General features: G+C 68.2%; 181 protein-coding genes, 1 tRNA gene, 1 pseudogene and 1 riboswitch (1 of these 184 cut by a window edge). Of the genes and pseudogenes, 121 read left to right on the forward strand and 62 right to left on the reverse strand.

From position 1 onward, the window contains the following. Nucleotides 1–525 precede the first annotated feature (525 nt). The 3 genes from IEY68_RS20875 to IEY68_RS20885 all read right to left on the reverse strand — a co-directional run bounded on the left by IEY68_RS20875 (nucleotide 526) and on the right by IEY68_RS20885 (nucleotide 1668). Entirely contained in the window at nucleotides 526–945 is a 420-nt protein-coding gene (locus tag IEY68_RS20875) for a type II toxin-antitoxin system VapC family toxin (protein ID WP_058857044.1), read from the reverse strand. Next, nucleotides 942–1259, reverse strand: a complete 318-nt coding sequence (locus tag IEY68_RS20880) for a type II toxin-antitoxin system Phd/YefM family antitoxin (protein ID WP_058857043.1) — start codon at nucleotides 1257–1259, stop codon at nucleotides 942–944. The genes IEY68_RS20875 and IEY68_RS20880 overlap by 4 nt, the downstream gene beginning before the upstream one ends. A gap of 67 nt (nucleotides 1260–1326) precedes the next feature. Continuing rightward, nucleotides 1327–1668 carry a winged helix-turn-helix transcriptional regulator gene (locus tag IEY68_RS20885; protein WP_229718891.1) on the reverse strand — a complete coding sequence of 114 codons (342 nt, stop codon included), beginning with the start codon at nucleotides 1666–1668 and terminating at the stop codon, nucleotides 1327–1329. Nucleotides 1669–1784: 116 nt separating this feature from the next. Here IEY68_RS20885 and IEY68_RS20890 point away from each other — a divergent pair, with 116 nt between their 5' ends. From IEY68_RS20890 to IEY68_RS20900, 3 genes are all read left to right on the forward strand, one after another. Further along, nucleotides 1785–2906 (forward strand): oxidoreductase, encoded by a 1122-nt coding sequence (locus tag IEY68_RS20890; RefSeq protein WP_058857041.1) that lies wholly within the window; start codon nucleotides 1785–1787, stop codon nucleotides 2904–2906. Then, nucleotides 2903–3397 carry an NUDIX domain-containing protein gene (locus IEY68_RS20895; RefSeq protein ID WP_058857040.1) on the forward strand — a complete coding sequence of 165 codons (495 nt, stop codon included), beginning with the start codon at nucleotides 2903–2905 and terminating at the stop codon, nucleotides 3395–3397. Before IEY68_RS20890 ends, IEY68_RS20895 begins: the two co-directional genes overlap by 4 nt. A 143-nt stretch (nucleotides 3398–3540) precedes the next feature. Then, entirely contained in the window at nucleotides 3541–4131 is a 591-nt protein-coding gene (locus IEY68_RS20900; protein WP_229718892.1) for a hypothetical protein, read from the forward strand. A gap of 18 nt (nucleotides 4132–4149) precedes the next feature. On the opposite strand, the gene IEY68_RS20905 is transcribed toward IEY68_RS20900, so the two are convergent. The 3 genes from IEY68_RS20905 to IEY68_RS20915 form a co-directional block, all read right to left on the reverse strand. Beyond that, nucleotides 4150–4893, reverse strand: coding sequence for a CPBP family intramembrane glutamic endopeptidase (locus IEY68_RS20905; protein WP_058857039.1), 744 nt, complete (start codon nucleotides 4891–4893; stop codon nucleotides 4150–4152). A gap of 55 nt (nucleotides 4894–4948) precedes the next feature. Beyond that, nucleotides 4949–5902 (reverse strand): pseudouridine synthase, encoded by a 954-nt coding sequence (locus tag IEY68_RS20910; RefSeq protein WP_058857038.1) that lies wholly within the window; start codon nucleotides 5900–5902, stop codon nucleotides 4949–4951. A 63-nt stretch (nucleotides 5903–5965) separates the two neighbouring features. Then, nucleotides 5966–6673 carry a siderophore-interacting protein gene (locus IEY68_RS20915; protein ID WP_058857037.1) on the reverse strand — a complete coding sequence of 236 codons (708 nt, stop codon included), beginning with the start codon at nucleotides 6671–6673 and terminating at the stop codon, nucleotides 5966–5968. 161 nt (nucleotides 6674–6834) lie between these two features. On the opposite strand from IEY68_RS20915, the gene IEY68_RS20920 reads away from it, so the two are divergent. From IEY68_RS20920 to IEY68_RS21000, 17 genes are all read left to right on the forward strand, one after another. Next, nucleotides 6835–8688 carry an ABC transporter ATP-binding protein gene (locus tag IEY68_RS20920; RefSeq protein ID WP_058857036.1) on the forward strand — a complete coding sequence of 618 codons (1854 nt, stop codon included), beginning with the start codon at nucleotides 6835–6837 and terminating at the stop codon, nucleotides 8686–8688. Continuing rightward, nucleotides 8685–10421, forward strand: coding sequence for an ABC transporter ATP-binding protein (locus IEY68_RS20925; protein WP_058857035.1), 1737 nt, complete (start codon nucleotides 8685–8687; stop codon nucleotides 10419–10421). Before IEY68_RS20920 ends, IEY68_RS20925 begins: the two co-directional genes overlap by 4 nt. Nucleotides 10422–10686: 265 nt before the next feature. Further along, complete coding sequence (locus tag IEY68_RS20930; protein ID WP_058857034.1) at nucleotides 10687–11739, forward strand: AMP-binding protein; 1053 nt, start codon at nucleotides 10687–10689, stop codon at nucleotides 11737–11739. A 295-nt stretch (nucleotides 11740–12034) separates the two neighbouring features. Further along, entirely contained in the window at nucleotides 12035–13324 is a 1290-nt protein-coding gene (locus IEY68_RS20935) for a SidA/IucD/PvdA family monooxygenase (protein ID WP_058857033.1), read from the forward strand. 76 nt (nucleotides 13325–13400) lie between these two features. Beyond that, the gene (locus tag IEY68_RS20940) at nucleotides 13401–14342 is read left to right on the forward strand and encodes a methionyl-tRNA formyltransferase (RefSeq protein ID WP_058857032.1); all 942 of its coding nucleotides are present in this window, start codon (nucleotides 13401–13403) and stop codon (nucleotides 14340–14342) included. 74 nt (nucleotides 14343–14416) lie between these two features. Continuing rightward, nucleotides 14417–18895 carry a non-ribosomal peptide synthetase gene (locus IEY68_RS20945; protein ID WP_058857031.1) on the forward strand — a complete coding sequence of 1493 codons (4479 nt, stop codon included), beginning with the start codon at nucleotides 14417–14419 and terminating at the stop codon, nucleotides 18893–18895. A gap of 140 nt (nucleotides 18896–19035) precedes the next feature. Continuing rightward, complete coding sequence (locus tag IEY68_RS20950) at nucleotides 19036–20778, forward strand: condensation domain-containing protein (RefSeq protein ID WP_058857030.1); 1743 nt, start codon at nucleotides 19036–19038, stop codon at nucleotides 20776–20778. Between the two features lie 205 nt (nucleotides 20779–20983). After that, nucleotides 20984–24412 carry a non-ribosomal peptide synthetase gene (locus IEY68_RS20955; RefSeq protein ID WP_058857029.1) on the forward strand — a complete coding sequence of 1143 codons (3429 nt, stop codon included), beginning with the start codon at nucleotides 20984–20986 and terminating at the stop codon, nucleotides 24410–24412. Between the two features lie 2 nt (nucleotides 24413–24414). Then, nucleotides 24415–30480 carry a non-ribosomal peptide synthetase gene (locus tag IEY68_RS20960; protein WP_062999048.1) on the forward strand — a complete coding sequence of 2022 codons (6066 nt, stop codon included), beginning with the start codon at nucleotides 24415–24417 and terminating at the stop codon, nucleotides 30478–30480. Continuing rightward, nucleotides 30471–35162: a non-ribosomal peptide synthetase gene (locus tag IEY68_RS20965; protein ID WP_058857027.1), complete on the forward strand. Its 4692-nt coding sequence runs from the start codon at nucleotides 30471–30473 to the stop codon at nucleotides 35160–35162. The genes IEY68_RS20960 and IEY68_RS20965 overlap by 10 nt, the downstream gene beginning before the upstream one ends. Nucleotides 35163–35295: 133 nt before the next feature. Continuing rightward, a complete protein-coding gene (locus IEY68_RS20970; RefSeq protein ID WP_058857026.1) occupies nucleotides 35296–36051 on the forward strand; it encodes a thioesterase II family protein in 756 nt (251 codons plus the stop codon). Nucleotides 36052–36065: 14 nt separating this feature from the next. Then, entirely contained in the window at nucleotides 36066–37382 is a 1317-nt protein-coding gene (locus IEY68_RS20975; RefSeq protein WP_229718894.1) for a beta-ketoacyl [acyl carrier protein] synthase domain-containing protein, read from the forward strand. A 55-nt stretch (nucleotides 37383–37437) separates the two neighbouring features. Continuing rightward, nucleotides 37438–41697, forward strand: a complete 4260-nt coding sequence (gene nbtC / locus IEY68_RS20980) for a nocobactin polyketide synthase NbtC (protein ID WP_229718913.1) — start codon at nucleotides 37438–37440, stop codon at nucleotides 41695–41697. A gap of 69 nt (nucleotides 41698–41766) precedes the next feature. Then, nucleotides 41767–42747 (forward strand): daunorubicin/doxorubicin resistance ABC transporter ATP-binding protein DrrA, encoded by a 981-nt coding sequence (locus IEY68_RS20985; protein WP_058857051.1) that lies wholly within the window; start codon nucleotides 41767–41769, stop codon nucleotides 42745–42747. 50 nt (nucleotides 42748–42797) lie between these two features. Further along, a complete protein-coding gene (locus IEY68_RS20990; protein WP_229718895.1) occupies nucleotides 42798–43610 on the forward strand; it encodes an ABC transporter permease in 813 nt (270 codons plus the stop codon). Further along, nucleotides 43607–44371, forward strand: a complete 765-nt coding sequence (locus IEY68_RS20995) for an ABC transporter permease (protein WP_058857049.1) — start codon at nucleotides 43607–43609, stop codon at nucleotides 44369–44371. The genes IEY68_RS20990 and IEY68_RS20995 overlap by 4 nt, the downstream gene beginning before the upstream one ends. 105 nt (nucleotides 44372–44476) lie before the next feature. Continuing rightward, nucleotides 44477–44920, forward strand: coding sequence for a hypothetical protein (locus tag IEY68_RS21000; RefSeq protein WP_156426424.1), 444 nt, complete (start codon nucleotides 44477–44479; stop codon nucleotides 44918–44920). Nucleotides 44921–44977: 57 nt separating this feature from the next. Here the strand turns inward: IEY68_RS21000 and IEY68_RS21005 are convergent, their stop codons facing one another. Continuing rightward, nucleotides 44978–46993 (reverse strand): M13 family metallopeptidase, encoded by a 2016-nt coding sequence (locus IEY68_RS21005; protein ID WP_058857022.1) that lies wholly within the window; start codon nucleotides 46991–46993, stop codon nucleotides 44978–44980. A 568-nt stretch (nucleotides 46994–47561) separates the two neighbouring features. Between IEY68_RS21005 and rplN the strand changes: the two genes are divergently transcribed. Genes rplN through IEY68_RS21025 form a run of 4 tightly spaced genes read left to right on the forward strand, consistent with a single transcriptional unit; the run spans nucleotide 47562 to nucleotide 49003 of the window. Continuing rightward, complete coding sequence (gene rplN / locus IEY68_RS21010; protein ID WP_058857048.1) at nucleotides 47562–47930, forward strand: 50S ribosomal protein L14; 369 nt, start codon at nucleotides 47562–47564, stop codon at nucleotides 47928–47930. A 1-nt stretch (nucleotide 47931) separates the two neighbouring features. Beyond that, nucleotides 47932–48249, forward strand: a complete 318-nt coding sequence (rplX, locus tag IEY68_RS21015) for a 50S ribosomal protein L24 (protein ID WP_058857021.1) — start codon at nucleotides 47932–47934, stop codon at nucleotides 48247–48249. Nucleotide 48250: 1 nt separating this feature from the next. Continuing rightward, entirely contained in the window at nucleotides 48251–48814 is a 564-nt protein-coding gene (rplE, locus tag IEY68_RS21020) for a 50S ribosomal protein L5 (protein ID WP_058857020.1), read from the forward strand. A 3-nt stretch (nucleotides 48815–48817) separates the two neighbouring features. Continuing rightward, complete coding sequence (locus IEY68_RS21025) at nucleotides 48818–49003, forward strand: type Z 30S ribosomal protein S14 (RefSeq protein ID WP_014349101.1); 186 nt, start codon at nucleotides 48818–48820, stop codon at nucleotides 49001–49003. A gap of 261 nt (nucleotides 49004–49264) precedes the next feature. Here the strand turns inward: IEY68_RS21025 and IEY68_RS21030 are convergent, their stop codons facing one another. Further along, entirely contained in the window at nucleotides 49265–49864 is a 600-nt protein-coding gene (locus IEY68_RS21030) for a TetR/AcrR family transcriptional regulator (protein ID WP_058857019.1), read from the reverse strand. After that, complete coding sequence (locus IEY68_RS21035; RefSeq protein WP_058857018.1) at nucleotides 49851–50711, reverse strand: alpha/beta fold hydrolase; 861 nt, start codon at nucleotides 50709–50711, stop codon at nucleotides 49851–49853. The genes IEY68_RS21030 and IEY68_RS21035 overlap by 14 nt, the downstream gene beginning before the upstream one ends. A 345-nt stretch (nucleotides 50712–51056) precedes the next feature. On the opposite strand from IEY68_RS21035, the gene IEY68_RS21040 reads away from it, so the two are divergent. Together IEY68_RS21040 and IEY68_RS21045 are read left to right on the forward strand one after the other, a co-directional pair. Continuing rightward, nucleotides 51057–51464 carry a hypothetical protein gene (locus IEY68_RS21040; protein ID WP_058857017.1) on the forward strand — a complete coding sequence of 136 codons (408 nt, stop codon included), beginning with the start codon at nucleotides 51057–51059 and terminating at the stop codon, nucleotides 51462–51464. A 494-nt stretch (nucleotides 51465–51958) separates the two neighbouring features. Further along, a complete protein-coding gene (locus IEY68_RS21045) occupies nucleotides 51959–52294 on the forward strand; it encodes a hypothetical protein (protein WP_058857016.1) in 336 nt (111 codons plus the stop codon). 78 nt (nucleotides 52295–52372) lie between these two features. On the opposite strand, the gene IEY68_RS21050 is transcribed toward IEY68_RS21045, so the two are convergent. Both IEY68_RS21050 and IEY68_RS21055 read right to left on the reverse strand, forming a co-directional pair. Further along, complete coding sequence (locus IEY68_RS21050; RefSeq protein ID WP_229718896.1) at nucleotides 52373–53200, reverse strand: class I SAM-dependent DNA methyltransferase; 828 nt, start codon at nucleotides 53198–53200, stop codon at nucleotides 52373–52375. A 37-nt stretch (nucleotides 53201–53237) separates the two neighbouring features. Continuing rightward, nucleotides 53238–54605: an acetamidase/formamidase family protein gene (locus tag IEY68_RS21055; protein ID WP_058857046.1), complete on the reverse strand. Its 1368-nt coding sequence runs from the start codon at nucleotides 54603–54605 to the stop codon at nucleotides 53238–53240. 158 nt (nucleotides 54606–54763) lie between these two features. Here IEY68_RS21055 and IEY68_RS21060 point away from each other — a divergent pair, with 158 nt between their 5' ends. Beyond that, on the forward strand, nucleotides 54764–56746 hold the full coding sequence (locus tag IEY68_RS21060; protein ID WP_058857015.1) for a TPM domain-containing protein: 1983 nt from the start codon (nucleotides 54764–54766) through the stop codon (nucleotides 56744–56746). Nucleotides 56747–56818: 72 nt separating this feature from the next. Here IEY68_RS21060 and IEY68_RS21065 read toward each other — a convergent pair whose 3' ends face one another. After that, the gene (locus tag IEY68_RS21065; RefSeq protein WP_058857045.1) at nucleotides 56819–57955 is read right to left on the reverse strand and encodes an alkaline phosphatase family protein; all 1137 of its coding nucleotides are present in this window, start codon (nucleotides 57953–57955) and stop codon (nucleotides 56819–56821) included. Nucleotides 57956–58303: 348 nt separating this feature from the next. On the opposite strand from IEY68_RS21065, the pseudogene IEY68_RS36345 reads away from it, so the two are divergent. Then, nucleotides 58304–59761: pseudogene (locus IEY68_RS36345) on the forward strand (MFS transporter); the annotation flags it as partial. 201 nt (nucleotides 59762–59962) lie between these two features. Further along, nucleotides 59963–60778: an MSCRAMM family protein gene (locus tag IEY68_RS36350; protein WP_373292997.1), complete on the forward strand. Its 816-nt coding sequence runs from the start codon at nucleotides 59963–59965 to the stop codon at nucleotides 60776–60778. Between the two features lie 98 nt (nucleotides 60779–60876). Here the strand turns inward: IEY68_RS36350 and IEY68_RS21075 are convergent, their stop codons facing one another. Next, a complete protein-coding gene (locus tag IEY68_RS21075; protein ID WP_058857014.1) occupies nucleotides 60877–61209 on the reverse strand; it encodes a hypothetical protein in 333 nt (110 codons plus the stop codon). 255 nt (nucleotides 61210–61464) lie between these two features. Here IEY68_RS21075 and rpsH point away from each other — a divergent pair, with 255 nt between their 5' ends. The 9 genes from rpsH to map all read left to right on the forward strand — a co-directional run bounded on the left by rpsH (nucleotide 61465) and on the right by map (nucleotide 67044). After that, on the forward strand, nucleotides 61465–61863 hold the full coding sequence (gene rpsH / locus IEY68_RS21080; RefSeq protein ID WP_014981717.1) for a 30S ribosomal protein S8: 399 nt from the start codon (nucleotides 61465–61467) through the stop codon (nucleotides 61861–61863). 15 nt (nucleotides 61864–61878) lie between these two features. Then, nucleotides 61879–62415 carry a 50S ribosomal protein L6 gene (rplF, locus tag IEY68_RS21085; protein WP_058857013.1) on the forward strand — a complete coding sequence of 179 codons (537 nt, stop codon included), beginning with the start codon at nucleotides 61879–61881 and terminating at the stop codon, nucleotides 62413–62415. A 2-nt stretch (nucleotides 62416–62417) separates the two neighbouring features. Next, nucleotides 62418–62825, forward strand: a complete 408-nt coding sequence (gene rplR / locus IEY68_RS21090) for a 50S ribosomal protein L18 (protein WP_058857012.1) — start codon at nucleotides 62418–62420, stop codon at nucleotides 62823–62825. Between the two features lie 46 nt (nucleotides 62826–62871). Beyond that, a complete protein-coding gene (rpsE, locus tag IEY68_RS21095) occupies nucleotides 62872–63519 on the forward strand; it encodes a 30S ribosomal protein S5 (protein WP_058857011.1) in 648 nt (215 codons plus the stop codon). A gap of 1 nt (nucleotide 63520) precedes the next feature. Next, nucleotides 63521–63700: a 50S ribosomal protein L30 gene (gene rpmD / locus IEY68_RS21100; protein ID WP_058857010.1), complete on the forward strand. Its 180-nt coding sequence runs from the start codon at nucleotides 63521–63523 to the stop codon at nucleotides 63698–63700. Nucleotide 63701: 1 nt separating this feature from the next. Further along, on the forward strand, nucleotides 63702–64145 hold the full coding sequence (gene rplO, locus IEY68_RS21105) for a 50S ribosomal protein L15 (protein ID WP_058857009.1): 444 nt from the start codon (nucleotides 63702–63704) through the stop codon (nucleotides 64143–64145). A gap of 166 nt (nucleotides 64146–64311) precedes the next feature. Continuing rightward, complete coding sequence (gene secY / locus IEY68_RS21110) at nucleotides 64312–65634, forward strand: preprotein translocase subunit SecY (RefSeq protein WP_058857008.1); 1323 nt, start codon at nucleotides 64312–64314, stop codon at nucleotides 65632–65634. Beyond that, nucleotides 65631–66191, forward strand: coding sequence for an adenylate kinase (locus IEY68_RS21115; RefSeq protein WP_039822471.1), 561 nt, complete (start codon nucleotides 65631–65633; stop codon nucleotides 66189–66191). Before secY ends, IEY68_RS21115 begins: the two co-directional genes overlap by 4 nt. 52 nt (nucleotides 66192–66243) lie before the next feature. Further along, nucleotides 66244–67044, forward strand: a complete 801-nt coding sequence (map, locus tag IEY68_RS21120; protein ID WP_058857007.1) for a type I methionyl aminopeptidase — start codon at nucleotides 66244–66246, stop codon at nucleotides 67042–67044. A 138-nt stretch (nucleotides 67045–67182) separates the two neighbouring features. Here the strand turns inward: map and dtd are convergent, their stop codons facing one another. Beyond that, entirely contained in the window at nucleotides 67183–67626 is a 444-nt protein-coding gene (dtd, locus tag IEY68_RS21125) for a D-aminoacyl-tRNA deacylase (RefSeq protein ID WP_058857006.1), read from the reverse strand. Nucleotides 67627–67933: 307 nt separating this feature from the next. Here dtd and IEY68_RS21130 point away from each other — a divergent pair, with 307 nt between their 5' ends. The 7 genes from IEY68_RS21130 (at nucleotide 67934) to IEY68_RS21160 (ending at nucleotide 98921) form a co-directional block, all read left to right on the forward strand. After that, nucleotides 67934–68254, forward strand: coding sequence for a hypothetical protein (locus tag IEY68_RS21130; protein ID WP_058857005.1), 321 nt, complete (start codon nucleotides 67934–67936; stop codon nucleotides 68252–68254). A 19-nt stretch (nucleotides 68255–68273) separates the two neighbouring features. Beyond that, entirely contained in the window at nucleotides 68274–68771 is a 498-nt protein-coding gene (locus tag IEY68_RS21135; RefSeq protein ID WP_058857004.1) for a YbaB/EbfC family nucleoid-associated protein, read from the forward strand. A 16-nt stretch (nucleotides 68772–68787) separates the two neighbouring features. After that, complete coding sequence (locus tag IEY68_RS21140; protein ID WP_189094410.1) at nucleotides 68788–93837, forward strand: WXG100-like domain-containing protein; 25050 nt, start codon at nucleotides 68788–68790, stop codon at nucleotides 93835–93837. Nucleotides 93838–93903: 66 nt separating this feature from the next. Then, nucleotides 93904–94188: a hypothetical protein gene (locus IEY68_RS21145; protein WP_062999028.1), complete on the forward strand. Its 285-nt coding sequence runs from the start codon at nucleotides 93904–93906 to the stop codon at nucleotides 94186–94188. A 102-nt stretch (nucleotides 94189–94290) separates the two neighbouring features. Next, complete coding sequence (locus tag IEY68_RS21150; RefSeq protein WP_229718897.1) at nucleotides 94291–95892, forward strand: antitoxin YezG family protein; 1602 nt, start codon at nucleotides 94291–94293, stop codon at nucleotides 95890–95892. A gap of 405 nt (nucleotides 95893–96297) precedes the next feature. Beyond that, nucleotides 96298–98109: a hypothetical protein gene (locus tag IEY68_RS21155; RefSeq protein WP_062999026.1), complete on the forward strand. Its 1812-nt coding sequence runs from the start codon at nucleotides 96298–96300 to the stop codon at nucleotides 98107–98109. Continuing rightward, nucleotides 98106–98921: an ESX secretion-associated protein EspG gene (locus IEY68_RS21160; RefSeq protein ID WP_229718898.1), complete on the forward strand. Its 816-nt coding sequence runs from the start codon at nucleotides 98106–98108 to the stop codon at nucleotides 98919–98921. Before IEY68_RS21155 ends, IEY68_RS21160 begins: the two co-directional genes overlap by 4 nt. Nucleotides 98922–98928: 7 nt before the next feature. Here IEY68_RS21160 and IEY68_RS21165 read toward each other — a convergent pair whose 3' ends face one another. Continuing rightward, a complete protein-coding gene (locus tag IEY68_RS21165) occupies nucleotides 98929–99267 on the reverse strand; it encodes a toxin-antitoxin system YwqK family antitoxin (RefSeq protein ID WP_062999024.1) in 339 nt (112 codons plus the stop codon). A gap of 586 nt (nucleotides 99268–99853) precedes the next feature. On the opposite strand from IEY68_RS21165, the gene IEY68_RS21170 reads away from it, so the two are divergent. The 9 genes from IEY68_RS21170 (at nucleotide 99854) to IEY68_RS21210 (ending at nucleotide 105355) form a co-directional block, all read left to right on the forward strand. After that, complete coding sequence (locus IEY68_RS21170) at nucleotides 99854–100207, forward strand: hypothetical protein (protein ID WP_229718899.1); 354 nt, start codon at nucleotides 99854–99856, stop codon at nucleotides 100205–100207. A gap of 82 nt (nucleotides 100208–100289) precedes the next feature. Further along, complete coding sequence (locus IEY68_RS21175; protein ID WP_062999042.1) at nucleotides 100290–100589, forward strand: YbaB/EbfC family nucleoid-associated protein; 300 nt, start codon at nucleotides 100290–100292, stop codon at nucleotides 100587–100589. Between the two features lie 98 nt (nucleotides 100590–100687). Beyond that, on the forward strand, nucleotides 100688–101008 hold the full coding sequence (locus IEY68_RS21180; protein WP_062999018.1) for a type VII secretion target: 321 nt from the start codon (nucleotides 100688–100690) through the stop codon (nucleotides 101006–101008). Then, nucleotides 101005–102408, forward strand: coding sequence for a hypothetical protein (locus tag IEY68_RS21185; RefSeq protein ID WP_062999016.1), 1404 nt, complete (start codon nucleotides 101005–101007; stop codon nucleotides 102406–102408). The genes IEY68_RS21180 and IEY68_RS21185 overlap by 4 nt, the downstream gene beginning before the upstream one ends. A 31-nt stretch (nucleotides 102409–102439) precedes the next feature. Then, nucleotides 102440–102772 (forward strand): PE family protein, encoded by a 333-nt coding sequence (locus IEY68_RS21190; RefSeq protein WP_189094411.1) that lies wholly within the window; start codon nucleotides 102440–102442, stop codon nucleotides 102770–102772. A gap of 43 nt (nucleotides 102773–102815) precedes the next feature. Beyond that, the gene (locus tag IEY68_RS21195; protein ID WP_062999014.1) at nucleotides 102816–103820 is read left to right on the forward strand and encodes a PPE domain-containing protein; all 1005 of its coding nucleotides are present in this window, start codon (nucleotides 102816–102818) and stop codon (nucleotides 103818–103820) included. Further along, nucleotides 103817–104608 carry an ESX secretion-associated protein EspG gene (locus IEY68_RS21200; RefSeq protein WP_062999012.1) on the forward strand — a complete coding sequence of 264 codons (792 nt, stop codon included), beginning with the start codon at nucleotides 103817–103819 and terminating at the stop codon, nucleotides 104606–104608. Before IEY68_RS21195 ends, IEY68_RS21200 begins: the two co-directional genes overlap by 4 nt. 84 nt (nucleotides 104609–104692) lie before the next feature. Then, a complete protein-coding gene (locus IEY68_RS21205) occupies nucleotides 104693–105001 on the forward strand; it encodes a WXG100 family type VII secretion target (protein ID WP_062999010.1) in 309 nt (102 codons plus the stop codon). Nucleotides 105002–105055: 54 nt separating this feature from the next. After that, nucleotides 105056–105355, forward strand: a complete 300-nt coding sequence (locus IEY68_RS21210; RefSeq protein ID WP_062999008.1) for a hypothetical protein — start codon at nucleotides 105056–105058, stop codon at nucleotides 105353–105355. Nucleotides 105356–105463: 108 nt separating this feature from the next. On the opposite strand, the gene eccE (IEY68_RS21215) is transcribed toward IEY68_RS21210, so the two are convergent. After that, nucleotides 105464–107155 carry a type VII secretion protein EccE gene (eccE, locus tag IEY68_RS21215; RefSeq protein ID WP_229718900.1) on the reverse strand — a complete coding sequence of 564 codons (1692 nt, stop codon included), beginning with the start codon at nucleotides 107153–107155 and terminating at the stop codon, nucleotides 105464–105466. A gap of 227 nt (nucleotides 107156–107382) precedes the next feature. Here eccE (IEY68_RS21215) and eccB (IEY68_RS21220) point away from each other — a divergent pair, with 227 nt between their 5' ends. Next, the gene (gene eccB, locus IEY68_RS21220) at nucleotides 107383–108885 is read left to right on the forward strand and encodes a type VII secretion protein EccB (RefSeq protein ID WP_062999007.1); all 1503 of its coding nucleotides are present in this window, start codon (nucleotides 107383–107385) and stop codon (nucleotides 108883–108885) included. A 56-nt stretch (nucleotides 108886–108941) separates the two neighbouring features. Here eccB (IEY68_RS21220) and eccA read toward each other — a convergent pair whose 3' ends face one another. Then, nucleotides 108942–110783, reverse strand: coding sequence for a type VII secretion AAA-ATPase EccA (gene eccA / locus IEY68_RS21225; protein WP_062999005.1), 1842 nt, complete (start codon nucleotides 110781–110783; stop codon nucleotides 108942–108944). Between the two features lie 347 nt (nucleotides 110784–111130). On the opposite strand from eccA, the gene eccD (IEY68_RS21230) reads away from it, so the two are divergent. The 3 genes from eccD (IEY68_RS21230) to eccCa (IEY68_RS21240) are packed head-to-tail and all read left to right on the forward strand — an operon-like array spanning nucleotide 111131 to nucleotide 118076. Continuing rightward, nucleotides 111131–112567, forward strand: a complete 1437-nt coding sequence (gene eccD, locus IEY68_RS21230) for a type VII secretion integral membrane protein EccD (protein ID WP_229718901.1) — start codon at nucleotides 111131–111133, stop codon at nucleotides 112565–112567. Beyond that, complete coding sequence (gene mycP / locus IEY68_RS21235; RefSeq protein ID WP_062999003.1) at nucleotides 112564–113976, forward strand: type VII secretion-associated serine protease mycosin; 1413 nt, start codon at nucleotides 112564–112566, stop codon at nucleotides 113974–113976. Before eccD (IEY68_RS21230) ends, mycP (IEY68_RS21235) begins: the two co-directional genes overlap by 4 nt. Nucleotides 113977–114020: 44 nt before the next feature. Beyond that, nucleotides 114021–118076 (forward strand): type VII secretion protein EccCa, encoded by a 4056-nt coding sequence (gene eccCa, locus IEY68_RS21240; protein ID WP_062999001.1) that lies wholly within the window; start codon nucleotides 114021–114023, stop codon nucleotides 118074–118076. A gap of 24 nt (nucleotides 118077–118100) precedes the next feature. Here eccCa (IEY68_RS21240) and IEY68_RS21245 read toward each other — a convergent pair whose 3' ends face one another. Together IEY68_RS21245 and IEY68_RS21250 are read right to left on the reverse strand one after the other, a co-directional pair. Continuing rightward, nucleotides 118101–118712: a GNAT family N-acetyltransferase gene (locus IEY68_RS21245; RefSeq protein WP_063916334.1), complete on the reverse strand. Its 612-nt coding sequence runs from the start codon at nucleotides 118710–118712 to the stop codon at nucleotides 118101–118103. Nucleotides 118713–118715: 3 nt separating this feature from the next. Beyond that, complete coding sequence (locus IEY68_RS21250) at nucleotides 118716–119522, reverse strand: GntR family transcriptional regulator (RefSeq protein ID WP_062998994.1); 807 nt, start codon at nucleotides 119520–119522, stop codon at nucleotides 118716–118718. A 172-nt stretch (nucleotides 119523–119694) separates the two neighbouring features. Between IEY68_RS21250 and IEY68_RS21255 the strand changes: the two genes are divergently transcribed. Continuing rightward, entirely contained in the window at nucleotides 119695–120195 is a 501-nt protein-coding gene (locus IEY68_RS21255; RefSeq protein ID WP_062998992.1) for a DUF4254 domain-containing protein, read from the forward strand. A gap of 71 nt (nucleotides 120196–120266) precedes the next feature. On the opposite strand, the gene IEY68_RS37135 is transcribed toward IEY68_RS21255, so the two are convergent. Continuing rightward, entirely contained in the window at nucleotides 120267–122729 is a 2463-nt protein-coding gene (locus tag IEY68_RS37135; protein ID WP_373292996.1) for a MinD/ParA family ATP-binding protein, read from the reverse strand. A 338-nt stretch (nucleotides 122730–123067) separates the two neighbouring features. Between IEY68_RS37135 and infA the strand changes: the two genes are divergently transcribed. From infA to IEY68_RS21305, 9 genes are all read left to right on the forward strand, one after another. After that, nucleotides 123068–123289, forward strand: coding sequence for a translation initiation factor IF-1 (infA, locus tag IEY68_RS21265; protein WP_003418601.1), 222 nt, complete (start codon nucleotides 123068–123070; stop codon nucleotides 123287–123289). 106 nt (nucleotides 123290–123395) lie between these two features. Then, a complete protein-coding gene (rpmJ, locus tag IEY68_RS21270; RefSeq protein ID WP_025347279.1) occupies nucleotides 123396–123509 on the forward strand; it encodes a 50S ribosomal protein L36 in 114 nt (37 codons plus the stop codon). Nucleotides 123510–123699: 190 nt separating this feature from the next. After that, complete coding sequence (rpsM, locus tag IEY68_RS21275; protein ID WP_062998990.1) at nucleotides 123700–124071, forward strand: 30S ribosomal protein S13; 372 nt, start codon at nucleotides 123700–123702, stop codon at nucleotides 124069–124071. Between the two features lie 10 nt (nucleotides 124072–124081). Further along, nucleotides 124082–124495, forward strand: coding sequence for a 30S ribosomal protein S11 (gene rpsK / locus IEY68_RS21280; protein ID WP_030522613.1), 414 nt, complete (start codon nucleotides 124082–124084; stop codon nucleotides 124493–124495). A gap of 22 nt (nucleotides 124496–124517) precedes the next feature. Then, complete coding sequence (rpsD, locus tag IEY68_RS21285; RefSeq protein WP_062998987.1) at nucleotides 124518–125123, forward strand: 30S ribosomal protein S4; 606 nt, start codon at nucleotides 124518–124520, stop codon at nucleotides 125121–125123. Nucleotides 125124–125242: 119 nt separating this feature from the next. Next, complete coding sequence (locus IEY68_RS21290; RefSeq protein WP_062998985.1) at nucleotides 125243–126301, forward strand: DNA-directed RNA polymerase subunit alpha; 1059 nt, start codon at nucleotides 125243–125245, stop codon at nucleotides 126299–126301. A 49-nt stretch (nucleotides 126302–126350) separates the two neighbouring features. Then, nucleotides 126351–126884 (forward strand): 50S ribosomal protein L17, encoded by a 534-nt coding sequence (gene rplQ, locus IEY68_RS21295; RefSeq protein WP_062998983.1) that lies wholly within the window; start codon nucleotides 126351–126353, stop codon nucleotides 126882–126884. 198 nt (nucleotides 126885–127082) lie between these two features. Beyond that, nucleotides 127083–127898 (forward strand): tRNA pseudouridine(38-40) synthase TruA, encoded by an 816-nt coding sequence (gene truA, locus IEY68_RS21300; RefSeq protein WP_229718916.1) that lies wholly within the window; start codon nucleotides 127083–127085, stop codon nucleotides 127896–127898. 433 nt (nucleotides 127899–128331) lie between these two features. Continuing rightward, a complete protein-coding gene (locus tag IEY68_RS21305) occupies nucleotides 128332–129159 on the forward strand; it encodes an LLM class F420-dependent oxidoreductase (RefSeq protein ID WP_062998981.1) in 828 nt (275 codons plus the stop codon). Nucleotides 129160–129207: 48 nt separating this feature from the next. Here the strand turns inward: IEY68_RS21305 and IEY68_RS21310 are convergent, their stop codons facing one another. After that, nucleotides 129208–129552, reverse strand: a complete 345-nt coding sequence (locus tag IEY68_RS21310; protein ID WP_189094413.1) for a metal-sensitive transcriptional regulator — start codon at nucleotides 129550–129552, stop codon at nucleotides 129208–129210. Between the two features lie 127 nt (nucleotides 129553–129679). On the opposite strand from IEY68_RS21310, the gene IEY68_RS21315 reads away from it, so the two are divergent. Both IEY68_RS21315 and IEY68_RS21320 read left to right on the forward strand, forming a co-directional pair. Then, nucleotides 129680–130489 (forward strand): S-methyl-5'-thioadenosine phosphorylase, encoded by an 810-nt coding sequence (locus IEY68_RS21315; protein WP_062998979.1) that lies wholly within the window; start codon nucleotides 129680–129682, stop codon nucleotides 130487–130489. A 43-nt stretch (nucleotides 130490–130532) separates the two neighbouring features. Further along, nucleotides 130533–131093, forward strand: coding sequence for an NADPH-dependent FMN reductase (locus tag IEY68_RS21320; protein ID WP_062998977.1), 561 nt, complete (start codon nucleotides 130533–130535; stop codon nucleotides 131091–131093). Nucleotides 131094–131385: 292 nt separating this feature from the next. On the opposite strand, the gene eccE (IEY68_RS21325) is transcribed toward IEY68_RS21320, so the two are convergent. After that, entirely contained in the window at nucleotides 131386–133074 is a 1689-nt protein-coding gene (eccE, locus tag IEY68_RS21325; protein WP_062998959.1) for a type VII secretion protein EccE, read from the reverse strand. 109 nt (nucleotides 133075–133183) lie between these two features. On the opposite strand from eccE (IEY68_RS21325), the gene eccB (IEY68_RS21330) reads away from it, so the two are divergent. Then, nucleotides 133184–134653: a type VII secretion protein EccB gene (gene eccB / locus IEY68_RS21330; protein WP_062998974.1), complete on the forward strand. Its 1470-nt coding sequence runs from the start codon at nucleotides 133184–133186 to the stop codon at nucleotides 134651–134653. A 137-nt stretch (nucleotides 134654–134790) separates the two neighbouring features. On the opposite strand, the gene mycP (IEY68_RS21335) is transcribed toward eccB (IEY68_RS21330), so the two are convergent. Both mycP (IEY68_RS21335) and eccD (IEY68_RS21340) read right to left on the reverse strand, forming a co-directional pair. Continuing rightward, entirely contained in the window at nucleotides 134791–136200 is a 1410-nt protein-coding gene (gene mycP, locus IEY68_RS21335) for a type VII secretion-associated serine protease mycosin (RefSeq protein ID WP_229718902.1), read from the reverse strand. Continuing rightward, a complete protein-coding gene (eccD, locus tag IEY68_RS21340) occupies nucleotides 136197–137663 on the reverse strand; it encodes a type VII secretion integral membrane protein EccD (protein WP_062998957.1) in 1467 nt (488 codons plus the stop codon). The genes mycP (IEY68_RS21335) and eccD (IEY68_RS21340) overlap by 4 nt, the downstream gene beginning before the upstream one ends. Nucleotides 137664–137835: 172 nt before the next feature. Between eccD (IEY68_RS21340) and eccCa (IEY68_RS21345) the strand changes: the two genes are divergently transcribed. From eccCa (IEY68_RS21345) to IEY68_RS21360, 4 genes are all read left to right on the forward strand, one after another. Further along, nucleotides 137836–141867: a type VII secretion protein EccCa gene (gene eccCa, locus IEY68_RS21345; protein WP_062998955.1), complete on the forward strand. Its 4032-nt coding sequence runs from the start codon at nucleotides 137836–137838 to the stop codon at nucleotides 141865–141867. Further along, the gene (locus IEY68_RS21350; RefSeq protein WP_062998953.1) at nucleotides 141867–143312 is read left to right on the forward strand and encodes a type VII secretion-associated protein; all 1446 of its coding nucleotides are present in this window, start codon (nucleotides 141867–141869) and stop codon (nucleotides 143310–143312) included. The genes eccCa (IEY68_RS21345) and IEY68_RS21350 overlap by 1 nt, the downstream gene beginning before the upstream one ends. Before the next feature lie 133 nt (nucleotides 143313–143445). Continuing rightward, nucleotides 143446–143784, forward strand: coding sequence for a WXG100 family type VII secretion target (locus tag IEY68_RS21355; RefSeq protein ID WP_062998951.1), 339 nt, complete (start codon nucleotides 143446–143448; stop codon nucleotides 143782–143784). A gap of 36 nt (nucleotides 143785–143820) precedes the next feature. Further along, a complete protein-coding gene (locus tag IEY68_RS21360) occupies nucleotides 143821–144111 on the forward strand; it encodes a WXG100 family type VII secretion target (protein ID WP_189094415.1) in 291 nt (96 codons plus the stop codon). A 103-nt stretch (nucleotides 144112–144214) separates the two neighbouring features. Here IEY68_RS21360 and IEY68_RS21365 read toward each other — a convergent pair whose 3' ends face one another. From IEY68_RS21365 to IEY68_RS21380, 4 genes are all read right to left on the reverse strand, one after another. Beyond that, nucleotides 144215–145270 (reverse strand): DUF7373 family lipoprotein, encoded by a 1056-nt coding sequence (locus IEY68_RS21365; protein ID WP_189094416.1) that lies wholly within the window; start codon nucleotides 145268–145270, stop codon nucleotides 144215–144217. A gap of 121 nt (nucleotides 145271–145391) precedes the next feature. Next, nucleotides 145392–146960: a serine/threonine-protein kinase gene (locus IEY68_RS21370; RefSeq protein WP_062998970.1), complete on the reverse strand. Its 1569-nt coding sequence runs from the start codon at nucleotides 146958–146960 to the stop codon at nucleotides 145392–145394. 97 nt (nucleotides 146961–147057) lie between these two features. Next, a complete protein-coding gene (locus tag IEY68_RS21375) occupies nucleotides 147058–148236 on the reverse strand; it encodes a DUF7373 family lipoprotein (protein WP_062998945.1) in 1179 nt (392 codons plus the stop codon). A 67-nt stretch (nucleotides 148237–148303) separates the two neighbouring features. Further along, nucleotides 148304–149512 carry a DUF7373 family lipoprotein gene (locus IEY68_RS21380; protein ID WP_062998943.1) on the reverse strand — a complete coding sequence of 403 codons (1209 nt, stop codon included), beginning with the start codon at nucleotides 149510–149512 and terminating at the stop codon, nucleotides 148304–148306. A 173-nt stretch (nucleotides 149513–149685) separates the two neighbouring features. Here IEY68_RS21380 and IEY68_RS21385 point away from each other — a divergent pair, with 173 nt between their 5' ends. The 9 genes from IEY68_RS21385 (at nucleotide 149686) to IEY68_RS21425 (ending at nucleotide 157736) form a co-directional block, all read left to right on the forward strand. Further along, the gene (locus IEY68_RS21385; protein WP_229718917.1) at nucleotides 149686–150420 is read left to right on the forward strand and encodes a lytic transglycosylase domain-containing protein; all 735 of its coding nucleotides are present in this window, start codon (nucleotides 149686–149688) and stop codon (nucleotides 150418–150420) included. Between the two features lie 131 nt (nucleotides 150421–150551). After that, nucleotides 150552–151835, forward strand: coding sequence for a phosphopyruvate hydratase (gene eno, locus IEY68_RS21390; protein WP_062998939.1), 1284 nt, complete (start codon nucleotides 150552–150554; stop codon nucleotides 151833–151835). A 5-nt stretch (nucleotides 151836–151840) separates the two neighbouring features. Beyond that, nucleotides 151841–152428, forward strand: a complete 588-nt coding sequence (locus tag IEY68_RS21395) for an FtsB family cell division protein (protein WP_062998937.1) — start codon at nucleotides 151841–151843, stop codon at nucleotides 152426–152428. Next, nucleotides 152425–152949 (forward strand): DUF501 domain-containing protein, encoded by a 525-nt coding sequence (locus IEY68_RS21400; protein ID WP_062998934.1) that lies wholly within the window; start codon nucleotides 152425–152427, stop codon nucleotides 152947–152949. The genes IEY68_RS21395 and IEY68_RS21400 overlap by 4 nt, the downstream gene beginning before the upstream one ends. A 64-nt stretch (nucleotides 152950–153013) precedes the next feature. Next, a complete protein-coding gene (locus tag IEY68_RS21405) occupies nucleotides 153014–153961 on the forward strand; it encodes a Ppx/GppA phosphatase family protein (protein ID WP_062998932.1) in 948 nt (315 codons plus the stop codon). A gap of 111 nt (nucleotides 153962–154072) precedes the next feature. Beyond that, nucleotides 154073–155527 (forward strand): peptide MFS transporter, encoded by a 1455-nt coding sequence (locus IEY68_RS21410; RefSeq protein ID WP_062998967.1) that lies wholly within the window; start codon nucleotides 154073–154075, stop codon nucleotides 155525–155527. Nucleotides 155528–155566: 39 nt separating this feature from the next. Further along, on the forward strand, nucleotides 155567–157045 hold the full coding sequence (locus IEY68_RS21415) for an amino acid permease (RefSeq protein ID WP_062998930.1): 1479 nt from the start codon (nucleotides 155567–155569) through the stop codon (nucleotides 157043–157045). A gap of 5 nt (nucleotides 157046–157050) precedes the next feature. Then, entirely contained in the window at nucleotides 157051–157605 is a 555-nt protein-coding gene (locus tag IEY68_RS21420) for a hypothetical protein (RefSeq protein ID WP_189094417.1), read from the forward strand. 57 nt (nucleotides 157606–157662) lie between these two features. Next, nucleotides 157663–157736 (forward strand) — tRNA-Leu (locus tag IEY68_RS21425). 313 nt (nucleotides 157737–158049) lie between these two features. Here IEY68_RS21425 and IEY68_RS21430 read toward each other — a convergent pair. After that, nucleotides 158050–158355 carry a hypothetical protein gene (locus tag IEY68_RS21430; RefSeq protein WP_062998926.1) on the reverse strand — a complete coding sequence of 102 codons (306 nt, stop codon included), beginning with the start codon at nucleotides 158353–158355 and terminating at the stop codon, nucleotides 158050–158052. 261 nt (nucleotides 158356–158616) lie between these two features. Between IEY68_RS21430 and IEY68_RS21435 the strand changes: the two genes are divergently transcribed. Next, nucleotides 158617–159375, forward strand: a complete 759-nt coding sequence (locus IEY68_RS21435) for a helix-turn-helix domain-containing protein (RefSeq protein WP_062998924.1) — start codon at nucleotides 158617–158619, stop codon at nucleotides 159373–159375. Between the two features lie 651 nt (nucleotides 159376–160026). Continuing rightward, nucleotides 160027–160662, forward strand: coding sequence for a DUF6069 family protein (locus IEY68_RS21440; protein WP_062998922.1), 636 nt, complete (start codon nucleotides 160027–160029; stop codon nucleotides 160660–160662). Nucleotides 160663–160699: 37 nt separating this feature from the next. On the opposite strand, the gene IEY68_RS21445 is transcribed toward IEY68_RS21440, so the two are convergent. Then, on the reverse strand, nucleotides 160700–161737 hold the full coding sequence (locus IEY68_RS21445) for an NADP-dependent oxidoreductase (protein ID WP_062998920.1): 1038 nt from the start codon (nucleotides 161735–161737) through the stop codon (nucleotides 160700–160702). A gap of 171 nt (nucleotides 161738–161908) precedes the next feature. Here IEY68_RS21445 and IEY68_RS21450 point away from each other — a divergent pair, with 171 nt between their 5' ends. Beyond that, nucleotides 161909–162898, forward strand: a complete 990-nt coding sequence (locus IEY68_RS21450; RefSeq protein WP_189094419.1) for a sulfite exporter TauE/SafE family protein — start codon at nucleotides 161909–161911, stop codon at nucleotides 162896–162898. A 132-nt stretch (nucleotides 162899–163030) separates the two neighbouring features. Here IEY68_RS21450 and IEY68_RS21455 read toward each other — a convergent pair whose 3' ends face one another. Together IEY68_RS21455 and IEY68_RS21460 are read right to left on the reverse strand one after the other, a co-directional pair. Beyond that, entirely contained in the window at nucleotides 163031–163396 is a 366-nt protein-coding gene (locus IEY68_RS21455) for a VOC family protein (RefSeq protein ID WP_062998918.1), read from the reverse strand. Between the two features lie 249 nt (nucleotides 163397–163645). After that, nucleotides 163646–165193, reverse strand: coding sequence for an MFS transporter (locus IEY68_RS21460; RefSeq protein WP_062998916.1), 1548 nt, complete (start codon nucleotides 165191–165193; stop codon nucleotides 163646–163648). Between the two features lie 207 nt (nucleotides 165194–165400). On the opposite strand from IEY68_RS21460, the gene IEY68_RS21465 reads away from it, so the two are divergent. After that, nucleotides 165401–166657, forward strand: coding sequence for a serine hydrolase (locus IEY68_RS21465; RefSeq protein ID WP_062998964.1), 1257 nt, complete (start codon nucleotides 165401–165403; stop codon nucleotides 166655–166657). Nucleotides 166658–166672: 15 nt separating this feature from the next. On the opposite strand, the gene IEY68_RS21470 is transcribed toward IEY68_RS21465, so the two are convergent. Then, a complete protein-coding gene (locus tag IEY68_RS21470; protein WP_062998908.1) occupies nucleotides 166673–167236 on the reverse strand; it encodes a TetR family transcriptional regulator C-terminal domain-containing protein in 564 nt (187 codons plus the stop codon). Between the two features lie 31 nt (nucleotides 167237–167267). Further along, nucleotides 167268–168308, reverse strand: a complete 1041-nt coding sequence (locus IEY68_RS21475; protein WP_062998906.1) for an SDR family NAD(P)-dependent oxidoreductase — start codon at nucleotides 168306–168308, stop codon at nucleotides 167268–167270. A gap of 134 nt (nucleotides 168309–168442) precedes the next feature. On the opposite strand from IEY68_RS21475, the gene IEY68_RS21480 reads away from it, so the two are divergent. From IEY68_RS21480 to IEY68_RS21490, 3 genes are all read left to right on the forward strand, one after another. Then, nucleotides 168443–168895 (forward strand): hypothetical protein, encoded by a 453-nt coding sequence (locus tag IEY68_RS21480; RefSeq protein WP_189094421.1) that lies wholly within the window; start codon nucleotides 168443–168445, stop codon nucleotides 168893–168895. Between the two features lie 8 nt (nucleotides 168896–168903). Then, nucleotides 168904–172224, forward strand: coding sequence for an error-prone DNA polymerase (locus IEY68_RS21485; RefSeq protein WP_062998904.1), 3321 nt, complete (start codon nucleotides 168904–168906; stop codon nucleotides 172222–172224). Between the two features lie 414 nt (nucleotides 172225–172638). Then, nucleotides 172639–173715 (forward strand): DUF4349 domain-containing protein, encoded by a 1077-nt coding sequence (locus IEY68_RS21490; RefSeq protein ID WP_229718903.1) that lies wholly within the window; start codon nucleotides 172639–172641, stop codon nucleotides 173713–173715. An 84-nt stretch (nucleotides 173716–173799) separates the two neighbouring features. Here IEY68_RS21490 and IEY68_RS21495 read toward each other — a convergent pair whose 3' ends face one another. The 3 genes from IEY68_RS21495 to IEY68_RS21505 all read right to left on the reverse strand — a co-directional run bounded on the left by IEY68_RS21495 (nucleotide 173800) and on the right by IEY68_RS21505 (nucleotide 174965). Continuing rightward, nucleotides 173800–174264, reverse strand: a complete 465-nt coding sequence (locus IEY68_RS21495) for a tRNA (cytidine(34)-2'-O)-methyltransferase (protein ID WP_062998896.1) — start codon at nucleotides 174262–174264, stop codon at nucleotides 173800–173802. A gap of 43 nt (nucleotides 174265–174307) precedes the next feature. Then, complete coding sequence (locus tag IEY68_RS21500) at nucleotides 174308–174580, reverse strand: PIN domain-containing protein (protein ID WP_229718904.1); 273 nt, start codon at nucleotides 174578–174580, stop codon at nucleotides 174308–174310. A 136-nt stretch (nucleotides 174581–174716) separates the two neighbouring features. Continuing rightward, nucleotides 174717–174965, reverse strand: a complete 249-nt coding sequence (locus IEY68_RS21505) for a hypothetical protein (RefSeq protein ID WP_062998894.1) — start codon at nucleotides 174963–174965, stop codon at nucleotides 174717–174719. Between the two features lie 179 nt (nucleotides 174966–175144). Between IEY68_RS21505 and cycA the strand changes: the two genes are divergently transcribed. Then, complete coding sequence (cycA, locus tag IEY68_RS21510) at nucleotides 175145–176626, forward strand: D-serine/D-alanine/glycine transporter (RefSeq protein WP_229718905.1); 1482 nt, start codon at nucleotides 175145–175147, stop codon at nucleotides 176624–176626. Nucleotides 176627–176649: 23 nt separating this feature from the next. Here cycA and IEY68_RS21515 read toward each other — a convergent pair whose 3' ends face one another. The 6 genes from IEY68_RS21515 to IEY68_RS21540 form a co-directional block, all read right to left on the reverse strand. Further along, a complete protein-coding gene (locus IEY68_RS21515; RefSeq protein WP_062998888.1) occupies nucleotides 176650–177546 on the reverse strand; it encodes an STM4011 family radical SAM protein in 897 nt (298 codons plus the stop codon). A 6-nt stretch (nucleotides 177547–177552) separates the two neighbouring features. After that, a complete protein-coding gene (locus tag IEY68_RS21520) occupies nucleotides 177553–178893 on the reverse strand; it encodes an STM4012 family radical SAM protein (protein WP_062998886.1) in 1341 nt (446 codons plus the stop codon). Further along, nucleotides 178890–179732, reverse strand: coding sequence for an STM4013/SEN3800 family hydrolase (locus tag IEY68_RS21525; RefSeq protein ID WP_062998884.1), 843 nt, complete (start codon nucleotides 179730–179732; stop codon nucleotides 178890–178892). Before IEY68_RS21525 ends, IEY68_RS21520 begins: the two co-directional genes overlap by 4 nt. A 1-nt stretch (nucleotide 179733) precedes the next feature. Beyond that, a complete protein-coding gene (locus tag IEY68_RS21530) occupies nucleotides 179734–180879 on the reverse strand; it encodes an STM4014 family protein (RefSeq protein ID WP_062998882.1) in 1146 nt (381 codons plus the stop codon). Then, nucleotides 180876–181859, reverse strand: coding sequence for an STM4015 family protein (locus IEY68_RS21535; protein ID WP_062998880.1), 984 nt, complete (start codon nucleotides 181857–181859; stop codon nucleotides 180876–180878). The genes IEY68_RS21530 and IEY68_RS21535 overlap by 4 nt, the downstream gene beginning before the upstream one ends. An 88-nt stretch (nucleotides 181860–181947) precedes the next feature. Continuing rightward, nucleotides 181948–182916 (reverse strand): STM4015 family protein, encoded by a 969-nt coding sequence (locus IEY68_RS21540; protein ID WP_062998878.1) that lies wholly within the window; start codon nucleotides 182914–182916, stop codon nucleotides 181948–181950. Nucleotides 182917–183089: 173 nt separating this feature from the next. Between IEY68_RS21540 and IEY68_RS21545 the strand changes: the two genes are divergently transcribed. The 3 genes from IEY68_RS21545 (at nucleotide 183090) to IEY68_RS21555 (ending at nucleotide 184872) form a co-directional block, all read left to right on the forward strand. After that, a complete protein-coding gene (locus IEY68_RS21545; protein WP_062998876.1) occupies nucleotides 183090–183416 on the forward strand; it encodes a DUF8820 family protein in 327 nt (108 codons plus the stop codon). A gap of 46 nt (nucleotides 183417–183462) precedes the next feature. Then, nucleotides 183463–184518, forward strand: coding sequence for a DUF6745 domain-containing protein (locus IEY68_RS21550; RefSeq protein WP_062998874.1), 1056 nt, complete (start codon nucleotides 183463–183465; stop codon nucleotides 184516–184518). Between the two features lie 108 nt (nucleotides 184519–184626). Continuing rightward, nucleotides 184627–184872, forward strand: a complete 246-nt coding sequence (locus tag IEY68_RS21555; RefSeq protein ID WP_084487403.1) for a DUF3017 domain-containing protein — start codon at nucleotides 184627–184629, stop codon at nucleotides 184870–184872. A 36-nt stretch (nucleotides 184873–184908) separates the two neighbouring features. On the opposite strand, the gene metX is transcribed toward IEY68_RS21555, so the two are convergent. After that, the gene (gene metX, locus IEY68_RS21560) at nucleotides 184909–186054 is read right to left on the reverse strand and encodes a homoserine O-acetyltransferase MetX (protein ID WP_189094422.1); all 1146 of its coding nucleotides are present in this window, start codon (nucleotides 186052–186054) and stop codon (nucleotides 184909–184911) included. A gap of 251 nt (nucleotides 186055–186305) precedes the next feature. Beyond that, nucleotides 186306–186416, reverse strand: a riboswitch (SAM riboswitch). Nucleotides 186417–186691: 275 nt separating this feature from the next. Here metX and IEY68_RS21565 point away from each other — a divergent pair. The 3 genes from IEY68_RS21565 (at nucleotide 186692) to IEY68_RS21575 (ending at nucleotide 190561) form a co-directional block, all read left to right on the forward strand. Then, nucleotides 186692–187909, forward strand: a complete 1218-nt coding sequence (locus tag IEY68_RS21565; RefSeq protein WP_062998869.1) for an NADP-dependent isocitrate dehydrogenase — start codon at nucleotides 186692–186694, stop codon at nucleotides 187907–187909. A 279-nt stretch (nucleotides 187910–188188) separates the two neighbouring features. Further along, on the forward strand, nucleotides 188189–189145 hold the full coding sequence (locus tag IEY68_RS21570; protein ID WP_062998867.1) for a hypothetical protein: 957 nt from the start codon (nucleotides 188189–188191) through the stop codon (nucleotides 189143–189145). Between the two features lie 162 nt (nucleotides 189146–189307). After that, nucleotides 189308–190561 carry an acyl-CoA dehydrogenase family protein gene (locus IEY68_RS21575; RefSeq protein WP_062998865.1) on the forward strand — a complete coding sequence of 418 codons (1254 nt, stop codon included), beginning with the start codon at nucleotides 189308–189310 and terminating at the stop codon, nucleotides 190559–190561. Between the two features lie 315 nt (nucleotides 190562–190876). Here IEY68_RS21575 and ephH read toward each other — a convergent pair whose 3' ends face one another. After that, nucleotides 190877–191722, reverse strand: a complete 846-nt coding sequence (gene ephH, locus IEY68_RS21580; protein ID WP_062998822.1) for an epoxide hydrolase EphH — start codon at nucleotides 191720–191722, stop codon at nucleotides 190877–190879. A gap of 57 nt (nucleotides 191723–191779) precedes the next feature. Here ephH and IEY68_RS21585 point away from each other — a divergent pair, with 57 nt between their 5' ends. Genes IEY68_RS21585 through IEY68_RS21595 form a run of 3 tightly spaced genes read left to right on the forward strand, consistent with a single transcriptional unit; the run spans nucleotide 191780 to nucleotide 193549 of the window. Next, nucleotides 191780–192562 (forward strand): exodeoxyribonuclease III, encoded by a 783-nt coding sequence (locus tag IEY68_RS21585; protein WP_062998820.1) that lies wholly within the window; start codon nucleotides 191780–191782, stop codon nucleotides 192560–192562. Between the two features lie 10 nt (nucleotides 192563–192572). Further along, complete coding sequence (locus IEY68_RS21590) at nucleotides 192573–193067, forward strand: guanyl-specific ribonuclease (RefSeq protein ID WP_189094423.1); 495 nt, start codon at nucleotides 192573–192575, stop codon at nucleotides 193065–193067. Beyond that, nucleotides 193067–193549 (forward strand): barstar family protein, encoded by a 483-nt coding sequence (locus IEY68_RS21595; RefSeq protein WP_062998818.1) that lies wholly within the window; start codon nucleotides 193067–193069, stop codon nucleotides 193547–193549. Before IEY68_RS21590 ends, IEY68_RS21595 begins: the two co-directional genes overlap by 1 nt. A 19-nt stretch (nucleotides 193550–193568) precedes the next feature. On the opposite strand, the gene IEY68_RS21600 is transcribed toward IEY68_RS21595, so the two are convergent. Continuing rightward, a complete protein-coding gene (locus IEY68_RS21600; RefSeq protein WP_062998816.1) occupies nucleotides 193569–194204 on the reverse strand; it encodes a TetR/AcrR family transcriptional regulator in 636 nt (211 codons plus the stop codon). 126 nt (nucleotides 194205–194330) lie between these two features. Further along, nucleotides 194331–195794 carry a CYTH and CHAD domain-containing protein gene (locus IEY68_RS21605; protein ID WP_062998814.1) on the reverse strand — a complete coding sequence of 488 codons (1464 nt, stop codon included), beginning with the start codon at nucleotides 195792–195794 and terminating at the stop codon, nucleotides 194331–194333. A 205-nt stretch (nucleotides 195795–195999) separates the two neighbouring features. Here IEY68_RS21605 and IEY68_RS21610 point away from each other — a divergent pair, with 205 nt between their 5' ends. From IEY68_RS21610 to IEY68_RS21630, 5 genes are all read left to right on the forward strand, one after another. Further along, entirely contained in the window at nucleotides 196000–196938 is a 939-nt protein-coding gene (locus IEY68_RS21610; protein WP_062998861.1) for an oxygenase MpaB family protein, read from the forward strand. A gap of 21 nt (nucleotides 196939–196959) precedes the next feature. Beyond that, a complete protein-coding gene (trpS, locus tag IEY68_RS21615; protein ID WP_062998812.1) occupies nucleotides 196960–197994 on the forward strand; it encodes a tryptophan--tRNA ligase in 1035 nt (344 codons plus the stop codon). Nucleotides 197995–198038: 44 nt separating this feature from the next. Then, nucleotides 198039–199067, forward strand: coding sequence for an inner membrane protein YhjD (gene yhjD, locus IEY68_RS21620; protein ID WP_229718906.1), 1029 nt, complete (start codon nucleotides 198039–198041; stop codon nucleotides 199065–199067). 430 nt (nucleotides 199068–199497) lie between these two features. Further along, on the forward strand, nucleotides 199498–200739 hold the full coding sequence (locus IEY68_RS21625) for an MFS transporter (protein WP_062998810.1): 1242 nt from the start codon (nucleotides 199498–199500) through the stop codon (nucleotides 200737–200739). Further along, nucleotides 200729–202000 carry an ATP-grasp domain-containing protein gene (locus tag IEY68_RS21630; protein ID WP_189094424.1) on the forward strand — a complete coding sequence of 424 codons (1272 nt, stop codon included), beginning with the start codon at nucleotides 200729–200731 and terminating at the stop codon, nucleotides 201998–202000. Before IEY68_RS21625 ends, IEY68_RS21630 begins: the two co-directional genes overlap by 11 nt. Nucleotides 202001–202059: 59 nt before the next feature. Here IEY68_RS21630 and IEY68_RS21635 read toward each other — a convergent pair whose 3' ends face one another. From IEY68_RS21635 to IEY68_RS21655, 5 genes are all read right to left on the reverse strand, one after another. After that, nucleotides 202060–203358, reverse strand: coding sequence for a D-alanyl-D-alanine carboxypeptidase family protein (locus IEY68_RS21635; RefSeq protein WP_062998806.1), 1299 nt, complete (start codon nucleotides 203356–203358; stop codon nucleotides 202060–202062). A gap of 160 nt (nucleotides 203359–203518) precedes the next feature. Beyond that, on the reverse strand, nucleotides 203519–204613 hold the full coding sequence (locus IEY68_RS21640) for an adenosine deaminase (RefSeq protein ID WP_062998804.1): 1095 nt from the start codon (nucleotides 204611–204613) through the stop codon (nucleotides 203519–203521). A gap of 73 nt (nucleotides 204614–204686) precedes the next feature. After that, nucleotides 204687–206105, reverse strand: a complete 1419-nt coding sequence (locus IEY68_RS21645) for a thymidine phosphorylase (protein WP_189094425.1) — start codon at nucleotides 206103–206105, stop codon at nucleotides 204687–204689. Nucleotides 206106–206158: 53 nt separating this feature from the next. Continuing rightward, the gene (locus IEY68_RS21650; RefSeq protein ID WP_062998802.1) at nucleotides 206159–207160 is read right to left on the reverse strand and encodes an LLM class flavin-dependent oxidoreductase; all 1002 of its coding nucleotides are present in this window, start codon (nucleotides 207158–207160) and stop codon (nucleotides 206159–206161) included. Between the two features lie 250 nt (nucleotides 207161–207410). Continuing rightward, on the reverse strand, nucleotides 207411–207806 hold the full coding sequence (locus IEY68_RS21655; RefSeq protein ID WP_062998800.1) for a cytidine deaminase: 396 nt from the start codon (nucleotides 207804–207806) through the stop codon (nucleotides 207411–207413). Nucleotides 207807–207985: 179 nt separating this feature from the next. On the opposite strand from IEY68_RS21655, the gene IEY68_RS21660 reads away from it, so the two are divergent. The 8 genes from IEY68_RS21660 (at nucleotide 207986) to IEY68_RS21695 (ending at nucleotide 215051) form a co-directional block, all read left to right on the forward strand. Then, nucleotides 207986–208246, forward strand: coding sequence for a GreA/GreB family elongation factor (locus IEY68_RS21660; RefSeq protein WP_062998798.1), 261 nt, complete (start codon nucleotides 207986–207988; stop codon nucleotides 208244–208246). A gap of 650 nt (nucleotides 208247–208896) precedes the next feature. Next, a complete protein-coding gene (gene sdhC / locus IEY68_RS21665) occupies nucleotides 208897–209295 on the forward strand; it encodes a succinate dehydrogenase, cytochrome b556 subunit (protein ID WP_189094426.1) in 399 nt (132 codons plus the stop codon). A gap of 3 nt (nucleotides 209296–209298) precedes the next feature. Next, nucleotides 209299–209730, forward strand: coding sequence for a succinate dehydrogenase hydrophobic membrane anchor subunit (locus IEY68_RS21670; protein ID WP_062998793.1), 432 nt, complete (start codon nucleotides 209299–209301; stop codon nucleotides 209728–209730). Between the two features lie 16 nt (nucleotides 209731–209746). Further along, nucleotides 209747–211576, forward strand: a complete 1830-nt coding sequence (sdhA, locus tag IEY68_RS21675) for a succinate dehydrogenase flavoprotein subunit (protein ID WP_189094427.1) — start codon at nucleotides 209747–209749, stop codon at nucleotides 211574–211576. After that, complete coding sequence (locus IEY68_RS21680) at nucleotides 211576–212349, forward strand: succinate dehydrogenase iron-sulfur subunit (RefSeq protein WP_062998791.1); 774 nt, start codon at nucleotides 211576–211578, stop codon at nucleotides 212347–212349. Before sdhA ends, IEY68_RS21680 begins: the two co-directional genes overlap by 1 nt. 139 nt (nucleotides 212350–212488) lie before the next feature. Further along, nucleotides 212489–213406 (forward strand): metal ABC transporter substrate-binding protein, encoded by a 918-nt coding sequence (locus IEY68_RS21685; RefSeq protein WP_189094428.1) that lies wholly within the window; start codon nucleotides 212489–212491, stop codon nucleotides 213404–213406. Beyond that, a complete protein-coding gene (locus tag IEY68_RS21690; RefSeq protein WP_062998789.1) occupies nucleotides 213403–214137 on the forward strand; it encodes a metal ABC transporter ATP-binding protein in 735 nt (244 codons plus the stop codon). The genes IEY68_RS21685 and IEY68_RS21690 overlap by 4 nt, the downstream gene beginning before the upstream one ends. A gap of 5 nt (nucleotides 214138–214142) precedes the next feature. Continuing rightward, a complete protein-coding gene (locus tag IEY68_RS21695) occupies nucleotides 214143–215051 on the forward strand; it encodes a metal ABC transporter permease (protein WP_062998852.1) in 909 nt (302 codons plus the stop codon). A gap of 6 nt (nucleotides 215052–215057) precedes the next feature. On the opposite strand, the gene IEY68_RS21700 is transcribed toward IEY68_RS21695, so the two are convergent. The 7 genes from IEY68_RS21700 to IEY68_RS21730 all read right to left on the reverse strand — a co-directional run bounded on the left by IEY68_RS21700 (nucleotide 215058) and on the right by IEY68_RS21730 (nucleotide 219954). Further along, nucleotides 215058–215741 (reverse strand): JAB domain-containing protein, encoded by a 684-nt coding sequence (locus tag IEY68_RS21700; protein WP_189094429.1) that lies wholly within the window; start codon nucleotides 215739–215741, stop codon nucleotides 215058–215060. A gap of 95 nt (nucleotides 215742–215836) precedes the next feature. After that, on the reverse strand, nucleotides 215837–216034 hold the full coding sequence (locus IEY68_RS21705) for a type II toxin-antitoxin system VapB family antitoxin (protein WP_062998787.1): 198 nt from the start codon (nucleotides 216032–216034) through the stop codon (nucleotides 215837–215839). A gap of 287 nt (nucleotides 216035–216321) precedes the next feature. Beyond that, entirely contained in the window at nucleotides 216322–217578 is a 1257-nt protein-coding gene (locus IEY68_RS21710) for a SatS C-terminal domain-containing protein (RefSeq protein WP_062998786.1), read from the reverse strand. Nucleotides 217579–217716: 138 nt separating this feature from the next. Then, nucleotides 217717–218064 (reverse strand): YbaB/EbfC family nucleoid-associated protein, encoded by a 348-nt coding sequence (locus tag IEY68_RS21715; protein ID WP_062998784.1) that lies wholly within the window; start codon nucleotides 218062–218064, stop codon nucleotides 217717–217719. A gap of 58 nt (nucleotides 218065–218122) precedes the next feature. Continuing rightward, nucleotides 218123–218473 (reverse strand): hypothetical protein, encoded by a 351-nt coding sequence (locus IEY68_RS21720; RefSeq protein ID WP_062998782.1) that lies wholly within the window; start codon nucleotides 218471–218473, stop codon nucleotides 218123–218125. A gap of 67 nt (nucleotides 218474–218540) precedes the next feature. Further along, on the reverse strand, nucleotides 218541–219635 hold the full coding sequence (locus IEY68_RS21725; RefSeq protein WP_062998848.1) for a C40 family peptidase: 1095 nt from the start codon (nucleotides 219633–219635) through the stop codon (nucleotides 218541–218543). Nucleotides 219636–219639: 4 nt separating this feature from the next. Beyond that, nucleotides 219640–219954: a type VII secretion target gene (locus IEY68_RS21730; RefSeq protein ID WP_062998846.1), complete on the reverse strand. Its 315-nt coding sequence runs from the start codon at nucleotides 219952–219954 to the stop codon at nucleotides 219640–219642. 151 nt (nucleotides 219955–220105) lie between these two features. Here IEY68_RS21730 and upp point away from each other — a divergent pair, with 151 nt between their 5' ends. Continuing rightward, the gene (gene upp / locus IEY68_RS21735) at nucleotides 220106–220729 is read left to right on the forward strand and encodes a uracil phosphoribosyltransferase (protein WP_062998780.1); all 624 of its coding nucleotides are present in this window, start codon (nucleotides 220106–220108) and stop codon (nucleotides 220727–220729) included. Between the two features lie 6 nt (nucleotides 220730–220735). On the opposite strand, the gene IEY68_RS21740 is transcribed toward upp, so the two are convergent. Together IEY68_RS21740 and IEY68_RS21745 are read right to left on the reverse strand one after the other, a co-directional pair. After that, nucleotides 220736–222235 carry a phospho-sugar mutase gene (locus tag IEY68_RS21740; protein ID WP_189094430.1) on the reverse strand — a complete coding sequence of 500 codons (1500 nt, stop codon included), beginning with the start codon at nucleotides 222233–222235 and terminating at the stop codon, nucleotides 220736–220738. Continuing rightward, nucleotides 222236–223015 carry a purine-nucleoside phosphorylase gene (locus IEY68_RS21745; RefSeq protein WP_062998844.1) on the reverse strand — a complete coding sequence of 260 codons (780 nt, stop codon included), beginning with the start codon at nucleotides 223013–223015 and terminating at the stop codon, nucleotides 222236–222238. Nucleotides 223016–223129: 114 nt separating this feature from the next. On the opposite strand from IEY68_RS21745, the gene IEY68_RS21750 reads away from it, so the two are divergent. Together IEY68_RS21750 and IEY68_RS21755 are read left to right on the forward strand one after the other, a co-directional pair. Further along, nucleotides 223130–223834 carry an enoyl-CoA hydratase/isomerase family protein gene (locus IEY68_RS21750; RefSeq protein WP_062998776.1) on the forward strand — a complete coding sequence of 235 codons (705 nt, stop codon included), beginning with the start codon at nucleotides 223130–223132 and terminating at the stop codon, nucleotides 223832–223834. Between the two features lie 288 nt (nucleotides 223835–224122). Further along, a complete protein-coding gene (locus tag IEY68_RS21755; protein WP_373292998.1) occupies nucleotides 224123–225277 on the forward strand; it encodes a M20 family metallopeptidase in 1155 nt (384 codons plus the stop codon). Between the two features lie 341 nt (nucleotides 225278–225618). On the opposite strand, the gene IEY68_RS21760 is transcribed toward IEY68_RS21755, so the two are convergent. Next, complete coding sequence (locus tag IEY68_RS21760) at nucleotides 225619–226098, reverse strand: gamma-glutamylcyclotransferase family protein (protein ID WP_039822672.1); 480 nt, start codon at nucleotides 226096–226098, stop codon at nucleotides 225619–225621. Nucleotides 226099–226419: 321 nt separating this feature from the next. Here IEY68_RS21760 and IEY68_RS21765 point away from each other — a divergent pair, with 321 nt between their 5' ends. From IEY68_RS21765 to IEY68_RS21780, 4 genes are all read left to right on the forward strand, one after another. Continuing rightward, the gene (locus IEY68_RS21765) at nucleotides 226420–227823 is read left to right on the forward strand and encodes an NAD(P)H-quinone dehydrogenase (RefSeq protein ID WP_062998842.1); all 1404 of its coding nucleotides are present in this window, start codon (nucleotides 226420–226422) and stop codon (nucleotides 227821–227823) included. Between the two features lie 510 nt (nucleotides 227824–228333). Then, entirely contained in the window at nucleotides 228334–229146 is an 813-nt protein-coding gene (locus IEY68_RS21770) for a hypothetical protein (protein WP_229718908.1), read from the forward strand. A gap of 73 nt (nucleotides 229147–229219) precedes the next feature. Beyond that, nucleotides 229220–230326 (forward strand): DUF8176 domain-containing protein, encoded by a 1107-nt coding sequence (locus tag IEY68_RS21775; protein ID WP_062998770.1) that lies wholly within the window; start codon nucleotides 229220–229222, stop codon nucleotides 230324–230326. Between the two features lie 84 nt (nucleotides 230327–230410). Next, nucleotides 230411–230686, forward strand: partial view of an aminotransferase-like domain-containing protein gene (locus tag IEY68_RS21780; protein WP_062998768.1) — the 5' portion only. Its footprint extends 930 nt past the window's final position; 276 of the gene's 1206 nt are visible here — the first part of the coding sequence; it begins with the start codon at nucleotides 230411–230413; its stop codon lies beyond the right edge, outside the window.

Genomic DNA, 230686 nt, shown 5'->3' on the forward strand with positions numbered 1-230686 from the left:
GGCCACCAAGCGGTGGCGGCTGGTCGAGGTCCTGGAGAAGGCCAAGTAAGGTCGCTCTCCGGCTGAGAAGGTCGTAAACGTAGGGCCCACTTCCCGGTTTCGGGAAGTGGGCCTTCGTCATACGAGCCGGCAAGCATCGTCTACACGGCGATCTCGAAGGCTGAGCCACTGTTGAGATCGGGTGTTCAGCGGGTCGCAGGATCGATATAGGGCTCATCCCGGGTAAGCGCCCAGTCGATCCGTTTCCGTTGGCTGGGGTCCATCGGCAGCGCGCCGATACGATCCAAAGGCACCCATTCGACCTCGGTGCTCTCGGAGCTGGAAGTCGGCGCGCCCCGATAGGCTCGGCTCGATAGATGACCGTGAATTCCTGGCGCACCTCATCGTTGCTTGTGTAATGGATGACATGGCCCGGGTCGTCGAATCTATAGATGCTGTTGTACAGCGGAGTGCGATGGGTCCGGACGTCGACCATTGGTACTGAAACCCGCTGTGGCACCACTGATGCAGTGGACCATGGGGTCGTTATCTGCCATAGGGATGGGTGACCGGGACCACGGTCAGCAAGCTGTCGAGCGCCCGGAAATCTTTCGGATTCACCGTGTAGAGCGGTATGCGGTGGGCCGAGGCGATGGCGGCGATCATCAGGTCGACTCGGCGCGGTTTCGGATTCCGGCCGGAACTCAGGACGGCGGCCACGAGATGGCCGTAGCGGCGGGCGGCCGCGGTATCGAAGGGGAGCGGGTCGAAGTGCGCTTCGGCGTTCTGGAGCCGTTCGATACGTTCGGCGCGTTCGACCGGATCATCGGTGAAATGTGGCCCCGCGGCGAGTTCGGCCATGGTGACTGTGCTGACCGCGATGTCGTCGGGGAGTTCTTCGGGGTTCAGGCGATTGATCAGTATCAGGATGTTCGTATCCACGAGACCGCGAGGTGGCGTGGTCATTCGTCCGTGTCCTCGCTAGAGGCGCCACGCCGATGGGCACGGTCGTACGGGTCATAGAGTGAATCGTCGACGGAGCGATCGAGATCGGCGAGGGCGTTGTCCGTGGACGGCAGGTCGCCGAAGGCCGAGAGGACTTCCGCGCGGGGTACCCAGACCCGGCGCCTGGTGTGGCGGTGTGGAACCAGGTCGGCGACCGGCGAACCGTCGACAGTGATCGTGTACGACTGACCGGCTCTCACCTCCCGGAGGACACGGCTCACCTCGTTGCGCAGTTCACGCTGCGGAATCTCGGAGAACTCGGCTGCCGAAGTCATACAGATATCCTAGCCCGCGCGCTACAGTATTGCTACGGAAATGCTACACCCGAATATGGGTGTGACCTCACGATGTCGAATCGGCCGGGATGATCCCGGCCCGATATCGCTCGCCCCACGATTCGAGTAACCCGGCCACCGGCCGCAGGGTCGCGCCGAGTTCGGTGAGGTCGTATTCCACCTTGGGCGGGACTTCGGCGTAGACCGTGCGCCGGATCAATCCGTCGGCCTCCAGCTCGCGGAGTTGGCGGGTGAGCATGCGCTGGGTGATGGAGGGCATCGCGCGGCAGAGTTCACCGAAGCGCAGCGTGCCGTCGAAGAGGTGGTTGATGATCGCCATCTTCCATTTGCCGCCCACCACCTCCATGGCGGCCTCGATCGTGCAGTAGTCGGGCATGTCCTCACGCACGTGACCTCCTCGGTATACAAAATGACCCTACCGCACAGAAAAGACCGTACTTGTTCATTCGGTCGGTAGCGCGGAATCTGTTTGCGAAGCAGTTCCGATGAGTGCGAGGAGTTCCCGTGACCGTTCATTCCGTCCTGGCCGCTACGCGTATCGGTGGTCTCCGGCTGCGCAACCGAGCGGTCGTGGCGCCCATGTCCCGGGTGAGTACCGAAGGAGACGGCGTGCCGACGGCCGACATGGCCGAGTACTACGCGCGGTTCGCCGCGGGCGGGTTCGGTCTGATCACCACCGAGGGGACCTATATCGACGCGGAATTCAGCCAGTCCTATTCCGGCCAGCCGGGAATTGTGACGGCACCTCAGCTCGACGGCTGGCGGGAGGTCACGGCGCGGGTGCACGTGGCGGGCGGTTCGATCGCGCTGCAGTTGATGCACGGTGGCGCGCTGGTCCAGGAAAACCCGTTCCGGGATCGGACGCTCGCGCCCTCCGCAGTCCAGCCGAAAGGCGTCCAAATGCCCGCTTACGGCGGTACGGGACCGTTCGCGCTGCCGGAGGAGGCGACGCGGGCGGACATCCGGGCGATCATCGCCGGATTCGGAGCCGCGGCGGAGCGGGCCCGTTCGGTGGGGTTCGACGCAGTCGAGATCCACGGGGCGAACGGCTATCTCATCGATCAGTTCCTGACCGATTACACGAACCTGCGTGGCGACGAGTACGGCGGTGCGGTCGAGCGCCGTATCCGGTTCGTGGTGGAGGTGGTCCGGTCGGTGCGGGCAGCGGTGGGAGCGGAGTTCCTGGTGGGGTTGCGGCTCTCCCAGACGAAAGTCAACGATTTCGACCATCGATGGTCGGGCGCGGCCGAAGCGGCGACGATCTTCCGAGCGGTCGCTGCCGCCGGAGTCGACTATCTGCATCTCGCGAGCGAGGGGCGGGATTGGTACGACACCGCCGTCCTGGACACGGGTGAAACGATCACGCGGCTGGCCCGCACGATCACCGGGCTGCCGGTGATAGCGAACGGCGGTATGCACGCGCCCGGTCTCGCGCGCACAGTGCTCGACGACGGGCATGCCGACCTGGTCGCGCTGGGCCGGGGTGCGCTGGCGAATCCGGATTGGCCGCGGATGATCGCCGATGGCGCCGACCCTGTCGAATTCGACCGCGCGATGCTGCAACCCGAGGTGACGCTGGCGCAGCAGCGTTCCTGGGAGCACGCGCATCGGCCTGTGTTCCGATGAACGGTGTGGCGGTCGATGCGGAGAGTGGTTTCGCGAGGGCCCGGCTGGCGGCGGGTGCGCTGTTCGCGCGTGCGGGCGATATGGGCGACCAGGTCCTTCTCGTACACAAGACCTACGGCATCGGCTGGGACCTGCCGGGTGGGTATGTGGAGCCGGGGGAATCCCCGGTGCGGGCGTGCCGCCGTGAGGTCGCCGAGGAGCTCGGGATCGACTGTGCGCCCGGTCGGCTGCTGGTGCACGACTGGGCGCCGAACCCGGGCGAAGGGGACAAGGTCCTGTATGTATTCGATTGCGGAGAACCGGACGATCGCGCCATCACACTGCAGACCGCGGAACTCGACCGGTGGGAATGGGTCCCGGCGGATCGGGTGGAGAGCCGGGTGGCGCCGCGGCTGGGCCGGCGGTTGCGGTGGGCGTTGGAGGCCAGAGCACGCGGGATCGGTCTCTACCTCGAGCACGGTGAGATCGGGCCGCCCGGGGTCGACCGGTGAACGGGGGCGCTTCCACCTTTCTCTTCCGGGCTTCCCCGGCCACTGCGCCGGCCGGCTTTCGTGGTGTGTCGGGGCACACGAAATGTGATATAGGGGAGGGCGGTTGACCTACCGGGGGGTGACGCGGCTACGGTGTACGAGCTATGAGGGACGCTGCGACAACGATTTCGGGGGCCTGGCAGATCGAGGACGGCACAGCGGTAACCTTCCGCGATGCCGCGGTGGCCTGGGCGATGGCCGCTTACGAGGTGCTGGGCGAGACCGCCACCGAGTACGGGTACTACGTGACCGTGCAGGAATTGGCCGAACGGGTGCAGGAGATGTCCGGGGTGCGTACCGACGCTCCGACCCGCACCTGGATGGACGCGATCCTGCGCAAGGTGGCACGACGCTGCCACAATGCGGGCGAGCCGCCGCTGACGGCGCTGTGCGTCAAACGCAATCTGAAGGTCGGCGACAGCTACAGATATGTGCTCGAACTGGCCGCTTTGCCGATTCCGGCCGATATCGAGACCCATGCCGCCTACGCCCGGTGGGCCTGCTACGCGGCCTACGGAGCGGATGTTCCGGCCGACGGTGGGACGCCGCCACTGATCCCGCGCGGCGGGAGTGCCCGGCAGGCCGCGGCCGCCACCCGGCAGGCCGCCGCCAAATCGGATCCCGGGGCGCGCACCGTGGTGTGTTCCAGCTGTTTCATCCAGTTGCCGGCCACCGGGATCTGCGAGCACTGCTGATCCTGCGGGCCGGCGTCCTTACGCCAGCGTTGTATGCCAGAGCAGCGCGGCGGTGAGGGCGCCTGCCCCGTTGACCGCCCAGTGCAGCGCGATGGGTGCCAGCAGGCTGCCGCTGCGGTGACGCAGCCAGGTGAACACCACGGCGGCGGCCGCGGTCGCGACCACGGCGATCAGCACACCGGCGATCTGCCCGAGCGCGCCGCCGCCGATCAGCTCGGACAGGCCCCGGTTCCCGGCGGTGAGTCCCAGGGACGAGGCGATATGCCAGAGTCCGAACAGCAGTGACCCGGCGGCGAACACGCCCCGGGCACCCCACGCCCGGTCCAGGGTGCCGTGCAGAACCCCGCGGAACGCGAGTTCCTCGGGGATCACGGTCTGCAACGGGATCACGATCATCGAGGCGATGAGCGCGCCGGAGATGGTGGCGTAGCGGTCGGCCAGGAAGAACGGGCGGGTCAGCGGGAGCGCTGCACCGATGATCACCGCCGCCAGCACCACCCCGACCGCGGCGAGTGCGTACTTGGTCCCGGCCCGCCAATGGCGGGGCGACAGGCCCAGCTCCGACCAGTGCAGGCCGCGCCGGCGCATGAGTCCCAGCAGCGCCAGGGCGGCGATCGGCACGCTCACGAGGTTCGCCCACACGGTGGTGAAATGGGCGATCAGATTGGTGCAGGTGAGGACGACCACAACGACCGCCACATCGGCATAGGCGTGGACTCTGGGTCGCGGAGCTGCTGTTTCCTCGGTAACCGGGTGGAGCATTCGGCCCAGTGTACGGATGGGCAGAGGGTGCCCGGCGTCGGCACGGAACCGGTACTCAGGAAGTGGGAGCCGCGTCTACCGCCCCCGCCCAGCCCTGCGGGTCGGTCCAGGCATGGAGGCTACGGATACTGTCGAAGCGCCTGTTCTCGCCGGTCACCGGGTCGGTGAAGGCGAGGGTGGCGGCGCGCAGTTGCAGTGGGCGGGTGAAATCGTCGACGGACTTATCGGTGATCACGGGAAAGAAATCGTCGCCGAGAATGGGGATGCCCAGCGAGTTCATGTGCAGGCGCAACTGGTGGGTGCGGCCGGTCGCGGGATGCAGCCGGTAGCGGGCGATATCGCCGCGCTGTTCGAGCAGTTCTATCCGGGTGCGGGCGTTGGGTGTGCCGGGCACCTCTTGGGCGGCCAGGATGTGTTTCTCCTTGATGATGCGGCTCTCCAGCGAGAGCGGGAAGATCAGCCCGCTCCGGTATCGGGCGACCGCCTCGTATTCTTTGCGCACCAGCTGCCGCTGGAACAGCGTCTGGTACGAGCCGCGGCGGGCCGGGTCCACGACGAACAGGACCAGACCGGCGGTGGCGCGGTCGAGGCGGTGCGCGGGGATCAGATCGGGCAGGTCGAGTTCGCGGCGCAACCGGACCAGGGCGGTCTGCAGGATATGACTACCTCGCGGAATGGTGGCCAGGAAATGTGGTTTGTCGACGACCAGGATGGTGTCGTCGCGGTAGACGATCGGCAGGTCGAAGGGCACCGGTTTCTCGTCGGGCAGGTCGCGATGGAACCAGACGGCCCCGCCGGGAACGTAGGGGGCGTCGGGCGCGAGCGGCCCCTCGAGGTCGACGATCTCACCCGCGCGCAGCATCTCGTCGATCCGGGCGGGGTCGACGCGGGGCAGCCGATGGACCAGATGGTCGCGTACTGTCGCCCATTCGCCCTCCTCGGGCAGCCGCAACCGGGCCGGGTCCAGCCCGAACCGCTTCGGCAGCGGAGGCTGCTGCCTTCTTCTCACCGGTCGGAGCTTAGTCCGCGCGGCGCGGACGTCGCCCGGCCCGTCCGCGCCGGGTGACGACGGCTACTTCCAGTAGCCCTGGGCCTTGATCTGCGTTTTCGGCAGCGCGTGGGTGGTCCGCAGGCTCTTCACGATGGCGCGGGTGCTGGCGGTGTCGCAGGCGACCCAGGCGAAGGCATCCGGCGCGACGGTGAGTTCTTCGGCCTGTTCGCGCATTCCGCGGCCGTCGTCGATGCGCTGGATCCAGGTCACCTCGTGGTGCGGTTTGTTGCGGACGGGCAGTCCGGTATCGGATTCGTACTGCCATTCCAGCCAGATCCGGGCCGGGACGTCGCCGATCGCTTCGAGCAGTGTGTTGATCGCGGGCAGCGAGGCGGAATCGCCGAAGATCACGTATTCGCCGGGGGCGGTGGCGGGCAGTTCGAACTTGGAGCCGAGTACCGAGGTTTCGATCACATCGCCGACCTGGGCGTGTTCGGCCCATCGGCTGGCCGGTCCGTTGTGCACGGCGAATTCGATGTGGAAGTGGTCGTTGTCGGGGTCCTGGTCGATCAGGGTGTAACCGCGGTGGTGCAGTTTGTCGGTGTCGGCGTCGGGGATCCACAGCCGGATGAACTGGGTGGGGTGCACCGGATGGTCGGCGAGCAGACCGCCGGCGGTGAAACCGATGCGGATGTACTTGTCGGTGAGCCGTTCCGTGGAGGTGATCGTCAGCCGGTAGTCGTCGGCCCGCCACACCTTCATGATTACGCCATTACTGCCTCTTCCCATAAAGGTTAGCTTAACCTAAGTTTGTTCCGGGATCAGAGCTTCGCGGAGGGGTTCGGAGCAGGCCCTGACCGATAATTCGTCAAGTTAGCCTTACCTATCTTTTTCCCTCGCCCTGTGTGAGGATGAGTCGCGATTCAGCACAACGGCCGAAAGGCGAGGACATGACGGTGCAGGCCGCGCCGCTGACGGCGGTGGAAACGGGGAATCGGCCCCCGCGCGCACAGCAGAAGGCGCAGAAGCAGCGGGAAGCGCAAGCGCGCAAGGAGATCCTGGCGCCGGTGAACGGTGCGCTCACGGCGGCGAGTCTTATCGTCGCGGTGGCCTCGGTCGCCAATGTCGTCCCGTTCGTGCTGATCGTGGAGGCCTGCCGGGAACTGCTGTCCGACCGGGCCGATAGCGATCGCGTCTGGGTGCTGCTGTGGTCGGCGGTGATCGTGCTGATCGTGCGCGGCGTGCTCCAGGCGGTCGCGCTGACCTGGTCGCATCATGTGGACGGTGGTTTCCAGCTGGCCGTGCGGCGCTCGCTGGCCGATAAACTCACCCGGGTCCCGCTGGGCTGGTTCGGCGAACGCACCTCGGGGGATGTGAAGAAGTACCTGCAGGACGATGTCGAGGCGCTGCACTACCTGGTGGCCCATGCCCGGCTGGACTTCGTCGGCGGCGTCGTGGTTCCGGTGGTGACCCTGGCCTATCTGTGCACCGTGGATTGGCGGCTCACGCTGGTACTGCTGATCCCGCTCCTGGCCTACGGGATCTCACTGAGCCGGATGATGGATCGGACCAGCCGGGACAGGCTCGCGGTGTACAACCGCTGGGAGCGCCGGGTACAGGCGGCGACCATCGAGTTCGTGGACGGTATCCAGGTAGTGCGCGCCTTCGGCCAGGCCGGTAGGGCCCATCACGAGTTCCAGGCCGCGGTGGACGGGCAGACCACGGCGTTCACCCGCTGGAAGACTCCGATGATCCGGTTGCAGGCGATCGCCGATATCACGGTGGCCCCGGTCTTCGTAATGCTCGTGATCGTGGCCGCCGGACTGGGTGCCGTCGGACTGGACTGGGCGCAGCCGCTCGATCTGCTGCCCTTCCTACTGGTCGGGCTCGGTCTGGGCAGTTCGCTGCTCGGTCTGGGTTACGGCGGGGAGGCCTTGCGCGCGGCCGGTGCGGCCGCGGTGCGGTTGTACGACCTGCAGCAGACCCCCGAACTGCGATCGGGTGCGCCGGAGCCGGCGGGAGAGGAAGTCGGTGGTGAACCCGGTCTCGTCCGGTTCGAGGGTGTGTCCTTCGGATATCGCGACGATCACCAGGTGTTGCGCGATATCGACCTGGAGTTGCGGCCCGGCACGCTCACCGCGCTCGTGGGACCCAGCGGTTCGGGTAAATCCACGCTGGCCGAATTGCTGCCCCGCTTCTACGACGTCGGCGCCGGGCGGATCACCATCGGCGGTCGCGATATCCGCGATTTCGGTAGTGACGAGCTGTATCGGACGGTCGGATTCGTATTCCAGGATGTACGGCTGATCCGCGGGTCCATCCGGGACAACCTGCTGCTGGCCCGGCCCGATTCCGACGACGCGACCCTGCGGACCGCCACCCGCGCGGCGCAGATCCACGACCGCATCACCGCGCTGCCCCGCGGCTACGACTCCGAGATCGGCGTGGACGCGATCCTGTCCGGTGGTGAGGCGCAGCGGCTTTCGATCGCGCGAGCGCTGCTGGCCGATACCCCGCTACTCGTCCTGGACGAAGCGACGGCATTCGCCGATCCGGAATCGGAGGCCGCGGTACAGGACGCGCTGGCCCGGTTGGTGGCCGGGCGCACCGTACTGGTGATCGCGCACCGGTTGCACACCATCACCGGGGTCGATCGGATCCTGGTGCTGGACAACGGTGTCCTGGTGGAACAGGGCACCCACGAGCAGTTGAAGACCGCGGGGGGCACGTATCAGCGGTTGTGGGAGATCAACGAGGCCGCTGTGGGCGCGGTCGCGACGGCGGACAGCGGGGATATCCGATGATCGAGAAGTTGCTCGCGCTGGTTCCCGCCGAGTTCTCCCCGCTCACTCCGAAACTGTTCGCCGCGATTCTCGCTCAGGCGCTGTGCCAGGCATTGGCGTATCTGCTGCTGGTACCGGTGTTGGAGGCGCTGTTCGGTGACGATCTGCCGCGCGCGTGGTTCTGGGCACTGCTGATGCTGCTCGCGGTGGGCGCGGTGGCCGTATCCGGTTATCTGCAGACGATTTTCGGTCTGCGGATCGCGGTGGGTATGCAGCGCGGTCTGCAGACCCGGATCGGCGACCATCTCAACGCGCTCCCGCTGGGCTGGTTCGAAACCCACAGCGCCGGAACACTGTCGCGGTTGACGGTCGAGAACGTACGCGAGATCCAGCAGGCGCTGGCCTATCTGATGGCCAAGGTGCTCAACAGTGTTGTGGTGCCGCTGGGGGTCGCGGTGGGGATGCTGTTCGTGGACTGGCGGATCTCACTGGCCATGCTGCTGTCCGCCCCGGTCCTGCTCTCGGTGAACAATCTCGCCGCGCGGTCGTATGCGGCCGCTGACGCGCGTGCGCATACCGCCGCGGCCGAGGCGGATGCCCGGGTGGTGGAATTCGCGCAGGCCCAGCCGGTGCTGCGCTCGCTGGGCGCGGTCGGCGCGGGTAACCGGGCCCTCGATTCCGCACTGGCCGAGCAGAAGTCGGCCTCGACCCGGGTGCTGTTCGCATCGGTTCCCGGACTCATGGTCTTCTCGCTCTGTGTCCAGGCGGTATTCCTGGTCCTCGCCTACATCGTGGTGAACCGGGTGACCGGTGGTTCCATCTCGGTGCCCGCGGCGATCGCGCTCATCGCGGTCAGCGCGCGGTTCATCGAACCGCTCAACCTGGCGGCGCAGCTGGGCAACGGACTGCGCGGCGCCGCGGCCGCGGTCGATCGGCTGACCGAACTGCTGAACGAGCCGACGCTGCCGGAGGCGACCGAACCGGTCACGCCCGGGGTGCCGGGTGTGGAGTTCGACGAGGTCGGCTTCTCCTACCGGACCGGCGAGCAGGTGCTGTCCGGACTCACCTTCAGTGTGGCGCCGGGAACCACCACGGCGGTGGTCGGTCCGAGCGGTGCCGGAAAGACCACCCTGCTGCGGCTGGCGGCGCGTTTCCACGATGTGGACTCCGGCCGGGTGACCGTGGCCGGGCACGATGTGCGCGATCAGCCGTCGGAAACTCTGCTGAACCAGGTGTCGCCGGTATTCCAGAACGTCTATCTGTTCAACCGGTCGGTGGCCGAGAACATCCGGATCGGGCGGCTCGACGCCACCGACGAGGAAGTGCGCCGGGCGGCCGAGGCGGCGCGGGTGGACGAGATCGCGCAGCGGTTGCCCGAGGGGTACGACTCCGTGGTGGGTGAGGGCGGATCGCTGCTGTCCGGTGGTGAACGGCAACGGGTTTCGATCGCCCGGGCGCTGCTCAAGGACGCGCCGATCGTGCTGCTGGACGAGGCGACCAGCGCGCTGGATCCGCACAGCGAAGCGTCGGTGGTACGCGGGATCCACGAGCTCACCCGGGGAAAGACGGTGATGGTGGTGGCGCACCGGCCGGCCACCATCGCGCATGCCGATCAGATCCTGTTCCTCGACGGTGGCCGGATCGTGGAACGCGGGACCCATGCCGAACTGCTGAAGCTCGGCGGGCGTTACGCGGACTTCTGGAACGAGCGGTCCCGGGCCGGCGGCTGGCGATTGGAACAGACTGTCGGATAGTCCATTCCGGAATCGTGAGGTGGGAGCGGGTGAGGTGGGCGTGTCCCCGGCGACCCGCTCGGACGGGTGTGTTAGCTTAGCCTAAGCAAGTCTTTCGAATCATGCGGTGCGCGGTCTGGAGAATCGCACTCTCGCAATGTAAGGTGAGCCTAAGCTCAGGCGTGATAGTGGTTCGGCGGTGGCCGTACCGAGCAGTGCAGGAGGTCCGGTGGTCGATCCGTTCGGGGTCCCCGCCGCCTCCGCTGCCCGTATCAGGAGGTGACTGATGACCGTCGTCGACGATATCAGGAGTGTCGAACCGCTGGTCGTGCCCGGCCTGACCACGGTCGAGCGCGAGCGGATCCTGGGGGAGTGGGCCACGGGGGTCGAACCCTATGATGTGTCCGCCCTGGTCACCGTGATCCGGCACGGCCATATGGTCCCCGCGACCCGATCGGCCGCGCGCTGCGCCGATGAGCAGCTCACCTACGGCGATCTCTTCGACGGTCTCGACCGCTTCCGGGGCGTGCACCGTTCGTCCGCCGTCCCCACCGCGACCGGCGTCGCCGCCCTGCTGGCCGAGTTCATCACCGCCGCACGGGTCGGCGTCGGTCGCTTCGGCCGCGACGGCCTGCTGCTGGGTGCCGACGCCCTCGCGGTCGCCGTCGCCGATCGCCGCTGTGTCGCCGCCGACCGCCGCCTGCGCCGGTACGATCCGGCGGCCCGGCCCGCGGATGTGCGGCTGCTCGCGCTGCCGTGGGGCGATCCGCAGAACGCCGTGGACCTGCTTGCGGCGTGGTCGGCCGGAGCGTCTGTGGTGGTGCCGACCGAGCTCCAGCGCCGGGATCCGGCGCTGCTGGCCGGACTGATCGAAACCTACGGGGTGACCCAGGTCGTCGCGGACGCCGAACTGCCGGTACTGCTGATGGCGGAGGGGGTCGACCAGCTACCGACAGTGGCCCGCTGGGACCTCGTCGGAACCTATGGCGGCTCGGCGCTCGGCGAGGCCGTGCGCTGCCTGTCGCCGGACGCGGTGGCGACTGTCGCGTTCCATTCGACCGCGTATCTCGGGGCTGTCGCCCGCGGTCCGCTCGCGCCGACCGGCTGGACCAGGCCGGTGCCGGGGGCGAAGGTTCTGCTGCTCGACGAGGGCCGGCTTGTTCCACCCGGAGTGGTGGGCGATGTCCATGTGGGCGGGCGTGCTCTCGCGGCGGAACTGGCCGGCGGGTGTGACCGGGAATGCTTCGTGAACGATCCTTATGAGCCCGGCGCCCGGCTGTTCCGGACGTCGCACCGCGGATGGTGGACTCCGGAAGGCCGGTTGATCATCGAATCGTGAGGGGCGGCCGGTCGGGCGGCATGGCAACTCGGGGGATAAAGGATACGGCTTCGTCGCGGGTTCGCCCGTGGCGGAGCCGTCGGCTTATCCGGCGATCGCCGCGTGCCCTGCGCCTGTGGGTATCCGGACCTGTGGTTTCTCGAATTCCTGGACTTTGACAGCCGTTTCGCGCACCGACCTCATGTAAGGTAAGCCTATGCGAAGTCGGGTGGATCGGATCGCGCCATCGCGCGATCGCCACCACGCCAGATGAGGCGCGACGCCGACGAGGCTGTCGGGAAAGTTGGGAGAACCAGTGGACAGACTTCTGGTCGTCGGTGCGGGTCCGAAAGCGATGGCGGTAGCGGCCAAAGCGTATGTGCTGCGGGAGCTGGGACTGCCCGCGCCGCGGGTCACTGTCGTGGAACCGAATGCGGTGGGCGGGAACTGGCTGGCCGCGGGTGGATGGACCGACGGCAGGCACCGCCTGGGTACGAGTCCGGAGAAGGATATCGGTTTTCCCTACCACTCGACCTGGGCGCGCGGGCACAACCACGCGGTCAACGAGGCCATGATGGCGTTCGGGTGGACGGCTTTCCTGGTCGAGCGCGGTACCTACGCCGAATGGGTGGACCGGGGCCGGCCGAGCCCCGAACACAATCTGTGGGCGAAGTACCTGCAGTGGGTCGCGCGCCGATCCGGAGTCGAGATCCTGCGTGGCAGTGTGCGGACCATCCGCGCGGAAGGCGCGGGCTGGCGGGTCACGGTGGCCGACGCCGAGGGCGGCACCGTCGAGACCGAGGCCGACCGGCTGATGATCACCGGTCCCGGCGACAGCCGCCGCGCGCTCGCCCAGCATCCGAAAGTACTCAGTATCGCTGACTTCTGGGATCTGGCCGGGCGGCGGCAATTGCCGGTGTCCTCGCGGGCCGCGGTGATCGGCGGGGGTGAGACCGCGGGTTCGGCCATGGACGAACTGGTTCGTCACGATGTGCTGACCGTATCGGTGATCTCGCCCGGAGCCACGATCTATACCCGCGGCGAGAGTTATTTCGAGAATTCGCTGTTCAGCGATCCCGCGAAATGGCGGGCGCTGAGTATCGCCGAACGCCGGGATGTGGTGCGGCGTACCGACCGCGGCGTGTTCTCGGTGCGCGTACAGGAAACCCTGCTCGCGGACAACCGGGTACACCATCTACAGGGTCGCGTGGTGCGGGTGGCCGATCAGGGCGACGGTGTCGCGCTGACCCTGCGCAACGAATCGCGGCCCGACCAGATGCACGCCTTCGATCTGGTCGTGGACGCGACGGGCGGGCAACCGCTGTGGTTCCTGGACCTTTTCGACGAAGAGGCCGCTGATCTGTTCGAACTGGCCGTCGGCGGCCCGCTCACTCAGGCCCGGATCGAGGCGGCGATCGACCACGATCTGGCGGTGGACGGGCTGCCCGCGAAGTTGTATCTGCCGAACCTCGCCGGGCTGGCACAGGGGCCCGGGTTCCCGAATCTGAGCTGTCTGGGCGAACTCTCGGACCGGATCCTGGCGCATTCGCCGGCGGAGACGGTGGCCGCGGGCGTATCGGCCGCGCGGGCCGGGAGTCCGGCCTGATACCCATCCGACGGGTATCTGAAACTAGGCTAGGCTTGCCTTACTTTTATCGGCTATATGAGGATGAGGTTGGTTCATGCGTATCGTCTCGTTCGGGTTCCAGACCTGGGGGCGAAAGACTCTGCAGGCGCTGATCGACTCCGAGCACGAGGTCGTGCTCGCGGTCACCCACCCCGCCAGTGAAGACTCCTACAAGGGGATCTGGTCGGATTCGGTGGAAGAGCTCGCCCGCGAACACGGAATCCCCGTACACCTGACCGAACGGGCCGACGCCGAGACCATCGACCTGGTCAAAAGCGCGGAGCCCGACGTAATCGTGGTGAACAGCTGGTACACCTGGATGCCGTCGGAGCTGTACAACATGCCCACCCACGGCACCCTCAACCTGCACGATTCGCTGCTGCCGAAGTTCACCGGATTCTCACCGGTGCTGTGGGCGCTGATCAGCGGCGCCGCCGAGTTCGGCCTGACGGTGCACCGGATGGACGAACAACTCGACACCGGCGATATCCTCGTGCAGCATTCGCTGCCGATCGAACCGCGGGCCACCGGGACCGAATTGGTGCTCGCGGGAATGGAACTCATCCCCGGCGCGGTCCACGAGGCACTCGAGGCGCTCGCCTCCGGCACCGCGCAGTGGCGGCCGCAGGACAAGGCCGCCCGCACCTACTTCCACAAACGCTCCGACCGGGACAGCCGTATCGACTGGAACTGGTCCGCGACTGATCTGGAACGATTCGTCCGGGCCCTGTCGGCGCCGTACCCGCGGGCCTTCAGCCACTACCGGGGCGAGCGGATCGAGGTGCTGGAGGCCGCTGTTTCCGCGGCCCGCTACGGCGGTACCCCGGGCCGGGTCATCGTGCAGGAGGACGGCGGTGTCGTGGTATCGGGGCCCGATGCCCATCGTGGTGCCAACCACGGCCTGCTGATCACCCGGATCCGCACCGCGGACGGAACCGAGCACTCCGGCGCCGAATTCTTCCGGCGCGGCGGATATCTGACCGGCACACCGGAATGACCCACTCCGGCCGGCGCGCTCGCGCCGGCCGGAAGTCGCATCGAAGCGAACCAGTTCAAGGGCCGAAGGGAATCATGTCGATCATCGCCAACGACGCGAATCACGAGGCCCGCCGCGCCGACCCCGTGTCGCCCGGACCGCAGACGGCGCCGCGGCGGCCGCTGTCGCCCGGACAGCGCCGCGCCTGGTTCCTGCAGACCCGTGACCCCGATGACAGCACGCTGAACATTCCGGTGGCCTACCGGATGCGCGGACCGCTGGACACCGAACAGCTCTGCGCGGCAGTGGAGTCGATCGTCGAGCGGCAGGACGTGCTGCGCACCACCTACGGGCTGGACTCGGATGGCGAGCCGTACCAGGTGGTGCGCACGGATCTACCGTTCCAATGGCAGGAACACGACCTGTCCGCGCTGTCCGAGGATCCCGCGCGCCGGCGCGTCGAGGTGCTGACCCGGCGGGCTCTGGCCCGGCCGTTCGATCCGACCGCCGAGGCGCCACTGCGCATCACGCTGATCCGCCGGGGTCCGCAGGATCATCTGCTCCTGCTGGTGGCGCATACGATCGCCTGGGACGACGAATCGGCGTCGGTGTTCGCCGGCGAGTTGACCGCGAGATACAACGGCACACCACTTCCACCGCCGCCGGTCCGGTCCGACGCGGACCCGGCCGGCGAGGACAGCGTGGGTATGGAGTACTGGCGCCGGGTGCTGCGACCGCTACCCGACGCGCTGGAACTACCGGGCAGGCCCGTCGCGCGAGCGGCGGGTCCGGATACCGCCGCGCATATCTCGGTGCCGCTGCCGCCGGACCTGCTCGGGCGGGTGCGCGGTATCGCCACGGCGTACGAGGTGGACGATTCGGCGGTGCTGCTCGCCGCCTTCGCGGCGCTGATCCATCGCTATACGGCCACCGACGATTTCCTGGTGGCCGTACCGGCCGGGCTGCGCGGCCCCCGCGAATCCGCGACGATCGGATACTTCGGCAACACCTTGCTCATCCGGGCCACACCGCGACCGGCGGCCACCTTCGCGGAGTTCCTCGGCGATCTCGGGCAGACGGTGACCGGCGGGCTGGCCCATCGGGATATCGGTATCGATCGGGTGGTGCACGCGGTCAATCCCGACCGCACCGGGGCCCGGGACGGACTGGAACAGATGGCACGGATCGGTTTCGGGGTACGCCCGCCGATCGCCGTCCCGGAGTTGGACGGTGTGACCACCACGGTGGAGACGTTCGGCTCGCCGGTCGTGCCGGTCCCGCTGCGGGTCACGGTGGTACTCGATGAGCGGCAGCCGCGGCTGGAAGCCGATCACCGGCCCGCCCAGCTGGACGGGCCGCTGGTCCAACAGCTGCTCGGCCACTACGTCCAGCTGCTCGGCAGCGCGGTGGACGATCCGGGGGTTCGGCTCGGTGATCTCGACCTCTTCGGTGAGCAGGACCGGGCCCGGTTGCTGGCGCGGTCACACGGCGAACTGGTGGCCGCGGCCCCCTCGACGCTGGTCTCGCTGGTCGAGGATCGGGTCGCGCGTGAGGACAGTGCCACCGCCGTGGTGGCACCGGGGACCGGCGGGGATCCCGACCTCGAGCTGAGCTACGCGGCACTGAACATCCGCGCCAACCGGCTGGCCCGCTGGCTAGCCGGACAGGGGATCGGTACCGAGGACCTCGTCGCCCTGCGTATCGCGAACTCGGTCGAATTCGTGGTGGCGGTCCTCGCTGTGCTCAAGGCGGGCGCCGCCTACCTCCCCATCGACCCCTCCTATCCCGAACAGCGCATCGATTTCCTGGACGCCGACGCGCGGCCGCGGCTGGTGCTCGGCCGGGTGGAGCTGGCGACCGCCGAGGCGAGCGCCGCCGGTCTGCCGGACCACGATCTCGGCGACGCCGAACGACTGCGGCCGCTGCGTCCGGACAATCTGGCCTACGTCATCTACACATCGGGTTCCACCGGAACCCCGAAGGGCGTCGGGGTCTCGCACGCGGCGATCGCCGATCACCTGCTCGGGTTCGGCGCCGAATGGGATATGACCGCGGACGACCGGCTCTTGCAGTCCTCGTCGGTGAGTTTCGACGCTTCCCTGCTGGATATCTTCGTGACCTTGAGCCTCGGCGCGTGCCTGGTGGTACCGAAACCCGAGGCGCTGCGCGATATCCCCTACGTCTCCGATCTGATCACCCGGCACGGGGTGACGGTGCTGCATATGGTGCCCTCGTTGCTGAGCACCTTTCTCATGCTGCCGGAGGTGACCGAATGGCGGGCGCTACGCCGGGTCCCGGTCGGTGGCGAGGCACTGCTCGGCGAGGTGGCCGATCGGTTCGCCGGGGTCTTCGATGCCGAACTGCGCAACCACTACGGCCCGACCGAGGGCGTGGTCTCGGCCACCCACCTCACGGTCCGGGGGCCGCAGGGCACCAGGATCGTCCCGGTGGGCGTGCCCAACCGCAATGTGTACGTGTACCTGTTCGACGACCGGCTGCAATTGGTGCCCGACGGGGTGATCGGGGAGATCTACCTCGGTGGCGCGCAGTTGGCCCGCGGCTATCTGCATCGGTGCGGGCTCACCGCCGAGCGGTTCGTGGCCGATCCTTTCCTGCCCGGGCAGCGGTTGTACCGGACCGGAGATCTGGCGCGGCGCAACAGTGCCGGTGAGATCGAATTCGTCGGGCGCGCCGACGAACAGGTGAAGGTGCGGGGGTATCGGATCGAATCGGGTGAGGTGCAGGCGGCATTGTCCGCGCATCCGGGCGTCGGCGCGTGCGCGGTGGTGGCGTTCCAGGATCCGGCGACCGGTACGGCCCTGGCCGCCTATCTCGTTCCCGCCGCGGGTGAGCTGGATGTGGCCGAGGTCCGGGGGTACGCGGCGAGATCGCTTCCGGACTACATGCTGCCCACGGCCTGGGCGGTGATCGACGAGATCCCGCTGACCGAGCACGGCAAGCTCGACAAACGGGCCCTGCCCGCGCCGCAGCGTTTCGGCACCGCGCGGGTCCGACCGCCGGGCACACCCACCGAGACGCGGCTGGCCGCGCTGTTCGGGGAGATCTTCGGGTGTGAGGGTGTGGGCGCGCACGATTCGTTCTTCGAACTCGGCGGCCATTCGCTGCTGGCGAATCGGCTGGTACTGCTGATCCGGGAGGAATTCGGCGTCACCGTCGATGTCCGGGCGCTGTTCGACGAGCCGACCGTGGCGGGGCTGGCGGCCGTGATCGAGGCGACCCCGGTCCTACGTTCGGGGCGGCCGGAACTGGATCGCCGGCCCCGGCCCGAACGTATTCCGCTGTCCTACAACCAGCGTGCGGTCCCCGGGCCCGGTGTGGTCCGGCTGGCGGCTCGGCTGGACGGTCCCCTCGACCGCGCCGCGCTGACCGCCGCTTTCGGTGATGTCTACGCGCGGTACGAGATCCTGCGCACCGTCTTCGCCGGCGACGGGGCCGCGCGGTATCAGGTGGTGCTGCCGGAATCGGCCGCCGAACTACTGTGCACCGAAATGGACGAGGCCGGCCTGGCGGCTGCGCTGTCCGCGCCGGTCGAATCGGATCGGGCGTCGGGCCCCCTCGTACAAACCCGGCTCTTCGTGCTCGGTGCGGACCGGTACGCGCTGCTGCTCACCGCCGATCGGCTGGTGGCCGACGATCGGTCGCTGCGGATCCTGCTCACCGATCTCGCCACCGCCTATCGCAGCCGGGCCGGGGCGGGTGCGGCACCGCGGTGGGCGGGGCCGGCGGTCGACTACGCCGACTACGTGCTGTGGCAGCTTGCCGTCGTCGAATCGGCGGGGCCCCAGCTGGAGCAGTGGCGGGCCACGCTCGCCGGACTGCCGGAAGTCGCGGTGCCGGATCGGGGCGCGGTGGCCGAGATCCGGTCGGCGGAATTCGAGGTGCCCGTCGGGCTGCGCCGCCGGTTGCGGGCCCACGCCGAAACGGTGGGTGCCTCCGAATACATGCTCTATCAAGCCGTGGTGGCGGCGCTGTTGCACGCGCTCGGCGCGGGTACCGATATCGCCCTGGGCGCGCCGCTGTCCGGCCGGGCCGACAATATGGTCGCCGAGGTGGTCGGTCCGCTGTCGGCGGGCGTGGTGCTGCGCCACGATCTGTCGGGTGATCCGACCCTGCGTACGGTGCTGGACCGGGCCCGGGCGACCGCGCTCGGTATCTACGGCAGCCGGGATATGGTGATCGACGCGATCGCGACCGCGGTACGCCCGGGGCGGTCGGCGTACGAGCTCTGCCGGGCGGTGGTCGATTTCAGCGAGTATCCGTGGCCCGCGCAGGCCTGGCTCGGGGACGAGGTCGCGGTCCAGGTGCTGGAGACCGGTGCCGATCCGGTGCACCGGCTGGTCTTCGCGTTCGGGTCCACGGCCGCCGGTGCGCTGCGGGTGGCCGTGCACGCCGCCGCCGGGGCATCCGGCCCGGCCGCGGTCGAGCTGCTCGCGCAGCAGCTCGAGCGGCTGTTGGCCGCGTTCGTCGATGCCCCGGATGTACCGGCGTCGGAGGCGGTTCCGGTCGACGCCGGTCTGTGGTGGGCGGCCGACGATGGTCCCGCACCGGTCTGACCTTGATGTGTTCCGGATTATGGAGCTAAGTCTGCACAACGCTTCCGGCATCGTTTAGGATAGGCTAACTTATCTCGGCGAGGCGCCGACGCAGCTGTCCGTGCCTCCTCGGGGATTCGATCAGTGAGCTGAGGATCGCAATGCCAGATTCGCTCGTGCAGCAGCCGGATACGCAGGACATCGCCGTACCGCCCGAGCGGACCGGGGCGAGCCGCGCGGTGCCGCTGTCGCTGTCGCAACAGGCGGCGCTGCTACCGGAACGATTGCGCGGTCCGGCGGGTCAGGGTGGATCCCCGGTACCGAATCTGTTCCTCGCGGTCGAGATCACCGGCGGGCTGGATCCCGCCGTCCTGGATCGCGCGGCCGTCGCGCTGCTCGCCGAGCACGAGATTCTGCGCAGCGTTTTCCCCGACGATCGCCGGATGCCGTACCAGAAGCCGTTGCCCGTACCGGAATCGGTGCTGGAGATCGCACGGGAAGTGGCCGATGAGGCCGCACTGGTCGCGGCGCTCGCCGGAGACGCCGGGCACCGGTTCGATCCGGTACGGCGGATACCGGTGCGGCTGCGGCTGTACCGGCAGCCCGGACGCGATGTTCTCACCGTCGCCGTGCACCCGGTCGCGGCGGACAACCGTGCTCTGGATCTGATCGTCACCGGTCTGTTCGCCCGCTACACCGGCGAATCCGCGCCCGACCCGGGGCAGTACCGCGAGCACGCCGCCGCCCAGCTGCGCAATCTCGCCGCGACCGCGGCCGACGATCCGGCCCTCGCCTACTGGACCGACCGGCTGTCGGACATTCCCGAGCGGACGCCTGTGATCACCGTGGGCGCCGGCGGCGGTCTCGCGCACCGCACGGTGGAACTGCCCACGGAGATCATCGGGTCGCCGGCGGTCCCCGGTGCGGAGAGCGCGCCGATACTAGCCCTGGCTGCCGCCGCCCTGCGCGGCGCCGGGCTCGGCGACGATATCGTGATCGGACTCGCCGACCCCGCGCGGACCGCGGAAACCGCGCAGGTGATCGGCAATTTCACCAACTACCTGGCGATTCGGCTGGACGCCGCCGACGGGACCGCGCGTGCTTCGATCGACCGGGCGGCCGCGGCCGTCGTGACGGCACGGGAGTTTGCCGGTCCGCGTATCGAACGACTGACTCATCTGCTGCGCGGACATGCCGTCCCGGCCGCGGGCGGGCTGTTCCAGGCCCAGGTCCAGATCCGTTCCGACGGACCGCTCGCGCTCGAGGGCCACGGGCTGGCCGTCCGGGAGATCGGGCGGCAGGTGGCGCGCCCCTACGGCGTGGACATCGTCTTCGATATCGTCCCGGCCGCCGGTTCCACCGCGGTGCATATCGTCTTCCCGCCCCAGCTGGCGGGCCGCCCCGAGATCGATGCGTTCGCCGCCGGTTTCGCGCAGCGCGCCGCCGCGTGGGCCGCCGATCCCGGCACTCCGATCGGAATCGACGACGCGGCGCCCGCGCTGTTCGCCGCGGCGGCCGAGGGATTCGTGTTCATGACCTCCGGGCTGGGTGGTCCGCCGCGGTCGGACGCCGAACGAGTGATCGCCGCGGCGATCCGCACCGTGCTCGACCTGGACGAGGACGACGAGGTGGGCCGCGAGGACACCTTCTTCTCGCTCGGTGGGGACAGTATCGCCGCACTGCGAATGGTCACCGATCTGGCCGAGCAGGGGTACACCCTCGACGTCCAGACCGTTTTCGGTCATCCGGCCCTGCACGATCTGGCCCGGCTACTCGAGCGGGACGAGACGCATACGGATGCCGGTGCGGCGGCCGACCGGGCGCCCGCGGTTTCCCCGATGGGTGCCTCGGGGCTGGACGCCGCGACATTGAGTGCGCTGGGAAAGAAGTTCGGCGCTCGCTGAGCGCCCGCGGACATTTCCCGGTCGCCTCGACGGTGGCCGGGCGGTAGGTCCGGATCGGCTCGATTTCTGATTCGCCGCAGGTGGATCGGCATTCCTGGCCGATCGCCGGTTGACGATCCGGAGGTTCCCCAGTGCTGGGCACTTCCGCTATTGTTAGGCAAGGCTTGCCTATATTCTCGGTAGGTTCTTGCGGTTGAGGAGTGGGATGCTCGACAAATCCGAGGTACGCGACGTGGTGGCGGCAGCCATCGGCGTACCGCCCGAGTCGGTGGGCTACGAAGACGATCTCGTCGGCCTGGGCATGCATTCGATGCAGCTCATGAAACTGTCCGCGACCTGGCGCAAACAGGGGCGCGAGGTCCGGAGCTCGGAGCTGGCGCTGGAGCCGACCATCGCTGCGTGGACCCGCCTGCTGGCGGCGGCCGAACCCGCCGCGCCGGTCGCGAGGCAGGCCGCCGCCGAATCCGTGGAACCGGGCGGTGAATTCGGCCTGGCGACCATGCAGCACGCGTACTGGATGGGCAGGCGGGGGGATCAGCGGCTCGGTGGGGTCGCCGCGCATCTGTATGTCGAATTCGACGGTCACGGGGTGCGCGCGGACCGGCTGGAACGTGCGGTGGCCCGCCTCGTCGCCCGCCACGACCAGCTGCGTGCGCAATTTCTCGACAGCGGCACCCAGCGGGTACTGCCGGCGCCGCCACAGCTCTTCGGAACGGTCGACCTGACCGGATCTGCCGATCCGGATGCGGAACTGGAGCGGTTGCGCCAGGACAAGAGTCATCAGCGGATGGACGTCGAACAGGGCCGGGTGGTTGATATCACCTTGAGCCTGCTGCCCGGCGGGCGGCATCGGCTGCACCTGGATGTGGATATGCTCGCCGCGGACGCGCAGAGCTATCGGCGGATCCTCGACGATCTGGCGCGTCTCTACGAAACCGATACCGGCAGCCTCGAACCCATCGGCTACACCTTCCGCGATTATCTCGCCGACAAGGAACGCACCGCCGCGGACAACACTGCCGATCGGGAGTGGTGGGCCGAGCGGCTGGGTGATATGCCGGATATTCCGGCGCTACCGGTGGTCCCGGAGACCGAGCGCGCCGATCCGACCCGCAGTATCCGGTTGCACCACTGGTTCGACGCCGACACCAGGGCACGGTTGCAGCGCCATGCCTACGGCAACGGGGTCACCCCGGCGGTCGCGCTGGCGACCGTTTTCGCCGAGGTGATCGCACGCTGGTCGGTGCGGCAGCGCTTCCTGCTCAATATCCCGCTGTTCGCGCGTGAACCGCTGCACGACGAGATCGACTCCGTGGTAGGTGATTTCACCAATTCGGTGCTGGTGGATGTCGACGCCACCCGGCCCGAATCGATGACGGCCCGGGCCGAACGGCTTCAGCGCGCTCTGCACACCTGTGCCGCCCACGCGCGATACGAGGGTCTGGACGTCCTGCGTGATCTCGGCCGGCTGCGCGGTGCCCCGGTGACCCCGTCGGTGGTCTTCACCTCGGGGCTCGACCTCGGGGAGCTGTTCTCCGACCGGGTCACCCGGATCTTCGGGGAACCGGTGTGGATCCTGTCGCAGGGGCCGCAGGTCGATCTGGACGCGCAGGTCGCGGAGGTGGGCGGCGGACTACTGGTGAACTGGGACATCCGGCGCGACGCGTTGCCCGAGGGCGTCGCGGCGGCGATGTTCGACCAGTTCCGGTCCATCCTGGACTCCCTGGCGGAGCCGGATGCCGACTGGTCGGCGCCCCTGGCGATCACGCTCCCCGAGCAGCAGCGCGCGGTCCGCGGCGCGGCCAACGAGACCGCCGCGGACTTCGGCCCACGGACTCTGCACGAATCGTTCTTCGAACAGGCGGAGCGCGATCCGCACCGCACCGCACTCGGCTGGCGTTCGGGTTCACTCACCTACGGCGAACTGGCCGGACAGGCACTGGCGGTGGCCGGTGCGCTGCGCGCGGCCGGTGTGCGGCCCGGCGCCACCGTCGCGGTGATCGTGCCCAAGGGATACCGGCAGATCCCCGCGGTGCTGGGTGTCCTGGCGGCGGGCGCGACCTATCTGCCGATCGGCACCGGACAACCGGCGGCGCGACGGGAGCGGATCCTGCGGCGCGGCGGCGCCCGGGTCGCGCTGGTGGACGGCGCTACCGAACTACCGGACGAGGTGACCGCGTTGCCGCTGGAGCGGGCGCTGTCCGGAACCCCACTCGCGCGGCCGCGTGACACCGATACCGACGGAGTGGCGTATGTGCTGTTCACCTCCGGTTCCACCGGTGAACCGAAAGGTGTGGAGGTAGGCCATCGCGCGGCGGCGAACACCATCGATGCCATCGGCGCGCACTTCGGGCTCGATTCCGGCGATCGCACGATCGCGCTGTCCTCGCTCGAATTCGATCTGTCCGTTTTCGATATCTTCGCCCCGCTCGCGCTCGGGGGTGCCGTGGTCTGTGTCGACGATGCCACCGAACGCGACGCGATGGCGTGGAGTGCGCTGATCGAGCAGCACGCGGTCACCGTGGTGAACTGCGCGCCGGGTCTGGTCGCGATGCTGGCCGATACCGCCACCGCCGACCGGCTGGCTTCGGTGCGCCTGGTGATCACCGGTGGCGACCGGGTGCAGGCCGAGTTGGGCCACCGGCTGCGTGCTCTCGTGCCGGGACTGCGCTTCGCCGGTCTCGGCGGGACCACCGAAACCGCCATTCACTCCACCGTCTACGAGGTCACCGACGAGTTCCCGGCCGGATGGGCCACTGTTCCCTACGGTGTGCCGCTGGCGAATGTGGCGCTGCGGGTGGTGAACGAACGTGGTGAGGACTGCCCGGACCAGGTGCTGGGCGAGTTGTGGATCGGCGGGCTGAGCGTGGCCGACGGCTATCGCGGCGATCCCGGGCGCACCGCCGACCGGTTCGTCGAACTCGACGGAACACGCTGGTACCGCACCGGAGATCTGGCTCGCTATCTGCCCGGTGGCACGGTGGAATTCCTCGGCCGGGCCGACCACCAGGTCAAGATCCGCGGCTATCGGGTCGAACTCGGTGAAGTGGAATCGGCGCTCGCTTCGCTTCCGGATATCCGTGCGGCCGTCGCACTGGTCACCGGGTCCGGCCGGTTGGTGGCGGCTGCGGTCGCCACACCGGGTGCCGACCCGGTCGACCCCGCCGCATGGCTCGGGGAACTGCTGCCCGCGCATATGATTCCCGAATCGGTCCGGCTCCTGGACGAGATGCCGCTGACCGCGAACGGCAAATCCGATCGCGCCGCGATCCGCTCGCTGTTCGCCGACGCCGATACCGCATCCACGGCCGGCTATATCGAACCCGACGACGATATCGAGGCGGCCCTCGCCTATATCGCGGCCCAGGTACTGGGTCTACCGCGACTCGGTGTGGAAACCGATTTCTTCGACGCCGGTGGTAACTCGATTCTGGCGACGACCCTCACCGCCAGGATCCGCAGCCTGCTCGCGGTCACCGATTTCGGAGTGACGGTGGTGCTGGAGGCGCGGACCGTGCGTGGGATCGGCACAGTGTTGCGGGCCGCGGACACTTCCGGGCGGCTGGCGCGGGTGGCGCGCATTCTGCTGGAGGTCGCCGCTGTCGGTGCTTCCGAGGGTATGGAGGTCGCCTGATCATGCCGACATTGGATGAACTCGCGGAACTGATGCGGGTCCGGCTGGCCGAGGAAGGGCTGGCCGCCGCGCCCGAGGTCCCGGCCCGGCGCGATTCCGGGCGGGCACCGCTGTCGTTCGGGCAGCGGTTCGTCTGGGCGCATCAGCAGATCGACCCGGACAGTACCGCCTACAACGTGTGCCAGGTCCTGACCTTCCGCGGCGAGGTACGCGATACCGCGCTACGGCAGGCGTTCGCGGCGTTGGCGCAGCGGCACGAGGTACTGCGCACCACGTATCACGTGGACGAATCCGGTGATCCCTACCAGCGGATACACGCCGACCTCGGGCTCCGGATCACCGACGCCGATCTGACCGGCGAGGACACCGCGACCGCATGTCTGCGCGTCGACGAACTCGTGACGGCCGCCGCGCACGAGACCTTCGACCTGTCCGCGGATTCGTCCATGCGACTGACCTTCGTCCGCCTGGACACCGAGACGGTGGTCGTGGTCGTGGTCATCCAGCACATCGCCTGGGACGGGATGTCGCTGTCGGCGCTGTCGCGGGATGTAGAGCGGTTCTATCGGCAGGCGCTGACCGGAGAGGTGTGGGTCGAGCCGCCGGCCCGGCAGGTCGCCGATTTCGCGGAGTGGGAGCAGGATCGCTACGCGCGTGCCGACCACAGCGCCGAGGACGAGTTCTGGGCCGGGCGTTTCGACCGCGAGCTGCCCGAACTGGCACTGCCCTACGACCGGCGGCCGAGCGTCGTCACCGAGCGGGGTACGCGTTCGGACCGCCTGCTGAGTGCCGCCGCCGAGACGACACTGCGCACCCTCGGCGAACAGTTGCGGGCCACTCCACTACAGGTGTTCCTCGCCGCCTGCTATCTGTCGCTGCGCCGGATCACCGGTACCCGGGACATGGTGGTCGGAACCGCGGTCGCCAATCGGGAGGAATCGGGAACCGAGGACCTGATCGGCAACCTGATCAATATGTTGCCGCTGCGGCTCACCGGCGGCTCGGCCGCGACCTTCGCGGATCTGGTCCGGCATATCGGCGAGGTGACCAATGCGGCCTTCGCGCACAAACATTTCTCGCAGGAGGCGATCGTCCGGGCCGTCAACCGGGCCACCGGCAATATCGGCTCGCGCCTGTTCGACGTGCTGGTGCTGTTCGTGCAGCAGCAGTTCGGCGGACCCGAACTGCCCGGGGTGACCACGAGCTGGCGGCTGGCCGATCACGGCGCAGCGCTGCTGCCGCTGGCGGTGGAGGGGTTCATGCACCCCGACCGGGTGGAGGTGCAGATCACCTATCGCACCGACCTCTTCGACGCCGCCACCGTCGACCGGTTGCACGAATACCTCGATCGCATCCTGGCGCACGCGGCCGCGGCCGCACCCCTCGACCGGCTGCTGGCGCTGTCGGAGGCCGACGCCGAGAGACTCGCCGCTTGGTCGGCCGGGCCCCGGGTACCGATCCAGCGCGACACCCTCGACGGCATGATCCGGGACGCCACGGTGAACCATCCCGGCCGAGTGGCCGTGGTCTTCGGTGATATCGAGCTGACCTACGCCGAATTCGGTACGCGGGTGGCGGCGCTGGCCCGGCTCCTGGCCGAGCGCGGCGTCGGTCCCGGTGACCGGGTCGGTGTATTCGCCGAACGCAGCGAACAGCTGCCGGTGATCTTCGCCGCGGTGCTGCGGGCCGGGGCGGTGTACACGCCCATCGATCCGAGCTACCCGGCCGACCGGATCGCGTTCCTCGTCGACGATGCGGCTCCGGCGCTGCTGGTGCGCTCGGTCACCGGCGATCATGCGCTCCCGGCTGCCGCGGGTGTCGCGGTCGTCGACCTGGCAGACGACAAGATCGCCGGGGCACTCGAGCGGGCGCGGGGTCTGTCGGCCGAACCGGCCCGGCCGGTGCATCCGCTCGATGCCGCCTACCTGCTCTACACCTCCGGTACCACCGGCCGGCCCAAGGGCGTCGTGGTCGGCCATCGCGCCGCCGCCAACCATGTGCAGTGGATGCGGGACCATTTCGGCTTCGGTGCCGAACGGATTCTGCAGAAGGCGCCCATCGGGTTCGACGTCTCGGTATTCGAACTGGTCAACGCGCTGTGCACCGGTTCGGCGACCGTACTGCCGCCGCCGGACTGGTGGCAGGCGGACGTGGAGGCGCTGACCGAGATCATCGCCCGGCACCGGATAACCCAGATCTCGCTGGTGCCCAGCGTGGTACGCGCGCTCCTGGACTCCGGGCCCGATCCGGACCGATTCCGGTCGATGCGGTTCGTCTATCTCGGCGGGGAAGCGGTACCACCGGCGCTGGTCGCGGAATCGGGCCGGGTGTTCGGCGGGACAGTACTGGGTCTGTACGGACCGACCGAAGCCGCCATGGACATCACCCACGAGGACTTCACCGGCGCGCCGGAACAGGGACCCGCGCTGATCGGGATTCCGGAGGCGAATTCGTCGGTGTTCGTCCTGGACGAGCAGCTGCGGCGGGTGCCCGCCGGAGTCACCGGCGAGCTCTACCTCGCGGGAGTCCAGCTGGCACAGGGATACCATCGGCGTCCCGGCACGTCGGCGGCAACGTTCGTGGCCTGCCCGTTCCCGGGCGAAGCCGGGGCGCGTATGTACCGCACCGGCGATATCGCGCGGTGGAATTCCCGTGGGCGCCTGGAGTACCTGGGCCGGGCCGACGATCAGGTGAAGATCCGCGGGCACCGGATCGAGCTCGGTGAGATCGGCTCGGTGCTGAAGCAGGTGCCCGGGATCGCGGCCGCGGCGGCCGTCGCAGTGGCGAAGGACGCCGATACGGCATTGGCCGCCTACTACGTGCCCGAGGCGGATTCGCCTTTCGCGACCGGGGGCGAGGCCGAGAACGTCACTTATCTCAGGGCCCGGCTGGCCGAACGGTTGCCCGAATACATGATTCCCGCGGCGCTGGTCCGGCTGGACCGCCTGCCGCTGACCGCCAACGGGAAACTCGACCGCAAGGCCCTGCCGCTGCCCGACCTGGGCAGCGAGGCCGGCCGGGGCCGGGCGTTGCGCGAGGACACCGAACACGCAGTGGCGGAATCCATCCGGTCCGTGCTGGAGATCCCCGGCGCGCCGGTGCTGGCCGCCGACGACGATTTCCTCGCCCTGGGCGGGGATTCCATCAGCGCGATCCGATTGGTGTCGGCGCTGAAGAAGCGGGGTCTGGCGATCACCACCAGCGCCCTGTTCGGGGCTCGCACTATCGCCGCGATCGCGGCCGCTACCGCGCCGGTCGTCACCGCGATCGCCCCGGCGCTGCCGGACTGCGGCGATACGGGCTGGATTCCGCTCGGCTCTGCCGCGTCGGAACTCGCCGCGCTACCCGCCGCGGTCTATCGCACCCGCAGCCGGGCGACCGCACTGGTGACCCCGGCCGCGACCACCGCGCACCGACTCACCGCGGCGATCCGCGCCCTGGTCGATCGGCATCCGCTGCTGCGGGCCCGGATCGGCACCGGCCCCGACGGCCGGATCTCCTACTACGTGCCCGGCCCGGACGAGGGCACCGGATTCCCCCGGATCATCGAGGCCGAACTGCCTGCCGGGCAATGGGATCGGGTCGCGGATGTGCTCACCGAACAGGCACGCACCGCTGCGGAAACGCTGGACCCGGCAGCCGGAGCCATGGTGGCAGCGGTATGGGTGCGGACCCCCGATACGGCGACCGGGCGGCTCCTGCTGGTGATCCACCGCCTGGTGGCCGACGCGGCGTCGTGGCGGATTCTGCACGACGATCTGCGCCGGTGGTGGGCCGGTGAACCGTTGGAGGCGGTCGCGGGGACCTCGGTGCGAACCTGGAACACGAACCTGGCCCGGTATTCCGGGACCGAAGCGGTGGCCGGTGAACTCGCCTACTGGCAGGCCGCGGCGGCCGGCCCGGACCCACTGCTGGGTGCGCGGGAACTCGATCCCGCCACAGATATCGTCGCCGCCGAGGTCACCGTCGAACTCGATCACAACGACACCGCGTTCCTGTCCCGCACCGCCACCCGGGCCTTCGGTTGCGATTTCGGTGCTATCCAGATCGCCGCGCTGGCCGTGGCCGTGCACCGCTACCGGCGCGCTCGCGACCGGGATGCTGCCACGGTATCGCTCACCGTCGAAGGACACGGCCGGCCCGAGGAGCTGTTCGCCGGTGCCGACCCGACCGGCACCGTCGGAGCGTTCGCGAGTGCGTATCCACTGGTATTGGATATCGCCGCCGGGTCGGGCGAGCCGGATACGGTCACCGCGGTCAAGGCGGTCAAAGAGCAGCTACGTGCGGTCCCCGGCTCCGGTCTCGGCTACGGATTGTTGCGCGGTTCCGTTCCCCGAGAGGTGCCCGCACCACAGCTGAAATTCGGTTACCTGGGCCGATTCACCGTCGGCGGCACCACCGAAGCCGGTGGTATCGCACCGGAATTCGGTTTCCCGGGCGGGTGTTCCGAACCCGGTCGACCGGTCGACGCGCTGCTCGATATCGATACGGCGATACTCGTCGACGCGGGCGAACCGGTATTGCGCGCCTCGTTGCGCTACGCCGACGGCGCGCTGACCGCGGCCGAGGTCGGCGAACTGGCCGACCGGTGGCTCGGCGCGCTGCGCGAGCTGGCGAACACGGTGCGCGAGAACCCGGGCCGGCGGCCGACTCCCAGCGATGTACTCGCCGCCGAGGTGACCCAGCTCGACTTGGACCGCTGGTACGGCAGCTACGGCGCCTACGAGGATGTCTACCCACTGGCGCCCATGCAGTCCGGCCTGTTCTTCACCGCCCTGAGTGCCGGGTCCGCCGATCTCTACAACGTGCAGACCCTGATCGGTGTCCGCGGTGATCTCGATATCGAGCGGCTGGCCGCCGCCTACGACACGGTGCTGAACCGCTACCCGAATCTGCGTATCACGGTTGCGGTATCGCATGCGGGCACGCCCTACGGCATCGTGGCGCCGCACGTCGATATCCCGGTCCGCGAACTGGATTTCTCGGCCGGCCCGGATCCGGCGGCCCGGCTGTCGGAACTGTTGCGGGCCGATCAGGCCGAACAGTTCGATCTCGGCCGGGGACCGATGTTCCGGGTCACCGTGGCGCGGTTGCCCGAAGCCCGCCACATGATCGTGCTGACCATGCATCATCTGCTGCTGGACGGGTGGTCCGGGCAGCTGCTGACCCAGGAGATATTCGCCGAGTTCGCGGTACCGGGGGCCGAACCCCTCGCCGATCCGGAGACTTTCGCCCGCTTCCTGGAGCTGGTCCGCAGCGGTGCACAGGCCACCGAGGCGGCGTGGGGCAGTGTGCTCGACGGTATCGAACCGTGCCTGGTCGCTCCTGGGCGCGCACCCGGCGGGTCGACGCAACCGGTGGCGTGCGAGTTCGCGATCGAGGACGATCTCGTGCGGCGGCTCACCGCGCTGGCAACCGAGCTCGGGACCACCTTCGGCGTGGTGTGCCAGCTGGCCTGGGCCAACGCACTGCGCTACGTGACCGGTACCGGGACTCCGGTGTTCGGCGAGTCGGTATCGGGCCGCCCGGCCGATCTCGACGGGGTGAACGAAGCCATCGGCTGTTTCGCCAATATCGTGCCCGCCGTCGTGCCGATCCACCGGGACCGGACCTGGCGTGAATCGCTCACCGAGACGCAGTCGCGGCGGGTGGAACTCATGGAGTACCACCAGTACCCGCTGACCTCGGCGATCCGGGCCACCGGGGCGCGCAAGCTCTTCGACAGCATGTTCGTCCTCGAGTCGTATCCGGCGCGCCGCCGGGAGCTGGCGGGACTGCTCGGTGACGCGGGGCTGGAGCTGGTGTCCTTCGACGCCGGCGGCGCCACCGACAACGCGCTACTGCTCATGATCTTCCCGGCGAATTCGCTACTGCTCAGCGATCGGGTCGAGGCGATCATCTTCTACGCCGAGGACGCCTTCGAACCCGATGACGCGCGGATCGTGCGGACCGCCTTCTACAACACCCTCCGCGATATCGCGGAACATCCGGACCGCCCGATCGGGGCGGCACCGATCCTCACCGACGAAGACGAAGGACTGCTGGTGATGCGGAGGATGTGGCAGTGACCGCCGAGATCGAGGACGTCCTGGCGCTGAGCCCGCTGCAGGAAGGGCTGTTCACCCTGGCGCAGCTGACCGCGGCGGGACACGATGTGTACTCCATTCCGTTCGCGGTCGATATCACCGGCCCGCTCGATATCGCGGTGTTGCGCCGCAGTCTCGAGGCGCTGCTGGTCCGGCATCCGAATCTGCGGGCGGTGTTCTGGGACGAGGACCTGCCGAAACCGGTGCAGATCATTCCCACCGCGGTCGAACTGCCGTGGCTCGAACTGACCGCCACCGACGCCGATATCGACGCGATCACCGAAGCCGAAACCCAGCGGCCGTTCGATCTGCGGAAGGGCCCGGCGCTGCGTGCGGCACTGGTGACGATGCCCGCGGCCACCGACGGTACCGAGCGGCACCGGCTGATCGTCACGGCGCACCACATCCTGCTGGACGGCTGGTCGCTCGGGTTGTTCTTCGCCGAACTGCGCGTGCTGTACGCGGCCGGCGCCGCGCCGGAGGTGTTGCCGCCGGTGCGGCCCTACCGGGATTACATCGGCTGGCTGGCCGGGCGCGATACGGATCTGGGGCGGCAACAGTGGGTCCGGTACCTGGAGCCGCTGAGCGGACCGCTGATGGTCGCCGAGGGCGGGGCCGCGCTGAGCCTCGGCGGTCCCGCCGATCCGGTACCGCCCGAGGTCACCCGGGTCGGCCTGACTGTGGAAGAGACCCGGACCCTGCGGAACTGGGCACGGGAGCACGGCCTCACCCTGAACACGGCGGTCCAGTTCGCCTGGACGCTGGTGTTGTCCCGGCTCACCGATCGCGCGGATATCGTCTACGGCACGGTGGTCACCGGACGCCCCGACCAGATCGCGGGCGTGGACCGGATGATCGGCCTGTTCATCAACACCGTCCCGGTCGCCTTCCAGCTCGACCCGGCCGAACCGGTGGCGGCGAGTTGCCGGCGGCTGCAACGTGAATCCAGCACAATGCGCGAGATCGGCTACCTGAGTCTGTCGGCGGTCCAGCTGGCCGCCGGGCACAGCGCGCTGTTCGACACGATGTTCGTGTTCCAGAACGCACCGTTGGACGGGCTCGCCGCGGATACCGGTATGGGCGGTGTCTCCTTCGAACCGGTGATGTCGAAGAACCTCACCCACTACCCGCTGACGGTGGTCGCGCACGTCTACGAGGACGAACTGCTGGTCGCGGTGGAGGCCGTACCGGGCGCGCTGCCGTACCGGCCGGACGATATCGGGGCCATGATGCTCACCGTCCTGCGTCGCCTGCCCGGCGATGCCGGGACCGCTACCGGTGATATCCAGATCTGCTCCGCCGCCGAGGCCGCCGGCCTGCTACGTCTTGCCGCCGTACCGGAACTGCCGGAAACGGATTCGGCGGCCACGGTGTTCGAGCTGTTCGAACGTCAGGTCGCCGCTTCACCGGATGCTGTGGCGCTCACCGATGCCACCCCGGACGCCGTGGCGCTCGCCGGCGCCACCTCGGCCCTCTGGCGCGCCGATGCCGCCCCGGGCGACACCGGGACCGCCGGCGCCGCCGTCCGGCTGACCTACCAGCAGCTGTACGACCGGTCGGCCCGGCTGGCCCGGGAGCTCGTAGCCGCGGGTGTCGGGCCGGAAGATGTGGTCGCGCTGTGCCTACCGCGCGGTGCCCGGTCGATCGTGGCGGTGCTGGCGGTATTCGCGGCGGGCGCCGCCTATGTGCCTGTCGACACCGCCCTGCCGCCGGCACGGATCGAATCCATTCTTCGCCAGTCCCGGCCGCGGCTGCTGCTCACGGCAGCGGGCTACGCGCCCGACCCGGACGGGCCGCCGGTACTGGACCTCGACGATCCGGCGGTCGCCGACCGTATCGAGCGTCGGCCGGTGGGTGCGCCCCGGGTGCGCCGCCATCCCGACCACTGCGCCTACATCATCTTCACCTCGGGTTCCACGGGTGAACCGAAAGGCGTCGCCGACACCCATCGCGCGCTGGTCAGTTACTTCGCCGACCATCGGGAGCGCGTCTACCGGCCGGCGGTGCGCGCACTCGGCCGGCCGCTGCGGATCGCGCACGCCTGGTCGTTGAGTTTCGACGCCTCCTGGCAGCCCATGATCGGACTGCTCGACGGGCACAGCGTGCAGGTGTTCGGCGAGGAGACGATGCGCGACGCCGCCGGACTGGTCGCGGGACTGACCCGGTTCGGGATCGACATGATCGATACGACACCGTCGATGTTCCGTCAGCTGGAGGCCACCGGGTTGCCGGACGGACAGCTAGCGGTTCTCGCGCTCGGCGGCGAAGCCATCGACGCGCGACTGTGGGCGCGGCTGCGCTCCCTGTCCGGTATCGCGGTGCACAACTGCTACGGGCCGACCGAGACGACCGTGGAGGCGGTGGTCGCCAATGTGACCACGCCCCGGCCGGGCGACCCGGATCCGGACTCGGCCACCATCGGCCTGCCGACCGCCGGAATGGCAGCCTACGTACTGGATTCGCGGTTGCGTCCGGTTCCGGTCGGTGCGGTGGGAGAGCTGTATCTGTCCGGGCCGCAGGTCGCCCGCGGCTATATCGGGCGCCCCGCGGCCACGGCCGGACGCTTCGTCGCCGATCCGGTTCGCGCCGGGGACCGGATGTACCGCACCGGTGACCTGGTGCGGCACCGCCCGCACGGCGGGCTCGAATATCTGGGACGTGCCGATGATCAGGTGAAGATCCGCGGCTACCGGATCGAGATCGGCGAGGTGGAGACCGCGCTGCGGGATCTGCCCGGTATCGCCGCCGCCGCCGCGATCGTGCACCGCCGGGGCGACAGCGCGGGTCTGGTCGGATTCCTGGTGCCCGAGCCCGGTGCGCCGGTGGACCCGCCACGTCTGCGCACGGCCCTGGCCGAAGTGCTGCCCGCCTATATGGTTCCCGGGCGGCTCACGGTGCTGGCGGAGCTACCGGTCAACGCGAATGGCAAACTCGACGTCCGCGCACTGTCCGCTCGTGCCGCGGAACTCGTGCGCGAGCAGCGCCGGGAAGGGGTGCCGGCAGCGCCGTCCACTCCGACCGAGCAGGCACTCGCCGCGGTACTCGCCGAGGTGTTCGACGGTGGTGCACCGGGTGTCGACGACGATTTCTTCGGTCTCGGAATGGACAGTATCGTCGCGATCTCGCTGGTGAACCGGGCCCGGCGGCACGGTCTGGCGGTGACACCCCGAATGGTGGTGACAGCGCCGACCATTCGCGATCTGGCGGCCGCGATCGACGCGGGCGCGGCCGTGGCGGCGGAATCGGACGAACCCGATTACGGGGCGGTGCCGCCGCTGCCGATCGTGTCGTGGATGTACGCGCAACCGCACTACCGGCGGCTCGCGCAGGGCGTACTGCTGACCATCCCGGACGGGATGGCGCGTGCCGAGCTGGAGACGGTACTGCAGGCCGTGCTGGACGGGCACGACACGCTACGGGCGGTACTTTCCGAAACCCCGGATGGTCCGAGGCTGGTCACCCGGGAGCCGGGCACCGTCGCCGCGGCTGCCGTACTGACCGATCTCGAACTCGACTCCGGTCGCACCGGATCCGAGGTCGCGGAGACGATCGGTGGTGTGGCCCGCGCGGCGCTCGACGAACTCGATCCGGCCGGCGCCCAACTGGTGCGCGCGCTGCGTTTCCGTGGCACGCCCCGTGGCGACCTGCTGCTGCTGGCCGTCCACCACTTGGCGGTGGACGTGGTGTCCTGGAGCATTCTCATCGCCGATCTCGCGCAGGCCTGGGAGCAGGTCGTGGCGGGTGGGACTCCGAAGGTCTCCGGGGAGCACACCTCGTACCGGCGGTGGTCGCAGCTGCTGTGGCAGCGGGCCGGGCAACCGGAGGTACTCGCACAACGCGACTACTGGGTGGCGCAGGTCCAGGCCCCCGATCCGGTACTGGGCGAGCGCGCACCGCGCGCGAGCGATACCTGGTCGTCCCTGCGGTTCACCGAGGTACCGACCTCGGCGGCGGCCACCGCGCGGATCCTGGAGGCCGCGACCGGGCCGGACGGTGTCCGCGATCTGCTGCTGTCCGCGCTGACCGCGACGCTGGCGTCGTGGCGGCGGGAACGCGGCCACGATCACCGCACCGGGGCGCTGATCGCCATGGAGAGTCACGGGCGGCCCGATATCGTGGCCGGTTGCGATACCTCCGCGACGGTCGGCTGGTTCTCGAATGTGTACCCGGTCCGGCTCGGCGCGGACGAGTACGCCGTGGATGTGGACCGGGCCGAGACCGAACCGGACGCGGCTCGCGCGCTGCTGGAGTCGGTGGCCGCGCGGATGCGCGAGATCCCCGAACAGGGTTTGGATTTCGGGCTGTTGCGCGAGATCGTGGGCGTCCCGGAACTGGCCGGTGCCGCGGATCCGCAGGTCGAATTCAACTATCTCGGGCGCCTGGACCTCGGCGGATACGGCGAGGGCGATTGGTCGATGATCACCGATCCCGACCTGGCGGCGGCATTGCCGGTGGATACCGAACCCGATCTGCCCGTGCGCTATCCACTGAGTCTCATCGCCACCGTCGAATCCACCTCGGAAGGCCCGCGGCTGATGACCCGCTGGCGGTGGAGCGAAGGACCGTTCACCGGGGCCGAGATCGACCGGCTGGCCGAATTGTGGCGCCGGGCCCTCGCCGCATTGGCACCGCTGCCCGCGGACCACATCGCACGGGAGTCGTGAGAACCCGTGCACCTATTCGTCATCGAGCCCCGCAGCAGAGGGTCGCGTATTTCGCTGGACCCGTCTCTGCCGGCCGGGCACCGGACCGGGATGTTCCGGTCGTTTCGACACAGCACCAGAGCGGAGTGATCGTATGCAGAGTCCAGGGTGGATCAGGAAGTTCCACAGATCGAAAGCGGCCGAGCCGCTACCGCTGCTGATCTTTCCGCACGCGGGGTCGGGAGCCTCGGCCTACCGGGCCCTCTCCAAGGCCTTCAGCGCGGATTTCGATGTCTTCGTCTTCCAGTATCCCGGCCGCCAGGACCGGGCGAACGAACCGGCGCTCACCTCGCTGGTCGATATCGCCGCCGGTGCTTTCGCGGAGTTCCGGGCCGCGGGGGCGCACCACGGACTGCCGTTCGTCACCTTCGGGCACAGTATGGGTTCGCTGGTCTCCTTCGAATTCGTACAACTCGCCGAGGCGGCGGGCCTGCCGGTGAACCAGGCTGTGATCTCCGCGGCGGTCGCGCCCTGCCGCGGCGCCCATCGCAAACCGGCGCCGACCGACGACGACGAACTGCTCGACCATCTGGCGAAACTCGAGGGCACCGGCTCCGACGTGCTCGCCAGCCGTGAGCTGATGCGGATGGCGCTTCCCGCCATCAAGGCCGACCACCGGGCTTCCGACGACTACCGCTGCGATCCCGAGGTGAAGATCGCCACCCGGATCCACGCGATCGGCGGTGACCGCGATCCGATCGTCAGCATCGCCGATCTCAACGGCTGGCGCCGCCACAGCGACGAGGTCGAGGTCACGGTGTTCGACGGCGGCCACTTCTACCTCAACGACCATATCGCCGCCCTCGCCGGGCTGGTGGCGATGAGCGCACGCTCGGGATCGAACGCATGACACGAGGATCAGCAATGGCTCAGGAATCCGATATCGACCATGTCGTCATCGCCGGTATGGCCGTGGAGGCGCCCGGCGGGATCGAAGAACCCCGTGCGCTGTGGGACGCGCTCGTGGCATCCCGGGAACTCATCGGCTCGTTCCCGCGCGACCGCGGCTGGGATGTCGACGATCTGCTCTCGGTGCACCGCCACGAGGGCTGGAGCCGGGTCGGCGACGCCGGCGGATTCCTGACCACCGCCGCCGAATTCGATCGCGCGGTCTTCGGTCTCGGCAAACGCGACGCTGTCGCCGCCGATCCACAGCAGCGGGTGATGCTGCGGACTGTGTGGCGCGCGCTGGAGAACGCCGGTATCAATCCCGGGGACCTCGCGGGCGAGGACGCCGGGGTCTTCCTCGGTGCCTCGCCGATGGAGTACGGTCCGCGCGGGTCCGTGGTGCACGAGTACTCCGGCCATCGGATCATCGGCTTCAGTACGTTCGGCATGTCCGGCCGGGTCTCGCACAGCCTCGGGCTGATCGGGCCGTCGGTGAACGTCGATTCCGCGTGCGCGTCGTCGCTGACGGCGATTCATCTGGCGGCCGCGGCCGTTCGCGCCGGAGAATGTGACTGGGCCGTGGCAGGTGCGGTGAGTGTGATGGGCTCGCCCGGGGCCTTCTACGAGTTCGCCAAGTTGAATGCCCTTTCCGACGACGGGCACTGCCGTTCCTATGCCGACAACGCATCCGGCACGTTGTGGGGTGAAGGCGCGGGAGTGGTGGTGCTGGAACCGGAATCGCGGGCCCGGCGACTCGGGCACCGGATCTACGGCCGGATCCTGGCCTCCCACCACAATCACAACGGTGCGGGCAGACCGATTCTGGTGCCCCGCACCGACGCCCAGGAACGGGTGATCCGCAAGACGATCGCCACGGCGGGTATCGATCCCGCGACGGTGGGCATGATCGAGGGACACGGCACCGCCACTCGCGCCGGCGACCCGGTCGAAATCCGCGCGCTGCAGAACACCTACGGCGAGGCGGGCTCGCCGGCCCTGCTCGGTTCGGTGAAGGCCAATACCGGCCACGCCCAGGCCGCTGCCGGGATGCTCGGCCTGACCAAACTTCTGCTGTCCGGTCTGCACGGACAGATACCACCCACTCTGTACGCCGATACGCCGACGACCCGCGTCGACTGGGATCGCACCGGCCTGCGGCTGGCCGCCGAACTCACCGAGTGGAAACCGGTGGACGGATACCGCTACGGCGCCATCTCGTCGTTCGGAGCCGCCGGAGCCAATGCCCACGCGATCATCGCGATGCCTGCCTGTGAGGAGAACGGCGATGTCTAGCCATCGGATGCCCGACGGGTCGATCCCGGTCCTGTTGTCGGCGGATACGCCGGACCTGCTGCGCGAGGAGGCGGCCGCGATCCTGGCCTACGCACACGAGCACACGGCGGTCACCGCGGGCGAAATCGCCGATATGCTCTTGCGCACCCGGGTGCCGCGCCGCCAACGGGCCTTGGTGCTGGTGCGGGACCAGGAGACCCTGGCCGCCGCGTCGGCCGCGGTCGCCGCCGGACGTGAGCACAGCGCGGTGATTCGCAGCAGTGCCGTTGTCGCCCGCAAGCACACCTTCGTCTTCCCCGGGCAGGGTGGGCAGCGGCCGGGTATGGGGAAGGTCTTCTACGACGGGTCATCCGCCTACCGCGACGAAGTGGATCGCTGTGCCGCCGAGTTCGGCGAACTGTTCGGTGCCGCGCCACTGGATTATCTGCTCGATGACTCCGTAGCGGCCGACGATTCGGCCCGGATCGTGCAACCCGCGCTGTTCCTGCAGATGGCGGGGCTGGCCGCGCTGTGGCGTTCGGCCGGTGTGGAACCTGCGTCCGTGGTCGGGCACAGCCAGGGCGAGATCGCCGCGGCGTACGTAGCCGGGAAGATGAGTCGCCGGGACGCGCTGCTGGTCGTGGGCGCCCGGGCCGAGGCGGTCGACCGGATCGCCCCCGACGATTACGCGATGGCGGTCGTCGAGGCCGACCGCGAGGAGGCCGAGGCCCTGCTGGCGCGGCGGTCCGGCTGGGCCGAGGTGTCGGTGGTCAATTCGCCGCGCATGGTGGGTATCTCGGGGGATCGCGAAGTGGTGGGCGAGGTGGTCGATACTCTCGCCGAGGCGGGTCGGTTCAGCCGCGTCATCCGGGTCCGGTACCCAGCGCACACCGGCATGGTCAACAGCCTGCGCGCCGATCTGCGGGCGGGACTGCACGGCCGGTTGACCGAGCAGTATTTCCTGGACAGCGCGGTCGGCGCGTTCGGTGCCACTCTGGGCGAGGCGTTCCCCACCGAGGTGACACTCGACGACTACTGGTTCTGGAACCTGCGCAACACCGTCCGGTTCGATCAGGCGATCGCGGCCGCGGTGGAAGCCGGGGCGGACTCGTTCGTGGAACTGGCCGAACATCCCACCCTGCAGCTTCCGGTCCGGGAGAACCTGGAAACCCTGGCGGCACCGGCCGAGACCACCACGGCGGCGCCCGCGACGGTCACCGGCACCTCCAGCCGGACCGCCGAGGACCTCACACTGTTCACCCGGAACCTGGCGACGCTGGCGGTGAACGACCAGAACTACCGCTGGTCCGCACTGGCCACGGAGACCGGGGTACCCCGCCCACCTCTCCTCGATTTCCCGAATATGCGGATGAGCCGGCAGCGGCTGTGGTTGACCCTCGGATCGAGCACCGCACCGGCACCCCGGCCGCCCGCCGCGACTCCGGCGGCCCTGGCGCCGGTGGCGGCGACCCCGGAGACCGCACGCGTGATCCCGGCTCAGCTGCTGATCGAGCAGTGGACCAGGCTGACGCGGCGAAAGCTGGTGGCGCCGCGTGCCATCGGCCTGGTGGACGCCTCCGGTACGTGCGCCGAACTGGCCGACGCGCTGTGCGCCGAGGCGGAGAACCACGGCGCGAGCGCCCGGGTCGTCGCCGCCGATGCCGGTGACGACCGCGCCGGCATCGATGCGATCGTCGTCCTGCTGCCCGCGGCCTCGGATCAGGATATGAGCGAAGCGGTCGCGGAATTCTTCGGCACGCGGGCCTGGTGGACCGAGCCCGATCCGGCGGTTACCGACTATTGGCTGGTCACGGTGGGCGGCGAAGCGGTACTTCCCGGCGACCGGCCGCATCCGGTGCCCGCGGCCGCGGCGGCCGGTTTCCGGTCGGTCGGCGCCGAATATCCGGGAATCGCCTTCCGCCATCTGGACCTCGCCACGGCGACCGCGGATACGGCGGCGGCGGTGCTCAGCGCCCTGCACACCGCCGACGAAGCCGAGCTGGCCGTCCGTGACGGAAACCTCTACGCGAAGCGACTGTCCGAGACCGAGCCCGCCGCGGATCCGATCGGCGTACCGCGCAATGTGCTGATCACCGGTGGCACCGGCAAGGTCGGCCTGGAATTCTGCGCGCATTTCGCTCGCGTCGGCACGCAGCGGATCACCCTGATCAGCCGGTCGGGTGAAACAGCGGAGGTGACGCGGAAACTGGCGCCCATCCGGGCGAGCGGTGCCGATGTGCGGGTGCTGTCCTGTGACGTCGGTGATCCGGTCGCGGTACGGGCCGCGGCCGCCGGGTTCGGCGACGTGCCGATCGATTTCGTGCTGCACGCCGCGGCCGACTACGCGGGGATCGAGGGCATCGAACTGGCCGAGCTCTCCCGTGCGCAGGTCGTCGAACTGCTGCGAGCCAAGGTCGGCGGTCTCACGAATGTGCTGGACGCGCTGCCGTCGGCCGCGAGCGCCCGGGTGCTGCTGTGCTCCTCGCTGGCCGCGACACTGGGCGGCCGCGGCACCGTCGTCTATTCGGCGGCCAACCGGATGCTGGACGCCCTCGCCCACCGGCTGCGCGCCGCGGGCGTGGACTGTGTTTCGGTGCAGTGGGGGCAGTGGGCGGTCCATGAAGGTGTGGGCGCTTCGGATATCGCGAAACTGGCCGATGTCGGGTATCTGCCGATGCGTTCGGCCGACGCCATCGCGCGGGGACTGAGCTTGCCCGCCGGAAATGCGGTGATCACCGCATTCGATTGGGACCGTGGCCGTTCGGTGTTCGGCGCGTTCGGCCACGGACCGCTGCTCTCCGGTCTGGTCACCCCGGCGGCCGGGATGCGCACAGATCCGATGCCGGACTCGGCAGTCGTACCGGCCGCTGCTGCCGCGGTCTCCCCGGCTCAGCGGATCGTGGCGCTGTTCGCGCACGTGCTCGGCGAGGACGATCTCGCGTCGATCGATACCACCCGGTCGCTGGTCGCGCTCGGTCTGGATTCGCTACAGGCCCTGGAACTGCGCCGCCTCGTCCAGCAGGAATACGGCTACGAACTGCCGGTCGGCGATCTGGTCGGTGGGGCCTCGCTCGACGATGTGGTCCGGCTGGTCGGGGACCGGCCCGCACTGCGGTCGCCGCGGGCCGCGACGGCACCGGTGGCATCCGGTGCCGATTCCGCGCGAACGGCGCCGCGTACCGAGGCACGCCCGGTGCCGTCCGCGCCGCTGGACACGGCGGATCTCGGTGAACGGGTCCGCTGGGCGGCCGAACAGGTCGTGCCCGCGGAGCTGGACAGCGAGCGCTTGCGCTCCGCCCGGCACGATCTCGACCTGTTCGGTGCGCACGCCATGCACCGTGCCCTGGAACCGGTCCTGCGAGATCGAGCCGTGCACACCGTCGCGGATATCGCCGAACGACTGAAGGTCGCCGAGCGGCACCGCTGGCTGCTGCGGCAGTGGCTACAGGAACTCACCCGGCACGGATCCCTGGCCGGCGATCCGGACAGCGGCTACCGCTATGTCCGCGAGATACCCGTTCCGGCCAGGAAAGAACTGGTGCAGGCCTGCACGGAGCTGGGGTACGCGCCCCAGCTCGCCACCTTCCTCGGCGGCACCAACGAACATCTGACCGAACTGGTCCAGGACCGGATGCGGGTACAGGAGTTGCTGTTCCCGGACGGGGACATGTTCACCGCGGAGGCGACCTATCGCGAGAACGCGATCAGCCGCTACCTCAACCACGCCGCGCGTGAGATCGTCGCCGGGACGGTCACCCGGCTGAGCGGCGACCGGTCGCCGGTGCGGATCCTGGAACTCGGCGCGGGTGTCGGCGGAACCACCGACGATGTCGTGGCCGGTCTGACCGAGCTGCCCGTCGAATACCACTTCACCGATGTCTCGAACTTCTTCCTCGACGCGGCGCGTCTGCGGTTCGCCGACCGGCCGTGGATGCGGTTCGCCATCGTGGATATGAACGCCGATCTCGCGCGGCAGCCGCGCTACGACCTCGTGATCGCCTCCAACGTGCTGCACAACGCCCATCACATCGGGCATACGCTGCGCGAACTGCGCGAACTGCTGAATCCCGGGGGCGCCGTGGTGTTCATCGAGACGGTGGTGGCGCACAGCCAGTTGCTGACCTCGGTGCACTTCCTCATGTCGCCCGCGCCCGGGCAGCCGCATGCGGGGGCCACGGATGTGCGGGCCGGCACCGATCGGATCTTCCTGACCCAGGACGAATGGGTGGACCAGCTCGCGGCATCGGGTCTGCGGCCGATGCTGGTGCTGCCGGACGACGATCATCCCCTGGCGCTGCTGGATCAGCGTGTGTTCGCCGCCGTACGCGATGCGTAGACGGCCCCGGATGTGAACGAATAGAAGTCGCCGGGTCGGCGGCTCGGAACTCCCAGGATGGAGAACACGATGTCAGAGAAACAGGCGGACTCCGGCGATGCGATAGTCGTCGAGTCCGTCGTGAAGTCGTTCGGCGAGGTGAAAGCGCTGCGCGGGATCGACTTCCGCGTACCGGCCGGGAGCGTGCTCGGCGTGCTCGGCCCCAACGGGGCGGGTAAGACCACCACGGTTTCGGTGCTGTCCACGCTCATCCGGCCCGATTCGGGCCGGGCGGTGGTGGCCGGGTACGACGTCGTCCGCGACGCCGCCGAGGTACGGAAATCGATCATGCTCACCGGCCAGTACGCGGCGCTGGACGAAATGCTCACGGGCCGGGAGAACCTGGTGCTGTTCGGGCGGTTGCTGGGCCTGCGCAGCAAGGCGGCTCGGCAGCGGGCCGGTGAATTGCTGGAACGCTTCTCGCTCACCGAAGCGGCCGACCGGCGGGTAGGGCAGTACTCCGGCGGTATGCGCCGCCGTATCGATATCGCGTGCGGGCTGGTGCGTTCGCCCCGGGTGGTGTTCCTCGACGAACCCACCACCGGCCTGGACCCGGTGAGCCGCCAGCAGTTGTGGGCGCTGGTCCGCGAACTCAAAGCCCAGGGCGTCACCATCCTGCTCACCACTCAATACCTGGAGGAGGCGGATGCGCTCAGCGACAACATCATCGTCGTCGACAGGGGCACGGTGATCGCCGAGGGCACCGCCGACGTGCTCAAGGCCCGTTCGGGTTCGAGCTACTGCGAGGTCGTGCCGGTGGACCCCGCAGACGTACCCGCCGTGGTGGCCGCACTGTCGCCGCTGTCGGAATGCACCGTCGCCGACTCCGCGGACCGGGTCTCGTTGCCCGCACCCGACGGTGCCGCGACCCTGACCGCCGCGCTGGCCCGGCTGACCGAGGCCGATATCGAACTGATCGATATCGCGCTGCGGCGGCCGTCGCTGGACGAGGTCTTCATCCGGCTCACCACCCGGACCGCGCAGACCGAGCCGGTAGAGGCCACGCCATGAGCGAGTCGGGGTCGGAGGCGGTAGCGAAGCGTGACCCAGAGTCCTCGCTCGTGCCCGATGGGAACAGTACGAATGTCGCGGTGGAGTCGGTGGCGGGCCCGTCGGAAAGCTTGCAGGTTCCACCCGGTATGCAGTGGGCCGCGCTGAGCGAGCGGTCGATCCGGGCGGCGGTGCGGGAGGGCGATCTGATCCTCGCCTTCGCCGCGCCGCTGACCTTCTTCGTCTGTTTCTATGTGCCGCTGCGGAAATCCGTGGAGGCCGGCGGTGTCGACTACGCGCAGTATCTGCTGCCGTTGATCGTCGTGCACGCGATGTTCTTCAGCTCCATGTTCGCCGCCGACCGGGCAGCCCGTGAAGTCGCCGAAGGTATGGGCACCCGGCTGCGCGCCATGCCGGTGGCCCCGTGGGTGCCGCCCGCCGCCCGGGTTTCGGCGAACCTGGCCCGCGCGATCACCGCGATCTTCGGTGCGCTGGTGATCGGGTCACTGTTCGGGTTCCGCTTCCACGGCCTGGTACCCGCCCTGGTGTTCCTGGGTCTGGTCCTCGGGTTCGGGGTGGCGATGATGCTGGCCACCGACGCGCTCGGTACCGCGACCGCCAACCCGCAGGTAGGCGCCACGGTGCTGTTCGTCCCGCAACTCCTGCTGGTCATGGTCTCGACCGGTTTCGTACCGGCCGAAGGTTTCCCGGGCTGGATCCAGCCGTTCGTGCGCAACCAGCCGGTATCGCAGGTGGCCGACGCATTGCGCGGGCTCGCCGACGGACGCTGTCCGGATGGCCTGCCGGTCGCCGTGGCCTGGGTCGTGGGTCTGCTCGTGGTGGGCGCTGCTCTGGCGGTATGGACGGAAAGGAAGCGGCGGTGACCACATTTCTGGATCAGGCGCTGGTGGAGACCGGGCGTCTGCTGCGGCGCTGGAGCCGCCAGCAGGAGGTGCTGTCCACCACCCTGGTGCTGCCGATCCTGTTGCTGCTCATGTTCGAACTGGTGCTCAGCCGCACGCTCGGCACCAGCGACGGCGCGGAGCCGCTCTACGGTTTCGTACCGTTGATCGCCATCGCGGGCGCCATGTACGGCGCCATGGGCACCGGGGAATCACTGTTCGGGGAGCGCCAGAGCGGATTGCTCCGCCGGTTCTGGGTGCTGCCTGTGCATCGGGCCAGCGCGCTGCTGGGCCGGTTGATCGCCGAATGCGCGCGCGCCACGGTCGCGACCCTGCTGGTGGTCGTGGTCGGGATACTGCTGGGCCTGCGGTTCGACAACGGCTGGATCGGGGTGTTCGGGGTGATCGCGGTCCCGGTGATCGTGGTCGCCGGATTCACCCCGCTTGTGGTCGCGGTCGGGGTGAGCCGGGCCGGTGGTCAGGCCGTGCAGGTATTCGCGATCGTGGTGCTGGTCGGCATGTTCTTCAATTCCGGTTTCGTACCGCTGGAGAACTATCCGGGCTGGTTGCAACCCATCGTCCGGGGCCAGCCGATGAGCTGTGCGATCGAGACGATGCGCGGGTTCCTGCTCGGCGGGCCGGTCGCCACGCCGCTGATACAGACCGTGGCCTGGGCGGTGGGAATGATCGCGGTATTCGGGGCACTCGCCGTGCGTGGTTACCGGAAGGCGGCCGAGAGCTGATCTCTGATCCGGGAGGTCCGGGGTTCGGCGACGGCGTCCTCCGAATTCCGGTGCCGGTGATTCTCGGGTCTGCCCGACGCGGACAGTCCGCCGTAGCGTGCCGATATGCGTCGAATTACCCTGCTACTGTGCGTTATCGGTGCCGCGATGGCCGGTTCGATCGGTCTGGCGTCACCCGCGAAGGCGGAGTCGGTCGAATCCACGCCGCTGCGCACCCTGTCCAGCGGCCTCTGTGTGGGCGAAGTGCGAGTGACCGCGTCGGCCGGGCCCGAGCCCGGAACGGCCGTGATCTCGGTACCCCCGGTTTCCAGCCTGTTCGGGATCCCGGCGCTGTCCGGCGCGTGTTCGTTCGACCTGATCGTGCGCTGGCGCAACCTCGACACCGGGGCGAGTGGAGCCGATCAGATCCGGGAAACCGTCGGTAGCCCAGGATGCGATATCTTTATCTGCTCCGCGTGGCGCATCCACCCGGGATGGGGCCGCATCGCCATCGAGGTCGCGTCGAATCTTCCGCACTTGCCCGGCTCGGCCGAGCTCCTAATTCCCTGAACCGGGCAGGCGCGGGTCCGAACCGGAGGACGGAGGGGTGGACCGTCCCCCCGGGCCTCACAGCTCGATGCGCTGGTCTTCCGACAGGAAGAGCTTGTCCGATTCCACCACGCCGAAGGTCCGGTAGAACTCGGCGATATTACGGACCACCTGATTCACCCGGAACTCGTCGGGCGAATGGGTATCGCCGGCCAGCAGTCGTTCGGTGACCTCGGGGGTCGATTTGGAGCGCCAGATCCGAGCGTAGGAATTGAACATGGTGTGGAAGTCGGGGTTCGTGACACCCTGACGCTGTGCGGCGATCCGGTAAGCGGCCAGCGCGATCTGCAGCCCGCGCAGATCGGCCAGGTTCTCGCCTACGGTGAGCGCGCCGTTCACATGCTGTTCCGGGGACAGGCCCTCGGGGACCAGTGCGTTGTACTGCTCGATGAGCTGTTGGGATTTGGCGTCGAAGGCGTCGCGGTCGGCGGGGGTCCACCAGTCGCGCTGGTTGCCGTCACCGTCGAACTTCGAGCCCTGATCGTCGAATCCGTGGCCGATCTCGTGCCCGATCACCGCACCGACCCCGCCGTAGTTCACCGCGAGCTCGGCGTCCTTGTCGAAGAACGGTGGTTGCAGGAAAGCAGCGGGGAAGACGATCTCGTTGTTGGTGGCGGAGTAGTAGGCGTTCACCGTCTGCGGTGAGGCGCTCCACTCGGCTTTGTCCACCGGTTTCCCCAGCCGGTCGAAGGACCGCTTCACCTCGAAATCGTTGACGGCGCGCAGCGATTCGATCAATTTGCCGCGGGTGACCTTCAGGCCGGAATAGTCCACCCATTTGTCGGGATATCCGAGCTTGGCGCCGATTTTGTCCAGCTTCTCGATCGAGGCGTTGCGGGTCTCCGGAGACATCCAGGTGGAGTTGGTGAAATTCTCCCGGTAGGCCGACATCAGATCGTCGACCATCGCCTGCACCCGTTCCTTGGCCTCGGGCGGGAAATGCTTGTCCACGTACAGTTTGCCCAGCTGTTCGCTCAGATTGCTGTCCACCGAGCCGACGGCCGATTTCCACAGTTCCGGGCGCTGCTTCAGCCCCGACATCAGCCGCCCGTTGAAATCGAAATTGGCGTCGGAGATTTCCTTGGGCAAGACGTTGGCGTAGGTCTTGAGCACTGCGAGCTTCAGATAGTCCTGCCAGATCGCGATATCGGTCGCGGCCCAGATCTTGCCCGCCTCGGTGACGAACGACGGCTGGTTCACCACCACCTTCGCGAACAGATCCTGCGGCCGGTCGGTGATACCCCGCAGCCACGGAACCCAGTCGTATTCCGGGGCAAGCGCCGTGGCCTTGTCCCATTCGAGGACGTTGTAGGTGGCCTCGGCGTCGCGATTGCGGACGTTGTCCCAGTGGGCGGCGGCGATCCGGGTCTCCAGGTCCAGCAGCCGTCCGGCGATCCCGGCCGGGTCGGGCAGATCCGCACCCTTGGCCAGGCGTTCCAGGTAGGTCCGGTAGCCGGCGAGTTCTTCGGCGAACTGCGGGTCGCGGTAGTACTGCTCGTCCAGACCGAGCCCCGATTGGCCGATCGAGGGGATATAGGCGGAGGAGTTCTTCTGGTCGATGCTCACCCCGATACCGATCAGCCCGCCGATCGGCAGCCGGCCCATCACCTCGGCCAGGGCCGGTTTGTCCTTCGCGCCCTCGATCTCGGCGAACATCGAATCCAGCGGAGTCAGGCCGAGCCGTTCGATCTCGTCCAGGTTCATCCGGGCGTCGAAGAGGTCGCGGATCTGCTGGGCCTCGGTCCCGTCCTCGGGGTCGCTGATGCTCTCGATGATCTCCCGCAATTGCTGCTGGGTGCGCTCACCGGCCTCGCTGAACGCGCCGTAGGAGGTCTTGTCCGGCGGTAGCTGATATTCGCGCAACCAGGTGCCGTTGACGTGCCGGTACAGGTCGTCCTGGGGCCGGATCGCCGAATCGGAGCCGCTCATATCGACCGAGACCAGGCTCTTCGTTTCCGCCTCGGAACACGAGGCCAGCCATGCGGCCGCGGGGGCCAGCCCCAGGGCGACCAGGAATCCACGGCGATCGAGCACGAACCGACGATCCGATGATTTCAACGAAACCTCTCCCCGATGCGGGACCCGCACCTCTTCTAGGCGAACCGGCCCCATGAGGCTACCGGCGCCCCATCCTGAAGTCGCGCCCGGAGACACCGACCAGTCCGGCCCCGGGGTCGTAGGCATCAACAGCCGGGGCGCCGCCTGCTTCTGGAACGAAGGAGCGAGGCGGCCGAGTGTGTGGTCGGCCGTCCATTGATCGCCGACCTGAGCCCGCCCGTGTGGTGGTCCTATCCAGGTGGTCGAGGCGCACCACGCACAAATCTTCCGTCTACTCCGGACGGTCCACCTCCGCAGGCGGGCCCGCCCCGCGGCGCCGAAGGTGCCGCCGATAAACACAGCCCCGATTTCGGTTCTAGCTGCGGATTCGCTATCCTTGATCGGTTGCCTGCGGGCCCGGTGCCCGCGATTCGGCCGTGAACCCCCGGTGGTTGATCGTCTAGATCGGATAGAACCGCTGGTAGGCGCGCGTTCGGGTGGTGACAGACCATGCCCGTCGGGTCGGCAATCCGGCGTGCTTATCGTCCAGGTCGAGGAGGCTGAAGTGATTCAGCAGGAGTCGCGGCTGCGCGTCGCCGACAACACGGGTGCCAAGGAGATTCTCTGCATCCGCGTTCTCGGTGGTTCGTCGCGCCGCTATGCCGGTATCGGCGACGTCATCGTCGCCACCGTGAAAGAAGCCATCCCCGGCGGCAACGTCAAACGGGGTGACGTGGTGAAGGCCGTCGTGGTGCGCACCACCAAGGAACGGCGCCGTCCGGATGGTTCCTACATCCGTTTCGACGAGAACGCCGCCGTGCTCATCAAGCCGGACAACGATCCGCGCGGCACCCGCATCTTCGGCCCGGTCGGGCGCGAGCTGCGCGACAAGAAGTTCATGAAGATCGTTTCGCTGGCCCCGGAGGTGCTCTGATATGAAGGTGCACAAGGGCGATACCGTGCTCGTCGTCTCGGGTAAGGACAAGGGCGCCAAGGGCAAGGTCATCCAGGCCTTCCCGAAGGACAACCGGATCCTGGTCGAGGGCGTGAACCGGATCAAGAAGCACGTCGCGGACTCCGCGAACCTGCGTGGCGCGTCCTCGGGCGGCATCGTGACCCAGGAAGCAGCCATCCACGTCTCCAACGTGATGGTCGTCGACTCGGACGGTAACCCGACCCGGATCGGCTACCGCACCGACGAAGAAACCGGCAAGCGGGTTCGGATCTCCCGTAAGAACGGGAAGGACATCTGATATGACCACCTCCGAGAAGGTGCAGCCCCGGCTCAAGCAGCGCTACCGCGAAGAGATCAAGGACGCGCTGAACACCGAGTTCGCCTACCCGAACGTCATGCAGATCCCCGGCGTGGTCAAGGTCGTGGTGAACATGGGTGTCGGCGACGCCGCCCGCGACGCGAAGCTGATCAACGGCGCGGTCGAGGACCTGGCCCTGATCACCGGTCAGAAGCCGCAGATCCGCAAGGCCACCAAGTCCATCGCGCAGTTCAAGCTGCGTGAGGGGATGCCGATCGGCGCCAAGGTCACCCTGCGTGGCGACCGGATGTGGGAGTTCCTGGACCGGCTGGTCTCGATCGCCCTGCCCCGTATCCGCGATTTCCGCGGTCTGTCGCCCAAGCAGTTCGACGGCAACGGCAACTACACGTTCGGCCTGAGCGAGCAGTCGATGTTCCACGAGATCGATGTGGACAAGATCGACCGTCCGCGCGGTATGGATATCACCGTTGTCACCACCGCGACCAACAACGAAGAAGGCCGTGCCCTGCTGAAGCACCTCGGCTTCCCGTTCAAGGAGAACTGAGACATGGCCAAGAAAGCACTGGTCAACAAGGCCAACCGCAAGCCGAAGTTCGCTGTGCGCGCCTACACCCGCTGCCAGCGTTGCGGCCGGCCGCACGCGGTGTACCGCAAGTTCGGCCTGTGCCGCGTATGCCTGCGTGAAATGGCGCACCGGGGCGAGCTGCCGGGCGTGCACAAGAGCTCCTGGTGAGCTGATCCGGCCGGATTCGTCCGGCCCGGACTTCATAGCGTGCGGAAGGGACCCGAGCTGCGGCTCGGGTCCCTTCTGTGCTTCCGTAGGTGTCGTGATCGTGAAATAGCGATCACGCAGCCCGGTTTCCCCGCCGGTGCGCCGCTCCCGGAGTTGATCGACCTCGATCGCCGCATCGGACAGGTCTCGCTCGGGAGTGGTTCCACAGGACGGTGCCGAGGCCCGGACCGCGGCAGATCGTCGCTGTCGCGGTAAGGCGAATCAGCTACGAAGCAGACCGCCGACGAGGAGTAGTAGAGACTGCTGGGCCTGTGCGCGGGCGGTGTCCTTGTCGTCGGCGTGGGCGACGATGAGGCCGGCCTCGGATACGGCGCTCAGGATGAGCTGTGCCAGGACCGGTACGGCGGTAGCGGTGATCAGGCCGGTATCGCGTGCGCGTTGCAGCTCGGTGGTGACGAGACCGAGGCCGTGGCGGGCTTCGAGTTCGCGCCACGCCTGCCAGCCGAGTACCGCGGGCGCGTCGAACAGGGCGATGCGGATCATCTCCGGTCGCTGGCAGATCTCCAGAAACGCGTTCAGGCCGGAAGCCATCGCGGTGAGGATGTCATCGGTGACCGGTGCCTGCAAGGCGTGTTCGATCTCGGTGGTGATCTCTGATTCGAGCCGCTCCAGGACGGCCAGGAACAGGCCGCGCTTATCGCCGTAATGGTGTTGCAGGGCACCTCGGGTGACTCCGGCCGCGGTGACCAGTTGCTCCGCGGAGGTGCCGGTGTATCCCTGCTCGGCGAACAGCCGCCGCCCGGCCTGTTCGAGCGAGGTCCGGGTGGTACGGGAGCGGTCCTCCTGGCTACGGCGTGGCATGCAGCCGAGTGAACTCCAGAATTCGCCGGGTGAGCAACTCGGGCTGATCCTCGGGTATCAACGTGTAGGAATCGTCGATGAGGTCCAATGTGGCAGCGGGTAGGTCGCGGACCAGGCGTTCGGCGAACGATACCGGGAACAGCTTGTCCTCTGCGGCCCAGACGACCAGCACCGGTACGGTCACCGATGCGAATCGGGTGGCGGCGTCCAGGGTGTAGCGGCGATGCGCGTGCAGCAGGAAACGACGCAGATCGTCGCGGATCGCGGCCGATTCGCGGCTGGGCCGGAGAAAGGAGTCGACTGTCGCGGGTGGGATCGGGTTCTTGGTCAATCGGCCCAGCGCCAGCGGTAGCCGCTGCACCATCCGGGAACGGAGGAGTTCGGTCGTGAGCCGGACCGCTCCGGGAACGCGGGCCAATCGTGGCAGCAGGGTGAACGGCTGCGGTAGGAAGCTCTCGTAGGAGTCCACCGCGGCGAGTACGACGCGGCCGATACGCTCCGGTTTGCGGGTCAGCAGAACCTGTGTGATGGCGCCGCCGGTGTCGTTGGCGACGATCGTGACATCGCTGAGTCCGAGGTGCTCCAGGAATTCGGCGATGAGGTCGGCCACTCCGGTCGGAGTGAGGTCCGCGTCCGGAACCGGGATCGAATGCGCACCGAGCGGCCAGTCCGGGGTGATGCACCGATAACCCGCCGCGACCACCTGTGGGACCACCTTCCGCCACAGGTTCGCGTTGACGAGCAGCCCGTGTACGAAGACCACCGGTGGTCCGCTGCCGGTATCGGCATAGCGGACGCTGCCGTCGTTCAGGTGCGCGATAGCGCGGGGGCCTAGTTCGCTTCTCATCGGTGTCCTCCTCGTCGGTCGGCCCCTCGATAGTTACATACATACTGAATGTATGTCTATGCTTCGAGGTAGATCGAGCTCGGTCGATGTCTGCGCCGGGGCTCCGGGCATGTGGGCGACCCGGCCGCTGTGTGGGTGGATGGTGGTGTCGAATGGGAACGCCGCAATCCCGGCCGGGCTGCGCAGGTCGGCCGGCGGAAGTCTCGGCAGTGGTGCATCCGGGCGGGGTCGGCATCGGGCGCCGGATCTGAAGCGGTAGCCGTTGCGGCATAGTCGAATTCGTTCCCAGTCACGAAGAGAACCGGATAAACCGGGCACAAACATCGTCGGTTAGTATCGGCGACTGTGAGGCATTTCGCGCGAGCGCCGCAGCTGCTGCGGGTACTCGTGCTCGTTTTCGCCGCGGTGGTGCTGACGCTGGAGGTCCGCGACGGCCAGATGGTCGACCCGCGGGAGACCACATACGTCTCGCTCGTGTTCTCCATTGTCGCGGCGAACAATTCGGCCGAGACCGAGGTCGAGCGGCCCGGCGAGACCGGCGGGCAGTCCGTGCACTGCCGCTATGCCTGCGTGCGTGCCGCCGTACCGCGCCCCCGGTTCGACGATCTGTGGCCGGTTGCGCTGGTGTTCCTCGGACTCGTTGTGGGGCTGCTGGATTCGGCGCGCCGCAGGCCGCGGATGGGCCTACCCGCGCCCGCTTCCGGCGCGGCCGGAGGGCGAATCCTGCTGCGCCTCTGCGTCTGTCGGAGATGACAGACCCACGCCGTATCGGTAGGGAGTTGCCCGCCGCCCGGTGAAAGCTGCCCCGCCCGAGGCCGTGCGATTCGGAAACAAAGGCGCGGGCGCTGATGTGATGCGCCTGTCGCGGGTGGTCACGGGCGTCTGCGCAACGCCGGATGCGGGCGAGCGGGTCGCGGCCGGAGGCCACCACTGCGTCCGTGCCCGCTGCGACGCATGGGTCCTCGGGTAACGAGCCGGTTCGGCTCGGTCGCGCAGCGCTTCGTGCTACGACCGGCACCGGGGGCGGCCTTCGCGCACCAGGGAGGCGTCGGTGGATGCGTCCGGCGAGGCGCACGGTCTTCGCGGCGCCGGGTACCGCAGAAAGGAACCCGCCGAACGAAAACAGCCCTTCTCACCCTCGGCTCGGATCCTCGGTCCATCTTTCGGCCGGGTCCCGTCGTCCGCCGCCGGCAACGGCGAAAGAGCCGATCGGACAATGCAATCGACACACACATAGGAGATATTCCGTGAGATTCCATCTTCCACTGACCGTCCTCGCCGCCTCGGCCGGCTGTCTCGTTCTCGGTAGCGGTCCGGCTTCGGCCCTGTCCGTGGATCGATCCGCTGAAGCGGTCACTGTGAACCTCACCGATGCGGAGGCTCGGGCGATCGAGGAACTGAACCTCGGACCCGTTCTGGGCGCGTTGCCGCCCAACTTCACCCCGGAAGCCGAACAGCGCCTCGGCGAGAGCATCACCGTCTACGCCGGCCGCGCCGCGGACCAGCCGGGATCGACCCTGTCGGTCATCATCGACGAGCCGATCGCGGCGCCGCCGGGTATCAGCGTGACTGTTACCCGCTGATCCGTGCCATTGCCCGGCCGGGGACGTTCGCCGGCCGGGCGATGCCGGGAACTCGGCGCTCGCGGGCAGTCGGGCCGGTCAGACCCAGACCGATGCCATCGTGAACGGATGTCCGCGCAGCTCGGCCCATTTGGGTTTCGCGGCGATCCAGGCATCGTCGATCGAGCTCTCGATGAGTTCGGCGAGCTGCCATCCGGCCGCGATTCCGGCCGTCACATGGTCGCCGACGGTGTGCAGGTGGGTGGATATCGCCAAGGGCTCGCCGTCGGGACCGGTGTAGTGAGTGGGCATGCCGGTGACCATCATGAACTGCGGGTGGTAGCTGACCAGGACGAAAGCACCGCCCGGGGCAGCCAGCCTGCGCGCCTCGGCATAGAACGGGGCGAGATCGGGCAGGTGTTCGTCGATCAGTGACGAGATCACGAGATCGTAGGTGGCGCCGGGGAAGCCGGTCGCCCGGACATCGCCGTGCGTCAGTTCGGCGTGCGCACCGCGCTCACGGGCGTGTACCAGCATGCCCTCGCTGAGGTCGATACCGTCGATACGCGCCGTGCTGCGCTCGCGTAGCCAGGCCGCGGTGCGGCCGGTGCCGCAACCCAGGTCCGCCACCCGGCGCAGCTCCGGCCATACCGGCCGGCGCAGGCGGTCGAGCAGCGCGAGATCCATATCGTCGAGGACGGTCCGCTCGTAGGTGGGTGCCCATCCGTCGTAGCCGGTGGCGACGTCGACCGTCCGATAGTGGCGACGGTCGAAATCGGCGAAGGTCGGCATGGCCACATCCTGCGGGGCGCGGCGGGGTTCGCGCAATGGAATTCCGGGAGCCCGTACCACCTCGCCATCGACGCTTCCGATATACGGCGCCGGCTGCCGGGCCGGGCCGCCGGTCCGTGCCGGGGCATCAGGCAATCGACCGATTGTGTTCGGGCTGCCGGGTACTTCGCTGTCAGGCGAAATGGGATTTGTAGATCTGGCCGTGCACGCCGACCGTGCGGTCCACGACCTGGGACACCGTGAAATCCGCCGCCGCGGAGAGGTAGGCGTAGGCGGTGGCGCGATCCATACCCTTCTCGTCTTCGAGGAAATCGAGCGCATTGACCACCGCGCGGCGCATGGCGACATTCAGATCGCTGGACTGGCCGTTCTGCGATCCGTCGGGGTCGGAGAGGCCGATGGGGATCCACGCCTCGTCGGTTTCGCCGAACGGGTACTGATAGGCGACCTCGGGCGCGTCCCCGGAACCGGGTTTACAGACGGTCAAGCGGAAGGTGCCGCGCAGTGAACCCTCCATAGCGGTGAGCGCGGCTTCGCCGTCGCCCATGGCCATATGCGGATCACCCACGTAGAACAGCGCGCCCTCGGCGAAAACCGGCAGGTAGAAGGCCGAACCGGCGCCGAGCAGCCGGATATCGATATTGCCGCCGCCGCGAGTCGGGGGAACAGAGTTGGCGGAGGCCGCTTTCGGGTCGGCGTCCGGGGAGAACGCCACGCCCATCATGCCCATGAAGGGCCGCAGCGGGAACCGGACCTTCGCGTCACCGAAGGGCATCACGCCCAGGCCTTCTTCGATGGCGGTGAAGGTGGAGACATTGCCGTAGTCGCGCGGGTCGCCGGTGGGCCGCCGGTCCGTGGCGACCGGCGGCATCACCTCGTCCAGTGAGATTCCGGCCGGTGCCGCACCGTTCGCCGTCCGGGCCAGTGCGCCTTTGCCGTGCCGGCTCGACACCACGCCGTAGGGCACCCGGGGGACCGCGTCGAGGGTTTCGATCTTCAGCACATCGCCCGGCCGCGCGCCCTCGACGAAAACGGGACCGGTGACGATATGCGGGCCGTCCTTGTCGAAATCGCGGGGCGTGCGATCGTAGCCCTCGGCGATGGCGATCGCGTCGGCGAGTACATCGCCTTTCGCGACACCCTTCGAACCGAAGTACTCCAGCGGATCGCGGCCCTGGTCCTCGAGGATCCCCTCGTGCGAGACGGCGTCGATGGTGACGGTTTCACCCGATTTCATCCGCAGCACCTCTTTGCTGTGGATGTTGGGCACGTAACCCCACAGCACCTGGTCCACTTCGGACCCCAGGTAGTGGTCACCGGGAATATCGCCCCGACCCGGCTGCAAGATCGGCACGCCACCGCTGAACGGCAGCGCGGGCGAGGAGGTGGCGACCGTATTCGCCGGGGTGTCCGCGGTGCAGGCGGTCGTGGCGGCCGCGGCTCCCACGGCGCCGACCGCGGCCGCCGCACGGAGGAAACCCCGCCTGCCCAGGCCGCGTGTCAGGGTCTCGGCTGCTTCGCGCGCGAGGAAATCGGTCATCGGTGCCTCCGGTTCGATCTGGTCGAGCGTCCGGAAGTTATCGAGACAAGATTTCACTGGTGTTTCTTATTCGTATCGGTGACTGTTCACCGTGAAATCGTGGCGGACCGCACGCCGCGACAGCCGGCCCGCGGACACGCGCACGCTACATTCGTGGCATGCCGACCTCGAACAATCCGCTCCGCCGGGTCGCGTGGTTCGTGCTCGGTCTCGCGCTCGCCGCTGCGGTGGCGGCGCCGGGCGCTACGGCGGAGCAGCCCACCCGGATGGACACCTACGTCACCGATTCGGCCGGAGCTCTCGACCGCGCCGGCGCCGAGCGTGTGCGCGCGGCGGTCGATACCCTCTACGCCGCTCACAAGGTGCGACTCTGGGTCGCCTACGTGGGCGATTTCGCCGGTGACAGCCCGCAGGACTGGGCCGCGCAGACCGCGCGGCAATCCGGATTCGGTGACCGGGATCTGCTGCTCGCGGTGGCCACCCGCGATCGCGCCTACGCCTTCGACGGTGAGCTGCCCAGCGGGGTGAGCGAATCCGAGGTCGACCGGATCCTCACCGACCGGGTAGAACCCGCACTGCGCGACGACCGGTGGGCCGATGCGGGCGTGGCCGCGGCCGAGGGTATCGACTCGGCGATGAGCGGGGGCGGGGTGAGCACGGGACCGGTCCTGCTCATCGGTGCGTTGATCGTGCTCGTATCGGCAGGTCTGCTGCTGTATCAGCGCTATCGGCGGCGGGCCCGCGACCGGGCCGAACTCGCACAGGCCCGGGAGACCGATCCCACCGACCCCGCCGCGCTCGCGGCACTACCGCTCGAGGCGTTGCACACGCGTTCGCGGGAGGTTCTCGTCGAGCTCGACAACGCCGTACGGACCAGTGCCGAGGAACTGGAACTGGCCGCCGGGGAATTCGGGGGCACAGCGGTGCTGCCCTTCCGCGCCGCGCTGGAGAACGCGCGAGCCGCCACCGCGAAAGCGTTCGCGATACGCCAGCAGCTCGACGACGCCGTCCCGGAGACACCTGACGAACAGCGCACACTGCTGATCGATCTCATCACCACCGCCGGTCACGCCGACCGCGAACTCGACGCCCGCGTGGCCGAATTCGACGCCATGCGCGATCTCCTCATCGATGCCGGGCCCCGGCTGGACGCGTTGACCCGCGATATCGTCGACCTCACCGGCCGGATTCCGGCGTCGGAGGCCGAACTGACACGGCTGGCGGGTGCGCATCCGGCCAGTGTGCTGGCGCCGATCTCCGACAACGTCACCATGGCCGGGGAACGTATCGCCTTCGCCGACGGGTGCGTGGGGGACGGTCGCCGGGAAATCGCCCGGCCCGTGGGCGAACAGGGTGGCGCGGTCGCCGATATCCGGGCGGCCGAGGGTGCGATCGGGCAGGCGCGCACCCTGCTCGACGCCGTGGACGGCGCGGCGGCGCATATCCAGCAGGCGCGGGACGGTCTGCCCGCCGTGCTGGACGAGTTGCGCGGTGATCTCGGCGCCGCCGGCGAACTCACCGAACACGGCGGACCGGAACTGGAGACGGCCGTCGCCGCCGCGCGAACCGCGTTGGAGAGCGCCGGCACCACTTCCGAAGCCGACCCGCTCGGGGTCTATCACGACGCGGTCGCCGCCGACGGGGCGCTGGATCGCGCGCTGGCCGCGGCCGGCGACCGGAAAGTGGCCGCCGAGGATCTGACCCGCCGGCTGGACCGGGTTTTCGCCGACGCGGCCACCCGGGTCCGGATGGCAGGTGATTTCATCGCCACTCGCCGTGGTGCGGTGGACGCGACGCCCCGTACCCGGCTGTCGGAGGCCCAGCGCCACCTCGATGAGGCCCAGCGACTGCGTACCGAGGACCCGGCCGCCGCGCTCGACCATGCCCGCACGGCCGCCGATCTCGGCGGTCGTGCGCTCCAGGAAGCGCAGGCCGGTGTCCAGACCTGGGAGGTTCGCCGACCACCGCCGGGTACGGCGCAGACCGGCGCGATCCTGGGCGGCATCCTGATCGACAGCATGCTGCGCGGCGGAACGGGCGGTGGATTCGGCGGCGGCCGCGGTCGCCGCGGCGGGTACCGGGCGGCATCCTTCGGCGGGTCGGGTGGATCGCGGCGGGTCAGCCGCGGCGGACGTTTCTGAGGCAACACCGCGCCGGGCTACCGGTGCGTTGTCGTTTCGCGCCGGGCGTGGGGAGTGAGCAGTCGGCACGGCTCACTCCGGGGGTGGGGCGATGAGCGGCACCAGTTGTTCGTCCGGTGTCCAGGCGCCGTGATGCCCGATCATCGCTGCCTCCAGTGGTTCACTTTCCGGGCGCACCAGCACGGTGCGGCCTTCGGCGACGGCGACGAGATCCCCGATCCGGTTCGCGATCACCGGGCCGGGTGGGGTGTGTCCGAACCAGTGCTCGTCCAGCGCCTGTTCGCGACTCACGACGCGCGCGTGCGCCGACAGTTCGGCCCGCCAGGTATCGAGCGCATCGGCCGCGGCGGCGGGGTGTTCGAGATAGATATGGCGGACCCGGGCCTCGCCCGCGACGAGGCGTACGCCGCGTTGGAGTACTTCGCGTGCGTCGAGGTCGATGACATTGTCCGTGTGGATCATTCCGTGATCGCCGGTGACGAGCAGAGTGCAGGTGTGCGGCAGATCGGTGAGCAGGTCGGCTGCGAACGCGTCGATATCCTGCAATACCGCCAGTGCCTCGGGTGATTCGGGCCCGTGCAGGTGCCCGGTCGAATCGAGGTCGGGGAAATAGGCGTAGGCGAACCGTGGCCCGGTGTCCTGATGCCGGGCGACCTCGAGAATTCCGGCGCGTACCTCGGCGAGGGTGGTGGCGGGGTGCAGGGTGCCCGGCGCTCGGAAGGAAGCCCGGGTCAGGCCCGAGCGGCGCTGATACTCCGGGACCACATAGTGGACCTGCACGCCGTGCGCGGCGAGATCCTGCAGGCGACTCGTTTCCGGCTGTGCCGTTTCGGGCGGGTAGCTGTCGCGGGCGTCGTCGCCGGTCGCGGAGTCGAAACGCCAGCGCAACGAGTTGAACAATCGGATACCGTCGGCGCTCGGGACGGCGAAGCTGTAGCCGATGATGCCGTGTGCGGAGCAGGGAGCACCCAGGGCCAGGCTGGTGAGGCTGGTCGCGGTGGTCGCCGGGAATCCGGCGGTGAGTGTGGCGTGGACCCGGCCTGCCAGGGTGGGCGCGATATCGCGGTGGCGATCGAGTAGTTCGGCACCCAATCCGTCGATCAGCAGCACCACCACATCACGGTTGGGTGCGAGCGCCAGCGGGTTCGGCGTATCCATCCCGAACGACGCGGCGACGGACGGCAGGAGATCGGCGAGCGTGTACTGCACAGTCCCAATGGTGCAGTATTCCAGCCGATCCGGGACGGAATGCGGGGTCGGCCGGGGCGGTGTTCGGCGGGCGCCGATACCGCTGGTGCCCACTGTCCGGGTACCGCTCGGGTCGGTGCCGGGCAGACGGCATCAGTGGTGTCCGTCCGAGGCGTGCCGTCCGCTCGGTGACATGGCGGGCCCGGCCCAGAGTCGGGGGGCGGCGCGGTGGATCCCCCGAGGCGAAACGTTTTGATCTGCGGCTGGGCGGCACGAAATGTTTACCCCGGCGAATTGGTTAGATTGCATCATGCATGTTATGTGTATTATGCACATCGGTCGATCGTTCACTTATCGAGGAGCACGCTCGTGACCAAACCCGAACCCGTCGTCCGCCCCGCGGCGGTACTGGCGGTGCTCGCATTCGCCGGGATCGTGGCGTCGCTGACGCAGACCCTGGTGATGCCGTTGCTCGGGCAGCTACCGGAGATCCTGGATACCGAACCCTCGAACGCGACCTGGGTGGTGACCGTGAGCCTGTTGGCGAGCGCGGTCACCACTCCGGTCGCGGGCCGGCTCGGTGACCTTCTCGGCAAGCGGCCCGTTCTGGTGGGATCTGTGGTCCCACTCGTGATCGGTTCGGTGATCTGTGCCGTGTCCTCGTCGCTGTGGCCGATGCTGATCGGCCGCGGTCTGCAGGGGATGGGTGTGGGCCTGATCCCGGTCGGTATCGCCGCCCTGCGCGATCTGCTGCCGCCTGCCAAGCTCGGCTCGGGCATCGCGCTGATCAGCTCGTCGCTCGGTGTCGGCGGTGCGCTCGGTCTGCCGCTGGCGGCCGCGGTTGTCGAATACGGCAGCTGGCGGTACCTGTTCTGGGGTGTCGCCGCGCTCGGCGTGGTGGCCGGTGCGCTGATCTTCGCCGTGGTTCCCTCCACTCCGCCCCGGGCCGAACGCGGCCGGTTCGATGTACTGGGCGCGCTCGGTCTGGGCGTCGCGCTGGTCTGCCTGCTGCTGGCCGTCTCCAAGGGCGCGAGCTGGGGCTGGACCAGTGGCACCACGATCTCCCTGTTCGCCGCCGCGATCGTGGTGCTGCTGCTGTGGGGTGTGTGGGAGCTGCGGTCGCGTGATCCGCTGGTCGATCTGCGGGTCACCGCGCGCCCCCGTGTACTGCTGACCAACGCCGCTTCGATCGTCATCGGAATGTCGATGTTCGCGCAGGCGCTGATCTTCCCGCAGCTGCTGCAACTGCCGGAGGCCACCGGCTACGGCCTCGGCCAGTCGATGGTCGCGATGGGTCTGTGGATGGCGCCGGGCGGGCTCATGATGATGCTGTCCTCGCCGCTGAGCGCGAAACTGTCCGCGCTGGCCGGCCCCAAGGTCACCTTGGTCTTCGGCGCGGTCATCATCGCGGCCGGCTACGGCACATCGGTACCGCTGATGGGTAAGCCCTGGGGCCTGATGGTCGGTGCCATCATCATCAGCCTCGGCGTGGGCTTCGCCTACGGCGCCATGCCCGCGCTGATCATGAGCGCGGTGCCGATCACCGAGACCTCGGCCGCCAACAGCTTCAACACACTGATGCGTTCCATCGGTACCTCGGTGGCCTCGGCGGCCATCGGCGCGGTGCTGGCCGAGATGAGCACCAGCTTCGCCGGTGGGATCTCGGTGCCCACGGAGAACGGTTTCAAGGTCGGCATCCTCATCGGTTGCGGTGTGGCCGCCGCGGCGGCGATCATCGCGCTGACCATCCCCACCGCAAAACGGGCGGCGGCCGCGAAACCGGAAACCGTCCACGCGATGGCGCAGGCGGCTCCGGCCGCCCCGGCCGGGCTCTCGGTGGAAGCCGAGCGGGTCGTCGACGACGCCGTGGCCGGATCACCGGTGACCAACGGTGTGCTACCCGAACCGGCTCCGCGGCACGCCGCCCCGGAGCCCGCGACGTTCGCCGCGGTGGGCCACAACGGTGCGAATGCCTCGGCTGATACTGCACCGCAGCCGAGTGGTAGCGGTTCGATCCTGTTCGGCCGGGTGTACGACGGACGGGGGATCGCGATCTCCGGTGCGACCCTCACGCTGATCTCGCCCTCCGGGCAGCAGCTGGGCCGGGCTCTGTCCGGTCGGGACGGTTTCTACGAGCTGGCGGCACCGGCCCCCGGTTCGTATGTGCTGATCGCCTCGGCCGAGGGCCGGCGCCCCGACGCCTCCACCGCGATTCTCGGTAGCAATCCGGTGTCCTACGACGTCACGCTCACCACGCTGGCCAGTCTCGCGGGCACTGTTCTCCGCACCGGCGACGGCACCCCGGTGCCCGGCGCGACCGTGACCGCCCTGGACATGCGCGGCGAAGTGCTGGCCGCGGCGGAATCGGACTCCTCCGGTGGTTTCGACCTCGCGGGTCTGCCCGAAGGCGAGTTCACGGTGGCGGTCAGCGCGTTCGGCTTCCACCCGACTGCGGTATCGGCGCAGGTGAGCAGCCGGGAGACCGCTCTGCTCGAGGTACTGCTGCGCCCGGGTGTACGGGTGGCGGGTGTGGTGCGCGGCGGTGGCCGGCCGCTGGCCGAGGCCCGGGTGATGCTCACCGATGCGCTCGGCAATGTGATCGAGACGCTGGCCACGGGTGCGGACGGATCGTATGTGTTCGGCAACCTGGACGAGGGCACTTACACGGTGGTCGCGACCGGCTACGCGCCGACTACCGCTCAGGTGCGCGTCGGGGAGCACGATGTGGAAGGGCTCGATATGGACCTGCGTGCGGAACCGGTCACCGGCCCGGCTGCCGGCTCCGACGATGCCGAACGCGAAGAGTTCGGTGAGCTGCCGGAAGTGCACCGCAGCTCCTGGTGAGTCGCCGCCCGCTGTGGCGTAACAGGGGCCCGAGTCGCGACTCGGGCCCCTGTTCTCGTCGGTGGATCGTGACGCCGGTACCGGCGCCGCGTGTGCCGCTACCCGCCGTCGGCCTTACGGTCGATCGCCCGAGTGATCAGGTTCACGATCTGCTGTTGACCTGTGGCGAGCAGATCGAGCTTGCCGCGTAGCAGATCGAGCTTGCCGCGTATATCGGTGATGTCTTCCCTGGTCGCGTTGTGCAACCGGAGGTTCTGCTCACGGAAGTCGCGGATCTCGGCCCTTATCTCGGAAACGTCCCGATCCGCGCCCCCGGCCAGTACCCGCGCGGCCGCGGCGTCCTGCTCGGTTCGCCGCACCCGCTCCCTGAGTTCCCCGACTTCCCCCTCGAGCGCGCTGACCCGCGCGCCGAGGTTCCCCTTCTCTGTCATGCAGGCCAGAATACCGGGTTACGCAGGCAGTTCACGGGCCCGATTTTGTCGTACTCGAGCCAGCTCCTACACTAGACCGGTTGCCAGGGCACTTCTGTGCCCATGGGCGGCCCCCCACGTGGGCCCCCGGGCGATACGAACTCATCCGGCGGTGACTGCCGTCCGGACCAGCCGAATTGCTGTAGGCCCACGGCCGGCGCCCTTGGCGCAGGTGTTGTATGGGAACCGCAGCGAGAAAGGTGTCGAGGTCGAACTATGACCATGACCGATCCGATCGCAGACTTTCTGACACGTCTGCGCAACGCCAATTCGGCGTACCACGATCAGGTGAAGGCCCCGCATTCGAAGCTCAAGGCGAATATCGCCGAGATCCTGAAGCGTGAGGGTTACATCGCCGATTACCGCACCGAGGACGCGACCGTGGGCAAGAGCCTCGTCGTCGACCTCAAGTACGGCCCCAGCCGGGAGCGCAGCCTGCAGGGTCTGCGCCGCGTGTCGAAGCCGGGTCTGCGCGTGTACGCGAAATCCACCAACCTGCCCAAGGTCCTGGGCGGCCTCGGCGTGGCGATCATCTCCACGTCGACCGGCCTGCTCACCGACCGTCAGGCGGCCAAGCAGGGAGTGGGCGGGGAAGTCCTCGCCTACGTCTGGTAAAGGGAGGTACGGACAATGTCGCGTATCGGCAAAGATCCCGTCGCGGTTCCCGCGGGCGTGGAAGTGACCATCAACGGCCAGGATGTCGCGGTGAAGGGCCCCAAGGGCCAGCTGTCGCTGACCATCGCCGAGCCGATCACCGTCGCACAGGAGGACGGCCGCCTCGTGGTCGGCCGCCCCGACGACGAACGGCGCAGCCGCTCGCTGCACGGCCTGACCCGGACTCTGATCGCCAATATGGTCGCAGGTGTCACCCAGGGCTACGAGAAGAAGATGGAAATCTTCGGCGTCGGCTACCGCGTGCAGCAGAAGGGCAGCAACCTCGAGTTCGCCCTCGGCTACAGCCACCCGGTGCCGATCGAGGCGCCCGAGGGCATCACGTTCGCGGTGGAATCGCCCACCAAATTCTCCGTGTCCGGGATCGACAAGCAGAAGGTCGGCCAGATTTCGGCGGTCATCCACGGTCTGCGCAAGCCCGACCCGTACAAGGGCAAGGGCATCCGTTACGCCGGTGAGGTCGTTCGCCGCAAGGTCGGAAAGACGGGTAAGTGATCATGGCGCAAACCGAGAATCAGAAGGCCAAGCGCATTCCGCTGGGCAAGGATGCTTCCACTCGCCGGCGGCTGTCGAAGACTCGTCGCCACTTCCGCCTGCGCAAGAAGATCGAAGGCACCACCGCGCGTCCGCGGCTGATCGTGCACCGCTCCGCGCGGCACCTGCACGCACAGCTCGTCGACGACTCCGCCGGTCGTACCCTCGCTTCGGCGTCGACCATCGAGGCCGATGTGCGGGCGCTGGAAGGCGATAAGACCGCCAAGGGCAAGAAGGTCGGCGAACTGATCGCCGAGCGCGCCAAGGCCGCCGGTGTGGAGGCCGTGGTGTTCGACCGCGGCGGCCACGACTACCACGGTCGTATCGCGGCGCTCGCCGATGCCGCTCGGGAAGGCGGGTTGAAGTTCTGATGACCACCATGACTGCACATACCTGTGTGAACGGAAGGAACGTCTGATGCCGGGACGTCAGCGGCGTGACGGCGGAAGCGGACCCGCCGGACCGAATTCCAACGCCCCCGACGGGGGTCGCGACAACCGCCGGGGTGGCGGCGACCGCCGGGGCGGCGACCGCCGTAACGACCCGGCCGAGAAGAACCAGCTCGAGCGCGTCGTAGCCATCAACCGTGTCTCCAAGGTGGTCAAGGGTGGTCGGCGCTTCAGCTTCACCGCTCTGGTCATCGTGGGCGACGGCAACGGTCTGGTCGGCGTCGGCTACGGCAAGGCCAAGGAAGTTCCCGCGGCCATCCAGAAGGGTGTCGAGGAAGCGCGCAAGAGCTTCTTCCGCGTCCCGATGATCGGCTCCACCATCACCCACCCGGTGCAGGGCGAAGCGGCGGCCGGTGTGGTCATGCTGCGTCCGGCTTCCCCGGGTACCGGTGTGATCGCCGGTGGCGCCGCGCGTGCCGTACTGGAATGCGCGGGCATCCACGACATCCTGGCCAAGTCGCTCGGTAGCGATAACGCGATCAATGTCGTCCACGCCACCGTCGCAGCGCTCAAGATGCTGCAGCGGCCGGAAGAGGTCGCGGCTCGCCGCGGTCTGCCGCTCGAGGACGTCGCTCCCGCGGGCATGCTGCGTGCCCGTGCCGGACAAGGAGTCTGATATGGCAGATCTCAAGGTGACCCAGATCAAGAGCTCGATCGGCGCCAAGCAGAATCAGCGTGAGAGCCTGCGGACCCTGGGCCTGCGGGGTATCCGTAAGACGGTGGTCCGGGAGGACAACCCGCAGAATCGCGGTCTGATCAATGTCGTGCGCCACCTCGTAACTGTTGAGGAGGTCTGACATGACCATCAAACTGCATCATCTGCGTCCCGCTCCGGGCGCGAAGACCGATAAGACCCGAGTGGGTCGCGGTGAGGGTTCCAAGGGTAAGACCGCGGGTCGCGGCACCAAGGGCACCAAGGCGCGTAAGAATGTGCCGGCCTCGTTCGAGGGCGGGCAGATGCCGCTCCACATGCGGCTGCCGAAGCTGAAGGGCTTCACCAACCCGTTCCGGGTGGAATACCAGGTCGTGAACGTGGGCGCCATCGCCGAGCTGTTCCCCGAGGGGGGCACCATCGGCAAGGCCGAGCTGGTCGAGGCGGGCGCTGTCCGCAAGAACCAGCTGGTCAAGGTGCTCGGCGAGGGCGAGATCTCCGTCGCCGTTCAGATCAGTGCGGACAAGTTCTCCGGCTCCGCCAAGGAGAAGATCACCGCCGCCGGTGGCACCGCCACCGAACTGGGCTGACGTCAGCCGTTTCGACGGCAGCGGCGCCGGACGAGTGCAGGCTCGTCCGGCGTCACTGTTAGAGTTCAAGTGTTGTCTGCCAAGACCCGTCATGGGTTCGGCGATTTCCGACCGGGACACGCTGAAAAATTCCATGGCCTGACCATGTCGTTCGCCAGGAGGATCTGTGCTTTCCGCCTTCGTTACGGCCTTCCGGACTACGGACTTGCGGCGGAAGATTCTCTTCACGCTGGGGCTGGTCGCGCTGTACCGCCTCGGCGCCGCGCTACCATCGCCCGGGGTCGACTACAGGGCGGTTCAGGAATGTATCGACCTGGTCTCCGGTGGTGACTCCGCCGGTATCTACCAGCTCATCAACCTGTTCTCCGGTGGTGCGCTGCTGCAACTCTCGGTGTTCGCGATCGGCATCATGCCGTACATCACAGCGAGCATTATCGTCCAGCTGCTGACCGTCGTCATCCCGCGGTTCGAGGAACTGCGCAAAGAAGGCCAGGCCGGCCAGACCAAGATGACGCAGTACACCCGCTATCTGTCGATCGCGCTCGCGATCCTGCAGGCCACCGGTCTGGTGGCGCTGGCCGCGCGCGGTCAGCTGCTGCAGGGCTGCCAGCAGGACATCCTGGCCGATACCAGCATCTTCGGGATGATCATCATCGTCCTGGTGATGACCGCGGGTGCCGCCCTGGTGATGTGGTTCGGTGAGCAGATCACCGAACGCGGCGTCGGCAACGGTATGTCGCTGCTGATCTTCGCCGGTATCGCCGCCCGTATCCCGACCGAGGGCAAATCGATCCTGGACAGCCGCGGCGGCCTCGTCTTCGGCCTCGTCTGTGTGGCCGCGCTGCTCATCATCGTGGCCGTCATCTTCGTCGAACAGGGCCAGCGCCGGATTCCGGTGCAGTACGCCAAGCGCGTGGTCGGGCGAAAGATGTACGGCGGTTCGTCGACCTATCTGCCGCTGAAGGTGAACCAGGCCGGCGTCATCCCGGTCATCTTCGCGTCCTCACTGCTGTACCTGCCGAACCTGATCGCTCAGCTCACCGGGTCGAGCACGGCCACCGATCCCAGCTGGTGGCAAGAGGCGATCCAGAAGTACCTGGTGAACCCCGGCAACCCGGTGTACATCGCGATCTACTTCGCCCTTATCGTCTTCTTCACCTACTTCTACGTCGCGATCACCTTCAACCCGGAGGAACGCGCCGACGAAATGAAGAAGTTCGGCGGCTTCATCCCGGGCTACCGCCCCGGTAAGCCGACGGCCGACCATCTGACCTATGTACTGAGCCGGATCACCCTGCCCGGCTCCATCTACCTCGGTCTGGTCGCTGTACTGCCGAATCTGTTCCTCGATATCGGTTCCTCCGGTGGGGCGCAGAATCTGCCCTTCGGTGGCACCGCCGTACTCATCATGGTGAGCGTCGGCCTGGACACCGTGAAGCAGATCGAAAGCCAACTCATGAATCGCAATTACGAAGGGTTCCTCAAGTGAGAGTCGTACTACTCGGACCGCCGGGAGCGGGCAAGGGCACTCAAGCCGTCTTGCTGTCGGAGAAGCTGGGCGTACCACATATCTCTACGGGCGATCTCTTCCGCGCGAATATCAGCGAGCAGACTCCTCTCGGCCTCGAGGCGAAGCGCTACATGGACGCGGGCGAACTCGTGCCCAGCGATGTCACCAACCGTATGGTGCGGTCCCGGGTGGCCGAGCCGGACGCCGCGCGTGGATTCGTGCTCGACGGTTACCCCCGCACTGTGGATCAGGCCGACGCGCTCGCCAAGATCCTCGACGATCTGGGTAGCGAACTCGACGCGGTGCTGTGCTTCGTGGTGTCCGAGGACACGGTGGTCGATCGGATGCTGGCCCGGGGCCGCTCCGACGACAACGAGGAAACCATTCGTACCCGGCTCCGGATCTACCGTGACGAGACCCAGCCGCTGCTGAACTACTACGACGGCCTGGTCGTCTCGGTGGACGGTGTCGGTGAGGTCGACGAGGTCAACGCGCGAGCCCTGGAGGCGTTGGGCCGCAATGCGACGACCGGTTAGTCCCGCATCCAGGTCCGGCGACAATCCTTCGGCGATGGAGAACTGACCCGATATGGTCTTCGGTCGAAAGAGCAAGAAGGTAGTCCCGTTCCGCAGCGCCGGTGAGCTCGATGCCATGGCGGCGGCCGGTGCCGTGGTCGGCCGCGCACTGGTCGCGGTCCGTGCGGCCGCCGCGCCCGGGGTTTCCACTCTCGAACTGGACCGGGTCGCCGAACAGGTGATCCGGGACGCCGGTGCGGTGCCCTCCTTCAAGGGCTACCACGGCTTTCCCGCCTCCATCTGCGCGTCGGTGAACGATCGCGTGGTGCACGGGATCCCGACCGAAACCGAGGTACTGGCGCCGGGCGATCTGGTGTCCATCGACTGCGGAGCGGTCCTGGACGGCTGGCACGGTGATTCCGCGTGGACGTTCGGCGTGGGTGCTCTGATCGCGGCCGACAGGCTGCTCAGTGAGGCCACCGAGAAATCTATGGTGGCCGGTATCGCGGCCATGGTGCCGGACAACCGGCTCACCGATATCTCGCATGCCATCGAACTCGGGACCCGCGCGGCCGAGGTCGAGCACGGCCGGTCCTACGGCATCGTCGACGGATACGGCGGGCACGGGATCGGGCGCGAGATGCATCTCGACCCGTTCCTGCCGAACGAGGGCGAGCCGGGCAAGGGTCCGCGGCTGGTGGTCGGCTCGGTGCTGGCCATCGAGCCGATGCTCACCCTGGGTACCCACGACACCAAAGTGCTCGACGACGACTGGACCGTGGTGACCAGCGACGGCTCGCGGGCCGCGCACTGGGAGCATACGGTCGCGGTGACCGAGGACGGGCCGCGGATTCTCACGGTGCGCCCCGAATAGTCCACACCCCCTGCGGCCGGTTTCGGGCTGTGGGCGCACAGGCGGCCGGGCCGGATGCGGCCGCGTGCGGGCGCCGTGGTCGAAGCCGCGACGCGTACCGCTCGCTTGCTGTTCCGATGAGTACGGCGGTAGGCCCGATCAGAGCTCGAGCATGACCGTTACCGGGCCGTCGTTGGTGAGTTCCACTTCCATATGTGCCCCGAAACGGCCACCGGCCACCGTGGCACCGGACTGCCGCAGGGTTTCGGCGACGAGATGGACCAGCGGTTCGGCGATCGGGCCCGGTGCCGCCGCCGACCACGAGGGGCGCCGGCCTTTGCGGGTATCGGCGTAGAGCGTGAACTGACTGACCACCAGGATCGGGGCGGACAGATCCGCCGCGCTGCGCTCGCCCTCCAATATCCGCAACCGCCAGATCTTCTCGGCCATCGTGCGCGCCGTGGTCTCGGTATCGGTATGGGTGACTCCGATGAGTGCCAGCAGGCCGTGGCGAATACCGCTGCCGGACGGATCGATCCGGCCGACCACCTCGTCGCCGACACTCACCCGGGCCGAGGTCACGCGCTGTAGCAGGGCTCGCATACCGGTCGATCTTGCCGTCTCGCCGGATGCCGGGCGCGCGCGGGTGGAGCGGATTCACCGGTAGCGGGAAGCGGAGTGGGCGTACCTCGGACCAGTGTGGATATTCTCTGGTCTGTCTCCGGCGTATCCCGGTTCCTGTCCCGGCCCGCCGATATCCCTCTGTGCCAGCACCTCTCCTGCCCGCAACCGGCGGGGAAGCTCCTATTCACACCGGCGTCATTCCGGATTCGCTCCCGGCTGCCATGGTCGATGGCAAGGGAGTTCCGCCGGTACGGGGAGGTCCGGCACGCGCGGGAGGAGTGGACATATGGGCGACAGGGTCGATTACAACGACGAGGCTTTTCGCGCGGCCGCCGAGCGCACCGGTGGGGTCCGGGACCGGATCAACGGTGTCATCGGCAGGCTCGAGACCAGTATCAACGGCCGCGGCGCACCCTGGGGCGATGATTCGCTGGGCCTGTCCTTCGCCAACGGCCAGGACGGCAATGGATATGTGCCGTCGAAGAAGAACTTGATCGACAGCGCGAACAATGTCGCCGGCACCATGGGCCAGTTCCACGACGGTCAGGTCGAGAGCGCGGACTACCTGCAGGATATGGAAGACGGCAACCGCGACGGCCTGCGTTGACCGGGGCGGCCGCGCGACTATGACCAACGAACAGGCCAAGGCCGAACTCGCCTCGATCATGGACGGTGTGCAGGAACAGATGCGCACCATCGCGCGCATCCAGCAGCAGCGCGCAGAACTGACCGCCCGCGCTACCGCCCGCGGCAAGAAGGTCACGGTCACCGTGAACGCCGACAACACGGTGATCGACGTGAAATTCGCTGACGATATCGACGAGCTGAGCTATCAGGAGATCGCGAAAGCGGTGGTCGAGGCGACACAGCGGGCCTGTGAACGGATCGCGGAAAAGACCACCGATCTGATGTCTCCGCTGGATATCCAGCGCTCGCGGATGCCGAAACTCTCCGATCTGGTGGAAGGCCTGGCCGATCTCGAAGTGCCCGGACGAGTCGCGGCCTCCACCGCGCGGCCCACTGCCGCGGCGCACCGGACAGTTGCCGACGGCAGCGGGCGCCCGCCCGGCGACGCGGAGACCGGCCGGGGGCGGGGCGGGGCGGCCACCGACTCCAGTTGGTGAACCCGGGTAGTCCGTAATGATCGAGCTCTGGGGTCCGCTGCAGCATCTCGCCTGGCTCGCCGGGGTGGAATGGCCCCAGGGCAACGAAGACGAGATGTGGGCCCTGGGCGGCGATTGGCGCACCGCCGCAGGCGAACTCGACGATATCGTCGCCGACATCATCGAGGCGAAACGCGCTTCGCTGCACGCCTATCCCGAAGGTGACGGCGTCACCGAGATGATCGCGGCGTTCGACAGCCTCATCTCCGGTGACGGCTCGGACAAGGACCAATCGGTCCCGAAACTGGCCGGATATTTCCGTGACCTGGGGCAATCCGCCTACGACACCGGCACCGAGATCGAGTACACGAAGCTGATGTACATCTCGTCGCTGGTGCTGCTGGCGGCCGAGATCGCGGCCGCGTGGATATTCCCGCCCACCGCGCCGGCGATACAGGCCGCGGCGGTCGCCATCACCCGGTTCGCCGTCCGGATCCTGGGACAGCGTGTGATGCAGGCGATCTTCCGGCTCGTCGCCAACAAATTCGTCAGCTTCATGCTGCGCCACGTCGCGATCGATACCATCCTGGGAACGCTTCAGGAAGTCGGTATCCAGGCCTACCAGGTCGAAGCCGGGCACCGGCCGGATTTCGACATCGGCCAGATCGTGGTCGCCACGGTCAGTTCCGCTGCCGGCGGGGCTGCCGCCGGGCCGGTCGGCGACATCATCGGAAACAGACTGCAGAACGAGGCCCGGGGGATGGGCCGCCAGTACCTCAACGCGGCCATCACCGGAACCGTCGCCGGTTTCACCGGTGGGCTCGCGGGCACCTTGGCCGCGATCCCCACGCAGTTCGCGGTCATCTGGGCCGATACCGGTAGCTGGGATCAGGCAATGGAGCAGACGATGTCCACGCTGCCCGCCCAGTTCGGGCCGCTGGCGTTGGTCTCCGGGGCGACCAACGGCCTGGCCAGCGGGGTGAGCAAGGTCGGCGCCAACCATGCCTACAGCAGTATGGGAGTGGGCGTTCACAGCGACAGCTATCGCAACACCTGGGGTGACCGGACCTTCATGGACCGGATGAACGACGCGGTGAGCGGTCCGGGTGGCCGTACCGGCGGGCTGCCGCCCGGGGCGGGAACGCCCGGTGGGGGAGACGGTGCCGGTGGACTCGGCGGCGACGGGTCCCGGACCAGCAGTCCGGCTCGGACGCCGGGCGGGCCCGAGGGGAACATATCTCCCGCCGGAGCCGACGGGTCCGGGACGAACGGGTTCGGTGGCGACGGTTCCGCGACGGGCGGTTCCGCGACCGATGGGTCCGCGCCGAACGGAAACGGTGGCAGCGCGCCGGACGGCGGCGTCGGAACGGGTGACGGGGACAGGGGGTCGGGCGGGTCCAACGGGGTCGGCTCCGATGGGGCGACCACGGGCGATCGTGCAAATACCGGTGATGGTGATACCGGCTCGCCCGAGGGCGACCGACCGGTACCGAGTGGCGCCGAACCCGATGCGGGAAACCAGGTATCGCACAACGGCGACGCTGGTGATGGGCAGTCGTCCCGGGCCGACGGCGGCTCCACCGATCGCTCCGAGACCGGTGCCGCGGATCGTGCCGAGACCGGTGCCGCGGATCGTGCCGAGACCGGTGCCGCGGATCGTGCCGAGACCGGTACCGCGGATCGTGCCGAGACCGGTACCGCGGATCGTGCCGACCCGGGCGGAGGTGCCACCGATCGTTCCGGGTCCGAAGAACGCGCCGGCTCGGTGGCAGAGCCTGCTTCCGATGGACGCACGGACCGGTCCGAAGACCCGAATCCTGCCACCGGACACAATGACGGCAGCACCAGCGAGGGGCAGGGAACCGCGCGTGGAGCCGGGGCCGGCGAGCCCGGTGCCGGCGACCCCGCCGCCGGTCCGGCTCGCACGGATACGCCCGGACCGATCGCGGGAGCACCGGTGACGGGCCCCGCCGCCGGTGCGCCGACTCCGCCGGCCGCCGCGACTCCGCCGGCCCCCCACGTCGGTGCGGCCACACCCGCTGCGCCGGGCTCCACATCCGGTGGATCCAGTCCCGCGACGCCCGGCTCGACGAATACGCTGGGCGGAGCGAGCGATTCGCGGGCGCAATCCGGCGCATCGGGCGAATCACGGTCTTCGCCGGCCCCGTCCGACGGTGGCTCACGAGCCCGTCCGGGTGACCGTGCCGGGGCCGGCGAACGGTCGCCGTACCCGGGGACCGACGGTAACGGTGTGCGCGCGGGCCGGACGGGCACACCGGCACCGGACGCCGATGCGCGCCGGGCCGTGGACGAACAGGATGCCGGCGGTCCGCGACCGGCCGGGGACATCGGTGACGGCCGGATCGGACCGGAGGACGTGCTGCCGCTGCCCGGGGCTCCCGCGAACACCACCGGACCCAGGGACGGCGAAACGCGCACGCCGACACGAGATCCGGAGTCGCGTGCCGCGCGCCGGGACGGAGAGGCCCGGCCCGGGACCGACGACTCCGCCGGCCGGGCATCGGATGACTCCGCCGGCCGGGCATCGGACGACTCCGCCGACCGGGCCCCGGGCGACGCCGGTACCCCGGATCCGGACGAGCCATCGGGCCCACCGGACCCGCGGAACCGCGGGGAATGCGCACGACTCACGCTGGCGGAGTTGAAGGCGGAGACCGACAGCGACCGGATCAGCCCGCCGGAGGAGCCCGTCGGCCCCGAGGGAATGACCCGCCGGGAGATCGAGGACGCGCTGGGCGGGAAGCTGTACGACTACCCGGACCAGGGCCCGGAACGGTCACGGCACCAGTCGGTAGCCGACGAGCTGCTCCGGCGGGCCGCGCGGCTGGACCCCCGCCTGGTGGCGGCCGGCCGCGGCCCGCGGGCGTTCGTGATCGATGAATACGCGGGGCCGGTGGATGAGCACGGAGTGGGATCGCACGCCTACTCGATGACGGTGCGGGTGGATCCGCTCACCGGCGAATACCGGGTCGAAGTCTCGGATCCCGCGGCAGCCCGGCGCCGCGGTTTCCCACCCGATGCTCCGGCGGAGGTCCGGCGGGTGTCGGCGACGTTGCTCGACGGCGCGGGCCGGATACTTCCGCCGAGCGGGCACGACGCGCGGGTACGGCCGACTGTCGAACGGTTTCTGCGGCAAGGTCATTCGGATTTCGAGGTGAATCGTGACCGGCGCGAAACCGAGGAGCAGTACGCGGCCCGCCGCGACGCGGAGGCCGCCGATCTCCGTTCGCTGCTGGAACGCCGCCGTGCGGAATATCTGCGTGCCATGGCGGACGGGCTCGAGGAGAACGGCCCCGCCGGGCTCGCCGACGGGTTCCGCGATCGCGCACAGGAAGCCGACCGCAACGCCGAACAGCACCGTTCCGACGCCGACGACCGCTGGGACGAGGCCCGTCGCAAGCCGAAGACGCGGATCTCGGATCGGCCACGAGAAGAGCAGGCGCCTTCCCGTGATGACGAGGATGTTCCGGATCGGCGTGATGATGAGGATGTTCCGGACCGGCGTGATGATGAGGATGTTCCGGACCGGCGTGATGATGAGGATGTTCCGGACCGGCGTGATGATGAGGATGTTCCGGACCGGCGTGATGATGAGGATCTTCCGGGCCGGCGTAACGAGCCGGAGTCCGGGGTCGACCCCGGTCGGTACCGCTACGACGCACAACCGGATCAACCGCGCCCGTACCTGCCCACCGATGCGGGCCTCGCCGAGCAATTGGCCGCCGCATCGGCTATTCGGCTCTCCGAGCAGGCCCAACGTGACGGACTCGCCGCGCAGCTCAGCTCGCTCGCCGGTGAACTGGGTTTTATCGCTCCCGGTGCCCGGCCGGATCTGCGGCAGCTCCGGCCGAGCCGGATCGGGCCCGGGATCGACGCGGCGCGGCAGCGGATCCGTGGCGACGACACACTGAGTGACTACGAGCGGGCTCGGCGGCTGGCCGATCTCGATACGCTGCGGGCTCATTCCGAGCGGTATCACCGGATCGTCGGCCGGATGACCGAGACCTCGCAACTGTTGGGCGAATTGGGTGGCCTGGCCTTCGCGCTCGATCCGGATCTGCATCCGGGTGCCGTCCAGCTCACCCCGTTCGCGGGCGCCAGCACCGCCAAGCTCGTGGTGGATATCGCGGTCTGGGTCCCGGGCACCGCGACCAGCCCACCGAAGCTCCTGGTGGTGGAGGCCAAGGGCGCCGATTCCGCGTTGGGCGGATCGCGCCGGGCCGACGCTCAGCAGGGCGCGCCGGAATACTTGCGCGACACCCTGGCGGTCGACAAGAACCTCGCGAGCGTGCTCACCGAAACACCCGCCGGGATGCGTGCTCGCGGTCTCGATCCGGACAGCGACGCGGGCCGTGCGCATCTCCGCGCGCGGGACGAACTGCTCGCCGCTCATCGCGACGGCACCCTGGAAGTCGAATACCACCAGGTGCGTACAGCGGCGACCGGCGAGGTCACGGTGCGGCGCTTCGATCTCGAGCGCGACGGGACACCTACACGCTTCGATGTCATCGGTGGTGTGGACAGATCGGAGGGAATCGGCGAGGGTCCGGCCGATCGGGGTCGATCCGTGGACGACACCCGGCCGATCCCGAAGATCGACGAGACGCCACCGATTCCACTCGACGGTACGAATCCGGACCCGCGATCCCCGGCCGAGCTGCTGGGCGCGCCCGGCGACGATATCTGGTCGGGGCTGAGTCCGGAGGAGGTGGGCGCGCGACTGCGCGACGAGCTCCGCGTCCGCACCGGAAATCCCCGTTTCGACGTTTTCGGCTTCGACCGCCCGGAGCTGCATCCGGAGGTGGTCCGCGAATACGCCAGGGGCATGGTGGACATGTTCCGTGCCTACCCAGGGGCCGGTCTGGACTCGGTGGGTTTCCGGCCGTTGCGGCCGGGCGTGTTCGGGCATACGGGCTGGGTGCTCGACAACGGCGTCCGGCGGGCCCGGTCGATCGAGTTCAACTCGGTTATGGCCACCGACCCCGCCACTGTCCGGCGCGAAACCGACCGCCATGCCGACTCCGGATGGTTCCCGGATGTGGTCCGGGACCGGCCCGCCTACGCCCGGGCCGTCCACGAATTCGGGCACGTCCTCGACGGCGCGGGCGGGCACCGGGCGCGCCAGGACCTCCACGGCCACCTGATGCGGCATTTCTTCGATCGGTACCCCGCCGCCACCGACCTCGGCGAATATTTCGCGTGGCTGCGGGAATCGCTGAGCGGGTACAGCTTCCATGCCGGTACCCCACATCCGAACCCGGCCGAAGCTCTGGCCGAAGCCTTCCTCACGGTGGTACTCGGCCGCGGTGAAACCGGAGAGACCTTCCCGCGCGGCCGGGGCCCAGCGGATGACGACGCGGTACGGGTGATCCACGACCTGCTGGTGCGGTCGATGCGAGAGAGCCCGCCGGGCGACTTCGGCCGGTTCTCCGATCGCTGGCTCGGCGAACCGGGGTCCACGCGGCCGGACTCCCCGGAGAGCGGCGTCGATGCCGGTCGCGATGCGGACGGAGAACCCCCGGGGGCGCGCGGAGATCCCACCGATTCCGGTCTCCCGGACGAGGACGGCCCGGAGCGGGGACGCGATCGGCGGGCCGATAGCGAGGATCGGCGGGCCGATAGCGAGGCATTGGATCTGACCCGTTCGCCGGAGGGACACCTCGACGGCTGGCAGTATGCGCCGGACGCGACGGCCGCGCAGGTGCGGGAACTGTTGTCGCGCACCGAGGCCGGGCACCACGCGCTCGCGATGCTGCGGGAGGCAGGCGCGACCGTGCGGTTCGAGCCGGCCGGAGCCGTGCCGGGCCGCACGGATGAATTCAACGGCCGGACGATGGAAGTGTTCATCGCCGCCGGCGACCGCGATCAGGTCGGGCAGGCGGCGGCCGTGATCCGTGCCGCGACGCTCGCCGAGGCGGTGCGCACCGGCCGGATGGAGGTGACGCCGTCCCGGATCCGCGCACTCGACCGGGCAGATCATGTGGCGGCGCGGATGCGAGCCGAAGCGGAGGCGATCGGCCGCCAGGCCGACTTCCACCACCAGCTGCAGCGAGCCGAGTACGACACGAGCGGGCCGGGGCGCATCGATTCCTTCGAGCTCGAACAGCGCCGGATATTGGAATCGGCGTATCTCGAGGCCCGTGACGCGATGCTCCGGCATGCAGCCGGCGCGGCCGCGCCGGTCGTCGGTACTGCACGACCGGACCCGGATGGGGTGCGGGCAGCTGAGACGAACCGGCTCACCGCTCGCCGGGACGAAATCGCGGCCGCCCGGGATGCGGCGGTGGCCGCGCGCGACGCACTGCTGCCGCACCTGCGGATCGGGCCGGAGGAGCTCACCACGCGGGCGGCGCTGGAGGAAACGGTCGACCGGCTGCTCGACCGGACGATGCGCGCCGACCGGCTCGTCGAGTACAGCGCCCGGGTGGCCGAGATGCGCACGGCCGCGGATCTGGTGCTGGGGCTGCGGGATCAGTTGCGCCGGGCCGAATCCGACCTCGCGGACATCGCGACGGCCGGGTGGCCCGGTCCCGAAGCCGGCCCGCGACGACTGCGCCGATTCGCCGAAGCCGCCGCGGAGCTCGAACTGCTGGCGCACAGCTGGTTCGACTCCCGGGAGGACCCGAGTAGCAGCCCGAGTCGCCGGGCGGTCGCGGAGGCGGAATGGGACGCCGCGCAGAACCCGGTGCTCGCGGCGGGCGAGGAATACGTTCCGTCGACGCCGACCGCCGCCCGCGAGGTGGAGGGACTCGTCCGGGCGGAAGCGGGTACGACCCGGGAGATCGGCCGTCTCGAAGCCGCCTGGGATCGGGCGGCGGCGCGGTTGCGCGAGACCGTCGGTCTGCGACCGGATCTCGAATCCGATACGCGTGGAAGAATACTGAACGACCTGGTCATGCGTGCCGGACTCACCTCCGATCCGCGGATCGCCGCCGATGCCCGGCTGCTGACCGCGCTGAGCGGCGAACACGCCCGGGTCACCGCCGAGCGGAACCGCCTGCGGGACGAGATCACCGCCGCGGTCGCCCGTGATCTCGCGGGCACGGACGGGCGGGGGAACCGGTTCCGGATCCATCTCGATGATTCCGGCACGGTGTCGGTGCTGCGAGACGTCGGGCCGGAGCGCGCGGACCGGCCCGCAGGTGACCCCGGCTCGGTGGTGCGGTACCCGGATACCTCCGCGTCGGAGAGTTCCGAGCTGCGGCAACACGTCGACCGCGTCCGTGAACAAGCCTTCGCCCGGCTGCACGACCTGGCCGCGGAGGCCGGGACCTGGGGGATGGACGGCTGGGTTCGGCAGACCTTCGAACGGCACGGAATCGTCGTCGGATCGAGCTCCGAACCCGGGGCGGCGGCGCACCGCCCGGTCGGCGGCCGCACCGCACTCGGACCGGACGGCGGCTACGACCCGGTGACCCGGACCCTCGTCCTCGACCCGGCCGACGGGCCCGATCAGCATGCGCGCGACCTGGTCTTCGCCGCGCGGATGGCCGACCAGCTCGCCGCGACCGATCCGGCCCGGGAACGAATGACCCTGAACCGGGACGAGTACGCCGCCCTGATGCTGGATCGGGCCGCCGAAGCCCACGCCCTGTCGTTCCGGGATCTGGTCGATCTGCACGCGCGGCCGGTGCGACCCGGACCCACCGACCCGCTGGCCCGGACCTACGTAGACCATTTCGTCCGTGGCTACCGGGCCGCGGAGAAGGCATTCGGTTCGCGCGCGAACCTCGGTGGTCATTCGGGCTGGTTCTACTCCGCCGGCCATCGCACCGCGTTGCGCGCTGTGCGGGCGCATCTCGACCAGCAGGGTCCACTGATCGGTGGTGTCCCGCTCGGTGCGCATTTCGCGGGACAATGGGATCGCGCGCGCGGTATCTCACCGGACCTCGGTGCCGAGGCGCCGACGCCGCGCCGGGTACCGGGCGATACGCCCGCCGACCACGCCCGGGCCGCCGAACTGCTGGCCGATGAGGCCGTTTCGCTGCGCGAATTGCGTGATCTGGGCCGGTTCGTACCCGAGGGCCCCGCGGAGGGGGTATACGCCGACGCGCACGATAGAGCGCTTCCCCGCGCGCAGCGGGCGCTGCGTCGTGATCCCACCGCGCAGCGGCCGGAGGATGTCGCGCATCGGGCCGGTACCGAAGCGCTGCGCCGATACCTGGCCCGCACCGGGCTCGCGGACGCGCAATCCGCCATGGATGTGGTCCGGGCCGTAGCCGACGGGGGCGGGGTCCACTGGGGGCATCCGCAGCGGGACACCGCCGGTGGTGCGGCGAACCGAGAGCAGTCCACTACGCGGGAAGAGTCGGACCCCGACGCACCCCGGCGCATCGTGGACGCGGAACTGGCACGCCACGACAACCCCGCCCGGATGGGTGACCGCCCCGAACGACTTTCCGACCGTGTCCTGCGCTATCACGATCCGCGTCCACGCCTGGTGATCACGGCCCGCCGCGGCGAACACGTGGACGCACTGCGCGAACTGGCTCTCACCCATCCCGAATACGGTGACGCGCTCTGGGATCGGTCGCACGAACTCGAATACCGGGAGGTGAAACCCGGACCGGACGGCACGCCGACCGTGGAACGGATCAACCGGGCGACAGCCGAAGGACCGTACCGCGGGCCCGATATCCTGGCCGCCAAAGACGTGATGCTCGACCACTATCTGCGGTTCCGCGCCGAGGGGCGAACCGCTCTCGGATTCACCGAATGGTTGAGGCAACTCGACCCCGGGGCCTTCTACACCAAGGAGCAGCATCGTGAGGCGCGCCGACCGGGTACGGCCCCGGTCGGAAATCTCCGCGAGGATTTCGTGGAAACGGGACACCGCCAGGCGCGTGACGCCGCGAACCCACTGGACCCGGCGCATCCGGCCCGAGTCGCCGAACTGCTGCGCACGCGGCAGATCGCGCTGCTCGACGATATCGTGCGCCGACCCGCGCAACACCGTCTGGAAGTCTTCCAATTCGGCGCGGGCCACCTGTCGGTGTTCCTGGAACCGGATGGCCGGGGCGGCTGGCGGGTGCCGGCGCCGCTCGGCACCGGTGGTAGCTACAACACGCTGGCCCGGGTCTTCCAGGGGATGGCGGGCGATACCCCGGAGGGTCTCGCGAAGCGTATCGCCGGAATACTGAACGATCCGACCGCCGAACTCGGGCCGCAGGGCAGACCGCGCGGACGCCTCGGTCGGTTCGTGCGCCGGCTCTCCGCCGGCCCGGAAGATCCGGGGAACGGTATTCCCGACGACCGTCCGGACTTCCTCGGCCGCGACGACGACGCACCGGACAGTCCCTATCACGCCCAGAACCGGGACGCGGCGCTGTCGCTGCTCGACGGGGCTGTCGACGATCGGCCGGACGCCGAGCGGCTGGGCGCCCCGGACGACGACTGGTCCGGGCTGGACCCGGTGGACGTCGGAATCCGGCTGCGCGACGAGATGCGGGAACTGACCGGCAATCCCGATTTCGAGGTCTACGGCTTCGGGCTACCCGGACTGAATCCGGTGGTGGTACAGGAGTTCGCGCGGTCCATCGTCGATATGACCGCCAGGTATCCACAGGTCGATCTGCGCAGCGCCGGGATAGGTCACCTGAAGGCCGGGGTCGCCGTGACCAAGCCGGTGACCGATCCGGTGACCGGTCCGGCCCGGGCGGATTCGATCGCGCTGGACGCCGACTACGCCGCTTCACCGGACAGGGTGTTGCAGAAGATCCACAGCGAGGTCGATCGTGGCGCCTACAACCGTAATGTCGCGCTCCGGCCCGCGTACGCGATCGGGGTGCACGAGTTCGGTCACGCGGTGGACTACGCGGGTGGTCGCGCGGCGCGGACCGAGATCCAGGAGGTACTGGTCCGGTACCACCGGGACTTCGTCGGCGGGGAAGCGGAGGACTTCCCGAAGTGGTTGCGCGACAATCTGACCGGATACAGCCTGCGCGCCGACGGTGCGATAGATCCGGCCGAGGCACTGGCCGAGGTGTTCACCGAGGCCGAAATGGCCCGGTTGGTGGAAGGCGCGAACCGGCCCGAACTCGCCGAACCCCGCCGCCTCGTCTACAACCTGCTGCGCGACCAGCTCGGCGCCCCGCCGCACACCGACGATACGGCGGGGCATCGTCTCGGCGACTTCACGGACCGGGCCGGCGCCGATCCCCGCACCCGGGGAGCGGCCGAGGAACCACCCGCGGATCCGGGGGACGAACGCGGTACGCCGGATCCGGTCCACGACCCGGGGCACCCACCCGAGGACGAGTGGTCCCGGATGGGTCTCGACGAAATAGCGGACACCCTCCGGGAACGGCACGGCTTCCGGGAGATCACCGGATTCGCCGATCGCCCGGACGTACCGCCGCTGGACCTGCCGCTGGTCCGCGAGATCGCCCGGGCCGTCGACCTCATGATGACGCAGTTCCCGATGCTCGATGTGCAGAGTCTGCGTATCGCGCCGATCACCGACCGCGATCACGTGCGCGGACTGGCGTACTACGACTTCGATCCGAACGATATCGGCCGCTACATCACCGAGAACATCACGCTCAACGAGCGGCTGCTGCGCAACCCGCAGGAGTTCTACGAATCGCGCCGGCGATCCGAGACCGTCGCGCACTCGCCCCGCAATTCCGCGCGCCGTCCCGCCTTCTCGACCACGATCCACGAACTCGGTCACGGACTCGATTTCGCCGGTTCCATGCGGGCGCGCGGCACGGTCGAGGATCTGCTGGTCGAGTACTACGCCGAGAAGTCCGGTGGTTTCGACCGGGACGAATTCAGTGTGTGGCTCAACCAGCTCAGCGGTTACAGCTTCACCGGCCGGGGTGATCTGAACCGGCCCGAGGTCCTCGCCGACGCGGTGCTGGACGTGGTGCTCAACGGCCGCGACGCCACCGAACCGGCCCGCGTCGTCTACGGCGCCCTGCTGCGGGAGGCGATCGACAACTACTACGACTCCTTCGATACAGGCGCCGGCCTGATGCGGCCGATCGACCTCGGCCTCGCTGCGGGAATCGGGGGCCGTGACCGGATGGACGCGGGCCCACAGCAGCCACGGGACGAAACCCCGGCACCGCCCGCCGACGAAGGATCCGACCACGGCGACGGCGGGCCGGACGACTCGGCCGCGCTGCTCGGGGTTCCGGAGGCCGACGAATGGTCCGAGCTGAACCCCGTGGAGGTCGGCGAGAAGCTGCGCGACCAGATGCGGGAGGCCACCGGCAATCCCGATTTCGAAGTCTTCGGGTTCGACCTGCCCGACCTGAACCCCGAGGTGGTGCGCGAGTTCGCCCGCGGGATCACCGATATGTACCGCGGATATCCGCAGGCCGATATCCGGTCGCTGGGTATCGGGACCCGGCGCGAGGGAACCCTCGCCGATGCCGGGCCCCAGCTCGATCGCGAGACGAACACTGTCTACACCGGCGACATCACCCTCAACTACCGGCACGCCACCAGCGCGGAGAATTTCCTCGGCCAGGTACGCCGCGGGGTGGACAACGAGCAGTTCTCGCCGACCATGCTGCGCCGGCCCGTATACGCCATGACGGTGCACGAATACGGTCACGCGCTCGACTACGCGGGTGGGCTGCGGGCGAGCAGTACCGCCGAACGGCATCTGCTGCTGCGCGCGAGCGAGATCCCCGGGGGCGATTTCGGTGAGTGGCTGCGTCAGCTCAGCGGGTACAGCCGCGACGACGACGGACTGCTGCGGGGACACGAGGCGGTGCCGGACGCCTTCGCCGAATACATCATGGGCGGCATCGATCGGGAAGCTCGGGACCGCGTAGTCAGCACGCCGGTGCGGGAACTGTACGAACTGCTCGTACGGCACGCCGGGAACCCACCGGGTGGCGCGGCCGGGGCCCGGCCCGGACGTGGTGCGATGGACGCGGCGCGCCACCCCGGCGACCGCGACGGTCCCGAAGCGAGTGCCGGTGGCGGGGCGAAGAAACCACCGGCCGGGCCGCCACATCCGGCACCGACCCCGGAGGACCCCGACGGCAACCGGCCGGACGAACAGGATCCGGGCGACCAGGACGGCCCGATCGATCCGGACGCGATCATCCCGCCGCTGGTGATCGATATCGACGGGGAGCGAATCGCCTTCGATCTGATGCCGGACGGGCCGGACCGCTGGCGGCTGGTCCCGCGGGGTGAGCTGCCGTCGGCGACGCCCGAGCGGGCGGCCGCGCTGCGCCGCGAACTCGACGCGATCCGGCGGCTGTGGCCGGGCCGGGAACCGCAGGTCAAATACCCGTCCGGGTCCGGCTGGGACAGCCGCGGACAGGCGGCGATCGCCGACGGCGTCGCGGGTATCCCGGACCTGGTGAACCCGGCCCCGCCACCGCAGCCGGCCACGCCACCGCCCAGCCCGGACCATCCGGTGATCGGCCCGGCGCCGGAGTCCGGGCCGGCCGACCCCACTCTGCTGCGTATCGGACAGCAGCTGCCGGTGTGGATCGGTAACCGGGAACACATCCCGCTCTTCGGCAGGCTGTCGGCACGAATGCGCGACGACGCGGGCGAATTCGTACCCATGCATCCGGATGAGGGCCCCGAGTATCAGCCGTGGCTCACCGACGGCACGCTGGAGGCCGCGCGCGAGCAATTACTCGCCGACTTCGATTCGAACCGGATATCCCGGGCCCAGGCCCTGCGGGATCTGCTGACCGTGGCAGGCCGGCCCGACGCCGACGCCCGGCAGCAGCGCGCAATCCTCGACGCGCTGCGGGATCGCGGTGTGATCTCCGAAGACGAGGCCCGCGCGCTCGCCGACGCGCTCACCGAGGAACGGGACGCGCGAGGTGCGGAACTACCGGTGGGACCGGCACCCGACGGCGAGACCCTGGCCGACGCGGCCCGGCGCCTGCTCGATATAGACCTGCCCGACGACAGTGCGGAAACGCTGGCCCGGGTCATCGACGAACAGCAGTACCGGGTGGCCCGGGCCACCGGCGCCATCGAGGGCCTGGCCGCCGCGGTCCGCCGCTATCTCATCGAGCAGAGCCTGCCGTACACGATGCGCGACGCGCCGCCGGCCGCGGATACCGAGCGCGGTCTGCCCCGAACCGAAGAGCCGGCCGCGCTGGACGATCCACGGCCACGCCACGCCGATGATCCGGACGACTACTTCGACGACGAGCTCGACGGCGAGGTCGATCCCGCCCCCCGCGGGCCCGGGCGATACGAGGTGCCGGACCCGGCCGGACGGCCGGTCCCGTTCCTCGACCAGATCAGTTTCATCGATCAGAACCCGATGGGACGCTTCCTCATCGAGTTGCTTGCCGCCTTCGGCCACGAACCCGGCCTGCTCGATACCCCGCCGGTGGAGAACGGCGCCGACCAGCTGCCGATGTGGGGCGACGGTTACGAACTCGGTCGCGACCAGGGCCTGCGCCGATTCTTCGAGAACGCGCTGCGCCGCGACCAGATCCGCGACGAACTCGCGAGCTGGGCCGCGATGCGCGACCTGTCGCTCGAGGATCTGCTCGCCGATCCGCAGGCAGTGGTGGACCGCTTGCGGGCCGAGAACGTCGCCCGCTCGGATCGGGTCGCCGAGTTCGTCGAAGCCGCCCGCCGGACATTGCCGGAACCCGACCTGGCCGATCCGGTCGGAGACCTGCTGGGCCGCCAGCTCGTACGGGTCCCCGGCGGCGCCGGGCAACCCGATCGGCTGGTGGTGGTCGACGGCCTGCGCGACCGGGACCGAGTGCTCGCCGACGCCCTCGCCGCCGACCCGGCACTGCGCCATCAGCTCGACACCGGCGAACTGGTCCTGGACTACCGCACAGTGCACCGTGATTGGACCGGCGAGGGGGTACTCACGCCGGCGCCCATTCCGCAGATGCGCTACCTGCACGAGCACATCCTCGGCCGGGAACTGGAGGTTCTGCTGGTCCGCGATGACGACGGTACGTGGCGTCAGGTCATCGGATCCGCGGACGCCCACCGGGCCGCGCTCGGTGGAACACCGCCGCGCCACCCGCAAGAGATTCTGGCCGAAATCGCCGATACGCTGCGCGAACTGGGGATCGGCCCGGATGCGATCACTCCGGACGCACTGGCCCGCACGGTGGCCGATCTGCTCTTGGACAACGCGGTCCGCGCGGTGCAGTTGGAGGCGCTGGCCGATTTCATCCGCTCCGCCATCGATATCGAGATCTTCAACGAGCTCAGCGACGCGCGCAGTCAGCTCGCCACCCGCCTGGGGCTGGACTTCATTCCGGACCCGGCCGCGCCCGAGCGGGCCTTCTCACTGGCGACACTGGTCGACCGCCTGACCGACAGCGGTCAGCGGCGGGCCCTGCGTGCCCAGCAGTTCGGTGATCTCGCCGAGTACGCGAAGCGGTTGCGCGAGGTGGATCCGGCGGCGGTGGCCGCGGCGCGCGACCGCCTGGCCGAGCGGCTGGTTTCCGAGGAACTCGCGCGCAAGATGGCGACGCAGAAAGCCGCTGACCGCGCGGGTGTGGACCGGCGTATCGCGGCGCTGCTCCCGCCCGGCTACGTCGACGGACCCGGCGGGAACCGGGTGTTCGCGGTGGATCCGTCGGGGCTCGACCCGAAGAAGCTGTTCGATGTGGTCCGCCGGCTGGAACGCGACGGTCAGGGCGAACTCGTACGGGACGCGCTCGCCGAATACGCGGCCGCTCTTCTCGAAATCGACCCCTACACCGAGGTGCCGCGGGGCGACCGCACCGCCGATCCCAGGATCGCCGACGGCCGGTTCCCGATGCACGACCGGGACGCCATGGGCGGGTTGCGCGATCTCATCGCGAACGCGGTGCGCGCGGTCGGCGCCGACGATTTCGCCCGGGCGGTCGCCGACGCGGCGGCCCGGCCCGACAGCCATCGGATCCCCGGCGACGACCCGGACCAGCGGCCCACCGCCAACCGAGACTGGGCGCGACTGGTGGGTGTCGATCTCACCGACGCCGACGACGCGACCTTCGTCCGGATCTACGAGGCCTACCGCGACGGCCGGATCGAGAACCACGAGGGTCTCAGTCCGAAAGAGCTCGCCACCGAGCTCGATCGGCTCCGGCGCGAAGTGCGCGACCGGGCCGAACGGATCGAGGCGCTGCAGCGGCTGCTCGGCGAATACGCGCGCAGCGGACGGTCCGATCTCGCCGAGGCCGAGAACGGACAGCTCGAGAACGGTCCGGACGGGCCGACTCCGCCCGAGCCCGAGGGCCCTCCACCACCCGGCCCGGGTGACGAGACCGTGCCGCCCCCCGGACCGGATGGCGGCGGCGACGGCGGCGAGAAACCTCCGCGCACCCCGCCTGCCTCGGCGGACGAGCCGGAAGAGAGCTCGGGTGCCGAGCCCGAGCGCGGCGACGGAGCGAAACAGGAACCCGGCCCCGGCCTGCCCGATTCGTATTCGGAACTGATGGACTGGATCGAACTGCGCCGGGCGGAGATCGCCCTCGACACGGCCCTGGACGAGGCCGCGTGGGCGCGGCGTCAGGCGGCGGATCGGCCGGACGACCACCTCCGGCAATTCCGCGCCGAACAGGCCGAACGGCAGGTCGGCTACGCCCGCGAGCGACTCGACCGGATACGCCTGGCCCAGGTGGACCGGGCGGCATGGCTTGCCCGGATGGACGCCGGCTCGCAACGGTTCCTGGCCGATATGGATCCCGGCGACTGGCTCGCCGGACAGCGAGCTCTGCTGGCCGAATGGGTCGCCCGGATGGCGGAGGACCGGGCGCGCTGGTGGCACGAGATGCTGGGCAGCAGGGGGGACGACGGCCCATCCGGCCCGGAGACCGGCCCTGCGGACCGCGGGCCCGACTCCGATTCCGGACCGCGGCCGTCCGGGCCACGACCCGAGACCGGACCGAACGCCGGAGGGAAGCGGGAACCCGAAGCCGCTGGATCATCCGAAGAACCCGCGTCCGGCGGCGAACAGCGGCCGGAACCGGACGGCGTGGGACCCGAGCCCGGCGAACTGCTCGGTGACGCGCTCGTCGATGCGATCCTGCGCCGCGAGGCACTGGCGGCGCGTATCGGTGAGCTGGCGGCCGAGCTGCGTAACCGCGTCGAGCCGGCCGCCCTCGAACCGGACCTTATCGAGGACACCGTGCGCGACCTGCGTAGTCGCGCACAGGATGCCGAGGACGCGGCCCGGGTCGAGCAGATCGCCGAACTCGCGCCGCGGCTGATCCGTGCCGACGAAGAGGTGCGCGCCCTGTCCGGGCGGATCGAATACGACCGGTCGCAGCGCGAACGGCAGGGCGTTGTCCGGGAACGGGAGTTCCTGCGCGCCAAGATCATCGACCGGGCCCGCAATCTCCGTATGGACAACTCCGCCGCCTGGCCGGATCTCGGCCCGGACGCCCGGGAGCGGATCGTCCTTCGCCTGGACGAGGAGACCCGGTACGACACCGTGGATATCGCGGGCGGTATCGACGAGGGTCCCCGGCGGGACAGGTCACCGGTGGGCGAACAGGAACGCGGGCACCGGCGCGATCTGATCCGCAAACTGCTCGCGCAGACCGCGGATTTCGACGAGCTCGGCACTCGGCTGCGGGAGCTGGACCGGCAGATCGACCGGATGGAGCACGATCAGGATTTCCTGGACCGCCCGCACCCCGAAGAAGTGGCGGCCGAGCTGGAGCGGCTGGCCCGGGAACGTGCGGCCGAATTGCAGCGGATCAAACCCCGGCGGTCCATGCGCGATGATCTGGCGCGGCGACTCGGCGTCGTGGACGAGAACAACGATCTCGCGGAGCGGCGACTCGATTCCGGCGAACTGGACGCGACGCTGCGGGCCCTGCGTGACGGCGCGCATCGCGATTTCCGCGAAGGACGCCTGCGGCCCTCGCAGTATCAGCGGCGCCTACTGCGGATCGACGCGCTGGCGGACGCGGCGGGCGATGTGAACGAGGCCCACCACCGGATCGGCCGTATCCAGGACGATATGGCTCGCGTGGCGGGGGTGTGGCGGGGACTGGTGGAGGCCGAAGGCGGCCGGATGGTCACCGACCGGGTCGGTCTGGTGGAGGGCGATGAGCCGCGGATCATCGTTTTCGGTCCCCGCCCCGACCCGGCGAACCCGCGCGGCGACCACGACGCCGCCCTCGCGCACGCGTTGCGGAACAACTCCGCCGCCGCACAGGCGATGGTGCGTCCGGAGACCACAGTGGAGTACCGGCGCGTCCTCGTCGACCGGGACGACAACTGGCGGGTCCGGGGGATGGATCCGCCGCAGGTCGAGCGGATGAGCACCAGCTGGGTCGCCGGTCGCCGGCTCGATATGACCAGGTGGCGTGACGGAGCCGGCGACTGGCATCCGGTGGACCCGACCCGGCCGGGCTGGGAGACCAACCGCGACAACTCCGACCTACCGAAGAAATTCAGCCAGAAAGACCTTCCCGACGGTGTCAGTGGTTGGGCGAGTACGGATGTCGTCAACGACATCGTGCTTCCCGCCGAGAATGTGCCGGCCGGCAAGATTGCGGAGAGCACACTGCCGGTGCACGCACCGCAGGCGCCGTCGCAGTACGACACCTCGGGGATCGACCCGAAAGATATCTACAGCCAGCACTGGGGTGCCGACGCCTACAACGTGATGCGCCTGGTGCTGATGGCCGCGCTGGTACCGAAACATCCGGTGGTGAAGGCGTGGATCCAGCGGCATCCGGAGATCGGCCGGTGGGTGCAGGCACGGCCGTGGTTGCAGAAACTGCCGCCGTTCGGGACGGTGTTCCGCGGCTACGAGTGGTTCGCGCCGCCGGAGACCGATGTGCAGCCGATGCACCGGCGCTGGGAACCGGGTGATCATCTGCCGCCCGATGCGCTGACCGAGGTTCCGGAGGCCCTGCGCCGGGAATGGGAGCGTGAGGCCGAGCAGTGGGCCGAAGTGCAGCGTTGGGCGGACCAGGAATACGACCGCTTCCTGGCCGACGACACCGATGTGGACAGAGTCGCCGAGGGCCTCGAACAGCACCGCCAGGATACGCAACGGCGGGCCGCGCGGGAATTCGTCGATCTGGTCCGGACGCGCCTGGTCGAAGAGCTGGGCGGGCTCGACCCGCTCGGCGATGTTCCGGCGCAGCTCGCGCGTATCGAGACGGCGATCGACCGGATGGCCGGCGAAGTGGCCGACAGATTCGTCTCCGGCGATCCGGAGCTGGTGCGCAACACCGTCGAGCAGGTCCGGGAAATGCTGCTGGGCGTGGTCGATCCGGCCGAGATAGTCCCCGGCGCGGACCCGGACGAGATCGTGCGAGCCGCCGGTCCCGGTGAGATCGCCGAACAACTGCTCGGGCAGATGCGCGACGACGTCCCGCATTTCACCCGGGCGGAGCTGGAACAGATCAGGGACCATCTGATGGTCGACGAGCATCGGGTGCGCGATGCCGACGACCCCGACGGCCGGCTGGTCCGGCGTCCGATGGACCGCCTGGCCGATATCGCCGAGGCCTGGAACCGGCTGCGCGACGGGGTACCGCTGCCCGCGGATCTCGTCCTGCTGCAGGACGCGCTGGCCGAGGCGCAGTACTTGGTCGGCAACCCCGATGCCACCTGGCAGGCGGCGAATACCTACGCCATCGGCCAGGGCTACCACTGGGACGCCCAGCGGCCGCCGCTCACCAGCTGGCGGGCCGACCGCCGGTACGCTCTCCCGCCCGTCCGGCCGAACCCCGAGTACCAGCCCCCGGAAGCCCGGGAGCCCGGCCGCCCGGCGGAATCGCGCGGACAAGACCCCGCGGCGCGCGACGCCGGCACAGTGGACCTTCCGCCGGACCCGGGTGACCCCGACGACCCGGACGGTCCGGAACCCGGCGACCCGAATGGTTCGCCCACCGGTGGATCGGGCGGTACACCACCGTCGCGTCCGCCGCTGCCCGCCGCCCGCGACGATGGCCCTTCGGACCACAACGTCCTGCCGCCAGGCGAGTCGGGTGGCCCTCTCGGACCCGACAATCCGGGCGACTCCAACGACTCCAACGACTCCAACGACTCCAACGACTCCAACGACTCCAACGACTCCAACGACTCCAACGACTCTGGCGGCCCGAGTGGCCCGGGCGATCCCGGCGGCCCGGAGGGACCTGTCGCCCCGCCACCCGGCGAACCGGGCATACCACCGGACCACCACGGCGACCCGCTGCGGGATCTCGCCGAATTCCTCCGGGAGCAGGCGGACTGGCCCGCGCAACGCGATGCGGTACCGCTGTCGGGCCCCGCGGCCGAGCACGCGCGCCGCCTCGCCGGACACCTCGGCCTCACCGAGGTCTTCGCCGACCTGCGCGATCCGCTCGCCGCGCTGGCCGAACTCGCCGAGATCGCTCGTGCTCGCGGTTTCTTCGACCATCTCGATGACGGCCCGGCTATGCGGCATCCCGACGATTTCGCCGAGCTGACCGCCGGTGAACGCTATGGAGATGAGCAGTACTGGCGGCTCGAGGCCGATCCGGAGATCGCCGCCGCGATGCGTGCGGAACTGCGCCGGGCCGGTCTGCCCGTGGAGGAACCGGCGTTACCTCCCACGCCGCCGCCCGGTGAACTCGAACGCGGTGGTGTTCCCGAGGCCGATCCGGCGAGGCCGGGCACGACAGCCGACCCCGGCGCCGGTGAGGGGGGCGCCCGTACCGGGGCACCGGAAGCGGGGGCAGGCCCGCGCCTGGAATCGGCGGCCGAGACCACCGACCTGCTGACCCGCCGGTTCGGCCTCGACAACGAGGCGCTCGGACCGGACCGTCTCGGCGCCACCGTCTCCGGCCATCGCTACCGGATCCTGTTGCGCGCGGGCGCCGTGGAAGCGCTGGCCGCCGCGCAGACCCGGCTCGATGCCGCGACGGATGCGGCCGATCGAGCCGCGCAGCGCCTCGCCCGGGACAGCTGGGCCCGCCTGCTCGGCCTCGATCCCGCCGCGCTGGACCGCGCTCCGGCGGCCGCGGTGAACCGTGCCCGGGCCGACGCGGTCCGGGCCGCGGACGATCTGGCCGCCCTCGCCGACAGCGCCCGGACAGCCTCGGAACAACCCGATCCCGGCGGCGAGCCGGTGGCCGCCGGCGAAACCCGCCGCTACAACGTGGAGGTGGACGGCGAGCGTGTGCCCACACGTCTGGTCGCCGACGACAACGACGGCTGGCGAGTGGAGGAAGCCGAGCGGACCCCCGCGCCCGACCCGCTCGCGGAGCCCGCCGAACCGGCTCCCCGTAAACCACTACTGCGCCGGATCTGGGAATGGCTGCGGGATACCGGGTATACGGGCGAGGTCGCGAAATATCCGTCCGGCTCCGGAATCGACAGTGCCGGACAGTCCCTGCTCGGTGACGAGGCCGGGGTCCCGCTGCGCAAGACCGAGGACCCGACGCCGGGCACCCCGGGCGACGAATACGAAGTGCTGAACACCAAGTTCAACCCCGCCCGCATCCTCAAAGAGGGTGTCACCATGTGGAAGCGGCGGGAGCTGGTTCCCTTCTTGCGGCGGTTGACCTCCCGGGTCGCCGATCGCAGCGCCGATACCGTGCCCGTGCTGGACGAGAACAACAGCGAATACCGCTACTGGCTGGACGAAGCCGATCCCGACCTGGTGCGCCGCGAACTGGGTGTGGAACTCGAGGAGCTGAAACAACGAGAGCTGCGACCGCCCGAGCCGGAGCCCGGGACCGGGCCGCTCGATCCGGGGCCGGCGGCCGCCCGGGAAGAACCGGCCGGCGCAGAGGTGCCCCGCAGTACCGAGGAGATCGCGGAGTGGATCCGGGAACTGTCCGAGGCGGCCGCACACCGCGACGAACAGTTCCGGGCGCTGGCCGCCGCCGCGCGTGCCTTCGGAGTCGATATCGGCGATCCGACGCCGGAGAACATCCGGCGGGCCCGCGAGATCATCGAGTATCAGCAGGCACGGCGGATCGGCGCGCTGACCGGGCTGGCCGACGCCGCCCGGCGATACAACGCCGAGCACGCCGATATCCCCTACAGCGAGTACGCCACCTTCTTCGATGCCAACCCGCTGGCCAGATTCCTGCACGAAGTGGTCACCGCCTATCGGGAACCGGCGCGGGCACCGGAATGGCTGCCGGAGTCGCTGCGCCGCCACTGGCCGGCCCCCGCGGACCTGCTCGCCTGGGAAGGTGTCAACAACGGTGGCGAACCCTCTCGCGACTGGGGTGACCTCTTCGACAGCGACCAGCCCGGCCGCGACGACGGCCGCCGGATCTATCTGGAACGGGCGCTGCGCCGCGATCAGATCCGGGACGAGCGCGCGGTCTGGGCACAGGTCCTCGGCGATATCGACCTGAACGCCCTCGCCGCCGACAATCTGGCCGACACGCTCGCCGCGCAACTTTTCCACATGCAGGAAACCGCGGATCGGGTCGAGGACTTCGGCAGGCAGGCCGACGAATTCCTGAACCGTGACGCCGAAGTCGACGAGCTCACCGGACTCATCGGTGATATGGCCGCCCAGGAATGGGTTCTGGCGCGGGGCGGGGTCATGTTCGGCGACCCGGCCGGGATCGGCCTGCTGCCCGCCGAGCAGCCAGGCGGTCCGCTGCGGCTGGTCGTGCTCGACGGCCACCTCGAGCACGACCGCGTACTGGCCGACGCGCTGGCCCGCCACCCCGATATGGCCGTCGCGGTGAACGACGGCACGCTCGCGGTGCGCTATCAGGTGACCCATGTCCGGCCGGGTGAACCGCTGCCCGGCGGTGGTTACGGTCCGGAGCGGATCACCGTGGCCGATGCGGGTACTCCGGAGGTCCGGCAGCTGCGTGCCGAGGTCGAAGGACGTCACCTGGATCTCACCCTCGTCGACGATGGCGACGGATGGCGGCTCGTCCCGGACGAACCCGCCGACCCGGATCCGGTGCGTCCGATTCCCCGCGATATGCCGCGAGCCGAAATCGATGCGGCCATAGATCGACTCGCCGCGCGCCTCGGTGTCACCCAGGAGGATCTGGCCGATCCGCGCCGGCTCGCCACAGAGCTGGCGGGTCTACGCGACGAGAACGAGATCCGCGCCGCGCAGCTCGAAGCGATCATCGATCATGCGCGCACGGCCTGGGATATCGATACCTACCACGAGGTGGTTCGCGCCCGGGAAGCCCTGGCACACCGGATCGCTCCCGGCGACGACGAACCGGTCACCGCGCCACGAATAGCGCGGACCATCGCCGACCCGGCGACTCCGGGTGCGCGCCGGAGCCAGCAGATCAGCGGGCTGCTCTCCTACGCAAAGGAATTGGCGGCACTGGACCCGGACGCGGCGAACGCGGCGGCGGTCCGGCTGCTCCGCCGGCTCGACGCACTCACCGATACCGTGCCGGTCGCCGATACCGGGCAGATCGGTGCAGCGATTCGTGACCTGGTGCACCGGCCGCATGCCGGCCCCGCACTCGCCGCGGCTCTCACCGATTTCGCGACCGCACTGGCGAAGATCGACATCTTCGATCCGGGCACACACGGCGACCGGGCCGTCGATCCGCGGGTGGGTCGCGCCGAACTGCCGGTACACGAGAAAGCCGTCCGCCACCTGGTGGGTCTGATCGAGGATCTGCGTCATCTCGCCGACGCCCCACACCGCATGGGGTTGCTCGAAGCCGAAAGCGATCTGCTGCCCGCCACCGAACTCGGTGCCGGCGCCGATTTCGCCCGCACGGCCGGGGTGGAGGTTCCGCCCGCGGACCTCGCCGGCTGGGACGAGGTCCTCGACCGGCACCGTCGCGGGGAGATCGGCGACGACCATCCCGAACTCGCCCGGGTGCGGTCGGAATTGCGACGCTGGAACGAGGTCTACGAGAAGTATCGCGACGGCCGCCTGGACCGGCACGAGCGACTGACCCCAGGCGAATTGGCGGAAGTCCAGGCGCAGTTGCGCGGTGAGGTACAGCAGCGGGCCCGCGATATCGCGGCACTGGCCGATCTGGCCGCGCGCGCGGCGCGACTCGACGACGCGCAGCAGGGTCGGGCGACGGCAGAGGTGGCTCGGGCGCGCGCCGAGTTGCCGCCCGCACATCCGGAGCTGCCGTTCGACGAGCAGGATCTGGTGTCGCACGAGGCTCTGGACCGCAAGCTGGAGGAGTTGCGGGGCAAGACCAGGAGGGTGGACGAGCAGGCGTCCTATCAGCGGCGTATCTCGGAGTACGAAGATGCGGCGCGCCGGGTGATAGACGCCGAGACCGAACTCGCTCGCACCGACGGCGAACTCGACCGCGGTCGTTCGGCTGCCGAAAGTCCACGCCCGAGCGATGTGCAGGACGAGAGCTCCGCTTCCGGACCGGATCGAGGTCCGGTATCGGGAAACCCGGCCCCGGAAGCCGGCTCTTCCGGCCGGACTCGTCACGAGTCCGGCCCGCCCGACGCTGGACGAGCCGGATCCGGTCCCGTACGGGAAGAGCCGGCCCAAGGTACGTCCGGCGCCGGCGACCGTCTACACGCCGAGCCGGACGAGGATCCCGCCTCCGCTGTTCCTCCCGGAACCGCGTCCGGCGCCGCCGCCGGCGCCGGTGGCCGAGGTGATGGTGGCCGAGGTGATGGTGGCCGAGGTGATGGTGGCCGAGGTGATGGTGGCCGAGGTGATGGTGGCCGAGGTGATGGTGGCCGAGGTGATGGTGGCCGAGGTGATGGTGGCCGAGGTGATGGTGGTACGGGCGCAGGCTCGCGTACCGACCGCGGTGGGGCCGGCGATCGGCCTCCGCCAGAGGGGGAGGACCCGCCAGAGGGGGAGGACCCGCCAGAAGGGGAGGAACCTCCAGAAGGGGAGGAACCGACGACCTCCGGTCGCCGGTTGCCGCCGATGCCACGTGGGTCGACCCTGCGCGCCCATATCCCCCATCCGCCGCGCCCGTGGGAACCGGACTTCCCGCCACCGTTCGACAACGATGTGCGGCCGTGGCCGGTCCCGCTCCCGGATCTGCCGGAGCGACCCGAGCCGCCGGGCCCGCCCGAACCACCTGAAGAGGACCCCCCGGTTCCGCCCACACCTCCCGTGCCGCCGGTTCCACCGCGGCCCGTGCCGCCGACACCGCCACATCCACCGACTCCGCCCCGACCCCCGCAGCCGCCTGTGCCATCTCGTCCGCCGCAGCCGCCTGTGCCGCCGCAGCCTCCGGAGCCGCCTGTGCCATCTCGTCCGCCGCAGCCGCCTGTGCCGCCGCAGCCTCCGGAGCCGCCCGTGCCATCTCGTCCGCAGCCGCAGCCGCAGCCGCAGCCGCAGCCGCAGCCGCAGCCGCAGCCGCAGCCGCAGCCGCCGGTTCCGCCGGTTCCGCCCCCGCCCTGGCCGCCGGTTCCCCCCGCTCCGGTCCCGCCGGGGCCGGTGCCGCCGGCACTTCCCGACCCGCCGACGGGACCGCCCGGCGTCTCCCCACCGACCCTTCCGGCCCCACCGTGGGGATCGGCGCCGCCCCCGCCGGACGGGTATCCGCGACCGTGGTCGCCGCTGTCCCCATATCCCGGCGCGCCGGATCTGTCCGGCTCTTCGCCGCTTCCGGGCGGTCCGCAGCAGCATCCGCACGGTGGCGGCGGTGAACCGATGCCCTGGCCGCCACCGCCCAGTGGTGCGGCGCCACCGGGCCGGCCGGCCGCACCCGGCGAACAGCCTCCGCCGGGTATGCCGTACCCGCCGGCCGTGCCGCCGATGCCGAACGGCGGTTCGCCGCAGAACGGTTCGCGCGATCGCTACCGCCGCCCTCCGGGTGGACCGTCGGCCGGCGTCGGTCCGGAGGCGGAAGCACCACTGCTCGTCCGGCCCTTCGCCGGGTTCGGTGTGCCCTCGGAGTTCGACCCGCGGACCGGTTCGCTGCAGGCGTCGCCGTCGAGTGCGGGCCGGGTGAGTGGGCTCTACGGGGAGATCGCGGGTGTGCCGGTGGTTTTCTATCGGCGCAGCGGTCGCCTCGGCCTGCGGATCGGCGGCCACGATATCGACCTGCAGACTCCGGTTATCGTCGAAATGGATACCGTCGCGTATCGGACCACCCGATTCGCGCTGGTCCAGGACGGCACCCTGCTCGGTGAGCTCACCTACCGCTCACTGCCCGCGGAATTGGACCTCGGCGCCTACCTGCGCGATGTCCTGGACGATCCGGAGCGCCGGGCGCGGGTGTTCGCCGAATGACCGGAGCAGCCGGAGACGAGACGATGAGAGACGGCCCGCGGAGGGCAGGACCAGCAAGGAGTGGCTATGCGTATCGGACATCCGAGCGAGGACGAGATGCGGGAGAACTTCGCCGAAATGCTCGAATCGGTCCGGAACGGGGGTGGCTTGCGTACGGAGACCGGCCTCGACATGACGACCGAGGAAGCGCTGTGGGATATCGCGCGTGCCTATCCGGAGGTCACCGAAGAACTGGTCGAGGCGGCGCGAAACGCCTTCGCCGGTCAGCTCGACGGCAGCAATGCCCGCCGGCATCGGGAAGAGCTCGCCCGGCAGTTCGAGGAGTTGCGGCGTTCCCCTGGCACCCGATGAACATGGCGGCGGCCCACCGGCCGGGGATGCGCGGGATCGGTGATATGAGCACGGTCCGGGGGTCCCGGGTCGTGCGGCCCGTACGAGGGGATCGTTGACGAAGTGATCAGATCAGAGGAGAGCTCCGGCGATGTAGGGGCGGTGGAAAGCGACGAGGTGACCGCTGTCCCGGGACTCGCCGGCTCCGCGCCCGCTCCGCCGGTCGGCGTGGCCGAGGCGCATCGGGCCGCGCCGGACGAAGCCGGTGGACCCACCGGAGAGCCCGCGGCCGGCGACCCGGATGTCGGTTTCACCCTGGCGCCGCCCGCCCCCGCGCCGGGCCCCGCCGAGGCTGCCCGCGCGCTCATGCACCGGGTGGCCCGGGAACTGGGGGCCGTCGCGCCCGAGGGCTGGCAGCGGGTGGACGCGGTTTTCGCCTCGACGGTGACCGCCGATGTCGGTTTCGCGGTCTTCTCCGACGACCGGCAGCAGGCTCTCCGGTGGAATCCCACCCCGGAAGTGCTCGCCCTGGTCCGTGAACACCGGCAGCTGTCCGCCCAGTTGGGCGACGGCCCGTGGTGGCGGCTGCTGCTCACCCTGACCAGGTCCGGGCAGATCGAGGTCGACTACGACTACGGTGACGAACCCTTCCCCGAGGAGCAGTTGTTCGCTCCGGAGATCTATCGGGCCGATCTGGAAGCCTTCCCCCGGAAGTCCCTACCGGTGTGGCTGGCCGCCTATCTGCGGCACGGGGATCGCCAGCAGCGGTCGCCGGGAGCTGCCGCGGCGCAGGCGCGCGGGGATCGGGAAGCGGGTGTGGCCGGGGTGCCGGTCACCGATCTTCCCCCGTTCCCCGTGGTGGCCGCTCGCTGGGCGGTTCTGTGCGCGGCGTTCGCCGCGGCGCGCTCGGAGTGGGGGCCTCGGCTCCTGCCCGGTGTGCGCTGGTTCGAGGGCGCCACCCGCAGCGGGAGCTCGCTGCACGCGTTGCCCGCCGGGCGCGCGGTGCTCTCCGGCGGGGTCTGGAACTCGCCGGAGCTCGACGCGGCCTACAACCGCGACGCCGATTTACCGGCCCTGTTCCGCGGCGCTCCGGGCTGGGTCGCGGACCAGGTGGTGAATCATCGGGCCGGCGCCGGGATGCTCACCTTCTGCTTCTGGTGGGACGGACGAGGCTGGTACCGGGGGGAATCACCCGCGGCCGAGCAGATCGCCGAGGCGATTCCGGGCGTCTGGGATTCGGCGACGGTGGTGCGGATCATGACCGGTCTGCTGGGCCCGCAGCCGTCCGGCGCGCAACTCGGTGCGGTGTCGGCGCTGGTCGCGGCGGCCGAGGCGGGTCTGGCCACCCGCGGCGGGCTGACCGATGTCTTTCCCGAATCCGGTGGTTTCGATATCGACAGCGCGTTCTATCAGCTGGTGATGGGCGGGGTGACCGCGCCGGAACCGCTCGCCGCCGCCGCGGCGGTCGCACAGGTGGGGCGTTATCTCACCGACAGCGGTGACGACCTCAGCGGATACCCCGTGGAAAACCTGCGCGCGGATCGGGTGAGTGTGGGGTGGATGGTGTACGTGCCGGTGGAACCGGGGGAAATCGCGGTCGGCCGGGCGATCTTCTACGTGGCCGATGACGGAGTGCTGGAACGTTCGTCGTCGTCGATGGCGCCGTCGCGATACCTGCCGGAGTTCGAACGTCGCTTCCGCGCCCGCAACCGGGCGCTTCTCTAGCACGTTCGGTCGCTTCGCCGCCCGGGTGGACGATTTCGGCCGGACGGGCCGCGGAGGCAAACTTCAGCGTCCGTTCAACCGGCGGTCGATCGGCGGACAATCCCGGCTGGGATCTTCGGTGATGACCCGTGCTGTCACCGGCCATGGGCGATGAGGAGGTCGCGTGCGCAGAGATCGACCGTCGCCGGATCGTGCCGGAATCCGCGGTGGCCGAACGGCCCCGGTCGCTCCGGCGGACGATCGGACCCCCGTCAGGGTGTCTGTTCAGTTGGGCGTTCCGGGGGTGGGAGTCCCGGGATCGGACGCCGGAATCGTAACTCGATCGGCGACTTCGATTCCGGGACAGCTGTTCCCAGGACCGGCGGGTGTCGACATGCTCGAATTCGAACTGGCGGGAGTGTAGGGATGGCCGACGACCCGTGGGGTGCTTTCCGGGACCGGGCCGCGGGCGGCGGTGTCGCTTTCGAAGCGGCCGTCGCGCGGGAGGCGGCCGAGTTCTGCGCCGATCTGGTCAGCATCTTCGATGTCGTCGACGCGATCGCACCGCTTCTGGTACCCCTGACGAAACTCGGTCCGGAATCCTTCTCCGGTCCCGAGCGGTTGCGGGCGAAGTACGACGAAGTCGCCGGTGAGTTCGCGGACGACATCATGTCGGCGCATCGGCGGCGGATCACCGATCTGGGCGAAGGGTTCATCCTGGCCGGAAAGCTTTATCAGGAAACCGATCAGGACGCGGCCGGGTCCTTCTCCCGGATGGTGGACGACAGTATCGCCGGCACGGTGGTCGAGCACGCGTTCTCGCACTACGACGAGACCGACGGCTGGGTCGACGACACCTACACAGTGACTCCGGACCTCGGTAACTACGCCGACAAGAACAACAAGTTCACGCTGCCGGCCGGGCTTTCGGGGCTGCCGGGCAGCGCGGGCGCGGAGGGCTTCTCTGCGGAGGCCCCGCCCGCCGGGGGATTGAATTTCAACCAGTTCTGGTGGCTGGGCCAGGAGATCAACGGCGCCTCCCAGTTCATCGAGGACAAGGCCACCTACTGGTTGCGGATGAAGATCCAGCTGGATACCGGCTTCACCGATTTCGACCAGGGTATGCAGGGTCTGCTGGAATCCGATCGCTGGAAGGGGCAGGGCGTGGACGGCGCCACGACGGCGGTCCGGGCCTATCTCGGGAGCGGTAAGCATCTGATCTCGGCGATGCAGCAGCTGGGTGACAACCTGCTCAACGCGACGCAGTGGATCCGCAACACCGCGATGGGAATGCCGGACAAGTCGTATGCCTACACCCAGCAAGAGGGCGGTGACTATGCCGTCTATCAGCAGGAGACTTTCGCGCGGCAGGTCTACGCGAACTGGTACGAGCCCGGGGTCGAACTGTCCTCCACCGCGATCCCGAAACTCGTGCAGCCCACCGGGAACACCGATCTACCGGACGACAACGGCAACGGCGGCAACGGTGGTGGCGGGGGTAACGGCGGAGGGGGGAACGGCGGTGGTGGCGGTGGCGCCGGTGGCGGGCAGAACGGGCAGTACCAGCAGCAACAGGCCGCGCTCCAGGAGATCGACCAGCAGCGCGCGGAGCTGATGGCCGCCCAGCAGGAGCTCGAGGAGCAGGCTCAGGCGCAGCAGGCCACTCTCCAGCAGCAACAGCAGGCCCTCGAAAAACAACCGGAGGCGCAGTCGGCGCTGCAGGCGGCGCAGCAGGGATTGCAGCAGCTCGGCCAGCTCGGGCAGCAGCTGTCCACCGCCGCGCAGCAGGCGCTGCAGCAGGCGGGTATCACCGGGCTACCGGGGATGCCCGCGTTGCAGGACGCGGTGAAGAACTATCAGTCCGCTCTGCAGAAGGCGGGGAAGCTGCCCGCCGGCCTGGGTGGCGGCGGCGCGGGTGCCGGCGGAGGTGCCGGTGGTGGCGCGCCCGGTGGTGGAGTGAAGACACCGCAGGTGCCGAACGTGGAGAAGGCGGCCAAACTGTTTCCCCGCGCATCGCTGGCCGCCACGGCCGGTGCGCAGACCGCGGGAGTCGCGGCCTCGTCGATGGGGCAGGGGGCGCCCATGGGCGGTATGCCAATGGGTGGTGGTGCCGGTGGCGGGCAGGCCGGTGGCCAGCAGAAGGATCACAAACGCGCCGATTACCTCGACTCCACCGAATGGCTCGAAGAGGGGATCGGTGAACCGTCGGTGGTCGCGAAACCCGTGGTGGATCAGTGATATCCGGGGCGGTACCGCGGCAGTGGAAGTTCACCGACCTCGAGTTCTACGCGCTGTGGTCCGCGGCCACCGGGGAACTCGGCCTGCCGTTTCCCTTCCATTTCACCGCCCGGACCCTGGACCCGCAAAAATTCCGGTTCGATCAGCGGCAGGCCCGGGCCGATCTGCGTGAACGGCTGGGGGAGACGTTCGACCCGGTGCTCGACGTCATCGCCCACCCGGATATCCGGGTGGTGCTCAGCGGCAGCGATCACCGTGATGTCGAGAAGCCGCGCAGTATCGTGCGGTCGATGGGCGTACGACGAGAATCGGTGGGTTACGTCGTCTCGTCTCTACCCGGCGAGAGCTTCTGGCACAGCGGCGGTTTCACCGTGGCCGAATGCGACGCGGTGCGTCTGGCAGGTGAGCTGGTGGCGCAGCTCCCCGAGGTGGGCGCCGGGAGCCGCGCCGAAACGGTGTTACCGCGCCGGGCCGAGGTGCCCGGCCGGAACGAGGGTTCGCCGCGGCGGGCACCCACGGTGCACGATTCCTTCACCACCACCGAATCCGAACGCGGCTCCACTTTCCTGGCGGCACCGGTGAGCTGTACCGGGACGATCGATGTGGAGCAGGGTTCGTCGATCTACGGTCCCCGGGGCATCTCCCGGCACCGGATGGACTGGCGGGACCTGGTCGACGACGGCAGATATCTGATCCGGGAGGCCGATCCGCCGGTCGCGGCGCCCGCCGACGCCGAGTTGCTGATGGGCGCGATCAATTCGATGATCGCCCAGGTGGTGCGGGTCATCAAGGACGAGCGCCGCAAGGCTTGATCCGGTGTCACCGCCGGCGGCCGTGCTCATCCCATTCCCGGACGGCTTCCAGTTCGCCGTGTTCCCCGAACAGGCTTTCCGCGGCGAGTTGGCCGTTGGGATGCCACCGCCGGAACACCCCGCGCGGCTGTCCACGGCAGATCTCGCCCTCTGATTTCAATCGGCCGTCGGGCCACCATTCCCGGGAGCTGCCGTGCCGCAGGCCGTCGAGGTAGTACTCCTGGGACAGCAGTTGCCCGGGCGCCAGCTCTTCGACCACCTCGCCGGTGAACGGTTGTCCCGCGTATTCCAGTCGCAGGTCCGCACTCACCGAGGTCGGGTCCTCGTTCAGGTCGATTCGCCTCATCGCGGATCTCCCGCGGGTCCGTACACGCGGACAGATTATCGATGCGACGAGGCGAAAACGGTGCATACGAGACATAGTCGTGAAGTCGTGATCCGCGCGACCGCGCCGGACCACCGCGACCAGCGGACCGCCGCCGCCGAAGTCCGCTGCCGGGCCCGGGAGCCGGTGCTCGCGGGTGGCAGGCGGCCGAACAGTTTTCCGCGGCGTGGCGCCGGACGGTTATTCGGCGAGTTCCGGTTCGGTGACACGTATAACGAGCCGTCGAATAACGTCGAATAGAAATTCAATTGTGTTCCGGAGGTGGGAGTCCCGGGAAAGGGCTGCGTCAGGGTAGCTCCGAAACACATCGTTGCGCGGCCCGCTTTATTCCCATTCGTGGTGATCAGTGCGGGTATTCCGCCTCCACCGGCAAGTTGCGTCCGGGTATCCGAGGTGCGGACCTCACCGATCGATAACCGTCAGTTCATCTCCACGATCGACAATCGGGGGAGGGAGTGGTCCGAGTCATGAAAAACGAGTGTGCGCGGTGGATCTGTCGTGAGTACGGCGCTGCCGGGCCGAACGATCGCCCGGAGGAGGCCGAACGATGAGCAATTCCGACCAGGGGACAATGGAATTTCCCACCGAGTTCAGCGCCCATTCGCTGACCGGATCCATTCGCGTCCGGACAACGGAAACGGGTTTACCCATGGCGGTTTCCGTGGAGCCCGGCCAGCTGCGCCGCGACCCGGCGGCGCTCGCCGGGGAGATCCTGCGGTTGTGCGGGCAGTCGGCCGCGCGGGCGGGATTGGAACGCCGGAAACAGCTGAAAGAGGCCGGTTTCACCGCCGAGATGCTGCGTCTGGCGGGTCTGCCGACCGAGGAGGAGGTGGCTCGCCGGGAGATCGTCGCGGAGCGGGACTACGACACCGAACCCGAGAGCTGGCTGCGCTCGGTCTAGGCGCTCGCGGAGCGGCGCCCCGAAATGCCGTCGCCCGAGAGAATCAACCGGAGAACAGGTTCGAAGAAATTCGGAGGTGCATGTGGTCGAAACAATGGATGAACTCATCGCGCGCGTACAGCGACAGGTTTATCGACTCACCGATCTGCACGAAGCACTGAACGGAATCCTGATCACCGAGACGTCATCCGACGGCACGATAACTGTGGAAGTGGACGGAAACGCGGCACTGACCGGATTGAGCTTTACCGGGGGAATCAGCGAATTCACCCCGGAAAAATTCGAGAAATTGCTGGTGGAGACCGCGCGAGCGGCTGCTCACCGCGCGCTCACCGAACGAGGAGGGTTGATCGACGACTTCAATTCGGAAAGCACTAGGTAGTCACCGAGTGTTAACCGCGCCGCGATCGCGGCCGAAGGTAGGTACTGGGTACCGTTGAAAACGAAACATTGTGGGATGTTTCGGGATTGGACAAAGTCATGAGTAACAACATTCACGTTGTCCCGGACGCGGTTCGTCTGTACGGCAGCGAATCCGCGGCGATGGCCGCCGGAGTGGCCTCGGCCGGGGCGGTCGACCAGACGGCCACGGTCGCCTTCGCGGCACCGGTGTTCGGGCTCATCGGCCAAGAATTCCTGGCCGCGTTCGCCTACGCGCAGGCCAACCACCTGTCCTCGGTTGCCGAACTCGCCGCGGTACACGCCGGCACCGCGCTCACCGCGCACCAGGCCGCCGCGAGCTACGAGATCACCGACGCCGGTAACGCTATGAATATCGGCACGGTGTTCCCGGGTTCATGAGCGCCCCAGGAGCCGGCTCCACACCGGGCGCACCGCCGCCCGCGGGTGCGGAAGCACTCGATCCGACCGTCCTGGACCTGCTGCGCGGCAGTGCGCTGGCGCCGATGCTGGACAGGCCGGTGAACGACATCCTCGGCAGTATGGGCCTGCCGAACCTGCCGGAACTCCCGGCCTTCGGCGAGCTGCCCGGTCTACCCCCGCTGCCGACAATCGATCTGAGCGCGCTGATGCGCCCGCTCACAGATCTGGCATCGGCGTTCGGCACCGGCAGTTTCGGAGCCCCGGCTGCCGCCTCGCCACCGGCGCGGGGCGATACCGCGGCGCCCGCCCCGGCGCCCCCGGTGGATCCGACCCAGGCCCTATCGCAGATATCGACCGTGATGCAGACGCTGATGCAGGTCGCGCCTTCCGTACTACAAGCCGTGATGGGCCTCTGGCAGGGTATGGCGGCCACGGAGGCGGCGGAGAAGGCCGGTGCGGCGCAGGCGGATACCGCCGAACTCGAAGCGCAGAGCACCGGCGAGAAAATGCATCTCGCCAAGGGAGCGACCAGTGTCGCGATCGGCGGGGCGGAGATGGCCGCAGTGATCGCCGCGTTCTCCGCCAAGCTGGCGCTGTCCCCGCTCTATGCCACGACTCCGGGTGGTGCGGCTTTCCTGGTGGCCTCGGCGATCGAGGCGGCCACCGAGGGTCTGGTGATCACCGCCAAGACCAAGACCGAACTCGGTATCGAGGCGGTCGGTATGACGCAGACCGGGGAGAAGGTCGCGGTCACCAACGCCCCGACCGGCGTCGATCCCGGCCTGCAGATCGATCAGCTCATGCAGCTGATCGGCATGGTCACGCCACTGATCGGTACCGCGAGCCAGGTCGCGCAGTCGCTGGGGCAACTCGGAATCGCGAACACCGCGCTGTCCGCGCCCACACCCGTCGGCGGCGAGGGTGATGCCGCCCACCCGGGTCGCGGCGAGACCGAAAAGCCCGGTATGCCCGGTGGTCTCGGTGTCGGTGGTGTAGGAGCGGTCGGCGCCGTCGCTGCGCCGTTGAATGCGTTCCCTGGCACGAGATTCGCCGCGCCCGGGCCGCTCGGGACCGTCGGCGCGCTCAGCGGCGTCGGGGCGCCGGGTTCGGCCACGGGTCTGTCGTCCGCGGCGAACAGCGCGACGGCGAGTTCGGCCGCGGGCAGCGGCCCGGGCGTTATGCCGATGGGCGCGGGAGCGGGTGCCGCCGCGGGGATGGCCCGCGACGGGGAGTCGATGACCGACGGCTCGGCCCGCGGCACGGTCTCGGCCGAATACGGCGACGAAGTGGTCGGGTCGATCGAAGGTATCGCGGTGCCGGTGGTCGGCGCGGCGGAGACAGCATCGGAACCACCGCCGGACAAAGAACTCACGCTCTGAGAGCACCGGCGATCAGACACAGGAGGGACTCATGAACAACGAGATGGGCGAGATGTACGACGGCGTCCGGTTCGACCCCGCCGCGGCGGGCAAGGCGTCGTCGGGGCTGGACACGCTGGCCGATCGGCTGGCTGCCGATCTGGACGCGGTCGCGCAGGCGCTGACCGTGGTCCCGGCGGGTGTGGACGAGGTGTCGGGTCGGGCGTCGCAGACCCACAACGATGTCGCGACCTCCTACCTGACCAGTGCGCGGGCCAGTGTGCGGGAGATGCGCAAACTGGCCGCCACGCTGCGGCTGAGCAGTGCGCAGTTCGACGGTATGGAGACCGACAATGTCTCGAACCTCGGTGGTCGGAAGCCCTGAACGGGCGTCCGCGCTGTCGACGAGCGAAGGGTATTGCGCAGCGATGATCGAACCACCGCACCCCGGGTTCACCGGTGTCGTGTGGCCCGCGCGCCCGGCCGATCGGCTGGCCCGCGACCTCACCGACGGTCCGGGTGGTGTTCCGATGGCCGAGGCCGTACAGGCGTGGGCCCGGCTGGCCGCGTCCTTCGGTGCGGCGGTGGTGGAGTACGAGCGAGCGGTCCTGGAAGTGCGCGATGCCTGGGGTTCTGGTCAAAGTAGCGAAGTGCTGCAACGTATTTCGACGCTACGCGACTGGTTGATCGAGGCCGCGACGACGGCGACGGCCAATACCGTGCGTTTCCGGTCGCAGGTGGCCGCCTACGAGGTCGCCCGCCTGGCGATGCCGCATACCGCCGATATCGAACAGATCCAGCAGATCCAGCGGATGCTCGAAGCGGTCGGCGGGATACTCGGCGCGCCGCTCCGGGCTGTCGCGGCCGAGACGGACAAGGATGCCGATCTGGCCAAGGCTGTGGCTTCCCGGGTCATGGAGAACTACGAGAAGGCCACCGAACCTCTCGCATCGCCCTGGCAGCACCCCACGCCACCGGTGATCGCGCCCGATACCGCGCTGGCCGCCGAACATGCGGCCGCCGCGCCGGGCGCGAACCCGGCGCCACCGGCGGTGCGCGGCGGTATGCCGCTGGGCCCGATGGGGATACCGGTGGGCTCGATTCCGATCCCGGCCGCGATGCCCCGGGTTCCTGTGGCCTACAACGCGCCGGTCTACACACAGTCTGTGAAGGTTCCGGAGACCGTGCCGCAGGGCGCCGCGGTCTCGGCAGCGGGTGGAAGCTCCCAGGCCGCGCCGCTCGCGCCGGGGGCGATGGGCGCCGCGGGCGCGAACGGCGGAGGTCAGGAGGCGCCGCGGTTCCCGCGCGCGGGTCTGTCCGGAGACGCGGACGATCATTTCGCCGGCGAGAGCGAACTGCGGGCCGCTCCTGCGGTTCTCGGTGGTGTCGAGGCGGCGGCCGCCCCGCAGGCGCACGCCGGGGGGACGCGGTGAGGACCCTGACCAACGACGGCCTGCTCGCGGTCGCCGAGCGGCTCGGTGTGCAGACCCTGCCCCTGGTGCTCGCCGCCGGGCCCCGGCAGGATTCCTACGACGAATGGCGTGCGGCCCGCGAGCGCGCCGTCGCGGAGTTGATCACCGCCGAGGTGTTCGACGCCGAAGGCGATGTCGATACCGATCTCGCCGACGCGTTGTCCGTGCTCGCGCAACCGGATCGGGAACTCGTCGCCCGCTGCTTCGGACGCGAGCACACCCTGCGTGTATGCGTCGCCGCACGCGGGGAGCGGCACGCGGTGGCCGTACGCGCCGGGGACAGTTTCGATATCGGGACGATCTGGTGCGACGGTTCGGCCGCGGCGCTGGCGCGGCCGCTGCTGGCCGCGCTCGGCCCGGGTGAGCCGGCCGAGGTCGGTGGGTTCAGCGCGCCGGCCGCGGAACTCGCCGCACGTCTCGACGCGGCCGAGACCACCGGCGACTACGCGGACGCCTTCTACGCCCTCGGCGTACCCGACCGTGATGCCACCGTGCTCGGGTCCGCATTCGGTACCTGCTCCGCCTATACCGAGATCGTCGTCTACAGCCACGAGGACGGCCGCACCACCCGCGCCCCCGGCGCGGTCGTGGTTTACGACACCGAGCGTGGGCGGATCGCCGCCGCCCCCATGGTTTCGCCGGACCAGCGGGTCTGGTCGACGGTCACAACGGGCAGCGACCATCGGGTGGCGCAGGCGGTCGCCGCGTTGCTCGAGGGTCTGTCCGGGGGGAGGTGGCCGACACCGTAGTTCCCGAGGCGCTGACCCATCGTCTCTTCCTCTCGAGATCGTCGGATCTCGGTACGAACGAATACTCACGAAAGGATTCCAACAATGGCTACACAGGGTGTTGATCTCGATCTCGAGCTGGTCAAGAAGGCGACCGGCGAGATGTACCAGGCGATCGAAAATCTGCGTCTGTCGGTGAAGGCCGTGGATTCGGCCAGCGATGCCGCGCGCGCGGGCTGGAAGGGCGATGCCAACGCGTCGTTCGTCACCACCTCGCAGGCCTGGAGCGATGAGTCCGACAAGCTGAACCAGAAGCTCGACGAGCTCACCAAGGCCACCGAGGATGCCACCCAGACCATCCTGGGTATGGATGAGGACGCCTTCATCCCCGGCGGCGGCTACACCAGCCTCTGACCGGCGTAATCCGGCACTTCCACCTATCCACTCCATCGAGAAGGAATTGGGATCATGAGCGATATCTTGTACGACAAGCCCACCATGGAGGCTTTGTTCGACTCCCTGAAGACCGAGGGCAGCAAGATCCAGGGTGAGATCGAGGCCCTGGGCACCGCCAAGGACAACTTCCTCGCCGCCATGGCCAGCCAGGGCGCCCAGGACGGTTTCCAGACTGCCCACGGCGCGGTGAACACCGAGCTCGAGGACACCCTCACCAAGCTGGATCAGCTCGCCGCCGCAGTGGAGAACGCGCTGCACCGCGCGCTCGAGACCGATAAGAAGATCGGCGACGGCTTCGCGGCTTTCGGCTGACGCGCGACTCGCGCACAGCGGCGAACGGCCGGCTGGATCGGATGAGGATCCAGCCGGCCGTTCCGCGTGATCGGGGCTTTCGCCGAGGACCGCGGCCGCGCCGAGTTCTCAGCGGGCAGCGAGGGATTCGCCGATGTAGTGCATCTCTTCCTGCGTGGTGACCATGTTCACCGTGGTCGTCACGGCCGGGGTGCGGACGGTGACCCGGTTGGGAGCGTCGGGGTCCTGGATCAGCGATACGTCCGCGTTGATCGATCCCGGCGGTTCGTGCGGCTGCCGGACGTGCACGATGGTCGCCCCGCCCGCATGGGAAACCGGGGGGACACCGTCGAACACCAGCACCGTGGTGCTCGGATAGGGCGCGGTGGGTACCGGTGGCGGGCCGGGCGGGTGGTAGCTGGCCCCGGCGGCCCGGGGCGCGATGGTGAGGATCTGCGGGGTGTCGAGATTGCGGACCAGTGTCTGCCAGGCTTCGGGCCGGGCCGTGTGCACAATGGCGTGCGCACCGAGTCCGGTGGCGCGCAGGATGACCTGCTGCGCGAGATCGAGTGACCCGATCACTTCCAGCTGACGGGTGCCCTCGCCGATCAGCGGTACCGCGATGCCCCGGCCGCGGTCGTCGGCGCCGATGAGCTGGCCGCATCCCGCGGTCGGCACCGTGAATTCGGCGAGCGCGGCGAGTGTGCCCCGATAGGCGACCTCACGTCCCCAGCGTCCGGTGTAGCCGACCGGCAGCGTATCGAGCAGGATGCGCAGTTGATTTCCGTAGAGTTCGCGCAGTCCGGGCAGCGGCGGCTGCTCCGGCGGTTCGGTCGTATCGAAGCGGACCACGGCGTTGAGGACCACGGTATCGGCGAGTTCGGTGCGCGGATCGTTACGGCCGATACCGGGACGCAGCCGCAGGGTGACCGTGGTGGACAGGCTGGGCGCGGCCCAGATATCGGCCAGTCCGGCCGGGCCGACCATATCGGCGCCGATCTGGTACTGCGCCAGGTAGCGCCCCCGGTCCTCCAGCCACTTCGGGTTCTCGGTCAGCTGATCGACAGTGAAGCCGTGGGTGAGTTCACGAACCGCGGTGTTCAGCTCGGTGGCGGTGAGCACCGAGGCGGCGATATCGTGCGCGGCCAGCCGATTCGCGACCCGCCGCGTCGCGATGATGGCGGCGCGCAATGCCCCGGTGCCGCCACCGCCGCGATTGTCCACCGCTTCGGCGTTCGCCAGCGGATCCAGTCGCAGCACCAGCCAGCAGGTGCGGTGCGCGATGGCCGGGAGCGGACCGATGATCCGGTCGTAGAGCTGTGCGGCGATCCCCGTTCCGGCGGTCCGGGCACCGGTGCTCACCACGTCGATACCGGCCAGGGTCAGGTCGAATTGGTCCAGGCAGCGGGCGATCTCCGGCAGCGGCAGGAGCTGTTCGGTGTTCAGCGACCCCGGTCGCAGCAGAGTCAGGGTGTCCGGGGGTGGATCGATGCGCAGCATGGTGAGCAGCAGGTCGCCGTCCCAGCGCACCCCATAGGCGCCGCCCTCGGGCAGCGGTACGTCGAATGCCGAGGCTTGATCCAGCCGCTCGGCCGAGACCTTTCCGCGTCGGGCCAGGGCACCGGCGATCCGGGCCACCGTGGTGCGGCCGCCGATCGGAGCCAGGCATATGGCCGCGGCGACCGCGCCCGCGCCGAGCGAATACCACACCGAATGGCTGAACGCGAGCACGATCCAGACGATGGTCGCCGCGAAAAGAATTCCGGTGACGACTATCCGGAGGGGAAATATCCGGAACAACCAGAATTCGGGGTCCCGCAAAGTGTCGTAGGCAGATCGGCGAATATTTACAGAATCTTGAGAAACCACATGATCCGGGATTTCGGCGACGCGTCGTACGGAGTTCATCGTCTCGTTCACAACTGTTAGTTCCTGCCTCGATGACATGCGCTCATCGTTGTGCCACCACCGATTCGGGCCGATATAACCATCGGGAATTACGGTACCGTGTCGAATGAGATTGCGGTCGATAGCTCGATGGAGTCCCAGTGCCAGCACAGTTGACTACCCGCGCCCAGGTCAACGGTTACCGTTTTCTGTTGCGTCGTCTCGACCACGCGCTGGTGCGCCGTGATGTCCGGATGCTGCACGACCCGATGCGCTCCCAGATCCGTTCGCTGCTGGTCGGACTGGTACTGGGTATCCTCATCATCGCAGGTGCCGCCATACTCGCGTTCCTGCGTCCGCAGGGTGCGATCGGGGATGCGCTCATCGTCTCCGGTAAGTCCAGCGGCGCACTGTATGTCGTGGTGAAGAAGGAAGACGGCTCCCGGACACTGCATCCTGTACTGAATCTGGCCTCCGCGCGGTTGATCACGGGCAGCAATGCCGAACCGCACGCCGTGAAAGACGACAAACTGGGCACTCTGCCGCGTGGTCCGCTGCTGGGAATCCCGGGTGCACCCGCCGCGCTGCCCGGTTCGGCGCAGGACGGGAATTCGCACTGGTCACTGTGTGAGTCGATCGAACTGTCCGCGGGCGGCAGTGCCGCCTCGGCGGTGGGGGGAACGACCACTGTGGTGGCGGGCAGGTCCGAACTGTCCGACCGCATCCGGGCCGCCGGTCCGTCCGAGGTACTGCTGGTCGCCCGGGACGACAAAACCTACCTGGTCTACGAGGGAAAACGCGCTGAGATCGATCCGAACGATTCAGTGCTCTCGCGGGCGCTCGACCTCCCCGCACACCGTCCGCGACCGGTCGGGACCGGATTCCTCGGAGCTACCACCCCGGCGCCGGCGCTGAAGGCGCCGACCATCGATCGAATGGGCGAGCCGGGGCCCGGACCGCTGGCTCGAATCCCCATCGGCGGGATCATCTCCGTCGCCGGAGTCGGCCGGGATAGGAGTCCCGAGATGTATGTCGTCCTGGGTGACGGTGTGCAGCGGGTATCGCCGTTCGCCGCCGAAGTGATCCGGTACGCGGATTCGCAGGGGATGAGCCAGGTCGAGGTCATGCCTCCCGATGTCCTCGACGAGGTACCGGTGGTGCGGAAGCTGCCGATCGCAGATTTTCCGGGTGAGATCCCGGAAATCGTGGATGCCGAGGACGGTCCGGTCACCTGTATCGCCTGGTCGAAATCGCCGGGCACCGCCGCGGCGGGCGCGGGTCTCGGTGACGGCCCCGGTGAGCGGGCAGCTGTCGAGCTGCTGATCGGAACCAGGCTGCCCATCGCCGAATCGGCGGCCCCGGTGGAACTGGCCACCGCGGACAGTAACGGCGACCGAGTGGATCAGGTGTATCTCGCTCCCGCCCACGGTGAGTACGTACAGATAACCGGCTTGGAGCCGGGCAGCCCCCGGCGCGGCAGTCTCTTTTACATCACCGACAGCGGTATCCGCTACGGCGTACCTGATCCGGCCACCGCGCAGGTGCTGGGCCTGGGCTCCGCGCCGCATCTCGCGCCCTGGGCGATCGTCGGCCAGCTCGTCCCCGGACCGACACTGGATCCGCGAGCGGCGCTGATCGGCCACGACTCGTTGTCCGAGGGCTGATACGAACCGGCCGAGCGTGTTCCGCCGGTCCTACCAGCACCTCGGAGGCCTGCCGTTCAGTCCGGGTCGGTCCAGGCGATGTTGAGCGAATCGAGGATCGTCGCCAGCGCGAGTCGCATATCGGGTTCCTCGATGCGCCGCAGTACCGCCTCGTCTATATCGGTGAGATCCAGCGATTCGTCGTTGGCCAGCCGGAACTCGCGTTCCTCCTCGGCCGCCTCGATCACATTGCGGATGAAACGACCGTTACCGGCCAGGTCCACCCCGCGCCGCGGCTGCCCGCTCTGGTCGGTGCTCTTCATCGAGTAGAGGTGATCGCAGACCCGGATCAGCGCCCCCAGCGCTTCCTCGGAAAGATCCGAGTCGCGTTTCGTCGCGATGACTTCGCCGATCTCCCCCAGCTCCTTCGCGTTGTAGGACGGGAACTGCAGGCGTTTGGCGAAACGGGAGGACAGACCGTCGTTGGCGGCCAGCAGCCGGTCGATCTCACCGTCGTAGCCGGCGATGATCACCACCAGGCGGTCGCGGTCGTTCTCCATCCGGGCCAGCAGCGTATCGACAGCTTCGCGGCCGAACGCGTCGCCACCGGAGAGGCCGGACTGGATCAGGGTGTAGGCCTCGTCGATGAACAGCACGCCGTCCATGGCGCCGTCGATCAGCTTGTTGGTCTTGATGGCGGTGCTACCGAGATGTTCACCGACGAAATCCGCGCGTTTGGCCTCGATCATCTTCTCGGACTGCAGTAGGCCCAGACCGCAGTAGATCTTGGCGACCACCCGGGCGATGGTGGTCTTACCGGTACCGGGCGGGCCGGTGAACGCCAGATGCTGGCCACGCGGCACACTGGCCATCCCCTTCTCGGCCCGGATCTTGGCCAATTGCGCCGTCGACTGCAGTTTGGCGACCTGGGTTTTCACCGACGCCAGCCCGATCTGGGAATCCAGCTCGGCCCGGGCTTCGGCCAGCGTCGCCTCGGCCCGGTCCTGGACCTCGGCCCGGTTCATCTGCTCCATCGTCGGCGAGGAGGCGGGGTCCCATCTGTCGGTGCGCGCTGCGATCACCTCGCTGTTGGTGACGGTGATCCGGAAGGTCCGGTCGCGCATGGCCGAGATGTTCGCCTCGAAGTCCGGTGCCTGCGAGTACACCTTCTCGAACAGCGCCTGCGCCTCGGTCTCGTTCCCGGTTTCACGCAGGCACAAGCCGCGGCAGAACATGGCGGTCGAGCGTGCGGCGGGTATCGGTCCCTGCTCGGCGGCCTGCATCCGACGGATCGACTCCGCGAACAGGCCGAGCTGGGCGCAGGCCGTACCGACCATGACATGCGCACCCGCCGCGAGATAGGGGTCGTCCCATTCCGCCGACGATGCCAGCACGGTCATCACATCCGGCCAGCGTTGAGTGGTGTAGTACAGGACTCCGCGGAGGTAGGACGTGATCCGGTTGTCGGCTTCGCGCTCGGCATCGCCGAGCCGCTGCCCCCGGCGGTATTCGTCCAACTCCTTCAGTACGCGTTCGGCCTCGTCGAAGTCCTTGTCGGTGATCAGCTGAGCGACCCAGGCCAGCGTGACCTCGGTCCGGCTGGACAGTGGGTAGTCGATGTAGAGACCGGGCTGGAAGCGGGCGGACAGCTCCCGGGGCTTCAGACCCACTCGGCGCTGCTCGCGGTAGAGCGTGGCATCGCTGGTCCGGTACAGGTTGAACAGCACATCCTTGGTGAGTTCTCCGGCGGCGGCCCGGCCCAGCCACGCGTCGCACATCCCCGAATCCCATTCGGTCGCCCGCTGGAACGCCAATTTGGCGTACTCGAGGTCACGCGCGGAGTCCTGACCCTCTATGGACAATCCGAGCGATAGGACCCCGGCGTCGAATGCGCGTTGTGCTTGGCGGTTGCCGGTCATTGCAGGCGCTCCCCGAATTCTTGGATCGATGTAAATTCTTGGATCGGCGTAAAGAGAACGTTATCCGGATACCAGACTACCGATCGCGCACGCCTCGGCGCTCCGTTACATTGGGTGCAGTTGCCGGGGGACGGTAACTCGAAGCGACCGAGCTGGAGTTCACGCAGAGTGCTGAAGTTGTTCACGTAGACCGTGTTCCGTGGTTCACTGCCTGTCGGATTATGAAAAGCGAATGGCGGATGGATGATTTGTCGACGGCCGAGGCGTGAATTGCCGAGCGGGACATGGGTGGGGAGATGAGCACACCGGTCGAGTCGCCGAGCGTCAGTCGCTCGCAGGAACCGGAATTGAGCAGGGTATCGGTCCTCGGTGGCAACACCCAGATCGATGTGGGGCTGCCCGCGACCGTCCCGATCGCCGGTTTCATCGGCGAGCTGGTGGCGCTGATCGAATCCCGCAGCCCGGACCTCCCGGACTCCGACGAGGAAGCCGGCCCGCTCTCCGCCCAGCACTGGACATTGGCCCGGCTGGGGCGTGAGGCGATCGCGCCGAGCCGCACTCTCACCGAGGCCGAGGTCTACGACGGTGAACTGCTGGTGCTGCGTTCGGTGTCGGCCAAAGAAGCACCCGCGCTGTTCGACGATGTCATCGACGCCGTGTCCCGGTTGACCGCCGAGGAATTCAGCGGGTGGTCCGGAAACTCCGCGCGCTGGATGGGTCTGGTGGCCTCGACGCTGACCGTGCTCACCACCCTGGCGGTCCTCATCGTCTCTCGTGGTGCCGGGGATCCGCTCGCGCCGGCCCTGGCGTTGCTGGGTTCTGGAGTGGCCGCGATGGTGGCGGCCGGAATCACCGCGCGCAGATACCGGGACGAACTCACCGCCTCCTGGCTTTCGGCCGACGGCCTGCTGCTGTTGTTCGGCGGAGCGGCGCTACTCGTGCCGGGATCGCTGGGCAGTCCGCATCTGCTCCTGGGCAGTTCGGTACTGCTGGTGGCCGCGATACTGGGGTACCGCTTCACCGGAGTGGGCGCGACGCTGTTCTCCTTCGCCGCCGCCGCGGCGGTGATCGCGCTGGTCGCCGCCGTGATCTATCTCGTGTGGCATCCCGGGCTGCCCAAACTGTCCGGCGGACTGCTGGTCGCCGGAATCATGATCCTGTCGGCGGTGCCGCGACTGGCGGCGCTGCTGGCCAGGTTGCCGATCCCGCCGGTACCGACCGCCGGCGCCGCCATCGACCCCGCCGACCATGAACCGCGCCCGACAATCGAGGGTATCGGCGCGATCGGTGCCACCGCGCTGCCTTCGGCCGCGGGTCTCGGTGAACGCGCGCGCGCGGCGAATCGGTTCCAGACCGGATTGATCGCCGCCTGCACGGCGAGCGCGGTCATCGGTGCTTTCGGTGTCGCCGATCCGCTGGGGGCCTACCGGTGGCCGGGCATCACGCTCGCGGTGATCACCGCGATCATCCTGTCGCTGCGCGGCCGTTCGTTCGCCGATATCACTCAAGCGGCCCTGCTCATCGGTGGCGCCTGCGTGACCTTCGTAGCGCTGGTCGTCGGCTTGTCCTGCGGCGAGGGCGATCTCATGCTCCTGTGCGCGGCGATACTGCTCGCCTTCACGCTGGGCGTGCTCGGCTTCGGGGTGATCGGGCCCCATATCGAGGTGACCCCGGTGGTCCGCCGGATGATCGAACTCTTCGAATACGCGCTGATCGTGGCGGTCATCCCGCTGGTGCTCTGGATGATGGGAATCTACGGCACGGCCAGGAACCTGAGCATATGAGTGTTCGCCCGCGCCATCGTGGCCCGCTGCGGATACTCTGCGCGGCAGGTGTACTGGGTGCGACGGTGTTGTTGCCCGGTCCGGATGCCGTGGCGTTACCACAGCCCGCGATCGACTCGGGCGCGCTGGGCGCGGCCCGGGCGATCAGCGCCCGGCCCGCCCCGCTCGAACCCACCGAACAGCGTGCGGTATGCGCCGAACCGCTGCTCACCGGCGCGCCGCCGGGCGAACCGCCGATGGCGCAGCAGGTCCTCGATCTGCCCGCCGCCTGGCAATTCGGTCGTGGTGCGGGCCAGAAGGTCGCGGTGATCGATACCGGGGTGAACCGGCACCCGCGGCTGCCCCGGCTGCAACCCGGTGGCGACTATGTCTCCGATACCGACGGCACCGTCGACTGCGACGGGCACGGCACGCTGGTCGCCGGGATCATCGGTGCCCAGCCGGTCCCGGACGACGCTTTCGCCGGTGTCGCGCCCGATGCCGAGATCCTGGCGATCCGCCAGTTGAGCCTGGCCTACGAGAAGAAGGACAACAACAACCGCGACGCGCCCGGCAAGATCGGCACCGAGGGGTACGGCAGCGTACTCACCCTCGCGGGCGCGGTGGTCCGGGCCGTGGATCTGGGCGCGACCGTCATCAACATCTCCGAAGTAGCCTGTACGAGAGCCGGACTCGATACCGCCGACGGTGCGCTCGGTGCCGCCGTCGAATACGCCTACCACCGCAACGTCGTGGTCGTGGCCGCGGCCGGCAACCTGCAGAGCGACGGCGCCTGCGATACCCAGAACTCGGGATCGGGCTGGGGCTCGGTCGCGACCGTGGCCAGCCCGGCCTGGTTCTCGCCGTATGTGCTGGCGGTGGGGTCGGTGGACCCGAACGGGCAGGTCTCCGAACTCTCTCTCAACGGACCCTGGGTGCAGGTGGCGGCCATCGGCCGCAATATCGTCTCGCTGGACAGCAAACCGGGTGGTACCGGTCTCGTCGACGGCGTGCAGACCACCGAGGGCGTCCGCTCGGTCGAGGGCACCAGTTTCGCCGCACCGTATGTGGCCGGTCTGGCCGCACTGGTGCGTTCCCGTTTCCCCGAACTCACCGCCGCGCAGGTGATCGACCGGATCACCCGGACCGCGCACGGACCGGGCACCGGTCGCGACGACCGGATCGGCCACGGGCTCATCGATCCGCTGGCCGCGCTGACCGCACAACTACCGGTCGAACCGGTGAGCGTCGGTGCCGCCGCGCCCAGACCTATCGCGGCCCCCGTGCATCCACCCGGCCCCGACCTCCGCCAGCGCTGGATCGCGATCGCCGGATCGGCGATCTGTCTGGCCGGTCTCGCGATCGGCGCCGCGGTGGCGTATCCGTTCCGTCGGCCCCGGCACGAGCTGGATATGGAATCGGATCCTTAGCGCGGTACCGCGCTCACCGTTCGTCGCCGATCGAAGAAGGAACCATGGCTACCGAAGGTTACGTGCGCCGTCCCCGCATCGCCCCGCCCCGGGCTCCCGGCGGCGAGGTAGCGCTGACCGCGCCCCCGGAGGTTCCGCGTGCCATTCCGGCACCGCTGATGATGAAGATCATGCCGGTGGTCATGGTGATCGCCGTGATCGGCATGATCGCCATGATGGCGATGATGGGCCGCAACCTGCTCGCCAATCCGTTGATGATGATGTTCCCGATGATGATGATCATGTCGATGGTGGGCATGATGGCCGGGTTTCGTGGGGGCGGCGGTAAGCGCGCGGTCGAGTTGAACGAGGAACGCAAGGACTACTTCCGCTACCTCGACCAGGTCCGCCGGGATGTGCGTCGCACCGGCGGCAAGCAGCTCGAATCGCTGGGCTGGAGCCATCCCGAACCCGCCGATCTGCTATCGCTGGTGGGTACCCGCCGGATGTGGGAACGCCGGCCCAACGACCCCGATTTCGGCCATGTCCGGGTCGGCGTGGGCAGCCACCGTCTCGCCACCAAACTGGCCCGGCCGGAAACCGGCCCGCTCGAGGATCTGGAACCGGTGTCCACCGTCGCGCTGCGTCGTTTCGTGCGCACGCATTCGGTGGTGCACCAATTGCCGACCGCGGTCTCGCTGCGGGCCTTTCCCGCCATCAATATCGGCGGTGACCCGGACGAATCGCATACGCTCGTGCGCTCGATGCTCATGGAGCTGGCGACCTTCCACGGCCCGGACCATCTGGCCGTCGCCGTGGTCTGCAGCGATCCCGACGCGCCGATCTGGTCGTGGGCGAAATGGCTGCCCCATCTGCAGCATCCCACCCAGCGCGACGGTATGGGTTCGGTCCGGATGATGTACCAGTCGCTCGGCGAGCTGGAGACAGCGCTCTCCTCGGAGCTGATCGAACGCGGCCGTTTCATGCGTAATCCGCAACCGACGCAGGGCCGACTGCACCTGATCGTCGTCATCGACGACGGTTATGTCAACGGTAACGAACGGCTGGTCGCGGAATCGGGCCTGGACTCGGTAACCGTCTTGGACCTCACCGCCCCCGAGGCCGGTCTGGCGGTCCGGCGCGGTCTGCAGTTGGTCTGCGCGAACCAGGAGGTCTCAGCCAAGAGCGCGGCCGGTGTCGAGCGCTTCGCCGCGGCCGACGAGGTGAGTATCGCCGAGGCCGCGGCGTTCTCCCGGGCACTGGCCCGGTACCGGCTCGCGACCGCGGCGCAGATCGTCAGCCTCGGTGAGGGCACCACGACCGACCCCGGACTGATGGCGCTGCTGAAGATCTCCGATGCCGCCCAGATCGACGCGGCCCGGGTCTGGCGCCCGCGTACCGCCCGCGAGCGGTTGCGGGTGCCGATCGGCGTCACCCCCGACGGCACTCCGGTCGAGATCGATATCAAGGAGTCCGCGGAGAACGGTATGGGCCCGCACGGTCTGTGCATCGGCGCGACCGGCTCGGGCAAGTCGGAATTCCTGCGCACCCTGGTGCTTTCGCTGGTCACCACACATTCTCCCGATGCGCTGAACCTGGTCCTCGTCGACTTCAAGGGCGGTGCGACGTTCCTGGGCCTGGATCCGCTTCCCCATGTCGCGGCGGTGATCACCAACCTGGAAGAGGAACTGTCCCTGGTCGACCGGATGAAGGACGCGCTGGCCGGTGAGATGAACCGCCGTCAGGAGTTGCTGCGGTCCTCCGGCAACTACGCCAATGTCACCGATTACGAGAAGGCTCGCGCGGCCGGAGTCCCGCTGGACCCGCTGCCCGCTCTGTTCGTCGTGGTGGACGAGTTCTCCGAACTGCTCTCGCAGAAACCGGACTTCGCGGAACTGTTCGTGATGATCGGCCGGCTCGGCCGCTCCCTGCACGTCCACCTGCTGCTGGCCTCGCAGCGTCTCGAGGAGAACAAACTGCGCGGGCTGGAATCGCATCTGTCCTATCGGATCGGTCTGCGTACTTTCTCGGCCAATGAATCCCGCGCGGTTCTGGGCATCACCGATGCCTACCATCTGCCGAGCGTGCCCGGCTCCGGTTATCTGAAGAGCGACGCCTCCGACCCATTGCGGTTCAACGCCAGTTACGTCTCGGGTTCGTACGAAGCACCCCAGGGCACGGTGACCGGCGAGGACGGTAGTCCGGTGGCCCGGCAGCGTCCGGCCGTGTTCACCGCGGCACCGGTCGATGCGCCCGAAACCGTGGCGCCCGTGGACGAAGGGCCGGCCGCGGCGGTGAATCCGCTGCTCGAACTGCCACCCCCGCCCTCGGAGGTGGGCGCGGGTGCGCTGGAGAGCGAGGGTGTGCCGGACTCGCTGCTCGATGTCGTGGTCAAACGACTCACCGGCCACGGCCGCCCTGCCCACGAGGTGTGGCTGCCGCCGCTGGACGAGTCGCCCACGGTGGATATGCTGCTGCCCGAACCGGATTGGCGGTCGCCGGTCAACCGGCACGGCCAGCTGTGGATGCCGATCGGTGTCATCGACAAGCCCTACGAACAGCGTCGTGATGTGCTCACCATCAATCTGGCCGGCGCGCAGGGCAATGTCGCGGTCGTCGGCGGGCCGCAATCGGGTAAATCGACCGCGCTGCGCGCCATCGTCATGGCCGCCGCCGCCACGCACACCCCCGAACAGGTGCAGATCTACTGCCTGGATTTCGGCGGCGGCAGTATGGCCGGCCTGGTGGGGCTTCCGCACGTCGGCTCGGTGGCCGGTCGCCTCGACGGTGACCGGGTACGCCGGACCATCGCCGAACTGACCTCGCTCATGCGGCGGCGTGAAGAGCGGTTCGCCGAGCAGGGCATCGAGTCCATGGCCGAATACCGCCGCCGCAAATTCGCCGCCCTGCAGCAGGGCATCGCCGATCCGTTCCCCGAGGACGCGTTCGGCGATGTGTTCCTGGTGATCGACGGCTGGATGGCCGTCCGGGAAGAGTTCGAGGTACTCGAACCGCAGATCCACGCCATTGCCGGACAGGGTCTCTCGTTCGGTATCCATCTGCTGATCGGCGCCTCCCGCTGGGCCGAGATCCGGCCGGTGGTCAAGGACCAGATCGGCACCCGGATCGAACTGCGCCTCGGCGACCCCTCCGATTCGGAGATGGGCCGCCGGGTCGCCCATCAGGTCCCGGTGGGGCGGCCCGGTCGCGGCCTCACCGCCGACCACCTGCATATGCTCATCGCGCTGCCCCGACTCGATTCCGACTCCGATACCTCGAACCTCGCCGAAGGCGTCACCCGGTCCCGCACCGAACTGGCACAGCTGTATCCGAACCGCCGCGCGCCCCAGGTCCGGATGCTGCCGTTGAAGTTCGAGCGTGCCGAACTGCTCGAACAGGCGCGGGCCCAGGGTGTCGAACCCAGCGCCACCAAGGTCGTGGTGGGCCTGGGCGAATCCGAACTGCAGCCGCTGGTCATGGATTTCACCACCGAACCGCATTTCATGGCGTTCGCCGATGTCGAATGCGGGAAGACCACCCTGTTGCGCAATATCGTCATGGGGATCACCGAGAATTCCACCGCCGAGACGGCACGGGTGATCATGATCGATTACCGCCGCACCATGTTGGGCGTCATCGAGGGCGATCAGCTGGCCGGATACTCCACCTCGTCGCAGACCTGCGCACCGATGATCAAGGAGGTCGCGACCTACCTGGCCAAACGAATCCCCGGCTCCGATATCACCCCGCAGCAGTTGCGGGAGCGCAGCTGGTGGAGCGGACCGGAGATCTACATCGTGGTCGACGATTACGATATGGTCGCCGCTGGGAGCGCCAACCCGTTCCAGCCATTGATCGAATTCCTGCCGCAGGCCCGCGATATCGGTATGCACCTGGTCGTCGCCCGCCGGATCGGCGGAGTGTCGCGGGCCCTGTACGACCCGATCCTGGGCACGATGAAGAACATGTCCGTGGAAACGCTGATCATGAGCGGGTCCAAGGACGAGGGCAAACTGATCGGCGATGTACGTCCTACGAAGTTGCCTCCGGGCCGTGGCACCCTGGTCTCGCGTAGCCGCGGGATCGAGATGGTGCATATCGCCCATCTCGATCCACTGTAAAAGCGGGGTGTTCTCCGCTACCGGTCAGCCGGATACCGGCAGGACGATCGGATCGCGCGCGAGAGGGGTCATCGGGAAACCGGCCCGGGTGCCGAGCGCGCCGCCCTCGAGCAGCCAGTCGTCGACATGCCGTTCGAACAGCGCGCACGAAGGGCTCGGATCCCGTGGGTCGGCCACCCGGGCCAGCCGGAACCCGGCGCGCCGGTAGTAGGCGTGCAGCTCGGCGTTGGCGGTCCACGCGTCCAGTCGTACCCAGTGCCGGCCGTGGGCCCGGGCGAGGGCGGCGGCGTGCGCGAGCAGTCGTCGCCCGATGCCGTGACCCGCGAAGCGTAGGTCCACGATCAGATAGTGCACGATCAGCGCGTCTGCAAGTTCCGCGTGCGTCCACAATTCCCGGTCGGCGCGGTCGTTGATGGTGATTGTCGCGGCCGGTTCGCCGTTCACCTCGGCAATCCAGGTTTCCCACGCGGCCACTGCCCGGCTCACGGCGCCCGCGAAATAATCGATCGACAACCCGGACGCCTCGGTCGACCACTGGTCCGAACCGCGGGCGGCGAGCCAGGAGGCGCGTTGCAGCCGCAGGCGGCGGATCAGATCCAGATCATCGAGGGCGGCCGGCCGAATCTGCACGGTCATGAGCTAGAACCATATCTCGGACCGATCGGTCTGATCCAGCACGCCACGGATCACCGCGCTTCCGGTGGAATCGCCGAGTTCGTAGGCCAGTCGGTTGCTCGCCGCGATCAAACGATGGCGCGTCACCCGGGTGATGCGCTCGTGGTTGGCGCCGATCCGCAGATGATCCAGCAGCACCGTGCCGATGGCGACACCGAGTACCGCGGCCTCCTCCGCACTCGCCGGACGCGCGACCAGCGAATCCCGGTGCGCGGTCTCGCCCTGTCCGCGATCGGCGAGCCGGCGCGTCGTGCCCTCGGCGATATCGTGTGGTGAATCGATCCCGGTGGCCTCGGCCAGATCTCGCGGATAGAAGCTCACCTCCCACGACCACGGCTCGTTGTCCAGGAACTGCACGACGGTCCGGGCCAGTACCCAGGAGTCCACCGGAATGCCCAGCCACTGCGCGACACGCTCGTCCGCGGGCTCCATCCGGGCGCTGAATTCCTTGGTCGGTACCCGGCCCGCGGCGCGCGCGATCTCCTCGAAGATATCGTGACCGGCCCGCGGCCGATCGGGGCGGATATGGTCGGTGACGACCGATTCCAGCACTTTCCGGCTCCGCACGATGGTGCCCCGGGAGGTAGCCGTATAGACAAGATTCTCGGCGACCAGCACCTGGATCGCGTTACGCGCGGTGGTGAGCGATACTCGCATCTGCTCGGCCAATTCGGTATGACTGGGCAGGCGATCCCCCGGTTGCCACTTGCCTGCTCGTATCTCCTCGCGGAGGTGGTCCGCGATCCGCCGATACGTCGGACCGTCCGCCATCGTGCTCCTCGGGTGGTCTCCAGGTAACGAAGTGTACGCTTTTCGTGATCGGGGGGGCCTGTATCGCTTGACAGTAGCCTTCGGCGGTTTATTGTAATCAACGTACTGACCCGGTGTTGTGCGGCGATCGAACGGCGAGGCAACCGTGACAGGTTCGGATACAACAGTCGTAATGGCTCTTCCCGGCGCCCAGCGCGGCGCTGATCCTTTGGCGCAGAACGGGTCTCCCGGTCCGCTGCCGAATTCGGACTTACTGGTGCGCGCCGCGCGCGGACACCGGGTCGTCGGGGGTCAGCTGCTCTGGTACGCCCGCGATCTGGCCGTACTCCACGAGCGCAGACTGGTGGGCCGCGGCGGGTCCATCGTCACCGATCCCGACCGTCTGGTCGAGATCGACCGGCGCCGTATGGAACTGGTGCTGGCCATCGACGATTGGGTAGGGCGCAATGTTCCGCAGCACCGGCTCGGTGTCACCCTGCACACCGAGACCGTCGGCGCGATCATCGATCGGCTCGCCGAATCCGCGGTCCGTGCGCATCACGCGTTGATGACCCTGGACGCGGACGACGAATTGCTGCACAGCGCCTGGCATCACCTGGCCGAGCTGGCCGATGCCTACGACGCGCTGGTGGGCGATGTACTGGCCGGAAGGCGCCGCCTGCCGGAGTGGTGACACCCCGGGGCCGGTCGCCGCCACGGCCGGCCCCGGGGTCCGCTATCCGGAGTCCGGGGCGAGCGCGGGATTCACCCGCCCTGATGCGGCTGGTAACTCTGCGTGAAATCGTCGGCCACTGTTGCCGCCAGTTCCACGTAGGCGCGCTTGGTCTCCTTCTTCAGCCGCGGTAGATCGATCTCGGCGCCCTCGGAGATGTGCGGGTCGAACGGGATCATGTGCACGGCCCGGCAGCGCGACAGGAAGTACTGGCGCAACTGCTGTACATCGATATTCGGGGTGTCGTCGCGTGGTGAGTTGATCACCACCACGGCGTTCTGCACCAGATGGTGGTAGCCGTGCAGCGAGAGCCAGTCCAGAGTGGCCGAGGCGCTGCGCGCGCCGTCGATCGCGGTGGGGGAGATGAGCACCAGCGAATGGGCCAGTTGCAGCACACCGCCCATCGCCGAATGCATCAGGCCGGTGCCGCAGTCGGTGAGGATGATGTTGTAGAACCGCTGCAGGATGCGGGCCACCGCGCGGTACTCGTCCTCGTTGAACGCTTCGGAGGCGGCCGGATCCCGCTCACTGGCCAGCACTTCCAAGCGGCTGGTCGCCTGCGAGGTGTGCCGTCGCACATCCGAATAGCGTTCGATCGCCGGATCGAGCAGCAGATCCCGGACCGTCGACCGCGTCTGCAGCGGGACCCGCTGTGACAGCGTGCCGAAATCGGGGTTCGCGTCGACCGCGATCACCCGGTCGCCGCGCACCGAGGCGAAGGTCGAACCGAGGCCCACGGTGGTGGTGGTCTTACCGACACCGCCCTTGAGCGAGAGCACCGCGATGCGGTAGTCCCCGCGCACCGGTTGCCGGATCCGGGCGACCAACTCCTGCAACCGCCGCTCCTCGGCCGACATGCCAGGATTGATCCGGCCGCCCGAGGCGTGGTGGACCACTTTGCGCCAGCCCTGGCCGGCGGCCTTCTTAGCCCGGCGCACCGAGACGTCGTCGATGGAGGGCGCACCGGGTCCCGGTGCGCCGAACTGCGCCGGGTTCTGCTGCCACTGCTGCGGCGGCGGTCCGCCCTGCTGCTGCCAGGTCGGGGCGCCGCCGTGCTGTTGCGGTGGTGGCTGCTGCTGTTGCCACTGTGGGGCGCCGGGGTGGTACTGGGCCGGAGCAGGGCCGGGGGCCTGTTGCGGAGGTCCCGGGTTCTGCTGCCACTGCTGCTGCGGACCGAGGGGTGGTGGACCCGGCGGCGGTGGGAGGGGTTGCCGTGGACGGCTCTGCTCGGGGGTGTGCCACTGGGCCCCCTCGGCGGAGGAAGCGGCTTCCGGGGGCCGCCACTGCTGCGGATTTCCCTGGTTCGGCGGCGGGGTGAGGCGATCGGATCGCACCGGATCGTTGATACCGCCGGTCCGGCTGTGATGCGGCGGGGGAGCGCTCTCCGGCGCACGCAAAGTTTCGGCCGGGGCGGTACGAGGGACCGGCGGGGCGGTGTTCTCCGGCGCCGCGAAGGGGTCTGTCCTGAACGGTTCCGGCGACGGCGCAGGGGCCGGTGCTGTGAACGAGTCGGGGGCCCGGTCGGGATCCGCGGGATCGGGGAAGGAAGGCGCCGCCGACTCCGGGGAGACCGGCGAAACGGTCCGTTGCGGCTGCGCGGGCGCCGGGTCGGCAGTCCAGGCGTCGGACTGTGGCCGCGGCGGGGCCGGCGGCAGGTCGGGCAGGCGGCGCAGCGGCTCCTGTGGCGCCGAGGCCGGATCGGAACCCGAGGTGTCGGTGGCCGGTGGGTCCGGCAGGGGCGGGGGCGGGAGAAACGGCGGCTGGGCGGTGGATGGGCCGGCCGTGCCGTCGCTCCATTCGTCCGCGGCGTTCGCCGGAGATTCGGGAGCGGGGTGCGGTGGGATCGGATGGTGCGGGCGCAGGCGGTCGAACTCCGGCGCGGGCTCGCCGGGATGGCGGACCGGCAATTCCGGTGGCTCGGAGGCCGGGGCCCGGAACGAGTTCGGGACGGCGGCCGCGGGAGCCGCGGTGCTGTCCGGGCCCGGATCGGGCGCGGACGGCGTCTGCGGCGGGGCCGGGACCTCGGTCCGATCGGTGGGCGGGTACTGCGGGCCCTGGCCGCCCTGCTGGTAGGGGTCCTCGGCGCCGGTGTGGCGCGGTGCCTCGGTGTCCTCGGGGCGATCGGTCTGCGGCGTGGCCCACTCGTGGCGTCCGGTCGCCTCGGCCCAGTTGTTGCGCTGCGCGGGCCGGGGGCCGTTGTTGTTCGGAAGGAGTTCCCCGACCCGTTCCTCGAGTGACGGCTGATCCTTCTTGTTCCGGAACCAGCCCTTGCCCTTCTTCTTGTCACCGTCGGCGCCGGAGCGATCGTCGCCGCGACCGCGGCGGGAGAAGAAGCCCTCCGGCGGTTCGGGTGTCTCGGGAATGAGTTCGTCCTGGGGCAGATTCTGGACCGGCGGCGGCTCGTAGTTACGGAAATTCCCCTCGCCGACCCCGGTGACCTCGGTATCGGCCAGCCATGGCGGCAGCATGGGGAGGCCGTCGTTGCTGCGGCTCACCGGTCCCCTCCTGATGGTCGACCTCGGACAGCGGCCAGTTTACGCGACAAGTACCGTTGCACTCAGTGCCGGGGAGTGGCAGCACCTCGGTGCCCGGGAGTCACGCGCGGACCGCGCGGCGCATCGCGGAGAGTACCCCTTTTTGCCCGATCACATACCTACCGGTAAGCTGGCCAGGCGGTGTATCAAAACGCCGCCTGTTCGTGTGCGATCGGTTGTCGTGTTCGCCGCCTGCGCACGGTGTGCCGCAACTGCGTCGCATCGCTGTGTTGCGGCCGGTCCCGCGGGCAGTACCAGGCAATCAGACCAGGTTGAGTGTAACCGGGATCGCGGAGGATATGGCGAAGAAAGACGGGGCCATCGAGGTCGAGGGGCGGGTAGTCGAGCCGTTGCCGAATGCGATGTTCCGGATCGAACTCGAGAACGGGCACAAGGTCCTCGCGCATATCAGCGGCAAGATGCGCCAGCACTACATCCGCATCCTGCCGGAGGACCGGGTCGTCGTCGAGTTGTCACCGTACGACCTGTCCCGCGGTCGGATCGTCTACCGCTACAAGTGAACGAGTGGGCTCCGGCTCGCTCACCCGAGATTTCCCCGGTCGTCCCCGACCGGGGTCAACTGTGTCCACACCTCAGGTGTGGGCCGCTACGAAAGATTGGACGGACGTGAAGGTTCAGCCGAGCGTCAAGAAGATCTGCGAGAAGTGCAAGGTGATCCGGCGTAACGGCCGGGTCATGGTGATCTGCGACAACCTGCGGCACAAGCAGCGGCAGGGCTGACACCGGCGCCGAGCACCGAACGCGGTTCGGACTGGCACACAGAAGAACTCCCAGCGCCAGCCGCACACTGAGGATTTTCCGGGGCGACCCGGAAGGTGTGCGTGCCTACCCCCGGAACGGAGGCCGGGGCCCCACAAGACGAGGGGACGGACAGGGAGCAGACCTCCGCAACAGTTAAGGAAACTGCCAGATGGCACGTCTCATGGGCGTCGACCTCCCGCGCGAGAAGCGCATGGAGATCGCACTGACCTACATCTACGGCGTCGGTCGTACCCGCTCCAAGGAGATCCTGGCCGCTACGGGCGTCAGCCCGGATCTGCGCTCGAAGGATCTCACCGACGAGCAGGTCACGCAGCTGCGTGACTACATCGAGCGCTCGTCGCTCAAGGTCGAAGGTGACCTGCGTCGTGAGGTCCAGGCCGATATCCGTCGCAAGATCGAGATCGGCTGCTACCAGGGCCTGCGTCACCGTCGTGGCCTCCCTGTGCACGGCCAGCGCACCAAGACCAACGCGCGCACCCGCAAGGGCCCGAAGCGCACCGTCGCCGGCAAGAAGAAGTAGGGGATAAGCGATGCCTCCGAAGTCACGGGCCTCCGGCCCGAAGAAGAGCCAGAAGTCGCGCCGCAGGGAAAAGAAGAACGTCCCGCACGGCCACGCGCATATCAAGAGCACGTTCAACAACACGATCGTGTCCATCACCGACCCCTCCGGCAACGTCATCTCCTGGGCGTCGTCGGGCCATGTCGGGTTCAAGGGTTCGCGCAAGTCGACCCCGTTCGCCGCGCAGCTGGCCGCCGAGAACGCGGCCCGCAAGGCGCAGGAGAACGGTGTGAAGAAGGTCGACGTCTTCGTCAAGGGCCCCGGTTCGGGCCGCGAGACCGCGATCCGTTCGCTGCAGGCCGCCGGCCTGGAAGTGGGCACCATCTCCGATGTCACTCCGCAGCCACACAACGGCTGCCGTCCGCCCAAGCGGCGTCGCGTCTAAGCGGGAAGGAAGGTAGAGCACAATGGCCCGTTACACCGGACCCATCACCCGCAAATCGCGTCGCCTGCGCGTCGACCTGGTAGGCGGTGACCAGGCTTTCGAGCGTCGCCCCTACCCGCCCGGCCAGCATGGCCGCGCGCGCATCAAGGAGAGCGAGTACCTGCTCCAGCTGCAGGAGAAGCAGAAGGCCCGCTTCTCCTACGGCGTCATGGAGCGGCAGTTCCGCCGGTACTACGAAGAGGCCAACCGCCTCAAGGGCAAGACCGGCGACAACCTGCTCCGCCTGCTGGAGACCCGCCTGGACAACGTCGTGTACCGCGCCGGACTGGCCCGGACCCGTCGTCAGGCCCGCCAGCTGGTCAGCCACGGCCACTTCCTGGTGAACAACAAGAAGGTCAACGTGCCTTCTTTCCAGGTCACCCAGTACGACATCATCGATGTCAAGGAGAAGTCGCTGGCGACCCTGCCGTTCCAGGTGGCGCGGGAGACCGTCGGTGACCGTCCGGTCCCCGGCTGGCTCCAGGTCATCCCGGGCCGGCTGCGCATCCTGGTGCACTCGCAGCCGGAACGCGCGCAGATCGATGTACCGCTGCAGGAACAGCTGATCGTCGAGTACTACTCGAAGTAATTTCGAGTCCTACTCGGCGTAACGGCTGCGCCGCTGGTGCGGGTCGTCGAGGTGACGGCCCGCACAACCCCTAGACGAGGCGTCAAATAGCGGGCGCCCAAAACAGGAGGATTGATCCCATGCTGATTTCCCAGCGTCCGACCCTCACCGAAGAGGTCATCGCCGACAACCGGTCGAAGTTCACCATCGAACCGCTCGAGCCGGGTTTCGGTTACACCCTCGGTAACTCGCTGCGGCGCACCCTGCTGTCCTCGATCCCGGGGGCCGCGGTGACCAGCATCCGCATCGACGGTGTTCTGCACGAGTTCACCACCGTGCCCGGGGTGAAGGAGGATGTCACCGACATCATCCTGAACCTCAAGGGCCTGGTCGTGTCCTCGGAGGAGGACGAGCCGGTCACCATGTACCTGCGCAAGCAGGGTCCGGGGGCCGTCACCGCCGATGACATCGTGCCGCCGTCGGGTGTGGTCGTGCACAACCCGGATATGCATATCGCCACCCTGAACGACAAGGGCAAGCTCGAGATCGAGCTGGTCGTCGAACGCGGTCGCGGTTATGTCCCGGCAGTGCAGAACAAGGCGACCGGTGCGGAAATCGGCCGGATCCCGGTGGATTCGATCTACTCGCCGGTGCTCAAGGTGACCTACAAGGTCGAGGCGACCCGTGTCGAACAGCGCACCGACTTCGACCGGCTCATCCTGGATGTGGAGACCAAGAACTCCATCAGTGCGCGGGACGCGCTCGCCTCGGCGGGCAAGACCCTGGTCGAGCTGTTCGGCCTGGCCCGTGAGCTGAACATCGAAGCCGAAGGCATCGAGATCGGCCCCTCCCCGGCCGAGGCGGATCACATCGCCTCCTTCGGGCTGCCGATCGAGGATCTGGACCTGACGGTCCGCTCCTACAACTGCCTGAAGCGCGAGGGTGTGCACACCGTCGGCGAGCTGGTGGCGCGTACCGAATCGGATCTGCTGGATATCCGTAACTTCGGCCAGAAGTCCATCGACGAGGTCAAGGTCAAGCTGCACGCGCTGGGCCTCTCGCTCAAGGACAGCCCCGCCTCGTTCGATCCGTCCAGCGTGGTCGGCTACGACGCGAGCACCGGAACCTGGTCCGACAGCGGCACTTTCAGCGATAACGACGGCGGCGAGCAGGACTACGCCGAAACCGAACAGCTCTAGGCCGTCGGGGTAGGCACCCCGGAGCGGCCTCAATCAAGGAGAACCCACAATGCCCAAGCCCAAGAAGGGTGCTCGCTTCGGCGGGTCGGCGTCGCACCAGAAGGCGATCTACGCCAATCTGGCCACGGCGCTCTTCGAGCATGGTCGGATCACGACCACCGAGGCCAAGGCCAAGGCGCTGCGCCCCTACGCCGAGAAGCTGGTCACCAAGGCCAAGGCCGGTACGCTGGCCGACCGCCGCGAGGTACTCAAGGTGATCCGGAACAAAGACGTCGTGCACGGTCTCTTCGCCGAGATCGGTCCGTCGTTCGAGGGCCGCAGTGGCGGCTACACCCGGATCATCAAGACCCTGCCCCGCAAGGGTGACAACGCGCCCATGGCGATCATCGAGCTGGTCCGGGAACAGACCGTGACCAACGAGGCCGATCGCGCCCGCCGGGTCGCCGCGTCCAAGCAGGCCGAGGAGAAGGCCCCCGAGGCCGAGACCGAAGCCGAGGCCCCTGAGGCCGAGACCGAAGCGGCGGCCACCGAGGCTCCGGCCGAGGAAGCCGCGGCCGACGAGAAGACCGACGACAAGGCGTGACCCGCCTGCCGTGGACACGGTGATCCGTGTCCACGGTTCGTCGATGAGCCCGCCGCCCCGTCCGGGGCGTGCGGGCTCATCCCATTTCCGGAGGAATGTCTGGTGAGCGAACACGAACGCCGCGCGGAGAACGGCGCCGCCGAAACGACCGGGTCGGCCACGCGGCCGGATCCGGACCGTGCCCCGTCGCGGTTCCGGCTGGACATCTCCTATGACGGCACCGAATTCCAGGGCTGGGCGCGGCAGCCCGGGTTCCGCACCGTGCAGGGTGTGCTGGAGGAGTCGCTGGGAAAAGTACTGCGCGAGCCGGTGCAGTTGACGGTCGCCGGCCGCACCGACGCCGGAGTGCACGCCGAAGGGCAGGTCGCGCATTTCGACACCGCGGCCGAGGTCGACGCGGGCAAACTGGTCCACCGGATGGCCAAATTCCTGCCCAAGGATGTGCGGATCACCGGAATCAGGACGGCTCCCGCCGAATTCGACGCCCGCTTCTCGGCGGTGCGCCGTCACTACGTCTACCGGCTCACGACCGCGCCCTACGGCGCCGATCCGCTGACCGCGCGCAGCGTGGTGGCCTGCCGCCCCGTCGATCTCGAAGCCATGCGGACCGCCTCGCACGCCCTGCTGGGTCTGCACGATTTCGCGGCCTTCTGCCGCCGCCGCGAAGGCGCGACGACGGTCCGCGAACTACAACGCTACGACTGGGTGCGGGAGGGAGACCGGCTGAACGCCTACGTGAGCGCCGACGCCTTCTGCTGGTCGATGGTGCGCAGCCTGGTGGGCGCGGTGCTCGCGGTGGGCGAGGGCCGGCGGACACCGGAATGGGTCGCGGGGCTGCTCGCGGAAAGGAGCCGGTCGAGTTCGGTAACGGTGGCGCCGGCGCACGGGCTGAGCCTGGTCGCGGTCGACTATCCGGCGGACTCGGAGTTGGCCGCACGTAACGCGCAGACCCGGGAGGTACGCGCTGTGTTTGATTTGCCCCGCCTGCGGCGGGGCGGGGCGGGGCCCTATTAACCCCGGTTCTTCACTCCTTCGCTCAGTCGCTGCGCTCCTTCGCTACGTCGCTCCAGAACCGGGGCGGGCCCCGCCTACTGAGGTGGACTATCCGGAGTGGGCGGAAGGTTCGTGTAGGCGTGCACTCCGACCAGCCTGGATGGGCTCACGACTGTGTAGCCGAACACCATGGACGGCCGACCGGACGTGCTCGGTCGCCGCGCTCCTTCGCTCTGTTGTTCCAGAACCGGGGCGGGCCCCGACCATCGACGCGGACCACCTGTAACAGACGGCAGCTGAGCTTTTCCCCGACAATGGGTTTCGATGGCGCTGTCGACGGGTGCGCGCACGGGCCGCCCGTTCACGCCGTCGGCCGGTCGGCCGTACGGGGCCGGATCGCGGGGATATGGTCGGGGCTGGAATAGGTCCCCTCGACGACAAGGTTGCGGTAGTTATGACGATCGATCTCGGACGATACGGCGTATGGCGCTACTACAAGCTGTTCACCCCGGAAGCGGCGGCGGAACTCGAGCGTCTGGGCTACGGCGCGCTGTGGCTCGGTGGCTCGCCGACCCCCGACCTCCCGGTCGTGGAGGACCTGCTGGCGGCCACCGATACCCTGAAGGTGGGTACCAGCATCGTCAACATCTGGACCGCACCCGCCGAAGCGGTCGCCGAATCCTTCCACCGGATCGAGCAGCGGTTCCCGGGCCGCTTCGTACTCGGTATCGGCTGCGGCCATCCCGAGGCCGATAAGCCCTACCGTTCCCCCTACGAAGCGCTGGTCGAGTACCTCGACGCACTGGACGCCGCCGGGGTCCCGGTATCGGGCCGGATGCTCGCGGCCCTCGGGCCCAAGGTCCTGAAGCTGGCGGCGGACCGTACCGCGGGTGCCCTGCCGTATCTCACCACACCGGAACACACCGCTCAGGCCCGTAAGGCCGTCGGTGACGCACTGCTGGTTCCCGAACAGAAGTTGGTCGTGGACACCGATCCCGAGAGGGCCCGCGCCACCGGCCGCGGGGTAGTGAAGATGTACCTCGGCCTGCGCAACTACACCACCAACCTCCGGCGCCTCGGCTACACCGACGAGGACATCGCGGAACCGGGCAGTGATCGCCTGCTCGACGCGCTCGCCGTGCACGGATCCGCCGAACAGGTCGCCGAACAGGTCCGCGGCCATATCGAGGCGGGCGCCGACCACTTGGCCCTCCAGCCCCTGAACGAGGACTACCTGGCCACGCTGCGCGCCTTGGCACCGCTGCTCACCCAGCAGACCTGATCCGATGCGCGGGGCCGCTCGGTGTCCGGGCGGCCCACCGGGGAGAGGTCAGGAACGAACGAGCCGCGCGATCGCGTCGGTGGCTTCCTTGATCTTGGCCTCGGCATCCGGGCCACCGGCGACCGCGGCGTCGACCACGCAGTGACTGATATGGTCCTCGAGCAGGCCCATCGCGACGGCCTGCAACGCCTTGGTCATGGCGGAGACCTGGGTGAGGATATCGATGCAGTACTTCTCCTCCTCCACCATCCGCTGCAGGCCGCGCGCCTGGCCCTCGATCCGGCGCAGCCGTTTGAGATAGTCGTCCTTGGCGGTGATGTAGCCGTGGCCTGCGTGATCGTGGCCGGTAGTCGTCTCGCCGGCGGATCCCGCCGGGGTGGATTTGGATGTCACCGATTGTCTCCTCTGCGCCGGTCGAGAGGACCGTTCATACCCCCCTAGGGTACATGCCGCGGCGGGGCTTGTCAGGTACGGGCCCTCGCCTGTGCGCCCAGGGGCCGGACGCGGAACAATCGAGACCATGACTTCCCAGGATCGGCCCGCGCTGGCCGTCATCGGCGGTAGTGGATTCTACGATTTCTTCGACGGCGCGATCGACGCGGTCACGGTGAGAACCCCCTACGGAGACCCGAGCGCCCCGATCGCCGTGGGCGAGGTGGCGGGCCGCCGGGTCGCGTTCCTGCCGCGCCACGGAGCACGCCACGAATACTCCCCGCACACCGTGCCCTATCAGGCCAATATGTGGGCCTTGCGCTCACTCGGCGTACGCCGGATCTACGCACCCTGCGCGGTCGGCAGTCTCCGTCCCGACTGGGGACCGGGTGCGGTGGTCATCCCCGACCAACTCGTCGATCGCACGTCGGGCCGGCCGCAGACCTATTTCGACGGTAACGGTATCCACGTCTCCTTCGCCGACCCCTACTGTGCCGATCTGCGCGCCACCGCGGTGAAATCCGCCGACAGCGCCGTGCACGTCCACCCGCACGGCACCATGGCCGTCATCCAGGGTCCGCGCTTCTCCACCCGGGCCGAGAGCCGATGGTTCGCGGCCCAGGGCTGGGACCTGGTCAATATGACCGGTTATCCGGAAGCGGTCCTCGCCCGCGAACTGGAGATGTGTTACGCGGCGATCGCGCTGGTCACCGACCTGGACGCCGGTGTCACCGAAGGCGAAGGTGTCCGCGCCGCCGATGTGTTCGCCGAGTTCGAACGCAATATCGGGCCGTTCAAGGAACTCGTCCGCAGCGCGGTAGCCGCGGTCGCGGATACCGAGACCTGCGAGCACTGCCGGGTCCACGCCGGGGTCGCGCTGCCGTTCGAACTGCCCTGATCCGATCCCGCGGTCCGGCCCGGGCGCGGGTTAGTCTCGTCCGGTGGATACGCCCCTGCGACTCGAGGTGATCATCGCCAGCGTCCGGCCCGAACGCTTCGCGCCGGTGGTCGCCGACTGGTTCGTCCGCACCGCGCGCACCCGGCCCGAATTCGATACCGGCGTAATCGATCTGCTGGACACCCCGCTGCCGCTCGATCTCACCGGAACAGCCGCCACCGCGGGCTTCCGGGAAAGACTGGCAGCCGCGGACGCCTTCGCGGTGGTGACCTCGGAATACAACCACGGCTATCCGGCCTCGGTGAAAACCGCGTTCGACAGCGCGAAGCACGAATGGCGGGCCAAACCGATCGGTTTCGTCTCCTACGGCGGACTCTCGGGCGGATTACGCGCGGTGGAACAACTCCGCCAAGTGGTGGCCGAGATCCATATGGTCTCGGTGCGGGAATCGGTCAGCTTCCACCGGGCGCGTAAACAGTTCGACGCGGAAGGGAACACCGGGGACGGTGCCGCCATCGACGCCGCGGACCGGATGCTCACCCAACTCGCCTGGTGGGGTCGAACTTTGCACGACGCACGAGCCGCCGACCCCTACCCAGGATGAGCTGTGTTTATTTGCGGCGCCTTCGGCGCCGCGGGGCGGGGCCCTATTAACCCCGGTTCTTCACTCCTTCGCTCAGTCGCTGCGCTCCTTCGCTACGTCGCTCCAGAACCGGGGCGGGCCCCGCCTACGAATGTCGACTGATCGGAGACAGTTCAGGATTGTCGGGTCTGCCGGTCCGTGGAGACGGGTGCCGGCTCGGTCGTGATGATGAGGAAGTGTGCTCACCCGGGAAGGGCTGTGTTCATCGGCGTGCTCGGGTCGCTGTCCCGCGCTTCGGGACGCCGGCACACGGTCAGCGGCGCTGGGGCTGGGGGGCGGGGGCTGGGGCGGGGTGTCCCTGGGGTGCGGGCCGGCGGGTGCGGGGTTCGCCGATGTAGGTGTGTTCCCGGGGGATCGAGACCAGATTCAGCGGGATCTGGGTGGTCGCGGTGCGTACGACCACCCGGTTACCGATCGCTCCCGGCTGCTGGATCGACAGGTCCGGCTTGGTGGCCGGCCAGCCCATCGGATCGCCGGTGACGTAGAGGGTGGTGATACCGGCGTGCGGCGCGGGCGCGAGCACACCGTCGACGACGGTCGCGGTGAACATGGCGTCCGACTGGTGCATTTCCACGGCCAGCATCAACCGTTCCGGATTTCCGATGGTCTCGATCAGCTGGTACCAGGCCTGCGGGCGATCGGTGCGGACCAGGATCCGCTCGCCCACGGCCAGCGCCCGGAACACCAGCTGCTGGGCGAGATAGAGTTCGCCCGCCACATACACCGACGAGATACCGGCGCCGACGAGTCGCAGCGCCACACCGTTGCCCTCGTCGTCCGACCCGATCAGCTGTCCGCATCCCGACGACGGCAGCGCCAGCGCGTCGAGCACCTCGATCGGGTACTCGGCGGTCGGCACGACATCCCCGACGTCGGGAATGCCGATCGGCAGGTGTGCGAGCAGACCGTCACGGTGCCGGCCGTTCATCGACACCATGCCCTTGGACGCGGTCTTCTCGGGCAGTTCGCGCAGCGTCGAGCGCCAGGCCGCGCCGACGTGCACGGTATCGGCCGTGCTGCCGGGCCGCAGCCGCACCGCGACCGTGGTACCGCGGGATTCGGGCACCCACACCTGCGAAAGAATCTCCGACCCCAGCTGTTTCGGGTCGATCGCGGATCCGATATTGACGCTGTTGCCGAGTTCGGCGTACCGCCAGCGATGGGCCAGCTCACGCGCGTCGGCTCCGTTGAGCACCTGCCGTACGGCGGCCCGGATCTCCGAGGCGGTCAGCACGCGCGACCCGCAGCCCGCGTCCTCCAGGGTCCGTACGATCCGCTGGGTCGCGATGGTCACCGAACGCGCGGCGCCCTCGTCACCGCCGCCGCGCCGGTTCGCGGCGCCGGGGCAGTCGACCATATCGAATCCGATCGCCAGCCAGACCGTGCGATACGCGGTGGCCGGCAGCGGCCCCAGCAGCGTTTCGTAGATGGCTCCGGCGGGTGTGCCCGAACGGCTGCGGTGGCCGTGGCTGATGATGTCGATACCGCTGAGCAGGATGTCGTGCTGGGCGAGGCAGGTCGCCAGTTCGGCCATCGGCAGTAGATGGGAGGCATGCACCGCGCTGCGGTCGATCCGGGTGAGCCCGCCGCGCGGCGGCAGTACCTCGACCACCGCGACCACCCGGCTGTCGTCCCAGTAGAGCCCGAGTGACCGATCGTCGGGCCCGCGGAAATCGTTGCTGTCCCCGATCCGGTACTCGCGGTGGGCCCGGTAGTTCCACCAGGTGCCGACCCAATCCAGCAGGACCCGCCGGCCGACCGTGACGAGCGGGATGGCACCGGCCACCACCGCGACCCCCAGCGCGATCCACGGGTTCGCGGCAGCGAATAGGACGATCGTCCCCGCGACGAGCGCGAATACCTGTGCGATGAGCAGATTGCGCATCGAGATTCGCCCGAAAAGCAGGCTGCGCCTGCGCCCCACTGCGGCTGCAACGGCCATGAGAGCCCCCCAGGTACCCGGTGTCGGCCGATAATCGGCGGCCGAGCTGAACTACGTCCCCGGGAACTGTACTGTGTTCGGCGAGCACGAGCACAGTTCGGGGGAGACGATGCCTTCAAAGCCCACAACCAGGTGGCAGATCAGCGGTTACAACTTTCTGGTCCGCCGGATGGAGCATGCGCTGGTACGGCGGGACGTGCGAATGCTCCACGATCCCATGCGTTCCCAGGTGCGCTCCTATGTCGTGGGTCTGGTCCTGGCCGTGCTGATCCTGGCCGGCTGCGGGGTGCTGGCCCTGCTGCGGCCGCAGGACAAGATCGGCCAGAACACGATCCTCATCGGCAAGGAATCCGGTGCGGTATACGTGGTGCTCAACGATGTCGTGCATCCGGCACTGAATCTGGCGTCGGCCCGGCTGGCCGCGGGCGAGGCGCCGGACGCGGCAATCGTGAAAGAGGCCGAGGTCGGTAAGAAGGCACGCGGCCCGCTGATCGGTATCCCGGGTGCGCCCAGCGCGATCCACTACGACGCGGCGGGTAACGGCCGGCAGTGGACCATCTGCGACGAGATGAAAACCGACGGCAGCGGCGACCGCACCACTTCGGTACTCGCGGGCGGGCTCGAACTCGGCGCGAAGGCTTCGGTCATGGATCCGGGCAAAGCGCTCCTGGCGCAGGGTGAGAACCACACCTATCTGATCTACGACAAGAAACGCGCGCGAGTGAATATGGGCGACCGCGCCGTCACCGACGCCTTGAAGATCACCGGGGCCACCCCGCGACCGGTGAGCGAAGGCCTGATCAACTCGATCCCCGAAGTGCTGCCGATCGTCCCGCTACCCATCGCCGATTCCGGCAGTGCCCCGGCGTACGAGATCAGCGGCCACCGGATCGGCGAGGTGGTGCAGGTCGGCAACTCCGGAACCGAGTACCACGTGGTGCTCGGTGACGGCCTGCAAGCGATCTCCCCCCTCACCGCGGAGATCATCCGCAACTCCAACCCGCAGACTTCGACCGACGAAACCATCGACCAGGCCGAACGCACCGGCGCCAGAGTTTCCACGGCGCTGCAGGTCGGCGACTACCCGCAGTCCGCGCCGACCATCCTCGAGGGCAAGGATCACCCGGTGAGCTGCCTGTCGTGGAAACCGATCCCGGAAGCGGGCGAGAACACCGGCACCAGGGCCGAACTCGCGGTTGTCACCGGCGTGAGCCTGCCCATGCCCGAGAAGGCGAAACTGGTACCGCTCGCCCAGGCCGACGGCTCGGGACAGAATGTCGACTCCGCCTATATGGCGCCCGGTACGGGAGCCTATGTGCAGAGCACCGGAATCGAACCCGACAGCAGGCGTAAGGACAGCATCTTCTATATCGCCGATACCGGTGTGCGCTACGGCATCGAGAACGCCGATGCCGCGAAGGCGCTCGGTATGCCGGAGAAGGCCGAACCCGCGCCCTGGCCGATCATCGGGCTCTTGGCCTCCGGGCCGAGTCTGGGTCGCGAGGAGGCTCTGGTCGCGCACGACGGCGTCGCCCCCGACCCGTCCCCGGCCGCGCAACCGGTCTCCACAGGAAAATAACCACACGCTCCCAACTCCCGAAACGGTGTTGCCCGCTGTCCCGAGGTGTTCGAGGCACGCATCCGGACGCCGGTCGGCGTGTGTCTACCATGTGGCCGTCGAGACCGATCTGTGCCGAGTCGCGACGGAGGCCGCGGTCAGGCCTCGTCTTCACTGACGCCGAAGCGGCGGCGGGTGGGGAACGAGGCGAGATAGCCGAGAATCAGACTGCCGCCGATGATTCCGCTGCCGATGAGCGCCACATTGCGGGCCGTGTGGTCCGGCGGGGTGGGCGGTGCGGGGACGGCGAGTTGCTTGTTCACCGCCGGATTCGGCTGTTTGGGCCGCAGTTCCGCGGGCACCTCGTTGGTCAAGGCCGCGATGGGGTCGATGGCGCCGTAACCCACATACGGGTTCCAGCCCTCGGCGGGCGCGTGCGCGGTCGCCTGGATCCGTTTCATGACCTCCACGGCGGAGAGTTCGGGGAAACGGGAACGGACCAGGGCGACCAGCCCGGACACATAGGGCGCCGCGAAGCTGGTCCCGTTGATGGTCTGCTGGGCGTTCTGGGCATTGACGGTCCCGTTGATGACACCGCCGCTGTTCACATCCAGCGAGACGATGTTCTCACCCGGAGCGGCGACGCTCAGCCAGGGACCCGGCACCGTGAATTCCGAAGGCGCACCATTGGCGTCGATGGAGCCGACCGATAGCACGAGGTCGTCGTATCGGGCGGGAGTGACATTGACGGTCGCGTTGCTCCACGGATCCGCCGCGGGGTGTAGTGGATCCTGGATCCCGGTGTTGCCCTTACAACTGTCGTTGTCGGTATTGCCCGCCGACGTGACGACCACCGCGTTCTTCTGGTGCACCGCGTAGTCGAGCGCGGCACCCAGCGAACCGTCGGAGATCGGGCTGGAACTGCAGGCCACCTCGGAGATATTGATGACGGTCGCACCCAGATCGGCGGCGCGGCGGATGGCCTGCGCCATGGTGGCGACATTGCCGTACCCCTCTTTGGACAGGTCCTCCGGGGATTTGGTGCTGTTACTGCCCGCCTTCACGTACTTGTCACTGGTCTGCCGGATGGTGAGGATCGTCGCCGCGGGCGCGACACCGGAAAAGCCTTGGTCCGGAAGTCGGCTCGCCCCGATGATGCCCGCCACGATCGTGCCGTGCGCGTCACAGTCCTCGGTGCCGTCACCGCTGTTGGCCACGAAATCCCCGCCGGCTCGCAGACCGGTCAGCCGGGGGTGGCGGGCGACACCGGTATCGATCACCGCGACCACCTGCCCGGCGCCCTGGGAGAACTGCCACGCTCTTGTCAGGTCGAGGGCCGCCTGTGCGGGCGGAACAGTCGGGCCGCCGCCGCCGGAAACGGTGCTGTTGCAGGGCGCGTTCGCCTTGCGCTCCGTCGCCTGCGCGGGTTTCGCCGGGTCGCCGGCCGGAAGCTGACCGGGGTCGACGGGTGCGGGCCGGTCGGCGTACGCCACCGGATACCCGAGCCCCAGCGATGCGCTGATACCGAGCGCCGCGGCCACCGCCGCGGCCCGGACCCCCCGGTTCACAGCCCGCGGACGAGGGAGTAGAGGTCGGATACCCAGAACACGAGCGGCAGCACAGCCGCCACGAAGCCGTATTCGATCAATTCGGCGGCCCGCCGCATCGGCGGGGTCGCCGTCTGGTTGGGGATGATGATGCCGAGGACCAGCGCCGCGATCAGCATGACCAGGGCGGCGCCGAAGGCGGCCAGCGGGAGATCGGTCACGAATGCCATTCCCACGAGCATCGCCAGCAGGATCGCGGCGCCGCCCGCGATCAGGATCACGGCTTGCTCGGCGCCGGCGTAGGTGCGGCTGCGGAACATCAGAACCGCCGCGCACACCAATGCGAGCGCGATGCCCTGCCAGAAGAAGCGACCCCCGGCCGGATCGGTCGCCACCAGCGCGCCGACCAGCGTGACCAGCGTGGTCGCCGAGACCAGGCCGCTCAGATAGGTCCGTGCCCGTGCTGATTTCGCGCGCAATGCGTCCAGCGTCGGCAATGCCCGGTGGTCGTCGGGATCGTCCTCGGTGGGGTCGATGGGAGTTCCGGGGGAGGGCACCGGCGGCAGCGGAAGTTTCGCCAGCATCATGGAGATACGCGGCGCCAGCGACAGCGCGCCCAGTCCCACGGCCGCCACCACCGCGCCGACAGCTTTCATCGGTTGGGCGGTGAGCAGTCCGACCAGCGCCGAGGGCACCGCGAACAGCGCCACCGTGCCCGCGCCGATGAACAGTCCCAGCCCCACTCCGGTGACCCGCCAGGCCAGGATCGCCGTGGCCCCGAGCAGGGTGGATCCGAGCAGCATATGGGACCAGTCGTAATGGTCCGGCACGATCAGCATGCCGCCGGTGAACGCCGGCGGCAGCGCGCAGCCGCCGAGTACCAGCGCGGTTTTCGGATCCCCGTAGACCCGGCTGAGGATCATCGCCGCGGCCACCAGCAGCACCGCGACCCCCAGCGCGATCGTTGCGGTGATCCATCCGGGCATCGCGTCCGGCGACGCCAGCAGCGCGGTGCAACCCGCCAGCATGGTGAGTACCGCGAGTACCGATCCGGTGATCCGTGCCGTATTCGGGTTCCAACCGCGGAAATGCTCGGAGTCGGCGACGGCGACGTTGTACATGATGTCGTCGAACAGCGGGGTCGGCGCGGTATGCGCTGAGTTCTCCAGCATCAGCAGTTCGCCGTCACGTACGCCCTGCTCGCCCAGGCTGAGCGAATTCGACAGTGGCGGCTGGCCGATCCGGGCCAGGACCCAGTCCGCGGGTTCGTAGCGTTCGCCCTGGTTGTCGAAGTCGTTGGTTCTGCTGTGCGCGGCGATCATATCGACGACGCTCGGGATCACCAGGGCAACCGGCACATCGACCGGAATTGCCATATCGACCTGAGTGTGTTTGGCCAGAATGGTGACCCTGGTGAGATCCGGTGCGCGGACTATACCCCGCGAGGAATCTTCCTCCATATGGTCGAGTCGCGCATGCGTCACGCTTCCCCCAAGTTGATTCGCTACCCTGCTCGTTTCCCGCATTCTCCCTGCAGATCGCGGGTTGCGTGCCCTCGTCCCGGCCAGCAGAATGCAGGTCGAACTGTACGACATGTTCGCGGTTGCCTCTACACTGAGCCCGAACATCGCATTGCCACAAGGGGGATCTCGCTCGATGACCACTGTCCGTTTTCAGCGGCGTGCGCGCCGGGAACTTCCTCGGACACCCGGCGGCGAGGTCACCCTGCAGCCGCCCCCCGAGATCCCCCGGGTGACCCCCGGAAATCTGCTGGGCAAGCTCATGCCGGTGGTCATGATCATCGGCATGGTCGGGATGATGGCGCTGATGTTCACGCAGGGCGGCGGTATCGCGTCCAACCCGATGTCGCTGATGTTCCCGATGATGATGATGGTCTCGATGGTCGGCATGTTCGCCGGTCAGGGCAACGGTAAGGGCGCCAAGGCCGCTGAGGCCAACGAAGACCGCAAGGACTACCTGCGCTATCTCGATCAGGTCCGCAAGGATGTCGGGGTCACGGCGGCCGAGCAGCGGGCCGCGGTGGAATGGAGTCATCCGGAGCCGGGGCTGATCTGGATGCTCGCGGGCACCTCCCGGATGTGGGAGCGCCGGCCCAGCGACAAGGATTTCTGCCATGTCCGGATCGGGATCGGCGGCCAGCGTCTGGCGACCCGGCTGGTCGCGCCGGAAACCGGGCCCGTGGAGGAGCTCGAACCGATCGCCGCGGTTTCCCTGCGCCGCTTCGTCCGCGCGCATTCCACGGTTCCGGATCTGCCCACCGCCGTCGCGGTGAAGGGTTTCGCCACCATCGCCCTCGACGGCGACCGGGCCCAGGCCCGGGACATGGTGCGCGCGATGCTCGTCCAGCTGGCTATGTTCCACGGTCCGGACCAGGTGCTCACCGCGATCGTCTGCGGCCCCGACACCAGTGCGGAATGGGAATGGACCAAATGGCTGCCGCATACCCAGCACCCCGACTCCCAGGACGGTGTCGGCACCCAGCGTATGTTCTTCGGTTCGATCCGCGAGGCGATGGCCGGGCTCGCCCCGATCCTCGGCAACCGGGTCCGCTACTCCCGTAACCAGCCCACCAATTCCGCCATGGTGCATGTGGTGATCGTGGTGGACGGCGGTCTGCTCGAGGCCGAAGAGGATCAGCTGCGCGAATCCGGATACGAAGGCGTCACCGTGATCGACCTCTGCGGTTACGCGCCACGGCTGGCGGTATCGCGCGGTATCGGTCTCACCATCCGCAACGGGGAATGCCTGGGCCGCGGCGCCACCGGGAACCAGGAGCGGTTCGCGGTCATCGACCGGATCAGCCGGGAGCAGGCCCAGCAGGTGGCGCGTCGGCTGGCCCCGTATCGCGCGGCGACCCAGCGCAGCAGTGATGTCGAGGTCACCGAAGGGGAGACCATCAACACGTGGGCCCAGCTGATGAGTCTGGGCGATATCGGTTCCTTCAACCCGGAGAGCGCGTGGCGGCCCCGCTACGGGCGGGAGAGATTGCGGGTTCCGTTCGGCGTCGGCGCCGACGGCCTGCCTGTGGTCCTCGATATCAAAGAGGCCGCCGAATCCGGGATGGGCCCGCACGGTCTGTGCATCGGCGCCACCGGTTCCGGTAAATCCGAATTCCTGCGCACTCTCGTACTCAGCCTGCTCGCCACGCATTCGCCGGATCAGCTGAATCTGGTCCTGGTGGACTTCAAGGGCGGTGCCACATTCCTCGGTCTCGACGGCGTACCGCATGTCGCGGCCGTCATCACCAACCTGGAAGAGGAGGCCGACCTCGTCGACCGTATGCGTGACGCGCTGGCCGGTGAGATGAACCGCCGCCAGGAAGTGTTGCGTCAGGCCGGTAACTTCGCCAACGTTTCCGAATACGAGAAGGCGCGCGCCGCCGGTGCCGACCTCGATCCGCTGCCCGCGCTGTTCGTGGTACTCGACGAGTTCTCCGAACTTCTCACCCAGCACCCCGATTTCGCGGAACTGTTCGTGATGATCGGACGTCTGGGCCGCTCGCTGCATGTCCATCTGCTGCTCGCCTCGCAGCGCTTGGAAGAGGGCAAGCTCAAGGGTCTGGAATCGCACCTTTCGTATCGAATCGGTCTGAAGACGTTCTCCGCCAACGAGTCCCGCCAGGTCCTCGGTGTGCCGGATGCCTACAACCTGCCCAACAGTCCCGGCGGCGGCTATCTGAAATCGGATTCGGGCGAGATCCAGCGATTCCAGGCCTCCTACGTCTCCGGCGCGTATGTGGGTGGTGGCCCGCAGCGCGATATCGCCGTGGCGACCCGCGCCGGTGAAATCGATATCACCGCACGTCCGTTCCTGGCCAAGCACGTCGAATTCAGGGCTGTGGACCGGGTTGCGCTCGCCCCCGAACCCCTCGACGATCCGGAACCGCTGGTCGAGGACGGCGAACAGATCTCCAATATCGGCATGCTGGTGGCCCGGATCCGCGGTCACGGCCGGCCCGCCCACGAGATCTGGCTGCCGCCACTGGACTCCGCCCCCTCACTGGACGAGCTCGTCCCGCGCTCGATACTCACCGGCGACTACAACGCGGTCGCCGGTCTGCGCGCTCCGATCGGCATCGTCGACCGCCCCTATGACCAGCGACGTGATCCACTGGTCGTCGATCTGTCCGGCGCCCGCGGCAATGTGGCCGTGGTCGGCGGGCCGCAGTCGGGTAAATCGACCATGCTGCGCGCGCTGATCATGGCGATGTCGCTGACCCACACCGCCGAACAGGTGCAGTTCTACTGCCTGGACTTCGGTGGCGGTACCCTCGCCAGCCTCGAGGGCCTGCCGCATGTCGGATCGGTGGCCGGTCGACTGGACCACGACAAGGTGCGGCGCACCATCGCCGAGATGACCACCATCGTGCGCACTCGTGAACTGCGTTTCCGTCAGCTCGGTATCGAGTCGATGTCGGAGTTCCGCCGACTGCGTGCCGGTGACCCGGCGAGCAGTCAGGCCGCCACCGGCGCCCACGAGGACCCCTTCGGCGATGTATTCCTGGTGATCGACGGATTCGGTTCGATCCGCCAGGATTTCGAACCGCTGGAACAGGCCATCATGAACCTCGCGGTCCAGGGTCTGTCCTACGGTGTGCATGTCGTCATCGCGCTCTCGCGCTGGATGGAGGCCCGGCCTCAGCTCAAGGACCAGATCGGTACGCGCCTCGAACTGCGCCTCGGTGATCCGGCCGATTCCGAGTTCGGCCGCAAGGTCGCGGCGCTGGTTCCGCAGGGTCGCCCGGGCCGCGGTATGACCCCGGAGAGCCTGCACATGCTGACCGCTCTCCCGCGGGTCGACGGGTCCTCCGATCCGGAGGACATCAGTCGCGGTGTCGCCGACGCGGTCGCGCGATTGCAGCAGGCCACCCCCGGGCGGCCCGCCCCGCAGGTTCGTATGCTGCCCGAACAGCTCGATCGCGATCAGTTCGTCCGTGCGATCGGTCCCTGGCAGGGCCCGGCCGACCGGCGCAATGTCGCGATCCCGATCGGTATCAACGAATCCGAACTGTCGCCGGTGTTCCTCAACTTCGACGACAACCCGCACTTCCTGATCTTCGGCGATACCGAATGCGGTAAGTCCACCTTGCTGCGCAATATCGTCAGCGGAGTCGTCGAATCCAATGCGCGGGACAAGGCGGCGCTCATCCTGGTCGACTTCCGGCGCACCATGCTCGGATACTTCGACCAGGATCGCCTGGCCGCCTACGCGACCGGCTCCGAAGGCTTGGCCACGAATATGCGCGATCTCGCGGCGCTGCTGCGCACCCGGATGCCCGGCCCGAACGTCACCCCGCAGGAACTGCGTGACCGTTCCTGGTGGACGGGTCCGGATCTGTTCGTGGTCGTCGACGATTACGACCTGGTCTCCAGCGGATCCGGTGGTAACCCCTTGACACAGATCCTCGATTATCTGGCCCACGCCAAGGATATCGGCCTGCACCTGATCATCTCGCGGCGCTCGGGTGGCGCCGGCCGCGCCTTGTACGAGCCGGTGATCTCCCGGTTGCGCGATCTGGCCACGCCGGGTCTGATCATGAGCGGCAGCCGGGAGGAGGGCGGTCTGCTCGGGAACATCCGGCCCAGCGCCATGCCGCCGGGGCGCGGCACCCTGGTCGGACGTTCGGGTAACGATCTCATCCAGACCTCGTGGATGCCGACGCAGTAATGCCGGTTGTCGAGATCGCCCTGACCGAGACACGGCTGTGGGCGTGGAGCGCGAACACCCATACCGACCTCACGCCGTCGGTCGTGCCCAGCGGCGACGGCCGCAGCCTGGTGGTCGGGGAGCCGCTGGCGCCGCCGTCGATCGCGGTATCGCCGGCGCAGCTGATCACCGCCGACCGCATCGCCTACGACCCGGGTATGCCGACGCCCGAAGAGGCGCTGACCGCGGTGTTCGGTCATACGCTGGCACAACTGCGGATACCCACCCCGTGTGAGCGACTCACCGTCGTCCACCCGACCGAATGGGATCCGCATCGGCTGGCCGTACTGGAGTCCGCGGCCCGTCGCCACAGCGGTCACGTGACGTTGGAGACGGTCGCTGTCCGGTCGGTCACCACCGGGCAGCGGATCCGTGATGTGCGCACCGTGATACTGGAATTCGGTCCGCTGTCCACCACCGCCTCCACGGTGGTCCCGACGGAGCACGGGCCCCGGCTCGAATACTGCGAACACGAACCGGCGCTGGCCGCCGCCGAGATCGCGGCACAGGAAGACGGGGTCCTACGCTTCGACGCTCTGCTCGAACGGCTCCTGCACGGCTGCCGGGTGAGTTCGGTGATCGTGGTGGGCCGCACCGACGCCGGGTTCCTCGACCGGATCGGCGCGGCCGTCGCCGATCGTTGCGGCGGTGCCGAGCTACTGGTGGTGGCCGGTACGGATCTGGTGCGGGTGCGCCGGAGCGAGCCCGACGACCATCGCCCGTCCCTGCCCCCGGCCGATGCCGAGACCGAGTGGCTGCAGCCACTACGCGAACGCGCGGCCGCTACCAGGCCACCACGTTCCCGGACCCCTTTCTACCTCGGTGCCGCCGCCGTGCTGGTCGTCGCGGTGCTAATTGCCGCGGGGGTAGGTATCGCGCGAATATCGGGCGGCGACTCCGATGCCACGGCAGCCGCGCCGAGTACCATCTCGGGCCCGGCCGGCGGCGGGGAGGCCACCACCGAGGCCGAACCCGACCCGGGCCCGGTGACCTTCGGCGCTCTACGGCTGACGATCCCCGACGGCTGGCGCGTCAAGAACCCGTCCGCGGCCCCGGAACAGCGCCTCGAGTTGGTGCCGGATACCGGCCTGCGCGCCCGTATCGCGGTGGCCCAGCAGCCGGTGGCATCCGATGTCGGCTACGAGCAGATCGCCGCCGATCTGGAAGCGCAGATCGCCCGGCGCCCAGCGGGATCGGTCTCCGCGGTCCGCCGCGACGTGGTCTTCGCCGGCCGTCCCGGCCTGGCCTACTCCGAGCATCCAGAGGACGGATCGACCGTTGACTGGCATGTTATCGTCGAGCACAGCATCCAGATCAGTATCGGGTGCCAGTATCAGACAGGGGGGCAGGACTCGATCACACCTATCTGTGAAGACCTCGCGAACTCGCTGGATGTCACTCCATGAATCCGGCCGGGACATTTTTCCGAAATCCTATGGAACCGATTGGGCAGGGATCTCGTCCAATCATCATGAAGGCAAGTTCGGACCGTTTGCGGACGCAGGGGGTCCGGATCCGAACTCTTGAAAAGGAGGACCCATGGCGGGCGAAGTCACTACCGATTTTGCGGCGATGGAGACAGCGGCCAAGCACGTCGAGACCGTGAACAGTGCGCTGGTCAGCGAGCTCGGAAATGTCCGCAACCTGGTTGCGGGCACGCAGGGGAACTGGAAGGGTTCCGCGGCCGGCACGTTCCGGAAGGTCATGGACGATTACGACCTTCAGTCGAAGCAGTTGAACGACGTACTGGTGGAAATCGCCGGTTTGATCCGTGAGAACGGCAAGGGCTACACGGCGACCGAGCAGGCGAACCAGGATGCGATCAACGCCGCGGGCGCTTCCGGGGATCTGGGTTCGGGCTCCAGCCTGAAGATCTAGGTATCGCCTTCCGACTCATAGCCACAAGGAGACACAATGTCTGATGCGATTTCTTATTCCGAAGCCCAGCTGATGACGCTGTCGGGGGACCTGGGGACCTCGCGGGGTCGGCTTCAGGAAACTCACGACGAACTGCAGGGGTATGTCAACGGTCTGGTTGCCAACTGGGGTGGTGAAGCCCAGACCGCTTACCTCGGCAAGCAGAAGCGCTGGGACGACGCGCATATCGCCCTCCTGGACATCATGCAGCGGCTCGCCGATATCGTTCGGGACGGTGCGATCGATATGAGCACCACCGACAAGACGAACGCCAGTCGCTGGATGTAGTTCCGGACGCGAGAGGTTCTCGGCATGCCGATCTACCTCGTTCCGCCATCTTTCAGGTTGTGCCCCAAGCGAGCAGAGCGCTTGGGGCACAACCGTTTCTGCATCAGGGCGCCAGGTCTAGCAGTGTGTACTGGGCCGACGCCTTCTGGTGCAGCTCCTGGATCTGCGTACCCGCGACAATCGCGGCATAGCGGCCCACAGTGAACAGGCATTTCAGCGAACCGGTCGTGTCGGGGTTCTCGACGCAGTGCGCATCGGGCATCCCGGGTGGATCGTCAACGGTTCGATACTCGGAATCCAATTGGGTCATGAAATAAGCGTGCAAACGGTCGGCGGCTCGGTCGTCGCCTGCTCGGTAGAACTCTGTCTCGCCGAATACGACGAGGTCGACCTGCGCGTCTTCGAACGCTCGTTTCGTGAGATCGGGGCGCTGGAGCAGGTGCAGTGCGGTATTCGCGCTCAGCACTGCTTCGGCGACACCATCCGAGGCGGGTAACGCGTACCCCAGTAGTCCGTCGCGGTCGACGGGCAATTCGGCGAGCTCGTTTTCCGGCGTCGGATCATAATCCTGGAGACGTTCGAATTGCGCATCGAAGACTTTGCCGGCGAGGTCGGCGAGTTCGTTCTGATTCGGGGGAATGTCCACACCACCACCGATATAGGTCCACAGCACGAATTCGTCCCGGGCAGCCGCGGCCGATATCGCCCCGTATTGGCGGGCCTGGCCCTGGGCATCGGCATACCCGGGAATCGGCAGCGTGCCCACTGGTGGGTACCGACTGTGCCATATGCCGTCGGCGAGGGCTTTCACCGCCGCGGCGGCATGCTCCGATGTAGTGAACTGCATAACTGTCAGGTCGACGGATCGTCCATGGAGTTCGTCTTCCCGGCGCTGCCCTATTGTTTCCCAACCGGCGACGAATCCCGGTGCCACGGTCGAGAAATTATCGACGATATTCGGCGGATCGACGCGGGTGAACATCTTCTTCTGGTATTTCACCCGGGAGAAAACGAGTTTCGGGCTGGTCTCCATGATCAACGGAACATACTCGCCCAGTCGCAGCGACTCCTGGATATCGATAGTCGCCGGCGTACGAAGTTCCTCCGGTGTCCGCGGTGTCGTCCGGTAGTTCCCGGTCTGCAGAGCCGCGACGTCCACACCAGGATCTTCGGCGCTGTCGCCGGTGCCGATCCCGCAGCCCGTAGCCACCGCTGTGGCCAATGCGCACACCGCGTTCGCCAGGCGTCTCGGTATCCGCCTCATCGTCTCCCCCTCCCGGTCATTCCACGATCTCGGCTATCGCGGGCACCATCTTGTCCGTCAAGGTGTCCGGTGACTGCTCGGTCCACACCTGGAACGCCTGGACGGTGGCAATATCGTCGACGACAACGATTTGTGCCGTCGCGTTCAGGAACGAGGTGGGCAATCCTCCGAGCCCGCCGTTCCTGGCGCTGGCGTCGGACCGGGTGACGATGATGACGTCGAGACCCTCCGGCAACGTGAAACCCATCGACGATAATTTGCGGGGAGACTCTTCGTTGCGCAGCGGTCGGTATGCATCGCTATAGCGAAACCCGATGTCCCGCAGGTAATTCGCTTGTGGTGATCCGTCCAGGGCGGCCGAGAACAGCGAATTCCCGTAGTTGAACGCGGCCACGGTCTTGCCGCCGAATTCCGGATGCGCGGATCGGACCCGGGCCAGATCCGGGCCGGTGGGGGACGCACTGCCCGCATCGGATATGAGGTAGGCGCCGACCGCCACGGCGAGCAGGACGACGACGGCAAGTGATGCCGACACCAGGGTCCGGCGCAGTCGGCCGGTCCTGGATTTCGAAATTGCCGGACCCGTTCCGTAGCCGTCCCGGGGCTGCGTGACGATAGTTTCCTGTCCGGGCGGCAGGAGCCGGTTGCCGGTGGGCGGGTATCCGGTGTGAGCGGCCTGTGGGGCCGGGACCACTGGTGTGGTCGCCCCGAATCCGTCTCGGGTAGCGGGAAAGTGGTGACGGCCGGTGAAGGCCGCCTCCGCTTCGGCGACGAGTTCGCGGCAGGTGCCGTAGCGTTCCCCCGGATTCTTCGCGAGCACCCGGGCGAAGACGTGATCGAGGGCGCCCGGTAGGTCCGGGCGTATCGCCGTGATCTGCGGCGGTGGTTCGTTCAGATGCCCCATCATGACCACGGCCGGGACCGTGGAGGGGTAGGGGTTCTCGCCGGCCAGTAGCCGGTAGAACGAGCAGCCGAGGCTGTAGATATCGGAGCGGTGGTCGACGTGCCGGCCGAGTAGCTGTTCCGGTGACGCGTAGGCCACCGTCGCCATGAATTTGCCTGTAGCCGTGAGATTCTGGCTGTCCTCGACGGATTTGGCCACCCCGAAATCGGTGAGTAGCACCCGTTCCTCGTCGTCGTCGGGGGAGTTGGACAGCAGGAAGTTCGCGGGCTTGATATCACGGTGGAGCAGGCGCCTGCGGTGCGCGTAGTCGAGTCCCTTGCCCACTTCCGAGATGATGTGCAGCGCACGGCTCGGTGTCATGACCGCCGTGCCCTTCCGAGCCTCCTCGGACGCATCGGTGCCCGGAACGAACTTCATGGCGATCCACAGGCGTCCGCTTTCTTCGCCACGGTTGTAGACCGGCACGATATTCGGATGGTCCAAACCCGCGGCCAGATCACCTTCGCGCTCGAATCGGGCCCGGAACTCCGGATCGCTGGACAGGTCCTCGTCGAGGATCTTGATCGCATCCTGGCGGGGCAGCCTGGGATGCTGCCCCAGGTACACCGCGCCCATACCACCGCTGCCGAGCAATCGAGTCAGTCGGTAGCCGCCGACCACGGCACCGGGCGGCAACGCCATTCGTTCCTCCTCGTCCATACGACCGCCCGTCGGGCGTGCTGTCGTGGTTTCCGCTCAGCGGCGAGATACGTATCGCCCCGGCGCTGGGCGGTAGGGGTTATCCGGGCGCCCGGCTGTTCGCGAGCACGGAGTACTGGGCGGCCGCGGCCTGATACAACTCCGGCGCCGGGAGGTCGCCCAGGCCGTAGGAATCGACCACGGCCACATAGCGCTCGTACACGAGCACGCAATAGAACCGTTCGGACATGACCGAAGAGACTGCTCGTTGGATGCACCGGGCGTCGGCGATACCCGGTGGTCCGGGGATCTCCTCGTCGTACTCGGCCGGACGTGACAGCCTCGCCTGCAATGCGAAAGCGTGTTCGGTAGAGGCGGTGCGATAGACCGTCGCCTCGTTCCGGGCGACCAGATCCACTCTGTACCTCGTGTAGTCCGCTATCTGATCGGCGTCGTTCTCGAAGTGGATATGCGCCGCGGGTGGGTAGGCGCCGGCGAGACCGTTGTACGCGGCGCTGCCCGGATACTGCGCCGGCAGGGTGGTACTCATGACGCCCTCCGGATCGGTGGGCAGGTCGAGGATATCGTCCGGCGGTGTCGGCGTCAGATCCTTCATGGCCGCGAACTGGAGATCGAACAGAGTCTTCAACCAGTCGGTCATCCGGTCCGCCTGATCGGCGGGCGCTGTGAACGATGCGGCTACGACGTAGGACCCTTTGGCTGCGAAGGCCTGTGCGTGATCACGGGTCGGTGCGCGACCCGCCCGGGCCTTGTCGTGGCCCGCGATCACCAGCTTCTCGCGGCCGGGTGAGCGCTGATCCGCGGCTGTGTTGTACTCGGTGGCGGCCGTGCGGGCGTAATCGTCGTTGCCGAACCTCAGCAGGGCGACGAGGCCGTCCATCGCCCGGCGCGGGTCGTTGTTCACCCTGGAGGTGACGGCGCCCGCGATGAGGTAATTCCTGTCCGATATCGGTGCGAATTCCTCCGGTAGCAGGGAGGGGCTGGTGCCCCGTGCGACCAGTTGGGTTTCGTTCAGATAGCGAAGTTCCGGATCCACATCGTGTGGGGAGATGAGGAACCCGAGCATTCGCCGCGCTTCGAGCGAGTACACATCCGAGTCCGTGGTGACCTCCATTTCGAATGCGGAGGGCTCGGTGGGGAACAAGCCGGCATCGAGTTGGCTCAGCTCCACCGGGGTCATACCCGGGGTGGCGCGGCCGGTGATCGTGTCACCGCACGCGGTGCCCACCACCGCCGCGGCGAGCGCAAGCAGCGCCAACAGTATCCGGCTGCGCGGTGCCCTGGATCCGGACCCGTGGGTTTCCGCTTTCCGCAACTCTTCCCCCTCAGCCGTGCAGGAGCAGGGCGTACTGTGCCGAGGTCTTCTGATGAAGATCCTGGATCTGTCCGCCCTCCACCTGCGCGAAATACCGTCCTGTCCGGAGCACGCAGAAAGACGACGGGTTCTCGTACGCCGCGACCTGCCTGCTGAAGCATTCGGCTTTCCCGTCGATTCCCTTCGGCGCTTCGATCACGCGGCTGCCTCCCGAATCGTTCGTGCCGGGCCGGAAGTTCTCGTACAGCGCCTCGGCCCCCCGGAGCGTCTCGCTGCGCACGACCACCGATTCGCCCAGCGCGATACCTGTGACCTGTCCGGTATCGAGAAAGTCCAGGTTCGTGATCCCGGTCAGGGCGTATACCGCGCCCCGGCCGCGAAATGCATCCGGTGGACCGAACATCGCGATCGTCTGCGGACTCTTCGGAAGAGTGAGTGCCAGCACTCCGTCCGGATCGAGTGCGATCTCGTTCAACTGCTCCGGTGGAGTGGGCTCGAATTCGTCGAGCAGCGGCATCTGGATATCGAGCAGGGATTCGGTGCGTTGCACCATCGCCGGCAGGTCGGCTCTCCCGGACCGGTCGTCGTACTTGACGAAAACGACATAGCGGTCGTGGGCGGTCCAGCTACCCAGCGATGCGTTTCCCGGTCGCCAATGTGCCTTGCCCTGCGGGTATTTCGACAGTTGGACCGGCCGGTTGTCGGCGTTGAACGTGAAGTCGTCGCGTTCCAGACCTACGGCGACGGATTCGGCGGTCGCCGCGTCGGGGAACATCAGCACCGCGATGCTCAGCTGTTGCACGCTGCCCGGGTCGCCTTCGGTCGACCAGGTATGGACCCAGCCCGCAACCAGATCCGCGGCGACCTCGTCGAAGGTGTCGTTGACGACCAGTGCCTGCATATCCCGGCGATCCAGTACCACGGGCCCGCCCGTGCCCACGATTCGGTCGACATAGCCGGGATCGGCTTCGAAAGGGAGGGCCACGAAGTCGCCCAGTCGCTGGCCCTCTCGATAGCGTGCGGCCTCGTTGTCTTCGGCCGCTCCGAATTCGACCGGTTCCGTCGGGTAGTTGCCCACGTCGAGCCCCGACAGGTCCGGCTCGGCACGGACCGCCTCACCGGCCACCACCGAGCCGCAACCCGCGACGGCCGTCGATACCACCCCCACCACCAGCGTGGCGCAAACCCTGCGCAGCACAGCCGGTCCCGGTCGGCGCATCGCGGCCCCCTCGTGATTTCGATCTGGCGGAATCCTACTGCACACGGGACTTCGGGCTCGTGGCCGGCGCGGGTCCCCTCCCGTCCACCAGCCACTGCCGGGCGAAGGGATCCGGGCCGCTCACGGGGCCCCGGCCAGGTGGGACGGTTCCGGGGTGGTGCGCGGTCTGGATGATGGAGGATGTGCGTCCCCGCAGGTTCGGCCCCCTCGCCGCTTCGATCGTCGCGTTACTGCTCACCGGGTGTGGGGGTGGCGAGGATCTGGTGCCCATTCCCGAGGGGATCCCACCCGGCCCCGGCGTCTCGGTCCCCGCGATCGATATCGACGCCCCTGGCCGAACCGCCACTCAGTTGAATTCCTGGGCCGCCGAGCATGCCGGTGCGCTGGAGATACCGGCAACCGCGCTGGAGGCGTACGGGTACGCGGCGGCGGTGATGGATCGGGCGCGGCCCGATTGCGGTATCGGCTGGACCACGTTGGCGGGAATCGGCAGTGTGGAGAGCGACCACGGCCGCCATCGCGGGGCGCAGGTGCGTGACGACGGACGGGTGGAACCGTCGATCATCGGGATTCCGTTGGACGGGGCGCCGGGGGTCGCGGAGATAAGGGATACCGACGACGGCCGTCTCGACGGGGACCGGGTTTTCGATCGGGCGGTGGGACCGATGCAGTTCATCCCGGAGACCTGGCGCAAATGGGGAGTCGACGCGAACGGGGACGGGGTCGCCGATCCGCACAGTATCGACGACGCGGCGCTGACCGCCGCCAGGTATCTGTGTGTGAGCGGCGGGACCCTCCGCACTGCCGACGGATGGAGCCGGGCGCTGTTCACCTACAACAGGTCGGAGAGCTATATGAAGACCGTCCGGGATCGGGCCGCGGCCTACAGCGTCGGCCGCCGTGTCTGAGGTGATGCCGGAACTGCGGCGGACACTGCGGGGCGGCGGATGGACTGGCCGCAACCGGGCCTATTAGGCTCGCAATCGCACGGCTCGTCCCCGATAACTACCGTGCCAGCAGCCGAAGGAGTGTTGTTTTCGTGGCCATCATCGAACAGGTCGGAGCTCGCGAGATCCTGGATTCGCGCGGTAACCCCACCGTCGAGGTCGAGATCGCCCTCGACGACGGCACCCTGACCCGCGCCGCGGTGCCCTCCGGTGCCTCCACCGGCGAGCACGAGGCCGTGGAACTCCGCGACGGCGGAGAGCGCTACAACGGCAAGGGTGTGCAGAAAGCTGTCGAGGGGGTGCTCGACGAGATCGCCCCGGCCGTGATCGGCCTGGACGCCGTCGAACAGCGCACCGTCGATCAGGCGCTACTCGATCTGGACGGTACGCCGGACAAATCGCGTCTCGGCGCCAACGCGCTGCTGGGTGTCTCCCTGGCGGTGGCGCGGGCGGCCGCGGAGTCCTCGGGTCTGGAACTGTTCCGCTACCTCGGCGGACCCAATGCCCATGTGCTTCCGGTGCCGATGATGAATATTCTCAACGGTGGCGCGCATGCCGATACCGGCGTGGATGTGCAGGAATTCATGGTGGCGCCGATCGGCGCTCCGACCTTCAAGGAATCGCTGCGCTGGGGCACGGAGGTCTACCACGCGCTCAAAGCGGTGCTGAAGGAGAAGGGCCTGGCCACCGGCCTGGGTGACGAGGGCGGGTTCGCCCCCGACGTCGCCGGCACCAAGGAGGCGCTGGATCTGATCAGTGTCGCGATCGGCAAGACCGGGCTGAAGCTGGGCCGGGACGTGGCGCTCGCCCTGGATGTCGCGGCGACCGAGTTCTACAAAGACGGTGCCTACCAGTTCGAGGGCTCCGCGCGCTCGGCCGCCGAAATGGCCAAGTTCTACACCGAGCTGCGGGCCGCGTACCCGCTGGTGTCCATCGAGGATCCGCTGTCGGAGGACGACTGGGACGGCTGGGTCGCGCTGACCGACGAGATCGGTGACAAGGTGCAGCTGGTCGGTGACGATCTCTTCGTCACCAACCCCGAACGCCTCGAGGACGGTATCGCCAAGGGTGCGGCCAACGCTCTGCTGGTGAAGGTCAACCAGATCGGCACCCTCACCGAAACCCTGGACGCCGTCGAACTGGCGCACCGCAACGGGTACAAGACCATGATGTCGCACCGGTCGGGTGAAACCGAGGACACCACCATCGCCGATCTCGCCGTCGCCGTCGGTAGCGGTCAGATCAAGACCGGCGCCCCGGCGCGCAGCGAGCGGGTGGCGAAGTACAACCAGCTGCTGCGGATCGAGGACGCGCTCGGCGATTCGGCCCGCTATGCCGGTGATGTGGCTTTCCCGCGGTTCACCTTCGAGGACTGAGGTAGATGTCGGAGCGGCGTGCGCGCGGTACCAGCCCCGCGGGGCGGGGCGGCCGCCGCACGTCGCGCGCGCCGTCGCGCCGCCCCGCCGCCGAAGTACACGGCGGTGCGGAGCGGGTGCGGCGCACCACGCGTCGTCCCCGCGCCGGGCAGGAAGGCGCGCGGGACTGGTCGGAGCGGACCATTCTGGGATTGTCCGCCGGTAAAGCGATCATCCTCGCGATGGTGGTGTGCGCGCTGGCGATGACGCTGGCCGTCCCCATGCGCACCTATTTCACCCAGCGCGCCGAAGCCGATCAGCTGGCAGCGGAACGCCGGACACTCGAGGACGATATCGCGCGGCTGAAGGATCGCCGTTCCCAGCAGGAGGACCCGGCCTACATCCGCTCCGAGGCACGCGACCGGTTACGGCTGGTGATGCCCGGTGAAACCCCCTATATCGTGCAGGTTCCGGGGATCGAAGTGCCGGCGATCCCGGATCCGCAGGCCCCCCGGCACGAACCCGATCCGTGGTACACGGATCTGTGGCGGAGCATCTCCGAACCACCCCCTGAAACCGAAGCACCCGCGCCGCAGCCGGAAGGACCCAGGTGAGTACACCCGACGACCGCGATCTGCAGATCGTCGCCGAACAACTGGGCCGCGAACCGCGCGGGGTGCTGGCGATCGCGTACCGGACTCCGGACGGCGTTCCCGCGGTGGTGAAGACCGCGCCGAAACTCCTCGACGGCACCCCGTTCCCCACCCTCTACTACCTCACCGACCCACGGCTGACCGCGGAGGCCAGCCGGTTGGAGTCCGCGGGTGTGATGAAGGGGATGACCGACCGGCTCGGCCGCGATACCGAACTCGCCGCCGCCTATCGCGCCGCGCACGAGAGCTACTTGGCCGAGCGGGACGAGATCGAATCGCTGGGCACCGATTTCAGCGGCGGCGGTATGCCGGACCGGGTGAAATGCCTGCATGTGCTGATCGCGCACGCGCTGGCGAAGGGGCCGGGGGTCAATCCGCTCGGTGACGAGGCGGTAGCGCTGGCGGCCGCGAACGGGCTGCGCGGCAACGCGATTCCGGCGGACTGGCCGGAATACGTGGCGACGGAAGAGGAGGCGCCGTGATGCGTTATCTCCGCCTTCGCCGCGGCCTCCGCGGGCCGCATGAATCGGCTTCGAAGGAGGCATTTTGACCGACAGAGTCGCTGCAGTGGACTGCGGCACCAATTCGATCCGCCTGTTGATCGCCGATATCGGCGCGGATTCGACCCTGACCGATGTGCATCGGGAGATGCGGATCGTGCGCCTGGGCAAAGGGGTGGACGCGACCGGGCAGTTGAATCCGGAAGCCATCGAGCGGACCCGGGTCGCGCTGGCCGACTATGTGGCGCTCATGCTCGAACACGGGGTGAGCCGGGTGCGGATGGTCGCCACCTCCGCCACCCGTGACGCCTCGAACCGCGAGGATTTCTTCGCGATGACCCAGGCCGAACTCGGCCGGGTCGTACCGGGCGCAACGGCCGAGGTGATCACCGGAGACGAGGAGGCGCGCCTGTCGTTCACCGGCGCGGTCGGTGAACTGTCGGCCGCGGACGGACCGTTCGTCGTGGTCGATCTGGGCGGCGGCTCCACCGAGCTCGTAGTCGGGGACAGCAGCGGGGTCCGGGCGGCGTTCTCCGCCGATATCGGCTGCGTGCGGGTCACCGAGCGGTGCCTGCGGGGAAATCCGCCGGAGGCGGCGGAAGTGGCCGCCGCGCGGGAATTCGCGGCCGAACGTCTCACCGAGGCCTTCACCCATGTCCCGGTGGACGGTACGCACACCTGGGTCGGCGTGGCGGGCACCATGACCACGCTCGCGGCCGTCGCATTGGACCTGCCGGAATACGATTCGGCGAAAACTCATCTGGCGCGGATCGCCCTGCCGGAGTTGAACGCCGTCTGTGATCGGTTGATCGGGATGAACCACGACGAGCGCGCCGCGCTGGGGCCCATGCACCCGGGCCGTGTCGACGTCATCGGCGGCGGAGCGGTGATCACCGAGGTGCTGGCCGCGGAACTGGCCCGGCGGGCCGGGATCGGCGAACTGGTCGTCAGCGAACACGACATCCTGGACGGGATCGCCCTGTCGATCGCCTGACCGAGGTTCCGGGCGCCCGGTCGTTACCGGGGTCCGGGTGTTCGTGAAACTGCGGTATCGGTTCGGTGCGGTATGCCACGCGCCGGGCCGCGCCCGTGGGACAGTCTGAGCATGTCCGCAGTACCAGACGTCGCCGATCGGACCTTCTTCGGTCACCCGATCGGACTCGTCAACCTGTTCGGTGTCGAACTGTGGGAGCGTTTCTCCTTCTACGGGATGCTCACCATCCTGGGCTACTACCTGTACTACTCGGCCACCGACGGTGGTCTCGGTATGGAGCAGGATGTCGCCATCGGCCTGGTCGGCGCCTACGGCGGTCTGGTCTACCTCTCCACGATCATCGGCGGCTGGGTATCGGACCGGCTGATCGGTATGGAGCGGACCGTCTTCTACGGCGGTGTCGTGGTGATGGCCGGGCATATCGCGCTCGCGCTGATCCCCGGATTGACGGGTGTGGGTGTGGGTCTGGTGCTGGTCGCGCTGGGCAGTGGCGCGTTGAAATCGAACGCGTCCGCGCTGCTGGGCACCCTCTACCCGAAGGGCGACCCGCGTGTCGACGGCGGTTTCACCCTCTTCTATCTCGGGATCAACCTGGGAGCTTTCGTCGGGCCGCTGATCACCGGGTTGTTGCAGGAGGGGTGGGGTTTCCACGCCGGCTTCGGGGCGGCCGCTGCCGGGATGGCGCTCGGGCTGATCCAGTATGTGGTGTTCCGGCGCAATCTCGGCACCGCCGGGCGGGAGCCCACCGATCCGCTGCCGCGCCGGGCCTACGGTCCGGTCGCCGCGATGGTGGTCGCCGCGATCCTGGTGATCGTGCTGGTGCTGGTGACCGGCCTGGTCACCGTCGACAACCTGCCCGATGTGACCACCGCGCTGATCGTCGTCGCCGCGGCGGCGTACTTCGCCGTGCTGCTCACCCATCGCCGGGTGACCCCGCTCGAACGCAGCCGGGTGTGGGCGTTCCTCCCGCTGTTCCTGGCGAACGTGGTGTTCTGGGCACTGTTCCAGCAGATCTTCACCGTGCTCGCCGTGTACTCCGACGAGCGGATGGAGTGGAATATCTTCGGCTGGACCGCGCCGTCGAACTGGATCGGTTCGGTGGAGCCGGTATGGATCATCGCGCTGTCGCCGCTGTTCGCGCTGCTGTGGACCAGACTGGGGGAGCGGGCGCCCAGCACCCCGCGCAAATTCGCGCTCGGTGTGATCGGGATGGGGGTGGCGTTCCTGTTGTTCGTCCCGCTGGCCGGGACCACGGGTCGTTCGGTGCCTGCCCTGGCGGTGCTGTTCATCATGGCGGTGTTCGCCGTCTCGGAGCTGCTGATCTCCCCGATCGGTCTCGCGGTGAGCACCCAGCTCGCGCCCGAGCATTTCCGCGCGCAGATGATGGCCCTCTATTTCCTGTCCGTCGCGCTGGGCACCACCTTGTCGGGTGTGCTGGCGCGTTTCTATTCACCCGACGACGAGTTCGCCTACTTCGGGATCACCGGACTGGTGGCGATCGCGGCGGGTGCGGTGATTGCCGGTCTGTCGTCGTGGATAACCCGATATATGTCGGGAGTGCACTAGCGTTCCCGGTACTCGCGCCGGAACCACGAGGAGGCCGCAGTGACGACGCCTACCAGCCGCAGTTCACTGTTCCGTACCAAGTCCGTAGAGCAATCGCTGCGAGACACGGACGAACCCGGAAAAAAACTGCGCAAGGACCTCACCTCCTGGGATCTGGCGATCTTCGGCGTGGCCGTCGTCATCGGCGCCGGTATCTTCACGCTCACCGCCCGCACGGCCGGGAACGTCGCCGGCCCCGCGGTCTCGCTGGCCTTCGTCTTCGCGGCGATCGCCTGCGGTCTCACCGCGCTGTGCTACGCGGAGTTCGCCTCCACCGTCCCGGTCGCCGGTAGTGCCTACACCTTCTCCTACGCGACCTTCGGCGAGCTCGCCGCCTGGATCATCGGGTGGGACCTGCTGCTCGAGTTCGCGCTCGCCGCGGCCGTGGTGGCCAAGGGCTGGTCGCAGTATCTCGGCCAGGTGTTCGACCGCGGCGCCGCCGTGGTGGAGATAGGCGGAGTCACCTTCGACTGGGGTGCGGTGCTACTCATCGCGGTGCTCACCGTTCTGCTGGCCCTGGGGACCAAACTGTCCTCCCGGGTGTCGATGATCGCGGTGGCCATCAAGGTCGGGGTGATCCTGCTGGTGATCGTGGTCGGGCTGACCTTCTTCGATTCCGACAACCTGACCCCGTTCATCCCGGAATCGGTGCCGGGTCAAGGCGGACAGGGACTGACGCAATCACTGTTCTCCTGGGTCACCGGGGCCGGTAACAGCACTTTCGGCTGGTACGGCCTGCTCGCCGCCGCCAGCCTCGTATTCTTCGCGTTCATCGGCTTCGATGTGGTCGCCACTGCCGCCGAGGAGACCAAGAACCCGCAACGCGATCTGCCGCGCGGCATCCTCGGTTCGCTGATCGTGGTCACCATCCTCTACGTCGCTGTCTCCATCGTGCTGACCGGCATGGTCCCCTACACCGATCTGGCGGGCGACGACGCGACACTGGCGACCGCCTTCGCGCTGAACGGCGCCACCTGGGCCAAGAACATCATCTCCATCGGCGCGCTGGCCGGTCTGACCACCGTTGTCATGGTGATGCTGCTCGGCCAGACCCGCGTGCTGTTCGCGATGTCGCGCGACGGCCTCGTCCCGCGCCGGCTCGCCAGGACCGGTCAGCGGGGCACACCGGTGCGGATCACCATCATCGTCGGCATCGTCTGCGCGATCCTGGCCGGTTTCGTGAAGTTCGGGACCCTCGAGGAAATGGTGAACATCGGCACTCTGTTCGCCTTCCTGCTGGTCTCCATCGGTGTGGTCGTGCTGCGCCGCACCCGCCCCGACCTGCCGCGCGGGTTCCGGGTTCCGCTTGTGCCGTACGTGCCGATTCTGGCAGTGCTGTCCTGCCTGTGGTTGATGGTGAACCTATCCGTCGAAACCTGGCTGCGTTTCGTAGTCTGGATGCTGCTCGGTTTGGTGATGTACTTCGCATACGGCCGACGGCATTCGCTGGTCGGTAGGTCCGCTTCCGAACAGGGGTGATCGCGATGGGTCCGTCGTGGCGGTGGTTCCGGCGCCGGGAGATACCGCCCGAGCACCTGCCGGTGCGAAGGGACGCGTCCGGTACGGACCTGGTGGTCGGCTGGATCGACGCGGTGACCACCGGCCTGGCCACCGCTGCGCCGGGCCCACCGGAAGCCGCTCCCGCCCGGGTGTGCGACGGCATGTTCACCGCCGCGACCATCGTCGCGGTACTCATCGAGAAGATCGCCGACCGCACCGAGTACCGGGTCGCCAACAACCGCTGTATGGCCTCGGCGGTCGATTTCATGAAGGTCCTCGGCGAGGACACCCTCCGCCGCTACCGTATCGACGGTGTGCAGCCGGTGGGCTGGGAGAACATGGGCACCGAGATGGACGAGCTGGTGATCGCCCGCCGCCTCGGCCGGTTGGGGGAGGCGCTACAGCTGGCATTGCTGGCGGTGACCACGGACTACGACCTATCCGACGAGGTACGCGAGGCAGCCGAGGAGTCCGGTTTGCTGGCGGCCGACGTCCTGGTGGAGGCATGCCAGGCGATTCAGACAGATCCCACAGTGTGACTCCCACTCACGGGTATTCCGGTACGGGTGTACGAGTCGGTAGTGTGTGGTCCGCACGCCCCCATAGCCCAATTGGCAGAGGCAGCGGACTTAAAATCCGCCAAGTGTGGGTTCGAGTCCCACTGGGGGCACTGCTGCGCCGCAGGTCGGACAGTGTGTTCGACCGCGCTGGGCACTGCTGTGCCGCATGCCGGAGTTGCGGGATGGACTCATCCACCGGGTCCGGGAGTATATGGACACCGCACGGGGGCACCGCGCCGTTTTCGGGGAACCCGCGTCGGTCATGACCGAGTAGACGAGTCCGTAGCCCCCGGGCATTCGCCGTGAGTGGCTTCGTGCCGGGTGGACCGGATCGTGGTCAGTCCCGGGGCCCCGGCAGGGTCACCGCCATCACGAAGACAGCGATTCCGATAACCGCCAGCACTGCCAGCGGTGCACTCCAGATCACGACTCTTCGCCGAGCACTGTGGGCAGGGCCGAACCTGCTGGGTACACCTGTGTCCGAGTGATCAGCTCGGTGACTTCCGTGACGACCCACCAAGGAGCATCGGGTTCGAGTGAGCCCAGGTGCGGAATCACTACAGCGTCGGCGAGATTCTCCAGCGCGTACTGGACCGCGATAAGTGCTGCCAGCACGGCTCGGGTATCTGTTCGCACGGTGTAGACGATGCGCAACTGATGCTGCTGGATCAGCGCTTCGAAATCGGTAGGAACGTGATCTGTGTGCAGCAGTGCGACCGCTCGCTTCATGACCGACGATCCGCGGTAGCGCCCGGTGCCAGAAGGCCTCGCCGCGAGCCTTTCCTCTGTATGCCTCTCCACTGCGTTCTCGCTCCTTCGCTGTTTGCCCGGGATGCGCGCCCGGCGTCGGAAAGATGGGCGGACAACGCTTCTCGGCGGCGGGTTCCTGAAGCTTGGCGCCCTGGCCTCGGGAAAACGGCGTCGGAAGTGGCGTCGAACAGGTCTCCAAGGGGGGCGACATTTAGGCGTCTGAACCGTTATCGTTTGCGCATGAGGACGGCACCCAACACGGCGTTGCGGGCGGCCAGGAACGCCCGTCTGATGAGCCAGGACGATCTCGCCCGCGCGCTGCGCGAGGCCGGATGCCTCAGCGCGACCAAGCGTCTGGTGCAGCGGTGGGAGGCCGGGCACACGGTGAGCCCACGTCCCGTGCACGCGCGAGCGCTGGAGAAGGTGATGGGGTTACCGATCGAGACGCTGGGCTTCGGCGCTGTCATGGCGGGCCGCAGCTTGTCGGCAGCCGATGACGGCGGACGCGAAGTCGAATCACCTATCGGGGAGGTGTCGTCGGACCAGCACACGAGCGCGAGTGGTGCCCGCCCGCGTCCACCGGGAAACTATGCGGGGGTGTGGTTGTCGCGGTACGAGTATTACTCCAGTGGCCGGGATGCGACGTTCACCGCCGCTCACTACGTGATTATCCTCCAGCACGACGACCGCCTCACCATTCGCAGTCTGCCGGGCTCGTCTCCGTCGTCGCTGGAAATGGATCTCACTGTCGACGGGCATATAGCCACGGGTGTGTGGAGCGAGCGCACTGCCCCGCAGGGCTACTACCGGGGCGCGCGTTACCACGGCTCCATTCAGGTGCTGGTGGAGTTGACCGGTAACCGGATGGCCGGGAAGTGGGTCGGGTTCGGAAAGAACTTCGAAATCAATACCGGTCCGTGGGAACTGGTGATGCAGGAACCGTCGACGTCCAAGGCGGCCGTAGACGCATACGATCACCCGGTTCCGCTCGAAGACTGAGCAGTACGCCGCTACGCGTTCGGCAGGGCCGAACGGTTCACGCGGGCCGTGGAAACAGATCGCGGGTATACGTTGCTCGGTGTCAATGCCCGAGCTCGATGTACAGCAGCCCCGGAGATGTCGCGAAGCCGTGGCGGATGTATGCACTGCCTGCGCCTTTGCTGGACTGGACAGTGACGCGTTCCAATCCCGGCCGGCCGGCGAGCTCGACGACGGCGTCTATGAGCTTGCCGCCGAGTCCGCTGTTCCGGCACCACATACATGCTCTGGATATCGACCGAAGCGCGTTGTGGCGCAAACACACTCGGTACGCGCGGGTTGATCGCCGGCCATGCCATCCCGATGACGATGTTCTCTTCGGCGAGGACCAGGCAGCGATGCGAGTCCCGGTTTGCTCGGGCCCAGGACGAGAAGAACTCGGTGTATTCGTCATATGTGGTCGTGGGGTGCCTGGTAATTCCTCGCACGATTGCCGGCGAAGATGAGCGACGGCAGCCAGTTCGTCGTCCCGTACCGGACGGATCGCGGTCGTGCTGATAGGCGAATTCTGGCACAGCTCGACGACTCCACTGCCTGGGCCGGGGTATCGGTGGGCGACATGCGTGCCCGATTCGGGTGGGTGGTCTCGGCCATAAAGGGTACCTTCCCCCTATGACGGAACCGCCGCACAACTATGGGCGCCAGGACCCCCGCCGCCAGGGTTACCCGCCTACCCAGGCATATTCCCAACCGCAGGGTCGCGCGCCGCAACAGCCGGACTACGGGCACCCGCCCGAATACGGCCAGCAGCCGGAGTACGGTCACCAGGTCGAATACGGGTACGAATCCGACCGGCCCGAACCGCAGTCGAACGAGCCGAAGATCAACCTCGGACGCCTGTGGGCGGGTGGGGTCGGTACGGCCATTGTCGTCGCGCTGGTCATCGTGGTGCTGATCATGCTGGTGCGCGGCATCCTGAACATCTCGGTCCTCTCACCCGAGGGTGCGGGCGCCTACGGAACCGTGTCGACCACGTCGTACGCGGTGGCCGGCGGTGCTGCCGCTATCGCGGCGACCGGTCTGCTGAATCTGCTGCTGGCCCTGATGCCCAGTCCGATGCAGTTCTTCTACTGGATCACCGGGCTGGTCACCGCGCTGGCGACGCTGGTGCCGTTCACCCTGGTCGCCGGGGTGGATGCGAAGATCGCGACGGCGGTGATCAATCTGATCGCCGGGTTGTGCATCATATCGCTGCTCGGCGGGGTCGGGGCCGGCGCGATCATCCGGCGCCCGCAGTCGCAGTACTGAAATCGCCGGAGCCCGGGCCGGATAGGTGCGCCGGGATTCATTGCGGCTGCGGCTCGTCCGGGCGTACCCGGACCAGTTGTTTGCCGAGGTTGGCGCCGTCGAACAGTCGCTGCAGGGCGGCCGGGGCGTTGGTGAGACCGTCGACGATGTCCTCTGCCCAGTGCAGGTCGCCCGCTGCTACCCAGCTCGCCAGCTGGGTCAGTGCGGCCGGGAAATCGGCGTGGTGGTCGTAGAAGACGAAGCCCTCCATACGCGCGCGGCGGAAGGCCAGTTGCATGTAGTTGGCGGGACCGGTGCCGTAACCGGCGGCGGTGTAGCCGGAGGAGATGGATCCGCACAGCGCTATCCGCGCGTGCGGGGCCAGGTGGTCGAGCGCGTTCTCCAGTAGCCTGCCGCCGACATTGTCGAAGACCGCGGTGAGACCGTCGGGCGCGAACGCGCGCAGCGCGGACGGGATATCGTCTTCGCGGTAGTTCGGGCAGTCGTGGAATCGGGCGATATCGCGCACCCACGCGACCTTCTCCGCCGAGCCCGCCGTACCGATCACGCGTGCGCCGAGCAGTCGCGCGATCTGACCGGCCAGCGAGCCGACGCTCCCTGCCGCGCCGGTGACCAGCACGGAATCGGAATCCGCGACGTCGAGTACGCGCCGCACACCCATATACGCGGTCAATCCGCTGACGCCGAAAACGGTGAGCATATGGCGGGGGTCGATCCCCGGGGGTACCGGATTCACGCCGAACAATCCGCTCTGCCGGGCCACGGTGTATTCCTGCCAGCCCAGCTCGCCGTAGACCCACTGGCCCTCCGGTAGGGCCGGGTCGCGGGAGGCCACGACGCGACCCACCCCGCTGCCGCGCATCACCTCACCCACGCCGACCGGGGTCGTGTAGGTGGTCGCGGGGTTGAGCCAGGTCCGCTGGGTGGCGTCGATACCGAGCCACACCACCTCCACCAGCGCTTCTCCGCTTTCCAGAATTGGGAAGGGCCTACTCTGGTCGGCAAAGGTGCCGGTGGTGATCCCGGCGGCCGGCCGCTCGCGCAGGACGACCTGACGAAAGGTCCGGTCGGTCACGACGGTCAGTTTCCCTGATCGGCCGGGCCCGCGTCACCTCATTTTCGTGCCGTACCGGCCTGCTGTTCGAGCAGGCCGGCAGTGTTGTGTTCACGATGATCGCAACCCGTGTCAACCGGCCGATCGCGTCGTACCCTCGGATCTCCGGTCCAGGTTCGGGAGCACACCGTCATGATCAAGTTATTGATTTTCACCCTCGTGGGTCTCGGCGCGCAGATCGTCGACGGCACGCTCGGTATGGCCTTCGGCGTCACCGCGACGACGCTGCTCGTCCTCAGCGGCACGAGCGCCGCGCATGCTAGTGCGGCGGTCCACTTCGCCGAGGTCGCCACCACCCTGGCCTCCGGCGCATCGCATTGGCGGTTCGGCAATATCGACTGGAAGATCGTGCTACGGCTCGGTGTGCCCGGCGGTGTCGGCGCCTTCCTCGGTGCGACGGTCCTCTCCCGGATCTCCACCGAATCCGCGGCGCCCATCACCGCGGGGATCCTGCTCGCGATCGGTGTCTTCCTGGTCATCCGGTTCTCGTCGCGGCCGCCGGTGGAATTCGCCGCCTCGGAGAAGACCGCGCATTCCACCAAATTTTTGACACCTCTCGGTCTGTTCGGTGGTTTCATCGACGCCAGCGGTGGCGGCGGCTGGGGTCCGGTCACCACCAGCACTCTGCTGACCACCGGACGCAGTGCGCCTCGTACGGTGATCGGCTCGGTGAGTGCCTCGGAGTTCATCGTGTCCGCGGCGGCCAGCGTCGGCTTCCTGCTCGGGCTCGGATCGGACTTCTTCGACAACCTGCTGATCATCGCGGGACTGGCGCTCGGTGGCGTTATCGCCGCCCCCGTCGCCGCGTGGCTGGTGAGCCGGGTCACCCCGGGGGTGCTCGGCACCGGTGTCGGTGGGTTGCTGGTACTCACCAACGCCCGCACGCTGTTCAAGTACTTCGATATCGAGGGCGCTCCCCGCACGATCGGCTATGTGGTGATCTTCGTGGTGGCGGTGGCGCTCACTGTCTACGCGTGGCGTAAGTCCCGGTTGGCCGCGGCCGCCGAAGCCGAGACCGCGATTCCGGACGCAGTCGGTACTGCGGCCGGGACCGAGTCCGAGCGCGATACCGAATCCACCGGTGAAGGCTCCGCGGACTCGGCGCAGGTGCCCGTCAGATAAGCCGCCGATCGCCTGGTTCCGCCCCTCGCGGGCGGTATGACCGAAGGATGAGGGGACAGCGCCCGGCCACGCGGACCACTGGTCCGGGTGGCCGGGCGCCTTCGTTCGTGACCCCTGCCTGCCCGGTGCGCCTCAGTCGACGGGCGCGACCCGGATCAGGTTCCCGTCCGGATCCTCGACCACGAAAGTGCGCCCGAACACCGCGTCGTGCGGTTCCTGGACCACCTTCACACCCCGGCCCAGCCAACGCTCGAACTGCTCGTCGATCACGGCGGGACCGCCGGACAGATTGAGGCAGACCTCGGAAGTGCGAGCGGCGGCCTGCTCCAACTGGTCGGGGTGACCGCTCCACAGCGCGAGGTCCACGCCTCCGCCCAGCTCGAAGGTGATGAATCGAGGCGATTCGAACTTCGGCGCCATATCGAACAGATCCGAATAGAAACGGGCCGACGCGGGAGCATCGGCGACGTACACGATGAACATGTTCGGGGTCGGCATGGCAGTGATCACCTTTCGCGTCGATGTGAACAGGTCCGAGCATGCCGGAGCGGTCGGGCAAAGTAACAGAGGTCCATATCGGCGCCCACAGGTGTCGCGCATCCCCGGGCGGCCACACCTTTCGCACCGAGCCGGCCGACCACCGGGTGGCAGCGGCCGCGGCGGCGCGGTGGTCGGTGTCCGGGGGCCGGTTTCCGCAGTGCGCGCCGGATCCAGGAGGCGCAGGCGCTGCTCGCTCACACGCTGTGGTTATCGGTTCATCAATACGGGACCTGCGGCGGCCGAGGCAGTGGTGGCCGACTTGCGGCCGGGTGCCCACGCGCCCAGTACGAAGGCCATCACCACGGTGAGTATGCCCAGGGCCAGGGCGGCCTGTTGCGCACCGTGCACGAAGGCCTCCTTGGCGAAGGCCGCCAGTGGGTCGGCCGCCGGGCCCGCCTTCTCGGCGACTTCCAGTGCGGCGGCCAGCGAATCACCGACCGGTCCGCGGGCGGCTTCGGGCAGGCTGGGCAGCGCGGGGTCGATTCGGTCGGCGTAGCCGACGGCGAGGATGCTGCCGGAGATCGCGATACCGATGGCCGCGCCCACTTCGCGGGAGGCGTCGTTGACCGCGGAGGCCACCCCGTGCTTCTCCGGCGGTGTGCCGTTGATGATGGCGGCGGTCGCGGGGGCGGTGCACAGACCGAGCCCGATGCTGAGGATCAGCAGCGGCCAGAGTATGTCGAGGTAGGTGCTGTCCACGGTGGTCCGGGAGACGAGAATCAGCGCGCTGCCGACGCACAGCAGACCGAGGAAGGTGGGCAGGCGCAGCCCGAACCGTTCGGCCAGCCGCGGCGCGAAGACCGAGATACCGATCAGCGGTGCGATCATCGGTGCCATCGCCACCGCGGACATGAGCGGTGAATACCCGAAGATCAGCTGCATGTACTGCACGAACAGCAGGAAATAACCGAAGGCGACCAGGAACTGGACACCGACGCTCACCGCGCCGCTGCCGAAACCGCGGTCGGCGAACAGCCGCACGTCCAGTAGCGGGTTGGGTACCCGCAGTTCGACCGTCGCGAACCCGACCCCGGCGAGGATTCCGGCGCCGAACAGGCCCAGTACCAGCGGATCGGTCCAGCCGCGCACCGGCGCTTCGATCGCTCCGACCACGAGGCCGCCGACGGCCACCGAAGCCGTGATACCGCCCCAGAAATCCAGCGGCGGCCGGGTGTCGTCCACGGATTCGGGAACCGTGCAACCGGCGATCGCCAGTACCGCGCCGGCCACCGTCATCGCGAGGAAGATCGCCTGCCAGGACCAGATCTGCAGCAGCAGCCCCGAGCCGAGGATGCCGAGTACCGCGCCACCGCTGACCACCCCGGCCCACAGCCCGACCGCCACTCCGCGTCGTTCCGGCGGGAACCCTCCGGTGAGCAGCGACAGCGTGGACGGCATCACCAGCGCGGCGCCCACCCCCGCGACGGCCCGAGAGGTGATGATCCAGTGCGGTTCGTCCAAGGCGAGCGGCACCGCGGAGGCGATGGCGAACACCACCAAGCCGAGCACCATCATGATGCGACGGCCGAACCGGTCGCCCAGCGCGCCGGAGAACAGGACCAGGCAGGCCAGCGCGAGGGTGTATCCGTCGACCACCCAGGTGAGCTGCTGCTGAGTGGCACCGGTATCGGCGGCGATCTCGGGAAGCGCGGTGTAGAGGGCGGCCATCGCCGCGATGACCAGTGCGACCGCCATCGACGACAGGGTGAGCAGCCAGATATGCGCCCGGGAAAGGCGCGTGTTCACCGATGTCATGGCCACCTCCCGGCAGAGGAAACAAGCGGTTGCTTCCTATTGATCAGAGCACGATTCAGCCGAACGGCTATCGGTGATCTCTGTCACGGTTACTGCCGCGCGGCCGAGGCCCTGGTCATGGGCGGTGCGTGGTGGGCGCGCCGGGTATCGGGCCGGTGGCTGTCCGGCGCCCGTCACCACCTCGCCGACGTGGCTACCCTGGGGCGGGTGAAGGCAGATACCGCGCTCCTGGTCCCGGTCGCCGCCCAACTGGACGACATCACCACCGTCGGTCCGGAGGAAGATGCCGGGGACGGTGGGCCGACCAGGCCGGAGATCGAAGCGATCTGGGAGTCGGTGCGGGCGTGGTACCGGATGGGGAGCACTCCCGCGATCCAGGTCTGCCTGCGCCGCAACGGCCGGGTACTCCTGAACCGGGCGATCGGCCACGGTTGGGGGAACGCACCGGGAGACGGGCCGGACACCGAGCGTATCCCGGTGACCACCGAGACCCCGTTCTGTGGATTCTCCACCGCGAAGGGCGTTTCCGCCGCGGTGATGTTCATGCTGATCGAACAAGGTGTGTTCGGGTTCGACGACCCCGTCTGTGACTACATTCCCGAGTTCGCCGCGAACGGCAAGGGCGCTGTCACCATCGGTCATGTACTCACCCACACCGCAGGGGTCCCGTTCGTGACCCGCCCCTACCGCGGGCACGAGATGGTTTTCGACGAGGATCTGTGCCTGCGCGGCCTGGTCGATCTGAAACCGAGCTACCCGGCGGGCCGGTTCCGGGTGTATCACGCGCTGACCAGCGGGCTCATCCAGCGGCTGCTGGTGCAGCGAGCCACCGGGAAGCGGATCCGGGACCATCTCGCCGAGCGGGTGCTGGAACCGCTGGGTTTCCGCTGGACGAATCTGGGTGTCGCGCCCGGGGATGTGGACGCGGTGGTACCGAGTGTGAAGACCGGCCCGCCGCCCCCGAAGTTCGCCTCGTTCCTGGCGGGCCGGGCGCTGGGCGGCGGATTCGCCGACGATGCGGTGAACCGGGATTCGAATCGGGCCTTCCTCACGGCCGAACTGCCGTCGGGCAATCTGGTGACGACTGCCGCCGAGCTGTCCCGGTTCTACGAGATCCTCGCGCGCGGCGGCGAACTCGACGGTGTCCGGATCATGCGCGCCGAGACCTTGCGTGACGCGGTGCGACCCGCTCCCCGGGTCCCGGGGGTGGCGGGGCGGGTGAGCCGCGCGGGATACGAATTGGGCGGGCACCGTTCGAAATTCGGACACGACACCAGCGCGCATTTCGGCCGCAGCGGGTTCACCACACAGTACGGCTGGGCCGATCCGGACCGCGGACTCAGCGGGGCGATCCTGACGAACGGGAAGTCCTCTTTGGACGGCGAGCGGCCGTGGGAACTGGTGGCGCAGATCTCGGGGGTGTTCCGGCCGCTGCCGCCCGCGCACCGGGTCTTCGAACTCTGAGCCGCGCCCGCCGGGTCAGTGCACGATGGAGGCGATATGGTGGCGCACCACCCGATCCGCCGCGCCGTCACCGGCTCCGTACGGGTAGGCGAGTTCGAAGGCCAGACCACTGATCAGCGCGACCAGCCGCTCCGTTTCGAGTTCGATATCGGCCACCGCGGCCCGGGTGAGCGCGGTGGCCACGAGGGTGCGGGTGGAGGTCCCCATCCAGTTCGTCTCGGCCTGCATACCGTTCACCAGCCGGGCGTTCGCGACGATCTCGTTGCGTAGCAGCAGCCGCCGCCGGTCGGCGGGATCGAGCAGGAGTGCGCGGGTGACAGCCTCGAGATAGGTGCGCCGGTCGGCCACCGAATCGCTGTGCGGTCCGGCCCCGATCGTCGCGAGCCGGCGATCGCGGTCGAGCTCGAGTTCCTTGGCGGCGGTGATCAGTAACCCGTACTGATCGCCGTATTTGCGGCGCAACGTTTTCCCGTCCACGCCGCTGTGGTCGGCCACCCGGCGCAGCGTCGTCTCGCGCACGCCGCGGGAGGTCACCAGATCGAGTACGGCGTCGAGTACCGCGTGGTGCTCATCTGTCACGATCGACGTTCCTTCCGCCGGTCCGGATCTGTCACCAGTGTGTGCCCGGAACCCAGCGGGCGGCGCGGCGCAGGACGGTCCCCGTGCCCCGCGCGACCCGTGCTCCCGCGCGGGGGAGCGGTGCGCGCCGTGCCCGGTATCGCGGCGCGGGGCGGTGGTCGTCGATGCGGTGGACGACGGCGATGTTCTCGTCGGATGCCGCCTCGGCGGGAAGCGTCGCGACCGACGGGTCCGACGGCGACGACCCGTTCTGTTCACCCCGGGCGGCCGGGGAGTCCGGGATCATCCGGTAGTAGCGGTGCAGGACCAGGTCGCGCAGGCGCGGTGCGAACATCGCGCCGAACTCGCCGAGGGTGCCGATCGGCACATCGATACGCCGGGGTCGTTCGGTGAGCGCGCGCACGATGGTCGCGGCCGCCCATTCCGGCGATTCGGCACGTCCCTGATCGCCGGACGGGGCGATCATCGGGGTCTGGACCAGCGGCAGGTGGATGGTGGTGAAGGTGACCCCGTCCGCCATGGTCTCCACCGCCGCGACCTCGGTGAACTTGTCCAGCGCGGCCTTGCTCGCCAGATACGCGGAATACCGGGGGGTGGCCACCTGGACACCCGCGCTGCTGATGTTGACGATATGGCCGAATCCGCGCTCCCGCATCTGCGGTAGCAGTGCCAAGGTGAGTCGCAGGGCGCCGAAGTAGTTGACGGCCATGGTGCGTTCGTAATCGTGCAGCCGGTCGGTGGAGCGGTGGATGGCCCGGCGGATGGAGCGGCCGGCGTTGTTCACCAGCATGTCCACCCGGCCGTGCTCGCCGAGCAGCTTGTCCAGGGTCACCTCGACCGAGGCCGAGTCGGTGATATCGCAGGGGTAGCCGTAGGCCCGGCCGCCCGCCGCCCGGATCTCCGCCACCACGGCGGCGAGCTCGTCCTCGCGGCGGGCGAGCAGGAACACCACGGCGCCCTTCTTCGCGACCGCCTGTGCCGCGGCCCGTCCGATCCCCGACGAGGCACCGGTGATGAGGATATGCCGCCCGGTGAGGGCGTGATCGGCCTGGTAGGTCCCGGAATCGCTCATGACAGCCCCTTTGCGCAGGTCTTCCGGGGCCGAACTTACTCCAAAGTAAGAAACTCCGCCAGGGCCGATTCGGCGTTCGAAAACAGGTTCGATTTCCACTCTCTGTATTCGAACATATGTGCGATGATGGAGTCATGACGGACGATCGGATGGCGGATATCTATGCCGCGGTGCGGCTCGGCGGGGCGAATCGGGAAGCGGCGCGTCAGTCGCTACAACTGCTGTGGGATCAGCTCGGGACGGGCGGGGAACCGCTGTCCCGGAGTGTGGTGGCCCACCATCTGGCGGATGTCCAGGACACGGCCGAGGATGCGCTGCTCTGGGATACCCGGGCGCTCGACGCGGCCTTCGTACCAGGTATTCCGCTCGGCGAAGGACTACTGGGTTTCCTGCCGTCGCTGTATCTGAGCCTGGCCGACAGTCACCGGCTGGTAGGCGATTTCGACGCGGCGCGGATGCAGCTGGCGCTCGCGCGCGGGCATGCGAACATACTCGCCGACGACGCCTACGGGCAGGTGATCCGAGCGGGCGTGGATCATGTGGCGGTACTGCTGGAAGCCCAGTCCACCGAACGGGTCGCCTGCTGACGCGCGGCATGGGATGGAGCAACGGCCCGCCGAGCTGGGCCGAGATGGAGCGGGTACTGTCCGGCCGGCCGAAACCCGGACAGTTTCCCGATGGCGACGGCGGCGACGCCCCGGCCTGGAGCAACAGTCGCGGGGCGTACCTGCCCGAACCGGCGGGCCCACCGACCGGCCCGCTGGTGCCGTACGCGGAACTGCACACGCATTCGGCGTTCAGCTTCCTGGACGGGGCCTCGCAGCCGGAGGAAATGGTCGCCGAAGCCGCGCGGCTGGGGCTCTCGGCGATCGCGCTCACCGACCACAACGGCTACTACGGGGTGGTCCGGTTCGCCGAGGCCGCCGCCGAACACGGAATCGCCGCGGTATACGGAGCCGAACTCACCCTCGTGGAATCCGGCTCCCGGCGCACGGATTCGGCGCCCCGCACCGGCGAACCCGACCCGGACGGCGAACATCTGCTGGTCCTGGCGCGCGGCGAGGAGGGATACCGGCGGCTGTCGCGGCAACTCGCGGCCGCGCATATGGCGGCCGGTGAGAAAGGGATCCTGCGCTACGACCTCGATACGCTCACCGCCGCGGCCGGTGGTCACTGGCAGATACTCACCGGCTGTCGCAAGGGCCGGGTCCGGCGGGCGCTGGAACAGGACCTGCACGCGGGCGGACAGCCGCTGCGCGCCGAGGCGGCGCTACGGGAACTGTGCGAGCGGTTCGGCCCCGACCGGGTGACCGTGGAGCTCACCCGGCACGGTCTGCCCGTCGACGACGAGTGCAATACCGTGCTGGCCGCCGTCGCCGAGCGGGCCGGAGTGCCGGTGATCGCCACCACCGCGGCGCATTTCGCGACCCCCGACCGCGGCCGCCGTGCCGCGGCCCTGGCCGCCATCCGAGCCCGGCGCAGTCTCGACGATATCGCCGGCTGGCTCGCCCCGGCCGGGGGCGGGTATCTGCGTTCGGGTGCGGAGATGGCCCGGCTGTTCGCGGAATTCCCGGCTGCCGTGCCGAATTCGGTGCGGTTGGCCCGTGAATGCGCGTTCGATCTGCGATTGATCGCGCCGAGCCTGCCGCCGTTCGATGTGCCCGCCGGGCACGACGAGAACTCCTGGCTGCGCGAACTCACCCGCCGCGGCGCCGCCGACCGCTACGGGCCACCCGCCGCCGACCCGGCCGCCTACCGGCAGCTCGAACACGAACTCGCGATCGTCGCCCAGCTCGGGTTCCCGGGATACTTCCTGGTGGTGCACGATATCGTGCGTTTCTGCGCTGAGCACGACATCCTGTGCCAGGGCCGGGGATCGGCCGCCAATTCCGCGGTCTGCTATGCCATCGGCATCACCAATGTCGACCCCGTCGCGAACAAATTGCTGTTCGAACGGTTCCTCTCCCCGGAACGCGACGGGCCCCCGGATATCGATATCGATATCGAATCCGATCGCCGCGAAGAAGCGATCCAATACGTCTACCGCCGTTACGGCCGGGAGAACGCGGCACAGGTGGCGAACGTGATCACCTACCGCGGGAAATCAGCGGTCCGGGACGCGGCGCGTGCTCTCGGTTTCGCCCCCGGGCAGCAGGATGCCTGGAGTAAACAGGTGAGCCGGTGGACGGGTGTGGGGTCGGAAACCGGGACCGATATCCCCGAACCGGTACTGGCGCTGGCCGCCGATATCGAAGGCCTGCCCCGGCATCTGGGCATCCACTCCGGCGGCATGGTGATCTGTGACCGGCCCATCGCCGATGTATGCCCGGTGGAATGGGCGCGAATGCCCGGCCGCAGCGTATTGCAATGGGACAAGGACGATTGCGCCGCGGCGGGTCTGGTGAAATTCGATCTGCTGGGCCTGGGCATGCTCTCCGCCCTGCACTACATGATCGACCTGGTCCGCGACCACATCGGCGTGACGGTCGAACTGCACACTCTCGACCTCGCCGAACCCGCGGTGTACGAGATGCTGTGCCGGGCCGATTCGGTGGGTGTGTTCCAGGTGGAGTCCCGGGCGCAGATGGCGACCCTGCCGCGACTGAAACCGCGCAAATTCTTCGACCTGGTGGTCGAGGTGGCGTTGATCCGGCCCGGTCCGATCCAGGGCGGGTCGGTCCATCCCTATATCCGCCGGAAGAACGGGCTGGAAAAGGTCGTCTTCGATCACGAAGCGCTGCGGCATTCACTCGAACGCACGCTCGGGGTACCTCTCTTCCAGGAACAACTCATGCAGATGGCCGTGGACGTCGCGGGATTCACCGCCGCCGAAGCGGATCAACTGCGGCGCGCCATGGGCTCGAAACGTTCTCCCGAGAAGATGGAACGGTTACGGGGCCGGCTGTATCAGGGCATGCGCGATCTGCACGGGATAACCGGCGAACTGGCCGACCGCATCTACGAAAAACTCCGTGCCTTCGCGAATTTCGGTTTCCCGGAAAGTCATTCGCAGAGCTTCGCCGCCCTGGTGTTCTATTCCGCCTGGTTCAAACTGCACTATCCGGCCGCGTTCTGCGCCGGACTGTTGCGAGCCCAGCCGATGGGGTTCTATTCGCCGCAGTCACTGGTCGCCGACGCCCGCCGGCACGGGGTCGCGGTGCACGGGCCGGATATCAACGCCAGCGATGCCGAGGCCACCCTGGAACAGCGGGGGACCGAGGTGCGACTGGGTCTGGCGGCGGTACGGTCCATCGGCTCGGACCTCGCGGACAAGATAGTCGCGGCCCGGGCCGAAGGCGGCCCCTACACCTCGTTCCTCGACCTCACCGGACGCGTGGAAATGACCGTCCCGCAGGCGGAATCCCTGGCCACCGCCGGCGCGCTCGGCTGCCTGGGATATTCGCGACGCGAAGCGCTGTGGGCAGCCGGCGCGGCGGCCGGAGAGCGATCCGACCGCCTACCCGGGACCGGTGCCTCCACCACCACACCCGCGCTGCCCGGTATGAGCGACCTGGAACACGCCGCCGCCGACGTCTGGGCGACCGGTGTCTCGCCGGGCAGCTACCCCACCCAGTTCCTGCGCCCACGCCTCGACGCACTCGGGGTGATCCCGGCCGCCGACCTGCTCTCGGTCCCCGACGGCACCCGGGTCCTGGTCGGCGGTGCGGTGACTCACCGGCAGCGCCCCGCCACCGCCGGCGGGGTCACCTTCCTGAACCTGGAAGACGAAACGGGCATGGTGAACGTGGTGTGCTCGGCCGGACTGTGGACTCGGTACCGCCGCATCGCCCAGAGCTCCCCGGCGCTCCTGATCCGGGGGCGGATACAGAATGCGGAAGGCGCGGTCAGCATCTACGCCGAACACCTGAGCCGCCTGGATATGCGCATCAGCTCCCGCTCCCGGGATTTCTGTTGATATTGCGGCGCCTTCGGCGCCGCGGGCGGGGCCCTATTAACCCCGGTTCTTCACTCCTGCGCTCAGTCGCTGCGCTCCTTCGCTTCGTCGCTCCAGAACCGGGGCGGGCCCCGCCACTGAGGTGGACCATCCGGAGTAGTGGAAGGTGGGCGGGTCGTCTCGATCGACCTTTCCGGAGCCGAATCACGACCACACAGAAGAAATCCACCACCCGCACCGCGTCGCGCACGCGCGGACGGTCTCCAGAACTTGATCAGCCTGGTGGGCCGACGACTCCATAGGTGTTCGAGTCGCTATCGGCGGACTGCCTACCGCACATCACGAACTGTCCGGGCGCGGTGGCGCGCGCCGATGGACAGGGCGGCCTCCGGCATTCCGGTATCCGATCCCGAAATCGACCATTACGCTGCCAGCATGCGAACGCTCGGCGTGTTGTTTCTGGTCGTGTGCGGGTCGGTACTGCTCACCGGTTGTGGTGACGATTCCCATTCCGGCACAGCGGATCACTCGTTCTCCTTCGAAGAGGGCGCGCCCGCTCCTGCCACGGCCCCGGGAATCCGGGTCCAGAAAGCGCCGAGCCGGGAACAGGCTCCCGCACCTGTGCCGGACACTCCCGACCAGGCCACCGATCGCAAGGAGGTGGTCACCGGCACGGTGGATCTCACCGCCGACGACCCTGTCGCGGCCGCACAGTCCCTCGTCGACCGGGTGGCCGAACTGGACGGGCGGGTCGACCAGCGCACCGAGAACCCCGGCACCCCCGATTCCGATCCGCACGCGAATCTGGTGGTCCGTATCCCGGCCACCGATACCGACGCGTTCATCGACGGTCTGAGCGAGCTCGGCGAGATCACCCAGGTCAGCACCAACCGTGACGACGTAACCCTGCAATGGCAGGATCTCGACGCCCGCATCACCGCGCTGCGGGCCTCGGTGGACCGGCTGCGTGATCTCATGGCCCGCGCCGCCAACACCGCCGATCTGATCGCCGCCGAGGGAGCGCTGGCCGACCGGCAGGCCGAACTCGACAGCCTCACCGGGCAGCGGCGTTACCTCGACGACCAGATCTCGCTGTCCACGCTCACCGTCGATATCCAGAGCACGGCGGAGAAGACGGTCGAGGACGGGCCCGCCAACTTCTGGGACGGGGTCGTGGACGGCTGGAACTCGCTGTTCGACTGGCTGAAGGGCGCTGTGGTGTTCATCGGCCAGGTGCTGCCGTGGTTGATCTTCCTCGCCCTCATCGGTGCGATCGTCGGCGTGGTGGCCGGGTTGTTCCGCCGCCTGCGCGCTCCCCGCGCTACCACCTCGGTGGCGGCGAACAAGACCGCGCCGGCCGAGACCTCCGAGTCCGCGACCCCGCAGACCGCAGCAGAACCCGCGGAGCCCGCGGATACGGCCGCGGGGGGCGCGAGCGAGTCCACGAAGACCGGCGACGAGACCACCGGGCCCGCCACCGGATCGGACGACCAGGCCACCGGCCGGGACTGAACCGTGCCGACCACGGTCCGGCTCACCGGCGGTGCGACCTCTCGCCACAAACGGTTCGAAGTCGACGATTGATCGGCGGCCGGGTCAGACCGCGCCCGGGAACCCGTGCTGCCGCCACGCCTCGTACACCGCCACCGCGGCCGCATTGGCCAGATTCATCGACCGCCGGCCGGGCAGCATCGGGATGCGCAATTCGGCGCTGATGTGTTCATCGGCGAGAACCTCGGCCGGGAGACCCGACGGTTCGGCACCGAAGAGCAGTACGTCACCGGACCGGTAGGCGATCTCGGTGTGTGGGGTGGTGGCCCGGGTGGTGAACGCGAAAACCCGCTCGGGTCGCAGCCGCTCCCATGCGGTCGCCAGGTCCGGGTGCACCGTCACCGAGGCGAGATCGTGATAGTCCAGCCCGGCCCGGCGCAGCTTGGCCTCCGACATATCGAAACCCAGCGGTTCGATCAGATGCAGCTCACTGCCGGTCCCGGCGGCGAGCCGGATGGCGTTGCCGGTATTACCCGGTATACGAGGCTCGTGGAAGATCAATCGGAACACAGCCGATCAGTCAACCAGGTGGCAACAGCGGTCATCGAGCCGGTCAGTCGGGTAACAGCCGGAGTGGGGACGCGTGCCGGGTCCGAACTGCGCTGAAGTGCCGCAGATCGAGCGTCGCCACCTCGGTGACCTCGAGCCGTTCGGCGACAGCAAGGACCGCCGCATCCACAGCCCCCAGCGGAAAGTCCGCATACTTGCGAACCAGCTCGGCCATTCGGAGCAGGTCAGCTCGGGTGAGTTCGACGAGTTCGATCTCCTGGTTGGCGATCGATTCCAGGAAAGTGGCCTCGGCTTGCGGGCCTACGCGGGTTTCCATGAAGTAGCAAACTTCCGCGAAGACGGGCTCGGCACCAGAACGGGGCCCGGATGAGCCTCGAGGAGATCGAGGCAACGCCGGTGATCTGAGTCGTTCTTGTTGAGCACAGCGACGAGCGGACCTGTGTCACAGACGATCACTCGGCTCGACCAAGTTCCTCGCGCAGGAGGTCTTCCGACCGCTCGGCCAGATCGGATTCGGCGTGCATCACGCCCGCGAACGAGAGGTGTCGACGTCGCTTGTCCACCGGCTCGGCAGCTGCCTCTCTCTCGGGGGTGTCGGTGACCACCAGTTGCAACGCGACGGCCTGTAGCGCCCGCGCTTGGTCCGGCGTCAGCCGGTCGACCAGCCGATGCAGGTCTTCGTAGTCGTACGCTGCGGTCATAGGTGCGAGTTTAGAGGCTAGCCGACCCCTGTGCCCTGACCTCCGTAAATGCGCCGAGGTGGACATGTGGTGCCGCTGCGCCGCCCAGGCTGCTGCGGCGTACGGTAGGGCCGCCCACTCTGCACGAATCCGTTGCCGATGGTCGAATGGGCTGTCCGATTGATTCCGGAGGGAGCATTATGGCCGTGCTGCAGGGCCACGGAGGTTCAGGCGACGACGCGAGCGGGGTGAGCGATCCGGGCGGCGGTCAGGAGAAGCTCAGCCGCCAGCTCGCGAATCGACATATCCAGTTGATCGCCATCGGCGGTGCGATCGGTACCGGCCTTTTCATGGGGTCCGGTAAGACGATCTCGCTCGCCGGCCCCTCGGTGATCCTCGTCTATATGGTTATCGGCTTCTTCCTCTTCTTCGTCATGCGGGCGATGGGGGAGCTGCTGCTGTCGAACTCCGGGTACAAATCGTTCAGTGATTTCGCCGGTGATCTGCTCGGCCCGTGGGCGGGTTTCTTCACCGGATGGACCTACTGGTTCTGCTGGGTGGTCACCGGTATCGCCGATGTGGTGGCGATCGCGGGGTATGTCTCGTACTGGTGGGCGGATCTGCCGATGTGGATACCCGCGCTGGTCTGCATCCTCGTACTGCTGGTGCTCAACCTGCCCACTGTGCGCGCGTTCGGTGAGACCGAGTTCTGGTTCGCGCTGATCAAGGTGCTCGCCATCGGCGCCCTGATCGTGACCGGCCTGGTCATGGTGATCACCGGCTTCACCGGTGACAGCGGCAGCACGGCATCGCTGGCCAACCTGTGGAACGACGGCGGTTTCTTCCCGACCGGGCCCATGGGTTTCGTGGCCGGATTCCAGATCGCGGTATTCGCCTTCGTCGGGATCGAACTGGTGGGCACCACGGCGGCCGAGGCCAAGGATCCCGAACGCACCCTGCCCCGTGCGATCAATTCGATCCCGGTGCGGGTTCTGCTGTTCTACGTCGGCGCGCTGATCGTGATCTGCGCGGTGACACCGTGGCGGCTGGTCTCGGCCGACGAGAGTCCGTTCGTGGCGATGTTCTCCCTCGCCGGGCTCGGTATCGCGGCGAGCGTGGTGAACTTCGTGGTGCTGACCAGTGCCACCTCCAGCGCGAACTCGGGTATCTACTCGACTTCACGGATGGTGTACGGCCTGGCCGGTGACGGCGACGCCCCCGCTCTCTTCGGCCGGTTGTCCCGGCGCAAGGTCCCGGCCAACGCGCTGCGTTTCTCGTGCGCGTTCCTGCTGATCGGTGTGGTGCTGCTCTATGCGGGCCAGTCCATTGTGGAGGCGTTCACGGTGGTCACCACCATCTCGTCGCTGTGCTTCATGTTCGTCTGGACGATGATCCTGGCCAGTTACCTGGTGTACCGGAAGCGGCGGCCGCAACTGCACACGGCGTCGACGTTCAAAATGCCGGGCGGTGTGCCGATGGTGTACGCGGTGCTGGCCTTCTTCGTCTTCCTGGTCTGGGCGCTCACCCAGGAGAGCGACACCCTGCAGGCCCTGCTGGTGACCCCGATCTGGTTCGTGGTGCTGGGTGCGGCCTACCTGGTGGTGCGGCGCAGCCCGCACCATGCCGCGCTGCGTGAGCAGCACAAGGAGAAGGTGCTCGCCGAAACCGCCGCGCTGCGCTGATCCGTCTGCCGGGCGGTGCGGTGTTACGCACCGCCCAGGAGCAGGGCGACCGGCGTCGGCAGATCCACCACTTCGGCCCGGGCGGCGGGGATCCGTTCCAGGACCCCGCCCGCGAACACGTCGTAGAGCGGTAGCGATTCCAGATGGACGTAGCCGATATGGCAGTCGCAGAGCGCGCGCGGGCACGGCCGCGGTCGCAGCGCGTCGCGATAGGAGCCGTCGTAGAGGTTGCCGAGGGGTTCCTTCACGAAATGACAGCGCCGCACGGTGCCGTCGCCGTCGACCGACAATACCGACGACCCCGTGCGACAGGCCCGGCCCAGTGAATGGTGTGGATCCCGGCTGAACGGGAACAACGGGTCGATCGCGGTCCAGTCGGCGGCTTCGGGGTCGGTGTAGAGGTGGTCTTCGGCGGCGTTGATCCACAGGTAGACATTTCCCGGCAGGTCGGCGCGCAGTCGTCGAGCGTGCTCCAAGTGCTCGGGCAGGCCCACCACTCCGACACTGAACCGGATACCGGCGTCCGTGAGGGCGCGGGTCTTGTCCAGGAAACGCCGGTAGGGCGTTTGACCGGGGTGGTAGGTGCCCCACAGCGCGACGGTATCGCGGTCGGCCGCACCCAGCCACTCGGTGCGGCAGCTCAGATTGGTCTGGATGGCGACCCGCTGAACATGGGGTTCATGGGACAGTTCGACCAGGGCCCGGCGGTACCAGGACCGGACCAGCCCCTCACCCCACGGGGTGAACAGCACCGAGATCCGGTCGGTGCGCTGGTCGCGCACCCACGTGGTGAACCGTTCGAGCGCTGCCCGGTCGGCGCGTAACTGCTCTCGGCTGTCCCGGCGCTTGGCGAACGGGCAGTAGGGACAGTCGTAATCGCAGGAGGCCAGGGGACCGCGGTAGAGCAGGGTGAGATCCACCGCCGGTCACCGCAATTCGTATTCGGCCATGGCCGCACGGACCGCGGGGGAGAAGAACTCCGGGCCGATGGCATCGGAGTAGGCCAAACCCTCGGGGGAGAGTCGTAACAGCGCGGGACCGGTATCGGCGAGCCAGCCGCGATCGGCCAGCAATTCCAGTTCCACCGGGAAATCGGTGTGCGGGCCGGTGCCGAAACGCGCGCGGTAGTCCGCTACGGATAGGCCGTCGGCCCGCAGGATCGACTGGAGCAGATGCCGGCGCCGGGTTTCGTCCGCGTCGAGCACGCGGCCGTTGACCGCGTGCTCGAAATCGGTGGTGGAGGCATAGCTGTCGATGATGGAGCGCACCTGCTGCGCCGATACCGCGTAATCGAAGGAATAGTGCAGGCCCCGGGTGTAGGAGCGGGCCCCGCAGCCCAGGCCGATCATGCCGTCTGTCTGGCAGGAATAGTCGTCGGGTCCCGCCGCGGGAGCGTCGAGGCGCCGGAACATGCGCATGGACCGTTGTTCGTACCCGTGGGCGAGCAGATGGTCCCTGCCCTCGCGGTACAACCGCAGCCGCTGCTCGTCCCAGGCCAGATCCGCCGCGGCGCGGTCCCGCCGGGACAAACCGGTCAGCGGGCGGACATACAGCGGGTACAGGTAGATCTCTTCGGGCCGCCAGGCCAGCGCCGCGTCCAGTGAGTACCGCCAGCTCGCCGGAGTCTGGCCGTCGATCCCGTAGATCAGATCGATATTGAGGTGATCGACGGCGCTCTCGCGGATCCGGGCGAGCGCGGCCTCCACATCGGCACGTCGCTGTGGCCGGACGGCCGCGCGCGATTCGTTCTCGTCGAAACTCTGTACGCCGAGACTTATCCGGGTCGCGCCGCGTTCGGTGAGGACGGCCAGCCGGTCGGCGGTCGCGGTGGCGGGGGAGGTCTCGACCGAGAACCCGATGGCGCGCAGATCGGCACCCATGATGTGCTCGGCGATATCGCAGAGCCGGCGCAGTTCACCGGCGTCCAGGAATGTGGGTGTGCCGCCGCCGAACGCCGCGTTGGTGAAACGCGGACTCTCGGCCGTGCCGAGACACGCGCGGACGGTTTCGGCCTGGCGGGCGAGCGCGTCCAGATAGCGAGTGGTGAGGTCGGCAGGGGCGCCGACCCGGGTGAACAGATTGCAGAAACCGCAGCGTATCTCGCAGAACGGTATGTGCAGGTAGAGCGAGAGCGGATCGCGGGGCTCATCCGCCCAGACCTCGCGCAGTGCGGGGCGGGGTTCCAGCGGGCGGTAGGCCGTCTTGTGCGGATAGGCGTAGACGTAACTCTGGTAGGGCCGCGGTAATCGGGCGAGGGTACGGGTCATGCGGGGTCCTCGGAGCTTTCGTGCGCGGGGCCGTCCGGGTGCGGTTCGAGGAAGAAATGGGCATAGGGCACGGTCCACACGGATGGGTGGCCGAGCCGGTGTCCGGTGTATCCGTCCTCGCCGTAGGTCGTGCCGTGATCGGAGCAGACGATGGCGAAACAGCGGCTGCGGGCGCGCAGGGCGTCGAACAGCGGCGGGATATGACGGTCGACATAGCGCAGCGCCGCGGCGTGGGTCTCCAGGGTGTCGCCGGAGTCCCGGGTGGCGCCGGGCAGATGGAACCAGTTGGGCTGGTGCAGCGCCGAGACATTGAGGAAGAGGAACAGGCGCTGATCGGCGGGCGTCTCGGCGATCAGCCGGCGCGCGCATTCCACTTGGGCTTCGAACGAGGTCGGTGAGGCGACGGAGAAACTCGGCTCCCAGTAACTTTCGGCGAAGAGCCCGGGCAGGGTGCTGCCCAGCGCACCCTGTTTGTTGAAGAAACCGACACCGCCGATACAGACCGTGCGATAGCCGAGCACGGTCAGCGCGGTGGGCAGATCGGGCTCGTCGAAGACGAAGGTACCGGGCGCGGTCGTCTCGCTACCGGCGAATCGGGCGGCGAACAGGCGCGGATGCGGGCCGGGTGCCGCGGGGGTGGGCAGGAAACCGGCGAACATGGCCTGATGCGACGCATAGGTGAAATTGCCCGGTGCGTGGCGTTCTTCCCATGTGCCACCCGGGAGCGCCGCGGCGAGATTCGGCAGGTGGCCGGCCGCGGTCTCCGCCGCCGCGACGTCGTAACGCAAGGTGTCGAGAGTGAGCAGGAGCAGATCGTTCCGGCCGACCACCTCGTTCATATCAGGCCGGTACATGCTCGTCCTCCGGTGCGAATGCGGTGCGCACCGCACCGTACCAGCGCGCAGCGGCTGCGATCTGGGCCGCGTAGGTGTCCATCCCCACTGCGGGTGAACCGGGTAGACCGGTGATCCGGGGCAGCAGATCGCCGAACGCGTTCACCTCTGCGACCACGAATTCCCGCCAGTGCGCGGTCGGCAGCAGATCCACCCCGACGCACAGCGTGCGGGGAAAGCATGCCGCCGCCCGCTCCGCCAGTTCCAGCGCTGCGGGCCAGTGTTCGCCGGCCGCGGCGCGCACCGCGGCCGGATCGCCGCGCTCGCCGCCGAGATGCAGATTGGTGATGGGGACCGCCGATCGCCGCGCCACCATATGCGTCGCGCGGCCCGCGACGACCAGTATCCGCAGATCACACGATCGGCCCTGGAGTGAGGATTTAGGCACCCACTGTTCGATGTGCAGGCCGTCGGGGGCGAGCCGGTCCACGATCGCGGCGATCTCGGATTCGGTGCGATAGCGCCGCACCCGCAGCGAGTTGTGCAGGGCGCCGGAGAGTGTGGTCTCGACCGAGGTCGTGGCGCGAACCCCGCCCGCGGGATGCGTTTCCAGGGCGAGCACCCCCGAGGCCGACGATCCGTGCGCGATCTTCACGAACGCCCGCGCCAGGCCGGTCGCCCGCATCCGTGCCCGCAGATCATGCCAATCGCGGACCGGTGCGACCGGGCACGAGGTCGGTGAGGCGGGTACGGGAACGCCCGCGGCGGCGAGCCGCGCATGGCACAGTCGTTTGTCGAAGAGCACGGCCAGTTCCGCGGGATCGTCGAGCCGGCAGCCGCCGTGCAGCGATATGACCGCCGCGCCGAAACCGGCGTACCAGCGCGCGGTGCCCTCCACCCGGGTCGGATCGGTGACGCCGCGCAGAATGCGGTCCACCTCGGCGTGTTCGCCGGGCGAATCCAGTCGCACCAGTTCGTCGTCGGCGAAGCGGTGCCCGCCCTCGCGCAGCACGTCGAGCCACTCCACCACGCGCGGTGCGGGCAGCCCGGCCGCCACCGCCGCCGCCCGGAACGACCGGACCCGCCGGCTCTCGCCGTTACCGACCACCACCCAGCGATACGCGCCGCGACGCGCCGGAGACGGCGAGGTCATTCGCTGACGGAGACGTAGCGCCACACTTCACCGTTGTGGGAGTGGGTCTCCGCGTCCCCGGGATCCAGGTCGAGTTCGACCTTCGGGGACAGGGCTTCACGCAATCGGTCGCGGATCTCGGCACTGAGGTAGTTGTAGTGCAGGTCCAGACGTTCCAGGTGGGTGAGCGGCTGGCCACCGAGCAGCGCCGCCGCCCCGGCGTCGGTGAGGATTCCCATGGACACGTCCAGGCTTTCCAACCGAGCCACTACCGGCGCCGCGGCCAGTGCGGCGCATACGTCGTCCTGGATCTCGCTGTTGCGCAGGCCCAGATGCCGCAGCGCGGGTAGCCGGTCGCCCGCCAGGATCGGTGCGAGATCGGCGATCTCGGCATTGCCGTTGTAATTGGGTGTGCCCAGCCACAGGTCGAGGTGGGTGAGCGCCGGGAAATCGCTCGCCGCCACCCCGCGCACCACCGTCGCCGGCAGGCCGCCGGCCTGGATGGTCAGCTTCTCCAGCCGCTCGTGCCGGACGGCCGGGAAACTCAGCTGTTCCGAACCCCGGACCCCGAATTCGGTGAGTTCGGGGTAGGCGTCCAGCAGTTCGGTGACCCGACCCTGGGTGATCCAGGAGATCTCGTTTTCCTCCTGGGTGATATCACCGAGGAACAGCGCGCGCAGCGCCGGGAACCGATCGCGGGCGGCCACCAGCCGTTGCAGCACCACGTCCACCGGTTCGTAGCCGTCCTCCTCGAGATCCACCCAGGACGCGACCACGAAGGCGCGGATCCCGGTGGTGTCCACGAGTTCGAGGAAGCGATCGAACAGGTCCGTCCAGGACCCCTCCGAATCCCAGCCGATCCGCCCGACCCGCCAGGCCACCGATTCCACCGCGGGGTGGTCGAAACTCGTGGCAGCGGCGTGCTCCGGTTCCACGAGGTGCTCGGGGAAGTCGAAGACCGGCAGGCCGCCGAATTCCGCCAGATGGTGGTTGATCGTCATCGAGTGTGCCTTTCCGCGGCCGGGTCGTCTCCGGGTGTCGCGATCGTTCTACCAACACCGGCCGACACGTGCGGGCCGGGCAAGACCTTTACTCCCCACAGGAGACGAAGCGCCATACCGACCCGTCGTCCTCGACATCTTCTTCGGCGTCGTCGGGGTCCAGATCCAATTCCACACCCGCCGGTTCCAGCGTTTGCCGCAGCCGGTCGCGGATCGCCGCACTGAGGTAGTTGTAGTGCAGATCCAGACGTTTCAAATGCGTGAGCGGCTGCCCGCCGAGCAGCGCCGCGGCGCCCTGATCGGTGAGCACGCCCATCGACAGATCCAGTGTTTCGAGCCGCGCGAGCACCGGCGCCGCGGCCAGCGCGGCACACACCTCGTCCTGGATCTCGCTGTTGCGCAGGCCCAGCTGCCGCAGCGCGGGCAGCCGGTCACCGGCCAGGATCGGCGTCAGATCGGCGATCTCGCCGTCCCAACCGTATTCGCTGGTACCCAGCCACAGATCCAAAGTGGTCAGGGCCGGCAGATCACTCGCGGCGACGCCGCGCAGCACCGCGCGCGGTGTCCCGCCCGACTGGATCGTGAGCGTTTCCAGGCAGCGGTGGGTCGTCGGCGGAAACACGAGGTCGTCACTGCCGCGGATACCGAACTCACGCAGCGCGGGGTAGGCACGCAGCAGTTCGGCGGCGGGACCGGGGCGGATCCAGGAGATCTCGTTCTCCTCGCAGGTGATGTCGCCGTGGAACAGTGCGCGCAACTCCGGCAGCCGGTCCGCCGCCGCGACGACCGCCTCGACCACCGGGTCGCCGTCCGTGTGCGGGTGCGCGGCCTCGTTCACCCAGTGACCGATGATCAGCGCGCGGACCCGGGTGCCGTCCACCGTGTCCAGGAATGCCGCGAACACGTCGGCCCAGCTGCGCTTGCTCGTCCAGGAGTCCACGCTGAGCCGCCAGGCCACCGCGTCCGCCGCGGGGAGGTCGGTCGGTGTCTCCACCGATCGGGGGAAATCGAAGGCGGGCAGTCCTGCGAGTTCCGTGAGATGACTTCCGATTGCCATGGCGCCCTTCCGGCCGTGTCGATAACGAGAAGGTTCTACCAGCGTTCGGTGACCGGTGCGGGACGGCGATATCTCGCCTCGCCGCCCGCTCGTCCGGGCCGCCGGATCTGTCGGTGCGCGGCGCTATGGTCCCGGCAGCACGGCGCGAGAATGCCGTAACGGGAGGAAATCACATGTATCGCCAGGGAGACGTCCTGATCGTTCCGGTCGCGGAGGTCGCGGTGTCCGAAGCCGTGGCGGCGTGGCAGCCGGCCCGCCGGGATGCCCGGGGCCGGATGGTGCTGGCGCTCGGCGAGGTGACCGGGCACGCGCACGCCATCGCCTCGCCCGGCACGCTGTTCCCCGAACCGCACCGGCCGGACGCCATGGTGCTGCACCTGCCCGAGGGCGGCCGGCTGGTGCACGAGGAACATTCCGCGATCACCCTGCCGAAAGGGTGGTACCGCGTGGTGCGCCAGCGCGAATACGTACCGGGTTCCGTACGCATCGTCGCGGACTGATACCCGGCCACCGAAACCCCAGGACGAGAACAGGACCGAGAGAACTGTGACCGAATACGCCAAGTGGCGGGCTCTTTCCGCCGTAACCGGCCCGGGCGACCGGGCAGCCGCCGAACGAGGGGTGCGGCTCGCCTACGAACGGGCCGGTCTGCGCGCACCCGAACGGATCCGCTGGGCCCGTTCGCCGTTGGACGCGGTGCGCATGCTGTCGGCGGAGGCGTTGTCAGGGGAGGCGGGTGCCTCGGTACGGGAGCGGGTACGCAGTGCCCCCTGGGCCGCCGAGCGCGACCGGCTGCACACCGCACTGGGCGCCCGGGAATTCGCCCGGCACTGGCAGGCCACCGGAGCCGGGCTCTGGGAGCTGACCGAACCCGTCGTGAGCCGGATCCGGGACGGTGTGGTCGCCGCGGTGGCCCCCGGATCGGCGGAACCGGCCGACGAGCCGGAACTCGCTCGTCCGGCCGGGCAGGAGGAACTGCGGGCGCGGCTGTTGTTGCTGGACGCGGTGATGGGCCAGCACGACGCCGCCTGGTTGTGCGCTTTCGACACCGCCCCGGGCACCCCGCTGGAAGGACTGGCCGCGGTGGCGCGCGAGGCGGGCTGGTGGTGGCCGTACGAGAATCTCGCGGTGATCAGCGAACGGCCCACCGCGCTGTACCGCGACGAAGCCGGCCGCCTGGACCGTGCCGACGGTCCGGCGGTGGGTTACTCCGACGATTTCGCCCTGTACGCGTGGCGGGGGATGCCGGTACCCGGCGATTTCCTGGCCGGGCTCGCCTCGCTCACCGCCGACCGCATCCGCACCGAGGAGAACGCGGAGCTGCGCCGGGTGATGCTCGAGTTCTACGGATACGACCGGTACCTCGCGGAGTCCGGCGCCGAACCCGTACAACGCGACGAGACCGGAATCCTCTGGCGGATCCCGCTGACCGACGACGAGGATGTCGTCATGGTCGAGGTGGTCAATTCGACCCCCGAACCCGACGGCACCAGCCGCACCTACTGGCTGCGGGTGCCGCCCACCACCCGGACCGCGCGGGAGGGTGTCGCCTGGACGTTCGGCGTCACCGAAGCGGACTACGAACCGCTCGTGCAGACCTGAACATCCGGATCTGGAACAATCGCCCTCGTGACCGACGCCGCGACTGGAACCGACGACGATCCCGGCACCGGCAACCGATGGGCCGGTTTCTTCCGCTGCCACCTGCCGATGGTCGTGGTGGCGGTGGTGGTGCTGATCGCCGTGGTTTTCGTCGCCCAGGATCGGTGGCGTCGCGGTGCCTTCTTCTTCGGCGGTGCCACCCTCATCGCGGCCGCGTTCCGGCTGTGCCTGCCGACAGCCCGGGTCGGCCTGCTGGCCGTACGCAGCAAACCGTTCGATGTGGGCGCGCTGACACTACTGGGCGGTGCCGTCGTCTTCCTCGCCGCGACCATCAACACCCTCGGCGTGGGCTGACCGTTCCTTGACCGGGACGGCCGCCCGAGCCGGGACTCAGCGTCCGCCGCGGGCCAGGTTCATCGTCTGGACCAGCAGTTTGCCGATGGCGGCCGCCTCGGTGAGGAAGGCGTCGTGGCCGTCGCGGGAGGCGATGACCTCGAAATGCCGGCAACCGGGCAGCCCGTCGGCCAGTTCCTGCTGCGTGTGCAGGGGGTACAGGCGATCGGAGTCGATACCGCCCACGATGCACGGCACCTCGGTGGAGGCCATGGCTGCCTCGATACCGCCACGGTCGCGGCCGATATCGTGGCGGTTCATCGCCTCGCTCAGCAGCACATAGGTCGCCGGGTCGAAACGCCGGCTCAGCTTCTCGGCCTGGTATTCCAGGTAGCTCTGCACCGCGTAGCGACCCCCGTTCCGGGGGTCCTCGCCCTCCTGCGGGCTGTTGGCGAACCGGCTGTCCAGTTCGATCTCGGTGCGGTAGGTGAGGTGTGCGATCCGCCGCGCGATACCCATCCCGGCCAACGGTGTGCGGCCGGTGCCGTGGTAGTCGCCGCCCTGCCAGTCCGGATCGCTGGTGATCGCCGCGATCTGGGTGCTCTGGGTGCCGATCTGGTCGGCGGTGGCCCGCGGGCCCACCGCGAGGATCAGCGCGGCGGCCAGGCGTTGCGGGGCCAGCAGCATCCATTCGAGGACGCGCATACCGCCCATCGATCCGCCGACCGCCGCGGCCGGCCCGGGCACACCCAGCAGGTCGAACAGTTTCAGTTCGGCGGTCACCTGATCCCGGATGGAGATCTCCGGAAAACGCGAACCCCACGGCTTGCCGTCCGGCGCCGGTGAGGCCGGGCCGGTGCTGCCCTGACACCCGCCGAGCACATTGGTCGCGACAACACACCACTCGTCGGTATCGATCGGCGCCCCCGGGCCTACCATCCCGTTCCACCATCCGGCTTGTGGATGGTCGGCGGTGGGCTCACCCGCGACATGGGAATCGCCGGTGAGCGCGTGCTCGACGAGCACGATGTTGTCCATGGCCGACGACAGCTCGCCCCAGCGTTGAACGGCCAGCCGGACCTGCGGCAACCGGGCGCCGTTCTCCAGGGTGAGGTCGCCGATATCCACATGGCCGAGGGTGCCGTCGGGCGGGGGTAACTGGGCCACGGGACGAGCCGTGGTCGATTCGGTGCCCACCTTCACGCGAGGACTTCCGCCGAACCGCCGGCCCGGAGTGATGCTCGGAGCGTATGAATCGTCGCTGTGGGTCCGGTGGTGCGGGGACAGGGGGCGCTGGAGGCGGCCGACGGGGTCCGGCGGGTCGCTCCGGCAGCGACCGCACCCGGGACGCTGTGATCGGTCATATCGTGCTCCAGAAAATGGGGGATTTCTCGTCGAATCGTGAGAACGCCGCTATCAAGGCGACCAGCACCGGCACAAATCGACAACCTCCTGACGTGCGCTTGCTCCCGGCTCTCGGAAGCCCGGTCATCACCCGGAGCACCCCACCGCAGCAGGAGGGTTGCCGGCCAGCGAGCCGGGGCTTGGCGCTGGCGCTCATGACCTGCCGAATATGGTAGCCGGGCGCCTATACGGATCGAAATCGGCATACGTGCCCACCGGGTAATCTTGTGGCGAGATTCACCCCTGTGAGATCTCACTACCGGGGCTGGCTGCACCGTGAGACCATCGCAAGCAGTACGCTCGTCTTGGTTACATCCGACGTCTCGTGGACAACGCGGGATGTATACGTTGTCTGTTGAACAGCTGGGGTCCGCTCACAAGCGTTTTCGCCTGGCCGTGCAATGAGGGCACCAGTCTTAGGAGGACACGAAGATCCATGTCCAAGATCAAGGTTGAAGGTACCGTCGTAGAACTCGACGGCGACGAGATGACTCGGATCATCTGGCAGTTCATCAAGGACAAGCTGATCCATCCGTACCTCGACGTGAACCTCGAGTACTACGACCTCGGCATCGAGTACCGCGACAAGACCGACGACCAGGTCACCGTGGACGCTGCCAATGCCATCAAACAGCACGGTGTCGGCGTCAAATGCGCGACGATCACCCCCGATGAGGCCCGGGTCGAGGAATTCGGCCTCAAGAAGATGTGGCGTTCGCCCAACGGCACCATCCGCAACATTCTCGGCGGCACCATCTTCCGCGCGCCGATCATCATCTCCAACGTTCCGCGCCTGGTGCCGGGCTGGACCAAGCCGATCATCATCGGCCGTCACGCCTTCGGCGACCAGTACCGCGCCACCGACTTCAAGGTCTTCCAGGCCGGCACCGTCACCCTCACCTTCACCCCGGAGGACGGTAGCGAGCCCATCGTGCACGAGGTCGTGCAGATGCCGGAGGACGGCGGCGTCGTCATGGGTATGTACAACTTCAAGAAGTCCATCGAGGACTTCGCGCGCGCTTCGTTCAACTACGGGCTGCAGCAGAACTACCCGGTCTACATGTCGACCAAGAACACCATCCTCAAGGCCTACGACGGCATGTTCAAGGACACCTTCGAGGAAGTGTTCGAAGCCGAGTTCAAGAGCCAGTTCGAGGCGGCCGGCCTCACCTACGAGCACCGGCTGATCGACGATATGGTCGCCTCCTCCATGAAATGGGAGGGCGGCTATGTCTGGGCCTGCAAGAACTACGACGGTGATGTGCAGTCCGATACCGTGGCGCAGGGCTTCGGGTCGCTCGGCCTGATGACCTCTGTGCTGCTGACCCCGGACGGTCAGACCTGCGAGGCCGAGGCCGCGCACGGCACGGTCACCCGGCACTACCGCCAGCACCAGCAGGGCAAGCCGACCTCGACCAACCCGATCGCGTCGATCTTCGCCTGGACCCGCGGCCTCGAACACCGCGGCAAGCTGGACAACAACCCCGAGGTCATCGGTTTCTCGCAGACCCTCGAGGATGTCGTCATCAAGACCGTCGAGGGCGGGCAGATGACCAAGGACCTCGCGGCACTGGTCGGCGGGGATCAGGGGTACCTCACCACCGAGGAGTTCCTGGCGGCGCTGGACGCCAACCTGGCCCGCGCGCTGAAGTAGGAGCGTTCGGAAAACCGACCCCGCCTCTGTCGGTGCCTGCCTGCACATGTGCTCGCCGGCTCCAGGGAGACGGGGTCGTGTCGTCGGCGCGCCCTCTGGTGTGACCGGTGGTGGGTGCGCCGGGTTTCGACGCAGCGGCGGTCTTATGCCCCCCGAAGGGGTAGCCGCCCGTGTTTGTCGGCCGGGGGCCCGCGGGCCAAGATTGCCCATGCCTGGATGGCCGCACGAGCGCACATACGAGACCAGTTTCCGCCGCCGTAACCGCTCGAGGGGACGCCGATGATCGATGGTTTCCGCCGGGCGATCGGGGAGGTGGTCGAGCGGTTGGGTGCGGTGATCGCGGGGACCGGTGTGGAAGTCGTACGCCGCTATCGAGGGACCGGTACCGGAATCCAGACCGGCGTATCGGTGACGAAGAGCGCGGAGGCCGGCGGCCGTGCCGATATCGACCGAGAGAACCGCGAGGTGCGAGCTGAGGCGGCCGGGACGGGCGGCGCATCGTCGCGTCTGATGTCGGTGGACGAACTCACCACTCGTATCCTCGCCGCCGAACGATCCGGGGAGCCCGAGCTCCGAACGCCGGATCATATGTTCTCCATGAACAGCGAAACCGATCTCTTCGTCTATCCGGATGGGTTCGAGGTGGTGCGCAAGGTCGGCCTCGCCCCGGCGCAGCGGTCCGCCGAAATTCTCGCCGCCGCGGTCGGTCGTGCGATCGGAGCCCCGGTTGCGCCGGTTGTGGCGGGAACTCACGACAGCGTGTTGATGCAGCGGCTGCCAGGGCGTATCGAACCCGGGACCACAGACGATCCGGGTGCTCGCGAAGCCATGAAGGCGCTCGCGGACACCCCCGGCGCGCGAAAACTCGGTTTGCTGGATGTACTCGTCCGTAACTGGGACCGGCCCGGCAATTGGTTGCGAGACGGTGATCGGGTCTACGGGTTCGACCATGCCGAAGCATTTCGTGCAGACAGGGATTTCGAGTCCGAATCGAACCCGTTCACCAGCCACTACGGGGCGCCGGGCGCTCCCGATACGGGCCGGTGGAACGAGTGGAAGCCGAACGATCTGAGTCGGGCAGAACTGGACCGCTACGAAGCCGAGATCGTGGCACTGCGGCCGCTTTTCGAAGAACATGCCCGGTTGGATTGGGCTACCGGAGGGCAGCCTCTGGCCTGGCACGACGGCGTTCTCTCGCGACTCGGCACTGTGCGCGAGCACGCCACCCGTCCGTGACCTCGCCCTTGGCGGGCGACCATCATCGTGGCATGCGACGGATTTCGCCGGATCGCAGCGCGGCGGGCGATGAGCTGGCAGGCTGTCAACAAGGCGGACGCGACCGAGCCGTCCGCCCGGTGGTTTACACCGTAATGCTGCTGGTGATACCGGAGGACGACGATGTTCGAATGGTCCGATACCGACCTGATGGTCCGCGACGCGGTGCGGGCGTTCATCGATAAGGAAGTGCGCCCGAACCTGGACGCGCTGGACAGCGGCGAGATGCTGCCCTATCCGATCCTGCGCAAGCTGTACGCGGATTTCGGTATCGGCGCCATGGCCGAGGAGGCCCTGAACAAGCAACTGGCGGCGAAGCAGGCGGCCGCTGACGGGGTAGCGAAGCCGGCCACGGCGGACAAGGACCGCTCCGAGAGCGGTTTCGATCAGCAGACGATGATGGCCGTGGTGACCGGTGAACTCTCCGGTGCCTGTATGGGTCTGTGCAGTTCGCTCGGGGTGAGTACCGGGCTCGGCGGCGCCACCATCCTGTCCCGGGGCACACTCGCCCAGCAGCAGCGGTGGGTGCCCGATATCGTCAGCCTGCGCAAGATCGCCTGCTGGGCGATCACCGAACCCGATTCCGGATCGGACGCGTTCGGCGGGATGAAGACCTACGTGCGCCGCGACGGTGCGGACTACATCCTCAACGGTCAGAAGACGTTCATCACCAACGGGCCCTTCGCCGACACCCTGGTGGTCTACGCGAAACTGGACGAGGGCGACGGCACCCCGTCCCGCGACCGCAAGGTGCTCACCTTCGTCCTCGACAAAGGTATGGAAGGGCTCACCCAGGGCAAACCCTTCAAGAAAATGGGTCTGCACGCCTCGCCGACCGGCGAACTGTTCTTCGACAACGTCCGTCTCGGCCGCGATCGGCTGCTCGGGGAAACCGAGGAGCACCGTGGCGGTGACGGACGCGAGAGCGCCAAATCGAGTTTCGTGGCCGAGCGGGTCGGGATCGGGTTCATGGCGTTGGGTGTGATCAACGAATGCTTGCGGTTGTGCACCGATTACGCGCGCAACCGGAAACTGTGGGGCCAGGAGATCGGCCGCTTCCAGCTGATCCAGCTCAAGCTGGCGAAGATGGAGGTCGCCCGGATCAATGTGCAGAACATGGTCTTCAACATCATCGAGCGCGGAAAGGCCGGTAAACCGCTGAGCCTTTCGGAGGCCTCGGCGGTGAAGTTGTACTCGTCGGAGACCGCGACCGAGGTGGCGATGGAGGCGGTGCAGCTGTTCGGCGGCAACGGCTATATGTCGGAGTACCGCGTGGAACAGCTGGCCCGCGATGCGAAATCACTCATGATCTACGCGGGCAGCAACGAGATCCAGGTCACCCACGTGGCGAAAGGCCTCCTCGGGACCGAGCGCTGAGTCCCGGCAGCCGGCATGCCTGAGTGGGGCCCGCCCCGGTTCTGGAGCGACAGCGCGCAGGAGCTCAGCGACTGAGCCGTGCAGGTCGGTCGTCCCTGGATCACGACCATTGAGCACTTACAGAGTCGTGAGCTCTACCGAGGCCGATCAAGGCATATGTTCGCATGCACCTTCCGCCTACTCCGGATGGTCAGCCTCATCGGCGGGGCCCGCCCCGGTTCTGGAGCGACGTAGCGAAGGAGCGCAGCGACTGAGCGAAGGAGTGAAGAACCGGGGTTGATAGGGCCCCGCCCGCGCCGCCGAAGGCGGCGCCAATTACACAGCGCGTAGATGGTCGCGGCTGGCGTAGATGTGCTCGGCGATGAGGTTCGCGACCCGCTCCGGGGTTTCCAGCATCGGTACATGCCCCGCTCGCCGCATCATGATCCGGTCCGCCGACTCCGGCAGTTCACGCAGGAACCGGCGCCCGTAGGTATGTGCGGGCAGAATCCGGTCCGAATCGGCGAGGATCAGCCGGACCGGGGTGGTCAGCTCGGACATATCCGCCAGGCCCGGTCCGCGCAATGTGGCGGCGATCAGCGGTCGCAGTGCCGGACAGTGCAGCGCCGCACGGATCTGCGCCGCGATATCGGCACGCGCGACATCCTCGGCATTGCGGACCAGGAGATGAGCGACCGCCCGCCGTACGACCCGGCTTTCGGTCGGGAAATCGCCCAGCTTCGTCCCGATTTCGATGAACGGGGTCAGGGCGATGAACTTGGCCGCCGCGTAGATCTGCGCCGCCGACGGGGTGCGCCAGCCGCCGGCCGGTGCGATGGCGGTGAGCGTGCGGGCCCGGCCACGGCGGGCCAGCTCGAAACCCACCCACCCGCCGAGAGAATTGCCGGCGATATGGCAGGTACGCCAGCCGAGGTCGTCGAGCTGGGCTTCCACCCGGTCGGCGATGCTCTGTACCTTGTAGTCGTCGGTGAGCTCCGGGCCGCCCCAATGCCCGGCCAGCGCCGGTGCGAAGACCTCGCAGCGGGCGGCCAGGCGGGTCGCGGTCTGTTCCCAGCAGTGCGGGGAGAGCAGGAAACCGTGCAGCAGCAGGAGCGGGGCGCCCGATCCCAGGTGCAGAGCCCCGACCGGTTCGGGTGACGGGGTAGCTGAGGTGCCTGACATCTATGTCGTCACCCCTTCCTGGCAAGTAGCGGTGATCTGTCATTGTACGGTCGTTCGGTGCCGTACATCCTTTCCACCGTCAATGTCAACGGGGTCCGGGCCGCCGCCGGCAAGGGGCTGCTGGCCTGGTTGTCCCGGACCGAGGCCGATATCGTCTGTTTGCAGGAAACGCGGGCCGACGATGCCCAGATAGCCGCCGCGCTCGCTCCGGCCCTGGACCAAGGGTGGGTGCTCGCGCACGCCGAACCCGGTTCGAAGGGGCGGGCCGGGGTGGGGGTGCTGTCGCGGCGGCCGATGCGGTCGGTGCGGATCGGCGTGGAACCGGACAGCGAATTCGCCGCCACCGGCCGCTATATCGAGGTCGAATTCGACGAGGTGACCGTCGCGAGCGTGTACGTCCATACGGGAGAGGCGGATACGCCCCGGCAGGACGAGAAATACAAGTTCCTCGACGAACTCGCCGCCCGGATGTCCACCCGTACCGGATCTTTCGTCATCGCCGGCGACTGGAATATCGCCCACACCGAACGAGACCTGAAGAACTGGAAGGGAAACCTGAAGAAATCCGGTTTCCTACCGGCCGAACGCGCCTGGCTGGATCGGCAGCTGGCCGCCGGATACATCGATGTCGTCCGGGAACTTCACCCGGAGGGTGACGGCCCGTTCAGCTGGTGGTCGTATCGTGGGCGCGCGTTCGACAACGACACCGGCTGGCGGATCGACTACCAGCTGGCGACACCGGAAGCCGCCGAACGGGCGAAGCAGGCGGTGGTCGAACGTGCCGCGACCTATGCGGAGCGCTGGTCCGACCATGCTCCGGTGACGGTCCAGTATCGATGAAGGGGTAGTCGTGCGTGCGAAAGTTCTGAAGGTCCTCTCCGCGGTGGGCGCGGTGGTGGTGGCGATCGTGGTCGCCCTGCTCAGTTCCCAGGGCGGGGACGACAGTGGGTCACCGGCCGCGGCGTCGCTCTCCGGCACGGCCGTGACCTCCGCGCCGGCCGGTGGGAAGCCCGCGCCCGGCCGGACCACCGCGACCGACGCACCGGTGGTGTCGAAAGTGGCCGGGGTGCCCGACCGCGCCTACGCGACTCTCGAGGAGATCGATGCGGGCCGCTGGCCCGATTCGGCGAACGCGCCGGGAACCAAGGGCGGTGTCCCGTTCGGGAACCGGGAGGGCCGCCTGCCCGCCATGGATTCCTCGGGCAAGGCCGTCAAGTATCAGGAATGGGATGTGAACCCGAAGAAACAGGGACAGTCCCGCGACGCCGAGCGGATCGTCACCGGTAGCGACGGTTCGGCCTGGTACACCGGCGACCACTACGACACCTTCACCAGGATGCGCTGATGGCCGAACCCCTCCCACTGACCGATTTCCTCACCCTCCCGCCGCGCGAACAGCTCGCCGCCGGTATCTCGCCGCCGGCCCTCGGGTCGGTGACCGTGGACGCCGCCGAGTTCAGCAGGGTGCGCTACGGCGCGCCTGCCGGGTACCGGGTGCGCGAGGTCCGTGGCAGCCGGATGCGCACGGTGGCGGCGTTGTTCGACGAATTCGCCGCGGCACTGCAGTTCCCGTACTACTTCCGGCCGAACAAGGACGCGTTCGACGAATGCCTGTTCAACCTCGAGGATCTGCTCGGGGACGCGACCGGGTATGTGGTGGTCGTCCGCGACGCCGGGCAGCTGCTCGCGGACGCGCCACAGGAGCGGGCGTGGTTCGATTCGGTGATCGTCGACTGCGCGGGATTCTGGATCTCGCGGGAGGTGGCGTTCCGGGTCGTGTTGCAGGGGGCGCCGGATGGACTGGCAGCCGTCCCCATCCGTCTCTGACCGGACCGGTGGGTCGGGGTCAGTCCCCGCGGCGTGCGAAATCCTCGCCGAGCAGAACGAAGACGTCCGTTGTGTAGTCGATGAGTTCGTCCCGGCTGATCGGCAGATCACCGCGTACCCAACCGGTCAGCGTCTGCACCAGCCCACCCACCAGGTAGGTGGCGCGGAAATCGATCACCGGATCCGGCGCCGGATCGGTGACCCCGTAGAACTCGACCCCTTCGCTGGCGACCAGCCGGGCGAAGACCCGGATCGTCTCGGTGGTGCGGGCTCGTAACTGCGGGGTAGCCATGGCGGCGACCATGGTGACCTCGGTTTTGCGGGGATCGTCGGTCAGCAGGTGGATACCGGCGGTGATAGCGGCGTGTGCCTTGGCCCGCGAATCGGCACCGGCGGTCTGCAGGGCCGCCGCGATCGCGACCACCAGCTCCTCGGCGATACCGTCGATCAGCGCGGTGAGGACGTCGTCGCGGCTGCTGAAACTCTCGTAGTAGTAGCGCTCGTTGAGCCCGGCCTCCGAGCACATCCCGGACACGGTGAGCTTGTCCATGCCCTGAGTGCCGATGATCTCCAGCGCCGCGTCCAGGAGCGCGGACCGTCGCTGTGCTCGCCGTTCCTCCGCGGACAAACCGCCATAGGTGCGCTGCGCTGCCATCCCCCGATGATCCCAGTGCCCGGGCTCGCCCGCGCACCGGGAGCCCGCAGCTGTTGTACGCGGCGGGTCGTCGGTGTGGTCCGGCATGCCCACGCGACCGAGGAACGCCACCGCCCGGCAGGAGGGTCAGACCGCCAGACGCGCGGCGTGCGCTCGTGCCCGCTGGGCAGCCTGTCGTTCGAGCCCGTACAGCAGCCCGAAGGCGAACCCGTTCTCGCCCGGTGTGGTGCCTGCCCGCGCACCGAGCGCGCGCAGGGTTTCGGTGGCCACGACGCTGTCCTGGTGCTCGCCCAGAACCGTCTGGATCTTCTTGTATTCGGCGGCCTTCTTCTCGGCCTTCTTCTTCCCGAGGACCGGTCTCGCGAGTTCGGCGGCGTAGCGGGCCCGCTTGGCGGCCTTCCGGGCCCGGTGCAGAGCCGTGTCGTCGGTGTCGGTGACCGCGGCGGTCAGTCTTTTGTTCGCCTTGCGCCCGGCCTTGCGCGTCACTTTGCGGATGAAACGGGGATCGGCCGGGGCGATGAACGGTGGGCCGGTGCGCCACTGCGCCAAGGTGGCCATCAATTCCCGGTAGCGGTCACTGTCGAGGATCTCCATCACGTGCTCGAGGTGGTGGTGTTGCTCGGCGAGCAGGTCGTTCTCGATGCGGGCGGCGACCGGCCCCATTACCAGCTCGTCCGGCAGGGCGGCCACCTTCTCCGCGAACCGCTTCCGCTGCACTTGCCGGTCCCGTACCTCGCCGAGCGCACCGGCGTACCAAGACAATTCGGCGTCCAGCCGGGTCCGCGCCTCGGTGCCGAAGAGTTCGCCGAACACGCGCAGGGTGCTGCGGAGCCGTCGAATACCCACCCGGGTGGAATGGATCGGGTCCAATCCGCGGCGCAGCCACACGTCACCGGCCACGATCGCCTGGACCTGCGTGTCGAGGTACTCGGTCAGTGCCTGTTCCGCCGTCGCACGGGTGTCGGCGGCGGGTGGGTGGTTGCCGGCGAGCGCGCGGCCGAGCCCCGACGCGTGCGGCGACGGCCGGGCACCGGCCTCGGTGAGGTGTTTGCCGACCTTGGTCAGCACCTTGGCAGCCCGGGACTTCTCGGCCCGCTCGCCGAGTTCGATTTCCACTTCTCGCCATTCGCTGACCACGACGACGTCCCCGGCGACGGTGGCGTGCACCAGGTCGTCGGCCACTTCCGCGAGCAGGTGGTCGTGCCGGTCGAGTAGGCGTTGGGTGCGCCGGACGGTGGACAGCACCGCCGCTTGGTGCAGGGGCTTGCCCAGGGCGATCCCGCGGATCAGGGCGGCCAGCTCGTCGGGAACGGTGTCCTCGTCGGTGGACGGCAGGGACATCTCGGTGCGGGCTTTGTCGGCGGGAACCGTCAATTGCCAACCGGTGTCCGTGTCCCCGGCGCGGCGGCGCAGCGTGAGGTGCTGGCGGAGCAGGTCCCGCTCGTCGGTGTCGTAGTAGACCCTGGTCAGGGTCGTCGCCGAGCCGGTCTCGATCCGCCCACCGGCCGGGACCGACCAGGCCAGATCCGGCAGGGTGAAATCCCGGTCCACCTCGTACTTGTCTACCCGCTCACGCTGCGTCGACACCATGAGTCCAGTCTGCACCCCACCACAAGGGACCTGCGGTGATTGTCGCTCTCGATCGGGTGGCGACCCGGGAGCGATTTTGTACCGTCTCGTAAGGACTCGACCGCAATTTGGGGGCCGGTCTTGCCAGAATTCGATAACTGGTGGATGCTATTGCCAGATGCGCGGTTGCGCAGCGCTCAATGGCGAGCTGGACCAGGAGGCTGAGATGGCCGTGGATATCGGATACTTCTCCGACGATTCGATGATCCGCCGGGTGATGCGTAAACGCGCCGTGGGCCTCACCTACGGCTTGCGCGCGCTCGTGATCGGCGCGGTGAATCCGCTGCTGTACGTGGGAACCGCCGAATCGACCGAGCATCGCGACACCCCCTACACCCGGCTCGCGCTCACCGGGAAACTGTTCGAGGCCGTGTTCTTCGGGACCCGGGAGGAGGCCGATCGGGCGCTCGAATTCACCGGGAAGAAGCACGCGCAGGTGAAGGGGCGGCTACCGGAGGACGCGGGGGCACGTCATCCGGCGGGGACGGCCTATTCCGCCTACGACCCGCACCTGAGCTTCATGACCATGGCGTTCACCTTCGAATCCGCAGAGGTCATGTACGACCTGCTGGTCCGGCGACTGAGCGATACCGAACGCGAGGACCTGTACCAGGACTATGTGCGCTGGGGTGAGCTGTTCGGGATGCCACGTACCGCCGCGCCCGCGGACTACCGCGCGTTCCGGGCGTACTTCGACAGCTACCTGGCCTCCGACGAGATGTTCCTGACCGACGAGGCACGCAAGGTGGGCAACTATCTGTGCGGGCATGTGGTGCCCTATCCGCAGCGCGTTCCGGGCCGTCAGGTGAGTTCGGCGTACTACCTGCTGGTACAGGGCAGTCTGCCGCGGCGGATCCGGAAAATGTACGGGATCGACTGGAAACGTAGCGACGAGATCGCCTATCGCGGGCTGGCGCAGTCGGTGCGCAATGCGCACAGTGTGCCGTCGCTACTGGTGCCGCGGCCGGTGAGAACGGCGTTGAACGGGCCGAGCGCGCCCGTGTATCGGCTGATCACGAAGCAGGAGCAGCGCTTGGCCCAGGAGGGGAAGCGCAGTATGCCCGGGATCGATCCGCGCAAGTGGGCGGAGCGGAATTCGGCTTGATCCACATGCGAAGATCGGGGCATGTCCAGTCCTGCGCAGACCCCGGCCGCCGGGGAACGTAAACAGCGGGTGCTCTCCGGTATCCAGCCGACCAGCGCCTCGTTCCACCTCGGGAACTATCTCGGTGCACTGCAGTACTGGGTCAATATGCAGGACGACTACGACACGCTGTACTTCATCCCGAATATGCACGCGATCACCGTGACGCAGGACCCCAAGGAACTACGCCACCGCACCCGGGTCGCCGCGGCGCAGCTGCTGGCGCTGGGTATCGACCCGCAGCGTTCGACCCTGTTCGTGCAGTCGCAGGTGCCCGAGCACGCCGAACTGACCTGGGTGCTGAACTGCATCACCGGGTTCGGTGAGGCGAGCCGGATGACCCAGTTCAAGGACAAATCGGTGAAACAGGGGACGGACAACACCACCGTCGGCCTGTTCACCTATCCGGTGCTGATGGCGGCCGATATCCTGCTCTACCGGGCGCATCAGGTGCCGGTCGGGGAGGATCAGCGTCAGCATCTGGAGCTCACTCGCAACCTCGCCCAGCGGTTCAACACCAGGTTCAAGAAAACCTTCGTCGTCCCGGAGGCCCATATCGTCAAGGGCACTGCGAAGATCTACGACCTGCAGGATCCCACCGCGAAGATGAGCAAATCCGCCAGTTCGGACGCGGGGCTGATCAACCTGCTCGACGACCCCAAGGTGACGGCGAAGAAGGTGCGCTCGGCGGTCACCGATACCGAGCGCGAGATTCACTACGACGTGGAGCGCAAGCCGGGGGTCAGCAATCTGCTGGTGATCCTGTCGGCGCTGACCGAGACGCCGATCGTGACCCTGGAGAAGGACTACGCGGGCCGCGGGTACGGCGATCTGAAAGTCGATGTCGCCGACGCACTGGCCGAATTTGTCACGCCTTTGCGTGCGAAAGTGGAAGAGTACATGGCGGATCAGGGTGAACTCGATCGCATACTCGCCACCGGAGCCGAGCGTGCGCGCGAGATCGCCGGCAACACTCTCGCACAGGTTTACGACCGGGTCGGGTTCCTGGCTCACTGATACCGGTCGGTCGGCCGTGCGCGTGGCGATGAGGGGCGCGAACAGTGCAGGTGATCGACAACGGCAAAGCCGCCGTCCAGCGCATGATCGGACAGCGGCCGTGGCTCGACCATCTGGTCCGGGCGGTCGGCAGATATCAGAGCCAGCGCGGCGACTACTACGCGGCGGGAATCACCTATTTCACCGTGCTGTCGCTGTTCCCGCTGCTGATGATCGCTTTCGCCATCGCAGGTTTCGTGCTCGCGGGCAATTCCGAACTGCTGGGTGAACTGCAGGAGAAGGTCGTCGAGAACATCCCGGGCGAGATGGGCGATCAGCTCAACGATCTGATCGACCAGGCGGTGCGCTCCCGCGGGACGGTGGGTGTCCTCGGTCTGCTCACCGGGTTGTATTCGGGGCTCGGCTGGATGGCGAACCTGCGCAAGGCGCTCACCGAACAGTGGGAGCAGCCGTCGGACGAGGACAACTGGCTGCGCACCAAACTCTCCGATCTGGGCGCTCTGTTCGGTCTTTTCCTGGCCCTGGTGGTGTCGCTGGGTCTGTCGGCGCTGGCGTCGAGCCGGCTCGGCGTGCAACTGCTCGAACTGCTCGGACTCGAGGAGATGCCCGGGGTGCGCTGGCTGCTGTGGCTGCTGTCCACGGTGCTCGCCATGGTGGCCTCGTGGGCTCTGTTCGCCTGGATCATCGCCCGCCTGCCGCGTGAACCGGTCACCCTGCGCAGCGCCCTGAAGGCAGCGGCCCTGGCGGCAGTGGGGTTCGAGGCTTTCAAGAATATCGCCGGGTTCTATATGCGGGCGGTGCTGAACAGCCCGGCCGGTGCCGCCTTCGGCTCGATCATCGGCGTCATGGTGTTCAGCTACGTGGTCTATCGGATCATCCTGTTCGCTACGGCCTGGGCGGCGACCGCCCGGGAGAACGAGCAGCTGACATCGGTACCGGTGCCCGGACCCGCGCTGATCCGCCCGCGAATGGACAGCGGGCGGCCGGGCCTGTTCGGCGGCGCCGCGCTGTTCGGCGCGGGCGCGCTCGCCACGCTGGGCGTCGCCCGGTTACGCCGCCGCCGGCGCGGCTGAAGACGGCTGCGCGCCCGGACTTCCAGGGTGTGCGACGCTGGGGTGATCATCGTCTGTTCGGTCATATTTCACCTGGCGCCGGAAATCGAACTGCGGACGGCCTGCGGGCGACATAGGGGAGTACGGGAGCATCGAGCCGGCGCTTTCACGGCGGCGGCGCGATCGTAATGCCGGGGGGTCGGTGCTTAAGTACTTCGCGGATAAGTACTTACGTGCTCCGGATGCGGATATTTCGGTTCGGATGACGGATGTTCCGGGAGGGCGCTTGTCTTATCGTCCGTTTCGAGGCAGCTCGATTCTCGGAAACTCACCGGGGCGCAGAACTTTTGGAATGCTGCCGAGTAGAGGAGGGCCCGGTGGATTCCGAGGCGTCGACCCGGCATCCCGCACCCGAGGTGGTGCGCCCGGCAGATTCGAGGCAGGTTATCCGTTGGCCGTCGCACTAGCCGGCAAACGGAAACCACCGGCGTTTCCCGCGGAAGTGTGGATTGTTTCGATCACCACCTTTCTGAGCAGGTCGGTTGGTTTTCTGGCGCTCTTCTCCACGGTCTTCTACAAATCCATGGGGCTGGGTGCCTGGGGTCTCAGCCTGGCGTTGTTCGCGGGTGGTTTCGCCGGTGTGCTCGGATCGGTCGTCGGCGGCTGGTTCGCCACCCGATTCGGTTCGACCGATGTACTGATCGCCGGCTCCCTGCTCAATGTTCCGCTGCTCTACCTGCTCGGAATATCTTCGACGGACCCGATGCCGGCGATCGTGCTGGCCTCACTGAGCGTGGCGGTGACGCAGTCGTTCTCGGGCCCGGCGGCGGCCCTGGTGACGGGTTCGAGTTACGAGGGCAATACCGTCACGGTGGTCGCTTTCCACCGGATCTTCCTCAGCAGCGGGGTCACCGTTGCTCCGATCATGGTCACGGCGGTGGGGGAGGGCAATTTTCCCTTACTCTTCTCGCTGTCCGCGTTCGGATCGCTGGGTACCGCCGCCTTCCTGTTCTCCGAACGTGCCAGACTCCGCGCCGCCGAGGCCCTGGCCGCGACCCGGGACCGCAACATATCCGCGCCGCCACTCGGCTCCGATATCGGTGCGGCGGTTCCGTACGACGCTTCCCGGATCTCGCGCATATGGGCCGTGGTCGTGGTCTTCGGAACAGCGATGGCGGTGTACGCGCAGAGTATGAGCGGTATTCCACTATCGGTGGAGAAAATATCCGACGGCGGGCAGCTCTACAGCGTGCTGCTGGTTGTGAATTCTCTATTCATCATCTTCTTCGAGCTGCCGATCAGCACTCTGACCGCCAAACTGAAATGGAATTACGCGCTGGGGCTGGGGATATTCGTCACCGGGCTCGGGCTCGCTGTCTGCGGCGCGGGTTCCAGTTGGACCGTGTGCATTATCGGATTCTTGCTCTTCTCGCTGGGGGAGGCAATTTTCATTCCGCAGGCGAGCGCCTCCATCGCCGATATCTCGACGCCTTCGGAGAACCCCAGATATCAGGGGTACCTCTCGGCTGCGCAATCGCTCGGGTTCGCGGTGGGGCCGGGCATCGGAGCCTTCGGTGCGCTGCATGACAGCGCGCTGTACTGGACACTCGTCGTCCAGATCTCGTTCGCCGCGGGTGCGGTGGCGGTAGTAGCAGGAATGTCCAAGGACAGGAGTTCGATTCGTGTCGAATAGCTCGGTATTGATCGTCGATCCCGTTAGTTCGGGAAAACTGTATCCCCGCGTGCTCGAGCGTTACGGGATCGAAACCATTCTCTTGGATACCGATCATGCGCTGGTCTCGGAATTCCGTACGGCTCCCACTCCGGGCGCTCTGAATTTCGCCGCTGATTTCGGAAATTCCTACGATTTGCTGTTGAAAATGTGCACGGATCGGTCGGTGAGCTATGTTATCGCCGGTTCCGAACCCGGTGTCGAATTGGCCGAGCGTCTGCGCGCCGATATTCCGGACTGCCCCGCCGGCGAGACGATTCTGCCGATGCGAAGATGGGATAAGCAGTACATGTTCGAGGCCCTGGCCGCCGCTGGGGTCCCGACGCTCACCACTCGGGCCGTCCCCCCGGGCGGGGACGCCGTACCGGCGGAAGCGGTCGCGGAAGTGCGCGCGGGTCGGAAACTCGTGGTGAAACCCGCCCGGGGCGCCGCCTCCGTCGGTGTCCGGTTGGTGGCGACCCCCGGTGAACTGTCCGACGCGGTATCGGCGATCACGGACGGCGCCGGCCTGTTCGGCGGTGCCTCGGCCGCCCTGATCCAGGAAATGTATCCCGCTCCGCGTGTGGAATACGCCGTGGACACCTTTTCCACTCCGGCGGGACACGAACTCGTCTGCGTCAGCGTGTACGACAAATGGGTCTCGGCATCAGGGGATTTCGTCTACGAGCGAGGCCGGTGGCTCGACCATGACGATCCGGTGGTGCGGGACGTGGCCGACTACGCGCGCCGGGTACTCGATGCCCTGGGCGTGCGGGTCGGACCGGCGCATATGGAGATCATGTCCGGCCCGCTGGGGCCCCGGCTGATCGATTTCGGCGCGCGCGCCCACGGAATCGGCCATCCGCAGCACACCCATCTGCTCACCGGTAACTCGCAGATCCACCGCGAATGCGAATACATCGCGGAACTCTTCGGGATACCTGTGCCCACCGCCGAGCGTGGGACGGGCTACGCGCTCTCCCGGCACGGCGCACTCGTGCTGCTGAGTATCGATCGGGAAGCTGTGTACCTGGGCGGGGCCGACGAGGAACTGGCGGAACTTCCCGGCGTACTGGAGGTCCGGATGGCGGCCGGGCCGGGCCGGACCTATCCGCCGACAAAGTCCATGATGGACTCGGTGGCGCTCGGTCTGGTGTTCGTCGTCGCCGACAGTGCCGACGAACTGGATTTCCGGTGCACCGAAGTCCGTAAGCGGGCCGGTGACTTCTTCGCACCGGTATGAGCTGGCGAGCGCCCGGGCCCGCTGGGCCCGGGCGCCGGTCGGCGATCGGTATCCGCCGGTCAGCGGTGCCGGGTACGGACGTGCCAGGTGCCGAGTAGCAGGATGGGCACCAGGATCAAGCCCCCGACCATGAGCAACATCCACAACTCGTCGAATTCGCCCCGGCCCGGTCCCTGCGCCGAATAGGCGACCGCATTCAGTGGTGGTGTCGCCAACCCCGGTGCGCTGAGCACGGATTCGTCGTCGTCGCCCGGTATATCTCCGACCCGTGCGTTCCGGTCGAGTGCGAATCCGTAGTCGAGCAGGCGGGCGGCCTGCTCCCACGGGCGGATCGGCAGTACATCGGCCTGCAGCAGGGTTACCGCCAGCCGGCGGCCGTCGCGCTCGGCGGCCGCGACGAAGGTCTGGCGGGCGTCGTCGGTGTAGCCGGTCTTCCCGCCGAGGGCGCCCGGATAGTTGTAGAGCAGGCCGTTGTCGTTGGCGATCGGGAACCCGGGATGATCCTGATCGCCGGGAATCTTCGGGTCGGGCGGGAAGCCCGGGAAGTCGAACTGCTCGGTATTGATCATCTCCGCGAACAGCGGGATCGACATGGCCTCACGGAACAGCAGCGACAGATCGTAAGCCGAGGTGCTCATCCCGGGGCCGTCCAGCCCGGACGGAGTGGCCGCGCGGGTGTCGTAGGCGTGCAGCGATTTCGCGAGGTCGTTCATCTTCACCACTGCCACCGTGTCGCCGCCCAGCTGCGCGGCCAGCGCATGCGCGGCGTCGTTACCGGAGGCCATCACCAGGGCATGCAGTAGTTGCCGGTTGGTATAGCGGCCGCCCGGGCCGATACCGACCCGGGTGCCCTCCACATCGGCATCGGCCTGAGTGCCCACGACGACCTTGTCCAGATCCAGGGTGCGCAGCGCGACGATCGACAACAGCACCTTGATGGTGCTGGCCGGGCGGTACCGGCCGTGTGGATCCTTGGTGGCCAGCACCGCGCCGGTGTCCAGGTCCGACACCATCCAGGCGGTCGCGGAGATATCAGCGGGTAGCGCGGGCGCCCCGGTGGGCAGGACCACCCCGCATTCCCCGAGCCGCTTCCCGCCGATCGGGGAATCGGGGACCGACAGCGGCGTCGGCGCGGCTTCGCCGGGTTCCGGGACCTCGGAGGCATCGATCGCCGGGGGTGGCTGCGTCTTCTGCGGGCAGGTGTCGGTAACCGGTGTGGTGAACGGAGTGGTGGTGGGTGGTGCGGGCTGCGCTGCCGCGGTCCCGCATACGGTGATCGGTCCGGCCGCTAGAACCGCGGCGGAGAGCACCGAGCCGAGCAGTCGGGCGGTGCGCTGGTGTTGCTGCCTGTTGTACATCGACGCCGAGCCTAGATGGCGCTGCCGGCTGTGGCCGCCCACAGCCGCGCACGGCCGGAGCGGATGCGGAGGTACGCCTGGAATCCCGGCGCGAGAGATGTACGCCACGGGCTCCCACCGGTGATATCGGTACCGTTCGATATTCCGGGTGGGCGCCGGTTCAGCCCAGCAGTACCGCGTACCCCGGTTTGATGATGTCGTCGATGATGCGCAGCCGCTCCGGGAACGGGATGAACGCCGACTTCATCGCGTTGATGGTGAACCGTTCCAGATCACTCCAGCCGTAGCCGAAGGTCTGGTGCAGTTTCAGCATCTCCCGGCTCATGGAGGTATCGCTCATCAGCCGATTGTCGGTGTTCACCGTCACCCGGAAGCGCAGCCGTGCCAGCAGGTCGAACGGATGCTTGTCCAGCGAGGGCACCGCGCCGGTCTGGACATTCGACGACGGGCACAACTCCAGCGGTACGCGGGTATCGCGCACATAAGCCGCCAGCCGGCCGAGCCGGGCATCCTCGATCGCGCCGGGCACCTCGATATCGTCGACGATGCGGACCCCGTGACCGAGCCGGTCACAGCCGCAGAACGCCAGCGCCTCATGGATCGACGGCAGGCCGAACGCCTCACCCGCGTGGATCGTGAAATGGGCGTTGCTGACCCGCATGTACTCGAAGGCGTCCAGATGCCGGGTGGGCGGGTATCCGGCCTCCGCACCCGCGATATCGAAACCGCAGACGCCCCGGTCGCGGAAACGGATCGCCAGTTCCGCGATCTCGCGGGACCGTGCCGCGTGCCGCATGGCGGTCAGCAGACAGCGCACCACGATGGGCTGCCCGGCCGCGGCGGCGGCCGCCTCGCCCGCGGCGAACCCGGCCAGTACGTGTTCGACCACCTCGTCGAGGGTCAGGTCCTGTTCGAGATGCTGTTCGGGCGCGAACCGCACCTCGGCGTAGACCACACCGTCCGCGGCCAGGTCTTCGGCGCATTCACGGGCCACCCGGTGCAATCCCGCGGGGGTCTGCATCACCGCGACGGTATGGGTGAAAGTCTCCAGGTAGCGTTCCAGCGAACCGCTGTCGGCCGCGTCCCGGAACCAGTGCGCCAGCGATTCGGCGTCCTGGGCGGGTAGGTCGTATCCGCAGTCCGCGGCCAGTTCGAGCACGGTGGCCGGCCGCAGACCACCGTCGAGGTGATCGTGCAGCAGAGCCTTCGGCGCCCGGCGCAGCGTTACGAGATCCAGCGGCAAGGGTCCGGTCATGTATCGACGGTATCGCCGAATGTCGCGCCGGTCAGCCGGATGCCCCGAAACGTTCCGCCTCTTCGGCTACCGCTCACCCGGAATTACCCCCGTGGTCAGCGGCCGGATGCGGATGCGGGTGCGCGGTACCGAGACCCGAGCGGGCGGGTGGGTGCCCGGAATGCCGGTGCGGGTTCCAGCGGTGGTCGCGGTGCCGATCGGGGCCGATCCGGTCGAGGACCAGTGGTCCGCGGGTGGGGCCGCCGGTGGATTCCGCGTCGACGGTGATCGTTTCGGCCAGTGCCTCGAACGCGCGGGGAAACGCTTCGGGGGTGTCGGTGTGCAGGGTGAGCAGGGGTTGCCCGGCGGTGACCCGATCGCCCGGTCCGGCGTGCAGCCGGATCCCCGCGCCGGCTTGGACGGGATCGCCCTGCCGGGCGCGCCCGGCGCCCAGCCGCCAGGCCGCGATGCCGACGCCGCGCGCGTCGAGGCGGGTCAGGATGCCGGAGGACGGGGCGGACAGGGTTTCGGTATGGGCGGCGGCGGGCAGCGGTGCGGCGGGGTCACCGCCCTGGGCGCGGATCATCGCCCGCCAGTGGTCCATGGCGCGGCCGTCGGCCAGCGCTTCGGCCGGGTCGGCGTCCAGACCCGCCAGTGCCACCATTTCGCGCGCCAGGGTCACGGTGAGCTCCACGACGTCGGCCGGTCCGCCGCCCGCGAGCACCTCCACGGCTTCGGCGACTTCGAGTGCGTTGCCCGCGGTGCGGCCCAGCGGAGTGTCCATCGCGGTGAGCAGGGCCACGGTCTCGACACCGGCATCGGCGCCGAGTTCGACCATGGCGGTGGCCAGCGCGTATGCCTCCTCCCGGGTGCGCATGAACGCGCCCGAGCCGACCTTCACATCGAGTACCAGAGCGGCGGTGCCCTCGGCGATCTTCTTGCTCATGATCGAAGCGGCGATCAGTGGGATGGACTCGACGGTGCCGGTGGTGTCGCGCAGCGCGTAGAGACGTTTGTCGGCGGGAGCCAGGTCGGCACCGGCCGCGCAGACCACGCAGCCGGCGGCCGGGTCGGTGAGGATCTCGCGCATCCGGTCCGGCCCGATATCGGCCCGCCAGCCGGGGATCGATTCCAGTTTGTCCAGGGTGCCGCCGGTATAGCCCAATCCGCGTCCGGACAGCTGCGGCACCGCGGCGCCGCACGCCGCCACCAGGGGAGCCAGCGGCAGGGTGATCTTGTCACCCACGCCGCCGGTGGAGTGTTTGTCCACCGTCGGCCGGGGGAGATCGGTGAAATCCAGGCGGCGGCCCGATCGGAGCATGGCCTCGGTCCAGCGCGCGGTCTCACGGCGATTCATCCCGCGCAGCACGATCGCCATGGCCAGAGCGGCCATCTGCTCGTCGGCCATTTCGCCCCGGGTGAAAGCGGCTATGGCCCAATCGATCTGCGCGTCGGACAGTTCGCCGCCGTCGCGTTTGGCGCCGATGATCGATACCGCGTCGTGTGCCGTCACGCCCTCAGTCTGGCAGCGTCGGTGTTGCGGTGCCGGGGTTCGGCGGGGCGGCGCTACTCCTGGAGGGCGCGCAGCGTTTCGAGGCGGTGCTGCACCGTGGGGCCGGTCGGGGTGACGATGATCTCGTCCGCGCCGGTGTCCTTCGCCAGTGTCTCGAGCCGGTCGAGGACCTGATCGCGAGTGCCGATCGCCTGGTCGGCATTGCGGTCGTCGACGAACGCGTTCTCCGCGTCCGACCACGCGTACTCCTGCGCTTCGGCCAGCGTCGGGATCCGCTGGGGTAGTTGCCCGGTACGCATCCGCAGCTGGACCAGGCTCTGCGGAAGGGTTCGCAGGCGGGCCTCCGCCGCGGAATCGGCGACCACGGTCGCCACGGCCAGCATCGAATGCGGTTCGCTGAGCACCTCGGAGGGCCGGAACTCGCTGCGATACAGGTCGAAGACCAGCGGGGTGTTGCGCCCACCGGCGAAATGATGGGCGAAGGCGAACGGCAACCCCATCATGGCGGCCAGCCGGGCACTGAAATCACTCGAACCGAGCAGCCACATCTCGGGGGAGTCGCCGTGGCCGGGCACCGCCTGGATACGGTCGCCCTGCCCGCCGCGCAACGGCGGAATCGTCCCGAAGTAGGCCAGCAGTTCCACCACCTGTTTCGGGAAGTCCTCCACGGCCTCGGCCGCGGCACCGCGCCGAATGGTCGCCGAGATGAGCGGATCGGTACCGGCGGCGCGGCCCAGCCCCAGGTCGATGCGGTCGCCGTAGAGCGCGACCAGGGTGCCGAACTGTTCGGCGACCACCAGCGAGGAGTGATTGGGCAGCATCACTCCGCCGGAACCCACCCGGATCCGTTCGGTCGCCGCGGCCACCGCGGCGATCAGCACCGGCGGCGCCGAGCTGGCGATTCCCGGCATCCCGTGGTGCTCGGCCACCCAGAACCTGCGGAACCCCAGCCGCTCGGCCTCGCGGGCGACGGTGAGGGTGTCGGCGAGCGCCTGCCGATGCGATCCATCGGCGGCGACGGCGGCCAGGTCGAGGACGGAGCGGGGAACTGTCATACCGGGACCAACCCGTGCGATAGCGCGAGGATTCCACAGCTTCCAGGGCTGGGTGTCGACCGGTGCACTTTCCTGCTGCCGATTCCGCCGCGGCGCGACCTCACCGCGTGCCTCCGACGGACCCGCCTGCCGTCGGGCCGGAGTTCGGCGGCAGGTATTCGATCCGGAAGCGCGGTGTCGGCTCCGGCCAGCGGCCAGGTAGCCAGGTAGCCGGAGTTCGGCGGCAGGTATTCGATCCGGAAGCGCGGTCTCAGCTCCGGCCGGCGGCCAGGTCGCCGGGGCCGAAGGCGTCGGCCAGTAGCCGTCCCAGCTGGACCGGCCCGTCCCGGTGGTCGACCAGCAGTTCCTTTCCGCCGAATTCGTAGAGCACCTGGCGGCAGCGGCCGCAGGGCAGCAGGACCTCCCCCCGGGAGTCGCAGACCGAGACCGCGATCAGTCGCCCGCCGCCCGCGGCTCTGTTGTTGCCGACCAGCACGCATTCCGCGCACAGCCCCAGCCCGTAGGAGACGTTCTCGACATTGCAGCCGACCGAGACCGCGCTGCCGTCCCAGCCGGCCGCCCCCACCGGAAACCCGGAGTAGGGGGCGTAGGCGCGTCGCATCGCGATATGCGCGCTGGTGCGGAGAAGATTCCAATCGATATCCATTGCTGCTCCCGCGTCCGTGGGCGACCCATCGGGTCCCGACCCAGCCTGCCGTATCACCGTGTCCGCTGCGCGGTTGCGCGCACGATCCGCTCCGACCGGATGTGAAACACGTCGTATCGCTCGGAGATATGTAATGTGCCCGGCCGCCCGGTCCGGGGCCCGTCACCAGGAAGGTGCGAATGACGCTTCCCAGGTTCCTCATCGTCATGGTGTATTCGAAACTGCTGTTGTCCAAGCTCGACGCCTACGGCAAGGTCGAGGTGCGGTTGGAGTACCGGATCGTGCCCGATCACGAGGCCGATCCCACCATCGGCAAGTACCCGCAGAGCGCACTGGCCAGCCAGGCCCTGCTCGGGCGGGTGCCCGGCGATATCGTCGATACCGTTTTCAACTACGAAGCCGTGCGGCTGCGGGTCGAGTCGATTCACGAAGGCGACTGATCCGCGGGGGTCCACCGGCGGCCCGGCTCCCGTACAACGGCCGGTGGACCCGAATTTCTCGCTCGGCACGGACCTCGCAGCACCTCCGGGCCGGTGTCCTGCTCGCAATTCCGCCGATATTGCCGAAAAGCCTTTCGCGCGGAGGCGATCTATCGGCTACTCTCGAGTAACTTGTCCTCGTGAACTGAGACATTTTGCACATTGCCGCCGCGCGCAATGGCGACATCGACATTGTGAGCTCGCGTGCGCGTCGTAAATCGCACGCCGGGATCGCTCGCCTGCGTGACGATGTGAAATGCGCTGCACACCAGGGATTTGCGGAACAATACGGTGCCGCGCCAGGGTTCTGGAAGTAGGTGATGAAGGGCGCGACGAACCCGCCGCGGAACCCCTCCACCGCCTGACAAAGGTAAACCTAACCTGCGTGATCTGGGCGCAACGCGCCGCACGCCGAATTAGTTCCCCGATTGTCGGAGGATTAGAGTCCAGAACAGATCGGTTCAGGTTCGGCGGCGGCGAGCCCATCGACAGCGGCCCCGGAGTCGGCCCCTGTCGGCCGTGGGTTGGTACGCCACCGAAATCCCGGCCCGCCACACCGGTGCCGGGTCTGCGACCGGGTCCATCAACGATGTTGGAGGCACCGAAACTCTATGGCCACGATAGAAGCTCCGGCTCAGCCGAAGCGCAAAACGCTGTACCGAGGCGACCCCGGAATGTGGTCCTGGGCCCTGCACCGGATCACCGGTGTCACGGTTTTCTTCTTCCTTTTCGTGCACGTCCTGGACACCGCGCTCGTACGGGTCAGTCCGGAGATGTACGACGACGCGATCGCGATCTACAAGACCCCGATCGTCGCGCTCATGGAGATGGGCCTGGTCTTCTGTGTGCTGTTCCACGCGCTCAACGGAGTGCGAGTGATCCTGGTGGACTTCTGGTCCAACGGTCCCCGCTATCAGAAGCAGATGCTCTGGGGCATCATCGGGCTGGTGGTCGTGCTCCTGGTGCCCTCGATCGGCCGCATGTTCTACCTACTGTTGACGGAGCACTGAGCCATGTCCGCACCTGTTCTCGGTAAGTCCCACGACCGTCCGGCGAGCCTGGATCTGCCCCGCTCCCCGCGTTCGCACGCCAGCGGGAACTTCGAGAAGTACGCGTGGCTGTTCATGCGCTTCTCCGGCCTCGCGCTCATCGTGCTGGTCTTCGGCCATATGACGATCATGCTGCTGCTCGACGGCGGCGTTAAACGGCTGAACTTCGCCTTCGTCGCCGGCCGGTGGTCCAGCCCGTTCTGGCAGATCTGGGATCTGGCCATGCTGTGGCTGGCGCAGCTGCACGGCGGCAACGGTGTGCGCACCGTGATCGCCGACTACTCGCGCAAGGATTCGACCCGGTTCTGGCTGAACACGCTGCTGGTGCTGTCGATGATCCTGATCATGGGCGTGGGCACCTACGTCATCTTCACCTTCGACCCCAATATCAGTTAGGAACGGGCCACCTCGCATGAGTGAGCGCAGCGAACGAACCGACGCCGCAGGTGAGAGCAGCGAACGAACCAGCGGATCCGTTGAATCCCGACCTGTTCAGGAGCACCGCTACGACGTCGTGATCGTCGGCGCCGGCGGCGCGGGTATGCGTGCGGCCATCGAGGCCGGCCCGCGGGCGCGTACCGCGGTGCTGACCAAGCTGTACCCCACCCGCAGCCACACCGGCGCGGCGCAGGGCGGTATGTGCGCGGCACTGGCCAACGTCGAAGAGGACAACTGGGAGTGGCACACCTTCGACACCGTCAAGGGTGGTGACTACCTGGTCGACCAGGACGCGGCGGAGATCATGGCCAAAGAGGCGATCGACGCGGTGCTGGACCTGGAGAAGATGGGTCTGCCGTTCAACCGCACGCCCGAGGGCAAGATCGACCAGCGCCGGTTCGGCGGGCACACCCGTGACCACGGCAAGGCCCCGGTCCGGCGTGCCTGCTACGCCGCCGACCGCACGGGTCACATGATCTTGCAGACGCTGTACCAGAACTGCGTCAAACACGACGTCGAGTTCTACAACGAATTCTACGTGCTGGACCTGGTACTGACCGATACCGATCGCGGCCAGGTCGCCACCGGCGTGGTCGCCTACGAGCTGTCCACCGGTGAGCTGCACGTCTTCCACGCGAAGTCGATCGTCTTCGCCACCGGCGGTTCGGGCCGGATGTACAAGACCACCTCCAACGCGCACACGCTCACCGGTGACGGTATGGCGATCGTGTTCCGCAAGGGGCTGCCGCTCGAGGATATGGAATTCCACCAGTTCCATCCGACAGGTCTGGCGGGTCTGGGGATCCTGATCTCCGAAGCGGTTCGTGGTGAGGGCGGCATCCTGCGCAACGCCGACGGCGAGCGTTTCATGGAGCGCTACGCGCCCACCATCAAGGACCTCGCGCCGCGCGATATCGTCGCCCGCTCGATGGTGCTCGAGGTGCTCGAGGGCCGCGGCGCCGGACCGAACAAGGATTACGTCTACATCGACGTGACCCACCTCGGCGAGGATGTGCTCGAGGAGAAACTGCCCGATATCACCGAGTTCGCCCGCACCTACCTCGGTGTGGACCCGGTGAAGGAACTGGTGCCGGTATTCCCCACCTGCCACTACGTGATGGGCGGTATCCCCACCCGGATCGAGGGTGAGGTGCTCAAGAACAACACCGATATCGTGCCCGGCCTGTACGCCGCCGGCGAATGCGCCTGCGTCTCGGTGCACGGCGCGAACCGCCTCGGCACCAACTCGCTGCTCGATATCAATGTGTTCGGCCGCCGCGCGGGTATCGCCGCCGCGGAATACGCACACCGCGCCGAATTCGTCGAGATGCCGGAGCAGCCGGCGCAGATGGTGCAGGACTGGCTGACGCTGATCCTGTCCGACCACGGCAACGAGCGGGTCGCCGATATCCGCACCGAACTGCAGCGGTCGATGGACAACAACGCCTCGGTGTTCCGCACCGAGGACACCCTCAAGCAGGCTCTCACCGATATTCACGCGCTCAAGGAGCGCTACGCCCGGATCACGGTGCAGGACAAGGGCAAACGCTACAACAGCGATCTGCTCGAGGCCGTCGAGCTCGGCTTCCTGCTGGAGCTGGCCGAAGTCACGGTGGTCGGGGCGCTCAACCGCAAGGAGTCGCGTGGCGGGCACGCGCGCGAGGACTACCCGGACCGCGACGACGTGAACTTCATGCGGCACACGATGGCCTACAAGGAGGGCGCGGATCTTCTCTCCGATATCCGGCTCGACTTCAAGCCGGTGGTGCAGACCCGTTACGAGCCGATGGAGCGTAAGTACTGATGACCGCTGTAGCCGAGAATCCGACGGCCGCGAACCCGGCGCCGGTCCCCGAGGGGTCGACCATGGTCACCGTCAAGGTGGCACGGTTCAACCCGGAGGACGGTCAGGGCCAGCGCTGGGAGTCGTTCCAGGTGCCCGCGCTGTCGACGGACCGATTCCTGAACCTCCTCATCTACATCAAGTCCTATCTGGACGGCACTCTCACCTTCCGGCGCTCCTGCGCGCACGGCGTGTGCGGGTCCGACGCGATGCGGATCAACGGGGTCAACCGGCTGGCCTGCAAGGTTCTGATGAAGGACATGCTGCCGAAGAACGGTAAGCCGGTCACCATCAGTGTCGAGCCCATTCGCGGCCTGCCGGTCGAGAAGGATCTGGTCGTGGACATGGAGCCGTTCTTCGACGCGTTCCGGGCGGTGAAGCCGTATCTCATCACCTCCGGTAACGAGCCGACCTACGAGCGGATCCAGAGCCAGGCCGACCGGGCCCGGTTCGACGACACCACCAAGTGCATCCTGTGCGCCTGCTGCACCACCTCCTGCCCGGTGTACTGGACCGACGGCAGCTACTTCGGCCCGGCCGCGATCGTGAACGCGCACCGCTTCATCTTCGACAGCCGTGACGAGGCCGCCCGGGAGCGCCTGGACATCCTCAACGAGGTCGACGGTGTGTGGCGCTGCCGCACCACCTTCAACTGCACGGATGCCTGCCCGCGCGGTATCGAGGTCACCAAGGCCATCCAGGAGGTGAAACGGGCTCTGCTGTTCGCGCGCTGAGCCCGCGCCTGCCGACAGAACCGCTCCCGTGCCCAGCACGGGAGCGGTTCTGCTTTGCCGGTCATTTGTATTCAGTCACACGAACTTGATAATTCGGGTACCCGAACTTACCATTTCGAATGGAAGGCGGTGGTTCGGAATGCAGGTGTTTCCCCGGATCGCCGCTGTGCTCGCGGCCTGCGGCCTCACCGTCGTGCTCACCGCGTGCGATACGTTCCACCTGCCGCGCACCGGTGAGCCGGTCGTCGCCACCACCTTCACCGTGCTGGCCGATATCGCCTCGAATGTCGCGGGCGGGTACGTCGAAGTCCAGTCGCTCACCAAACCCGGTGCCGAGATCCACGGCTACGAACCCACGCCGGGCGATATCAAACGCGCCGCCAAGGCCGACCTCATCCTGGACAACGGAATGAACCTGGAGGCCTGGTTCGGGCAGTTCGTGGCCGATCTCGATGCCGAGCACGTCACCGTGAGCGAGGGAGTCGCCTCGGTGCCGATCACCTCCGACGCCTACGCCGGAAGACCCAATCCGCACGCCTGGATGTCGCCGCTGAACGTGCGGACCTACGTGGACAACATCGTCACCGCCTTCTCCCGGCTCGTCCCCGAACACGCGGCGATCTTCCGGGCCAACGGTGACACCTACAAACAGCAGTTGCAGCAGGTCCACGACGAGCTCGTCGCCGACCTCGCCACGCTGCCGCGACGCCAACGCGCGCTGGTCACCTGCGAAGGCGCCTTCTCCTACCTGGCCCGCGACGCCGGGCTCTCGGAGTACTACATCTGGCCGGTCAACGCCGAACAGCAGGCCACCCCACAGCAGATCACCCGGGTGATCGAATATGTCCGTGACCACGAGGTCCCGGCGGTGTTCTGCGAATCCACCGTCTCCGACGCCCCGATGCGCCGGGTGGTCGAGGCCACCGGGGCACGGTTCGGCGGGGTGCTCTACGTGGACTCGCTGTCGGCCGCCGACGGCCCGGTGCCGACCTATCTGGACTTGATCCGGCACGACGCCGAGACCATAGCCGCAGCACTCACCGGGAGCAGGTCATGACAGTCCCCGCGATCGACGTCGACGGCGTCACCGTCTACTACGGCGAAGTCCAGGCACTGGACCAGGTCCGGCTGACCGTGGACGCCGGCCGCGTGTGCGCGCTCATCGGGATGAACGGGTCCGGTAAATCGACCCTGTTCAAAACCCTGATGGGGATGATCACCCCGGATCGCGGCACCGTCCGGATCGGCGGTGCCAAACCGGTGGCGGCCCGGCGGGCCGGTCTGCTCGGTTATGTACCGCAGAACGAGGCCGTGGACTGGTCGTTCCCGCTGTCGGTGCGCGATGTGGTGACCACCGGCCGGTACGGGCGGATGGGGTTCACCCGGCGCGCGAGCCGGGCCGATCGGGCCGCGGTGGACGAGGCGCTGGCGCGAGTGGAACTGACCGATCTCGCCGACCGCCAGATCGGGCGGCTCTCCGGTGGTCAGCGCAAACGCGCGTTCGTCGCCCGGGGTATCGCGCAAGGCGCGCGGATCCTGCTGCTCGACGAACCGTTCGCCGGAGTGGACAAGCGGTCCGAGGCGACGATTACCGGCCTGCTGAAGGAACTCACCGCAGACGGGGCGACCGTGCTGATCTCCACACATGATCTGCACGCCCTGCCCGGATTGGCCGACGAAGCCGTGTTGTTGATGCGACGCGTACTCGTACACGGCGCCCCCGAGGAGGCCCTGCGGCCGGAGAACCTCGCTCTCGCCTTCGGCCTCGATGTCATCGGACAGCGGTGAGTGTGATGGACCTGCTCGAATTCCTCCTCGAACCGATGCGTTACGCGTTCATGGTGCGCGCGCTCACCGCCAGCGTCGTCGCGGCGATCGTCTGTGGTCTGCTGTCCTGCTGGCTGGTACTGGTGGGCTGGTCCCTGATGGGGGACGCCGTATCGCACGCGGTATTGCCGGGAGTGGTGCTCGCCTATATCGCGGGGGTCCCGTTCGCCGTGGGTGCGGTGATCTTCGGGTTCCTCGCGGTCGGGTTGATCGGATTGGTCCGCGATACCAGCCGGGTGAAGGAGGACGCCGCCATCGGCATCGTGTTCACCACCCTGTTCGCGTTCGGTCTGGTGCTCATCTCAGTGACCCCGAGCAATACCGATCTCAACCACATCATCTTCGGCAACCTGCTGGGTGTGAGCCAGGAGGAGCTGGTCCAGATCGCCGGGCTGGCCGCTCTGGTCTTCGCCGCGCTCGTGCTCAAACGCCGTGATTTCACGTTGTACGCCTTCGACCCCACCCACGCGTATGCGCTCGGGCTGAGCCCGCGGGTCCTGGGTGCGACCCTGCTCGGCCTGCTCGCGCTGACCTCGGTGGTGGCGCTGCAGGCGGTGGGCGTGATCCTCGTGGTCGCGATGCTGATCACCCCCGGCGCGACGGCCTACCTGCTCACCGATCGGTTCGGGCGGATGCTGGTGATCGCCCCCGCGCTGTCGGCGATCTGCGCTGTCACCGGCCTGTACGTGAGCTACTACGCGGATACCGCGCCCGGCGCCACCATCGTGCTGGCCCAGGGCGCGGCGTTCACCGTCGTGTACCTGTTCGCGCCGCGGCAGGGGCTGATCGGTTCCAGGTTGGCCGCCGGGCGTCGCCGGGCCCGCGGCGCGTCCGCGGAGACTCCCACCGAAGTTGCTGTCGAATCGGGCTCCTGAGCGGCTTCACGGGAAGGCATCCTCGAACGGGGCGGCTCGCCGCCAGTTCTCGCCCGCGAGCACCACATGGTCCAGGAAGCGCAGACCCACCGTCCGCGCCGCCACGGCCAGCAAGGTGCTGGCACGGCGGTCGTCCGGGCTGGGGGTCGGATCGCCGGAAGGGTGATTGTGCGCCAGCGCGAAGGCCCGGCCGTCGTGACGCAGGACCGTGTTCAGGATTTCGCGGACCGGTACGGCCACCTCGTCGATGGCACCCTCGGCGACGAAGACCCGCTGCCGCGGCCGATTGCGCGCATCGCAGATCAGCACCAGTAGCCGCTCCACCCGGGCGCCCGCGAACAGCGGTGCGGCTTCCCGGGCCACATCGCCGGCCCGCAGCAGTGGAACCGGAGCCTGTGTACCGGCGCGGGCCCGGGCGGCGAGCTGGAACGCGGCGGCGATCGCCGCGGCCTTGGCCACCCCCACCCCGGGCTGGCGCAGCAGTTCCTCCGGGCGAGCCGAGGCCAGCCCGCCGACTCCGCCGAACGCGGTGAGCAGCGCGAACGCGAGTTCGACAGCGTTCTCGCCGCGGCGGCCCTGGCCGAGCAGCAATGCGAGCAATTCGCCGTCGTTCAACGCCTGCGGGCCGAGCGAGCTCAGACGTTCGCGCGGTCGCTGCGCCACGGGCAGATCGGTGATCGGTACCGGCATGAATCCCCCTCCAGACTCCGTACGTCCGGATCATGCCAGCGGGGACCGACAATTTTCGGCGGCTTCGGTCAGGTCGGCGAGCTGCGGGGGCGGGATCAGCCGTCGACCGCCGCGGGCTGAGGGGAACGGTCGAGTGCCGACGCGGCCAGCCGTTCGAAATGCCGTAGCTGGCGCTCGTGCACCACGATCCGGCGCAAAGCCTCGTGAATGGTCGCCTTGCTCGTCGCCGTGCCCATGATGGCCCCGGCAGCCACCAGCAGGTCCTGATCCAGCTCGATCCGCACTGTCGGCATGCGTCCTCCTTCGTACATCCGCCCTGGTGCTACGGCGTGGCGCCGACACCCCGGCAAGCCGGGCGATGGCTACGCAAACGAACGCCGCTGGCCCGTCAGTTTGCCCAGTTGCCGCCGGTTTATCGACCGAATGTCACGCCGTGTGTCCACATCGAGACCTAATCGGGCACGGCTGGGCAGAGCCCATCGACAGACCGCGCGGCAGGAGCGAAGGCCGAGGTACGCCTGACAGCGCGGTGCCCGGCCCTGCGCCGGTACCGCCGCCGCGGTCGGCCCCGGTCATCGGGTCAGAGCGGAGTGAGCCGGGACTCGAAATTGCGTTCGAGTTCGCGCCAGGCGCGAGATTCGGCGTCGAAGGGCGGGTTGGGCGCCATCCGGGTCGGATCGGGGTTGAGCAGGTAGGACACGTACCACCCGAGCGGGGTCGACTTGGCCAGGGCCCGCTCCACCGCATCGTCGTCGGCGTAGTCGGCGGCATCGGAGAACAGCTCCAGCACCAGGTCCAGCTGCTCGGTATCCACCGCTTCCGGTCCCTCGGCCAGGTCGTCGGCCAGGCCGGGAAGCACGTAGACGTTCTCCTCGGTGACCTCGACCTCCAGCGACCCGTCGATGGCCGCCGTCTGCACTTCGGCGTAGGTGCTGATCCGGGACAGATCGTGCTCGTGGTCGTCGGCGAGATACCGTGCAAGTGCACGTTCACTGCCGAACACCGAGATGGAGTTCTCGGTGCCGAGGAAAATCGGTTCGTCGTCGAGGTAGCAGCGCAGGGTGAAGTACTCGGTATCGGCCGTCACGATCTTGACGGGGTCGATGCCCACTTCCTCCCAGAACGTGAGTTCCGCGTCGTCATCGTCGTCCGCATCGTCCTCGTCCAGATCGACGGGTTCGAAATCGCTGTCGTCGTCGGTATCGGCCGCATCGTCGGCGTCGACCACGTTCTCCTCGGCGGCCAGCAATTCGGCCTCGGCCACGGCGACGGCCTCAGCGTCGACCTCGGGCACCCGTACCACCGAATCGATGGCATCGAGCACATCGTCCCAGCTCTTGGCCACCGCCGCGCCGATCCGATCCCACAGCTCCTCGCCTTCTCGACCCGCGAACATATGGGTGCCGCCGGCCAGCGCCCCCAGCGACGGGTGCGAACCGAAGAATTTGGTGACAGTATCCAGTTCGCAGACTTCGCCGATATTGCGCACCATGGCCAAGGTGTCTTCCAACTCGGCGACGGTGTCCACATCGGGTTCACCCGCGGCCAGTTCCGGCACCCCGACCAGGTCGAAGGAGTAGTTGTCGTCGGGCTCGAGCTCGGCCGCCGCCAGGCCCGCGACCACCTTCCACGCCGGATGATCGATCAGGTCGTTATCGGAGTCGGTCCGGATGAAGGCCGCTAGTTCGGCCACGGACTCGAAGCCGTAGAGGGCATCCTCATGCCCTAGGAACGCCTCCCACTCGTCGTCACCGTCACGCCAGCGCGGTGCCCACAGGGTGACAAGATCGCCGTCGGTCAAACCGAGCTCGATCGGGACGATGTCTCCAGAAGCCATACGCGGAAGCCTAATAGGTCCGGCTGGGCGGAGCCCACCCCTGGTTCGCGCACGGCCTCGGCGGAGGCGGCGGGACGCCCCTCCGCGGGCCGCGCAAGGCCGTGACGCGAACGGAAATGCGTTCGGTCTGTTGCCCGATCAGGTGCCGTCGGGTCCGGTTCCGGTCGTCTCGACCACTGCCTGCGGGGCCGGTGTGAACGATTCGTTCAGCGTGGCAACAACCTCCGAGCGGCGGCCGCCCGCATCCTCGGCGGCCTGCCGGCACGCCGAGATGATGAGTTGTGCCGCTTCGGTGGGCGGTAGCGCGGTCACTGCTTCGGTCAGCTGCAAATTCACCAGCGCGCCGTCGCTGTCGACCTCGGCGGTGATCATGCCGTCCTCGGTGCTGAAGTGGCCACGGACCTGTTTGAGTCCGTACAGCGCCGCTTCGAGCGCCTCGAGTTTCCGCGTGGCGCCGGCGACCAGGGCGTCCATCTCCGCGCTCATACATGCCTCCTGGATACGAGCGGGGATCCGCCGTGGTGGTACCGCGTACTCCGGGTGCTCATACCGGCCTCATCCAGCTGGTCCGGCCGGTATCGGCATCGTCCATCCGGTCCAGTTCGTCGACCGCCTGCTGCCGGGTGGGCAGTCCGAGCCGGTCCAGGATCTCGGCGGGCATCCCGTTCTCCGCGAGCATTTCCCGGCGCTTGGCCTTGGCGGCGATGGTGGAACGGCGGGTCAGGCGCAGGATCTCGTCGGCGAGAGCCTGTGCGCCGTAACGGTATTCACTTCGTTCGAATTTGATCTCCACCGGCATGCCCTGGTCGGTGGCGCGTACCGACAGGGTGCCGGCCCGATTGCGGCTCGCCGCCATCGTGACATTCGGCACCTCGGGAACCTGCTGCTCACTCATAATTCTGTCCACTCGTCATGATCGGATGTCCGCGCCCCCGGAACGGGTGCCCTCTGCTGCGTGCGTTTCATTCCGTGGGCCGGTAGAACCCGAGGAATTCCATCCCGCTGTTCTCCGTCCGAACCGAACTGATCTGCACCGGATCACCGGCCTCGATCAACTGCCCGTTGCCGATCACCATCGCCACGTGGCCGTCCCATACCGCCAGATCGCCCGGAGCGAGGTCACCGGGCGACACCGGGGTGGCCCCATTGGCCTGCTCGTGGGCCAGCCGGGGGATCTCCACACCGGCCTCGCCGTAGGCGTATTTGGTCATACCGCTGCAGTCCAGCCCGGAGCCCGGGGTGTTGCCACCCCAGACATACGGTGTGCCCAGGGTGCCCAGCGCCGACTTGACCGCGGTGGCAGCCTTCTCGTTCGGTGCCTCCACCACGCTGCCGTCCGGCAGGGTGACCTTCACACCTTCGCCCTCGGCGGTGGCACCCGCTGCGGTGGTCGTCTTCTTGGGGGTCCCGGAGCTGGTGGTGGAGCCGCTGGGGCTCGACGACATGGCGGTGCTCATCATCGAGCCGGCCACTCCGGCCGCATTGCTCAGGCCCGAGGCCACGGTGGAAACGGCCTGGGTACTCACCGGCGCGGTACTCGCCGCCGACGGGGTGGTCGGTGGCGGGGTGAGTTCGTTCATCGATGCGGTCTGGGTCTGCAAGTCGTTCTGTACCCGGCCCACGACGCCCAACGCTTGGCCCAGATGGTCGATCGCGGACCCCACCAGCAGCGATATACCCGCCGGGGTACCCAGGGCGGGTGCCGCCGCGGCGGCGGTGTTCACGAACGACTGCGCGATGGCGGTCAGGTCTTTGTTGCCGGTCTCCACATGAGCCGCGGCCTGGCCCATCACCGTCGCCATCTCGTTGCCGCGATCGGAGATGGTCGCGGCAGACGTCTGGACGCGCAACGCCTTGGAGGTCGCGGCGTCCGCGCCGGTGCCGTCCCAGGCGGTGTTCATCTGGTTGATTCCGTTGCGGCCCAGCGAGTGGACCTGATCGATGGCCGTGGACGCGGCGCGTAGCGCGTCGCCGGGGCCCCCGGTGGCCAGCGCGCCGGTGCCGAAACTGGCGAGTAGATCGAAAATCGGCTTGGCCAGCGTATTGATATCGATCACCGGGTCACTCCCCGGCGGCACCGCGCAGGGCGGCCGCGTTGCTGGTATCGGCCTCGGCGTAACTCACCGCGGCCACGCCCGCCGCTCCGCTCATCGTGCCCAGAACCGCGGACAATTGGCCGATCGTCGCCATATGACCGGCGTGCGCGGACGCGTACGCCGCCAGGAAATCGCCACCGATCAACCCGAAGATCGGCCCCAGGATCGTGGGCGCCGCACCCGATGCCCCGGTCCCCGCCGCGGCGAGTTCGGCGGCCATCACCCCGGCGGTGGTGCCGTAGGCCGCGATGCCCTGGGCATCGGCTGAGATGTTCACCATCAGAGGTTCCCCCATCGACTTCGTTAACGGGCAGAGTATGTCATCCACCGGTTTCGACGCATCGGCTTCCCGCACGGTTCCCCGAAAACCGAACCCGTGGAAACTCGCGGCGAGGCCACCCCGCTCGCCCCTTCGACTTTATCGTTCCCTCATGCGCACGCACACGCTGGATCATCCGCTCGTGGCGATACTGCTCACCACGCTCCGCGACGAACACACACCCGATCCCGCCTTCCGGGCCGCCCTGCGGGATCTGTCCAGACTCCTGGTCTACGAGGCGCTGCGCGACGCTCCCGTGGAACATTTCGACATCACCACCCCGGTCGCGGCCACCCTGGGTGTGCGGCTGGCCCGGCCGCCGCTGCTGGTACCGGTGCTGCGGGCCGGACTCGGCATGGTCGGCGCGGCCACCGATCTGATCCCCGACTCGCAGGTGGGGTTCGTCGGTGTCGCCCGTAACGAGGAGACCCACCGGCCGGTGCCGTATCTGCAGTCATTGCCCGACGATCTCTCGGCGACGCCCGTCATGGTCCTGGACCCGATGCTGGCCACCGGCGGATCCATGTTGCACACACTGGGTCTGCTGGCCGACCGCGGCGCGCTCGACATCACCGCCGTCTGCGTGGTGGCGGCTCCGGAAGGGATAGCGGCACTGGCGGGTTCGGGTTATCCGGTCCGGCTGGTGACAGCCGTGATCGACGACCGGCTCAACGACGACGCCTATATCGTGCCCGGGCTCGGAGACGCCGGGGACCGGCAGTTCGGGCCACGCTGAACTCGTTCAGCCGGCCAGTGTGCGGCAGTAGGCGCGCAGCTCCGAAAGCTGCTCCCGCGCGGTATCGCGGCCGGTTCGCAACCCGGCGGGACCGGACACCCGGTGGACCACCTCCAGATAGCATTTGAGTTTCGGTTCGGTGCCCGAGGGCCGGACGACCATGCGCACTCCGTCACCGGTGAACACCAGTGCGTCGGTACGCATCCGGCCTCGCGACGCCGACATATCGGTGTATTCGACCGCGGTTCCGGCCAGTGTCCGCGGTGGTGCGGCACGCAACGCGTTCACCACCTCGGCGGCCGCCCGCTGGTCCGGCAGGCGTAGCGAGACCTGATCGCCGGCGTGCACCCCGAATTCGACCGCCAGATCGTCGAGTTCGTCGTACAGGGTGCGACCGCTGGCGCGCAGGCGCGCCACCAGATCCGCGGCCAGGACAGCCGCGGAGATTCCGTCTTTGTCGCGGACGGTGGCCGGGTCCACGCAGTGGCCGATGGCCTCCTCGTACGCGTACACCAGTCCGTCGCCCGCGCGGGCCAGCCATTTGAACCCGGTGAGGGTTTCGGCGTAGCGGGCGCCTCGCGCCGGAGCCAGCCGCGACAGCAGCCGCGACGAGACGATCGTGGTGGCGACCAGCGCGTCCGGCGCGGCGGTGCGCAGCACATCGTCGGCCAGTAGCACCCCGGTTTCGTCACCGCGCAGCATCCGCCAGCCGTCCGGTGTGGGTACGCCCAGCGCGCAGCGGTCCGCGTCGGGATCCACCGCGATCGCGAGATCGGCATCCACCCGCTCGGCCAGCCGCAACAGCAGATCCGCCGCCCCCGGTTCCTCGGGATTCGGGAAAGCCACCGTCGGGAAATCGGGGTCGGGCGCGAATTGTTCGGCCACCGCGTGGATATCGGTGAACCCGGCCGACTCGAGCGCGTGCACGGCGGTGGCGCCACCGACCCCGTGCATCGGTGTGAAAGCGATACGGATCCCGGCTCGTTCCCCGTCACCGCCGATGAGGCGCGGCAATTGCGCGACCCGCGCCAGGTAGTGCGATAGAACTTCGCTGCCCGACGTGGCCACCGGGTTCCGGTCGATCGGTTCGGTGACCGCTGCAATCCGCTGTTCGATCTCGGTATCGGCGGGTGGTGCGAGCTGGGTGCCGCCGTCCACGAACACCTTGTAGCCGTTATCGCCCGGCGGATTGTGGGACGCGGTGATCTGAACGCCCGCTACCGCGCCGGATTCGCGTACGGCGAAGGCTGTCACCGGGGTCGGCAGTGGTTCGGGCAGCCGGGCCACGGCGAAGCCGGCCGCGGCCAGCACCTCGGCGGTGACTTCGGCGAACTCCGCCGACCCGTGCCGGGCGTCCCGGCCGACCACCACCCGGCCGCCGCCGAGACAGCGGTCCCGCAGCCAGACCGCGAGCCCGGCCGTGGCCCGGGCCACGGTGGTCTCGTTCATTCCGTCCGGCCCGGGAGCCAGTGGCCCGCGCAATCCCGCTGTGCCGAAGGTCAGCATCTACAGCTGCTCCAGCAGGCCGCGCAGCAGTTTGCCCAGACGCGGCGCGGCCGCGCGCCCCTCGGCCAGTACCTCGGCGTGGGTGAGCGGCGCCCCGGTGACCCCGGCCGCCAGATTGGTCACCAGTGAGATCCCGAGCAACCTGACTCCCAGAGCGCGCGCGGCGATGGCCTCGAGCACCGTCGACATCCCCACCAGATCGGCGCCGATCGTGGCCAGCATGCGGATCTCGGCGGGGGTCTCGTACTGCGGTCCGGTGAGTCCGGCGTACACGCCCTCGGTGAGGTCGGGGTCGACGCGGTGGGCGAGATGGCGCAGCTCCGGATCCCAGGCATCGACCATATCGACGAACGAGGCCCCGGTCAGCGGAGTCGTCCCGGTGAGATTCAGGTGATCCCGCACCAGCACCGCCTCACCGACCCGCAGACCCGGCCGGATACCGCCGGCCGCATTGGTGAGGATCACCGTCTCCGCGCCCGCCGCCACCGCGGTACGCAACGGATGCACAACCTCCTCGGCGGAATGACCTTCGTACAGGTGCTGTCGCCCCATCAGAACCAGGGTGTCGGTACCGCCGACCGATACCGAGACCACCCGCCCGATATGGCCCTGCGCGGTCGGTGCGGCGAACCCGGGTAACTCCGGCATCGGGATCTCGGCGTTCGGGGTCCCGAGTTCGGCGACGGCGTCCTGCCACCCCGAACCCAGCACCACTGCGACCCGGTGTCGATCCACCGACGACCGGGCCGCGATCTCCTCGGCGGCCTCTTCGGCAAGCATGGCGGTCAGTGTATGGCCTCGCGCACCGCCGGCCCGCCCGAACCGCCTGCGCCGGTCGGGGCTCCGGCGCCCACCGGCGCCCACTCGCCGGCCCGTAGCCGATACGCTGCACAGATGCCGTACCTGGAACGTGATGGGAACGTTTTCGTGCTGTCGCTGGGCAATGAGGGCCAGACCGACAGCGAGAACCGCTTCAGCCACGAGTGGATAGACGAGACGCATGCGCTGCTGGACACGGTGGCCGCCAGTGAGGGGCCCGCCGCGCTGGTCACCACGGCCACCGGGAAGTTCTTCAGCAACGGGCTCGACACCGACTGGCTGTTCGCGAATCTCGACCGGATGCACGGCTACCTCGACCGCGTGCACAGCGTATTCAGCCGGATCCTGGCCTTCGGGCTGCCCACCGTCGCCGCCGTCAACGGCCACGCGTTCGGCGCCGGGGCCATGCTCGCGACCTCGCACGACTTCCGGGTGATGCGCGCCGATCGGGGATTCTGGTGCCTGCCCGAGGTGCATCTGGGGATGCCGTTCACCGTCGGGATGAACGCCCTGCTCAGCAGCCGGTTGACCAACCAGGTGGCGCTCACCGCGATGACCACCGGGCACCGTTTCGGCGCAGCGGAAGCGCTCGCGTCGGGGATCGTCGACGATATCGCCGACGCCGAGGTGTTACGCGCCGCCGCGGTGGAGCGGGCCGCGGGGCTGGCCGCCAACCGGACACCCAGCCTGCCCGCCATCAAACGTTCTCTGCACGCCACGGCCCTGTCCGGGCTGGCGGTGCCCACCACTCCCGATAACCTGGCATTCGCCTCGAACTAGCGTCGAACGAGCCCGCCGGGCAGCGGCCGGAACGTGTCCGCCCCGCCCGATGCGCGAGTGCGGCGCGGATGCCGTCGCGCACGGATCCGGCCGCGGTGCGAAACTGGAGGATACGGCTGTTCCCCGGGGGATAGCGGAACCGCCGGTATGTACCGCGGCCTCGGTCGCGGACGATACGTGTACGGATGCCCCGTACACGTGCGGAAGTGGTTCACAGCTGCTCGTTCTACGACAGGAGGACATTCGGTGAGCACAACCGGCCGTACGGTGCGAGACGGACAGGACGCGGTGACGGCGTGGCTGGCCGAGCACACGGTCGATCTCGTTCAATGGCGCAGGCACATCCACGCCAACCCGGAGTTGTCCCGCACCGAGTTCGCGACCACCGAATTCGTCGGCACCTGGCTGACGAAGGCCGGGCTCTCGTTCCGGGTGCTGCCGACCGGTACCGGCCTGATCTGCGATATCGGTCCCGAGAATGTGCCGCGTATCGCGTTACGCGCCGATATGGACGCGCTGGCGCTCCAGGAGTTCACCGGCCGGCCCTTCGCCTCCACGGTTCCCGGCGTCTCTCATGCCTGTGGCCACGACGCGCACACCAGCATCCTGCTCGGCACCGCCCTGGCTCTGGCCGACCTCGACCTGCCGGTAGGTGTGCGGCTGATCTTCCAGCACGCCGAGGAGGTCATGCCCGGAGGTGCCATCGATATGGTCGCCAATGGTGCCGTGAGCGGCGTGGACCGGGTGTTCGCCCTGCACTGTGACCCTCGTCTGGAAGCCGGACGCGTGGGTATCCGGGTGGGTGCCATCACCTCCGCCGCCGATACTGTCGAACTGGTCCTGGACTCACCCGGCGGGCATACCTCGCGACCGCACCTCACCAGCGACCTCGTCTACGCCATCGGCACGGTCATCACCGGCCTGCCCGGCCTGCTCACCCGCCGCATCGACCCGCGCACCAGCACGGTCATGGTGTGGGGAGCGGTCAGCGCCGGTAAAGCACCCAACGCGATCCCGCAGACCGGCATGCTCACCGGCACCGTCCGCACCGGCGACCACGCCACCTGGGCGCTGCTCGAACCGATGGTGCGCGAAATCGTCGACGGCCTGCTCGCCCCCACAGGCGTGCGCTACCAGCTCGACTACCGCCGCGGCGTGCCACCGGTGGTCAACGACGAACAATCGGTCCGCATGTTCAGCGACGCGGTACGTGCCATCGGCCCCGACGCCCTCGCCGACACCCCCCAGTCCGGCGGCGGCGAAGATTTCTCGTGGTATCTGGAGGAAGTGCCGGGTGCTATGGCCCGGCTCGGTGTCTGGTCCGGCGAGGGCCCGCAGCTGGACCTGCACCAGCCGACGTTCGATATCGACGAGCGAGCGCTGCCGGTGGGGGTGCGGACGCTGACCAATATCGTCCTCCAAGCCGGGCAGGAACTGATCTGAGCTCGGGTCACCCGGTGAGCTGCGGGAGCGGCTCACCGGGCGACATGATCGCCGGCCCGTAGCGCACTTGCGGAGTCGTGTGCCTACCCGGGCTGATCAAGGTGCGGCACCTCCCGCGATGTGGGTGCCGAGAGCCGGCGGAGCAAACGGATCGTGCTGGGCTAGCCGTCCCAGGCGTCTCCGGAGAGCACGGCCCCGGCGCCCCCGCACATACCTTCTGTCCACTCCGGATGGTCCACCTCAGTGGCGGGGCCCGCCCCGGTTCTGGAGCGACGTAGCGAAGGAGTGAAGAACCGGGGTTGACAGGGCCCGCCCGCCCCGCCGAAGGCGGGGCAAATAACTCAGCTGAAGTTGTTTCCCGGGCCTACGTTCCGGCTGTTGCGCGTACGGAGCGCGTGCACGTATTCCTCCGGCGCCCCCGCCTTCTCGGCGGCGTCGGCCATCACGCCGATATAGCGCGCCGACGGGAGCCCGCCTTCGTACGCGTCGAGGACGTACAGCCAGGCGAGGATCGGGTCGGTACCGCTGCCGGGGCTGGGGGTGACACGGAGCCGGATCTTGCGATGGATTCCGAAATCGGAACCCTCCCACCGGTCGAGCCGCTGTTCGTCCTCCGGGGAGACGTCGTAGAGCACCACGAAGACCCGGGAGCCGGGTTCTTCCACGACGGTGGCGAGCGGACCTTCCCAGCCGATATCGTCCCCGCTGAACGTGAGGCGCCAGCCCTCCAGCCAGCCCGTCCCGGACATGGGGGAGTGCGGACAGCGCTCGAGCATCTGGGTCGAATCCATATTGGACCCGTAGGCAGCGTAGATCGGCACACCGGCAGCTTAGTTGTGTGGTCGCTCGCACCGGTACGGGGCGTCGTAAATCGCGTTCCGGGATGTGCTTCGGCCGTGCCGACACGCTGGTGTGGGCGGGCGCGGGACCCGCACCAGGCGTACCTCCGCCTCCGCTCCGGCCGTGCGCGGTCTGTCGATGGGCTGCGCCCAGCTGCGCCTATCGGGCGTACCTCCGCCTCCGCTCCGGCCGTGCGCGGACTGTCGATGGGCTGCGCCCAACGGCACCTATTAGGCTGGGTCCGGCGAGTGAAGGCCGCGAAGCTGCCGCGCCGCGCGCGGGTGATCAGGACAGGGGAATACATGACCCGCATCGCAATCATCGGCGGCGGACCGGCCGGTTACGAGGCAGCGCTGGTCGCGGCCCAGCACGGGGCGCAGGTGGTGCTGATCGATTCCGACGGTATCGGCGGGGCGTGTGTGCTCTGGGATTGCGTGCCGTCGAAAACCTTCATCGCTTCCACCGGTGTGCGGACCGATCTGCGGCGTGCCCGGAACCTGGGTATCACACTCGATCCCAGTCAGGCCGAGGTGCGGTTGCCGGAGGTCAACGAGCGGGTGAAGGCGCTGGCGTTGGCGCAGTCCTCGGATATCCGGTCGAAGTTGCAGGCGGCGGGGGTGCGGGTGCTGCCGGGGAAGGGCCGCTTGGCGGGCCCGGGGTCGGGCCGGTCGGCGCACCGGGTCTCGGTGTCGTTTCCGGATTCGACGGAAGAGATCGTCGAGGCCGAGGTGGTACTGATCGCGACCGGTGCCTCGCCGCGGGTACTGCCCGGTGCCGAACCGGACGGGGAGCGGATCCTGAACTGGCGTCAGCTCTACGATCTGGCGGAGTTGCCGGAGACCTTGGTGGTGGTCGGTTCCGGTGTGACCGGCGCTGAATTCGTTTCCGCGTACACGGAAATGGGTGTGCGGGTGATCCTGGTGTCGAGCCGGGATCGGGTGCTGCCGGGTGAGGACGCCGATGCCGCGCTGGTGCTGGAGGACGCCTTCGCCGAACGCGGTGTGGAGCTGGTGAAGCACGCCCGAGCCGACAAGGTCGAGCGCACGGGCGATTCGGTAGTGGTCACCTTGTCCGACGGCCGCACCGTCTCGGGGTCGCATGCGCTGATGACCGTCGGCTCCACTCCGAACACCGGTGATCTGGGCCTGGAACAGGCCGGTATCGAACTCGATCGCGGCGGATACCTGCGGGTGGACCGGGTATCGCGGACCGCGGTGCCCGGTATCTACGCGGCGGGGGACTGCACGGGACTGTTGCCGCTGGCGTCGGTGGCCGCCATGCAGGGCCGGATCGCCATGTACCACGCGCTGGGTGAAGGGGTCAGCCCGATCCGGCTCAAAACGGTGGCCTCGGCGGTGTTCACCCGCCCGGAGATCGCGACGGTGGGAGTGAGCCAGACCGCGATCGACGACGGCGAGGTGCCGGCGCGCACGGTGATGCTGCCGCTCAACACCAATCCGCGGGCGAAGATGTCGGGACTGCGCCGCGGCTTCGTCAAGATCTTCTGCCGGCCGGCGACGGGTGTGGTGATCGGTGGTGTGGTCGTCGCGCCGATCGCCTCGGAGCTGATCCTGCCGATCGCGCTCGCGGTACAGAACAACCTGACGGTCAACGATCTGGCGCAGACCTTTTCGGTATATCCGTCGCTCACCGGATCGGTTATGGAAGCGGCGCGCCAGCTCATGCGCCACGATGATTTGGGATAGGAAAAGGCGCGAAGTTCCTGGATGCGTCATTGCTTTTTAATTGGTTCGTCACCCGTGAGTGTTCCTGCCGGTGGTGAGTTTTCGCCACATTGCCGGAACTGCTCGAGTATGGTTCACTTCCCAGGCAGAGATGCGATCGACGGGCGGTCGCGAGGTTTGGTGCCGGGGGGTTCGTCCTTTCGGACTCGGACAGCGAGGCCCACTGCGGGTCCCCCGCTGGAGTTCGTGTCTCGGATGAGACGGAACTGGGTGTGGACCGCAGGTGGAGCCGCATCCGGGAAAGGGATTGGGCGAATAGTGAAACATCGTAAGCCGAACCGGGTGGGCCGGGCGGTGGCGAGCACTTCGCTGCCTCTTGCGACTGCCGCGGCCATGGCCATTTTCGCGTCGCCGGCGGGGGCCGTTCCGAGCGATCAGCCGGCTACACCGACGACACCGGCGCCTGCGCCTTCGCAGCCGGGCACCAATGAACAGCAGAACGGTCCGGAGACCACTCCGAGCCAGCCGGGTGTGCAGAACAACGAGGAGCAGCCGGGGAGCAGCCCCACGCCGAGCCCGAGCCAGCCCGGTGTCACGACCCCGGAGAAAGACGGCCAGAACGATCAGGGCCTGACCGGACCGACCCAGCCGGGTGTCACCACTCCGCGTGTGGCTCCGCTGCCGGTGCCGGGTCAGCCCGCCCCGGCGCAGCCGGCCATCTCGCCGAATACGCCGCAGGGTCAACAGCCGCCCGCGAAGCCGGGTGACGCCCCGGCCGTCGCGCCGGGCACCGACGGTGAGAACGCGCAGCCCGGTGCCCCGCAGACCGATACCCTGATCGAGCCGCAGAGCCCGCAGTGGCAGGCGCCGAGTCTCGACGAGGCGCCGGTGGCGCCGGTCGTCGAGATGCAGGGTCCGCATATGGAGATCGGTGCGGCGGTCGACGGTGGTGCGCTGGCTCCGGGGCATTTCGCCAACACTCACCACTTCTCCAACCAGTCCGGCTATGTCGGTACCGCCGGTTTCCGTACCCCCACGGGTACGGGCGAGGCCGGTATCTCGGTGGAATTCGTCGACGAGAACACCATCAACGTCTCGACGTTCACCGGTGGTAACGGGCTGCCGGACAACCGGCTCGATCATGTCATCGACACCACTGCGGTGAACACGGCGAAGGCCGCGGTCGAACATTGGATCGTCCAGCAGCCGGGCGGCGCCGCCGCGCTGGATGCCGCGGCCAAGATTCCGCCGCCGCCGCCGTTGCTGCCGCCGGGCAACTACCCGGAGCAGGGGTTGAACCTCGGTGGCGTGAATACCCAGTGGGGTGGTTCACTCCAGTACTGAAGCGAGTGAAATCTTGCTGGGTGGGGCGGTCGTACACGGCCGCCCCACCCGCGTGTCTCGGAAGGGATGGGCTGTGACCGGCGAGGGCGAAGGTAGAGAGCGTGAACCCGACCGGGCGGATTTCGGACCTCCCACCGGCGAGTTCGGTCCGCCGGTGTCGGAGTTCGGTCCGCCGACGGGTGAGCTACCGGTGCCGGGCTGGAAGCCGACTCCGCGCCCGGAGGATTCCGGGCTGACATGGCGGCCGGCCGGTGGCTCGGGAACCTCGGCTCCTGTTCCTCCGCCTGTTCCGCCACCGCCGCCGCAGTATCGTGCCCCGGACAGTTCCACTCCGGTGCAGCGGCCTGCTCCGGCCGATTCCCGCCCGGTGCAGCGGCCTGCTCCCGGCGCACCTGATCCGGACTCGACCACGGTCCGTCATCAGATCCCGCCGGAACCGACTGCGCGCGATACTTCCGAGCGTGCCCAGGAGCCGGATCAGGCCACGGTCCGCCACCAGACGGGACCGGACCTGCGCTGGCCGTCGCCGAACCAGCCGAACCAGTCCGGTGGGACCGATCCGGCCGCGGCTTCGACGCGGCCCCGGCCGGGTGGTTTGTCCTGGGACAGCGATCCGATCGCGCAGCGGCTCACCCCGCAGTCGGTGGCCGGTGCGCTGTCGCAGAAACCACGCCGCAAGGTCCCGGTCGGCAGGATCGTGACGGTGGTCGCGGTGTTGATCGCTGTGGTCGCGGTAGGGGTGGCGATCGTCGAAGTGAGTGGCGGTGACGATGAACCGTCGGCACCTCCGGTCGCCGATTCCGCGCTGAGCTGCCCCGCGAGCGAAGAGGACGGGGTCATCGTCGGTGACGGGGTCGGGGATACGACCAGCGGCGCGGGGGCCGTTCTCGGATTCCAGCACCAGTTCTATGTGGAGCGCAGCGGTGTCGGGGCCCGTCAGTTCGTCGCGCCGGATTCGCCCGCCATCTCGAGCGCGGAGACGATCCAGGACGCGATCGACACGCATATCCCGGCGGGTACCGAGCATTGCGTGCGGATCACCGAGCGGGCACCGGCCTCTTTCGACGTCGATCTCACCGAATTGCAGCCGAGCGGTAAAAAGACTGTGTACAAGCAGACGGTGACCACGGTGGATCGGGACGGCAAAACCGTGCTGTGGGTGATCGCGGACCGGCGCTGATCCCAGTATGTGAAATCACCATGCCAAATGGTGAAAATTCGTGGGATGATCGGGTGAACTACCTGGTAATTCCCCGGAGGCCCCATGTCGCACTACGAACCGCCGCTGGCCGGCAAGCTGGCCGGCCTCACCAGCTCAGCAATTCGTGATCTGCTGAAGCTCACCGCCGATCCGAATATCGTGAGCCTGGCCGGAGGTCTGCCCGACGCCGAACTCATGCCCGGTGCGCGGATCGCCGCCGCCGCCGAATCGGCACTGCGCGACAGCGCCGCGCTCCAGTACACCGAGTCCCCGGGGTGGGGCCCGTTGCGTGAGGTACTGGCCGGCCGGGAATCGGACCGGCTCGGGCGCCGGGTCGAT

This window comes from Nocardia jinanensis (assembly GCF_014645735.1).
Classification (GTDB): domain Bacteria; phylum Actinomycetota; class Actinomycetes; order Mycobacteriales; family Mycobacteriaceae; genus Nocardia; species Nocardia jinanensis.

What these genes read in the sequence shown, in the direction of transcription:
- IEY68_RS20875 (WP_058857044.1), bottom strand. Translation starts at nt 945, where the DNA reads ATGACCACGCCACCTCGCGGTCTCGTGGATACGAACATCCTGATACTG.
- IEY68_RS20880 (WP_058857043.1), bottom strand. Translation starts at nt 1,259, where the DNA reads ATGACTTCGGCAGCCGAGTTCTCCGAGATTCCGCAGCGTGAACTGCGC.
- IEY68_RS20895 (WP_058857040.1), top strand. Translation starts at nt 2,903, where the DNA reads ATGAACGGTGTGGCGGTCGATGCGGAGAGTGGTTTCGCGAGGGCCCGG.
- IEY68_RS20900 (WP_229718892.1), top strand. Translation starts at nt 3,541, where the DNA reads ATGAGGGACGCTGCGACAACGATTTCGGGGGCCTGGCAGATCGAGGAC.
- IEY68_RS20905 (WP_058857039.1), bottom strand. Translation starts at nt 4,893, where the DNA reads ATGCTCCACCCGGTTACCGAGGAAACAGCAGCTCCGCGACCCAGAGTC.
- IEY68_RS20915 (WP_058857037.1), bottom strand. Translation starts at nt 6,673, where the DNA reads ATGGGAAGAGGCAGTAATGGCGTAATCATGAAGGTGTGGCGGGCCGAC.
- IEY68_RS20920 (WP_058857036.1), top strand. Translation starts at nt 6,835, where the DNA reads ATGACGGTGCAGGCCGCGCCGCTGACGGCGGTGGAAACGGGGAATCGG.
- IEY68_RS20925 (WP_058857035.1), top strand. Translation starts at nt 8,685, where the DNA reads ATGATCGAGAAGTTGCTCGCGCTGGTTCCCGCCGAGTTCTCCCCGCTC.
- IEY68_RS20930 (WP_058857034.1), top strand. Translation starts at nt 10,687, where the DNA reads ATGACCGTCGTCGACGATATCAGGAGTGTCGAACCGCTGGTCGTGCCC.
- IEY68_RS20940 (WP_058857032.1), top strand. Translation starts at nt 13,401, where the DNA reads ATGCGTATCGTCTCGTTCGGGTTCCAGACCTGGGGGCGAAAGACTCTG.
- IEY68_RS20945 (WP_058857031.1), top strand. Translation starts at nt 14,417, where the DNA reads ATGTCGATCATCGCCAACGACGCGAATCACGAGGCCCGCCGCGCCGAC.
- IEY68_RS20950 (WP_058857030.1), top strand. Translation starts at nt 19,036, where the DNA reads ATGCCAGATTCGCTCGTGCAGCAGCCGGATACGCAGGACATCGCCGTA.
- IEY68_RS20955 (WP_058857029.1), top strand. Translation starts at nt 20,984, where the DNA reads ATGCTCGACAAATCCGAGGTACGCGACGTGGTGGCGGCAGCCATCGGC.
- IEY68_RS20960 (WP_062999048.1), top strand. Translation starts at nt 24,415, where the DNA reads ATGCCGACATTGGATGAACTCGCGGAACTGATGCGGGTCCGGCTGGCC.
- IEY68_RS20970 (WP_058857026.1), top strand. Translation starts at nt 35,296, where the DNA reads ATGCAGAGTCCAGGGTGGATCAGGAAGTTCCACAGATCGAAAGCGGCC.
- IEY68_RS20975 (WP_229718894.1), top strand. Translation starts at nt 36,066, where the DNA reads ATGGCTCAGGAATCCGATATCGACCATGTCGTCATCGCCGGTATGGCC.
- IEY68_RS20985 (WP_058857051.1), top strand. Translation starts at nt 41,767, where the DNA reads ATGTCAGAGAAACAGGCGGACTCCGGCGATGCGATAGTCGTCGAGTCC.
- IEY68_RS21000 (WP_156426424.1), top strand. Translation starts at nt 44,477, where the DNA reads ATGCGTCGAATTACCCTGCTACTGTGCGTTATCGGTGCCGCGATGGCC.
- rplX (WP_058857021.1), top strand. Translation starts at nt 47,932, where the DNA reads ATGAAGGTGCACAAGGGCGATACCGTGCTCGTCGTCTCGGGTAAGGAC.
- rplE (WP_058857020.1), top strand. Translation starts at nt 48,251, where the DNA reads ATGACCACCTCCGAGAAGGTGCAGCCCCGGCTCAAGCAGCGCTACCGC.
- IEY68_RS21025 (WP_014349101.1), top strand. Translation starts at nt 48,818, where the DNA reads ATGGCCAAGAAAGCACTGGTCAACAAGGCCAACCGCAAGCCGAAGTTC.
- IEY68_RS21030 (WP_058857019.1), bottom strand. Translation starts at nt 49,864, where the DNA reads ATGCCACGCCGTAGCCAGGAGGACCGCTCCCGTACCACCCGGACCTCG.
- IEY68_RS21035 (WP_058857018.1), bottom strand. Translation starts at nt 50,711, where the DNA reads ATGAGAAGCGAACTAGGCCCCCGCGCTATCGCGCACCTGAACGACGGC.
- IEY68_RS21055 (WP_058857046.1), bottom strand. Translation starts at nt 54,605, where the DNA reads ATGACCGATTTCCTCGCGCGCGAAGCAGCCGAGACCCTGACACGCGGC.
- IEY68_RS21060 (WP_058857015.1), top strand. Translation starts at nt 54,764, where the DNA reads ATGCCGACCTCGAACAATCCGCTCCGCCGGGTCGCGTGGTTCGTGCTC.
- IEY68_RS21075 (WP_058857014.1), bottom strand. Translation starts at nt 61,209, where the DNA reads ATGACAGAGAAGGGGAACCTCGGCGCGCGGGTCAGCGCGCTCGAGGGG.
- rpsH (WP_014981717.1), top strand. Translation starts at nt 61,465, where the DNA reads ATGACCATGACCGATCCGATCGCAGACTTTCTGACACGTCTGCGCAAC.
- rplF (WP_058857013.1), top strand. Translation starts at nt 61,879, where the DNA reads ATGTCGCGTATCGGCAAAGATCCCGTCGCGGTTCCCGCGGGCGTGGAA.
- rplR (WP_058857012.1), top strand. Translation starts at nt 62,418, where the DNA reads ATGGCGCAAACCGAGAATCAGAAGGCCAAGCGCATTCCGCTGGGCAAG.
- rpsE (WP_058857011.1), top strand. Translation starts at nt 62,872, where the DNA reads ATGCCGGGACGTCAGCGGCGTGACGGCGGAAGCGGACCCGCCGGACCG.
- rpmD (WP_058857010.1), top strand. Translation starts at nt 63,521, where the DNA reads ATGGCAGATCTCAAGGTGACCCAGATCAAGAGCTCGATCGGCGCCAAG.
- rplO (WP_058857009.1), top strand. Translation starts at nt 63,702, where the DNA reads ATGACCATCAAACTGCATCATCTGCGTCCCGCTCCGGGCGCGAAGACC.
- map (WP_058857007.1), top strand. Translation starts at nt 66,244, where the DNA reads ATGGTCTTCGGTCGAAAGAGCAAGAAGGTAGTCCCGTTCCGCAGCGCC.
- dtd (WP_058857006.1), bottom strand. Translation starts at nt 67,626, where the DNA reads ATGCGAGCCCTGCTACAGCGCGTGACCTCGGCCCGGGTGAGTGTCGGC.
- IEY68_RS21130 (WP_058857005.1), top strand. Translation starts at nt 67,934, where the DNA reads ATGGGCGACAGGGTCGATTACAACGACGAGGCTTTTCGCGCGGCCGCC.
- IEY68_RS21135 (WP_058857004.1), top strand. Translation starts at nt 68,274, where the DNA reads ATGACCAACGAACAGGCCAAGGCCGAACTCGCCTCGATCATGGACGGT.
- IEY68_RS21140 (WP_189094410.1), top strand. Translation starts at nt 68,788, where the DNA reads ATGATCGAGCTCTGGGGTCCGCTGCAGCATCTCGCCTGGCTCGCCGGG.
- IEY68_RS21145 (WP_062999028.1), top strand. Translation starts at nt 93,904, where the DNA reads ATGCGTATCGGACATCCGAGCGAGGACGAGATGCGGGAGAACTTCGCC.
- IEY68_RS21155 (WP_062999026.1), top strand. Translation starts at nt 96,298, where the DNA reads ATGGCCGACGACCCGTGGGGTGCTTTCCGGGACCGGGCCGCGGGCGGC.
- IEY68_RS21165 (WP_062999024.1), bottom strand. Translation starts at nt 99,267, where the DNA reads ATGAGGCGAATCGACCTGAACGAGGACCCGACCTCGGTGAGTGCGGAC.
- IEY68_RS21170 (WP_229718899.1), top strand. Translation starts at nt 99,854, where the DNA reads ATGAGCAATTCCGACCAGGGGACAATGGAATTTCCCACCGAGTTCAGC.
- IEY68_RS21180 (WP_062999018.1), top strand. Translation starts at nt 100,688, where the DNA reads ATGAGTAACAACATTCACGTTGTCCCGGACGCGGTTCGTCTGTACGGC.
- IEY68_RS21185 (WP_062999016.1), top strand. Translation starts at nt 101,005, where the DNA reads ATGAGCGCCCCAGGAGCCGGCTCCACACCGGGCGCACCGCCGCCCGCG.
- IEY68_RS21190 (WP_189094411.1), top strand. Translation starts at nt 102,440, where the DNA reads ATGAACAACGAGATGGGCGAGATGTACGACGGCGTCCGGTTCGACCCC.
- IEY68_RS21195 (WP_062999014.1), top strand. Translation starts at nt 102,816, where the DNA reads ATGATCGAACCACCGCACCCCGGGTTCACCGGTGTCGTGTGGCCCGCG.
- IEY68_RS21205 (WP_062999010.1), top strand. Translation starts at nt 104,693, where the DNA reads ATGGCTACACAGGGTGTTGATCTCGATCTCGAGCTGGTCAAGAAGGCG.
- IEY68_RS21210 (WP_062999008.1), top strand. Translation starts at nt 105,056, where the DNA reads ATGAGCGATATCTTGTACGACAAGCCCACCATGGAGGCTTTGTTCGAC.
- eccA (WP_062999005.1), bottom strand. Translation starts at nt 110,783, where the DNA reads ATGACCGGCAACCGCCAAGCACAACGCGCATTCGACGCCGGGGTCCTA.
- mycP (WP_062999003.1), top strand. Translation starts at nt 112,564, where the DNA reads ATGAGTGTTCGCCCGCGCCATCGTGGCCCGCTGCGGATACTCTGCGCG.
- eccCa (WP_062999001.1), top strand. Translation starts at nt 114,021, where the DNA reads ATGGCTACCGAAGGTTACGTGCGCCGTCCCCGCATCGCCCCGCCCCGG.
- IEY68_RS21245 (WP_063916334.1), bottom strand. Translation starts at nt 118,712, where the DNA reads ATGACCGTGCAGATTCGGCCGGCCGCCCTCGATGATCTGGATCTGATC.
- IEY68_RS21250 (WP_062998994.1), bottom strand. Translation starts at nt 119,522, where the DNA reads ATGGCGGACGGTCCGACGTATCGGCGGATCGCGGACCACCTCCGCGAG.
- IEY68_RS21255 (WP_062998992.1), top strand. Translation starts at nt 119,695, where the DNA reads ATGGCTCTTCCCGGCGCCCAGCGCGGCGCTGATCCTTTGGCGCAGAAC.
- infA (WP_003418601.1), top strand. Translation starts at nt 123,068, where the DNA reads ATGGCGAAGAAAGACGGGGCCATCGAGGTCGAGGGGCGGGTAGTCGAG.
- rpsM (WP_062998990.1), top strand. Translation starts at nt 123,700, where the DNA reads ATGGCACGTCTCATGGGCGTCGACCTCCCGCGCGAGAAGCGCATGGAG.
- rpsK (WP_030522613.1), top strand. Translation starts at nt 124,082, where the DNA reads ATGCCTCCGAAGTCACGGGCCTCCGGCCCGAAGAAGAGCCAGAAGTCG.
- rpsD (WP_062998987.1), top strand. Translation starts at nt 124,518, where the DNA reads ATGGCCCGTTACACCGGACCCATCACCCGCAAATCGCGTCGCCTGCGC.
- IEY68_RS21290 (WP_062998985.1), top strand. Translation starts at nt 125,243, where the DNA reads ATGCTGATTTCCCAGCGTCCGACCCTCACCGAAGAGGTCATCGCCGAC.
- rplQ (WP_062998983.1), top strand. Translation starts at nt 126,351, where the DNA reads ATGCCCAAGCCCAAGAAGGGTGCTCGCTTCGGCGGGTCGGCGTCGCAC.
- IEY68_RS21305 (WP_062998981.1), top strand. Translation starts at nt 128,332, where the DNA reads ATGACGATCGATCTCGGACGATACGGCGTATGGCGCTACTACAAGCTG.
- IEY68_RS21315 (WP_062998979.1), top strand. Translation starts at nt 129,680, where the DNA reads ATGACTTCCCAGGATCGGCCCGCGCTGGCCGTCATCGGCGGTAGTGGA.
- eccE (WP_062998959.1), bottom strand. Translation starts at nt 133,074, where the DNA reads ATGGCCGTTGCAGCCGCAGTGGGGCGCAGGCGCAGCCTGCTTTTCGGG.
- eccB (WP_062998974.1), top strand. Translation starts at nt 133,184, where the DNA reads ATGCCTTCAAAGCCCACAACCAGGTGGCAGATCAGCGGTTACAACTTT.
- eccCa (WP_062998955.1), top strand. Translation starts at nt 137,836, where the DNA reads ATGACCACTGTCCGTTTTCAGCGGCGTGCGCGCCGGGAACTTCCTCGG.
- IEY68_RS21350 (WP_062998953.1), top strand. Translation starts at nt 141,867, where the DNA reads ATGCCGGTTGTCGAGATCGCCCTGACCGAGACACGGCTGTGGGCGTGG.
- IEY68_RS21355 (WP_062998951.1), top strand. Translation starts at nt 143,446, where the DNA reads ATGGCGGGCGAAGTCACTACCGATTTTGCGGCGATGGAGACAGCGGCC.
- IEY68_RS21360 (WP_189094415.1), top strand. Translation starts at nt 143,821, where the DNA reads ATGTCTGATGCGATTTCTTATTCCGAAGCCCAGCTGATGACGCTGTCG.
- IEY68_RS21370 (WP_062998970.1), bottom strand. Translation starts at nt 146,960, where the DNA reads ATGGCGTTGCCGCCCGGTGCCGTGGTCGGCGGCTACCGACTGACTCGA.
- IEY68_RS21380 (WP_062998943.1), bottom strand. Translation starts at nt 149,512, where the DNA reads ATGCGCCGACCGGGACCGGCTGTGCTGCGCAGGGTTTGCGCCACGCTG.
- IEY68_RS21385 (WP_229718917.1), top strand. Translation starts at nt 149,686, where the DNA reads ATGGAGGATGTGCGTCCCCGCAGGTTCGGCCCCCTCGCCGCTTCGATC.
- IEY68_RS21395 (WP_062998937.1), top strand. Translation starts at nt 151,841, where the DNA reads ATGTCGGAGCGGCGTGCGCGCGGTACCAGCCCCGCGGGGCGGGGCGGC.
- IEY68_RS21410 (WP_062998967.1), top strand. Translation starts at nt 154,073, where the DNA reads ATGTCCGCAGTACCAGACGTCGCCGATCGGACCTTCTTCGGTCACCCG.
- IEY68_RS21420 (WP_189094417.1), top strand. Translation starts at nt 157,051, where the DNA reads ATGGGTCCGTCGTGGCGGTGGTTCCGGCGCCGGGAGATACCGCCCGAG.
- IEY68_RS21430 (WP_062998926.1), bottom strand. Translation starts at nt 158,355, where the DNA reads ATGAAGCGAGCGGTCGCACTGCTGCACACAGATCACGTTCCTACCGAT.
- IEY68_RS21435 (WP_062998924.1), top strand. Translation starts at nt 158,617, where the DNA reads ATGAGGACGGCACCCAACACGGCGTTGCGGGCGGCCAGGAACGCCCGT.
- IEY68_RS21440 (WP_062998922.1), top strand. Translation starts at nt 160,027, where the DNA reads ATGACGGAACCGCCGCACAACTATGGGCGCCAGGACCCCCGCCGCCAG.
- IEY68_RS21450 (WP_189094419.1), top strand. Translation starts at nt 161,909, where the DNA reads ATGATCAAGTTATTGATTTTCACCCTCGTGGGTCTCGGCGCGCAGATC.
- IEY68_RS21455 (WP_062998918.1), bottom strand. Translation starts at nt 163,396, where the DNA reads ATGCCGACCCCGAACATGTTCATCGTGTACGTCGCCGATGCTCCCGCG.
- IEY68_RS21460 (WP_062998916.1), bottom strand. Translation starts at nt 165,193, where the DNA reads ATGACATCGGTGAACACGCGCCTTTCCCGGGCGCATATCTGGCTGCTC.
- IEY68_RS21475 (WP_062998906.1), bottom strand. Translation starts at nt 168,308, where the DNA reads ATGAGCGATTCCGGGACCTACCAGGCCGATCACGCCCTCACCGGGCGG.
- IEY68_RS21480 (WP_189094421.1), top strand. Translation starts at nt 168,443, where the DNA reads ATGACGGACGATCGGATGGCGGATATCTATGCCGCGGTGCGGCTCGGC.
- IEY68_RS21485 (WP_062998904.1), top strand. Translation starts at nt 168,904, where the DNA reads ATGGGATGGAGCAACGGCCCGCCGAGCTGGGCCGAGATGGAGCGGGTA.
- IEY68_RS21490 (WP_229718903.1), top strand. Translation starts at nt 172,639, where the DNA reads ATGCGAACGCTCGGCGTGTTGTTTCTGGTCGTGTGCGGGTCGGTACTG.
- IEY68_RS21500 (WP_229718904.1), bottom strand. Translation starts at nt 174,580, where the DNA reads ATGGAAACCCGCGTAGGCCCGCAAGCCGAGGCCACTTTCCTGGAATCG.
- IEY68_RS21505 (WP_062998894.1), bottom strand. Translation starts at nt 174,965, where the DNA reads ATGACCGCAGCGTACGACTACGAAGACCTGCATCGGCTGGTCGACCGG.
- cycA (WP_229718905.1), top strand. Translation starts at nt 175,145, where the DNA reads ATGGCCGTGCTGCAGGGCCACGGAGGTTCAGGCGACGACGCGAGCGGG.
- IEY68_RS21520 (WP_062998886.1), bottom strand. Translation starts at nt 178,893, where the DNA reads ATGACCCGTACCCTCGCCCGATTACCGCGGCCCTACCAGAGTTACGTC.
- IEY68_RS21525 (WP_062998884.1), bottom strand. Translation starts at nt 179,732, where the DNA reads ATGAACGAGGTGGTCGGCCGGAACGATCTGCTCCTGCTCACTCTCGAC.
- IEY68_RS21530 (WP_062998882.1), bottom strand. Translation starts at nt 180,879, where the DNA reads ATGACCTCGCCGTCTCCGGCGCGTCGCGGCGCGTATCGCTGGGTGGTG.
- IEY68_RS21535 (WP_062998880.1), bottom strand. Translation starts at nt 181,859, where the DNA reads ATGACGATCAACCACCATCTGGCGGAATTCGGCGGCCTGCCGGTCTTC.
- IEY68_RS21540 (WP_062998878.1), bottom strand. Translation starts at nt 182,916, where the DNA reads ATGGCAATCGGAAGTCATCTCACGGAACTCGCAGGACTGCCCGCCTTC.
- IEY68_RS21545 (WP_062998876.1), top strand. Translation starts at nt 183,090, where the DNA reads ATGTATCGCCAGGGAGACGTCCTGATCGTTCCGGTCGCGGAGGTCGCG.
- IEY68_RS21555 (WP_084487403.1), top strand. Translation starts at nt 184,627, where the DNA reads ATGGTCGTGGTGGCGGTGGTGGTGCTGATCGCCGTGGTTTTCGTCGCC.
- IEY68_RS21565 (WP_062998869.1), top strand. Translation starts at nt 186,692, where the DNA reads ATGTCCAAGATCAAGGTTGAAGGTACCGTCGTAGAACTCGACGGCGAC.
- IEY68_RS21570 (WP_062998867.1), top strand. Translation starts at nt 188,189, where the DNA reads ATGATCGATGGTTTCCGCCGGGCGATCGGGGAGGTGGTCGAGCGGTTG.
- IEY68_RS21575 (WP_062998865.1), top strand. Translation starts at nt 189,308, where the DNA reads ATGTTCGAATGGTCCGATACCGACCTGATGGTCCGCGACGCGGTGCGG.
- ephH (WP_062998822.1), bottom strand. Translation starts at nt 191,722, where the DNA reads ATGTCAGGCACCTCAGCTACCCCGTCACCCGAACCGGTCGGGGCTCTG.
- IEY68_RS21595 (WP_062998818.1), top strand. Translation starts at nt 193,067, where the DNA reads ATGGCCGAACCCCTCCCACTGACCGATTTCCTCACCCTCCCGCCGCGC.
- IEY68_RS21600 (WP_062998816.1), bottom strand. Translation starts at nt 194,204, where the DNA reads ATGGCAGCGCAGCGCACCTATGGCGGTTTGTCCGCGGAGGAACGGCGA.
- IEY68_RS21605 (WP_062998814.1), bottom strand. Translation starts at nt 195,794, where the DNA reads ATGGTGTCGACGCAGCGTGAGCGGGTAGACAAGTACGAGGTGGACCGG.
- IEY68_RS21610 (WP_062998861.1), top strand. Translation starts at nt 196,000, where the DNA reads ATGGCCGTGGATATCGGATACTTCTCCGACGATTCGATGATCCGCCGG.
- trpS (WP_062998812.1), top strand. Translation starts at nt 196,960, where the DNA reads ATGTCCAGTCCTGCGCAGACCCCGGCCGCCGGGGAACGTAAACAGCGG.
- IEY68_RS21635 (WP_062998806.1), bottom strand. Translation starts at nt 203,358, where the DNA reads ATGTACAACAGGCAGCAACACCAGCGCACCGCCCGACTGCTCGGCTCG.
- IEY68_RS21640 (WP_062998804.1), bottom strand. Translation starts at nt 204,613, where the DNA reads ATGACCGGACCCTTGCCGCTGGATCTCGTAACGCTGCGCCGGGCGCCG.
- IEY68_RS21650 (WP_062998802.1), bottom strand. Translation starts at nt 207,160, where the DNA reads ATGACAGTTCCCCGCTCCGTCCTCGACCTGGCCGCCGTCGCCGCCGAT.
- IEY68_RS21655 (WP_062998800.1), bottom strand. Translation starts at nt 207,806, where the DNA reads ATGGATATCGATTGGAATCTTCTCCGCACCAGCGCGCATATCGCGATG.
- IEY68_RS21660 (WP_062998798.1), top strand. Translation starts at nt 207,986, where the DNA reads ATGACGCTTCCCAGGTTCCTCATCGTCATGGTGTATTCGAAACTGCTG.
- sdhC (WP_189094426.1), top strand. Translation starts at nt 208,897, where the DNA reads ATGGCCACGATAGAAGCTCCGGCTCAGCCGAAGCGCAAAACGCTGTAC.
- IEY68_RS21670 (WP_062998793.1), top strand. Translation starts at nt 209,299, where the DNA reads ATGTCCGCACCTGTTCTCGGTAAGTCCCACGACCGTCCGGCGAGCCTG.
- sdhA (WP_189094427.1), top strand. Translation starts at nt 209,747, where the DNA reads ATGAGTGAGCGCAGCGAACGAACCGACGCCGCAGGTGAGAGCAGCGAA.
- IEY68_RS21680 (WP_062998791.1), top strand. Translation starts at nt 211,576, where the DNA reads ATGACCGCTGTAGCCGAGAATCCGACGGCCGCGAACCCGGCGCCGGTC.
- IEY68_RS21685 (WP_189094428.1), top strand. Translation starts at nt 212,489, where the DNA reads ATGCAGGTGTTTCCCCGGATCGCCGCTGTGCTCGCGGCCTGCGGCCTC.
- IEY68_RS21690 (WP_062998789.1), top strand. Translation starts at nt 213,403, where the DNA reads ATGACAGTCCCCGCGATCGACGTCGACGGCGTCACCGTCTACTACGGC.
- IEY68_RS21695 (WP_062998852.1), top strand. Translation starts at nt 214,143, where the DNA reads ATGGACCTGCTCGAATTCCTCCTCGAACCGATGCGTTACGCGTTCATG.
- IEY68_RS21700 (WP_189094429.1), bottom strand. Translation starts at nt 215,741, where the DNA reads ATGCCGGTACCGATCACCGATCTGCCCGTGGCGCAGCGACCGCGCGAA.
- IEY68_RS21705 (WP_062998787.1), bottom strand. Translation starts at nt 216,034, where the DNA reads ATGCCGACAGTGCGGATCGAGCTGGATCAGGACCTGCTGGTGGCTGCC.
- IEY68_RS21710 (WP_062998786.1), bottom strand. Translation starts at nt 217,578, where the DNA reads ATGGCTTCTGGAGACATCGTCCCGATCGAGCTCGGTTTGACCGACGGC.
- IEY68_RS21715 (WP_062998784.1), bottom strand. Translation starts at nt 218,064, where the DNA reads ATGAGCGCGGAGATGGACGCCCTGGTCGCCGGCGCCACGCGGAAACTC.
- IEY68_RS21720 (WP_062998782.1), bottom strand. Translation starts at nt 218,473, where the DNA reads ATGAGTGAGCAGCAGGTTCCCGAGGTGCCGAATGTCACGATGGCGGCG.
- IEY68_RS21730 (WP_062998846.1), bottom strand. Translation starts at nt 219,954, where the DNA reads ATGGTGAACATCTCAGCCGATGCCCAGGGCATCGCGGCCTACGGCACC.
- upp (WP_062998780.1), top strand. Translation starts at nt 220,106, where the DNA reads ATGCGCACGCACACGCTGGATCATCCGCTCGTGGCGATACTGCTCACC.
- IEY68_RS21740 (WP_189094430.1), bottom strand. Translation starts at nt 222,235, where the DNA reads ATGCTGACCTTCGGCACAGCGGGATTGCGCGGGCCACTGGCTCCCGGG.
- IEY68_RS21745 (WP_062998844.1), bottom strand. Translation starts at nt 223,015, where the DNA reads ATGCTTGCCGAAGAGGCCGCCGAGGAGATCGCGGCCCGGTCGTCGGTG.
- IEY68_RS21750 (WP_062998776.1), top strand. Translation starts at nt 223,130, where the DNA reads ATGCCGTACCTGGAACGTGATGGGAACGTTTTCGTGCTGTCGCTGGGC.
- IEY68_RS21765 (WP_062998842.1), top strand. Translation starts at nt 226,420, where the DNA reads ATGACCCGCATCGCAATCATCGGCGGCGGACCGGCCGGTTACGAGGCA.